The organism is Bradyrhizobium sp. Pha-3 (assembly GCF_042258615.1).
Lineage (GTDB): Bacteria > Pseudomonadota > Alphaproteobacteria > Rhizobiales > Xanthobacteraceae > Bradyrhizobium.
The window spans coordinates 3,480,182-3,708,932 of the sequence record NZ_CP170152.1; the positions used below are offsets into that span (position 1 = coordinate 3,480,182).

Annotated in this window: 203 protein-coding genes and 2 pseudogenes (1 of these 205 only partly in view); 137 read left to right on the forward strand and 68 right to left on the reverse strand. The window is 63.6% G+C overall.

Annotated features, from left to right (window positions below):
- Positions 1–230 precede the first annotated feature (230 nt).
- The gene (locus ACE10Z_RS16265) at positions 231–1,493 is read left to right on the forward strand and encodes a CaiB/BaiF CoA transferase family protein (RefSeq protein WP_375789848.1); all 1,263 of its coding nucleotides are present in this window, start codon (positions 231–233) and stop codon (positions 1,491–1,493) included.
- 363 nt (positions 1,494–1,856) lie between these two features.
- Positions 1,857–2,039 carry a hypothetical protein gene (locus tag ACE10Z_RS16270; RefSeq protein WP_375788821.1) on the forward strand — a complete coding sequence of 61 codons (183 nt, stop codon included), beginning with the start codon at positions 1,857–1,859 and terminating at the stop codon, positions 2,037–2,039.
- A 23-nt stretch (positions 2,040–2,062) separates the two neighbouring features.
- Here ACE10Z_RS16270 and ACE10Z_RS16275 read toward each other — a convergent pair whose 3' ends face one another.
- From ACE10Z_RS16275 to ACE10Z_RS16290, 4 genes are all read right to left on the reverse strand, one after another.
- Positions 2,063–2,383, reverse strand: coding sequence for a cupin domain-containing protein (locus ACE10Z_RS16275; RefSeq protein ID WP_375788822.1), 321 nt, complete (start codon positions 2,381–2,383; stop codon positions 2,063–2,065).
- Positions 2,380–3,066: a YqcI/YcgG family protein gene (locus ACE10Z_RS16280; protein ID WP_375788823.1), complete on the reverse strand. Its 687-nt coding sequence runs from the start codon at positions 3,064–3,066 to the stop codon at positions 2,380–2,382. Before ACE10Z_RS16280 ends, ACE10Z_RS16275 begins: the two co-directional genes overlap by 4 nt.
- Before the next feature lie 94 nt (positions 3,067–3,160).
- A complete protein-coding gene (locus ACE10Z_RS16285) occupies positions 3,161–4,453 on the reverse strand; it encodes an MFS transporter (RefSeq protein WP_375788824.1) in 1,293 nt (430 codons plus the stop codon).
- Positions 4,453–5,166: a hypothetical protein gene (locus ACE10Z_RS16290; protein WP_375788825.1), complete on the reverse strand. Its 714-nt coding sequence runs from the start codon at positions 5,164–5,166 to the stop codon at positions 4,453–4,455. Before ACE10Z_RS16290 ends, ACE10Z_RS16285 begins: the two co-directional genes overlap by 1 nt.
- A gap of 63 nt (positions 5,167–5,229) precedes the next feature.
- On the opposite strand from ACE10Z_RS16290, the gene ACE10Z_RS16295 reads away from it, so the two are divergent.
- The 3 genes from ACE10Z_RS16295 to ACE10Z_RS16305 all read left to right on the forward strand — a co-directional run bounded on the left by ACE10Z_RS16295 (position 5,230) and on the right by ACE10Z_RS16305 (position 7,894).
- Positions 5,230–6,249 (forward strand): GlxA family transcriptional regulator, encoded by a 1,020-nt coding sequence (locus ACE10Z_RS16295; RefSeq protein WP_375788826.1) that lies wholly within the window; start codon positions 5,230–5,232, stop codon positions 6,247–6,249.
- Positions 6,250–6,414: 165 nt separating this feature from the next.
- Positions 6,415–7,548 carry an alpha-hydroxy acid oxidase gene (locus ACE10Z_RS16300; protein WP_375788827.1) on the forward strand — a complete coding sequence of 378 codons (1,134 nt, stop codon included), beginning with the start codon at positions 6,415–6,417 and terminating at the stop codon, positions 7,546–7,548.
- A 190-nt stretch (positions 7,549–7,738) separates the two neighbouring features.
- Complete coding sequence (locus tag ACE10Z_RS16305; RefSeq protein WP_375788828.1) at positions 7,739–7,894, forward strand: hypothetical protein; 156 nt, start codon at positions 7,739–7,741, stop codon at positions 7,892–7,894.
- Positions 7,895–7,905: 11 nt separating this feature from the next.
- On the opposite strand, the gene ACE10Z_RS16310 is transcribed toward ACE10Z_RS16305, so the two are convergent.
- Positions 7,906–8,091: a hypothetical protein gene (locus ACE10Z_RS16310; RefSeq protein ID WP_223969053.1), complete on the reverse strand. Its 186-nt coding sequence runs from the start codon at positions 8,089–8,091 to the stop codon at positions 7,906–7,908.
- A gap of 220 nt (positions 8,092–8,311) precedes the next feature.
- On the opposite strand from ACE10Z_RS16310, the gene ACE10Z_RS16315 reads away from it, so the two are divergent.
- On the forward strand, positions 8,312–8,665 hold the full coding sequence (locus tag ACE10Z_RS16315) for a phasin (RefSeq protein WP_375788829.1): 354 nt from the start codon (positions 8,312–8,314) through the stop codon (positions 8,663–8,665).
- Between the two features lie 28 nt (positions 8,666–8,693).
- On the opposite strand, the gene ACE10Z_RS16320 is transcribed toward ACE10Z_RS16315, so the two are convergent.
- Positions 8,694–8,954 (reverse strand): hypothetical protein, encoded by a 261-nt coding sequence (locus ACE10Z_RS16320; RefSeq protein ID WP_375788830.1) that lies wholly within the window; start codon positions 8,952–8,954, stop codon positions 8,694–8,696.
- Between the two features lie 195 nt (positions 8,955–9,149).
- Here ACE10Z_RS16320 and ACE10Z_RS16325 point away from each other — a divergent pair, with 195 nt between their 5' ends.
- Complete coding sequence (locus tag ACE10Z_RS16325; protein ID WP_375789849.1) at positions 9,150–9,452, forward strand: hypothetical protein; 303 nt, start codon at positions 9,150–9,152, stop codon at positions 9,450–9,452.
- Between the two features lie 88 nt (positions 9,453–9,540).
- Here ACE10Z_RS16325 and ACE10Z_RS16330 read toward each other — a convergent pair whose 3' ends face one another.
- Complete coding sequence (locus ACE10Z_RS16330) at positions 9,541–9,726, reverse strand: hypothetical protein (RefSeq protein WP_173637755.1); 186 nt, start codon at positions 9,724–9,726, stop codon at positions 9,541–9,543.
- A gap of 837 nt (positions 9,727–10,563) precedes the next feature.
- On the opposite strand from ACE10Z_RS16330, the gene ACE10Z_RS16335 reads away from it, so the two are divergent.
- The 4 genes from ACE10Z_RS16335 to ACE10Z_RS16350 all read left to right on the forward strand — a co-directional run bounded on the left by ACE10Z_RS16335 (position 10,564) and on the right by ACE10Z_RS16350 (position 13,838).
- A complete protein-coding gene (locus tag ACE10Z_RS16335; protein WP_375788831.1) occupies positions 10,564–10,992 on the forward strand; it encodes a GNAT family N-acetyltransferase in 429 nt (142 codons plus the stop codon).
- A gap of 440 nt (positions 10,993–11,432) precedes the next feature.
- Positions 11,433–12,590, forward strand: coding sequence for an acyl-CoA dehydrogenase family protein (locus ACE10Z_RS16340; protein ID WP_375789850.1), 1,158 nt, complete (start codon positions 11,433–11,435; stop codon positions 12,588–12,590).
- A 10-nt stretch (positions 12,591–12,600) separates the two neighbouring features.
- A complete protein-coding gene (locus ACE10Z_RS16345) occupies positions 12,601–13,155 on the forward strand; it encodes a flavin reductase family protein (RefSeq protein ID WP_375788832.1) in 555 nt (184 codons plus the stop codon).
- On the forward strand, positions 13,152–13,838 hold the full coding sequence (locus ACE10Z_RS16350; protein ID WP_375788833.1) for a TetR/AcrR family transcriptional regulator: 687 nt from the start codon (positions 13,152–13,154) through the stop codon (positions 13,836–13,838). The genes ACE10Z_RS16345 and ACE10Z_RS16350 overlap by 4 nt, the downstream gene beginning before the upstream one ends.
- Here ACE10Z_RS16350 and ACE10Z_RS16355 read toward each other — a convergent pair.
- Positions 13,835–14,719 (reverse strand): polysaccharide deacetylase family protein, encoded by an 885-nt coding sequence (locus ACE10Z_RS16355; RefSeq protein ID WP_375788834.1) that lies wholly within the window; start codon positions 14,717–14,719, stop codon positions 13,835–13,837. The two genes, ACE10Z_RS16350 and ACE10Z_RS16355, sit on opposite strands and share 4 nt — an antisense overlap.
- A gap of 16 nt (positions 14,720–14,735) precedes the next feature.
- Positions 14,736–15,830, reverse strand: coding sequence for an LLM class flavin-dependent oxidoreductase (locus ACE10Z_RS16360; protein WP_375788835.1), 1,095 nt, complete (start codon positions 15,828–15,830; stop codon positions 14,736–14,738).
- Between the two features lie 168 nt (positions 15,831–15,998).
- Here ACE10Z_RS16360 and ACE10Z_RS16365 point away from each other — a divergent pair, with 168 nt between their 5' ends.
- The 8 genes from ACE10Z_RS16365 (at position 15,999) to ACE10Z_RS16400 (ending at position 24,482) form a co-directional block, all read left to right on the forward strand.
- Positions 15,999–16,880, forward strand: a complete 882-nt coding sequence (locus ACE10Z_RS16365) for an FAD binding domain-containing protein (protein WP_375788836.1) — start codon at positions 15,999–16,001, stop codon at positions 16,878–16,880.
- Entirely contained in the window at positions 16,877–17,362 is a 486-nt protein-coding gene (locus ACE10Z_RS16370) for a (2Fe-2S)-binding protein (RefSeq protein WP_375788837.1), read from the forward strand. Before ACE10Z_RS16365 ends, ACE10Z_RS16370 begins: the two co-directional genes overlap by 4 nt.
- Entirely contained in the window at positions 17,359–19,749 is a 2,391-nt protein-coding gene (locus tag ACE10Z_RS16375) for a xanthine dehydrogenase family protein molybdopterin-binding subunit (RefSeq protein WP_375789851.1), read from the forward strand. Before ACE10Z_RS16370 ends, ACE10Z_RS16375 begins: the two co-directional genes overlap by 4 nt.
- 68 nt (positions 19,750–19,817) lie before the next feature.
- Complete coding sequence (locus ACE10Z_RS16380; protein WP_375788838.1) at positions 19,818–21,071, forward strand: ABC transporter substrate-binding protein; 1,254 nt, start codon at positions 19,818–19,820, stop codon at positions 21,069–21,071.
- Positions 21,072–21,125: 54 nt separating this feature from the next.
- The gene (locus ACE10Z_RS16385) at positions 21,126–22,010 is read left to right on the forward strand and encodes a branched-chain amino acid ABC transporter permease (protein ID WP_375788839.1); all 885 of its coding nucleotides are present in this window, start codon (positions 21,126–21,128) and stop codon (positions 22,008–22,010) included.
- Positions 22,011–22,019: 9 nt separating this feature from the next.
- Positions 22,020–23,006, forward strand: coding sequence for a branched-chain amino acid ABC transporter permease (locus tag ACE10Z_RS16390; protein WP_375788840.1), 987 nt, complete (start codon positions 22,020–22,022; stop codon positions 23,004–23,006).
- On the forward strand, positions 23,003–23,773 hold the full coding sequence (locus tag ACE10Z_RS16395; RefSeq protein ID WP_375789852.1) for an ABC transporter ATP-binding protein: 771 nt from the start codon (positions 23,003–23,005) through the stop codon (positions 23,771–23,773). Before ACE10Z_RS16390 ends, ACE10Z_RS16395 begins: the two co-directional genes overlap by 4 nt.
- A 4-nt stretch (positions 23,774–23,777) precedes the next feature.
- On the forward strand, positions 23,778–24,482 hold the full coding sequence (locus tag ACE10Z_RS16400) for an ABC transporter ATP-binding protein (protein ID WP_375788841.1): 705 nt from the start codon (positions 23,778–23,780) through the stop codon (positions 24,480–24,482).
- A 45-nt stretch (positions 24,483–24,527) separates the two neighbouring features.
- On the opposite strand, the gene ACE10Z_RS16405 is transcribed toward ACE10Z_RS16400, so the two are convergent.
- Complete coding sequence (locus tag ACE10Z_RS16405; RefSeq protein ID WP_375788842.1) at positions 24,528–25,679, reverse strand: zinc-binding dehydrogenase; 1,152 nt, start codon at positions 25,677–25,679, stop codon at positions 24,528–24,530.
- 194 nt (positions 25,680–25,873) lie between these two features.
- Here ACE10Z_RS16405 and ACE10Z_RS16410 point away from each other — a divergent pair, with 194 nt between their 5' ends.
- From ACE10Z_RS16410 to ACE10Z_RS16440, 7 genes are all read left to right on the forward strand, one after another.
- Entirely contained in the window at positions 25,874–26,881 is a 1,008-nt protein-coding gene (locus ACE10Z_RS16410; protein WP_375788843.1) for an ABC transporter substrate-binding protein, read from the forward strand.
- A gap of 38 nt (positions 26,882–26,919) precedes the next feature.
- Positions 26,920–27,735, forward strand: coding sequence for an ABC transporter permease (locus ACE10Z_RS16415; RefSeq protein WP_375788844.1), 816 nt, complete (start codon positions 26,920–26,922; stop codon positions 27,733–27,735).
- A 4-nt stretch (positions 27,736–27,739) separates the two neighbouring features.
- A complete protein-coding gene (locus ACE10Z_RS16420; protein ID WP_375788845.1) occupies positions 27,740–28,525 on the forward strand; it encodes an ABC transporter permease in 786 nt (261 codons plus the stop codon).
- Complete coding sequence (locus tag ACE10Z_RS16425) at positions 28,522–29,580, forward strand: ABC transporter ATP-binding protein (RefSeq protein ID WP_375788846.1); 1,059 nt, start codon at positions 28,522–28,524, stop codon at positions 29,578–29,580. Before ACE10Z_RS16420 ends, ACE10Z_RS16425 begins: the two co-directional genes overlap by 4 nt.
- Positions 29,581–29,589: 9 nt before the next feature.
- Positions 29,590–30,429, forward strand: a complete 840-nt coding sequence (locus tag ACE10Z_RS16430) for a phosphodiesterase (RefSeq protein ID WP_375788847.1) — start codon at positions 29,590–29,592, stop codon at positions 30,427–30,429.
- Positions 30,430–30,722: 293 nt separating this feature from the next.
- Positions 30,723–31,460 carry a Crp/Fnr family transcriptional regulator gene (locus tag ACE10Z_RS16435; RefSeq protein WP_375788848.1) on the forward strand — a complete coding sequence of 246 codons (738 nt, stop codon included), beginning with the start codon at positions 30,723–30,725 and terminating at the stop codon, positions 31,458–31,460.
- A 141-nt stretch (positions 31,461–31,601) separates the two neighbouring features.
- On the forward strand, positions 31,602–31,871 hold the full coding sequence (locus ACE10Z_RS16440; protein WP_375788849.1) for a hypothetical protein: 270 nt from the start codon (positions 31,602–31,604) through the stop codon (positions 31,869–31,871).
- Positions 31,872–31,886: 15 nt separating this feature from the next.
- Here the strand turns inward: ACE10Z_RS16440 and ACE10Z_RS16445 are convergent, their stop codons facing one another.
- The 5 genes from ACE10Z_RS16445 to ACE10Z_RS16465 form a co-directional block, all read right to left on the reverse strand.
- A complete protein-coding gene (locus tag ACE10Z_RS16445; protein WP_375788850.1) occupies positions 31,887–32,978 on the reverse strand; it encodes an amidohydrolase family protein in 1,092 nt (363 codons plus the stop codon).
- 200 nt (positions 32,979–33,178) lie between these two features.
- Positions 33,179–34,474: a TRAP transporter large permease gene (locus ACE10Z_RS16450; protein WP_375788851.1), complete on the reverse strand. Its 1,296-nt coding sequence runs from the start codon at positions 34,472–34,474 to the stop codon at positions 33,179–33,181.
- Between the two features lie 15 nt (positions 34,475–34,489).
- Positions 34,490–35,002: a TRAP transporter small permease gene (locus ACE10Z_RS16455; RefSeq protein WP_375788852.1), complete on the reverse strand. Its 513-nt coding sequence runs from the start codon at positions 35,000–35,002 to the stop codon at positions 34,490–34,492.
- A 42-nt stretch (positions 35,003–35,044) separates the two neighbouring features.
- The gene (locus ACE10Z_RS16460; RefSeq protein WP_375788853.1) at positions 35,045–36,076 is read right to left on the reverse strand and encodes a TRAP transporter substrate-binding protein; all 1,032 of its coding nucleotides are present in this window, start codon (positions 36,074–36,076) and stop codon (positions 35,045–35,047) included.
- A 42-nt stretch (positions 36,077–36,118) separates the two neighbouring features.
- The gene (locus tag ACE10Z_RS16465; RefSeq protein ID WP_375788854.1) at positions 36,119–36,856 is read right to left on the reverse strand and encodes a GntR family transcriptional regulator; all 738 of its coding nucleotides are present in this window, start codon (positions 36,854–36,856) and stop codon (positions 36,119–36,121) included.
- Between the two features lie 82 nt (positions 36,857–36,938).
- Here ACE10Z_RS16465 and ACE10Z_RS16470 point away from each other — a divergent pair, with 82 nt between their 5' ends.
- Positions 36,939–37,139: a hypothetical protein gene (locus tag ACE10Z_RS16470; protein ID WP_375788855.1), complete on the forward strand. Its 201-nt coding sequence runs from the start codon at positions 36,939–36,941 to the stop codon at positions 37,137–37,139.
- Here ACE10Z_RS16470 and ACE10Z_RS16475 read toward each other — a convergent pair.
- The 4 genes from ACE10Z_RS16475 to ACE10Z_RS16490 form a co-directional block, all read right to left on the reverse strand.
- Positions 37,136–37,899 (reverse strand): IS5 family transposase gene (locus tag ACE10Z_RS16475; protein ID WP_375789853.1). Its coding sequence is split into 2 segments (ribosomal slippage): positions 37,136–37,561 and positions 37,564–37,899, totalling 762 coding nucleotides; the frame shifts between segments, so codons are not numbered across the junction. The two genes, ACE10Z_RS16470 and ACE10Z_RS16475, sit on opposite strands and share 4 nt — an antisense overlap.
- Positions 37,900–38,014: 115 nt before the next feature.
- Positions 38,015–38,938: a 2-dehydropantoate 2-reductase gene (locus tag ACE10Z_RS16480; protein WP_375788856.1), complete on the reverse strand. Its 924-nt coding sequence runs from the start codon at positions 38,936–38,938 to the stop codon at positions 38,015–38,017.
- A 243-nt stretch (positions 38,939–39,181) separates the two neighbouring features.
- On the reverse strand, positions 39,182–39,892 hold the full coding sequence (locus tag ACE10Z_RS16485) for a molybdate ABC transporter substrate-binding protein (RefSeq protein ID WP_375788857.1): 711 nt from the start codon (positions 39,890–39,892) through the stop codon (positions 39,182–39,184).
- A 39-nt stretch (positions 39,893–39,931) separates the two neighbouring features.
- Positions 39,932–40,882 carry a tripartite tricarboxylate transporter substrate binding protein gene (locus ACE10Z_RS16490; protein ID WP_375789854.1) on the reverse strand — a complete coding sequence of 317 codons (951 nt, stop codon included), beginning with the start codon at positions 40,880–40,882 and terminating at the stop codon, positions 39,932–39,934.
- Between the two features lie 175 nt (positions 40,883–41,057).
- Here ACE10Z_RS16490 and ACE10Z_RS16495 point away from each other — a divergent pair, with 175 nt between their 5' ends.
- From ACE10Z_RS16495 to ACE10Z_RS16510, 4 genes are all read left to right on the forward strand, one after another.
- Complete coding sequence (locus ACE10Z_RS16495) at positions 41,058–42,128, forward strand: ABC transporter substrate-binding protein (protein WP_375788858.1); 1,071 nt, start codon at positions 41,058–41,060, stop codon at positions 42,126–42,128.
- 124 nt (positions 42,129–42,252) lie between these two features.
- Positions 42,253–44,352, forward strand: a complete 2,100-nt coding sequence (locus tag ACE10Z_RS16500) for a molybdopterin oxidoreductase family protein (protein ID WP_375788859.1) — start codon at positions 42,253–42,255, stop codon at positions 44,350–44,352.
- Between the two features lie 79 nt (positions 44,353–44,431).
- A complete protein-coding gene (locus tag ACE10Z_RS16505) occupies positions 44,432–45,211 on the forward strand; it encodes an enoyl-CoA hydratase/isomerase family protein (protein WP_223969125.1) in 780 nt (259 codons plus the stop codon).
- Positions 45,212–45,691: 480 nt separating this feature from the next.
- A protein-coding gene (locus ACE10Z_RS16510) for an IS5 family transposase (RefSeq protein WP_375789853.1) occupies positions 45,692–46,455 on the forward strand; the annotation gives its coding sequence in 2 pieces (ribosomal slippage) (positions 45,692–46,027 and positions 46,030–46,455; 762 coding nt in all).
- A gap of 113 nt (positions 46,456–46,568) precedes the next feature.
- Here ACE10Z_RS16510 and ACE10Z_RS16515 read toward each other — a convergent pair.
- From ACE10Z_RS16515 to ACE10Z_RS16525, 3 genes are all read right to left on the reverse strand, one after another.
- Positions 46,569–46,997 carry a heme-binding protein gene (locus ACE10Z_RS16515; protein WP_375788860.1) on the reverse strand — a complete coding sequence of 143 codons (429 nt, stop codon included), beginning with the start codon at positions 46,995–46,997 and terminating at the stop codon, positions 46,569–46,571.
- On the reverse strand, positions 46,990–49,968 hold the full coding sequence (locus ACE10Z_RS16520; protein WP_375788861.1) for an FAD-binding and (Fe-S)-binding domain-containing protein: 2,979 nt from the start codon (positions 49,966–49,968) through the stop codon (positions 46,990–46,992). Before ACE10Z_RS16520 ends, ACE10Z_RS16515 begins: the two co-directional genes overlap by 8 nt.
- A gap of 95 nt (positions 49,969–50,063) precedes the next feature.
- A complete protein-coding gene (locus ACE10Z_RS16525) occupies positions 50,064–50,816 on the reverse strand; it encodes a GntR family transcriptional regulator (protein ID WP_375788862.1) in 753 nt (250 codons plus the stop codon).
- A 132-nt stretch (positions 50,817–50,948) separates the two neighbouring features.
- Between ACE10Z_RS16525 and ACE10Z_RS16530 the strand changes: the two genes are divergently transcribed.
- From ACE10Z_RS16530 to ACE10Z_RS16570, 9 genes are all read left to right on the forward strand, one after another.
- Complete coding sequence (locus ACE10Z_RS16530) at positions 50,949–52,151, forward strand: pyridoxal-phosphate-dependent aminotransferase family protein (RefSeq protein ID WP_375788863.1); 1,203 nt, start codon at positions 50,949–50,951, stop codon at positions 52,149–52,151.
- Positions 52,152–52,194: 43 nt separating this feature from the next.
- On the forward strand, positions 52,195–53,478 hold the full coding sequence (locus ACE10Z_RS16535; RefSeq protein ID WP_375788864.1) for an MFS transporter: 1,284 nt from the start codon (positions 52,195–52,197) through the stop codon (positions 53,476–53,478).
- Between the two features lie 386 nt (positions 53,479–53,864).
- Positions 53,865–55,061, forward strand: coding sequence for a pyridoxal-phosphate-dependent aminotransferase family protein (locus tag ACE10Z_RS16540; protein WP_375788865.1), 1,197 nt, complete (start codon positions 53,865–53,867; stop codon positions 55,059–55,061).
- A 46-nt stretch (positions 55,062–55,107) separates the two neighbouring features.
- Complete coding sequence (locus ACE10Z_RS16545) at positions 55,108–55,905, forward strand: enoyl-CoA hydratase/isomerase family protein (protein ID WP_375788866.1); 798 nt, start codon at positions 55,108–55,110, stop codon at positions 55,903–55,905.
- Between the two features lie 392 nt (positions 55,906–56,297).
- On the forward strand, positions 56,298–57,275 hold the full coding sequence (locus ACE10Z_RS16550; RefSeq protein ID WP_375789855.1) for a Bug family tripartite tricarboxylate transporter substrate binding protein: 978 nt from the start codon (positions 56,298–56,300) through the stop codon (positions 57,273–57,275).
- A 150-nt stretch (positions 57,276–57,425) separates the two neighbouring features.
- Complete coding sequence (locus tag ACE10Z_RS16555) at positions 57,426–58,301, forward strand: S-methyl-5'-thioadenosine phosphorylase (protein WP_375788867.1); 876 nt, start codon at positions 57,426–57,428, stop codon at positions 58,299–58,301.
- Complete coding sequence (mtnA, locus tag ACE10Z_RS16560) at positions 58,298–59,398, forward strand: S-methyl-5-thioribose-1-phosphate isomerase (protein WP_375788868.1); 1,101 nt, start codon at positions 58,298–58,300, stop codon at positions 59,396–59,398. The genes ACE10Z_RS16555 and mtnA overlap by 4 nt, the downstream gene beginning before the upstream one ends.
- Positions 59,399–59,474: 76 nt before the next feature.
- Positions 59,475–60,017 (forward strand): tripartite tricarboxylate transporter TctB family protein, encoded by a 543-nt coding sequence (locus tag ACE10Z_RS16565; RefSeq protein ID WP_375788869.1) that lies wholly within the window; start codon positions 59,475–59,477, stop codon positions 60,015–60,017.
- A gap of 22 nt (positions 60,018–60,039) precedes the next feature.
- Positions 60,040–61,551: a tripartite tricarboxylate transporter permease gene (locus ACE10Z_RS16570; RefSeq protein ID WP_375788870.1), complete on the forward strand. Its 1,512-nt coding sequence runs from the start codon at positions 60,040–60,042 to the stop codon at positions 61,549–61,551.
- Positions 61,552–61,611: 60 nt separating this feature from the next.
- On the opposite strand, the gene ACE10Z_RS16575 is transcribed toward ACE10Z_RS16570, so the two are convergent.
- Complete coding sequence (locus ACE10Z_RS16575; RefSeq protein WP_375788871.1) at positions 61,612–62,805, reverse strand: CaiB/BaiF CoA transferase family protein; 1,194 nt, start codon at positions 62,803–62,805, stop codon at positions 61,612–61,614.
- A 306-nt stretch (positions 62,806–63,111) separates the two neighbouring features.
- Between ACE10Z_RS16575 and ACE10Z_RS16580 the strand changes: the two genes are divergently transcribed.
- The 7 genes from ACE10Z_RS16580 (at position 63,112) to ACE10Z_RS16610 (ending at position 70,938) form a co-directional block, all read left to right on the forward strand.
- A complete protein-coding gene (locus tag ACE10Z_RS16580; RefSeq protein ID WP_375788872.1) occupies positions 63,112–64,665 on the forward strand; it encodes a lipopolysaccharide biosynthesis protein in 1,554 nt (517 codons plus the stop codon).
- Between the two features lie 2 nt (positions 64,666–64,667).
- Positions 64,668–66,506 (forward strand): asparagine synthase (glutamine-hydrolyzing), encoded by a 1,839-nt coding sequence (gene asnB / locus ACE10Z_RS16585; RefSeq protein ID WP_375788873.1) that lies wholly within the window; start codon positions 64,668–64,670, stop codon positions 66,504–66,506.
- Positions 66,507–66,509: 3 nt separating this feature from the next.
- On the forward strand, positions 66,510–67,607 hold the full coding sequence (locus ACE10Z_RS16590) for a glycosyltransferase (protein WP_375788874.1): 1,098 nt from the start codon (positions 66,510–66,512) through the stop codon (positions 67,605–67,607).
- A 148-nt stretch (positions 67,608–67,755) separates the two neighbouring features.
- Entirely contained in the window at positions 67,756–68,595 is an 840-nt protein-coding gene (locus ACE10Z_RS16595; protein WP_375788875.1) for a hypothetical protein, read from the forward strand.
- Positions 68,592–69,161, forward strand: a complete 570-nt coding sequence (locus ACE10Z_RS16600; RefSeq protein ID WP_375788876.1) for an acyltransferase — start codon at positions 68,592–68,594, stop codon at positions 69,159–69,161. The genes ACE10Z_RS16595 and ACE10Z_RS16600 overlap by 4 nt, the downstream gene beginning before the upstream one ends.
- Positions 69,151–70,002, forward strand: a complete 852-nt coding sequence (locus tag ACE10Z_RS16605) for a class I SAM-dependent methyltransferase (protein WP_375788877.1) — start codon at positions 69,151–69,153, stop codon at positions 70,000–70,002. Before ACE10Z_RS16600 ends, ACE10Z_RS16605 begins: the two co-directional genes overlap by 11 nt.
- A gap of 3 nt (positions 70,003–70,005) precedes the next feature.
- Positions 70,006–70,938 carry an NAD-dependent epimerase/dehydratase family protein gene (locus tag ACE10Z_RS16610; RefSeq protein ID WP_375788878.1) on the forward strand — a complete coding sequence of 311 codons (933 nt, stop codon included), beginning with the start codon at positions 70,006–70,008 and terminating at the stop codon, positions 70,936–70,938.
- Here the strand turns inward: ACE10Z_RS16610 and ACE10Z_RS16615 are convergent.
- The gene (locus ACE10Z_RS16615; protein ID WP_375788879.1) at positions 70,905–71,315 is read right to left on the reverse strand and encodes a hypothetical protein; all 411 of its coding nucleotides are present in this window, start codon (positions 71,313–71,315) and stop codon (positions 70,905–70,907) included. The two genes, ACE10Z_RS16610 and ACE10Z_RS16615, sit on opposite strands and share 34 nt — an antisense overlap.
- Positions 71,316–71,399: 84 nt before the next feature.
- On the opposite strand from ACE10Z_RS16615, the gene ACE10Z_RS16620 reads away from it, so the two are divergent.
- Entirely contained in the window at positions 71,400–72,119 is a 720-nt protein-coding gene (locus tag ACE10Z_RS16620) for a glycosyltransferase (protein WP_375788880.1), read from the forward strand.
- 112 nt (positions 72,120–72,231) lie between these two features.
- Here the strand turns inward: ACE10Z_RS16620 and ACE10Z_RS16625 are convergent, their stop codons facing one another.
- The 3 genes from ACE10Z_RS16625 to ACE10Z_RS16635 all read right to left on the reverse strand — a co-directional run bounded on the left by ACE10Z_RS16625 (position 72,232) and on the right by ACE10Z_RS16635 (position 75,082).
- On the reverse strand, positions 72,232–73,380 hold the full coding sequence (locus tag ACE10Z_RS16625) for a hypothetical protein (RefSeq protein ID WP_375788881.1): 1,149 nt from the start codon (positions 73,378–73,380) through the stop codon (positions 72,232–72,234).
- 26 nt (positions 73,381–73,406) lie between these two features.
- Entirely contained in the window at positions 73,407–74,711 is a 1,305-nt protein-coding gene (locus ACE10Z_RS16630; RefSeq protein WP_375788882.1) for a hypothetical protein, read from the reverse strand.
- 194 nt (positions 74,712–74,905) lie between these two features.
- On the reverse strand, positions 74,906–75,082 hold the full coding sequence (locus tag ACE10Z_RS16635) for a hypothetical protein (protein WP_375790132.1): 177 nt from the start codon (positions 75,080–75,082) through the stop codon (positions 74,906–74,908).
- Here ACE10Z_RS16635 and asnB (ACE10Z_RS16640) point away from each other — a divergent pair.
- The 29 genes from asnB (ACE10Z_RS16640) to ACE10Z_RS16780 all read left to right on the forward strand — a co-directional run bounded on the left by asnB (ACE10Z_RS16640) (position 75,062) and on the right by ACE10Z_RS16780 (position 112,489).
- Positions 75,062–76,813 carry an asparagine synthase (glutamine-hydrolyzing) gene (gene asnB / locus ACE10Z_RS16640; protein WP_375788883.1) on the forward strand — a complete coding sequence of 584 codons (1,752 nt, stop codon included), beginning with the start codon at positions 75,062–75,064 and terminating at the stop codon, positions 76,811–76,813. The two genes, ACE10Z_RS16635 and asnB (ACE10Z_RS16640), sit on opposite strands and share 21 nt — an antisense overlap.
- 76 nt (positions 76,814–76,889) lie before the next feature.
- The gene (locus tag ACE10Z_RS16645) at positions 76,890–78,107 is read left to right on the forward strand and encodes a glycosyltransferase family 4 protein (RefSeq protein ID WP_375788884.1); all 1,218 of its coding nucleotides are present in this window, start codon (positions 76,890–76,892) and stop codon (positions 78,105–78,107) included.
- A 136-nt stretch (positions 78,108–78,243) separates the two neighbouring features.
- Positions 78,244–78,882, forward strand: coding sequence for a winged helix-turn-helix transcriptional regulator (locus ACE10Z_RS16650; protein WP_375788885.1), 639 nt, complete (start codon positions 78,244–78,246; stop codon positions 78,880–78,882).
- The gene (locus ACE10Z_RS16655; RefSeq protein ID WP_375788886.1) at positions 78,882–79,397 is read left to right on the forward strand and encodes a transcription termination/antitermination protein NusG; all 516 of its coding nucleotides are present in this window, start codon (positions 78,882–78,884) and stop codon (positions 79,395–79,397) included. Before ACE10Z_RS16650 ends, ACE10Z_RS16655 begins: the two co-directional genes overlap by 1 nt.
- Positions 79,398–79,512: 115 nt before the next feature.
- A complete protein-coding gene (locus ACE10Z_RS16660; protein WP_375788887.1) occupies positions 79,513–80,451 on the forward strand; it encodes a Gfo/Idh/MocA family oxidoreductase in 939 nt (312 codons plus the stop codon).
- The gene (locus ACE10Z_RS16665) at positions 80,448–81,041 is read left to right on the forward strand and encodes an acyltransferase (protein ID WP_375788888.1); all 594 of its coding nucleotides are present in this window, start codon (positions 80,448–80,450) and stop codon (positions 81,039–81,041) included. Before ACE10Z_RS16660 ends, ACE10Z_RS16665 begins: the two co-directional genes overlap by 4 nt.
- Before the next feature lie 5 nt (positions 81,042–81,046).
- Positions 81,047–82,042, forward strand: a complete 996-nt coding sequence (locus ACE10Z_RS16670) for an NAD-dependent epimerase/dehydratase family protein (protein ID WP_176530103.1) — start codon at positions 81,047–81,049, stop codon at positions 82,040–82,042.
- 54 nt (positions 82,043–82,096) lie between these two features.
- Positions 82,097–83,968, forward strand: a complete 1,872-nt coding sequence (gene asnB, locus ACE10Z_RS16675) for an asparagine synthase (glutamine-hydrolyzing) (protein WP_375788889.1) — start codon at positions 82,097–82,099, stop codon at positions 83,966–83,968.
- A 26-nt stretch (positions 83,969–83,994) separates the two neighbouring features.
- Entirely contained in the window at positions 83,995–84,858 is an 864-nt protein-coding gene (locus tag ACE10Z_RS16680; RefSeq protein WP_375788890.1) for an ABC transporter permease, read from the forward strand.
- Entirely contained in the window at positions 84,842–86,173 is a 1,332-nt protein-coding gene (locus tag ACE10Z_RS16685; protein WP_375788891.1) for an ABC transporter ATP-binding protein, read from the forward strand. The genes ACE10Z_RS16680 and ACE10Z_RS16685 overlap by 17 nt, the downstream gene beginning before the upstream one ends.
- On the forward strand, positions 86,170–87,009 hold the full coding sequence (locus tag ACE10Z_RS16690; protein ID WP_375788892.1) for a class I SAM-dependent methyltransferase: 840 nt from the start codon (positions 86,170–86,172) through the stop codon (positions 87,007–87,009). The genes ACE10Z_RS16685 and ACE10Z_RS16690 overlap by 4 nt, the downstream gene beginning before the upstream one ends.
- Positions 87,006–89,561, forward strand: a complete 2,556-nt coding sequence (locus tag ACE10Z_RS16695) for a lipid II:glycine glycyltransferase FemX (protein WP_375788893.1) — start codon at positions 87,006–87,008, stop codon at positions 89,559–89,561. The genes ACE10Z_RS16690 and ACE10Z_RS16695 overlap by 4 nt, the downstream gene beginning before the upstream one ends.
- A gap of 91 nt (positions 89,562–89,652) precedes the next feature.
- Positions 89,653–90,462: a sulfate adenylyltransferase subunit CysD gene (gene cysD / locus ACE10Z_RS16700; RefSeq protein WP_375788894.1), complete on the forward strand. Its 810-nt coding sequence runs from the start codon at positions 89,653–89,655 to the stop codon at positions 90,460–90,462.
- Between the two features lie 22 nt (positions 90,463–90,484).
- Positions 90,485–92,350 (forward strand): adenylyl-sulfate kinase, encoded by a 1,866-nt coding sequence (gene cysC, locus ACE10Z_RS16705; protein ID WP_375788895.1) that lies wholly within the window; start codon positions 90,485–90,487, stop codon positions 92,348–92,350.
- Positions 92,350–93,420, forward strand: coding sequence for a GNAT family N-acetyltransferase (locus ACE10Z_RS16710; protein ID WP_375788896.1), 1,071 nt, complete (start codon positions 92,350–92,352; stop codon positions 93,418–93,420). The genes cysC and ACE10Z_RS16710 overlap by 1 nt, the downstream gene beginning before the upstream one ends.
- A 59-nt stretch (positions 93,421–93,479) precedes the next feature.
- Positions 93,480–94,580: a DegT/DnrJ/EryC1/StrS family aminotransferase gene (locus tag ACE10Z_RS16715; RefSeq protein ID WP_375788897.1), complete on the forward strand. Its 1,101-nt coding sequence runs from the start codon at positions 93,480–93,482 to the stop codon at positions 94,578–94,580.
- Entirely contained in the window at positions 94,577–95,608 is a 1,032-nt protein-coding gene (locus tag ACE10Z_RS16720; RefSeq protein WP_375788898.1) for a sulfotransferase, read from the forward strand. The genes ACE10Z_RS16715 and ACE10Z_RS16720 overlap by 4 nt, the downstream gene beginning before the upstream one ends.
- Positions 95,609–95,658: 50 nt before the next feature.
- Positions 95,659–96,792 carry a DegT/DnrJ/EryC1/StrS family aminotransferase gene (locus ACE10Z_RS16725; RefSeq protein WP_375788899.1) on the forward strand — a complete coding sequence of 378 codons (1,134 nt, stop codon included), beginning with the start codon at positions 95,659–95,661 and terminating at the stop codon, positions 96,790–96,792.
- A gap of 21 nt (positions 96,793–96,813) precedes the next feature.
- The gene (locus ACE10Z_RS16730; protein ID WP_375788900.1) at positions 96,814–98,274 is read left to right on the forward strand and encodes a glycosyltransferase; all 1,461 of its coding nucleotides are present in this window, start codon (positions 96,814–96,816) and stop codon (positions 98,272–98,274) included.
- 78 nt (positions 98,275–98,352) lie between these two features.
- Positions 98,353–100,299, forward strand: a complete 1,947-nt coding sequence (locus tag ACE10Z_RS16735) for a glycosyltransferase (RefSeq protein WP_375788901.1) — start codon at positions 98,353–98,355, stop codon at positions 100,297–100,299.
- Positions 100,300–100,349: 50 nt separating this feature from the next.
- A complete protein-coding gene (locus tag ACE10Z_RS16740; protein WP_375788902.1) occupies positions 100,350–101,765 on the forward strand; it encodes a glycosyltransferase family 4 protein in 1,416 nt (471 codons plus the stop codon).
- Between the two features lie 56 nt (positions 101,766–101,821).
- Positions 101,822–103,216, forward strand: a complete 1,395-nt coding sequence (locus ACE10Z_RS16745) for a glycosyltransferase (RefSeq protein WP_375788903.1) — start codon at positions 101,822–101,824, stop codon at positions 103,214–103,216.
- A 25-nt stretch (positions 103,217–103,241) separates the two neighbouring features.
- Positions 103,242–104,789 carry a glycosyltransferase family 4 protein gene (locus ACE10Z_RS16750; protein WP_375788904.1) on the forward strand — a complete coding sequence of 516 codons (1,548 nt, stop codon included), beginning with the start codon at positions 103,242–103,244 and terminating at the stop codon, positions 104,787–104,789.
- Positions 104,790–104,801: 12 nt separating this feature from the next.
- On the forward strand, positions 104,802–105,980 hold the full coding sequence (locus tag ACE10Z_RS16755; RefSeq protein ID WP_375788905.1) for a glycosyltransferase: 1,179 nt from the start codon (positions 104,802–104,804) through the stop codon (positions 105,978–105,980).
- Positions 105,981–105,986: 6 nt separating this feature from the next.
- Entirely contained in the window at positions 105,987–107,849 is a 1,863-nt protein-coding gene (gene asnB / locus ACE10Z_RS16760; protein WP_375788906.1) for an asparagine synthase (glutamine-hydrolyzing), read from the forward strand.
- A gap of 23 nt (positions 107,850–107,872) precedes the next feature.
- Entirely contained in the window at positions 107,873–108,997 is a 1,125-nt protein-coding gene (locus ACE10Z_RS16765) for a class I SAM-dependent methyltransferase (protein WP_375788907.1), read from the forward strand.
- Between the two features lie 7 nt (positions 108,998–109,004).
- Positions 109,005–109,916, forward strand: coding sequence for an NAD-dependent epimerase/dehydratase family protein (locus tag ACE10Z_RS16770; protein WP_375788908.1), 912 nt, complete (start codon positions 109,005–109,007; stop codon positions 109,914–109,916).
- An 8-nt stretch (positions 109,917–109,924) separates the two neighbouring features.
- Entirely contained in the window at positions 109,925–110,974 is a 1,050-nt protein-coding gene (gene wecB, locus ACE10Z_RS16775) for a non-hydrolyzing UDP-N-acetylglucosamine 2-epimerase (protein ID WP_375788909.1), read from the forward strand.
- A gap of 210 nt (positions 110,975–111,184) precedes the next feature.
- Complete coding sequence (locus tag ACE10Z_RS16780; RefSeq protein ID WP_375788910.1) at positions 111,185–112,489, forward strand: nucleotide sugar dehydrogenase; 1,305 nt, start codon at positions 111,185–111,187, stop codon at positions 112,487–112,489.
- On the opposite strand, the gene ACE10Z_RS16785 is transcribed toward ACE10Z_RS16780, so the two are convergent.
- The gene (locus ACE10Z_RS16785; RefSeq protein WP_375788911.1) at positions 112,486–113,847 is read right to left on the reverse strand and encodes a hypothetical protein; all 1,362 of its coding nucleotides are present in this window, start codon (positions 113,845–113,847) and stop codon (positions 112,486–112,488) included. The genes ACE10Z_RS16780 and ACE10Z_RS16785 overlap by 4 nt on opposite strands.
- A 365-nt stretch (positions 113,848–114,212) precedes the next feature.
- Between ACE10Z_RS16785 and ACE10Z_RS16790 the strand changes: the two genes are divergently transcribed.
- The 3 genes from ACE10Z_RS16790 to ACE10Z_RS16800 are packed head-to-tail and all read left to right on the forward strand — an operon-like array spanning position 114,213 to position 116,855.
- Positions 114,213–115,274: a Gfo/Idh/MocA family protein gene (locus tag ACE10Z_RS16790; RefSeq protein ID WP_375788912.1), complete on the forward strand. Its 1,062-nt coding sequence runs from the start codon at positions 114,213–114,215 to the stop codon at positions 115,272–115,274.
- Positions 115,271–115,747 carry an acyltransferase gene (locus tag ACE10Z_RS16795; protein WP_375788913.1) on the forward strand — a complete coding sequence of 159 codons (477 nt, stop codon included), beginning with the start codon at positions 115,271–115,273 and terminating at the stop codon, positions 115,745–115,747. Before ACE10Z_RS16790 ends, ACE10Z_RS16795 begins: the two co-directional genes overlap by 4 nt.
- A 10-nt stretch (positions 115,748–115,757) precedes the next feature.
- Positions 115,758–116,855, forward strand: coding sequence for a DegT/DnrJ/EryC1/StrS family aminotransferase (locus tag ACE10Z_RS16800; RefSeq protein WP_375788914.1), 1,098 nt, complete (start codon positions 115,758–115,760; stop codon positions 116,853–116,855).
- Positions 116,856–116,887: 32 nt separating this feature from the next.
- Here ACE10Z_RS16800 and ACE10Z_RS16805 read toward each other — a convergent pair whose 3' ends face one another.
- Positions 116,888–117,418, reverse strand: a complete 531-nt coding sequence (locus ACE10Z_RS16805) for an HAD family hydrolase (protein ID WP_375788915.1) — start codon at positions 117,416–117,418, stop codon at positions 116,888–116,890.
- 95 nt (positions 117,419–117,513) lie between these two features.
- Entirely contained in the window at positions 117,514–118,737 is a 1,224-nt protein-coding gene (locus ACE10Z_RS16810) for a phenylacetate--CoA ligase family protein (RefSeq protein WP_375788916.1), read from the reverse strand.
- A gap of 95 nt (positions 118,738–118,832) precedes the next feature.
- Here ACE10Z_RS16810 and ACE10Z_RS16815 point away from each other — a divergent pair, with 95 nt between their 5' ends.
- Positions 118,833–119,981: an AGE family epimerase/isomerase gene (locus ACE10Z_RS16815; RefSeq protein WP_375788917.1), complete on the forward strand. Its 1,149-nt coding sequence runs from the start codon at positions 118,833–118,835 to the stop codon at positions 119,979–119,981.
- Between the two features lie 64 nt (positions 119,982–120,045).
- Here ACE10Z_RS16815 and ACE10Z_RS16820 read toward each other — a convergent pair whose 3' ends face one another.
- The 6 genes from ACE10Z_RS16820 to ACE10Z_RS16845 form a co-directional block, all read right to left on the reverse strand.
- A complete protein-coding gene (locus ACE10Z_RS16820) occupies positions 120,046–120,885 on the reverse strand; it encodes an ABC transporter ATP-binding protein (RefSeq protein ID WP_375788918.1) in 840 nt (279 codons plus the stop codon).
- Positions 120,886–121,016: 131 nt separating this feature from the next.
- On the reverse strand, positions 121,017–122,300 hold the full coding sequence (locus ACE10Z_RS16825; RefSeq protein WP_375788919.1) for an ABC transporter substrate-binding protein: 1,284 nt from the start codon (positions 122,298–122,300) through the stop codon (positions 121,017–121,019).
- Positions 122,301–122,353: 53 nt separating this feature from the next.
- Entirely contained in the window at positions 122,354–123,427 is a 1,074-nt protein-coding gene (locus ACE10Z_RS16830; RefSeq protein ID WP_375788920.1) for a branched-chain amino acid ABC transporter permease, read from the reverse strand.
- A gap of 3 nt (positions 123,428–123,430) precedes the next feature.
- Positions 123,431–124,324, reverse strand: coding sequence for a branched-chain amino acid ABC transporter permease (locus ACE10Z_RS16835; protein WP_375788921.1), 894 nt, complete (start codon positions 124,322–124,324; stop codon positions 123,431–123,433).
- A 142-nt stretch (positions 124,325–124,466) separates the two neighbouring features.
- Complete coding sequence (locus ACE10Z_RS16840) at positions 124,467–126,395, reverse strand: long-chain fatty acid--CoA ligase (protein WP_375788922.1); 1,929 nt, start codon at positions 126,393–126,395, stop codon at positions 124,467–124,469.
- On the reverse strand, positions 126,392–127,213 hold the full coding sequence (locus ACE10Z_RS16845; RefSeq protein WP_106328397.1) for an ABC transporter ATP-binding protein: 822 nt from the start codon (positions 127,211–127,213) through the stop codon (positions 126,392–126,394). Before ACE10Z_RS16845 ends, ACE10Z_RS16840 begins: the two co-directional genes overlap by 4 nt.
- A gap of 426 nt (positions 127,214–127,639) precedes the next feature.
- Between ACE10Z_RS16845 and ACE10Z_RS16850 the strand changes: the two genes are divergently transcribed.
- From ACE10Z_RS16850 to ACE10Z_RS16860, 3 genes are all read left to right on the forward strand, one after another.
- A complete protein-coding gene (locus tag ACE10Z_RS16850) occupies positions 127,640–128,314 on the forward strand; it encodes a Crp/Fnr family transcriptional regulator (RefSeq protein ID WP_092115508.1) in 675 nt (224 codons plus the stop codon).
- Between the two features lie 230 nt (positions 128,315–128,544).
- The gene (gene gmd / locus ACE10Z_RS16855) at positions 128,545–129,636 is read left to right on the forward strand and encodes a GDP-mannose 4,6-dehydratase (protein WP_375788923.1); all 1,092 of its coding nucleotides are present in this window, start codon (positions 128,545–128,547) and stop codon (positions 129,634–129,636) included.
- Entirely contained in the window at positions 129,617–130,573 is a 957-nt protein-coding gene (locus ACE10Z_RS16860) for a GDP-L-fucose synthase family protein (RefSeq protein ID WP_375788924.1), read from the forward strand. Before gmd ends, ACE10Z_RS16860 begins: the two co-directional genes overlap by 20 nt.
- Positions 130,574–130,582: 9 nt before the next feature.
- On the opposite strand, the gene ACE10Z_RS16865 is transcribed toward ACE10Z_RS16860, so the two are convergent.
- Positions 130,583–131,425 (reverse strand): uroporphyrinogen-III synthase, encoded by an 843-nt coding sequence (locus ACE10Z_RS16865; protein WP_375788925.1) that lies wholly within the window; start codon positions 131,423–131,425, stop codon positions 130,583–130,585.
- Positions 131,426–131,560: 135 nt separating this feature from the next.
- On the opposite strand from ACE10Z_RS16865, the gene purU reads away from it, so the two are divergent.
- A complete protein-coding gene (gene purU / locus ACE10Z_RS16870; protein ID WP_375788926.1) occupies positions 131,561–132,424 on the forward strand; it encodes a formyltetrahydrofolate deformylase in 864 nt (287 codons plus the stop codon).
- 54 nt (positions 132,425–132,478) lie between these two features.
- On the opposite strand, the gene ACE10Z_RS16875 is transcribed toward purU, so the two are convergent.
- Positions 132,479–132,757 (reverse strand): hypothetical protein, encoded by a 279-nt coding sequence (locus ACE10Z_RS16875; RefSeq protein ID WP_375788927.1) that lies wholly within the window; start codon positions 132,755–132,757, stop codon positions 132,479–132,481.
- Between the two features lie 376 nt (positions 132,758–133,133).
- On the opposite strand from ACE10Z_RS16875, the gene ACE10Z_RS16880 reads away from it, so the two are divergent.
- The 6 genes from ACE10Z_RS16880 to ACE10Z_RS16905 all read left to right on the forward strand — a co-directional run bounded on the left by ACE10Z_RS16880 (position 133,134) and on the right by ACE10Z_RS16905 (position 138,922).
- The gene (locus ACE10Z_RS16880; RefSeq protein WP_375788928.1) at positions 133,134–134,315 is read left to right on the forward strand and encodes an ABC transporter substrate-binding protein; all 1,182 of its coding nucleotides are present in this window, start codon (positions 133,134–133,136) and stop codon (positions 134,313–134,315) included.
- A 102-nt stretch (positions 134,316–134,417) separates the two neighbouring features.
- Positions 134,418–135,287 carry a branched-chain amino acid ABC transporter permease gene (locus ACE10Z_RS16885; RefSeq protein ID WP_375788929.1) on the forward strand — a complete coding sequence of 290 codons (870 nt, stop codon included), beginning with the start codon at positions 134,418–134,420 and terminating at the stop codon, positions 135,285–135,287.
- A 7-nt stretch (positions 135,288–135,294) separates the two neighbouring features.
- A complete protein-coding gene (locus ACE10Z_RS16890) occupies positions 135,295–136,326 on the forward strand; it encodes a branched-chain amino acid ABC transporter permease (protein ID WP_375788930.1) in 1,032 nt (343 codons plus the stop codon).
- Entirely contained in the window at positions 136,323–137,075 is a 753-nt protein-coding gene (locus ACE10Z_RS16895; protein WP_375788931.1) for an ABC transporter ATP-binding protein, read from the forward strand. Before ACE10Z_RS16890 ends, ACE10Z_RS16895 begins: the two co-directional genes overlap by 4 nt.
- Positions 137,068–137,784 (forward strand): ABC transporter ATP-binding protein, encoded by a 717-nt coding sequence (locus tag ACE10Z_RS16900; protein ID WP_375788932.1) that lies wholly within the window; start codon positions 137,068–137,070, stop codon positions 137,782–137,784. The genes ACE10Z_RS16895 and ACE10Z_RS16900 overlap by 8 nt, the downstream gene beginning before the upstream one ends.
- A 19-nt stretch (positions 137,785–137,803) precedes the next feature.
- On the forward strand, positions 137,804–138,922 hold the full coding sequence (locus ACE10Z_RS16905) for a cobalamin-independent methionine synthase II family protein (protein WP_375788933.1): 1,119 nt from the start codon (positions 137,804–137,806) through the stop codon (positions 138,920–138,922).
- A 110-nt stretch (positions 138,923–139,032) separates the two neighbouring features.
- Here the strand turns inward: ACE10Z_RS16905 and ACE10Z_RS16910 are convergent, their stop codons facing one another.
- Positions 139,033–140,763, reverse strand: a complete 1,731-nt coding sequence (locus ACE10Z_RS16910; RefSeq protein WP_375788934.1) for a caspase family protein — start codon at positions 140,761–140,763, stop codon at positions 139,033–139,035.
- Between the two features lie 195 nt (positions 140,764–140,958).
- On the opposite strand from ACE10Z_RS16910, the gene ACE10Z_RS16915 reads away from it, so the two are divergent.
- From ACE10Z_RS16915 to ahcY, 3 genes are all read left to right on the forward strand, one after another.
- Positions 140,959–142,314: a hypothetical protein gene (locus ACE10Z_RS16915; RefSeq protein WP_092115496.1), complete on the forward strand. Its 1,356-nt coding sequence runs from the start codon at positions 140,959–140,961 to the stop codon at positions 142,312–142,314.
- 60 nt (positions 142,315–142,374) lie between these two features.
- Positions 142,375–143,571, forward strand: coding sequence for a methionine adenosyltransferase (gene metK, locus ACE10Z_RS16920; protein ID WP_223969238.1), 1,197 nt, complete (start codon positions 142,375–142,377; stop codon positions 143,569–143,571).
- A 125-nt stretch (positions 143,572–143,696) separates the two neighbouring features.
- Entirely contained in the window at positions 143,697–145,124 is a 1,428-nt protein-coding gene (gene ahcY / locus ACE10Z_RS16925; RefSeq protein WP_092115494.1) for an adenosylhomocysteinase, read from the forward strand.
- 388 nt (positions 145,125–145,512) lie between these two features.
- Here the strand turns inward: ahcY and ACE10Z_RS16930 are convergent, their stop codons facing one another.
- From ACE10Z_RS16930 to ACE10Z_RS16945, 4 genes are read right to left on the reverse strand one after another with little or no spacing between them, the layout of a single operon-like run.
- Complete coding sequence (locus ACE10Z_RS16930) at positions 145,513–146,307, reverse strand: IclR family transcriptional regulator (protein ID WP_375788935.1); 795 nt, start codon at positions 146,305–146,307, stop codon at positions 145,513–145,515.
- Between the two features lie 29 nt (positions 146,308–146,336).
- Positions 146,337–147,101 (reverse strand): SDR family NAD(P)-dependent oxidoreductase, encoded by a 765-nt coding sequence (locus ACE10Z_RS16935; protein WP_375788936.1) that lies wholly within the window; start codon positions 147,099–147,101, stop codon positions 146,337–146,339.
- A complete protein-coding gene (locus ACE10Z_RS16940; RefSeq protein ID WP_375788937.1) occupies positions 147,098–148,816 on the reverse strand; it encodes an FAD-dependent oxidoreductase in 1,719 nt (572 codons plus the stop codon). Before ACE10Z_RS16940 ends, ACE10Z_RS16935 begins: the two co-directional genes overlap by 4 nt.
- A gap of 10 nt (positions 148,817–148,826) precedes the next feature.
- A complete protein-coding gene (locus ACE10Z_RS16945; RefSeq protein WP_375788938.1) occupies positions 148,827–150,029 on the reverse strand; it encodes an ABC transporter substrate-binding protein in 1,203 nt (400 codons plus the stop codon).
- Positions 150,030–150,385: 356 nt separating this feature from the next.
- On the opposite strand from ACE10Z_RS16945, the gene ACE10Z_RS16950 reads away from it, so the two are divergent.
- Positions 150,386–151,315 carry an aspartyl/asparaginyl beta-hydroxylase domain-containing protein gene (locus ACE10Z_RS16950; RefSeq protein WP_375788939.1) on the forward strand — a complete coding sequence of 310 codons (930 nt, stop codon included), beginning with the start codon at positions 150,386–150,388 and terminating at the stop codon, positions 151,313–151,315.
- An 87-nt stretch (positions 151,316–151,402) separates the two neighbouring features.
- Here the strand turns inward: ACE10Z_RS16950 and ACE10Z_RS16955 are convergent, their stop codons facing one another.
- The gene (locus ACE10Z_RS16955; RefSeq protein ID WP_198964751.1) at positions 151,403–151,558 is read right to left on the reverse strand and encodes a hypothetical protein; all 156 of its coding nucleotides are present in this window, start codon (positions 151,556–151,558) and stop codon (positions 151,403–151,405) included.
- A 457-nt stretch (positions 151,559–152,015) separates the two neighbouring features.
- On the opposite strand from ACE10Z_RS16955, the gene ACE10Z_RS16960 reads away from it, so the two are divergent.
- Entirely contained in the window at positions 152,016–153,719 is a 1,704-nt protein-coding gene (locus ACE10Z_RS16960; protein WP_375788940.1) for an NAD-dependent malic enzyme, read from the forward strand.
- A gap of 36 nt (positions 153,720–153,755) precedes the next feature.
- Here the strand turns inward: ACE10Z_RS16960 and ACE10Z_RS16965 are convergent, their stop codons facing one another.
- A complete protein-coding gene (locus ACE10Z_RS16965) occupies positions 153,756–153,992 on the reverse strand; it encodes a hypothetical protein (RefSeq protein WP_375788941.1) in 237 nt (78 codons plus the stop codon).
- 267 nt (positions 153,993–154,259) lie between these two features.
- On the opposite strand from ACE10Z_RS16965, the gene ACE10Z_RS16970 reads away from it, so the two are divergent.
- Positions 154,260–154,493, forward strand: coding sequence for a hypothetical protein (locus ACE10Z_RS16970; RefSeq protein WP_176530157.1), 234 nt, complete (start codon positions 154,260–154,262; stop codon positions 154,491–154,493).
- Between the two features lie 180 nt (positions 154,494–154,673).
- Entirely contained in the window at positions 154,674–154,940 is a 267-nt protein-coding gene (locus ACE10Z_RS16975; RefSeq protein WP_375788942.1) for a hypothetical protein, read from the forward strand.
- 61 nt (positions 154,941–155,001) lie between these two features.
- Here ACE10Z_RS16975 and ACE10Z_RS16980 read toward each other — a convergent pair whose 3' ends face one another.
- Positions 155,002–155,703 carry a fumarylacetoacetate hydrolase family protein gene (locus ACE10Z_RS16980; protein ID WP_212310131.1) on the reverse strand — a complete coding sequence of 234 codons (702 nt, stop codon included), beginning with the start codon at positions 155,701–155,703 and terminating at the stop codon, positions 155,002–155,004.
- Positions 155,704–155,856: 153 nt separating this feature from the next.
- Between ACE10Z_RS16980 and ACE10Z_RS16985 the strand changes: the two genes are divergently transcribed.
- Positions 155,857–157,035 carry a dipeptidase gene (locus ACE10Z_RS16985; protein ID WP_375788943.1) on the forward strand — a complete coding sequence of 393 codons (1,179 nt, stop codon included), beginning with the start codon at positions 155,857–155,859 and terminating at the stop codon, positions 157,033–157,035.
- Positions 157,036–157,038: 3 nt separating this feature from the next.
- Here ACE10Z_RS16985 and ACE10Z_RS16990 read toward each other — a convergent pair whose 3' ends face one another.
- Together ACE10Z_RS16990 and galE are read right to left on the reverse strand one after the other, a co-directional pair.
- Positions 157,039–158,850, reverse strand: coding sequence for an ABC transporter ATP-binding protein (locus ACE10Z_RS16990; protein ID WP_375788944.1), 1,812 nt, complete (start codon positions 158,848–158,850; stop codon positions 157,039–157,041).
- A 108-nt stretch (positions 158,851–158,958) separates the two neighbouring features.
- Positions 158,959–159,972, reverse strand: a complete 1,014-nt coding sequence (gene galE, locus ACE10Z_RS16995; protein ID WP_375788945.1) for a UDP-glucose 4-epimerase GalE — start codon at positions 159,970–159,972, stop codon at positions 158,959–158,961.
- A gap of 137 nt (positions 159,973–160,109) precedes the next feature.
- Here galE and ACE10Z_RS17000 point away from each other — a divergent pair, with 137 nt between their 5' ends.
- Positions 160,110–161,150, forward strand: coding sequence for a glycosyltransferase family 4 protein (locus tag ACE10Z_RS17000; RefSeq protein WP_375789856.1), 1,041 nt, complete (start codon positions 160,110–160,112; stop codon positions 161,148–161,150).
- Here ACE10Z_RS17000 and waaF read toward each other — a convergent pair.
- Entirely contained in the window at positions 161,132–162,196 is a 1,065-nt protein-coding gene (waaF, locus tag ACE10Z_RS17005) for a lipopolysaccharide heptosyltransferase II (protein WP_375788946.1), read from the reverse strand. The genes ACE10Z_RS17000 and waaF overlap by 19 nt on opposite strands.
- Before the next feature lie 135 nt (positions 162,197–162,331).
- Here waaF and rfaD point away from each other — a divergent pair, with 135 nt between their 5' ends.
- The 6 genes from rfaD to ACE10Z_RS17035 all read left to right on the forward strand — a co-directional run bounded on the left by rfaD (position 162,332) and on the right by ACE10Z_RS17035 (position 170,290).
- Complete coding sequence (gene rfaD / locus ACE10Z_RS17010; RefSeq protein WP_375788947.1) at positions 162,332–163,312, forward strand: ADP-glyceromanno-heptose 6-epimerase; 981 nt, start codon at positions 162,332–162,334, stop codon at positions 163,310–163,312.
- Between the two features lie 18 nt (positions 163,313–163,330).
- Positions 163,331–164,803 carry a D-glycero-beta-D-manno-heptose-7-phosphate kinase gene (gene rfaE1, locus ACE10Z_RS17015; RefSeq protein WP_375788948.1) on the forward strand — a complete coding sequence of 491 codons (1,473 nt, stop codon included), beginning with the start codon at positions 163,331–163,333 and terminating at the stop codon, positions 164,801–164,803.
- Positions 164,804–164,811: 8 nt separating this feature from the next.
- Complete coding sequence (locus tag ACE10Z_RS17020) at positions 164,812–166,092, forward strand: O-antigen ligase family protein (RefSeq protein WP_375788949.1); 1,281 nt, start codon at positions 164,812–164,814, stop codon at positions 166,090–166,092.
- An 83-nt stretch (positions 166,093–166,175) separates the two neighbouring features.
- Positions 166,176–168,089, forward strand: coding sequence for a nucleoside-diphosphate sugar epimerase/dehydratase (locus ACE10Z_RS17025; RefSeq protein ID WP_298375428.1), 1,914 nt, complete (start codon positions 166,176–166,178; stop codon positions 168,087–168,089).
- Between the two features lie 48 nt (positions 168,090–168,137).
- Entirely contained in the window at positions 168,138–169,352 is a 1,215-nt protein-coding gene (locus ACE10Z_RS17030) for a glycosyltransferase family 4 protein (protein WP_375788950.1), read from the forward strand.
- Positions 169,349–170,290: an NAD-dependent epimerase/dehydratase family protein gene (locus tag ACE10Z_RS17035; RefSeq protein ID WP_375788951.1), complete on the forward strand. Its 942-nt coding sequence runs from the start codon at positions 169,349–169,351 to the stop codon at positions 170,288–170,290. Before ACE10Z_RS17030 ends, ACE10Z_RS17035 begins: the two co-directional genes overlap by 4 nt.
- A 64-nt stretch (positions 170,291–170,354) precedes the next feature.
- Here the strand turns inward: ACE10Z_RS17035 and ACE10Z_RS17040 are convergent, their stop codons facing one another.
- Both ACE10Z_RS17040 and ACE10Z_RS17045 read right to left on the reverse strand, forming a co-directional pair.
- Positions 170,355–171,365 (reverse strand): glycosyl transferase, encoded by a 1,011-nt coding sequence (locus ACE10Z_RS17040; protein WP_375788952.1) that lies wholly within the window; start codon positions 171,363–171,365, stop codon positions 170,355–170,357.
- Positions 171,366–171,375: 10 nt separating this feature from the next.
- The gene (locus ACE10Z_RS17045) at positions 171,376–172,362 is read right to left on the reverse strand and encodes a lysylphosphatidylglycerol synthase transmembrane domain-containing protein (protein ID WP_375788953.1); all 987 of its coding nucleotides are present in this window, start codon (positions 172,360–172,362) and stop codon (positions 171,376–171,378) included.
- Between the two features lie 335 nt (positions 172,363–172,697).
- On the opposite strand from ACE10Z_RS17045, the gene ACE10Z_RS17050 reads away from it, so the two are divergent.
- From ACE10Z_RS17050 to ACE10Z_RS17075, 6 genes are all read left to right on the forward strand, one after another.
- A complete protein-coding gene (locus ACE10Z_RS17050; protein WP_375788954.1) occupies positions 172,698–174,110 on the forward strand; it encodes a mannose-1-phosphate guanylyltransferase/mannose-6-phosphate isomerase in 1,413 nt (470 codons plus the stop codon).
- A gap of 249 nt (positions 174,111–174,359) precedes the next feature.
- Positions 174,360–175,376, forward strand: coding sequence for a Gfo/Idh/MocA family oxidoreductase (locus ACE10Z_RS17055; RefSeq protein WP_375788955.1), 1,017 nt, complete (start codon positions 174,360–174,362; stop codon positions 175,374–175,376).
- A 49-nt stretch (positions 175,377–175,425) separates the two neighbouring features.
- Positions 175,426–176,577, forward strand: coding sequence for a DegT/DnrJ/EryC1/StrS family aminotransferase (locus tag ACE10Z_RS17060; protein WP_375788956.1), 1,152 nt, complete (start codon positions 175,426–175,428; stop codon positions 176,575–176,577).
- 103 nt (positions 176,578–176,680) lie between these two features.
- Complete coding sequence (murJ, locus tag ACE10Z_RS17065; RefSeq protein WP_375788957.1) at positions 176,681–178,210, forward strand: murein biosynthesis integral membrane protein MurJ; 1,530 nt, start codon at positions 176,681–176,683, stop codon at positions 178,208–178,210.
- 139 nt (positions 178,211–178,349) lie between these two features.
- Complete coding sequence (locus ACE10Z_RS17070) at positions 178,350–180,659, forward strand: xanthine dehydrogenase family protein molybdopterin-binding subunit (protein WP_375788958.1); 2,310 nt, start codon at positions 178,350–178,352, stop codon at positions 180,657–180,659.
- Between the two features lie 103 nt (positions 180,660–180,762).
- Positions 180,763–181,209 carry a c-type cytochrome gene (locus ACE10Z_RS17075; protein ID WP_375788959.1) on the forward strand — a complete coding sequence of 149 codons (447 nt, stop codon included), beginning with the start codon at positions 180,763–180,765 and terminating at the stop codon, positions 181,207–181,209.
- A 91-nt stretch (positions 181,210–181,300) separates the two neighbouring features.
- Here the strand turns inward: ACE10Z_RS17075 and ACE10Z_RS17080 are convergent, their stop codons facing one another.
- The gene (locus tag ACE10Z_RS17080) at positions 181,301–181,723 is read right to left on the reverse strand and encodes a CHRD domain-containing protein (protein ID WP_375788960.1); all 423 of its coding nucleotides are present in this window, start codon (positions 181,721–181,723) and stop codon (positions 181,301–181,303) included.
- 165 nt (positions 181,724–181,888) lie between these two features.
- Between ACE10Z_RS17080 and ACE10Z_RS17085 the strand changes: the two genes are divergently transcribed.
- A complete protein-coding gene (locus tag ACE10Z_RS17085) occupies positions 181,889–182,815 on the forward strand; it encodes a c-type cytochrome (RefSeq protein ID WP_375788961.1) in 927 nt (308 codons plus the stop codon).
- A gap of 54 nt (positions 182,816–182,869) precedes the next feature.
- Here ACE10Z_RS17085 and ACE10Z_RS17090 read toward each other — a convergent pair whose 3' ends face one another.
- Positions 182,870–183,115, reverse strand: coding sequence for an Lrp/AsnC ligand binding domain-containing protein (locus ACE10Z_RS17090; protein ID WP_016845986.1), 246 nt, complete (start codon positions 183,113–183,115; stop codon positions 182,870–182,872).
- A gap of 195 nt (positions 183,116–183,310) precedes the next feature.
- Between ACE10Z_RS17090 and thiD the strand changes: the two genes are divergently transcribed.
- The 4 genes from thiD to ACE10Z_RS17110 all read left to right on the forward strand — a co-directional run bounded on the left by thiD (position 183,311) and on the right by ACE10Z_RS17110 (position 187,369).
- The gene (gene thiD / locus ACE10Z_RS17095; protein WP_375788962.1) at positions 183,311–184,108 is read left to right on the forward strand and encodes a bifunctional hydroxymethylpyrimidine kinase/phosphomethylpyrimidine kinase; all 798 of its coding nucleotides are present in this window, start codon (positions 183,311–183,313) and stop codon (positions 184,106–184,108) included.
- Between the two features lie 314 nt (positions 184,109–184,422).
- Positions 184,423–185,235: a UDP-2,3-diacylglucosamine diphosphatase gene (locus ACE10Z_RS17100; RefSeq protein ID WP_050403538.1), complete on the forward strand. Its 813-nt coding sequence runs from the start codon at positions 184,423–184,425 to the stop codon at positions 185,233–185,235.
- On the forward strand, positions 185,232–186,323 hold the full coding sequence (locus ACE10Z_RS17105) for a glycosyltransferase family 4 protein (RefSeq protein WP_375788963.1): 1,092 nt from the start codon (positions 185,232–185,234) through the stop codon (positions 186,321–186,323). Before ACE10Z_RS17100 ends, ACE10Z_RS17105 begins: the two co-directional genes overlap by 4 nt.
- A gap of 56 nt (positions 186,324–186,379) precedes the next feature.
- Positions 186,380–187,369: a threonine/serine dehydratase gene (locus ACE10Z_RS17110; RefSeq protein WP_375788964.1), complete on the forward strand. Its 990-nt coding sequence runs from the start codon at positions 186,380–186,382 to the stop codon at positions 187,367–187,369.
- 74 nt (positions 187,370–187,443) lie between these two features.
- Here the strand turns inward: ACE10Z_RS17110 and ACE10Z_RS17115 are convergent, their stop codons facing one another.
- On the reverse strand, positions 187,444–189,003 hold the full coding sequence (locus tag ACE10Z_RS17115; protein WP_375788965.1) for a caspase domain-containing protein: 1,560 nt from the start codon (positions 189,001–189,003) through the stop codon (positions 187,444–187,446).
- Between the two features lie 273 nt (positions 189,004–189,276).
- Positions 189,277–190,566: a hypothetical protein gene (locus ACE10Z_RS17120; protein WP_375788966.1), complete on the reverse strand. Its 1,290-nt coding sequence runs from the start codon at positions 190,564–190,566 to the stop codon at positions 189,277–189,279.
- Positions 190,567–190,641: 75 nt separating this feature from the next.
- On the opposite strand from ACE10Z_RS17120, the gene ACE10Z_RS17125 reads away from it, so the two are divergent.
- Positions 190,642–191,814 carry an MFS transporter gene (locus tag ACE10Z_RS17125; protein WP_375788967.1) on the forward strand — a complete coding sequence of 391 codons (1,173 nt, stop codon included), beginning with the start codon at positions 190,642–190,644 and terminating at the stop codon, positions 191,812–191,814.
- Here ACE10Z_RS17125 and dgcA read toward each other — a convergent pair.
- A complete protein-coding gene (gene dgcA, locus ACE10Z_RS17130) occupies positions 191,811–192,812 on the reverse strand; it encodes an N-acetyl-D-Glu racemase DgcA (RefSeq protein WP_375788968.1) in 1,002 nt (333 codons plus the stop codon). The two genes, ACE10Z_RS17125 and dgcA, sit on opposite strands and share 4 nt — an antisense overlap.
- Before the next feature lie 141 nt (positions 192,813–192,953).
- Between dgcA and ACE10Z_RS17135 the strand changes: the two genes are divergently transcribed.
- From ACE10Z_RS17135 to ACE10Z_RS17145, 3 genes are all read left to right on the forward strand, one after another.
- Positions 192,954–194,087, forward strand: a complete 1,134-nt coding sequence (locus tag ACE10Z_RS17135; RefSeq protein ID WP_375788969.1) for an MlaE family ABC transporter permease — start codon at positions 192,954–192,956, stop codon at positions 194,085–194,087.
- A 2-nt stretch (positions 194,088–194,089) separates the two neighbouring features.
- A complete protein-coding gene (locus tag ACE10Z_RS17140) occupies positions 194,090–194,860 on the forward strand; it encodes an ABC transporter ATP-binding protein (RefSeq protein ID WP_375788970.1) in 771 nt (256 codons plus the stop codon).
- 121 nt (positions 194,861–194,981) lie between these two features.
- Positions 194,982–195,857 carry an MlaD family protein gene (locus ACE10Z_RS17145; protein WP_375788971.1) on the forward strand — a complete coding sequence of 292 codons (876 nt, stop codon included), beginning with the start codon at positions 194,982–194,984 and terminating at the stop codon, positions 195,855–195,857.
- Positions 195,858–195,896: 39 nt separating this feature from the next.
- On the opposite strand, the gene ACE10Z_RS17150 is transcribed toward ACE10Z_RS17145, so the two are convergent.
- Both ACE10Z_RS17150 and ACE10Z_RS17155 read right to left on the reverse strand, forming a co-directional pair.
- Positions 195,897–196,220: a hypothetical protein gene (locus ACE10Z_RS17150; protein WP_375788972.1), complete on the reverse strand. Its 324-nt coding sequence runs from the start codon at positions 196,218–196,220 to the stop codon at positions 195,897–195,899.
- Positions 196,221–196,366: 146 nt separating this feature from the next.
- Positions 196,367–202,558, reverse strand: a complete 6,192-nt coding sequence (locus tag ACE10Z_RS17155) for a negative regulator of septation ring formation (protein ID WP_375788973.1) — start codon at positions 202,556–202,558, stop codon at positions 196,367–196,369.
- 379 nt (positions 202,559–202,937) lie between these two features.
- Between ACE10Z_RS17155 and ACE10Z_RS17160 the strand changes: the two genes are divergently transcribed.
- On the forward strand, positions 202,938–203,315 hold the full coding sequence (locus tag ACE10Z_RS17160) for an Hpt domain-containing protein (protein ID WP_375788974.1): 378 nt from the start codon (positions 202,938–202,940) through the stop codon (positions 203,313–203,315).
- 161 nt (positions 203,316–203,476) lie between these two features.
- Positions 203,477–203,797: a 2Fe-2S iron-sulfur cluster-binding protein gene (locus ACE10Z_RS17165; RefSeq protein ID WP_092115454.1), complete on the forward strand. Its 321-nt coding sequence runs from the start codon at positions 203,477–203,479 to the stop codon at positions 203,795–203,797.
- A 6-nt stretch (positions 203,798–203,803) separates the two neighbouring features.
- On the opposite strand, the gene ACE10Z_RS17170 is transcribed toward ACE10Z_RS17165, so the two are convergent.
- The gene (locus tag ACE10Z_RS17170) at positions 203,804–204,265 is read right to left on the reverse strand and encodes an acyl-CoA thioesterase (protein ID WP_375788975.1); all 462 of its coding nucleotides are present in this window, start codon (positions 204,263–204,265) and stop codon (positions 203,804–203,806) included.
- Positions 204,266–204,427: 162 nt separating this feature from the next.
- On the opposite strand from ACE10Z_RS17170, the gene ACE10Z_RS17175 reads away from it, so the two are divergent.
- Together ACE10Z_RS17175 and ACE10Z_RS17180 are read left to right on the forward strand one after the other, a co-directional pair.
- On the forward strand, positions 204,428–205,456 hold the full coding sequence (locus ACE10Z_RS17175) for an NAD(P)/FAD-dependent oxidoreductase (RefSeq protein WP_375788976.1): 1,029 nt from the start codon (positions 204,428–204,430) through the stop codon (positions 205,454–205,456).
- 127 nt (positions 205,457–205,583) lie between these two features.
- Positions 205,584–206,150 carry a DUF2147 domain-containing protein gene (locus ACE10Z_RS17180; RefSeq protein WP_375788977.1) on the forward strand — a complete coding sequence of 189 codons (567 nt, stop codon included), beginning with the start codon at positions 205,584–205,586 and terminating at the stop codon, positions 206,148–206,150.
- Between the two features lie 63 nt (positions 206,151–206,213).
- On the opposite strand, the gene ACE10Z_RS17185 is transcribed toward ACE10Z_RS17180, so the two are convergent.
- Together ACE10Z_RS17185 and ACE10Z_RS17190 are read right to left on the reverse strand one after the other, a co-directional pair.
- Entirely contained in the window at positions 206,214–208,172 is a 1,959-nt protein-coding gene (locus ACE10Z_RS17185; RefSeq protein WP_375788978.1) for a hypothetical protein, read from the reverse strand.
- Positions 208,173–208,287: 115 nt separating this feature from the next.
- Positions 208,288–209,364, reverse strand: a complete 1,077-nt coding sequence (locus ACE10Z_RS17190; protein ID WP_375788979.1) for a YbhN family protein — start codon at positions 209,362–209,364, stop codon at positions 208,288–208,290.
- 616 nt (positions 209,365–209,980) lie between these two features.
- On the opposite strand from ACE10Z_RS17190, the pseudogene ACE10Z_RS17195 reads away from it, so the two are divergent.
- Positions 209,981–210,139: pseudogene (locus ACE10Z_RS17195) on the forward strand (MFS transporter); the annotation flags it as partial.
- 360 nt (positions 210,140–210,499) lie between these two features.
- Positions 210,500–212,902 (forward strand): EAL domain-containing protein, encoded by a 2,403-nt coding sequence (locus ACE10Z_RS17200; RefSeq protein ID WP_375788980.1) that lies wholly within the window; start codon positions 210,500–210,502, stop codon positions 212,900–212,902.
- Positions 212,903–212,923: 21 nt separating this feature from the next.
- Here the strand turns inward: ACE10Z_RS17200 and ACE10Z_RS17205 are convergent, their stop codons facing one another.
- Positions 212,924–213,358, reverse strand: coding sequence for a hypothetical protein (locus ACE10Z_RS17205; protein WP_375788981.1), 435 nt, complete (start codon positions 213,356–213,358; stop codon positions 212,924–212,926).
- Between the two features lie 83 nt (positions 213,359–213,441).
- On the opposite strand from ACE10Z_RS17205, the gene ACE10Z_RS17210 reads away from it, so the two are divergent.
- The 3 genes from ACE10Z_RS17210 (at position 213,442) to ACE10Z_RS17220 (ending at position 215,246) form a co-directional block, all read left to right on the forward strand.
- Positions 213,442–214,056 (forward strand): hypothetical protein, encoded by a 615-nt coding sequence (locus tag ACE10Z_RS17210; RefSeq protein WP_375789857.1) that lies wholly within the window; start codon positions 213,442–213,444, stop codon positions 214,054–214,056.
- Positions 214,057–214,128: 72 nt separating this feature from the next.
- Positions 214,129–214,722 carry a YdcF family protein gene (locus tag ACE10Z_RS17215; protein ID WP_375788982.1) on the forward strand — a complete coding sequence of 198 codons (594 nt, stop codon included), beginning with the start codon at positions 214,129–214,131 and terminating at the stop codon, positions 214,720–214,722.
- A gap of 167 nt (positions 214,723–214,889) precedes the next feature.
- Positions 214,890–215,246, forward strand: a complete 357-nt coding sequence (locus tag ACE10Z_RS17220) for a hypothetical protein (protein WP_375788983.1) — start codon at positions 214,890–214,892, stop codon at positions 215,244–215,246.
- 284 nt (positions 215,247–215,530) lie between these two features.
- On the opposite strand, the gene ACE10Z_RS17225 is transcribed toward ACE10Z_RS17220, so the two are convergent.
- Complete coding sequence (locus ACE10Z_RS17225; protein ID WP_375788984.1) at positions 215,531–216,874, reverse strand: PLP-dependent aminotransferase family protein; 1,344 nt, start codon at positions 216,872–216,874, stop codon at positions 215,531–215,533.
- 180 nt (positions 216,875–217,054) lie between these two features.
- Between ACE10Z_RS17225 and ACE10Z_RS17230 the strand changes: the two genes are divergently transcribed.
- The 4 genes from ACE10Z_RS17230 (at position 217,055) to ACE10Z_RS17245 (ending at position 222,430) form a co-directional block, all read left to right on the forward strand.
- Positions 217,055–217,291, forward strand: coding sequence for a DUF1127 domain-containing protein (locus ACE10Z_RS17230; RefSeq protein WP_375788985.1), 237 nt, complete (start codon positions 217,055–217,057; stop codon positions 217,289–217,291).
- 256 nt (positions 217,292–217,547) lie between these two features.
- Positions 217,548–220,091 (forward strand): EAL domain-containing protein, encoded by a 2,544-nt coding sequence (locus ACE10Z_RS17235; RefSeq protein ID WP_375788986.1) that lies wholly within the window; start codon positions 217,548–217,550, stop codon positions 220,089–220,091.
- Between the two features lie 525 nt (positions 220,092–220,616).
- Positions 220,617–221,024: a hypothetical protein gene (locus ACE10Z_RS17240; protein ID WP_298375564.1), complete on the forward strand. Its 408-nt coding sequence runs from the start codon at positions 220,617–220,619 to the stop codon at positions 221,022–221,024.
- A gap of 80 nt (positions 221,025–221,104) precedes the next feature.
- Complete coding sequence (locus ACE10Z_RS17245) at positions 221,105–222,430, forward strand: serine hydrolase domain-containing protein (protein ID WP_375788987.1); 1,326 nt, start codon at positions 221,105–221,107, stop codon at positions 222,428–222,430.
- A gap of 28 nt (positions 222,431–222,458) precedes the next feature.
- Here ACE10Z_RS17245 and ACE10Z_RS17250 read toward each other — a convergent pair.
- Positions 222,459–222,590 (reverse strand): annotated as a pseudogene (locus ACE10Z_RS17250) (transcriptional regulator); the annotation flags it as partial.
- A gap of 317 nt (positions 222,591–222,907) precedes the next feature.
- Here ACE10Z_RS17250 and ACE10Z_RS17255 point away from each other — a divergent pair.
- Positions 222,908–223,207: a hypothetical protein gene (locus ACE10Z_RS17255; RefSeq protein WP_375788988.1), complete on the forward strand. Its 300-nt coding sequence runs from the start codon at positions 222,908–222,910 to the stop codon at positions 223,205–223,207.
- 271 nt (positions 223,208–223,478) lie between these two features.
- On the opposite strand, the gene ACE10Z_RS17260 is transcribed toward ACE10Z_RS17255, so the two are convergent.
- Positions 223,479–223,991, reverse strand: coding sequence for a lipocalin-like domain-containing protein (locus ACE10Z_RS17260; protein WP_375788989.1), 513 nt, complete (start codon positions 223,989–223,991; stop codon positions 223,479–223,481).
- Between the two features lie 161 nt (positions 223,992–224,152).
- Complete coding sequence (locus tag ACE10Z_RS17265) at positions 224,153–224,644, reverse strand: cupin domain-containing protein (RefSeq protein WP_375788990.1); 492 nt, start codon at positions 224,642–224,644, stop codon at positions 224,153–224,155.
- 230 nt (positions 224,645–224,874) lie between these two features.
- On the opposite strand from ACE10Z_RS17265, the gene ACE10Z_RS17270 reads away from it, so the two are divergent.
- Both ACE10Z_RS17270 and ACE10Z_RS17275 read left to right on the forward strand, forming a co-directional pair.
- Positions 224,875–225,696 (forward strand): hypothetical protein, encoded by an 822-nt coding sequence (locus ACE10Z_RS17270; protein WP_375788991.1) that lies wholly within the window; start codon positions 224,875–224,877, stop codon positions 225,694–225,696.
- A gap of 28 nt (positions 225,697–225,724) precedes the next feature.
- The gene (locus ACE10Z_RS17275) at positions 225,725–226,768 is read left to right on the forward strand and encodes an HAD family hydrolase (RefSeq protein ID WP_375788992.1); all 1,044 of its coding nucleotides are present in this window, start codon (positions 225,725–225,727) and stop codon (positions 226,766–226,768) included.
- A 139-nt stretch (positions 226,769–226,907) separates the two neighbouring features.
- Here the strand turns inward: ACE10Z_RS17275 and ACE10Z_RS17280 are convergent, their stop codons facing one another.
- Both ACE10Z_RS17280 and ACE10Z_RS17285 read right to left on the reverse strand, forming a co-directional pair.
- Positions 226,908–227,279, reverse strand: coding sequence for a hypothetical protein (locus ACE10Z_RS17280; RefSeq protein ID WP_375788993.1), 372 nt, complete (start codon positions 227,277–227,279; stop codon positions 226,908–226,910).
- A gap of 75 nt (positions 227,280–227,354) precedes the next feature.
- Positions 227,355–228,751, reverse strand: partial view of an arylsulfatase gene (locus ACE10Z_RS17285; RefSeq protein ID WP_375788994.1) — the 3' portion only. Its footprint extends 346 nt past the window's final position; 1,397 of the gene's 1,743 nt are visible here — the last part of the coding sequence; its start codon lies beyond the right edge, outside the window; it ends in the stop codon at positions 227,355–227,357.

Sequence of the window (228,751 nt, forward strand, 5' to 3'; positions counted from 1 at the left end):
CGCTGACGGATCCGATATCCGGGTTTCCCCGACATTCGAATCGTTTGACCGTGTCGGCGCCGCCGGCACTGCGGGACCTCCTATGCCGGTGACAGCCATGTCAGGCGAAGGTCCCGCCCTGCAAAATCCGGGTTTGGTTTTGGTGACGCCCTTCCGCTAAAAGGCAGGCAGTGCCGGTCCTGGCAGGGGCCGTCGTATTTCACCTGACAAAATAACAGAGGAAGCGTCAGATCATGACCAAACCAGAATTGCCAGGGCGCGCGCCGCGCGGGGAGGGAGTTCCGACGGCGCTCGATGGCCTGCTGGTGGTCGACTTCACCCGCGTCGTCGCCGGCCCGGCCTGCACGCAAACGCTGGCCGACTTCGGGGCCGAGGTCATCAAGATCGAGAATCCGGACGGTGGGGACGACACGCGTGCCTATGAGCACGCTGAAATTGGCGGGGAAAGCGCAGCGTATCTGAGCCTCAACCGCAACAAGCGCGGGATCGCGCTCGATTTCAACAATCCGGCCGCGCTTGAAGTCGCGCGCGCGTTGATTGCCAAGGCAGACGTCGTGGTCGAGAATTTCTCCGGCGGCGTGATGAAGAAATTTGGCCTCGATTATGCGTCGGTGGCGCCGACCAATCCGCGGTTGATCTATTGCTCGATCTCCGCCTATGGCCGCAAGGGCGATTTCGCGCTTCGCCCGGGCTTCGACCCGATTACGCAGGCCGAAAGCGGCTTCATGTCGCTCAACGGCTTTCCGGATGGCGAACCGGTGCGCACCGGGCCACCGATCGTGGACCTGGCAACCGGTCTGTCGGCCTGCAACGCCATCCTGCTCGCCTTGATTGCGAGGGACCGGCTCGGACGCGGGCAGCAGGTCGAGGTTGCGTTGATCGACACCGCGGTGTCGATGACCGGCTTCTACGGCATGGCCTATCTCATCAATGGCGACAACCCCGGCCGTTTCGGCAACTCACCGAACGGTTCGCCGACCGTCGGCGTCTACCGGGCCTCCGACGGGCCGCTCTATATGGCCTGCGCCAACGACCGGCTCTATCGCCGGCTTGTCACCGACGTGCTCGAACGCCCCGATCTCGTCACCGACCCTGAGTTTGCTCACCGCAAGGCGCGGACCGCCAACAAGGAGAAGCTGCGCGCCATCATTGCCAGTGTGTTTGCGAGCGACACGCTCGAGCACTGGATGGCAAAGATGAAGAAGGCCAATATTCCGGTTGGCTATCTTCGTACGGTCGAGGAAGGCTTCAACGCACCCGAGGTGCGCGATCGTCATCGCCTGAGCAAGATCGCGCATCCGACCGCCGGCTCTGTTCCGAACATCGAGTCGCCGGTCAATATGAGCCTGACGCCAACGGTCGATCCCGTTGCGGCTCCGCTGCTCGGTCAGCACACCCGGGACGTGTTGAGCAAGACGCTTGGCTACGACGACCGCCGCATCGCCGCTTTGGCCGAGGCGGGCGCGTTCGGCAAGCCAGGCAACACCGGCTAGCCGTTTGGCCTGAACCAAAAAAATCAGATACGCGCCAACCACCTGACCTGAGGCGAGAGGGAAGCCTCTCGCCTCGCAAGACGTCGTTCAGACGTCACGGGCGTCCACCGCGTGCCGGCGGCCCTCGACCCGGAACTGGCCCGTTCGGGACCTCAGTTCGGCTTGCTGCGCAAGTTGTTCCTTGGCATACTTTCAACTTCCTCGGGCTCCGCCCGATCAATCTCGAGACGGGCCATCCGGAGTATGAGGGTTGCCGTGGTCAGGCCAAGGCGTTCGGCCTCTTGCGCTGCGGTGTCGACCTTCTGGGCCAAGCCTTCACGTTTACCTGGGTATGCCATTCGTAATCCTCACTTAAGGTGCGAGATGAAAAATCCCACATACGTTGCAGAGCTGCAGAACAAGCTCGGAGCTCCATCGAGCGAGACACTGGAAAGCCTGCGATTGTTGAAGGCTTTCCTTCGACTTGCGCCCGAGCAGCGTTCCGAGGTCATCGAGCTGGTCGAACGTTTGGCGGTTGAGCCGCCGCGCGATCCCTCACTGTCCTGAGGTGTTCGCGTTTTTCCTGGACGTCAGTTGTTCATTGGCCTCGCCGGCGGCTGTGTCGCGATCACGTAGATTGCACCGCCCTCGAGCGCTTCGGATTGATGCCGGGTGCCGGCAGGCAGCAGGATGGTATCGCCGGCACCGACGATCCGCTCACCGCCGTCCCAGATGAAGTTCAACCGGCCGCTGATGATCATCAGGATTTCATCGACCGGATGGGTATGGAAGTGATGCACCTTGCCGGCTGCATCATGCTGCAGCTCGACGGATCCCTGCGCCGGGAGCAGGTTCAGGATCTCCGGATCGATGGCAAATTCAGTCTTCGTGCCCGCGATGATCTGGGTCATGCTGCCTGTTCCTTGTTCGCGATAGCTGGCGTCTTGTTCTGCGCGAGCTTGGCAAAGGGACAGCCTCCGCTCGCATTGTTGTCGTCGTGCAGAAAGTACTGCAGATATTCGCGGCCATCGGTCGCGCCGTAGCGGCCAAGAAGCGGAGAGGGGCTCGCGCTGTCGTACGGGATCAGGCGCTTGCGCACCTCGGCGAACGCGGCGGTCGCCGCCTTTTCCGTCCCGAGGATCTTGTCGAACACCCAGCGCGGCTGGAACGTGAGCATGAAGGCGCTGGATCGGCGGCTCTGGCGCATCACATGGGCCGGCGTCGTGCACACGACGAAGATCGGCTCGCCCGCGAACGAGAACTCCCACATTGGATGGTCGATCTGCTCCGGAATGTCTGACGGCCACGGGTTCTTGTCCAGGCGTGCGAGCTGGTCGAGCGTCAGCCACATCTTGCGGTAATAGGCGTCGAGCGTTTGCACGGGGCGGGGCCGCGTGAACACGATCAACGAGGTGTTGGGACCGAACGAGCGCGCCTCCGAAACATATTGTGCGAGCTGCTCGCCGAGCACCGCCACGTCATACGGATCGAGGAAAAGATAGCGGAGCTGATCCTGGCGATGTCCGGTCACCCCGAACACGCAAGGGAACGGCCTTGCCTCGCTGCTCATCTGCGCTTCAAACTCGGAGAACATCACGCTTTGCCAGCTGCTGACCGGAAAGTTTGACGCGACTTCGCCTTTTCTCAAGAACAAGCGCTGCATAACACCCCCTACACTCATAACGACGCTAACGAGCTATCAACTTGCTTCTCATCAATAGCGGCCCGGCAATGCCCGGCAGCGACATGAGAAGCAGAATGACGATCAAGGCGCTGTAACCGCCGTCGCCGATCGCGGCCGTGTTGTGCACGGCGTCGGTTCCGGAGGCGTTGCTGGCGGCAAGCATCGCAAAGCCGATGATCGGCTGCGAGACGCCGGCGAAGATCCCGGCAGCAGTGGTGTTCACCGAAGCGCCGACACCGATCAGGTCGGAGGTGTAGAGCTTCTTCACGCATTTCAGCACCAGCGGGACGGTGCCGCCGGCGACGAGCCCCAAGGCCGTGAACACGACGGTGACGTAGGCGAGACCAAATGTTCGGGCGACCTGCGGCAGCAGCATCGCGATCAGCAGCATGCGCAATACGCAAATGCCGACCAATGCGCGGTCGAGCGCCGCAGCGGCACGATCGGCGGCGTGACCGAGGAAGGTCGAGCCGAGCGCATTGCCGATCATGAAGGCGAGCAGCGGCGTACCGGCGGCCGTCGGGGAGATATGGAAGAAGTGGGCGACCATCGGAATGCCCCAGACGCCCGACAGCGTCGTCACGACCGCGAAGTGCGACGCGAACGTCATCGCACAACCCCAGTTCGCGATATGGGCGAGCGACTGCCGCGCAGCGATCGCGACGCCCTTCAGCGTCTTGTTGCTGTGCGATGCCGGATCAGGCTTGAGCGCGAGCTTGGCGAAGGCGAGGTTGGCGAGACCAATGCAGGCGATGAACAGGAAGCAGGCCCGCCAGCCGAACCCTGAGACGGCTGCTGCGAGCGGCGTGGTCGCGATCACGCCTCCGACATAGCCGGAGACCTGCGAGATGCCCGACATCATGCCGAACCGCTCGTCAGCGAAGCTTTGTGCCACGAGCTTCAGGAGTGCCGTGAAGACCAGCGCATCGCCGCAGGCGACAATCAGGCGCGCAGCAAAAACGTCGAGCAGGTTCGGCGCCAGCGCGAACGCCGCGCTGCCGAGCGACGAGGCGATCATGCTGAGGAGGACGACGCGCTTGACGCCGTAACGATCGACCAGCAGGCCGGCCGGAATCTGCATCAAGGTGTAGCCCCAGAAATAGCTCGAAGCGAGCATCGCTACACCGGCCGCATCGGTATTGAAGTCGCGCATGAAACTGAGGCTTACCGATTGCGGTGACACCCGCTGCAGGAAGGCGATGGCGTAGGCGATGGCCACTGCGGTCCAGGCGAGATAGGCGCGGTCGGTGAAGCGCGACGTCGGGGCGTAAACGGCTTGTTGTCCGAGCATCGACATCACACCCTCGCGTAACCTACGGAGAACAGGGCATCCGCTGAATTCGGAATCTTCCGCGACATCGCGGCATCGACCAGCGATGCGGTGCCACGATAGGCCTGCCGATGGTGCTTAATATGGCCGTAAGCGCCCCGCATGATCATGTCGGGCAGTTCGAGCGGCTTGCCCGGATAGAGCGAGGTGCACATCTCGACACAGGCCGCCTGCAACGCCGGGTCCCGCGCATCATCGAGCAACGATGGAGTCACTTTTTCGCAAATTTTAGCGTTCGCTGCCCAGACGATCGGATTACGGGTCCGCCAGCCGTAGAGCACGTTGCCGTCGGCCCTCTCGGCGGCGCCCGAGCACTTCAGAACTTCCGCCGTAAAGAAGCCGTAGAGGCCGCGGCCCTGATGCGCCGGGAGTACTTCTGTCCCGCTGCGATAGATTCCAAGTCCGGCGGACATCTGCAGGATGCGGTAGACCGAGAAGGCCACGAGGCCGGAGCCGTCATAGACGAGGATCAGGCTGTACTTCTGGTCGAAGGGCGAGGAGGTTGCCGTCCAGTGCGGCTCGGTGGCCTGCCAGTTGACGGCGATGATGCCGTTCATGGCGTCCATCAGCGGCTGGCGGTCGCAGGCTTCGATCCGGGAGGCATCGGGTAGACTGTAGATCGCGTAATCCGCCCAAGGCGATTTGATCGCCTCGTATCCGCTGCCCAGATTTCGCGACATGGCAGAACTCCAGAATTCCATTGCAAGCTATACAGGGCAGCCTCGAATGGCTTAAAGGACAATATGCCCTCGAAAACTGCCAAGCCGCCCCGGCCAGAGCCGCGCGACAAGAAAGCGACGCGGCGGATCGCGATCGTTGCCTTTCCGGGCGTGACCTTGCTTGACATCTCGGGGCCGGCTCAGGTGTTCGCGGAGCTGGAGGCGATCGAACTGCCCGGGCCGGACTATTCGCTATCCTACCTGTCGACTTCAGGCGGCTTGGTGCCGACCGATGTCGGGATGATGATTGACACGGCGCCGATCGCGAGTGTTGCGCCCGCCGAGGTCGACACGCTGGTGATCCCCGGGGGGCCCGGTATCTGGAAGATCCGCAACGACGCCGAGTTGATGAACTGGATTGCGGAGGCGCTGCCGAAGGCGCGCCGTATCGCATCAGTCTGCCTCGGCGCATTTGCTTTGGCCTGGACCGGGATTCTGGACGGCAAGCGTGCTGCAACGCACTGGCGCTATTGTCCGCGTTTGCAGGACAGCTTTCCCGACATCCGGGTCGAGCCCAACGCGATTTTCGTCAAGGACGGACATGTCTGGTCGTCGGCGGGTGTCAGCGCCGGCATCGATCTGGCGCTCGCGATGATCGAGGAGGATTTCGGCCACACCATCGCGCTCGATGTCGCGCGCAGACTTGTGGTGTTTCTGAAGCGGCCGGGCGGTCAGAGCCAGTTCTCGACCGTCCTTGCGGCCCAGGCGTCGGACGTCGAGGGACGCTTCAGCGCGCTGCATGCCTGGATCATCGAGAACATCACGAGCGACCTCAAGGTCGAGACTCTCGCGGAAAGGGCCGGGATGACGCCGCGCACCTTTGCCCGGACCTATGTCAGCCGCACCGGTATGACACCTGCTAGCGGCGTCGAGGCGCTGCGCGTTGAGACCGCGCGCTTGCTGCTCGAAAGCCGCCAGATCGGCGGCGTGGTCGAGGTCGCCAAGCGCGCGGGGTTTGGCGATGACGAACGAATGCGGCGGGCCTTCCTGCGCCACCTCGGCGTGTCGCCGACCGAGTACAGAAACCGGTTTTCGGGCAGCTAGCTCGCATCGGGCGGCTCAGTTCGGAGGCGGCCGCTTCGTGTCGAAATCCGATCTATCTCACAAGCGAATAGCTGGCCTTCGCTGGCCGGATTCGTCGGTCAAGGTGGTAGCTTTTCCGGTTTGTCTGCGGCTAATGTGCCGGCCAAATCGGGAGAAGAAACGACCATGAATGACGGGACCCCCATTCAGCAGGCGCGCAATGTCGAACTCGGCGCCAGCGGCGAGGAATTCCAGAACCTGCACGAATTCGCGCAAAAGGCCCGCGCCAGGCTGAACCAGAACGCCTGGGACTACATCGTCGGTGCCTCGGAAACCGAGACCACGATGCGCCGCAACAGGATGGCGCTCGACGAGATCGCGTTCCGGCCGCGCGTGCTGCGCAATGTCATCAATGTGGATCCATCCACCGAGGTCTTCGGCCGCAAGCTCCGGCTTCCCGTGATGATCGCCCCGGTCGGCGCGCTCGAGATCTTCGATCCGGAGGCGGGCGCAGCCGTCGCGCGCGGAGCCGGAACGTTCGGCGCGGCGCATATGCTGAGCTCGGTGTCGGAGCCAGGGCTGGAGAACACCGCCAAGGCGGCGCCTGACGCCTTGCGCATCTTCCAGCTCTATGTGCGCGGGGACGATGCGTTCGTCGAGGATACGGTCAGCCGCACCATCGACAATGGTTACGCCGCGTTCTGCCTCACCGTGGACACGGCCCATTACAGCCGCCGTGAGCGCGATATCGCCAAGCGCTATGTGCGCGAAAGCCGGATCCGCGCCACCGGCGGCGATTTCCAGAAGGGGCTGGAATGGCGGACGGTGAAGTTGATCAAGGACAAGTTCAAGATTCCGCTCATCCTCAAGGGAATCGCCACCGCCGAAGACGCGAGGATCGCCCTCGATCACGGCGTCGACTGGATCTACGTCTCAAATCACGGCGGACGTCAGCTCGACCACGGCCGTGGGTCCATGCATGCCCTGCCCGAGATCGTTCAGGCCGTCGCCGGCCGTGCCAAGATCATGGTCGACGGCTCGATCTGCCGCGGCACTGATATCGTCAAGGCCATCGTCTCGGGGGCCGACCTTGTCGGGATCGGCCGTCTGCAATGCTGGGCGCTCGCCGCGGCCGGCGAGGCAGGCATCGTCCGGATGCTGGAATTGCTGGAGGACGAGGTGATCCGCTGCCTCGGGCTGCTCGGCGTCACCAGCTTCGCCGGACTGGACAAGTCCTATCTGCATCCGGCGACGCCGACCAATCTGCCGAGCGTGTTCAGCGCATTCCCGCTGCTCGATATCGACCCCTACCGCTATTGAGCCGCAGCGAGACGCAAGGAGCGATAACGCGATCGGAACGCCGGGCATCTCGATCGCGCCGGTTCGCCGTCAATCTGTGGTGTCCATGAAGCTGCCGCGGCAACGACAAAGTCTGATCCAAATGCCGCACTAGTCGAGGCGAATGGCAAATAATCCATTCGCTGAATTTTCACTTGAACGCGCGATCGCCTTGCGCTGGACTCTCCGCGATATCCAGGCCGGCCGGCTCAAATTGTCGCCGGTCAGTGACGAGGATTTGCGCGTCCTCACCGAACTCGGTCTGGTCCAACTCTATGACGACGAGCCCGAGCTGACGGAGGCGGGGGCCGCGGTGCTGAACGACTGAACGGGCCGAGCCTAGCGTGCGTTCAGGAAGCTTTCGCCGGAATTGCAGGGTGCGCACTGATAGGTCAGCACGTCGTAGACTTGGTCGCGCGGCTCGATCAAGGCAAGGCGCATTTGCGTGCCGCACTTCATGCACGGCATCTCTATGCTGGTCTTGAAGCGAGTGCAGGTCGGTGTTGGACGAATGGCGCGCAGCATCGGATCCCCTTATTCCCCACAAGAGACGCGAACGCGACCAACGACGAGGTCGAATCACTATGCCACAGTGCTGACATGATTGGAATCGGTCTGCGGTGCTGCTAGGTAAATTTTCCTCGGGTGCAGGAACGAGTGGGCCTCTCATGGTTTGACGATACGGCGCTCACGCCGTCACAATCTATGCTAACCTCGGCAGACGCTTATTTCAGGGGGCGCGATCATGATTGAGCCGAAGCTTGAAGTTCCCGCCGAGTTGCGCGATCTGGCGGAAAAGACCATCGACCAGGCCGAGAAGGCCTTCAGCCTGTTCTTTGATGCCGCGAGCAAGTCGATGACGTCGATGCCGGGCACCGGGACCGAGATTTCCAAACAGGCGCTGTCGTTCACCGAGCAGAACATGAAGGCGGCGTTCGAGCACGCGCGCAAGCTCGTGCACGCGACCGATCTGCAGGAGGCGATGCGGATCCAGTCGGAATTTCTGCGCAGCCAGTTCACCAACGCCGGCGAACATATGCGGCAGATCAGCGGAAGCGTGATGTCCGCAACCAAGGACGCCGCGAAGGGCAAGTTCTAGGGCGGGCCACCTCCGGGCGGGTCGACGCCTAGCGTCGGCGCGCTGCAGCAACGCCGAGCAGAAACGCGACAAACAGGCTCGCGAGCGGCGCTTCGCGCGTGACCGCGCTCACGGTGGCGAGGGCTCCGCCCGGCCGGCGCGAGGTTGCGATCGCGTCGCTGAGGCGATCGGCCGCCGCTCGAAGTCCGTCGGACACCTCCGTGATGGTACGCGAGACGTCCGTCGCGGTGTCGATCGCCCGCTCACCGAGTGTGGGCTGAAGCGGAGACTCGGGTGTTTCGGAGCTCATGTGTCGTCCCGCGATTTCACTAAGGGCGAGTGGCCGTTACCCCGGCTATCCGCGCGTGCGCGTGGCGACGGCCACATATCGGGGAAATTCAGCAGCTGGGGATTGGTTCCACCGACATGCCTCGCTTTCACATCGGGGAACCGGAAACTTACGCGCCGGTCGCGGTTTATTTCCGTGGAGGAGACGATGATGACAATGCAGGCGCATGGCATATCGGATGGCCGTTCGGTCAAGCACCGCAATCGGCACGGCGGAACGCCGCTGTTGATCGCGGCCCTGGTTGCGATCCTCGGCGTGCTGGGCATGCTGATGGTCGACCACGGTCCGTGGAGCAAGCCGAACGTGCAGCCGGCCGCTTCCGCCAACTACTCAACGACCGGCGAGGCGGCACGTGCGGCCGGAGCAAAGGTGATACCGACCGGGCCCAAGACACCGATTGAGCCTGATCCACCCGGTCCAAAGCCCGCTCAGCCGGCAAATCCGAGCACACCGCAATAGATGCGGGGCGTTCTTGACCCAAAGTGCAGGAATTGACTCGTCGGGCAAATCAGCGGCACAAAGCTATAGTCGAAATATCGCGGGACGATCAGCGCACGCTGACGAGCATGCCCCACGCCGCAGCGAACCCGGCGCCGACGAGCACCAGCACCGGACTGTCGCAGAAGATACCGCCATACTGGCACATGGTGGCACCGATCGAGCCGATCTCATGATGGCCCGCTGCATAGAACAGACCGGACAGGACCGCGAGCACGGCAGCAACGAAATACATCGGCGCTTCCTCCTTGCAATCAAACTGCGGCGCGGGTCGACCGACGCGAGCCAAAACTGTCCTGATGTCGATCCAAATGTTGTGAGCCGCTTGTCCGCTTGACGCGTCGGGCAACTCAGCGGCACACTGACATCATCGCAACAAGCATACGGCCGATCGGCGCCGGCTCGTGTTGCGATTCCGGATCAGGCGCAGAGTTTCGGTCAAAGCGGTTTCCCGCCGTCGAAGCCGACGCATCACATTTTACCGATCGCATTCAGTTCGCAAAAACGTTTGACACGTCGGGCAACTCAGGGGCATAATCCGAAAATCAGAAATTGTTGAGCCCGCGCGGAGCAATCCGCGGCGGGCTTTTTGTTTGCCGTTTCGCCAATCGGACGGCGGCCGCAACGTCACGACGCCACATCCTCCCAGCCCGTCGCCTGAGCGTCGCAAGCGAGCCGCCGTCCGAACCCATTGAAACGAGCACGAAATTGGCCGGTGCGCGCGAACGCGCCGGTCCTGCGGCGCGGCGAAAGCCGGCGCCGCCCGCGGCCCCACTCGTCAGGGATAAGGTTCGCGCCCCAAAGATCGCCGCCCGCTGCGCGATCTGCCGCACATTCATTCGATGGCCGCATCGCGCGCTGACGGCCGATCAACGAGGTTTGCATGACTGCCAAGCTATACTTTCAAGGCAGTGATCACCGTGATCGCTACCGGCGTTCTCGGCGCGGTTTGGTTGGGGATCAAAGCCACGCTCGGAAAGTAATTCGTGTTGCAGCCGGAGCGGGCGCATCTCTCTCCAGGCTGGAGAACCGAGTGTGCATTGGCGGACAATAGAATCTTGAGGTGCGAAGAATGTACAGGATACGCGAGGTTGATCCGCAGGACGAGGAGGTCGCGGATGCACTCGCCGAGCTTCATCAGCTGACTTTCTGCGATGGGACTCGTGTGCCCGACTTCGAACAGGGGTATTGGTGGATTGCATTCCGTGGGCTGAAGCCGATTGCATTCGCGGGCGTCGTTCCGTCAACCCATGTCGCCAACGCCGGATATCTGTGCCGCGTTGGCGTCGTGATGCCGCACTGCGGCCACGGGCTGCAAGTGCGGCTCACTCGCGCGCTGGAAGCGCGCGCGCGACGGTCCGGCTGGAAAGCGATCGTCTCGGATACGACCGACAATCGTTTCTCGGCCAACAACTTTATCCGGCAGGGGTATCGGCTCTTCGAACCGGCCTCGCCCTGGGCATGGCAGCACACGCTGTATTGGCGGAAGGAGCTCGTCTAGACCCTGCGAGGTGGATCTGACCAATGCCGACAGTTCGACGACGTGGAGCGCCCGGTGGTCCAATGGCCGCCGGGCTTTTTGGCGTTTCTGGTTCGCAAGGCCGCACCCTTCGGCAAGCCGCGGTCGTTGGCCGGAGCTTGGCCACGCATCGAATCTTGGGCGGGAGAATGCTAGAGTGCCGCGTCCGGCGCGGACGAAACATGGCTGAGAGCGTTCCCGTCACTGGACGCCCGGTGGCGGCAGTTGAGAGTTCTGTGCCTTGAATTCGCCGGACGGAGGCTTGCGCGTCTTGATCTCTGGTGATCGCCCGATAAACTGAACCGAACGACCCGTCGCGCGAATGTTTCGGAGATCGAACGAAGGAAGAGACCATGGTTGAGGTTGGCCGCGGGCTCGACACCAAGGTGCCGCCAGGGTCTGATCGGGATCATTATTCGCTCATGGTCGCACGAGCCCGAGCGCTGGCGCCGGCTTTGCGCGAACGGGCGGCGCGGACCGAAGAACTGCGCCGTTTGCCGCCCGAGACCGAGCGGGATCTGCACGATAGTGGGCTGTTCCGAATCCTGCAGCCCAAACGGGTCGGGGGCAGCGAGCTCGACTATGTTGCGCTGGTCGACTGCGCCGACGCCCTCGGGCAGGGCGATGCCTCGGTTTCCTGGAATTTTGCCAATCTTGCGAGCCACCACTGGATGCTGGGTATGTTCGCGCCCGAGGCGCAGAGCGCCGTGTGGGGCGAGAGTCCCGAAACGCTGATCGCGTCTTCCTTTGTTTTCCCGGCAGGACGGGCCAGGAAGACAAGTGGCGGTTATTTGCTGAGCGGTCATTGGCCGTTCTCATCTGGGGTGGAAGCGTCCGGGTGGAACATGCTCGCGAGCGTGGTTGCCTCGGATGATGAGGCCGACGGCGTCGAGTATCGGCTCTTCCTGTTGAACAGACGGGACTACAGCATCGAGGACACCTGGAACGCGGCAGGTCTGCGCGGAACAGGATCTAACGATGTGCGAGTAACTGACGCATTCGTTGCCGAGCACATGACGGTTGCCGTCAGCGATCTTGCGGGGGGCGCAACGCCAGGCAGTGTCGTCAATCCGAACGCGCTCTACATGCTTCCCGTTTTCTCGTTGTTCCCTTATGTGCTGTCTGGGGTCGGTCTGGGAAATGCCCAGGCTTGCCTTGATGATTACGTCGAGATCGCGCGACACCGTGCCTCGACATATAACCGGGCCAAGCTCGGCGACCTGCAGAGTACACAGATCAAGATCGCCGAGGCTTCTGCGAAGATAGATGCCGCACGGCTGATCATGCGCACGAACTGCGTTGACGTGCTTGCAGAGGTCAGGCGTGGTGATATCCCCAGCATTGCGGCGAAGACGAAGCTGCGGCGCGATGGCGCGTTCGCGGTCAATTTGTGCACTGAAGCCGTTTCTCTTCTGTTTGCAGCGAGCGGGGCGCGCAGCCTGTTCACCTCGGGAGCACTGCAGCGCCAGTTTCGCGATGCGCATGCAGTGAACTCGCATCTCGCCTTCAATTTCGACGCGGCTGGCACCAACTATGGGCGGGTAGCTCTTGGGTTGCCGTCTGAAAACCTTACACTTTGAGGCGAGCCGGATGTCTGACTCACCCAAACATCCGCCGGACCCGGCCAGTGAACTCGCAAGCGACAGCTCGACGATCGATCCCCGTGACTTCCGCAATGCCCTCGGTATGTTTGCGACCGGTGTGACGATCGTCACCGCGATGTCGGCCGAAGGACGTCCGTACGGAATCACTTGCAATTCCTTTGCGTCGGTGTCGCTCAATCCCCCACTCGTGTTGTGGAGCCTGGGGATGTTTTCGCAGGGACTGCCGATCTTCCAGAATGCCAGCCATTTCACGGTCAACGTTCTTGACGCGTCGCAGCAGACGCTGGCGACAAAGTTTGCCAGATCGTCGGGTGACAAATTCGCCGGTGTGAGTTGGTCACCAGGTCTCGGGAACGCTCCTGTGCTTGCCGACGTGGTCGCAAATTTCCAATGCCGGGCTGCCAACCGCTACTACGGCGGCGATCACGTCATTTTCCTTGGGGCGGTGGAGGCCTACGCCTATAACCGGAACAATCCGCTGCTGTTCGCGCAGGGAGGTTTTGGCCGGTTCCTGGCCGACGATGGCGGCAACGCATCATGAATCGAAAGACGCCGGTCAAGCGAACGCGTGCCAAGCAGAGGCGGCTGTCGGCCGACGATCGTCGCAGTGAATTCGTCAGCAAGGCGACAGAGCTTTTTGCGGAGCAGGGATTCGGCGGCGGCACGCGTGCCCTCGCCCGCAGGCTCGGTGTGACGCAACCATTGCTCTATCGCTATTTTCCGAGCAAGGACGATCTCATCAAGGAGGTCTACCGCAAGGTCTATCTCGAGCCCCTTGAAATAGGCTGGGAGAAATTGCTCTCGGACCGGTCGCGTCCGCTTCGCGTGCGGCTGCAAGAATTCTACGAAGTCTATACGGATGCGATCTTCAACCGCAAATGGCTGAGGATCTATCTCTACTCCGGCCTGAAGGGTCTCGATATCAATCGTTGGTACGTCGGCATGGTCAAGGACAAGATCCTGACACGCATCCTCAGGGAATGCCGCCACGACGCCGGCCTCGCGACGCAGACCAGGCCCAGTGCGGCCGAACTGGAGCTGGCCTGGGTGTTTCACGGCGGCATCTTCTACTACGGTGTACGCAAGTACATCTACGAAGCGCCCGTCCTCGAGGACAAGGCGCAGATGATCAGTGATGCGCTGGATCTTTTTCTGGCGGGGTTTGAGAGGATGGCGGAGGGGGCAACCGATCGTCGGCGGGCGCCGATCAAGGCCGTCGGCTAAGCCGGCTGCTTTGTTCCCATCTGGCCGCGATACCAGTCTCCGATTTCACTCGCCGTCATCAGCGCTACGCCATCGTGACCGATGACGTAGTCGAGCAGGGCCTCCAGATATTTGATTCGATGTGGTACCCCCGTGATGTAAGGATGCACCGAGATCGCCATGATCCGCGCGTTCTCTGCGCCTTCGAGATACAGCCGATCGAACTGGTCGGTGCAACGCGTCAGGAACTGTTCCGAGGGCAGGTGCTGTAGCGCGTGAATGACAATGTCGTTCGTCTCGACGGAATAGGGAATCGTCGTCACAGTTCCGTGCGGTGTCGCGATGTCCTGAGGAAGATCGTCGATCACCCAATCGGCCACGTATTCGATCCCGTTGAGGCGCAGGAGGTCGAGTGTTTCTTCGGTCTCGGTCAGGCCGGGGCTTTCCCACGATCGCGGCGGCTTGCCGGTAAATGCGGCGATCGTGTCGACAGCCCGCTTGATCGCATCTGCTTGGTTCTCGACCTTGTGCATTGGGCCCTGCACGAACCCATGCCCCATGAATTCGAAGCCTGCCTCGCGCGCCGCGGACGCGACGCGTGGATAGCTGTTGCAGACGTTGGCATTCGCGGCCAGCGTCACCGGTATCTTTCGGTCGGTGAGGGCTTTGAATTGCCGCCAGAAGCCGGCGCGCATCCCATATTCATGCCACGACCAGTTCGGCACGTCGGGCAGCAGCGGCTGGCCCATCGGTGGGCTCAGCACAGTGCGCGGCATCGCATTTTCGATACGCCATTCCTCGACATTGAGGATGACCCAGACAGCAAGCTTCTTGCCATCAGGCAATGTCAGTTTCGGTCTGTCGACCTGAGCCTGGTACGGAATGCGATCAGTGAAAGCCACGTCGAAACTCCCTTGGTCACGCGGATGATCCGGCGGCGGCGTTGATGCGCGGCAAGACCTTTTCGGCCATCAGGATCATCGATTGGCGGCCAAGCTCGCGATCCTTCCAGTCTTTGCCGGCATAGAGCAAGGTTCCGAAGGAGCCGATCTCCTCCTGCAACGCCAGCAGTTGATCGGCTACGCTTTCGGGCGTGCCGTAGATGATCAGCTTGTCACAGATCGACTCGAGGGTGACCTCCGAGTCTGGTTGATCCCGCCGCGTCTTGAACAGTTCGAGCCGGCCGCTCCGCTTCAGCTTCGTGAACAGCTGGTGATAATAGTACACGTAGGGGCTATCGGGCGACGTGGCATAGGCCTTCGCCGTTGCTGCGTCCTTTGCCACGAACACGCTCTTGGCGACGCGCCAATTGGCGGGGTCGGCTACCCGGTTCACGCGCTTGCAACCTTCGACGTACTTTGGCCAGTGGCTCTTCACCCAGGCAGGCATCAGGAAGTTCGCCGAGATCGGATCCCAGCCGCGCGCAGCGGCTTCCGTGACGCCTTTTGAGAACGGGGCGACCGCGGTCACCACGATCGGCGGGTGAGGCGTTTGCAATGGGCGGGCTATCAATCCCTGGCCAATGTCCTCGATCAGGGTTCGCTGGACCGAGACATTCCAATAGCTGCCCTGCAAATCATAGGGCGGCTTGCCTGCCCAGATGTCGAGAACCAGATTGATCGCCTCGAGGAACATGGCATTCCGGTCGGCATCGAGATTGCCGAAAACCTCCGCGTCGGACAGCAATCCGCCGGGGCTTATTCCGAGTATGAAGCGGCCATCGAGCATGTGATCGAGCATGGCGACGGATGCGGCGACCGTGGCCGGATGAGTGTTCGGCATGTTGATGGTGCCGGTTCCAAGCTTGATCTGCTTGGTTGCGGCTGCGAGCCAGGCAATGAACGCAATGCTGGAGGTGATATTCTCGGCTTTGTCGGTGACATGCTCGCCGACATACGCCTCCGTGAACCCGAGCTCGTCCGCGAGCAGGAAGGCCTCCCGATCCTCGCGGAGCGATTGCCGCCAATCCTTTTCGAGAGGATGGATCGGCATCGTAAAGAATCCGAGCTTCATCATCCGCCTCCCTGCACGTTGAACTTTAGTTGGCAAGGAACCTGCGGCCTTCCCAAGGCGAAGACAAGCCCTGCCGTACAAATAATCACTCGATAAACAAGCTTGACGTTTGAAGGGGGCGGCCCTCTAATCTGGCAAACAAAAATTGGGCCGGGAGGCCACGCCCACATGAAAGCTGCGGCTTTCGCCTACGCCCGTGCGACCAGCGTCGTGAATGCGTTGGAGTTGCTTGCCGCGCATGGCGACAAGGCGAAGGTTCTGTCGGGTGGCCAGAGCCTGATGCCGGCGATGAACCTGCGGCTCATCTCCCCCGACATTCTGGTCGATATCGGCGGCCTTGCCGAGTTGCGTGGCATTGCCGTGAGGGCAGGCGTGCTGGTCGTTGGCGCGCTGACGCGGCATGTCGACCTGCTCAGGTCGCCGGAGATTGCGCTGCACGCGCCGCTGTTGCGGGATGCCGTTGCCCACATTGCTCATCCCGCTATTCGCAATCGCGGAACGATAGGCGGCAGCCTTGCGCATGCCGATCCGGCATCGGAGCTGCCGGCCTGTGTTATCGCGCTTGACGCCATGATCGTTGTTCGCGGCCCGACGGGCGAGCGCCGGATTGCCGCGACCGAGTTTTTCAAGGGCATCTACGAAACGGCGCTGTCGCCGGGCGAATTGCTTGTCGCGATCGAGCTGCCAGTGGCGGCCCCGGGCTCGACATTTTTCTTTCAGGAGTATGCCCGGCGACATGGTGACTACGCCGTCGTTGGTCTTGCCGCACGTGCTGTTGTTGCTACTGGCAGGTTCACTGATCTTCGGCTCGGCTTCTTTGCGGTTGGCGACCGGCCCCTGTTGGCTGCGAGTGCAAGCAGGTTGATCAATGCATCCGTGACCCCTGCGTTACTTGCAGAAGCTGCGACAGCGCTGGCCGATGAACTCGATCCACAGGAAGACCAGCAGGCGAGCCCGGCGATGCGACGACACCTCGCCACAGTCTTGCTCCGGCGCTGCGTGGCCAGGTTGTTGGCGCGGCCCGAACTGGAAGCGGGAGTGACCAGGTGAGCGCTCCGGTGCCGGTCTCACTGCTGGTCAACGGCGAGCCCATCGATGCGTTTGTCTTGCCGCGTCTCAATCTCGCTGACTTCCTCAGGGAAAATCTGAAGCTGACCGGAACCCATGTCGGTTGCGAGCATGGCGTTTGTGGTGCCTGTACGGTCCGGATCGATGGCGAGATCGTCCGCTCTTGTCTGATGCTGGCGGTCCAGGCGCAGGGCTCGTCGGTCGAGACAATCGAGGGGCTGTCCGACAGCGGCGAAATCGCCGACCTTCAGGCGGCATTTCGCGAACGCAATGCATTGCAGTGCGGCTATTGCACGCCTGGGATGCTGATGACGGCGCAGGATCTGCTGAAGCATCTGCCCGTGCCCGATCGCCAAGCGATCCGCGAACATCTTTCCGGCAATTATTGCCGCTGCACCGGCTATCAAGCCATCGTGGATGCGGTGGAGGCGACAGCCAAGACGCGCGCGGAGCGGCGCGCATGACGGTGATCCGTACGCCAGCAGAGACACTCTCGGTGCTGGATCGTCCGAATTCCTATATCGGCAAGACGGTGCCACGGCCGAACCTCGACCGGTTGCTGCAAGGGCGCGGACAATACGTCAGTGACCTGGAATTGCCGCGGATGGCGCACGTGGTTTTCCTGCGGTCGCCCTATGCCCACGCCAGAATTGTCGCAATCGACGCCGACGCCGCACGGCGCATGCCTGGTGTCGTTTCCATCATCACCGGCCGCGAGCTGGAGGATGTCATCACGCCGTGGGTCGGTGTGCTCTCGCATCTGAAGGGATTGAAGTCGGCGCCGCAGCACGCGATCGCGGTCGACCGGGCCTGCTGGCAGGGTGAGGCTGTTGCCGCGATTGTGGCAACCAGCCGTGCCGCAGCCGAAGATGCGATGGAGCATGTTGTCGTCGACTACGAGGAGCTCGAGGCAGTCACGGACATGCGCACTGCGCTCGATCCGTCAACGCCAGTTATTCACGCCTCGCTCGGCGACAATCTCGCCTTTGAGCGGACGCTTGATGCTGGCGATGTCGACCAAGCATTATCGAATTCTGAGGTGGTCGAGGCCGACTTCGTGTTCGGGCGCCACACCGGCGTGACGCTTGAACCGCGGGCGGTGGTGGCCGACTGGAATGCAGCCGAGGCACGGCTCACGATCTATCAGGGCACGCAGGCACCCCACATGGTGCAGAATATCGCGGCCCTGCATCTCGGGCTAAGGGAGGCGCAGGTCCGGGTAGTCTGCAAGGATGTCGGCGGCTCGTTCGGGATCAAGGTTCATATCTACGCCGACGAAATGGCGACCTATGCGCTGTCCAAGCTGTTACGGCGGCCGATCAAGTTCGTGGCTGATCGTGTCGAGAGCTTCAACACGGACATTCATGCCCGCGATCATCGATGCAGGGGCCGGATCGGCATAAGGCCGGACGGCACCATCACGGCCTTCGAGATAGACGACCTCACAGGGATCGGTCCCTATTCGATGTATCCACGCACCAGCGCCATCGAGGCCAATCAGGTGGTCAATCTGGTTGGCGGGCCGTATGTCACGGCGAACTATCGGGCGCGAGCGCGGGTCGTCTTCCAGAACAAGAACGTGATGTGTCAGTACCGGGCGGTCGGACACCCGATTGCCTGTTCGGTCACCGAAGGCCTGGTCGACCTTGCCGCAGCGAAGATCGGCATGGACCCCATCGAGATCCGCCGGCGCAACTTGATCGCCGACGATGCCTATCCTTGTGCATCACCCTCGGGCATGAAATTCGAGCAGCTTTCGCATCACGCCTCGCTGGCCAAGCTACTGCAGATGATGGATTACGCCGCCTTGCGTGCCGAGCAAGCGGCATTGCGCGGCAGAAATATTCACCGGGGCATCGGAATCGCCAGCTTCATCGAGGTGACCAATCCCAGCGCTGCCTTCTACGGCGTCGGCGGCGCGAAAATCTCGTCGCAGGATGGCGTCGCGGTTCGGCTCGACGCGCAAGGCTCGGTGATCTGCCAGACCAGCATCACGGAGCAGGGGCAGGGCTCGGAGTCGCTGACTGCCCAGATCGTGGGCAGTGTGCTGGGCGTTTCGATGGAACGGGTCCGAGTGATCCTGGGCGACACCGACAACACGCCCTATGGTGGCGGCACTTGGGCCTCGCGCGGCGCCGGCATCGGCGGTGAAGCCGCGTTGCAGGCCGCCAAGGCTCTGCGCCGGAATATTCTGGATGTCGCCGCGGCCGTCCTGCAATCGACGCCGGCCGGGCTCGATATTGTCAACAACAGCATCGTCAGTGCCGACGACGGTGCGTCACGCATCGAGCTGAGCGAGTTGGCGCGGATCGTATATTTTCGGCCGGACACCCTGCCGCCGGGCATCCAGCCCGAACTGATGGCAACCCGCCATTTCGTGCCGCGCCAGTATCCCTTCGCGTTCACCAACGGGGTTCAGGCCTCATGGCTTGAGGTCGATACCGAGACCGGGTTCGTGACGCTGCTGAAGCATTGGGTTGTCGAAGACTGCGGCACCATCATCAACCCGCAACTGGTCGACGAGCAGATCCGGGGTGGGGTCGTGCAAGGGCTCGGCGCGGCGCTATTCGAGAAATGCATCTATGACGAGCGCGGCCAGCTGACCAACGCCAACATGGCGGACTACCTGGTCCCGATGTCCGGCGAGATGCCCGATATCGAGGTTGGCCACGTCGTGTCTCCAACGCAGGAATCGGAGCTGGGGGCCAAGGGAGCGGGCGAGGCAGGTACGGCCGGCGCGGCAGCTGCTGTTGCCAACGCCGTCAACGACGCGCTGCGGCCGTTCGGCGCAACAATTACCGAGATTCCGCTCACGCCTCAGGTTATCCTGACGGCCTTGGGGCGAATCTGAGGTGGAGACGTTCCGGGCAAAGACAATACGATAAGCAAAACACAGACAGTTCTTGGGGAGGAATAGTCATGACGAGCAAGGTCACCAAAGCTGGATCGATATCGCGGCGTCGTCTGCTGACGACGGCAAGCGCCGGCGCCGCTCTCGCCGTCTCACCTTTTCGCATCAATCTGCTCCAGGCCGAGGAAGCGCCCATCAAGATCGGCTTCCCCGTTCCTTTGACCGGTCCGTATGGCGCCGAGGCTCAGGACCAGGTGCGGGCGGGGCAGCTCGCCGTTGCCCAGTTCAACGATGCGGGCGGTCTGAACGGCCGCAAGGCCGAGCTCGTCGTGCGCGACGACAAGCTCAATCCCGGTGAGGCGGCGACGCGGACGTTGGAGCTGGTCGAGAAGGAGAAGGTGAATTTCGTCGTCGGCAGTCTGTCGGCCGCGGTTCAGCTCGCGATCAACAACGTCACCAAGGAGCGCGGCGTCATCTTCAATTCGATCAGCCAGTCCGACGCCATCAACGAGGCGGCCGACTTCAGCAGGTACACATTCCACGAAGCGCTGAACCCGCACATGACGTCAGGCGCGGTCGGCCGCTATGCCTTCGCCAAATTCGGCAAGAAGGTTGCGTTTCTCACGGCGGATTACGCCTACGGTCACGAGATGGTTCGCGGCTTCCTCGAGATCGGCAAGGAGTTCAACATCGAGAACCTCGGCGACGTCCGCCATCCGCTGGGAACGACCGACTTCTCCACCCTGCTGCCGCGTCTCCAGGCGCTGAAGCCCGATATTCTGTGCATCAGCAATTTCGGCCGGGACCAGCAGATCGCACTGAAGCAGGCAACCGACTTTGGCATCAAGAAATCAATCCAGATCATCGCGCCGCTGCTCTCGCATGCCAGCCGCGTCGCGGCTGGCCCCCAGGCATTCGAAGGCGTCGTCGGCGGCTGTTCGTTCTACTGGGGCATCGAGGACAAATTCGCCTCGACCAAGGCATTCAACGATGCGTTCCGCAAGATGTACGACGGCAAGCTGCCCACCGACTACGGTGCGCTCGGCTATGGCGGTGTTCGGACGGTGCTGGAGGCGGTCAAGGGCGCCGGCAGCGTCGAGACCGACAAGGTCGTCGCTGCATTGGAAGCGCTGAAGTACGACTACTACAAGGGGCCACAATACTATCGGAAATGCGATCACCAGTCGGTGCAATCGGTGCTCGTGATCAAGTCGAAGTCCAAGGACATGAAGAACGAGTCCGATGTGTTCGAGGTCCTGTCGACCGAAGAGCCCAACGAGAAGAACCTGCGCACCTGCGAGGCGCTCGGGCACAAGAGCTGAGCTCGTGCGACGGCGTGCGCCGCGGGTCGGTGCGCGCCGTGCTGAGGGGGACAAATGGCGGGCCTGAGCTTTGACCTGATTGCGCTGCAACTGTTTGCCGGGTTGGCGCTCGGCGCCATCTACGTGCTGTTTGCGATTGGGCTATCGCTGATCTTCGGGATGTTGACGGTCGTCAACTTCGCCCATGGCGCGTTCTACATGGTCGGCGCCTATGTCGGGCTCTATCTGATCTCGATCGGAGGCAATTTCTGGATCTGCCTCGTGGCTGTGCCGATCGCAATCGGCCTGTTCGGCCTTGCCGTCGAGCGCGTGCTGATCCGGCCGCTTTACGGCCGCGGCATCGACTATCCGCTGCTGCTGACCTTCGGGCTCAGCTACGTGATGGTCGAATGCGTCCGCATCGCCTTTGGCAAGACCGGCTATCCTTTCGACACGCCCGAAGTGCTGCAGGGCGCCGTCGATATCGGTGTCGGCTATTTCCCGCTCTACCGCCTGTTCGTGATAGGCGCGACGGCCGTCGTGCTGCTGGCGCTCTGGCTGTTTCTGGAAAAGACCAGCTTCGGGCTGATCATCCGCGCCGGGGCGCGCGATCCGGAGATCGTCCGTGTTCTTGGGGTCGATGTTTCCAAGGTCTGGTTGATCGTGTTTGGCATAGGTACCGCGATCGCGGGCTTTGCCGGCCTGTTGGCCGCGCCGCTTCAAGGCGTCATTCCGGAGATGGGCGGTACGATCCTCGCCGAAGCCTTCGTCGTGACCGTCGTAGGAGGGATGGGATCGATCGGCGGCGCCGTCCTGGCAGGCCTGCTGGTTGGTGTGGTGGTCAGTATGACCTCGCTGTTCGCACCCGAAATGGCCAAGGTTTCGATCTTTGCCTTGATGGCGGTCGTTCTGATCGTTCGTCCCCAAGGGTTCTTCGGCCGCGCCGGATTGATGAGCTGAGCCCCCGGCATGACCGAAACCGCTCAATCGATCAAACAGCCCCGTACCGCGGCGGGCGGTTGGTATGAGTTCGTGACCCGGCACCGCGCCAGCATTGTCGCGGCGGTCATCCTGGTCTTTCCGCTGGTGATGCCGTTCACGGCGCTGGCCGTGAACATCCTGATCTACGGGCTCTACGCCCTCGGGTTCAACCTCGTGTTTGGTTATCTGGGTCTCCTGTCGTTCGGTCATGCGGCGCTGTTCGGGACCGGTGCTTACCTCTGTGGCATCGCCATCGCGCACTTCGGCTGGCCATGGTATTCGGCGATCGCGACGGGGATCGCCGGCGGCCTGTTGATGGCGCTGTTGATTGGCGTGCTCGCGATCAGGACCCGCGGCATCTACTTCGCCATGGTGACCATGGCGCTGTCGCAATGCGTCTACTACCTTTTCTACCAGGCGGTTGACTTGACCGGCGGCGAGAACGGCCTTCGCGGCATCAACGTCCGCACCATCGATCTGTTCGGCCTGCGGATCGATTTCATCAATCCGATGACCCGTTACTACGTCATCGCGGCTTTTGTGATCGCCGCGTTCTTCGTGATGTCACGCATTCTGGCGTCGCCCTTTGGTGCCGTCATCGAGGCGGTGCGCGAGAACGAGGGGCGTGCCCGCGCGTCCGGCTACGACGTGACCCTGACGCGATTGCTGACCTTCGTCCTGTCAGGCGGTTTCTGCGGCCTCGCGGGTGCGTTGCAGGCCTTGCACCTGTCGATCGTTCCGATCGAGATCCTGCATTACGAGACCTCGGGCCTGGTCGTGATGATCGCTCTCTTGGGCGGCATGGGGACGTTCTTCGGGCCGATGATCGGTGCTGCGGTCTTCCTGGTCCTGGAGAATGTGGTCTCGGTGTGGACCGTTCACTGGCAACTGATCGTGGGAGCCATCTTCATTGCATGCGTGTTGTTCTTCCCGGCGGGTATCTGGGGCACGCTGATCGCGCGGGGCAGACGATGAGCGCCGCAGTAGGCGAGGCAGGGGAGATCATTCTGCGCACCAGGGGCGTCGGCAAGACGTTCGGGAAGTTTGTCGCCCTGAACAATATCTCGGCCGAGTTTTCCAGGGGAGCGATCACCTCCATTATTGGTCCGAACGGGGCCGGAAAGAGCACCTACTTCAACCTGCTGTGCGGCGCCTTTCCGCCGACGAAAGGCAGCGTCGAGTTCGAGGGCAAGGATGTGACCGGTCTGCCGCAACACCGCTTTGCGCATATGGGGATCGCGAAATCCTTCCAGATCACCAGCGTGTTTCCGCAGCTTACGACAAGAGAGAACATCCGCGTCGGTCTGCAGGCGCTGGTGTCGCGATACGATATCTGGCGACCCCGTGCGCGCCTGACCGAATTGATCGAGCGGGCGGACGAACTGCTCGCTCTTGTCGGGTTGTGGGAATCCCGGGAACGTGCGGCCAAGACGTTGGCGCATGGCGAGCAGCGGGCACTCGAGATCGGTATGGCGCTTGCCAGCCAGCCCCGCTTGTTGCTGCTGGACGAGCCGACGGCCGGCATGAGCCCTGAAGAGACCCGGACCATGATGGATCTGATCGTGAAACTCGCCAGGGAGCGCACGGTCATCCTCGTCGAGCACAAGATGAAGCTGGTGCTCGGGATCAGCGATCGCATCCTCGTGCTGCACCACGGAGAACTGCTCGCCGAGGGAACGCCGCAGGAGGTCCGGCAGAACGAGGCGGTGAAGCGGGTCTACCTCGGCCAGCGGGAGCATTGACGGGATGCTGCAGATCAGCAAGCTCAATGCCTGGTATGGCGCAAGCCACGCGTTGCAGGACATCAGTATCGAGGTGACCCGAGGCGAGGTCGTTTGCCTGATCGGGCGCAACGGTGCCGGCAAGACCACGACGCTCAAATCGATCATGGGATTGATGGGGCGGACGCGCGGCTCGGTGACCTTCAAGGGTGAAGAGCTGCTGCGCCAGCCGGCGCATGTACGGTTCGCGTTGGGACTGGCCTACGTTCCGGAGGAGCGGCGGATTGTGCAGGGGCTGACCGTGCGGGAGAATTTGCGGCTCGGGCTGGTTGCCTCGAAGGAGAAGAAGCGGGAAGCCGAGCTGATCGACGAGATGGCGGTGATCTTCCCGCGGCTGGCCGAGCGCATGGACCAGGAGGCGGTCACGATGTCCGGCGGCGAGCAGCAGATGCTGGCGATCGCGCGGGCGATGATCGCCAAGCCCGATCTGATCATGCTGGATGAGCCGTCGGAGGGCATCATGCCGGTCCTGGTCGACGAGATGTTCGAGCTGTTTCGTAGCATGAAGGCGCAGGGAACGACGGTTCTGCTGGTCGAGCAGAACGTCGAGCTCGCGCTCGGCATTGCCGATCGTGCCTACGTGCTGGACCAGGGGGCGGTAGTGCACCAGGCCTCTGCGCAGGCGCTGCTCGCCGACGACGAGATCAAGGAACGCTACTGCTCGGTGTGAGCAGGTTGCCGGGTTCGTCGCTTCCGCGAGCGGCCCGAACGGGCCTCATTCCGCAGCGCTCGCGATCGCATCGGCTCTCCGATTGGTGACGACGACCTTGATCGCGTCATCAACGCGGTCCCGCGCATATCTGAGCGCCGTCGGCAGGTCGGCCAGCGGAAACGTATGCGTGTGGATCCTGGTCGCGTCGAACCGCTTCGCTGCCATCAATTCCATCGCGCGGTGCGTGGCGCTGCGACCTTCGCCGCGGATGCCGTAGGCATAGATGTTGTTTCGAACGAGGTGCGCGATGTCCAGCGTCGCGGCCTCGTGCGGGAAGGCGGCCAGACAGATCTTGCCGCCGCGATTGGTCATGTGAATGCCCTGGTTGAGTGTGGCTTCGGTGCCGGCACATTCGACGACATAGTCCGCGCCGATCCCCCCTGTTAGTTGCTTCACAACGTCAACGACGTCTTCGTCGTTGACGTTGATGACGCGATCGGCCCCCAGTTCTCGGCCGATCGCCAGCCGCTTGTTGCGCGTCCCGGTCAGGATGACCGGGCTTGCGCCAAGCGCCTTGGCCACAGCAACTGCGAGAAGTCCGATCGGCCCCGGGCCGATCACCACGACGCTCTCGCCGGCCACCAATCCCCCCAATTCCGTCAAGCCGTACATCGATGTCCCGGCAGTCACCACGAGCGTCGCTTCCGCGTCGCTCATGGTATCCGGGACGCGCGCCAGCGTATTGATGTGGTTGACTGCGTATTCGGCGAATCCGCCGTCGGTCGTAAAGCCGTTGGCGCGGTGACCCTTCTCCGGCTTTCCATAGTTGAGGCACGATGTGTACATGCCCTGGCGGCAGCGTTTGCATTGGCCGCAGCCGGCGTGGATCTCGACGCTGACCCGCTCACCGATCCTGAACTCGTCGACACCAGGGCCAAGCGCGGCAACCGTGCCCATGTATTCGTGACCCGGCGTAAAGTTCTTGTTGAAGGGCGCGCCGCCTTGAATGCTTGCCGGCGACCCGGCATGGATGATTTCGAGATCGGTGGCACAGATCGCAACCGCGTCGATGCGCACCAGCACTTCGGCACGCGATGGGATCGGCGTCGGCGTCTCGCGAAGCAGGAGCTGGTCGGGGTCACCAAGGACCCAGGCTTTCATCAGGTCGGGGACGGGAAGGTCGGGCGATGTCTTGACGCCGGGCGGCTGGTACATGGGCGCTTCCTCTTTTGGCTCTCAGCCTAGCGCTAAACGATGGTCTGCCGCGAGCTTCCGATCGTTGGCACCCGGGCTGTTGCATTTGCTGCACGGCAGCAAGCGCGTCGCAAAACCTTCATGCGCGGTCTATACTTGGTCGGACTGTTGATGTTGAAATCCGCATTGCATCCTCTCCCAGACCGGAGCCTCCCATGAAGACCGTCCGCCTTGTCCTTGCGTTGCTGGCGCTGACACTGCTCGCGCCGTGGCAATCCGCCAGGGCGGCCGATGTGATCTGCTACAATTGCCCGCCGGAGTGGGCAGATTGGGCGTCGATGCTGAAGGCGATCAAGGCGGACCTCAACTACGATATTCCGCATGACAACAAGAATTCCGGTCAGGCGCTGGCTCAGATCCTGGCCGAGAAGAGCAATCCGGTCGGCGATATCGGCTATTTCGGCGTGACCTTCGGTATGAAGGCCAAGGCCCAGGACGCGCTCGAGCCCTACAAGCCGGCGCATTGGGATCAGGTCCCCGCCGGCCTCAAGGACCCCGACGGCTATTGGACCACGATCCACTCCGGCACGCTCGGCCTGTTTGTGAACAAGGACGCGCTCGGCGGCAAGCCGGTGCCGGCCTGCTGGAAGGACCTGCTGAAGCCCGACTACAAGGGGATGGTCGGCTATCTCGACCCGTCGTCCGCGGCGGTCGGTTATGTCGGCGCGGTCGCCGTCAATCTCGCGCTGGGCGGTTCGCCCACCAACTTCGATCCGGTGATCACCTTCTTCAAGGAACTGCGCAAGAACGATCCGATCGTGCCCAAGCAGACGTCGTATGCCCGCGTCGTGTCGGGTGAGATGCCGATTCTGTTCGACTATGACTTCAATGCCTATCGCGCGAAGTATTCAGAGAAGGGCAACTTCGAGTTTGTCATTCCCTGCGAGGGGTCGGTGGTGTTTCCCTATGTTGTCGGTCTCGTGAAGAACGCGCCCGACAAGGAGAAGGCGAAGAAGGTGATGGACTATCTGCTGTCCGACAAGGGGCAGGCGATCTGGACCAATGCCTATCTGCGTCCGGCCCGTCCGATTGAGTTGCCCGCGTCCGTGAAGGGCAAATTCCTCCCCGACAGCGATTATGCCCGCGCCAAGAGCGTTGACTGGGGCGAGATGGAAAACGTGCAAAAAGCTTTCGTCGACCGCTATCTCGCCGAGGTCCGCTGAGGCAATATGGTGCCCTTCGACGGGGCTCCATTCTTCCGATGTCGCAAAAATCCTTCGTTTGGCTCTGCCTGCTGCCGCTCGTGCTGGTGACCGCGGCGTTCTTCCTGTTGCCGATGGCACGGCTGGTGGTGGCGGGCGCCGAAGGGCCGCACGGGCTTGTTGGATATCTCGCCATCCTGACCGAAGCCCGCTATCGCGCGACGCTGATCAACACCGTGCTGCTGGCGGCGGCAACCACGGTCGTCACGCTGATCGTGGCGACGATCGCCGGAATGTTTCTGCAGCGGCACCGCTTTCCCGGGCGCGCCGTGCTGATCGCGATGCTGACCTTTCCGTTGGCTTTTCCCGGCGTGGTGGTCGGCTTCATGATCATCCTGCTGGCAGGCCGGCAAGGGCTGATCGGCGATCTGTCGAACCGGATCTTCGGCGAGAAGTTCGTGTTCGCCTATTCGATCTACGGGCTCTTCCTGGGCTATCTCTATTTCTCGATCCCGCGCGTGATCCTCACCATCATGGCGGCCGTGCAAAAGCTCGATGTCGGTCTGGAGGAAGCCGCGCGTTCGCTTGGTGCCAGCCCGTGGGCGGTGCAGCGCGACGTCGTGCTGCCGGCACTGGCGCCGGCCTTCGTCGCGTCCGGTGCGATCGCATTTGCGACCGCGATGGGCGCCTTCGGCACCGCCTTCACGCTGGCGACCAATATCGACGTGCTGCCGATGCTGATCTACACCGAGTTCACCCTGGCCGCTAATTTCGCGACCTCGGCCGCGCTGTCGGTGGGGCTCGGCCTGATCACCTGGCTCATCCTTGCGCTGGCCCGCACCTTCAGCGGCAGCGCGGTCGCGGCGGCCGGGTGAACGCATGCGCGATCGCCTGATCTTCACCGGCCAGTTCATCTTCACGCTGCTCGTTGCGGCGTTCCTGGTGGTGCCCGCAGGGCTTTCGATCTCCGCCGGCGTGACCGTCAACTATTTCCGGGGCATCCAGTCCGGTGTGACCCTGCAATGGGTCGCCCAGGTCTGGGAGCTTTATGCCGGCACCATTCTGCTCTCCTTCGTGATCGCATTCGCGACGCTTGCCGTTACGCTGCTCGCCGGCGTCCCCGCGGCGTACGCGCTGCATGCGCGGGGCGGCCGGCTGGCCCGCATCGTCGAGGAGATCATTACGCTGCCCTTGGCGATCCCCGGGCTTGCGATCGCGCTCGCGCTGCTGCTCGCCTATGGGAGCTTTGGCGGCTTTCGCCGCTCCTGGCTCTTTATCCTGGTCGGCCACGTGATCTTCACCATGCCGTTCATGGTGCGCTCGGTCATGGCGGTGTTTGCGACCGTGGACATCAAGACGCTCGATGAGGGGGCTGCCTCGCTCGGGGCATCGCCATGGCGGCGATTCTGCGATGTTATCGTGCCGAATGCGCTGCCGGGAATTCTGGCCGGTGCACTGATGGTGGTCACGCTGTCGCTCGGCGAATTCAACCTGACCTGGATGCTGCATACGCCGTTGACGAAAACGCTGCCGATCGGACTCGCCGACAGCTACGCCTCGATGCGGCTCGAAGTGGCGTCGGCCTACACGCTGATCTTCTTCGTGATGATCATTCCGCTGCTGGTCGCGATGCAACTGCTGGCCGACAAGGATCACAAGCGATGAGTACGGCGGGGCACGGTGCGGCGGTGCGGATCGAGGCATGCGGCAAGACCTTTGCCGACGGCACGCGGGCGCTCGATCCTGCGACCCTCGACATCGCGCGCGGCGAGACGCTGGTGCTGCTCGGCCCATCCGGTTGCGGCAAGACCACGATGCTGCGCATCATCGCGGGCCTCGAGTTGCCGGATGCGGGCGGCAAGGTGCTGTTCGACGGCAAGGATATGACCTCGGTCCCGATCGAACGGCGCAATGTCGGCATGGTGTTTCAGTCCTACGCCCTGTTTCCCAACATGACGGTGGCGGACAATATCGCCTACGGCCTGAAGATCCGGGGTGTTGCCAGGGACGAGCGTGCCGCACGCGTCGCCGAACTGGTTGCCCTCACGAATATCACCGGGTTGGAGAACCGCCGCATCGACCAGCTTTCGGGCGGCCAACGTCAGCGCGTGGCGCTGGCGCGTGCCGTAGCGATCCGGCCCGGCATCTTGCTGCTCGACGAGCCCTTGACCGCGCTTGATGCCGCCTTGCGGGACCGGCTGCGAGGCGAACTCAACCGGCTGTTGCGAGCACTTGGTATTACGACGATCTATGTCACCCATGATCAGTCCGAAGCCATGGAATTGGGCGACCGCATTGTCGTGATGCGGAAAGGTGCGATCGCCCAGATCGGCACGCCGCGCGAGGTCTACTTCGCACCCAAGGACCGCTTCGTGGCGGAGTTCATCGGCGCGGCGAACATCGTGGAAGCTCCGATCGACAACGGCGTATTGATCCTGCCCGGCGGACGATTGCCGATCGAGGGTGGCATAATGACTGCGAACGCGACCGTCATGATCCGCCCCGAAACCATTCGCGTGACGGGCGCCGGGGCGGCGGGGCTCTCGGGACTCGTCGATTCCGTCAGCTTCATCGGCGACCGGCAGCGAATTGTGGTGAGTGGTGCATCGGGCAAGCCGCTCAATGTCGACGCGCCCAACACCATCCAGGCCAAGGTTGGCGATCGAATCGGGTTGTCCATCGCTCCCGACGCGCTTCGTCTCCTGCCGTCCGAACCCTGAGATTGATCGATGCCGACGAAACCGGTTCTCATCGCACAGATATCCGACCTCCACATCAAGCCGCCGGGAGCGCTGGCCTATGGCCGGGTCGATACCGCGAAGGCGCTTGAGCGCTGTGTGGCCGCGCTCAACGCATTCGAGCCGGCGCCCGATTTCGTCGTCATCTCGGGCGACCTTGTCGATACGCCGTCGGTCCAGGAATACGACTATCTCAAGCAATTGCTCGCGCCGCTGCGCCTGTCGTTTGCCGGTATTCCCGGCAATCACGACTCGCGGGAGTGGATGCGCGAAGCGTTTCCGGCCGCGCCCTTTGTTCGCGCAACAGGTCCGCTCGACCAGAAGATCGAAGTGAATGGTCTCGATCTCCTGCTGCTTGATTCAAGCGTCGCCGGCAAGCCGCACGGCATGCTCGAAGCGTCCACGCTGCAATGGCTGGACGCGGCGCTGGCGACGGCGGTCGACCGGCCGGCGCTGCTTTTCCTGCATCACCCGCCATTCAAGGGCGGCATCTGGCATATGGACCGGCAAGACCTCTTCAATGCCGACGCATTGGCGGACATCGTCAAGCGTCACCCACGTGTCCGGTTGATCGCGTGCGGACACGTCCATCGCGCGATGCTGACCACCTTCGCCGGGATTCCCGTGACAATATGCCCCGCGCCGAACCATGCGGTCGACCTGGACCTCGGACAACTCCGTGAACCCTCGTTCAAGGTGGAACCGCCTGCGTTTCATTTGCACACGTGGTTTCCCGGACAGGACTTTGGACAGCTGGTCACGCACCAGATCCCCATCGGTCAGTTTGACGGGCCGCATCCGTTCTTTGGGCCGGACGGCAAGCTGCTGTGAGCGGGTGGCGTCGCCCCTCACACGGACCGGTCTTGCCAGGCGGGATTGCCGCTGATGGCCGGGTTTTCCAGATCAAGGGCGGCCGTGGCCTACAATTGAACGTTGCAACTAGGCGCATATTTATTCCAAATTGTACCTTGGATGCCTTCTAGCCCGATTTCACTGGCCCGGACCTTTTGTTGCTGTAGGCCCCCGGTGGGGCTATAGTCCTTTCCGATTTCATTGATCGATGGCTTGTCGGTGTCGCGCTGCTGGCGCGCCGATTGAACGCAACACAATCAGTCTGGATCACAATGACCGGTGCGCTGCCCATAGAACGAACTGCCGGCGCGCCGTTGTTTTCAAACAACAAGCTATCGGTGCTGCGCAAGCATCCTTACTTTGCCGATCTCGAGCCCGAGGCATTCGACCAGCTCTGCCGTTATGCCAAGCACACCACGCTGAAGCGCGGAACGACGATCTTCTCGAAGGGCGATCCGGGCACCAGCCTGATTGCGGTGATCTCGGGCACGGTGAAAATCAGCATCTCGTCGCCGGACGGTCGCAACGCGATCCTGAACCTGATCGAAGCAGGAGAGATATTCGGGGAGATCGCGCTGCTGGACGGCTTGTCGCGGACGGCCGATGCCACCGCCAACACCAATTGCGAGCTGTTCGTCATCGACCGGCGCGAGTTCATTCCGTTCGTGCGCAGCCAGCCGACGCTTGCGATGAAGTTCATCGAGCTGCTGTGCGCGAGGTTGCGCTGGACCAGCGACCAGGTCGAGCAGGTGATCCTGCAAGACCTGCCGGGCCGTCTGGCGAGCGCGCTGCTGCGCCTGAGCGACAAGCACAAGCCGCAGGGGCGCACCATCTCGATCACCCAGCAGGAGATCAGCGAGATGGTCGGGATGACCCGCGAGAGCATCAACAAGCAGCTCCGCGCGTGGGCGACACGCGGTTGGGTCAGGCTCGAGCATGGCGCGATCGTCGTGCTGAAGCCCGAGTCGCTGCAGGCGCTGGTCGACGCCGGGGCTGCTGACGGCGAGTAGTCGCTCTCCCGTCTGCGCGGTCGCTCCGGCATTTCACGAAAGGGTGAACCGGACAAAGCCTGTGAAACCATTCACATCGGCCGCGCGTGCCCTGCGGTAAGTGACGCTTCGGTGGTGCACACTCGCACTGTGGAGGAATCCATGCAGGGCTCTTTCGACAACCGGCAGCAGGATCCGGAAAGCAACTACGGGAGCTTCAGTATCAAGCTGATCGCACTGCCGGTGCTCGTGGTCGTTGCATTGATCGGGATGCTGGTCAGCCACCCCGCCGCGGTCAAATGGATATCGGACGCGGCGCAAGCGGAGTTCGCTGGAAACGAGGCCGTCGACGCTAATCCATTGCCCAGGATCGCGCAGCCGGCGCCCACGGCCCTGCCGCGCAATGAGACACGGACGGTGAAGGCCAACTGATCGTTGGCTCTGTCCTTACGCGGCAACGCCGAGCAGCTTGGCCGCGGTCCGGCCGAGAATGTTCGCCTTGTCGTCGTCGCTCAGCGATGAGCAGGCGAAGATGTGGTCGGCCGGCGCCAGCTGCCATGGATAGGGATAGTCGCTTCCCAGCACGATCTGGCCGGCGCCAACCTGGGCGGCGAGGTGTCGGATCGCCTCGGGCGTGAAGATCAGCGAGTCGAAGTAGATCTGCTTGAGATATTCGGTCGGCGCCTTCTGGAGCTTGGTCTGCGGGTTGCATCCTTGGGGGCCGACCAGGCAGGGGTGGTCCGAACGATCGGCATAGGAGGGGAGATAGCCGCCGCCATGCGCGGCGATGATCTTCAATCCCGGGAAGCGATCGAGCGTACCCTCGAAGATCAAATGGGAGAGTGCGATCGTGGTCTCGAGCGGATTGCCGATGGTGTTGCCGAGCCAGCCATTACCGGAGAGCCGCTTGCCGAGCTCGGGAACGCCCTGCGGATGGATGAACAGGGGAACGCCGAGTTCCTCGGCCTTGGCCCACACGGGATGAAACCTGGAATCGGAGAACTCGACGCCGTCGACCACACCGCCGATCGCCGCGCCCTTCAGCCCCTGCTTCTTCACCGCCGTCTCAAGCTCCTGCACCGCAAGGTCCGGTGCCTGCAGCGTCAGCGAGGCGAAGGCCGCGAACCGCTCGGGCTTCGAAGCGCAGAGTTCGGCGAGCTTTTCATTCTGGATCTTCACGATCTTCCCGGCGAGATCGCGATCGCGGTCGTACCAGAACGGATTGATCGAGAGCACCTCCATGTCGACGGCCTGTGCATCCATCGCCGCGAGGCGCTTGTCGATCTCGATGAAGGCCTCGGCGGCGCCGTTGACCGGCGGTAGCTGATATTTTCCGGCGTCTACCCCGAGCAGCGCGCCGGCCTCGCGGAAGTGGCAATGCGCGTGAATGTCGATCGTCCTGACACGCTTGCCGTCGACGGTGACCGGCAATTTCTGTCGCGATGGCTGCGCATTCGCGTTGTGGACGAGCCCGCAGCCGCAGAACACGATGCCTGCCGCCGCTGCTCCCGCTTTCAGGAAATCCCGCCTTGTGGCCATGACGATCGCCTCCCTGGTCTTTTGTTATGGATGGGGAGCGTAGGGATGCCGGCGAGCGGTCGCAAGGTCACACGCTGTGCGTGTCGCGCAATGTTGATCTGCTCAGACCAGCCTTCCCGGCCTTGGCGATGACGTCGCGGGCGCGATTCTGCCCGTGACGCTGACGCGTTTGCCGCGCTTGCGCAAGACGCCGCTTGCTTTCAGTGCAGCACCTGGAGTTGCCGCGGCAGCCAGAGCGATATCTCGGGCAGATAGGTCACGCACATCAGGACAAAGAACATCACCGCGTAGAATGGCCAGATCTTGCGCATAACCTGCTCGATCGTGACCTTGCCGACCGCGCAGCCGACAAAAAGGATTGCTCCGACCGGTGGATGGCACAGGCCGATGCCGAGATTGAGCAGCATGATCATGCCGAAATGGACCGGATCGACGCCGAAGTTTTTCATGACCGGCAACAGGATCGGCGTCGCGATCAGGATCGATGGCGCCATGTCGACGAGCGTGCCGAGCACCAGCAGCAGGACGTTGATCAGGAGCAGGATGACGTACTTGTTGTCGGAGATCGACAGGAAGAAGGCGGTCATCTTGGCCGGCATCTGCGTCAGGGCCATGATGTAGCCGACGCTGGAGGCGCACGCGATCAGCGTCATCACCATCGCGACGGTGCGCAGTGTGCGATGGAGCAGCACCGGCAGGTCGCGCCAGCGATAGTCGCGATAGATGAACATCGTGACGAAGAAGGCCCAGATGCAAGCGATCGCGCCGGCTTCGATTGCGGTGAAGATGCCGCCGAGAATGCCGCCAAGGATGATGACGAGGGTGATGAGACCCCAGGAGGCATCGATGGCGATCCGGATCGCGTCCTTGGCCGGCACGATCTGGCCGTGCGGGTGCTTCTCGCGGTAGGCGACGGCCAGGCACAGGATGATCAGGGAGAAGCCGAGCAGCAGCCCGGGGAACACGCCGGCCATAAAGAGGGCGCTGATCGAAATCGTTCCGCCCGTCGCCAGCGAGTAGAGCACCGCGTTGTGGCTCGGCGGCACTAGAAGGGCCTGGACTGACGAGGTGATCGTCAGGTTGGTCGCAAACACGCGCGGGTAGCCGTTCTTTTCCATCTGCGGGATCATCACCGAACCGATGGCGGATGTATCGGCGACCGCCGATCCGGAAATGCCGCTCAGGAATGTCGTCGCAAGCACATTGACGATCGAGAGGCCGCCGCGCAGCCGCGTCAGTCCAACCAGCACGTCGGCAAACGCAACCAGGCGGCGGGCCATGCCGCCCTCTGCCATGATCGCGCCGGCCAGCACGAAGAACGGGATCGTCAGCATCGCCACCTTGCTGACACCGTCGGAAATCTTCAGCATCACCGCTTCCAGGGGAATGCCGATCCACAAGGCGCCGACGATCGCCGCCATCGCCAGCGAATAGGCGATCGGCATGCCGATCAGGAAGCAGAGCAGCATGGTCGCGAGCAGAATGAGGATATCCATGATGGCCTCTCGCGATCAGTCGGCGGAAAAGTCGCGGTGTGGTGCGATCGGATCGGGCGGCGCACCCAGGAAAATCCGCTCGATGATGAACAGCAGCAGACAGGCGCCGCCGACCGGAATCGGAAGATAGGTGACGCCGACCGAAAGCGACGGGAAGTCGGCAATCGTGTTGTACCGGGTCACCTCGACGAGCCGCGCGCCCCAGATGATCATGAACAGTGCGATCAGGCCCATCAGCAACTGGACGACAAGGTCGGTCAGGTTGCGGAGCGGGGCAGGCAGCTTGTTGGCAAAATATCCGACGTTCATATGCAGATTGAGCCGATATCCGGCGGCCGCACCGATGAACGTCACCACGATGGTGAGCAGCACCGCGAGAGGTTCGGGCCATGACGCGGCGCTGTTCAGGACATAGCGCGTAAATACTGCCCAGGGGATGACGGCTGAAATCAGGATCAGCGCGAAAGATCCCGTGATGATGCAGGCAAGATACAAATAGTCCATCGCGCGGCGATATGATCCGGCCATGTCCATTTCCCGTAAGAGGACGATTCCCCGTATGGCGTGACGTCAGGCAGACTGGATACGTCCGATCATGTCCTGGTATTTCGGGCCGTATTTGTCCCATACCGGCTTGACCGCGTTCTGGAATGGCGTCTTGTCGGCGATCTCGATGATCTCGCACCCGGCAGCCTTCGCCTTTTCCATCGCCTGCTGCTCGTAAATGTTCCAGAGCCCGCGCTCTTCCATCTGCGCCTCGCGGGCAAGCTTCCTGATCAGCGTCTGGTCATCGGCTGCCAGCGCGGACCAGGCGCGTTTCGAGAACACCAGCACCTCGGGAACGATCAGGTGCTCGGTGAGCGAGAAGTGTTTCGCGGCGGTGTAGTGATTGCTGAAGACGTAGCTCGGCGGATTGTTCTCGGCGCCGTCGATGACGCCGGTCTGCAACGCGCTGAACACCTGGTCGTAGCCCATCGCGACGCCGTTGCCGCCAAGCGCGTTCATCATGTCGATGAAGATCGGATTGCCGATGACGCGGAACTTGAGGCCCTTGATATCGGCGATCGTCCTGATCGTGTGCTTGGTGTTGTAGAGGCTGCGTGCTCCGGAATTCATCCAGCACAGTGCGACCAGTCCGGCATTCGGGCTCGCCGTGATCTTGTCCAGCAACTCCTGGCCGATCGGGCCATCCATCATCCGCTCGGCATGCGCCATGTTCTTGAACAGGAAGGGCATGTTGACGACGTTGATGTCGTCGACGATCGGGCCGATCGAGCCGGCGCTGACGCGCAGCATCTGGATCGCGCTGATCTGGGTCTGCTCGATGGTTTCCTTCTCGCCGCCGAGCTGCATCGAAGGGAACATCTGCAGCGACAGGCGGCCGTTGGTTGCCGCCGCCAGCTTCTTGCCGAGATTTTCCGTCGCGACCACCGTCGGGTAGCCCGGCGGCTGAACGTCCGACGCCTTGAAGACCGCCTTCGACTGGGCGAGGGCTGTCTGCGCCGAAGTCGCAGCGACCGCGCCAAGGCCGGCGCCGATCTTGAGGACGTCGCGACGGTTGAGCCCCGCGCCGCGGTGCTGCAATCGATCTGCACGGTTCATGTCATTTCTCCCAAAAATGTCTTGGCCGGAGTCCGGCCGCGGTCATGCCGGCTGGCTTTGCTCGTCGAAGAACTCCGGATTGTCGTGCTGGGTGGCCGAGATGTCGGCCAGAAGCCGTTCGAGATGCCTCGCCATCGCGGCTCCGGCGGATGCCGGGTCGCGCGCCTCGATCGCTGCCATCACGGCCTCATGCTCGGCGATGACTTCGGCCATCCGCCCGCGCTGCGGCAGAGTGAGCCATCGGAAGCGGTCGACATGAATCTTGACCTGCAGGATCAGCTTCCAGATGCCGGGGTGGCCGGCGATTTCGGCGATGCCGGCGTGAAAGGCTTCGTCGGCCTGATGGAATGCTTCGCGATCGGCGGCCATCTCGGCCTCGCGCTGGCGTTGGAGGATCGCGTGCAGGCTGAGGATCTGGCTGGCGCTGGCGCGCTCGGTCGCCATGCGGGTCGTGGTCTCCTCCAGCGACCTGCGGACGATAATCGCCTCCGGAAGTGCGGCGAGCGGGATGCGAGACACGAAGATGCCCGATTGCGGGAAGATCTCGACCAGGCCCTCATCCGACAGGCGCAGGATGGCTTCCCTCACCGGTGTTCGGCTGACGCCATATGCGCGCGCGATCTCGGCCTCGATGATCGGATCGCCAGGCTTACGCTTTAGCGAGACGAGTTCAGCACGCAGCTCGGCATATATCCGCGCCGCCGCAGTTGCGGTCCGCGGACGACCGGTTCGCCGCTGGCCGGCGGGGTTGCGGAGCCTTTTCGGTGAGCGCGCGGGCATTCTTGCTCCCAAAATTGATATATTAGTATATGAAGCCGTGATGGAAGGCAAACGAGGCATCGGTCGCATCCGGAGAGCTCACATGACCGACTATCGCAAGCTGTTCGATCTCACCGGCAAGACCGACGTGGTGCTGGGCGCGGCCTCGGGCATCAGGAGGTCCTCGGCTGAGGCGCTGGCGTCGCTTGGCGCACGTGTGCTGTGTGCGACGGCGGCTGGACGGCGGTCGATGGACCGCCGACGGGTCTCACGCAACTGGCGCGCTAGGTGGTGTGGACACTAGCGCATCCATAGAACAATGGCTGCGAGGGTGATGACGGCGCGATAATTTCGGGCGGTCTTTTCGAAGCGGGTTGCGACGCGTCGGAACTGCTTGAGCTTTGAGAAGCAGCATTCGACGAGATGACGCTGGGCGTAGAGGTGCTTGTCGAGCGGATATTTGAGCGCGCGTGACGGGTTGTTGGGAATGACGGCGATCGCGCCTTTGGCAACAATGGCTTGGCGCAGATGATCGGCGTCATAGGCGGTGTCGGCCATGACGACCTCGGCGGATAAGCCTTCGATCAATGCGGCGGCTTGCGGTGCATCGCCCTTCTGACCTGCGGTAAGCGTGAACCGCACCGGACATCCCAAGCCTCGAACGGCCATATGTATCTTGGTGCTCAGGCCCCCGCGCGAGCGACCGATCGCTTGATCTTCAGACCCCCCTTTTTGGCGCCGGCGGCGTGCTGATGCGCCCGAACAATGGTGGAATCGACGATCAGATATTCGAAGTCCGGATCATCGGACATCGCCTCGAAGATCCGCCACCAAACACCCTTGATGCTCCATCGGCTGAAGCGCCGGAACACGCTGTTCCAATCGCCAAAGACCTCCGGGAGATCGCGCCAGGGAGACCCCGTACGCACGATCCACAGCACACCTTCCACGAACATCCGGTTGTCGCGCCCGGTGGAGCCCTTCTGATCGGGGCGCCCTATGATCAGCGGCGCCATCCGCTCCCACGCCGCGTCGCTCAATACCAAACGGTCCATCACTCCCAAGGCGGCCTCCCAAAAGCAGCCTTGAATCTGATTTGCTCCTAAAAGGGAATCCTTAGAGTCCACACCACCTAGAATGGGATGAGTTTATCTCGACCGAGCCGCGATTGCTTTCAAATCATGCTTTGCGGCCGTTGGCATCGATCGACAAGGCCTGGGCAATGAATTTGTGCGTCGGGGTCGGTACGCCGAGCTTCTCACCCATGCGCACCAAGGCGCCCGAGAAATAGTCGATCTCGAGCGGTTTGCCGGCTCGCCGGTCGAGCAGCATGGAGGTGATCATTTCGCGGGGATTGGCGTCGGCGGCCTTCATGATCGTCGCGAAGTCGGTGGGCTTGAACGGCACGCCGGCTGCGAGGCCGACGGCGATCACCTCGCGCACGGCATCCTCAAACAGGGCGCGGGTGCCGGGCGTTTCGCGCATCGGTCCGTAAGACGCATTCGTCAGCGTCATCATGCCCGAACTCGGTGCGAGTGATGCAAACTTCAGCCAGACATTGTAGCGGATCTCTGGTGTGAGCACTGCATCGAGGCCGGCCTCCTTGCACACCTGTTGGAAGGCCTCGAGGTGCGGATTCGCTCGTCCATCCGGCTCGCCGAATTCGATGCGGCCGGGTTGCGCCTTGTGCTCGATCACGCCAGGCCGCGCGATGTGGCTCGAGATGCGCACCACGCCCGGCACCACGTGCGCACGCGGCAGGTGCGCCCTGATGAGGTCCGGCCCCTCGATGCCGTTCTGCAGCGAGATGATCGTGGTGCCGTCCCGAACCGCGGCCTGCAACGCTTTCGCCGCGCGCTCGGTATCGCCGAGCTTGGTGGCAAAAAGCACCATCTCCGGCGGCTCAGCCTCGGCAGGATCGCTGACGGCCTTCACCGGCTTCACCGTGTGATTGCCGCTGATACCATTGATCTGCAGCCCATCCCGGCGCATTGCGTCGAGATGCGCTCCGCGCGCGACGAATGTGACGTCCTGCCCCGCGGCCGCCAAGCGCCCACCGTAGTAGCCGCCAATGCCGCCAGCACCCATGACCAGAATCTTCATGGTCTCACCTCGCCGAGCCGCGAACGGCAGAGAAGTGCCGATCGGCAACACTAGCACATTGGAACCGGCTGGATAACGGCGGACCGGATCGATTTTCGGTCGCGCTGGTCGATCCACCCCGGCGACATCCGAGTTGGGTTCGGCAAAAACTCAAGGTGAGCATAGTGTGTCCGGTTTCGGATGCATCGCGACCAAATTGCCGTCGGTCGGAGCCTCTTGAGCCTGACTGTCCTTGGTTGGTGTCTACGACGCTAGGCCGGAGACGAATCCAGCCCGGCTGCGCAACTCCGATGTGTCCGACGACGTCAGCAGCGCGATCAGGCGCTGCGCCTGCGGTGCAGCCGAGGCCTGCGTCGCGACGGCAGCACTATACATGGTCGCGAGCCCGCATCCCGGCGGCAACGTGCCCGATAGCACGACACCCTGCGTGCTGATGATCTCGGTCGATTGCGTGCAACCGATCGGCCGCCGGTCGCTCGACTCGGCCAGATGCCGCATGGCCGTCGCGCCGTTCGGATAGATTCTCAGCCGGCCGGCAACGACGTCGGCAATGTCGAGTTGCGCCAGCAACCTGGCGACATGAATTCCGGCGGTTGCCGCTTTGGTATCGGGCACGAAGATCGCGTCCGCATCGAGCAGCACCGCGCGCAGGCCGGCGGCGTCCTCAGCGCTCGCCGGCGGATCGCCGGCGCGGACGGCAAGCGCCGTTTCAACGCGGCCGATGTCGGTGATCGAACTGCGCAAGAGCAGCCCTTCGTCGGCGAGCTTCGCGATCAGCGCAGCGGTCAGGATGACGATGTCGGTCGGAACGCCGGCGCGCAATCTGTCGGTCATGGCGCCGACCGCGCCAAAATCACCGGCAATGCCGAGGCCGGTTTCGGCTTCGAATGCAGCCTCAAGGCTGCGCACCAGTCCCTGCGCCGCGCCGCCGCTCAGGATGTTCAACGTCTTCATTTGCACCTGTTCCGTCACCACGGTCTTGCTGCTACGTGTCTATTCGTTCTTGTCCAGCCTTCTGACGACGTCTGCCCACTTCAAGATATCGGCGCGCAGAAATTTGTCGAAGGCTTCCGGTGTCATGGTCATCGGCACCGCGCCCTGTTCGGCCCAGAGCTTCTCGACTTCCGGCCGTCTCACCGCTGCATTCACGGCCATGTTGAGTTTGTCGACGATCGGCTTCGGCGTACCAGCTGGTGCCATCAGGCCGAGCCAGATCGTTGCCTCATAACCGGAGACGCCTGCCTCGACGACTGTGGGAACGTTCGGCAACACCGCGGAACGGGTCTTGCCGGTTGTCGCAAGCGCGCGCACCTGGTTCTCGGCAACATTCGGGGCCATCGCCGGAACGGCGTCGATCATCATCGGGACCTGGCCGCCGATGACGCCGCTGCGGGCCTCGCCGCTGTTGCGGTAGGGCACATGCACGATGTTGATCCCGGCCATGGCTTTGAACAACTCGCCCGCCATGTGATACGGCGTCCCTTGACCCGACGAGGCGTAGTTCAGCTTTCCGGGCTCTGCCTTCGCAAGCGCGATGAATTCCTGCAACGTCCTGGCCGGCACGGCAGGGTGGACCACGATCACCAGATCCGACGTGTTCAGCGATGCGACCGGCATCAGGTCGCGCATCAGCTCATATTTGCGCTGAGGCACCAGCGATTCATTGGCGGTCTGGGTGTTCGACATCATCAGGAGGGTGTAGCCATCGGCCGGTGCCTTCGCGACCTCGAGCGTGCCGATCACGCCGCCGGCGCCGGTGCGGTTCTCCACCACGAAGGGCTGGCCGAGGTCTTGCTGCAAGATGCTGCCGATCTGGCGCGCCACGACGTCGGCCGGACCGCCGGGACCAAAGGGAACGATGATCCTGACCGGCCGCGCCGGGTAATCCTCGGCGTCCGCATGTCCGCCTGGCATCGACACGGTCAGCAATGCCGCGACACACATCAAGGCGTACCGAAAGCCCGCCATTGATCGTCTCCCCCAACTTTAGTCTTCTTTCTTGACCAGAAGTCTAGCTGCAACCTGAAGCATCTGTCGACGACAGACATCGTCTTCGCGCATCGGAATAAGGGCGGGAGGACGGTGTACTCAAACTTCGCCATCGCGTGCGGGGAATCAAATGAGGAAACATCCTGGGCTATCGCGCCGCGATCTGCTGAAGGGCACCAGTGCCGTGCTGGCTGGGACCGCCTTTTCAACGCGCGTGATCGCTGCCGCACCACCTGCGGAACCGGTAACGCCGACCTTGATCGAGGCGGCGAAGAAAGAGGGACAGGTCGTCTATTACACCTCGACCGATCTGCCTGTCGCCGAGAAACTGGCGAAGGCATTCGAGGCGAGGTACGCGGGGATCACCGTGCGTGTCGAGCGGACCGGCGCGGAGCGTGTGTTCCAGCGGGTCGGCCAGGAATATTCCAGCAACATTCACGCGGTCGACGTCGTCAATTCCTCCGACGCCGCGCATTTCATCGTATGGAAGCGCGATGGCATTCTGGCGCCCTATGTCCCGGAGGAGGTCGCGAAATACTATCCGGACGAGCATCGCGATGCGGATGGCCAATTCGCAAGCTTCCGGGTCTGGCTTTCGATCATTGCCTACAACACCAATCTCGTGAAGGCCGAGGAGGCGCCGAAGAGCTTTGCCGATCTGCTCGATCCGAAATGGAAGGGCAAGATCGTGAAGGGGCACCCCGGCTATAGCGGCACCATCATGACCGCGACCTATCAGATGCAGCGCGACCTCGGCTGGAGCTTCTTCGAGCAGCTCGCAAAGCAGAACATCATGCAGGTGCAGTCCTCGACCGATCCACCAAAGAAGCTCGATCTCGGCGAGCGCGCGGTGATGGCCGACGGCAACGAGTACAACATCTTTCAGCTGAAGGAGGCCGGCCGACCGGTCGAGCCGGTTTACGCCACCGAAGGGTCGCCGATCATTGTCGGCCCCAACGGGATCTTCAAGGACTGTCCGCATCCGAATGCGGCAAGGCTGTTTCAATCGTTCGCGCTCGGGCGCGAGGGACAGCAGCTCAACGTCGAGATCGGCGGCCTCAGGTCGGTCCACGCGCAGGCTCAAGAGAAAGCCGGGCGCAAGCCGTTGAAGGACATCAAGACGATGAAGGACGACCCCGCCGCGGTGGAGAGGGAAGGGGAATCGATCAAGGCGCACTACACCCGCATCTTCCGCGTTTGACGGACGCAGCGGGCCGGTAGCCGAGCATTTGGGCGTTTGCCGCATGGCTTATGCGCGGTTTTCGCCCGGATTGGGTCGATAATGCCCCTCGGCGGAGCGGATATTTGATGTTACCAATTCGGCCATGAACCAGCATGCCAAGGTCGATATCCGCCATTCCACCTGTCCGCACGACTGCCCCTCGGCTTGTGCGCTCGACGTCGAGGTGATCGAGGGACGCTCGATCGGCAGGGTGCGCGGCTCGAAACGACAGACCTATACGGCCGGCGTGGTCTGCGCCAAGGTCGCGCGCTACGCCGAGCGGATTCACCATGCTGAGCGGCTGATGGTTCCGCTGCGCCGGACCGGCCCGAAGGGCTCCGGCCAATTCGCGCGGATTTCCTGGGACGAGGCGCTGGACGAGATCGCAGCGCGTTTCGACGCCGCCGAGCGGGAGTTCGGCGCCGAGTCGGTCTGGCCCTATTACTACGCCGGCACCATGGGGCTCGTGATGCGCGACGGCCTCAACCGGCTGTCGCATGTGAAGAAGTATTCGCGCTTCTATGGCACGATCTGCTCGACCATCGCGCGCATCGGCTTCGCCGCGGGGACCGGCAAGATCGCCGGCGTCGATCCGCGCGAGATGGGCGTCTCCGACCTCGTCGTGATCTGGGGCACCAATCCGGTGAACACCCAGGTCAACGTGATGACGCACGCATCGCGCGCGCGCAAGGAGCGCGGCGCGAAGATTGCGGCGGTCGACGTTTACAACAACGAGACCATGAAGCAGGCCGACATCAAGATCCTGCTGCGGCCGGGGACCGATGGCGCCTTCGCCTGCGCCGTGATGCATGTGCTATTCCGCGAGGGATTTGCCGATCGCGACTATCTCGCTCGCTATACCGATTGCCCCGACGAGCTGGAAGCGCATCTGAAGACCCGCACGCCGGAATGGGCCTCGGCGATCTCGGGCGTGCCGGTCGAGGAGATCGAAGCATTCGCGCGGCTGGTCGGGACCACCAAGCGCTCGTTCTTCCGACTTGGCTACGGGTTCACCCGCAGCCGCAACGGCGCCGCGCAGATGCACGCCGCGCTGTGCATTCCCGCGGTGACCGGCGCCTGGCAGCATGAGGGCGGCGGCGCGTTCTTCAACAATGCCGGCATCTGGCGCTTCGACGAGTCGATCATTGAAGGCCACGACGCGATCGATCCCTCGACGCGCGTGCTCGACCAGTCGAAGATCGGCCGCATCCTGACCGGCGATGCCGAGGCGCTGAAGGGCGGTGGGCCGGTCAAGGCGATGCTGATCCAGAACACCAATCCGATGACGGTGGCGCCCGAGCAGGCGCTGGTGCGCCAGGGCTTTGCCCGCGAGGATCTGTTCGTCGCGGTGCACGAGCAGTTCATGACCGAGACGGCGCAGATGGCCGACATCGTGCTGCCGGCGACGATGTTCATGGAGCACGACGACCTCTATTACGGTGGCGGTCATCAGCATATCTCGGTCGGCCCGAAGCTGATCGATCCGCCCGGCGAATGCCGCTCCAATCACGAGGTGCTGCAGGGGCTCGGCCGCCGCCTCAACGCGGTGCATCCCGGTTTCGACATGACGCCGCGCCAGCTGATAGACGCAACTTTGAAGAAAAGCGGGCACGGCGATATCGAGACGCTGGAGGCCGACATTTGGCGCGACCTACAGCCGGATTTCCGCACCTCGCACTATCTCGACGGCTTCGCCCATGCCGACAAGAAGTTCCACTTCAAGGTCGATTGGGGTAAGGTCCCGGTCGGCGCGGGCGGGTTGATGGGCGCGTGGGACAAGATGCCTTCGCTGCCCGACCACTGGACCATCATCGAGGAGGCGGACGCGCAGCATCCGTTCCGGCTCGCGACGTCGCCCTCGCGCAGCTTCCTCAACACCAGTTTCAACGAGACGCCGTCGTCGCAGGCCCGCGAGGGCGCGCCGACCGTGATGATTCACCCCGATGATGCGGCCGCGCTGTCGATTGCCGACGGGGAGGCCGTGACGCTCGGCAACACCCGCGGCGAGACCACGCTCACCGCAAAACTGTTCGATGGCGTTCGCCGCGGCGTGCTGATCGCCGAGTCGATCCATCCGAACAAGTCCCACATCGGCGGCCGCGGCATCAACATGCTGACTGGGGCGGAGGCCGTCGCGCCGCTCGGCGGCGCCGCGTTCCACGACAACAAGGTCTGGATCAGGAAGGCGTCCGCCGCCGCTTAAATCCTGCTTGCAGTCGGCGCCGATCCTGCCGCAAATGTCGGCTGGCAACAGCGCACGGCTAAGAAAACAGGCAGGAAACATGACCGACAACAGCGTTCTTCTCGAGAAGCGCGGGCAGGCGTTCTGGATCACCATCAACCGCCCGGACAAGCGCAACGCGCTCAATGCCGGTGTGATCGCGGGCATCGCCAGGGGCTATCGCGAGGCGCATGACGACAAGGACGTGCGCGTCATCGTGCTGACGGGCGCGGGCGACAAGGCGTTCTGCGCCGGCGCCGATCTGCAGAACAGCGGCGCGGCGTTCTCGATGGATTTCTCGCGTCCCAATGTCGACTACGCCGACCTGTTGCGGCTGTCGCAGAACGCGACCAAGCCCGCGATCGCGCGGGTCGGCGGCGTCTGCATGGCCGGCGGCATGGGGCTATTGTGCATGACCGACATGGCGGTCGCCGCCGATGGCGTGATCTTCGGCTTGCCGGAGGTGAAGGTCGGCGTGTTTCCGATGCAGGTGCTGAGCCTGCTGCAATCGATCGCTCCCGCACGCCTGATCAACGAATGGGCGCTGACCGGCGAGCCGTTCGACGCCAAGACCGCACAGGCTGCGGGCCTGCTCAACTACGTCGTGCCGGCGGCCGAACTCGATGCCAAGGTCGATTGGCTGATCGGCCGCATCGTCGACAAGTCACCGACTGCGATCCGTCGCGGCAAATACGCCATGCGGGCGATCGCGTCGATGTCGTTCGACGAAAGCATCGCCTACACCGAAAGCCAGATCGCGTTGCTCGCGATGACCGAGGACGCCAAGGAAGGCCTCAAGGCGTTCGGCGAGAAGCGCAAGCCGACCTGGACCGGGCGCTGAGGCATCGCTGCGCCGCTTCGCCTCGCTGCATACGGCCGCTCAGGGTGACGGAATTGGCTTGCTCGGTGTCATCACCCGCGCATGCGGGTGATCCAGTATTCCAGAGACGGTTGTGCTTGAGCCGATAAGCCGCGGCGTACTGGGTCGCCCGGTCCATGTGCGCAATTGCGCACAGGCCGGGCGACGACAACAGTGGATGAGGACAAGCTTCACGTCCTCTCAGGCGCGCAGTATCAAAATATCGAAAACAACCCCATGCACAGTAACCGGGCGGCTGCCGGCGTTCGACACGGCAGCTTGACACGTCGGGCAAATCAGTGGCATTATTCTATTATACCGAAATTTCGCGAGCGCGCCTCGCACCCTCTCCCCGGGAGAACGGGTGAGGGAGCGCGATACCATCGCACGCTAGGTGGTGTGGACTCTAAGGATTCCCTTTTAGGAGCAAATCAGATTCAAGGCTGCTTTTGGGAGGCCGCCTTGGGAGTGATGGACCGTTTGGTATTGAGCGACGCGGCGTGGGAGCGGATGGCGCCGCTGATCATAGGGCGCCCCGATCAGAAGGGCTCCACCGGGCGCGACAACCGGATGTTCGTGGAAGGTGTGCTGTGGATCGTGCGTACGGGGTCTCCCTGGCGCGATCTCCCGGAGGTCTTTGGCGATTGGAACAGCGTGTTCCGGCGCTTCAGCCGATGGAGCATCAAGGGTGTTTGGTGGCGGATCTTCGAGGCGATGTCCGATGATCCGGACTTCGAATATCTGATCGTCGATTCCACCATTGTTCGGGCGCATCAGCACGCCGCCGGCGCCAAAAAGGGGGGTCTGAAGATCAAGCGATCGGTCGCTCGCGCGGGGGCCTGAGCACCAAGATACATATGGCCGTTCGAGGCTTGGGATGTCCGGTGCGGTTCACGCTTACCGCAGGTCAGAAGGGCGATGCACCGCAAGCCGCCGCATTGATCGAAGGCTTATCCGCCGAGGTCGTCATGGCCGACACCGCCTATGACGCCGATCATCTGCGCCAAGCCATTGTTGCCAAAGGCGCGATCGCCGTCATTCCCAACAACCCGTCACGCGCGCTCAAATATCCGCTCGACAAGCACCTCTACGCCCAGCGTCATCTCGTCGAATGCTGCTTCTCAAAGCTCAAGCAGTTCCGACGCGTCGCAACCCGCTTCGAAAAGACCGCCCGAAATTATCGCGCCGTCATCACCCTCGCAGCCATTGTTCTATGGATGCGCTAGTGTCCACACCACCTAGAGCCTATCCCGTTCCGATTGAATCGGAACGGGGCTTAGATTCTTGTTTTGACGCGTTTTCTTCACGCGAACCGGTATCCAATTCGCTCGAAAACGCTCTAACCCGCGTTGGCCTTCAGGCCGGCGGCTTCGATGCCGGCCACGGCGCAAATTTCGTCATTGTCCGAGGTGTCGCCGCTGACGCCGACGGCGCCGAGCAGGGTCGCGCCGTTCATGATCAGCACGCCGCCCGGGACCGGCACCAGCCGACCCTGCGCCAGCGTGTTCACGCTGTCGATGAAATAGGCCTGCTCCTGCGCGCGCTGATACAGCGCCCGCGATCCCATCCCGAGCGCCAGCGCGCCATAGGCCTTGCCGTGGGCGATCTCGGCCCGCATCAGGCTGGTGCCGTCCTGCGCGGCCGTCACCTTCACGGCGCCGCGGGCGTCGAGGATGGTCACCACCAGCGGCTTGAGCTTCTTCTCGACGCCCTTGGCGAGGGCGGCATCCAGAATCTTGCGGGCGATGTCGAGAGTGAGCTCAGCCATGGGCCTTTTCCTTTGTCGGCAATGATTGGTCGGATTTCGATGTCGCACGTTTCAGGCTCATCGCCAATACGCTGGCGACATGCAGCGGCGTGCGCCCGCTGCCGTCCTTGATCTGGTGCCGGCACGAGGTGCCGTCGGCCACGATCAGCGTGTCCTGATCCGCGCCGCGCACCGCCGGCAGCAGCGACAGCTCGGCCATCTCGATCGAGGCCTGATAGGTGTCCGCGCCATAGCCGAACGCGCCGGCCATGCCGCAGCAGCTCGACTCGATGGTCTTGACGTCGAGGCCGGGCACCAGACGCAGCACCTTCTCGACCGGCTTGAACGCGCCGAAGGACTTTTGGTGACAATGGCCGTGCACGACGGCCTTGCCGGCAACCTCGCCGAGCGGCAGGGCGAGGCGTCCGGCCTCGGCCTCGCGCACCAGGAATTCCTCGAACAGCAGCGCGTGCGCGCTGACGCTCTTCGCAGCCTCGTCCGAACGCAGCGACAGCAGCTCGTCGCGCAGGGTCAGCAGGCAGCTCGGCTCCAGCCCGATGATCGGCACGCCGCGCGCCGCGAACGGCGCGTAGGTCGCAACCAGCCGGTCGAGCTCGGCGCGGGCCTGCTCCACCAGTCCGGCCGACAGGAACGTGCGCCCGCAGCAGGGCGGACGGCCGCCATCCGGCGGTTTGGGCAGATGCACGCGATAGCCGCCGGCGACCAGGACTTCGACCGCGGCGTCGAGATTCTCCCGCTCATATCCGCGGTTGAACGTATCGGCGAACAGCACGACTTCGCGCCCCTCAGGCGGACCCAGCACCTCGGCGTCGGGCCGGAAGGTGTCGCGGCGAAACTCCGGCAACGCGCGCTTGGCGCTGATGCCGGCGATCTTCTCGAACAGCGTGCGCAGCAGCGGGCTGCGGTTGCGCCAGTTCGCGAGCGGCGCAAAGCGCGAGGCGAGATCGACATAGCGCGGCAGGTAGCCGACCAGCCGGTCGCGCAGCGACAGGCCGTGCGTCGCGGCGCGGGCGGCCAGCACCTCGATCTTCATCTTGGCCATGTCGACGCCGGTCGGGCATTCATGGCGGCATGCCTTGCAGGAGACGCAGAGTTTCAGCGTCTCCATCATCGCGTCCGAGGCGAGCGCGTCCGCACCCAACTGGCCCGAGATCGCCAGCCGCAGCGTATTGGCGCGGCCGCGGGTGACGTCCTTTTCATTGCGCGTCGCGCGATAGGACGGACACATCACGCCGCCTTCGAGCTTGCGGCAGGCGCCGTTGTTGTTGCACATCTCGACCGCGCCCTGGAAACCGCCGCCGGCGCCGGGATAGGCCGACCAGTCCAGCACTGTCTTCAATTCGCCGACCCGATAGTCCGGCGAATAGCGAAACAGCGAGCGGTCGTCCATCTTGGGCGGATCGACGATCTTGCCCGGGTTGAGCGTATTGGTCGGATCGAAGCGCTGCTTGACCTCGCGGAAATCGGCCACGATGCGCCCGCCGAACATCGTCTCGTGGAATTCCGAGCGCACCAGGCCGTCGCCGTGCTCGCCGGAATGCGAGCCCTTGTACTCGCGCACCATTGCGAAGGCTTCCTCGGCAATGGCGCGCATTGCCTTGACGTCCTTCTCGAGCTTGAGGTTGAGCACCGGGCGCACATGCAAGCAGCCTTCGGAGGCATGCGCGTACATCGTGCCGCGGGTGCCGTGCTTGGCAAACACCGCGTTGAGCCGTTCGGTGTAGTCGGCAAGATGCGGCAGTGGCACTGCGCAGTCCTCGACGAACGAGACCGGCTTGCCCTCCTGCTTCATCGACATCATGACGTTGAGCCCGGCCGCGCGGAAATCGGCGATGCCGGCTTGCAGCGCGGGCTCGACGATCTCGACCACGCCGCCCCATTTGCGCTGCGGCTTGTCCCAGCCGAAACCGAGGTCGCGCATCATCTCGCCGAGCTGCTTCAGGCGGACGAGGTTGTCGGCCTGGTCTTCCTCGGCGAACTCGACCACCAGGATGGCGTCCGGATCGCCGCGCACGGCCGCGGAAATGATCGGCTGGAACATCGCGATCTCGCGGCCGAGCGCGATCATGGTGCGATCGACCAGCTCGACGGCGATCGGCCGCAGCTTCACCAGGTGCTGGGCCGCATCCATCGCCTCGTAGAAGCTGCCGAAATGGCAGACGCCGAGCGCCTTGTTGCGGATGACAGGCCACAGCTTCAGCTCGACCTGCGTTGTGAAGGCGAGGGTGCCTTCCGAGCCGACCAACAGATGCGCCATGTTGTTCGGCGCGTTGCGCGGCACCAGCGCGTCGAGGTTATAGCCGCCGACCCGGCGCTGCACCTTGGGGAATTTGTCCGCGATCTCGGCCGCCTCGCGCTCGCCGAGGTCGAGCATGTCGCGGAACAGCCTCTCACCGCTGTCGGACGCATTGATCCGCGTCAGGTCACGCGGCACCTCGCCGAAATGCAGCAGCGTGCCGTCGGCGAGCGCCGCATCCATCGACAGCGTGTTGTCGCGCATGGTGCCATAGCGCAGCGAGCGGCCGCCGCAGGAATTGTTGCCGGCCATGCCGCCGATCGTGGCGCGCGACGCGGTCGAGACGTCGACCGGAAACCACAGCCCATGCTTCTTCAGCTGGCGGTTGAGATCGTCGAGCACGATGCCGGGCTCGACCACGCAAATGCGGTTCTCGACGTCGAGCGAGAGGATCCGGTTCAGGTGCTTGGAGAGGTCGACCACGATGCCGTCATTGACGGTCTGGCCGCATTGCGAGGTGCCGCCGCCGCGCGGGGTCACGATCTGCCCGGCGTCGCGGACGATCGCAAGCGTCCGCAGCGCCTCGTCGACGGTGCGGGGCACCACCACGCCGGACGGCATGATCTGGTAGAACGAGGCGTCGGTCGCGTAGCGGCCGCGGTTGAAGGCATCGAAAAAGACGTCGGCGGTCAGTTCGGACCGCAGGCGCTGTTCGAGCGATGAGGCGTTCTTCATCCCAGATCCGATGTGGTCCGCGGCGCAACCCATATTGCCCGGGAATTATTCATTCGATTGCGCCGAGAATTACATTATGAATTCAAAATGAGCAACTAGCTGCCTTGAGGCGTCGCCTGTTGGGCGCTGTCCGGTCCCTCGGCGAGGTGCTCGATCGCGGCGCTCCGCTTGTTGCGCAGATGGGCAAACAGGATGTCGCTGAGTTCGCTTGCCGAGCGGCGCCGCAGCGCGTCGAGGATCGCCTCGTGCTCGCGCATTGCCTCGGCCCAGCGTTGCCGCTTGCGGGCGAAGTTGGCGGAGTAGCGCACGCGGCGGATCCGGCCCGCGAAGTTGGCGTAGGTCGTCTTTAGCGTCTCGTTGCGCGCAGCCGCGACGATGCTCTCGTGGATCTGCTGGTTGGTCTGGAAATAGCCGTGCATGTCGCGGTGCAGATAGTGGCCGTACATCTCATAGTGCAGCCGCTCGATCGCGGCGATTTCCTCGTCCGTGATGTTCTCGCACGCCAACCGTCCGGCGAGGCTCTCGAGTCCTGCCATGACGTCGAACAGTTCCTCGAGGTCGCGCTGGCTGAGCTGGCGCACTCGCGCGCCGCGATTGGGCAACAGCTCGATCAGGCCCTCAGCGGCCAGCACCTTGAGCGCCTCGCGCAGCGGCGTCCTGGAGATGCCCAGCATTTCGCACAGCTGGCGTTCCGGAACGCGCCCGCCCTCGGGAATATTGCCTTCCACGACATAGTCGCGCAGCCGCAGCAGGATCTCGCCGTGAAGCGAGACCTCCTGGCGGTCGCTGCCGTTGCCGGCGGCGGGTTGGGTGATCGGAACCCCGGTCTCGGGAATCGCAGATTTCATATTCTGAACAATAATTTGACGACGCGGCCGCGTCGATCTCCACAATCGAATACCAAAATTGGATTGAAAATACAAAAAATGAATGCAAAATGGATGATCAAGAGATCGAAAACCGGCGATTGGGAGGTTCTCATGCATCAAGGACGCCATTTTCTGCAGATTCCGGGGCCGAGCCCCGTTCCGGATCGCATTCTTCGCGCGATGGACATGCCGGTCATCGACCATCGCAGCGCCGAGTTTGCCGAGCTTGGCCGCACCGTGCTCGAGGGAAGCGGCAAGATCTTCCAGACCGCAGGCCCGGTGGTGATCTTCCCGTCGTCGGGCACCGGCGCCTGGGAAGCTGCGATCGTCAACACGCTGTCGCCCGGCGACAAGGTCCTGATGGTCGAGACCGGCCACTTCGCCACGTTGTGGCGGCAGCTGGCCGGCCGTCTCGGCATCGAGGTCGATTTCATTGCCGGCGACTGGCGGCGCGGCGCCGACCCTGCGTTGATCGAAGCAAAGCTGGCCGCGGACACTGCGCACAGCATCAAGGCGGTGATGGTCGTCCACAACGAGACCTCGACCGGCGCGACCAGCCGGATCGCCGACATCCGCGCCGCCATCGACCGCACCGCGCATCCGGCGCTCCTGATGGTCGATACCATTTCCTCGCTCGGCTCGGTCGATTACCGGCACGACGAGTGGAAGGTCGATGTCAGCGTCAGCTGCTCGCAGAAGGGGTTCATGCTGCCGCCCGGGCTCGGCTTCAACGCCATTTCGGAAAAGGCCCGCGCCGCCTCCCGCACCAACAAGATGCCGCGCTCCTATTTCGATTGGGAGGAGATGCTGAAGCCGAACGCCAAGGGCTTCTTCCCTTATACGCCGGCGACGACCCTGCTCTACGGGCTGCGCGAGGCGATCGCGATGCTGCTGGAAGAGGGGCTCGACAACGTGTTCGCCCGCCATCGGCGGCTGGCCGCCGCGACGCGCGCCGCCGTCAATCAATGGGGGCTCGAGAATCTCTGCCAGGAGCCGTCGGAATTCTCGCCGGTGCTGACCGCGGTGTTGATGCCGCCCGGCCATGATGCCGACCAGTTCCGCAAGGCCGTGCTCGACAATTTCAACATGTCGCTCGGTGCCGGCCTTTCGAAGGTCGCCGGCAAGGTGTTTCGCATCGGCCATCTCGGCGAGTGCAACGAGCTGACCTTGCTCGGCGCGCTCACCGGCGTCGAGATGGGGCTGTCGGTCGCCGGCGTGCCGCACCGCTCGGGCGGCGTCGAGGCGGCGATGCGGCTGCTCGAGCAGCGCGATCAACGCAACGCGTCGTCGCACCTGAAGGTGGTCAGCACGTAGCGACACCAACAACTAAAAATCGCGGATCAGGGAGGGGAAGGGTATGAGGCTTCGGTTCAAGGCCACCCATGTCGTGTTGGCCATGCTCTGCGTGATGTATTTCATCACCTATGTCGACCGGGTGAACATCGGCACTGCGGCCAGCGAGATCCAGAAGGAGCTCGGTCTGTCCAACACCGAACTCGGCCTGGTGTTCTCGGCCTTCGCCTATCCGTACCTGCTGTTCCAGGTGATCGGCGGCTGGGTCGGCGATCGCTTCGGGCCACGCCAGACCTTGTTCTGGTGCGGCATGATCTGGGCTGCGGCGACCATCATGACCGGCTTCGTCCATGGTCTCGCCGCGCTGTTCATCGCGCGCTTCGCGCTGGGGTTCGGCGAAGGCGCGACGTTCCCGACCGCGACGCGCGCCATGCAGTACTGGACGCCCGCGAACCGCCGCGGCTTCGCGCAAGGCCTGACACACGCGTTCGCACGGCTCGGCAACGCGGTGACCCCGCCAGTGGTCGCGCTCCTGATCCTGTGGCTGACATGGCGCGGCGCCTTCGTCGCGCTCGGCATCGTCAGCCTGATCTGGGGTGTTGTGTGGGTCTGGTACTTCCGCAACGAGCCGGGCGACCATGGCTCCATCACCGCGGCCGAGCTTGCGACGTTGCCGCCGCGTCCGCAGGGCGAACGGCCGAAGGTGCCGTGGGGCCCGCTGTTGCAGCGGATGTGGCCGGTGACGCTGACCTATTTCTGCTACGGCTGGTGCCTGTGGCTCTACCTCAACTGGCTGCCGCTGTTCTTCAAGAACAACTACAGCCTCGATCTGAAGAACTCGGCGCTGTTCGCATCCGGCGTGTTCTTCGCAGGCGTCGTCGGCGACAGCGTCGGCGGCGTGATCTCCGACCGCATCCTCGAGCGCACGGGCAATGTCCGGCTGGCGCGGCTCAGCGTGACGATCGTGGGCTTCGCCGGCGCGCTGCTCTCGCTGATGCCGATCCTGTTCGTCCACGACATCACGGTGGTTGCGCTGTGCCTGTCGGCCGGCTTCTTCTGCGCCGAGCTCGTGATCGGCCCGATGTGGTCGATCCCGATGGACATCGCGGCGAAATATTCCGGCACCGCCGCGGGCATCATGAACAGCGGCTCGGCGTTCGCGGCAATCGTCTCGCCGCTGGTTGCCGGCTTCGTCATCGACGCCACCGGCAATTGGTACCTGCCGTTCCTGATGTCGATGGGGCTGCTGCTGCTCGGTGCTTTCTCGGCGTTTCTGATGCACCCCGAGCGCCCGTTCGAGGAGGCGAGCGAACTGGTGGCGACGGGGAAGGTGGTGGCCGCCGAATAGGAGGGAGGCCGATTAGCGGCCGCAACGGAAATGGGCTCCCTCGCCCCGTTCTTACGGGGAGAGGGTTGGGGTGAGGGGCTGTCTCCACAGATGCGGTGATAGTTGCGCTTGCGGAGGCTCCCCCTCACCCGGAACGCATCTTGCGATGCGTCATAGCCGAAGCTCTGCTTCGGCGTTCTTGAGAACGGCCGCCGAAGGCGGCCTATGCCTCTGCCCGCGCGCGGGGCGAGGTGAAGCAGAGCCAGTTGCTTGACGTGAGCTCATGCGGCCTTGGCGGAGCGCCGTCAGATATGCATGACGGCCCCCCGCCGGGCCGAGGACAAACCCGGCGAATAGTGATATGCGAGCGGCTTACCAAGACCAAGGCAAGACCGGGAAAGACGCTCATGACCGTGCATACTGGAAGGCATTTTCTGCAGATTCCGGGACCGACCAACGTGCCAGACCGGGTGCTGCGGGCGATGGACATGCCGACCATGGACCATCGCGGTGCCGAATTCGCCGAGATCGGCTTTGCCGTGCTTTCTGCGATGCAGCGTGTGTTCCGCACCAAGCAGCCCGTGATCATCTACCCCTCGTCGGGGACCGGCGCCTGGGAGGCCGCGATCGTCAACACGCTGCAGCCGGGCGACAAGGTCTTGATGTGCGAGACGGGGCAGTTCGCGGTGCTGTGGCACGGCATCGCCGACAAGTTCAAGCTCGACGTCGATTTCATTCCGGGCGACTGGCGCCATGGCGCCGACCTCGAGCAGATCGAGGCCAGGCTTGCCGCCGACAAGGCGCACAAGATCAAGGCCGTCTGCGTGGTCCATAACGAGACCTCGACCGCCTGCGTCACCTATCCGCGCGACGTCCGCAAGATTCTCGACACGCTGAAGCATCCGGCGCTCTTGATGGTCGACACGATCTCTGGCCTCGGCTCGCTGGAATATGAGCATGACGCCTGGGGCATCGACGTTTCGATCGCCGGCTCCCAGAAGGGGCTGATGCTGCCGCCCGGCCTCGGCTTCAACGCCGTGTCGGAGAAGGCGCTGGCGGTGGCCAAGGCCAATCCGGGGATGCGCTCCTATTGGGATTGGCAGGAGGTCATCAACATCAACAAGGCCGGCACCTGGCCGTATACGCCCGCCACCAACCTGCTGTTCGGCCTGAGGGAGGCCGTGAAGATGCTGGAGGAGGAGGGCCTCGAGAATGTGTTCGCCCGCCACAAGCGCCACAGCGAAGCGACGCGTGCCGCCATCAAGGTCTGGGGGCTGGAGACGCAGTGCCAGGAGCAGGGCGCGCATTCGCCGGCGCTGACCGCAGTACGCGTGCCTGACGGCCACGACGCCGACCACTTCCGCAAGGTCGTGCTGGAGAATTTCGACATGTCGCTCGGCACCGGCCTCAACAAGGTCAAGGGCAAGGTGTTCCGGATCGGCCATATCGGCCACTTCAACGATTTGATGCTGATGGGCACGCTGTCCGGCGTCGAGATGGGTCTTGATCTGGCCAAGGTGCCGCATCGCAGTGGCGGTGTGCTGGCGGCGATGGACGTTCTGAAGGGGCGTGACGCCGCGCAGGCATCGAAAGCCGTTGCTTGAGTAGGCTGGCCTGAAACCTTATCGCAAAGAACAGAAAGAGCGAGACATGAACGCGCCTGTCGCACCGACCGAAGACCTGATCTACTCCGTCGCGGACGGGATCGCGCGCATCACGTTCAACCGGCCGCAGGCCCGCAACGCGCTGACCTTTGCGATGTACGAGCAGATGGCGTCGATCTGCGAGAACATCAACCAGGATCACTCGATCAAGGCGTTGATCCTGACCGGTGCCGGCGACAAGGCGTTCGCCTCCGGCACCGACATCTCGCAGTTCCGCGCGTTCAAGACCGCGCAGGATGCGCTGGACTACGAGGCGCGGATCGATCGCGTGCTGGGAACGCTCGAACAGTGCCGCGTGCCTGTGATCGCGGCGATCGCCGGTGCGTGTACCGGTGGCGGCGCCGGTATCGCCGCATGCTGCGACATCCGCATCGGCACCGAGGCTACCCGGATCGGTTTCCCGATCGCGCGCACGCTCGGCAACTGCCTCTCGATGTCCAACATCTCGCGGCTGGTCTCGCTGATCGGTCCGGCGCGGACCAAGGATCTGATCTTCAAGGCGCGCCTCGTCGAAGCGCCCGAAGCACTGGCGCTCGGGCTGTTGAACGAGGTTGTCCCCGACGTGGAGACCTTGCAGCGTCGTGCCACCGAGACCGCGCAGCTCGTCGCCGGCCACGCGCCGATCACGCTCGAGGTGACCAAGGAAGCGGTGCGCCGCATCCGCCGCACGCTGTCGCGCGACGAAGGCGAAGACCTGATCCTGCGCGCCTATATGAGCGAGGATTTCCGCGAGGGCATGGACGCTTTCCTCAACAAGCGCACGCCGAACTTCAAGGGCAAGTAGCGGCTGCGAGGCGCGCCCGAGTGGCTGGTGTGCAAGGCTCGGGCAAGTCATGTCGCGAGAATACGAGCGTATGACTCGCAAGGCGCCCAACACACTCGATGTCGTCCTGGCGAAGGCCAGGACCCATTACCCCAAATATCAGTTGTTGCACGACGCCGGGGCCAAGATCGCGTTCATCAGCAACTGCGGTGGCTATGGGTCCTGGCTTTCGCCATGACGACGATCGAATTGATCTCCATTCGCAATGACATGGAGCCTCATTCCAAAGTCATAGGTCGTGCGTCAGTTCGGCGGCTTGAACTCACCTGCATTCTCGGCACAATGACACGAACCCGCCACCTCGACGGTTTTGCAAAGCCGAACAAATAGATAGGGAAGAACACGTGGGACAGATTGTGAAAACCACGGCAGCCTTCGCGGCCTTGCTGCTGAGCACGCCGGCCTTTGCCGGCTGGGAGCCGAGCAAGCCGGTCGAGATCGTGGTAGCGGCGGGCGCCGGTGGCGCTTCCGACCAGATGGCGCGCATGATGCAGGCGGCGATCCAGAAGAACAATCTGATGAAGCAGCCGATGGTGGTCTCGCTGAAGGGCGGCGCGTCGGGTGCGGAAGCGTTGATGTACATCAAGTCCAGCGAGGGCGATCCCAACAAGGTGCTGATCGCCTATTCGCTGATCTACATGCTGCCGCTGTCGGCCAAGATCCCGTTCAACTGGCGCGACCTCACGCCGGTGTCGGTGATCGCGCTCGACCAGTTCGTGTTGTGGGACAATGCGTCGGGCCCCAAGACCGTGAAGGACTTCATCGCGGCCGCGAAGGCTGCGAGCGCGCCGTTCAAGATGGGCGGCACGGGCTCCAAGCGCGAAGATCATGTGTTGACCGTCTTCATGGAGCAAAAGACCGGCGCAAAATTCTCCTATCTGCCCTACAAGTCCGGCGGCGAGGCCGCGACCCAGCTGGTCGGCGGCCATACCGAATCCAACGTCAACAACCCGAGCGAGAACCTCGAGGTCTGGCGCGCTGGACAGGTTCGCGCGCTCTGCGTGTTCGACAAGGAGCGCATCTCCTACACGACCAAGGTCACCGACACGCAATCCTGGAACGATATCCCGACCTGCAAGGAAGAGGGGCTGGACGTGCAGTATCTGATGCTGCGCGCGATGTTCCTGCCGGGCAAGGTCACGCAGGAGCAGCAGGCGTTCTATGTCGACCTGTTCCAGAAGGTGACGCAGACGGCGGAATACAAGGACTACATGGAGAAGCAGGCCTTGAAGCCGATCTTCCTCACCGGCAAGGACATGGTCGAGTTCCTCGAGGATGACGACAAGCAGAATGCCTCGCTCATGAACGCGGCGGGCTTTGTCGCGAAATAGCGGTCGCGGTTTGCTTACCTCCGGGCCGGAATTGGCTTGCAAGCGGCAGCGGCGCAGTGATTATTGCGCCGCAGTATGGCCGAACGTCCGGCGAGCCCGATCGGGCCGGGTCACCCCTCCGTCGCCGTTGCGGGACCGCAAGGAGCGATCATGACCAAAGCCGTTCTCGGTGTCATCGGCGGATCCGGCATCTACGATCTGCCGGGCCTGGAAAATGTCCGCGAGGAAACCATCGCAAGTCCCTGGGGCGAACCATCGGCGCCGTTGCGCCGTGGCGAGATGGCGGGACTGCCGATCGTGTTCCTGCCGCGACACGGCCCGGGACATGCGCTGTCGCCGTCCGACATCAATTATCGCGCCAATATCGACGTGCTGAAGCGGGCCGGGGTCACCGATCTCGTCGCGCTGTCCGCCTGCGGATCGTTCAAGGAGGAACTGCCGCCGGGCACATTCGTGCTGGTCGATCAGTTCGTCGATCGCACGCACAAGCGCGAGAGCTCGTTCTTCGGCAAGGGCTGCGTCGCGCATGTGTCGATGGCGCATCCGGTGTCGCCGCTGCTGGTCAAGCATCTCGCCGCCGCCGCCGAGGCCGAGCGCATCGCGTTCGCGCGCGGCGGCACCTATCTCTGCATGGAGGGGCCGCAATTCTCCTCGCTCGCCGAAAGCCTGACCTACAAGGCGCAGGGCTATTCGGTGATCGGCATGACCAACATGCCGGAAGCCAAGCTCGCCCGCGAGGCCGAGATCTGCTACGCCAGCGTGGCGATGGTCACCGATTTCGACTGCTGGCATCCGGCGCATGATGCCGTGACGGTGCAGGACATCATCCGCGTGCTGAATTCGAACGCCGAGAAGGCCAAGGCGCTGGTCGCGCGTCTGGCGCGGGATTTCCCGCGCGCGCACGAGCCGTGTCCGATCGGTTCGGATCGCGCGCTGGACACCGCGCTGATCACGGCGCCCACGGCGCGCGATCCGCAGCTGCTTGCCAAGCTCGATGCTGTCGCTGGAAGGGTCTTACGCGCATGAAAGTCGACGGACGGCATTTTCGTAGCATCTGGCTCGAGCCCGACGGCTGGTCCGTCGGCGCGATCGATCAACGCCGGTTGCCGCATGAGTTCATCATTGCAAAGATCACGAGCGCGGACGAGGCCGGCGAGGCCATCAGCTCGATGCTGGTGCGCGGCGCGCCGCTGATCGGCGCCACCGCAGCCTATGGCATGGCGCTCGCGATGCGCGCCGATTCTTCCGATGCGGCGGTCGACCGCGCCGGCAAGATGTTGGCTGCGACCCGGCCGACCGCGATCAATCTGAAGTGGGCGATCGACCAGATGCAGCGCGCGCTCGCGCCGCTCGCTGCGTCGGCCCGGGCGGAAGTGGCCTATGCCCGCGCTCGCGAAATTGCCGATGAGGATGTCGAGATCAACAGCGAGATCGGCCGCCACGGGCTCGGCCTGATCGAAAGAATCGCTGCTACGAAGAAGCCGGGCGAGCCGGTCAACGTCCTGACGCATTGCAATGCCGGCTGGCTTGCAACCGTCGATTGGGGAACGGCGACGTCACCGATCTACCAGGCGCATGATCGCGGCATTGTGGTCCATGTCTGGGTCGACGAGACGCGGCCGCGCAATCAGGGCGCTTCGCTCACCGCCTGGGAGCTCGGTCACCACGGCGTGCCGCACACCGTGATCCCCGACAACACCGGCGGCCATCTGATGCAGCATCGCATGGTCGACCTTGCGATCGTCGGGACCGATCGCGTCGCCGCCAATGGCGACGTCTGCAACAAGATCGGGACCTATCTGAAAGCGCTCGCGGCTCACGACAACGGCGTGCCGTTCTATGTCGCTCTGCCGTCGCCGACCATCGACTTTAGTATCGATGACGGCATCAGGCAGATTCCGATCGAGCAGCGCGCGGCCAGCGAGGTGACGCATCTCACCGGGCGCACCGCGGATGGACGAATCGAGACCGTGCGCGTGGTTCCGGACGGCTCTTCCGTCGCCAATTTCGGCTTCGACGTCACGCCGGCGAGGCTGGTGACGGGATTGATCACCGAGCGCGGCGTGCTCGGCGCTGACCGTGCTGCACTTGCGAGCGCATTTCCCGAACGTTCCGGGCGTTAGCTGAAGGCTGCATTGACGGTGATTGGTTCAGCACGCTATCCCAATCGTTGCCCTCGCAACCCAGACCGTCCAGTCCATGTCCAATACCGAACTTGAGATCGTCGTCGACGATCCGACCGCGCCTGAAGAGAATTCGCCTGCCGTCGTCAGCACCGGCGCCGTCGATGTCATCGTCTCGCTGCTGCTGCTTGCGCTCGCCTTGGTGCTCGGCTGGGACAATTGGCGCACCGGTGCGTCGTGGGACTCGACCGGGCCGCAGCCGGGCTATTTTCCGTTCTATCTCTCGGTGATTCTCGGCGCCGCCAGCCTCTATGGCCTGGGCGCCGCCTTCGCCTCGCGTCGGGAAGCCGTCGAGACCTTCGTCACCCGGGCCCAGTTTCGCCGGGTGATGGCGGTGTTCGTGCCGACCTTCCTGTTCTGCCTCGCCACCCAATATCTCGGCCTCTATGTCGCGAGCTTTCTCCTGATCGCGGGCTTCATGCGCCTCGTCGGCAAGATCGCGCTGTGGAAGTCGCTGCTCACCGCCTTCGTCTTCACCGCCGCGATGTTCGTGACCTTCGACATCGCATTCGACGTCATCATGCCGAAGGGGCCGCTCGAAGCGGCCTTCGGCTACTGAGCGATCGACAGGATTTCGAGACATGGAAGCTTTCGGTCTCCTGCTGCATGGCTTTGCCGTCCTTTTGACGTGGAAGACGCTGCTGTTGATGATGGTCGGGCTGGTGCTCGGCATCTTCGTCGGCGTGCTGCCCGGACTTGGCGGCCCCAACGGTGTTGCGATCCTGCTGCCGCTGACCTTCACGATGGATCCGACATCCGCCATCGTGATGCTGTCGTGCATCTACTGGGGCGCGCTGTTCGGCGGCGCCATCACCTCGATCCTGTTCAACATCCCCGGCGAAGCCTGGTCGGTCGCGACCACCTTCGACGGCTATCCGATGGCTCAGCAGGGCAGGGCGGCCGAAGCGCTGACCGCAGCGTTCACCTCGTCCTTCATCGGCTCGCTGGTCGCGGTGTTGCTGATCACCTTCCTGGCGCCGATGATCTCGTCGTTCGCGCTGAAGTTCGGACCGCCGGAATTCTTCGCCGTCTATCTCCTGACCTTCTGCTCGTTCGTCGGCCTCGGCCGCGAGGCCAAGCACAAGACCGTGATCTCGATGTCGCTCGGGCTGCTGCTCGCGGGCGTCGGCATGGATACGGTGTCCGGGCAGCTGCGCATGACGTTCGGTTCAGCCGAGCTGCTGCGCGGCATCAACTTTCTCGTCGCTGTGATCGGCCTGTTCGGCATCAGCGAGATCCTGCTGACAATGGAGGAGCGCCTGGCGCTGCGCGGCCACGCCGCCAGTATCAGCCTGCGCGTCGTGCTCTCGGTGTGGAAGGACCTGCCGAAATACTGGGTGACGCTGCTGCGCTCGTCGGTGATCGGCTGCTGGCTCGGAATCACGCCGGGTGGCGCGATCGCGGCGTCCTTCATGGGCTACAACCTTGCGAAGCGTTTCGCCAAGGATCAGGAAAGCTTCGGCAAGGGCCGCATCGAGGGCGTGTTCGCGCCGGAGACCGCCGCCCACGCGTCGGGCACCGCGGCCTTGTTGCCGATGCTCGCGCTCGGCATCCCCGGTTCGGGGACCGCGGCGATCCTGCTTGGCGGCCTGATGGTGTGGGGCCTCAACCCCGGTCCGCTGCTGTTCGTCGAGCACAAGGATTTCGTCTGGGGCCTGATCGCCTCGATGTATCTCGGCAACGTCGTCGGCCTGGTGCTGGTGCTGACGACCGTGCCGATCTTCGCCTCGATCCTGCGCGTGCCGTTCGCGGCTGTCGCGCCGATGATCGTGGTGTCCTGCGCGATCGGCGCCTATGCGATCCAGAATGCGATGTTCGATATCTGGCTGATGCTGGGCTTCGGTGTCGTCGGCTATGTCTTCAAGAAGATCGGGATCCCGCTTGCGCCGTTCACGCTCGCTCTGGTGCTCGGCAGCCGCGCCGAGGACGCGTTCCGCCTTTCGATGATCGGCTCCGGCGGCGACATGAAGGTGTTCTGGTCGAACGGCCTCGTCGGCACGATCACGACCCTGGCGATCGTGCTGCTGTTCTGGCCGGTGATCGATCGGGTCTTTGCCGGCGTCGGGCGTCTGCTGCGGCCGGCAAAGGCGTGAAGCCTCATAGCGTTTTCAAGCGAAGTGGATACCGGTTCGCGTGACGAAAACGCGTCAAGACTAGACGACTTTGCGCTGGCGCAGCTCGGCGATCTCGTCCTTGCCGAAGCCGAATTCGGCCAGCACTTCCTCGGTCTGCTCGCCGAATTCCGGCGGGCGCGCCGCCATCTTGCTCGGCGTGCGCGACAGCGTCAGGGGCTGGCTGACCAGCTGGATGTGCCGGTTCTCGTCATTCGGCACGTGCTGGGCCATGCCGAGATGCTTGACCTGGGCATCCTCGAACATCTGGTCGATCGAGTAGATCGGCCCGCATGGCACGCCGGCGGCGTTCAGCTCCTGCACCCAGGTCTCGGTGGATTTCTTCTCGGTCAGCGCGTTGATTCGGGCATTCAGCGCGTCGCGGTTCTTCGAACGCGCCGGTGCGGTCGCGTAGTCGGGGTCGGTGACCAGATCGGGTGCGCCGATCGCCTGGGCACAGCGCTCCCAGATCCGCCCGCCCGTCGTGGCGATGTTGATGTAGCCGTCGGAGGTCTTGAACACGCCGGTCGGGATCGAGGTCGGATGGTTGTTGCCTGCCTGCTTGGCGACTTCCTTTTCCATCAGCCAGCGCGCCGCCTGGAAATCCAGCATGAAGATCTGCGCCTGCAGCAGCGAGGTCTGCACCCATTGGCCTTCGCCGGACACGTCGCGCTCAAGGAGTGCGGTCAGGATGCCGATCGCGCAGAACAGCCCTGCGGTGAGGTCGGCGACGGGAATGCCGACCCGCATCGGGCCGCCGCCGGGCGCGCCGGTCACCGACATCAGGCCGCCCATGCCCTGCGCGATCTGATCGAAGCCCGGCCGCTTGTGATACGGGCCGTCCTGGCCGAATCCGGAGATGCTGCCATAGACGATCCGCGGATTGATCTTGCGCACGCTCTCATAGTCGATGCCGAGCTTGCCCTTCACGTCGGGCCGGAAGTTCTCGACGATGACGTCGGCCTGCTCGGCCAGCCGCTTGAACACTTCGAGCCCCTTGGGGTCTTTCAGGTTCAAGGTCATGGCACGCTTGTTGCGGTGCAGGTTCTGGAAGTCCGACCCGCCGCGGGGGCCGCCCGGCTGCTCGCCGCCGCCGTCCTCCAGCAGCGCATCGATCTTGATGACGTTGGCACCCCAGTCGGCGAGCTGACGCACGCAGGTCGGCCCCGACCGGACCCGGGTCAAATCCAGCACGGTGAACCGGGACAGGGCTTGGGATGCGCGGGGAAAGGGCATTGAGACACCTCTTGTTTGGCGGGCCGCTCTGGGGCTACTGCCTATCTGCCTTAGACAATTTGGCTGACCTTTCCAACTGTTACCCCGACAACAAACCGGACTGGAAACAAACAGGCATGGTTCCGTGCAGATCGGCCTCCGCCTCGGCTGTCATTCAGGTTTCCCCACACCTGCTTACAGGCCCCTCCCATCCGCCAACCCTCGACAATCACTGCGCCGGCTGCTAGCCCGTCGCCATCCGAATGAGTTTTTGCCCTTATGGAAGAGGCACTTGAGGCGCATCAAGGCGATGGACCGAAAGCGGGCATGGCGGTGAAAAAGGGTCCATCCCATCTGCTCGGTAATTCGGCATGGAACGCGACGGCGTTCGCGGTCGCGGTGCTGCTCAACCTCGCGATTCTCCCGTTCGTGATCTTCCGGCTCGGCCTTGCCGCGTTCGGGGTTGCGGGCCTGGTGACTGCCTGCGTCGCGCCTGCGCTGATGTTCAGCAATGCGCTTGGCCTCTCGACGGCGCGCGAACTCGCGCACCGGCTGGAACTGTCCGATCGCGGCGCGGCACGGCGTTTCTTCGCGACCGCCCTTGCGCTTGCCATCGCCGTGGGGAGCCTGATCGCGGCCTTGCTCATCCTTGCCGGACCGCCGCTCGCACGATTGGGATTTCACCTGGGTGGTACGGCCGCCGACGACCTCGGGCTTGCCTTTGCGTTGGCAGGTGCCGGCTGGCTGTTCCAGTGCCTGTTCGCGGTCTTCCTCTCGCTGTTCACGGCGCGCCAGGATTATCGGCGGATCGCGTCGATCAGCATCACGGGCACCGTGGTGACGACGATGTCGATGCTGCTGTTCATCCCGTACGCGCCGCATGCCTCGACCTTTCTCGGTTGTCAGGCCTTGGGCTTCGCGACGAATCTCGTAATGGCCTTCGCTTGGTCGCGGCATGCAATCAGCGACTGGCTGGCACGGCCCGCGCTCGATCGCGGCGCGCTGCGTGCACTGGTCAAGCTGGGCGGCTGGCAGGTCGCGGCGCAAAGCGGTGCGCTGTTCGCCGGACAGGCAGACCGCTATCTGCTCGGGGCGCTGCTGCAGCCGCAATTCGTCGGCTTCTACAGCGTCGCGCAGCGCCTCGAGGAGGCGGTCTATATCGGCGTGTTGAAGATCGGCGAGATCCTGTTCCCGTTCTTCAGCACGCTGCAGAAGGAGGATGACGATCGCAAGGTCGACCTGCTGCTGCGCTCCTCCTGGATTCTCAACGTGCTTGCCGCGAGCGCGCTTGGCGGCCTGATCCCGGTGGCAGGCGCGCTGCTGTATCGATGGACCGGTGCCGAGGTCGCCGCCGAGGCGCAGCTGGTGCTGGTGGTGCTTGCGATCAGCGGAATATTGGGCTCGAGCGCCAACGTGTTCGCGTTCTATCTGCTGTCGCAGGGACGCTCCAGCTTCAACGCGTTGATCTCGCTCGTCACCGGCATCTTCACGCTGGCGACCAGCGCCATCGCGTTGCCGTATTTCGGCTGGCAGGCGGCCGGCTGGAGCTCCTGCGTCGGGATGATTGCCCAGATGGTCGTCACGGTGCTGCTGCTGCGGCGAACCTTCAGGCTCTCAGCCATGTGGTCACGAATGGTGCATTTCGTCTTGATGCCGCTCGGCACGGGAATCGCCGTTGCGCTGGTGCTGCGCGCGCAGCTTGGCCACGTGTCGTTCGACCATGCGCCGTCATGGTGGTATGTGGTGTCGCTCTACGGCGTGTCGGCGGCGGCGATCTTTGTCGCCGCCGTCGCCGTGTCGCAGCTTGGTCCCTATCGCGCCATCTGCTGGCGGGATCTCCGCGTCATCATTGCCCGCTTCTTGCCCTTCAAGGCCGCCTAGACATGTGTGGTATCGCAGGCATCGTCAATCTGCGCGGCGGCCCCGTGGACCCGGCCGACATCTCGCGGCTCACCAGCCTGATCGCGCATCGCGGTCCGTTCGGCGAGGGCACCTGGTTCAACGCGAAGCGAAACGTCGCCTTCGGCCATCGCCGGCTCGCCATCATCGATCCCGGCGAGGGCGGCTATCAGCCGATGGTGTCGGGCGATGGCCGCCATGTGATCGTGTACAACGGCGAGATCTACAACTTCCTCGAATTGCGCCGTGAGCTCGAGGCGAAGGGCGCGGTCTTCCGCAGCCAGTCCGACACCGAAGTGATCCTTGCCGCCTGGCAGGCGTGGGGCGAGGACATGCTGCTGCGCTTCAACGGCATGTGGGCGCTGGCGATCTACGATACCATCACGGATGATCTGTTCCTCGCGCGTGACCGGTTCGGCATCAAGCCAATGCTGTACGCGCTGTCAGGCGAGCGGTTCGTGTTCGCGTCCGAGCAGCGGGCGCTGGCGCGGAGCGGGCTGGTCGAGACGTCGCTCGATATCGACGTGGCGCGGCGGCTGTTGCTTGATCCGTTCGGCATCGAAGGCAGCGAGCGGACCCTGTTTTCGCAACTTCGCCGCCTGCAGGGCGGGCACTGCATGTGGTTGCGTCAGGGGCGGGTGCAGGTGCGCCGCTGGTGGCGGACCGTGGATCATCTGCCTGATATCCCGGAGACCGAGGCCGAGCGTGTCGAGCGGTTTCGCGACCTGTTTCAGGATTCCGTCGCCCTGCGGATGCGGAGCGACGTTCCGATCGGGACCTGCCTGTCCGGCGGCTTCGATTCGTCCGCAGTGATCTGTGCGATGGCAACCCATGAAAAGGCCGGCATGGGACCGCGCGACTCTACCGCCTGGCGGCACGCTTTTGTCGCGACCTTTCCCGGCGCAAGCAATGACGAGCGGCCAATGGCGGAGGAAGCGGCGGCGTGGGCCGATGTGGCGCCGAGCTTTCTCGAGATCGGGCGCTCCGATGCGCTCACCGACCTTGATCGGATCCTTGACGACAACGACGATGTCTATATCGGGCTGCCGAGCGCGCCGTGGCTGATCTATCGCGAACTCCGGCGCCACAACGTCACCGTGTCGCTTGATGGCCACGGAGCGGACGAATTGATGGGCGCCTACCGGCAGGAGGGGCAGTCGACCGCATTCAGGATCCGGAACGCCGCCGCCGCGCTCACGTCACGATCACAGCTGGCGCAACGCGGCATCGACTTCCTGCGGGCGCAGATGATCAGGCGCCAGGGGCACTATTTCCTGCGGGGAGGCCTGACGGCGATGCCTGCAGCGCTGCCGCTGGTCGCCGAGGATGACGAGTTACCGAACGCGTGGGGCGCGCTGAACCGGCGTCTCTATCGCATGTTCCATTCGACTACGCTTCCCACCATTCTGCGCAATTTCGACCGGCTCTCGATGGCGCACGGGATCGAGGTGCGCATGCCGTTCATGGACTGGCGGCTGGTGACCTATACGATGGCGCTGCCGGAAACGAGCAAATCGGCCGACGGCATGACCAAGGTGGTCGCGCGTCGGGCGATGGCGAACCTGATGCCCGAAAGCATCCGCACCGCGCGCCGCAAGGTCGGCTTCAACTCGCCGATGCCGGAATGGCTGAACGGGCCATTGGCGGGCTGGACCAATGAGCTGCTCAATCGCAATGTCCCGGCGTTTGCCGAGTTCGTCGACGAAGCGCCGCTTCGAAAGGCGGTCGGCCACTTGACGGCATCGCAGAGCTGGGATTGGGAGTCCGTCGGCCGGATCTGGCCATACCTGAACATGAAATGGATGTTGGCAAGGTCCGTATAACCAATGCGTCTGTTCCAGAATAGCGGTCTCTATCCGTCTTATCTGCCGCGGCTGAATCGGCTTGCGGCAAAAGCGTCAACCTTTGCGGCGCGTCGCGACGTGTTCCTGCACGATCGCTTCGGCGCGGCGCATTTCCTCGAGCCCGTGCTCGACGGTGCGCCTGAAGCCTTCTTCACCAATGGCGACGACGAGGTGCTGCAACGCCAGTGGGCGCGTGAGCAGGGTATGAAGGGGACGCCGACGCTCGAAGCCATTCTGCTTGCGCAGATCGAGCATCACAGGACCGATGTGTTCTACAATCTCGATCCGGTCCGCTATCCGAGCGTGTTCATCGCCAAGCTTCCCGGCTGCGTGAAGAAGACATTGTGCTGGCGCGCGGCGCCCTCCGGCAATGCCGACCTGACCGCCTATGGCGCGGTGCTTGGCAACTTCCCCTCGATCCTCGAGGCGTGGCGCAGCAAAGGCTGCCGGGCGGAGCTGTTCTTCCCCGCGATCGATCCAGTCATGGAGCAGTACGGTCACGGCGAACGGCCCATCGATGTGGCGTTTGTCGGTGGATATTCCCGGCATCACAGTGCGCGAGGCAGGACGCTCGAACAGGTCGCGGCTCTGGCTGGCGAACGCAAGATCGTGTTCTGCCTCGATGCGTCGCGGCTGACACGGCTTGCCGAAAGCGCGGTCGGCCGGTTGCTGCCGTTGCAAAAGCACCGGAGGCCCGACGTCATCGCGCGAATAGCCCGGCTGCCGCTGTTCGGCAGGGACCTCTACGAGCTGTTCGGATCCGCCAAGATCGTGCTCAACGGCGCAATCGACATGGCCGGCAACGACCGCGGCAACATGCGCTGCTTCGAGGCGATGGGCTGCGGGTCGCTGCTCGTGTCGGATTCCGGCAACTATCCGGAGGCGATGCAGGACGGCGTCACGATGCGCACCTACGACGCTCCTGAAAGGGCAGCCGAGGCGATTTCGAGCAGCCTGGAGGATTGGCCGCAATGGGCCGCCATCGCCGCGTCCGGCAGGAAGCGCGTGCAGCAGACCTACAGCAAGGCCTCGCAATGGGCCCAGTTTATCGATCTCGTCGCGCGGATTGAGCCGTGCTAGAGCGTTTTTCGAGCGAAATGGATGCCGGTTCGCGCAAGGAAATCGCGTCAAAACACGAGTCTGGAGCCCCGTTCCGATTCCATCAGAACGGAAAAGGCTCTAGACGGTGCACAGTGCCGGCCAGTGGGCGGGCGATCGGGCCGAGATGATGTCTGCAAGTGACTTGATCCATCGACTGAAATGGGTGGCCGACGGGCTCGCCGTGCCGCTGTTCAGGTTGCGGCCGCGGCCGTTCGGGCCGGGCTATCAGACGGTCAAGCGCGACACCATCACCGCGGCGATTGACGCGGGCCTGCTTCAGGCAGGCAAGGAGCTTCCACCGGGTTACGGCGTCGCCATGGACGAGCGCGTGGTGGAATATCCCTGGGTCTATGGCCGATTGAACAATGTCGGCAAGATGCTGGACGCTGGATCGACCTTCAACCATGACTTCCTGCTGCAGCGTCCGCCGTTGCGCGGCGCGGATCTCACGATCATGACGCTGGCACCGGAGCGGCGGTGCTATTGGCATGACGGCTACTCCTATGTGTTCGGCGATCTCCGGAAGACGATGTTCGGCGATCGGGTCTTCGACACCGTCGCCAGCATTTCGACGATCGAGCACATCGGCCTCGACAATCAGATGCTGTACACGGGCGATCCGCGTGACGCCGAGACCGATCGAGACGGCTTTGTTCCGGCGGTGCAGGAGTTCAAGCGCATTCTCAAGCCCGGCGGCACCTGCCTGATCTCAGTGCCGTTCGGCAGACGCGAGAATCTCGGTTGGTATCAGGTGTTCGATCTTGCCATGATCGAGCGGATCATCGAGGCATTCGGCGCGGTGGCTCATCATGTCGACTATTTCGGCTATTCACGACAAGGCTGGTCGCGCCAGAGCGCCGAGGCGCTCGCCGACGCTACTGTTTTCGACATCCACACCGGCAAGGGGCAGGGCAACGACCTTGCGGCGTCGTCGCGCGCCGTCGCGTGCCTGCAGTTGACGGCATGAATCTCGATTATCTGATCCAGCGCCTGCTCGGTCGCGCGACGTGCCGCTTGCAGCCGGACGCGGCGCTCGGCCGCCATGCCAGGATCAGAAACATCCGCGGCGATTCCGACAAGATCGTCGTCGGCCGCAATAGCCGCATCCTGGGCGAGCTCCTGACCTTTGCGCATGGTGGGGCGATCAAAATCGGCGAGTGGTGCTACGTCGGTGAGGGAACCCGGATCTGGTCGGCGGCCTCGATCGAGATCGGCAACCGCGTTCTGATCTCGCATTCGGCGAACGTTTTCGACAATCTCACGCATCCGCTGCGGGCGACGGAGCGGCACCGGCAGGTCCAGCAGATTTTCACGCGCGGACATCCGAACGATATCTCGCTTGACGAGAGCCCGGTGAAGATCTGCGATGACGCCTGGGTCGGCGCGGGCGCAATGGTTTTGCGCGGGGTGACGGTTGGGCAGGGCGCCATCGTTGCGGCCGGCGCGGTCGTGACGAAGGATGTCGCGCCGTTTACGATCGTGGCGGGCAATCCGGCCGTGCTGGTAAGGGAGCTTGGCCCCGATGAACGGTGAGCGCCAGTTTACCAGCTGGGAGGACGCGGTGGTCTGGCTGCGCAATCAGCCGGAGCAGCGCCAGCTTGTGCTCGACGCGTTCTATGACGACCCGCTGGTTGGTGCTGCTGAACGCTATTTCCGGAGCTCCGAGTGGCAAGCGGTCGCCACGCTGCTCGCCGGCCGGTCAGGTACCGCGCTCGACGTTGGAGCCGGTCGCGGCATCGCGAGCTATGCGCTCGCCCGAACCGGCTTTGCCGTCACGGCGCTCGAACCGGACCCCAGCGCGATCGTGGGAGGGGCGGCGATCCGCGGCCTGGCTCAACAGACGCAATTGCCGATCCAGGTGGTCGAAGAGTTTTCCGAGCGGCTGCCGTTCGCCGATGCGACGTTCGATCTCGTCTTCGCCCGCGCTGTGCTGCACCATACGCGCGATCTCGAGGGGGCGTGCCGGGAGATGTTTCGCGTGCTGCGGCCCGGTGGCATGCTGATCGCGGCGCGCGAGCATGTCATCAGCAGGGAGGCGGACCTTCCGCAGTTCCTTGCGCAGCATCCGCTGCATCACCTTTACGGCGGCGAGCATGCCTTCCTGCTCGATCGTTACACCGGCGCGCTCACCAACGCAGGGTTTTCCGCCGTCGACACGCTGGCGCCGCTGCGAAGCCCGATCAACCTGTTTCCCTATACGCCGGAGACCCTGAAAGCCGCGATCGTGACCAAATTGTCGCAAAAGATTCCGGTTGCTCCGCTATGGCGAACCGCGCTTGCCTCACCCCGGCTGTTCGGCTCGCTGCTGTCGATGGCCGAACGTTTCGACAATCGACCGGGCCGGCTCTATTCCTTTGTCTGTCACAAGGCCTGAGCGATGATCGTCTGGGTTACAGGCGCGAATGGGTTCATCGGCCGCCATCTGGCGCATGCGTTGGCGGGGGCAGGCCATGCGGTGCATGGCGTCGGACACGGCGCGCTTGACGCAACGGAAGCCCGGCGGCTCGGTTTGCAGAGCTGGATCAACGGGGAGATCGATGCGGCCAATCTCAACGCGCTTGCGGTTGCGCACGGGCTGCCGACGCGCGTCTTCCATCTGGCCGGCGGATCGTCCGTCGGCGTCTCGATCGAACGGCCGTTCGAGGATTTTTCGCGGACTGTCGCAAGCACCGCGCGGCTGCTCGAATGGCTGCGCGGATCCGCGCCGGACTGCGCGGTGATCGCTGCGTCGAGTGCGGCTGTTTATGGCGCCGACCATTTCGGCCCGATCGCTGAAGGCGCGATCGTAACTCCGATGTCGCCGTATGGGCAGCATAAGCTGATGATGGAGCAATTGTGCGCGAGTTACGCGCGGTCATTCGGGCTGCGTTGCACGGTCGTGCGGCTGTTCTCTGTCTATGGGCCCAACCTGCGCAAACAATTGCTTTGGGATATCTGCTCGCGGCTCAACGCCAAGGAGCAGGTGCTCACGCTCGGCGGGACCGGCAACGAGATACGTGACTGGACCGACGTTCGCGACGTCGCGAGGCTGCTTGCAAGCGTCGCGGAAACGTCGTCGTCACAAGAGGCCTTCCGGGTCATCAATGGTGGTTCGGGCCGGGGGACCAGCGTTGCCGACATCGCCGGCGGTCTCATCGGACAGTGGGGCAGCAAGACGGTTGTGCGGCACTCGGGTGTAAGCCGCCCCGGTGATCCCATGAGCCTGTTGGGGGATGCTGCGATGCTGCGCCAGATCGGCTTCGATTGGCGCATTCCGCTCGATCAGGGCCTCGCCGATTACGTGGCCTGGTTCAAGGGGCAGGCTTCGTGACGTCCCGCCCATTGCGGTTCGCGTTCAATCACATTTCGCGACGGATTTGGGCCGGCGGCTACAATTATCAGCGCAATCTGTTCGCGGCGCTCGATCGGTTTTTGCCCGGCGAGTTCGCCCCGGTCGTCTTTGCCGGGACGCGGGCCGACGAGAACGAACTCGCCGAGCTTGGTGCGATACCGGGCGTCGAGATCATCCGATCGGAGGCGTTCGACGGGCAGCCAGGTCTCGCTGCGGCACTCGCGATTGGTCTGGACCGCGGAGCCGCGGCGGCGTTTCGCTCCGCACACGTCGATGTTGTTGTTGAATCCGCGCGCTTCTTCGGTTGGCGGCTGGCGATCCCTGCCGTGGCGTGGATTCCGGATCTGCAGCACCATTCTCTGCCTCAGCTGTTTCCGAGGACGGCACGCTGGCGCCGCGAGATTGGCTTTCGCGTTCAACTCGCGTCAAAGCGGACCATCATGCTGAGCAGCGAGAGCGCCTTCCGGGATTTCAGGGCTTGCTACCCACACGCCAGCAACCGGGTCAGCGTCGTTCGCTTCGCGACCCAGCCGCCGGCGGCGTTCCTGAACATCGACCCATCGGAAGTAATCGCGGCGTACAATCTGCCGACGAACTACTTCTATCTGCCCAATCAGTTCTATCGCCACAAGAACCATCAGCTCGTCGTCGACGCTTTGGCGATCCTGAGGCGTCGTGGGGTCGAGGTCGTTGTCTGTGCGTCCGGCAGCACGGAAGATCGGCGCGAGCCGGGATACTATGATCGGGTCAACTCCGAGATCCGGAAGCGCGGCCTCGATACGCATTTTCGTCACCTCGGCGTGATCCCGTTGCCGCATGTCTACGCGCTGCTGCGGGCTTCGACAGCCCTGCTCAACCCGTCCCGCTTCGAGGGCTGGAGCACGACGGTCGAGGAGGCGAAGTCGTTCGGCGTTCCGATGATCCTGTCGGACATCGACGTGCACCGGGAGCAGACCGCCGGCGCTGCCCGCTATTTCGGCGTCGATGATCCGGTCGCGCTGGCGGATCATCTGATGCAAGCCTCACAGGAGGCTCGCGGGCTCGTGGTTAGAAATGTCGTCCCGCATCAGGATGACAACGTCCGGGCGTTTGCGGCAAGCTTTTCAAGAACCGTGTGGCAGGCCGTTCGTCAGAATGCCGGTGAGCCCGCCGCAAATTAGAAGAAGGCTGAGCGGCACTGGGCAAGATCTCCACAGCGGGAGAACCCGAGGTGGAGATCCCTGATCCGTAGCCGGTGCAGGCCGGGCGGGATAGCTCAGGCTGAGCCTCTGATCACACCGTCTCGTTCGGGATCAGTTCGAAGCTGCTATCGGGGCTTTGATAGGCATCCAGCATCGCCTTGGCGATTGACTTCGGGTTGTGCCATCGTTCGACATAAAATCGGGACGCTTGGCCGCGCATGGACCACTCGGAACGGCGATCAAGAACCGCGGCAATGCTCTCTGCAAGGTCTCCGGGGTTGAGCCGGTAGACGGGCAGCTCGCGCTTGATGGCGTCCGGAACGAACATCATATCTTCTTCCCGGATGTAGCACGCGGCCGGCTTTCCCATCGCCATCATCTCGACCGCGAAGCCCCCGTACCAGCCTGCCAGAACCTGGTCGATTGCGAGGTCTGCCGACCGATAAATCTCCAGCGCCTGCTCGTGACTCGTCTTTTCGACAAGGATGAGGTCGAAATCGTACCGCGATCGCAATTGTTCGAGGGCGTTCAGGATCATCGGTGTACCCTTGATCCGTCCGGCGGTCGGGGCATGAACGATCTTTGGCCGCCCCTGTTCGGAAGGCGGCGCAACGTCGAACTTCTCGATCTCGACGTTTGAATATGGGAGGAACTGGCCGTTCGGTACGATGTGTCCGAGTTCCGGATTCAGATAGAAGACCCGATCGAACAGCGGCAGAACCTTTTCGATCAGAAAGTGCCGCCGATGGTCGAGAGCGTCCGTGCATCTTTGATACAGCTCGCAGTGTTGCGGGGCGCACATCGTCCATTCGTTTCGCTTGTTTCCCTCGTTCGCCAGCCGGACATCACAACCTTGCAGGGTCATGAACAGCTTCTTGTTGAACAGGCGGGCGGCGTGCAGGTCTGCGGTCGCCAGTCTGTTGATGATATCCGTCAGCAGCGATGGCCGGGAGAGCACTGATCCCGGCGCGGAGAGGGGAAAACCCGGCGACAGAAAGGTCTGTCCGAAATAGTAGTGAAGAACATCGTAGTGCCACTGGTTCCTCAGACCGAACGCCGCGCTGCGAATGGCCGTCTCAACGAATCCGGCGGTCTTTGCCGACAGCATCCGGTCTGCCGGGTATCCGAGCCATGTGTCGTTTCGAACGACGACCTCACTGGATGCTCCCAGCTGCCGTTCGGCGCGGGACAGCACCCAGGGCTGGTTTCCGACATTGACTGGTCCGTGCAGGATTTTCATGTGCGTGTATTCAGGTTCGCACAGGGCTACGAGGCATGATCGTCTCCCGCGAACTCGCTGACCCGCCTCGTCAGGCGTGCCCGCAGATCCTCGGGAAGAGCGGCAGTTTCGCAATAGAGCCTTCCGAGCCTCGCTGCGATCGCTTGCAAGCTGTAATGTGCTTCGACATAGCGGCGCCCCGCCTGGCCGATCTCGTTCAGGTCGAGCTCACCCCTCAAGCATCGCTTCAGCACATCATAGATTTCATCAGGACGCGTGTTGATGATCGGGCAGGTTGCCGGATCGATCATCATGCGGTCGTTGCGCAGGAAGCACAGAACGGGTTTGGCCATCGCCATCGCCTCCAGGGCCGTATAGCCGTGGAAGCCGGCGACGAATTGATCCGCGACAACGTGCGAGGCGCCAAAGAGCTCGATGACTTTCTTGTTGGGAACGCCCTGCACCGAAACCAGCTCGATCTTCTCTCCCTCCTTGACCAGCCGATCGATCGCCTCGATCAGAAGCCTGGTTCCCTTGAAGTGTCCGTGGTTCGGCGCATGCGCCACTTTCAGCACGTCGCCGGCCTTGTAGACCGGCGGCCTTGCGGCGAGCTTGCTTGCGTCAATCGGCCAGTAGTGCATGTCCCGGCAGCCGGGCACATACGTCACCATGTCCCCCATCGCGATCTGCGCGGTTGCACGGCCCTTGAGGCGGTTGATCGACGAGGCGTGCATCTCCGTCGTGCAGACACAGAACTTGCCCGGGGACGGGCATTCTTCGCACAGGTTCGGGTGACCGAGTGCGAGCGTTGGTTCCCGTGCTCGGACGTCGGCACCGTAGGCGTAGGTATACAATCGCTTTCCCGACTGGAACAGGAGGTCGAGTTCCTCGGGGTTGATGCCATAGCGTCCATCGCTCAGCATCAGGCCGCGGTCATAGAAGTAGTTGAAGATATCGTAGCGCAGCAGGGCCCACGCCAGAACCATGCGACGAAACAGGCCGAGACCTCTTCGGCTGCGCAGCAGCCGAAGGAAGCCCTCGAACAGGATGAGGTTGATGTCGAATGATCTCGTCACGTAGTACGTGTTGAACACCAGCGACGAGGAGCGAAATCCCAACATTCGATCGCAGCGTGCGAGAAGCGGCAAGGTGAGGATCGGGGTGGCGGCCCACAACGTGCGCACCTTTCCCTTCGCAAGACGCTTCTCGGTGGCGCGCCGCGCCGCGCGAACAAGCGCGCGCGTGACGAATTCCGCGGCGGCAGATTGGGCCGGCCGGGGATCCGCAACGTCGTCGGCGGGAAGCGGTGCTTCCGTCAGGGACGTCGGTCCGATGGGTTCGATCTTGTTCACTCAGGGATCCGATGGATGCCAACTCAACATCAGCCAGCAGCTTCTAGCACAGGTTTGGTCCGAAGCGGCCATGCGATCCAGGCCCGGAGAGGCGGTGCAGAGTTGGCGGCCGGCCATCGCTATCTCAGGTTTCACCAGCGTATGAAAACAGCTTCGATCGGTCCGGGAACGTTGACGCTCAGTAGATGATCAGGCTAAGACAGCGGCGGTTTGTTCCAAATGCGCGCATATTCTGACGCGGCGGTTATACCGAGCTCCGCCATCGAATCAATCTGGATAGGCATTTCGTGTGCGGCATATTTGGCCTCATAGATAAGACCGGGCCCGTCGATGCCCGCCAAGTGGACCAGATGACCGATCTCGTTGCTCACCGTGGTCCGGATGGGCGTGGGGTGAGGGTCAACGGGAACGTCGGGATCGGACACCGGCGACTGGCGATCATCGATCTGACCGAAGATGGCGCACAGCCGATGCGCGACAGACGGCTCCCGATCTGGATCACCTACAACGGCGAGATCTACAATTACGTCGAGCTCCGCACGGAGCTCGAGGCTCTCGGATACACTTTTCATACGGCCTCGGATACCGAGGTCCTGCTCACAGCCTATGTTTGCTGGGGTGCAGCGTGCCTCGATCGTTTCAACGGCATGTGGTCGTTTGCGATTCACGACGAGCGCGACAACACGCTGTTCTGCGCCCGCGACAGGTTTGGCGTGAAGCCGTTCTACTACGTCAATACGGCGAGGCAGTTCGCGTTCGGCTCGGAGATCCGCCAGCTTCTTCCGCTGATCGAGCGCCCGATCGCGGATGACGATCTGATCAACGATTTCCTCGTTTGCGGCATGACCGACCATACCAGCCGGACCTTCTTCAAGGGCGTCGAGAAACTGCCGCCCGGGCATCGGATGCGCGTCGATGTGTCGACGGGGCAGGTCGAAATCGAGCGCTACTATTCACTTGCGCCTGGGTTGGCCGTGTCTGATGAAGGCCGCGCGGCGAAATCGTTGCGGGAGCTGCTCGATGACGCGACGCGTCTGCGGCTGCGTTCGGATGTTCGGGTCGGAACCTGCCTGTCGGGTGGGCTGGACAGTTCGAGTGTCGCGACGCTGGCGGCGCGGCGCTATGCGCCAGGCTCGAGCGAGCGCTTCTTTGCCATCACTGCCGTGAGCGAGCAGGCGTCCAACAATGAGGAGGCGTACGCGGCGGAGGTTGCAGAACGAGCGGAGCTGAACTGGCTGCGCACCAAGCCGACCTATCAGGACTTTGCATCGACGGCGGAGACCTTGCTCGACGTCCAGGAGGAGCCGTTCGCAGGCCCCTCGATCATGATGCAGTATGCGGTGATGAAGGCTGCGCGAACGAACGGCGTCATCGTGCTGCTCGACGGTCAGGGCGGTGACGAAACATTGTTGGGGTACCATCGCTACTATGCGGCCTGGTTGCTCGACCACCTTCGCAGCGGTGGCGTCCGTGGATTTCTGTCCGCCTTCGGCGCCGCCACGCGGGCAGGGATTTCGCGCCGGCGGTTGCTGATGTATTTGTTCGGTGCCGGTTCGGCAGGGCTGCGCGCTGCCTATTACCGGCTGCGCTACACTTTCCTCAAAAATCCCGACTTGCCCGAACCGCTTCGCCGCTTTGCGTCGAAGACGAGGGATGCGCAGGGCATGCAGGTGCTGGAGATTACCGAGACCAATTTGCCGATGCTGCTGCGTTTCGAGGACAAGAACTCCATGCGGTTCGGCATCGAAACGCGACTTCCATTCCTCGACTATCGCTTCGTCGAGTTTGCTTTGGCCCTTCCCACAGGCATCAAGCTGAACAAGGGATGGGCAAAATGGCCGCTTCGCGCCGCGATGAGCGATCTGCTGCCGGCCAGCATCACCTGGCGGAGGGACAAGATCGGTTTTGCTGCCCCGGACCGGATCTGGCTCACGCGACATTCCGCCGCGATGTATGACAAGGTGATCGCAAGCGAGCTCCTGGCCCGCTATGTCGACATGCCGAAGCTCAAGAGGAAATTTCACCGGCTCGATCTTGGAATGCGCTGGCGTCTCTATTGCGTTGCGCTCTGGGGAGAGCGCTTTCGGGTCGAAGCGCCATGAGGCCTGATGGTTCCTGGATGTCATCGTCGCAGTCGACGAGCGCCGGCTTGTCGGCCGCTGCTTTGCGGGCGGTCCGATGAACATCTGGCTGCTGCATCCGTTCGCGGGCGGGCCGGGCCTCGGCCGTCACTGGCGTCCGTTTTGGCTCGCAGATGCCTGGAGCAAGATGGGGCATCGGGTCGTGGTGGTCAGTGCCGGCTTCCATCACCTGCACAGGGAGCCGCGCGCGCCGGGGCCGCAGCGGATCGACGGCGTCGACTTCTGGTTCCTCGATACCCCGCGCTATGATGGCGGCAATCTGGGGCGGCTTCGCAACAATCTGAGCTTTGCGCCGGCCTTTCGTTCGGCGACATCCGCGATCGCCGCCCAATTCGGCGAGCCGGATCTGATGATCGCGTCCAGCCCGCATCTGTTCTTCATTTCGGCGGCGCGTCAGATCGCGCAGCGCTTCGGTGCGAGGTTCTGGCTGGAGGTTCGCGACCTCTGGCCGGAAAGCATCGTGGCGCTTGGAATGACCCCGACCTGGCACCCCCTCGTGAGGCTGCTCGGTTGGAAGGAGCGGTCCGCCTATCGCGCCGCGGATCGCGTGATCTGTCTTTTGGCCGGTGCAGAAGCCCATATGCGGGCGCGCGGCTTGAGCGCCGGCAAGTTCATTTGGATTCCCAATGGCGTGTCCGATGGCGAGATCCAGAGCGCACTGACGATCGAAACTCTCGGTCATCCGTTGATCGACCGCATCAATCAGCTGAAGCAGCAGGGCAGGCGGGTTGTCCTCTATGCCGGCGGCATGGGGCCGCCAAACGCAGTGGAGGTCGTTCTCGACGCCGCCGCTGTCCTCGGCGGCACAAGCCCCGAGATCAGTTTCGTTCTGATCGGTTCAGGCACCTCGCTCGCCGCACTGAAGCAGCGGGCGGCAGGGCTTGCCAACGTGGAGTTTCACGACGAAGTCGATCGGTCGATCGTGCATGGCATGCTGCACGCGTCCGATTGCGCGGTCGTCGCCTTCCACAAGAACGCGCTCTACCACCACGGCATCAGCCCCAACAAGCTGTTCGACTACTGCCTCTTCGCGCCGCGCAGCGTCATTGCCTGCGAAGCGCGGGCGCTCGCCGGGCTCGAGGATTTGGTGACTGCGCGATGCGCGCCGGACGACGCCAGCGTACTCGCCGCGTCCCTGCGCGCGGCGCTGGACGGTCCGGCGCGTTCGCGGGTCGAACGCGTCGCAATCGCGCAGCGCTACAGCTATTCCACGCTAGCCGCGCGGTACCTGGCCGAAGCCGGGGATCCGGCCTAGGTGTGGCTATGACGACACATGGGCTATAGCTAAACTAGTTTGATATCAATGACTTAGCATGTTCATCGTGTGAACGAATTCGCTTGACGTTCATCCGGTGAACGCGCTATCAGCCACCCCAGTGGGGATAGGCGTGATGGCGGGCATTCTACCGACAGATGAGAATGACAGCGACCGGCTGGTGCTCGGTCTGCTCACCTCGCTTGAAGCCGATGGTGCGCAGTCGCAGCGGCGGATCGCAGCCGATCTCGGCGTCGCGCTCGGCCTGGTCAACGCCTACCTGAAGCGGGCGATCAAGAAGGGCTTCGTCAAGGTCGGGCAGGCGCCGGCACGGCGCTATGCCTATTACCTCACGCCGCAGGGCTTCTCCGAGAAATCGCGACTGACCGTCCAATTCCTGACGGACTCGTTTTCGCTCTTCCGCAAGGCGAAGGAGGAGTATGGCAGGCTGTTTGAGCGCGCTCAGGCGCTCGGCTTCAGGCGGGTGGTGCTCGCCGGGCAGTCCGACCTCTGCGAAATCGCGATCCTGTGCGCGGTCGATGGGCCGATTTCCGTCATTGCGATCGTCGATCCCGATGCAACCGCGACCCGGTTCATTGGCGTCAAGGTCGTTTCCTCCTACGCGTTGGTGGACGAGCCGTTCGATGCGGTCGTTGTGACGCATCTGACGGCGGCGCGCAGCGTATTCGAGCAGGCACTCAGCAATTTCGGGGCGGAGAAAGTCCTTGCGCCGGATCTGCTGGGCTTGCGTCCAAAGCAGTCGCTGGGAGCGTGATGGCCATGGAGCACGGTTCACGCTGGTACGTCGTCCAGACGCAAGTCAATGCCGAAGCAAAGGCGGCCGCCAACCTCGAGCGGCAGGGATTTTCTGTCTATTGCCCCCGTTACCTGAAGCGCCGCAGCCATGCCAGGAAGGTCGAGACTGTGCCGCGTCCGTTGTTTCCGCGCTATCTCTTTGTCGGGATCGATCTCGCGTCGCAGCGCTGGCGTGCCATTCAATCGACGCTCGGCGTGTCACACCTCGTGTGCGTCGGGGATCGGCCCGCGGTGGTGGAAGACCGCGTCATCGATGCCTTGAAAGGGCGCGAGGACGAAGCCGGCTTCATCACGCTGGCGCGCCGGCCGGCGTTCTCGCCGGGGGATAAAGTGCGAATTGTCGAAGGTGCGTTCGTCGACAGTCTTGCGCTCGTTGAAGACGCCAGCGATCAGCATCGCGTTGCGGTTCTCTTGAACCTGTTGGGCCGCAAGGTCCGTGTTCTTGTCGGGACGGACCTGATCGCTGCGGCGTAACTGCGTCTGCCCTCGGGCAGGCGTGATGGACATGTTTGGCTTGGGTGTGATGTTCGATTCACCCCGAGTGCGGTAGCTTGCCTGAAGCAGGCAGAAACGGTTGAGAGAGGGGCCCATGACGACTTACGCATTGATCGGCGCTGCCGGCTACATCGCGCCGCGGCACATGCGGGCGATGGCCGAGACTGGCGGCAATCTGGCCGTGGCGTACGATCCCAACGATTCCGTCGGCATCATGGACAGTCACTTTCCGGATGCCGAGTTCTTCACCCAGTTCGAGCTGTTCGATCGTCACGTCGACCAGTTGCGCAGAGGCGGCCGAAAGATCGACTACATGTCGATCTGCTCGCCGAACTATCTGCACGACGCGCATTGCCGGTTTGCGCTGCGCTCCGGAGTGGATGCCATCTGCGAAAAGCCGCTGGTCCTCAATCCCGGCGACATCGACGAGCTGGCGGCCATCGAGCAAGACACCGGTCGCCGCATCTCGACCATTCTGCAGTTGCGGCTGCATCCGGCGATCATCGCCCTGCGCGATCGCTTCGCGAACTCGAACAAGCGCCACAAGGTCGAGCTGACCTACATCACCTCGCGCGGGCGCTGGTATCACACCTCCTGGAAGGGGGCGGACGGCAAGTCGGGTGGTGTTGCGACCAATATCGGGGTGCACTTCTTCGACATGCTGAGCTTCGTGTTCGGCCCCGCCAGCCGCAACGAGGCGCACCTGCGCGAGGCGGAGAGGGCGGCCGGCTCGCTGGAGTGCGAGCGCGCGGATGTCAGCTGGTTTCTGTCCTTGGACCGCAACGACCTGCCCGACAGCGTGAAAGGCAAGAAGACGACCTATCGCTCGATCACCGTCGACGGCGAGGAGGTCGAATTCTCGGAAGGGTTCACTGATCTGCATACGCGGAGCTATGAGGAGATCGTCGCCGGCCGCGGCTTCAGACTCGATGAAGTCCGCCCCTCGATCGATATCGTCTCCACGTTCCGCCATGCGCCGATCGTCAGAAGCAACGGCGTTCACGCCTTTGCCCAGAAGGCGATGCACAAATGAGCGAGATGCGCGAGGATCCGCGCTTTCCAGGCGTCCTGATCCATCAATCGAGCTACGTTGACGATGGCGCGGTGCTCGGGCGCGGCACCAAGATCTGGCACTTCTGCCATATTCTGCCGCGTACGGTGATCGGCGAGGACTGCTCGATCGGCCAGAACGTGATGATCGGTCCGAACGTTACGATCGGAAACGGCTGCAAGATCCAGAACAACGTTTCGATCTATGATGGCGTCGAACTCGGCGATGACGTGTTCTGCGGCCCGAGCTGCGTCTTCACGAACGTGAACAATCCGCGCGCCGGCGTGTCGCGGAAGGACGAGTTTCGCAAGACGCCGATCGGGCGCGGCGCCAGCATTGGCGCCAATGCGACCATCATCTGCGGACATTCGCTGGGCGAGTACTGCTTCATCGGAGCCGGTGCTGTTGTCACGAAGAATGTCGCCGCATTTTCGTTGATGGCAGGCAATCCGGCCCGCCGAATTGGTTGGATGAGTAGAGCAGGCGAGCGGCTGGGCAGCGATCTGGTCTGCCCGCGCACTCACCGTCGTTATGAGCTTCGCAATGAAGCGCTGGTTGAAATCGAGGGTTGAAGAAAATGGACATTCGCGGAAAGAAGGTTGTCGTTATCGGGGGCGCCGGGCTGATCGGGTCGCATGCGGTTGATCAGCTGACGCAGACTGACGTCGGCGAGATCGTCATTTACGACAACTTCGTGCGCGGCACGCATGAGAACCTTGCCGGCGCGCTGCGCGACCCTCGCGTCAAGATTTTCGAGGCCGGCGGCGATATCACACAGGTCGACATCCTCGATGCGGCCCTGAAGGGAGCCGACGGGGTGTTTCAGTTCGCTGCGCTCTGGCTGCTGCAGTGTCACGAATTCCCGCGAACGGCTTTTGACGTCAACGTCAACGGAATGTTCAACGTCCTGGACGGGTGCGTGCGCAACGGTGTCAAGCGGCTGGTTTGGTCGTCGTCGGCCTCCGTCTACGGCGATGCCGTCGAGGAGCCGATGACGGAAGACCATCCGTTCAACAACAAGAACTTCTATGGTGCGACCAAGATCTGTGGCGAGGCGATGGCCCGTGCCTACCACTTCCGCTACGGCCTCGACTATGTCGGTCTCCGGTACATGAACGTGTACGGACCGCGTCAGGATTACCGGGGAGCCTATATCGCCGTGATCATGAAGATGCTCGACGCGATCGACAAGGGAGAGGGACCGACGATCCTGGGGGATGGCTCGGAGGCGTTCGATTTCGTCGCGGTGGAAGATTGCGCGCGCGCCAATCTGTGCGCCATGGGCGCGAGCGCGACGGATCGCTTCTACAATGTCGGCACAGGACACCGGACCTCGCTGAAGCAGATCGCCGAAAAGCTCCTGAACCTCACCGGCTCCAATCAACCGATCAACTATGCGCCGCGGAGCCAGGCCACGCTTGTGCGCAACCGGATCGGATCGCCGAAGCGGGCGCAGGAGGAGATCGGCTTCACCGCCGCGATCGACCTGGACGAAGGACTGCGGCGGCTGATCGACTGGCGCAGAAGCCATATCGATCAGGTCGATCAGCGTCGTGCCAAGGCTCAGATCTGAAGGCTCAGATCTGAGCTCGCACCCGACATCATTGAATAGATCGGCCAGAATCACATGTGCGGCATAGCCGGAATTCTGCACCGCGACGGGCGGCCCGCTTCAATCACCACGTTGACGGCAATGACCGATATCATTGCCCATCGCGGGCCGGACGGCGAAGGCCACTACTGCAACGGTCCCGTTGGGCTCGGTCATCGTCGGCTGTCGATCATTGATTTGACCGACGCCGCGCGGCAGCCGATGGAGATGCGCGACGGCCGATTCGTGCTGACCTACAATGGGGAGATCTACAACTTCAAGGAATTGAAGGTCGAGCTTTCGGCCAGGGGCCACGTCTTCAACTCCTCCGGCGACAGCGAGGTGTTGCTGCACGCCTTCGCCGAGTGGGGCCTCGGTGCGCTTCTCAAGTTCAACGGCATGTTCGCTTTTGCGATCTGGGACAACAAGGAGCGGAAGCTCACCTTGGCCCGGGATCGCTTCGGCGTGAAGCCGCTCTACTATGCCGAACTTGGGCAGACCTTCGTGTTCGCCTCCGAACATAAGGCTTTTCGGGCATTCTCGGAGTACAAGGCGCGCGTCGACATCAGGGGTCTGTCGGAGTATCTCAGCTTTCAGAACTTCTTCGCCGAGCGGACGTTGTTTGCCGGCGTGAAGTTGTTGCCGGCCGGCTGCTATCTGCAGATTTCGCAGGACAGCAGGGCCGTCGAGCCGGTGCAGTACTGGGATTTTCATTTCGAGGAGCCCGAGTACGCCGTCGATGAGAATGAGGCGACCGACGAACTCGATCGCCTGTTCAGGCAGGCGGTCAACCGCCAGCTCGTGAGCGACGTCGAGGTCGGGTGCTATCTTTCCGGCGGTATGGACTCCGGCTCCATTACCGCGCTGGCATCGAGCCAGCTGCCGTTCATGCGGACGTTTACGGTCGGCTTCGATCTCAACTCGGCCTCGGGCGTCGAACTCGGATACGACGAACGGACGAAGGCCGAGCATATGTCGTATTTGTTCAAGACCGAGCACTACGAGATGGTTTTGAAGGCCGGCGACATGGAGCGTGCGCTGCCTCAGCTTGCATGGCATCTGGAGGAGCCGCGCGTCGGCCAGTCCTATCCGAATTTCTATGCAGCAAAGCTCGCATCCAAATTTGGCAAGGTGGTCCTGACAGGGACCGGGGGAGACGAGCTGTTCGGCGGATACCCCTGGCGTTACTACCGCGCCGTCGTGAACGACGACTTCGATCATTATATCGAGAAGTACTTCGGATTCTGGCAGCGCATGGTTCCGAGCGGAACGATGCCGAAGCTGCTGGGACCGGTATGGGATGAGGCCAGGCAGACCGCGCCGATCGATATCTTCAGGGGCGTGTTCAAGGAGCACGCCTCGGAGCTGCGGCGGCCCGAGGACTACGTCAATCACTCGCTCTACTTCGAGGCCAAGACGTTCCTGAACGGGCTGCTTGTCGTCGAGGACAAGCTGGCCATGGCGCATGGACTCGAGAGCAGAGTGCCGTTTCTCGACAACGATCTCGTCGATTTCGCAATGAAGCTTCCCGCCAAGATGAAGCTCGGCAATCTGACCGAGGTCGTTCGCCTCAACGAAAACGAGCCCGGAGGCAAGGCGCAGCGCTATTACGAGCGCACGAAGGACGGCAAGTTGATTTTGCGGAAGATGATGAGCCGGCATATCCCCGACGAAGTGGCGGAGCGCGAGAAGCAGGGCTTCTCTGCGCCGGATGCCAGCTGGTTCAAGGGGGAGAGCATCGAGTATGTCAAACGGAGGCTCTTCAGCAACACGGCCCGCATCTACGACCTGGTCGACCGAAAGACCGTTCGCTCGTTGGTCGACGAACATCTGGAAGGACGGGAAAACAGGCGGCTGCTGATCTGGTCTTTGCTCAATCTCGAGCAGATCATGGAAAGCAGCTTTTAGGCCCGCACAATGGGAGCGCGCTGCAAATGAACGGTCTCTTCCCGGCGGCAAGATGGGTGCGGGTTGGCCTGTCGCCATACCGCAACTCTCAAGCCCTATGGACCACGATCAATCAGATCCGGCGATATCCCGATCTGTTGCGGGAGATGGTCGATCGTGACCTGAGCGCTGCGCATGCGCGGCACGGGTTCGGCGCCTTGTGGGTGTTCATACACCCGCTTGTCGTCGTTGGAACGTACCTGCTCATCTTCGGCTTCGTGCTCGGCAGCAAGCTGGCGATCACCGCAGACTTTCCCGGCGATTACTCGGCCTACATTCTCGCAAGCCTGGTTCCGTGGCTGATGTTGCAGGCGGCGCTGGTTCGCGGGCCTGGAGCATTGATAGGGAGCGCAAGTCTCGTCAAACAGGTGGTGTTTCCGATCGAGTTGCTTCCGATCGCGGCAACCATTGCCGCAACGATCCCTCATCTGCCAGCCCTCGGGCTCGTCATCCTCTACAAGGCCTTTGTGGGGGGCCTCAGCTGGATGCTGCTGCTGCTACCGGTCGTATTTGCCATCCATGCAGTTCTGGCGATCGGATTGAGCTTCGCTCTTGCTGCAGTCACTCCTTTCTTTCGCGACCTGCGCGAGATCGTTACCGTCTTCACCTCGATCGCGATGTATCTGATGCCGACGGTGTACCTCCCCGACTGGATGCCGCGCGCCCTCCGTCCGTTGATCTATTCGAATCCGTTCAGTTACGTCGTCTGGGTCTACCAGGACGTTCTCTTCTTCGGGTCGTTCAGGCATCCGTACGCCTGGGTAGTGACCCTCGTGTTCGCACTGCTCAGTCTGGGGCTCGGATACCGCATGTTTGAAAAGCTGAAACCGTATTATGGCAATGCACTCTGACAATCAGGATGCCGGCGAACTGATCCCGCTTGCAGGGTCACTGGATCCGCAATGCGCCATTCGCGTCACTGACCTGGGAAAGGCCTATCGGCTCTATCAGCAGCCGCTGGATTTCCTGAAGGAAATCATCACCGGAAAGCCCCGGCACCATGAGCATTGGGCAGTCCAGAATGTTTCCTTCGAAGTGTTGCGCGGACGCGTGGTCGGCATCATCGGGCCGAACGGCGCGGGAAAAAGTACCCTCCTGAAGATCATTGCCGGACTGCTGGATGCCACGACCGGGCGCGTCGAGGTGGCAGGAAAGTTGTCCGCGATCCTGGAATTGGGGACCGGCTTTCATCCGGATGTGTCGGGTCGCGACAACATCGTCCTGGGCGGCATGTGTCTGGGCATGACGCGAGCGGAAATCGAGGCGAAGGTTCCCTGGATCATCGATTTCAGCGAGCTTGCCGAGGTGATCGATCAGCCGTTCCGGACCTACTCGAGCGGCATGCAGGCGAGACTCACCTTCGCCACGGCGATCAGCGTCGATCCGGAGTTATTCATCGTCGACGAGGCGCTCGCGGCGGGCGATACCGCCTTTGTCAACAAGTGCATGAAGCGAGTTCGTCAGATCTGCGAAAGCGGCGCCACCGTCCTGTTCGTCTCGCACTCGAGCGGGTTGATCAGCGAGCTGTGTGACGAGGCGATCTGGATCGACAAGGGGCGGGTGCTCATGCACGGAAATGCCCAGCGCGTCAGCAAGGCCTATGAGCAGAGTGTCTGGGATATCGAGGAGACGCGCAATCTCCGGGAAACCAAGAAGCTGAGCGAGTCGATTGAGAGCACGGCCGAAACCGGAAAATACGAGCTTGGCGGCGGCACCCTGCAGATCACTGCCGTCGAGGTGATTGATGCCGAAGGCAAGCCGATCGGCGTTGTCAGGAATGGGCAGCCGCTTCGGATCCGGGTGTCGTGGTCGGGCTTCTCGGAGCACAAGCAGATCTACGCCAGTCTGCGGATCGATACCGCGCGCCTTCAGGCGGTGACCGGAATTGAGGGGTACGACGGCGGCCTGTTCCTCGACGGGGAGAACGGTCTGCCGGAACGCGGCAGCGTCATCTACGAGGTGCCCGAACTCGCTCTTGGCGAAGGGCAATATTACATCTCTGCCGCTCTGTGCCGGCACATGCTGCCCAAGGGGGCGGAAGCCATCCTCCATTATGTCGAGAAGGCCGCGCAGTTCTCGGTGTCCCGCAACTCTCTATGGCATTTCAACTACCTGTACGATCCTAAATTCACCTGCAGTATCGAGCGAAGCGAAAGAGTACGATGACAGACGGTGAATGGCAGGAGAAGCTCGAGGCATTCTTCGAGCTTCGTGCACGGCAGATATCGGAGAAGCCGACGCTGGATGATCTCTGCTATATCGCCGGCCGCAATCCACGGCTGTGGGCCAACGAGAGCCTTCTCGACGACCTCAGGCTCGATATGCTCGGCCTGATGAAAGCCGGCCCGGGCTCATCGGTTCTTGAAGTCGGCTGTGCGGCCGGGTTCTTGGCGAAGGTGCTGGCCCCCAGTGTCGGCGAATATCTAGGAGTTGATCTCGCCGAGGCGCCGCTTGCGGTTGCAAGGCGGCTCGGACTGAACAATGCGAGCTTCGAGAGAGCCAGCGGCGAAAGCCTCCATTTCCCTGATCGGCGGTTCGATGCCGCCTATTGTTATGATGTCTTCTCGAACTTCCCGTCGTTCGCAACGGGAGAGCCGATCATTGCGGAAATGCTCCGGGTCGTGAAGCCGCAAGGTCGGGTCCTGATCGGATCAATTCCAGACCGCGAGAAGGCCGAAGAACTGCAGGCCATCGCGAAGAGGCTCACGGCGAAATTCGAGCAAGAATTTGAACCTGAAGCGGAACGGGCCCCGTTGGGAACGATTCGGAAGTATGAGCAGAAGTCGGGCCGTGTGGCGAAGATCGCTGGCTTGCTGGGATTGGGCAAGTTGTCGGCCCCGCTTCCGATCGAGATCAAGCCCGAGATCATTTCCTACTATTTCGACCGCAAGGATTTTGTAGCACTGGGGCGCCGGCTCGGCGTCGACACGAAAATTGTCGATATCCACCCGCTGAATCCTTATTTCGGCACACGCTTCAATGCAGTGTTTGAATCGCGATGAAAGTCGTCCGGTTTCGCGAAATTGATCGGAGTGCCTGGGATCGTCTGGCGCTGCAATCGCCGCAGGCCTGGCTCACACATCGATCGTCGTGGATCGAGATCGAGCAACGGTTCTTCGTGTCTGCGAACCTGTCGTTCGCCCTGGAAGAGAACTCGCAGCTCGTCGGCATCCAGCCCTTATTTGTTAGTGAAGGCGCCGGAATGGCGCTTGGCGAGCGATTGCTGCATTCGGGGTTTCATCGCCATACCGGTCTTGCGCTCGACGCCGATATCGACGCCGGCGTAGCGAAGGCCGCGCGTCAGGCCGCGATGCAGGAGATATTCGCTGTCGCCGATCTATATGACGTCGATCGCATTCAGTTGAACTGCCACAATCTTGCACCGGCAAATCGTCATTCCTCGAGGGAGGCCGTTCCGTTCTGGGTCAGCGAGTTCGGTTTCCAGCTCGGTATCGCGTTCGGACCGTCGGGAATGTTGCCTTGCCCCGGCTCCTCAACCCTGAATGCCGATCAGCTGGTCGATCTCGCCCCAACCATTGAAGAGCTGTTCGCGGGCTTGGATAACACGTGCCGCACAGCGGTCCGGAAAGCGGAGAAATCAAATCTTCAATTCGAGATATCGGGCGATGCCTCATATCTCGAAGCCTATATGGATATTGCGCGTGCGTCGGCGACGAGAACCGGCGAGGTTCTGCCCGAACTCGAGTACTACAGAAGCATCTTCAGGTCGTTTGCGGCCGAAGGGGGGGCACACGTCGCGTTGGTCAGGCAGGATACGAACCCGATCGCGGGCCTCATCCTGTTGGCAGACAAGAAAGCGGCTAATTTTCTTGCCGGCGTTTCCGTGCCGGAGGCGATGAAGCTGAGGCCCAACAATTTCCTGCACTGGAGTGCCATTCGCTGGGCAAAGCAGGCGGGATTTGACATCTACCGGTTTGGACCCTCGTTTCCGGAAGTTCCCAAGGACTGGCCGATCGCGATGGTCTCTCACTTCAAGACAATCTTCGGGTCGAAGAGTGTTCCGGTCATACAGGGCAGCCTGTTTCGACGCCCGGAGCTCTACACTTCCAATCTGCTCGCCTCTCCGAACCGTCTCAATGAGATCGCGAGCAGGCCGGCAGGTACGACGGGCGCCGGACAGGCCGGTGGCGCCTTTATCGCGCACCACCTGCAAACGTTCGGTTTCCGGCAAGCGTCGTCGATACAGGTCGGCGAGCCTGTCGTGCTTTACCGTCCGTCCCACGCGGACCTGGCGACTGCAAGGAGCGTTCTCGCAGAGGGCGGCTGCGTCGTTGCGGTGCTTCCGAGCGCGCAGTTCGCCAGGGATTTCGGTGTGGAAACGCAGGCAGGATCGATATCTTCGCCAACTGTGCTGCGCGCACGACTTGCCGATTCGAAGGCCTGGTCGCGGCTGCGGACGCTGCATTCCTACATGTGCTTTGCGGCCGATGGCGATTCGACAACGATCGTTGAGAATAGCCAACAAGAGCCGGTCTGGCTCCATCGGCAAACAGGTGACAGAGGTTCGGTCGTCTTCATCGGAACTGATCTCGCATCCGACCTCATGCGGTATCGCCAGGGGGACCCGGCAGCAGCCTCAAAGCGGCCATCGGACCCGATGTGGGGCATTGCGGGCGAACGGCCAAACTATCTCTTCGAGGGCCAGCTTGCCGGCGAGAGCTTGCGCGAACGGCCCGCCGACTGGTGGTGCGAGGCTCTGGCGGATGCGCTGGTTCGGCTGTGCGGGAGGAGCCGGCTGCCGATATTGCCGAACGGAGCTGTGGGCGCCGTCGTCATTACCGGCGATGACGACCAAGCCGCTTTGAGCCGCTACGCGCAGCAACGACAGGCGTTGGGTGCGTTGCCGGTTACTTATTTCCTTCATCCCCTCACCAAACACACGCCGGAAACGCTGAAACAACTCAAGGCCGGGAGAAAGGTCGAGTTGGGAATTCATCCCGACGCGCTCGAACATCCCGACAAATATGCCGAACTTTTCTTCGAGCAGGCGCGATGGTTTGAGCGCCTCACTGGAGAGCGCGCGCGTACCGTTCGCAATCATGGCTTCCTGAATGATGGCTATTGGGGGCATACATCGGCCTGGAATGCCGATGGCATAAGAGGCAGCTCGAACTTGCCGGGCCTCGATGGAGCCATCATCAATGGTTCGCTACTGCCCGCCAGACTCATGCTGGACGACAAGCTGACGGAGCATTGGAGCGTCCTTACCGCGATCGGCGACGGGATCGTATTCATAAACAATTGGGATGATCGGCAATCCGCCGATTGCATCCTGGGCCTGGCTGATCGCATTCGACAGAGCGGCGTTCCCGGCGTGATCGTCGTCAACCTGCATCCCGAGAACATCGAAAAGACCCGAGGGATGCATCAGGCGGTCGTCAAACTCGTCGAGGATGGGTTTATTCCCTGGACGATGACCGAGTGCTTCGATTGGTTCGAAGCGGGCGTGGATAAGAGCCCGCCGGCAGACGCCTCGGGCGGCAAGCGCCCCTGGGTGGCTGAAAAGGTGCGCAGACTACTCAGGGCGAATTGAATCTGAGTTTGCCGCGTCGCTGCGGAGCTGCTTTCCCTCGCTGCGCTTCGAATGTCTTTAACTACGTGAGCCTGTACGATCGAGTGCTTGCTTGCTGGAGGTCACTTTGGATTATCTTTCGCGCCTGGAACACGAGACGGTTTTTATCCTGCGAGAAGCCTTTGCGCGGGTAAAGCCTATGGCGATGTTGTGGTCGATCGGAAAGGATTCCACGGCGCTACTCTGGATGATACGCAAATGCTTCTTTGGTCATGTGCCGTTCCCGATGATCCAGCTCGATACGGAAATGGAGCTGCCCGAAGTCTATGAGTTCAGGGATCGGATCGCCAAGGAATGGAATCTCGATTTCCGAGCGGAGTTGTGTCCGCCTGAGTCGGAGATGGATCCGACGCTCCCTCCGGCGTCCAGAGCGGCGGCTCGAAAGACGGCGGGTCTGAAGGCGCTGATTGAGCGAGAAAGCTACCGCGGGATTGTTCTCGGGATTCGACGAGACGAGCAGAGCATGCGTGCGAAAGAGCGTGTGTTCAGCCCGCGAGCAAGAGATGGCGTCTGGGACTTTCGAAATCAGCCGCCGGAGTTCTGGGACATCTACAAGATGGATATTCCGGAAGGTTGCCATCTGCGGATCCATCCGCTGCTTCATTGGACCGAACTCGATATCTGGCGCTATACGCTGCGCGAAGGCATCCCGATCGTACCGCTCTATCTTGCCCGCGACGGCTGGCGCTATCGTTCGCTGGGAGAGAAGAATATTACGACCCCGATTCGAAGCGAAGCATCCTCGATCGAGGAGATCATCTCCGAACTCGAACAAACCCGGACGCCCGAGCGCGCGGGTCGCACCATGGATCACGACTCGGAAGACAGCTTTGAGCGCCTGAGAGCCTCGGGCTACATGTAAGAACTCAGATATTCCAAAGAAAATGAAACAGTCTTCATATCGCGACCAGCTCAAGCTTGTGGTCGCAGGCCACGTCGATCATGGCAAATCGACTCTCATCGGACGCCTCCTCCACGAAACCGGAAGCCTGCCCGAAGGCAAGGTCGAGGAGCTGCGTAGAATAAGCGAAAAGCGGGGCATGCCGCTTGAATGGTCTTTCGTGCTGGATGCCTTCCAGGCAGAGCGTGACCAGGCGATCACAATCGACACGACCTGGATTTGGCTGCGTACGGGGCAGCGGGATACGGTCATCATCGACGCGCCAGGCCATCGCGAGTTTCTCAAGAACATGATTTCCGGCGCCGCGAATGCCGACGCGGGACTGCTGGTGGTCGACGCCCTTGAGGGTGTGAAGGAACAGACGCGCCGGCACGCATATCTCTTGAAGCTGCTCGGAATCAATCAGGTCGTCGTCGCGATCAACAAGATCGATCTGGTCGACAATCTCAAGGCGAGGTTCGACGAGCTCGAAGCCGACGTGCGCGCTTATTTGAAGGGATTCGGGATAGAGCCCACGGCGGTTGTGCCAATTTCGGCCCGGGAAGGTGATAATCTTACGGCGCTGTCGGTGCGAACCCCCTGGTACTCCGGCCCGACACTTCTTGAGACGTTTTCCTCCCTGAACGTCGAAGCTCCCGCTTCCGAACGTCCACTGCGAATCGTCGTTCAGGACGTCTACAAGTTCGACGAGCGTCGCATCGTCGCGGGGAAGGTCACGTCAGGAAGCGCCCAGGTCGGCGATACCCTGATGTTCTCGCCGCACGACCGGATCGCAAAGATCGCGCGTATCGAACCGCTCGATCATCTCAACCCGTCTGACCGAATTTCTGCCGGGGAATCCGTCGGGATCATTCTCGACGAGCAGATTTTCGTCGAGCGGGGAAATGTGGCGAGCCATTTTGCGAATCCGCCGGTGCTGTCGAACGTGTTTCGCGGAAAGTTGTTCTGGCTTGGGGAAAAGCCGCTGCGGGCAGGTGCAACGCTGAAACTCCGGGCCGGAACGCTGGAAGCGCAGGTGACCGTTCGCGCGATCGAATCCCTGTTGGATCTCGAGACCTTGCAACTTCGTCGCGGTGACATCGTAACGCGCAACGATCTCGCGACGGTGAGATTGAGTTCCTCGTCAGTCCTCCCGGTGGCGGATGGGCATGACGACAAGATGTTGGGCAGGTTCGTTCTGCTTGATGGCTTTGATACCGTCGGTGGAGGCCTCATCGATCTCGATGGGATCCCGGACCAGCGGAGCAATCCGGCTATCAAGGCTGCCAACATCAAAAAAGTCGATCTGCTGGTCAGCCGCTCTGAGCGAGAGATCAGGCATGGCCATAAGGGAGCGGTCATCTGGTTGACAGGCTTGTCCGGCGCGGGGAAATCGACGCTGGCCTTGCGCGCCGAACGCACCCTGTTCGAGGCCGGCTGGCAAACCTACGTGCTCGACGGTGACAATCTAAGGCACGGATTGAATTCTGACCTTGGGTTCTCCGCGGATGACCGCTCGGAGAACATCCGGCGCATCGGAGAAGTTGCCTCACTCTTCGCTTCAGCAGGGCTGATCGTCCTGACCGCCTTTATCTCGCCCTATCAGAGAGATCGAGGCAAGGCTCGATCGGCATCCCCAGGCTCATTTCACGAAGTCTATGTAAAGGCGTCGTTGGAAGCTTGCGAAGGCCGAGACGCGAAAGGCCTCTATCGGCGCGCGCGGGCCGGGGAAATCAAGGAATTTACCGGAGTGTCGGCGCCTTACGAAATACCGCAGGCGCCGGAGCTCGTTATCGATACGGAGCAATCAGACGTCGAGCGGTGCGTTCACGATCTGACGGAGTACATCACGAGAGTGTGCACACGTTGATGCGCTCGTTCCAGGTGCGGCCGCTCGAGGACAGGGAAGTACTCTCCTACGAGGAATTCCTGAGGGAGAACTCCTGCCTTTCCCTTTATGGTATGCCGAGCTTCCTGAGATTTCTGGAAGCCACGACATCCTGCCGCACGCATGTTCTTCTAGCCTGGTCCGATGGGGCCATCGTGGGAGCGCTGCCTTACGCGGAGATTTATCGCGAGGGGGTCGGTCGGGTCGTGAACAGCCTGCCGTGGTATGGTTCACACGGTTCAGTCATTCTGAGGCGCCTCGGTCTTGCTTCAGAGGATGCGGAGGCGATCAGGCGCACCCTCTTGTCGGATTTTGTCGCTATGGCCGACGGAGACGACTTGCTTTCAGCGACGATGATCTTGTTGCCGGACGAAGAGGCTCATATCGCCTCATACGACGCGGTTCTTCAGCCGATTGAGAAGGACGCTCGTATCGGCCAGATAACAGAATTGCCTCCAGTCGATCAGGCGGCAGATCGACTTGAATTGGTATTCAAGCAGAAGACCCGTAACCTGGTCCGCAAGTCGCTTAAGCAGGGATTTTCGGAACAGGTGACGGACGAGGACTGGGCTTGGAAGTTTCTGGCCGAAACCCACGCGGAAAACATGGCAGCGATCGGCGGCAAGCCAAAGCCTGAAAGCCATTTTCGTGCTATGCGCGAAACACTTTCCCCGCGCATGCGGCGTCTCTCGGTCTGCATCAGCGATGGCACGCCTACAGCGGCTCTGTTGTTGCTGCTGTCCGGCGATACATGTGAATATATCACACCCGTGATAGCTAAGGAGTTTCGCCCCAGGCAGCCGCTGACGTTCCTCATCTGGATGGCCATGCTCGACGTGATCAAGTCCGGATATCGCCGCTGGAATTGGGGAGGCACCTGGAGTGACCAAGACAATCTGCATCATTTCAAGGCCGGTTTCGGGGCGCTCGATTTTCCGTACAGCTATCTGGTCAGGGCGCCACACGAGGGCGTCGCGAAACTGAAGCAGCTCAAATCCGAGCTTGGGACACTGTTTCCGAACTTTTATGTTTATCCGTACTCGAAGCTCTAGAAGGCATCGATAGCAATGCTCGAGGCGATAAGATCGGGACACGGACGCTGGGGCGGGACATGGCGTGGCCGGCCCAACCCACATCAACTCGCAGTCCTCTTGCCGATTTCCACCCGCATGCGGAGCTTCAGTTGATCCCGCACAGCAAGCCGTGGATCGACGCGGCTGACATCGCCGCCGTTGTGGCGTGCCTGGAGTCGGGCCAGGTCGCTGAAGGATCGGAGGCTGGCAGACTGGAAGAGGCGTTGGCTGCTCGTCTGGGCTCGCCGCGCGCGATTGTCGTTGGCTCCGGTTCGCAAGCGCTGTTGCTGGCTCTTCGGGGAGTGGGGGCCGCGACCGGAAGCGAGGTCATCCTTCCGACTTATGTTTGCCCTGAGGTTCTGGCGGTGGTCGAGGATCTCGGAGCGATTCCGATACTCGTCGACATAGACGAGGAGTATCTGGTCGATTTTGATCAGGTTGCCCAGGCCTGTACCGCGCGGACGGGGGCAATCATCTTGCCATATCTCTTCGGAACGCCGATCGAGCTCGATCGGCTCCGAACGCTCGGAATTCCGCTGATCGCTGATTGGGCGCAATATCTCCCCTCGCGGCAATCGCAACCGTGCTGTGCCGACGTCAAGATCCTGTCGTTTCAGGCAACGAAGGTGCTCGCTGCTGGCGAGGGCGGTGCTGTGCTGGCTGAGGAACCTTTGGCGGAGAGGATTGCCCGCCTAAAGACGGTTGACGGCAGCGAGCATCGAAAGAACTTGTATCCGCTCTCGGACCTGCAGGCTGCCCTTGCTCGATCGCAGCTTGACCGGCTTGATATCATCTTGAAGCGCAGAAAAGAGATCGCTGACTACTACTTTGCCGAGTTGCGAACGCTCGACTCCATTCGCCTCCCGGACTCGCTGAGAGATAAAAGCACCTTTTACCGGTATCCGGTCGTCTTGAACGAATGCACGGAAGTAGACCAGCTCATCGAGCAGTTTGGTCGTCATGAGGTGGCGGTAAGACGCCCTGTCGATACCATGCTTCATCAGTTCCGGCCTACCAGCAGGACATTTCCCGTGGCTGAACGGCTCTTCGCCACGACTATATCGTTGCCGATATATCCCGCGATGTCCGATGAGGACGTTGAAACGGTCGTTTGGGTCTCGAGGAGAATACTAGGATGATGTCGCAGGATTTGCCTCGTCACTTGGCCGGTCTCACGAGCCTCGTCGGCAAGGATATTGACCAGGAAAGGCTCCTGGAGGAAGTCAACGGCTTGGTTACGCCTCTCCAGCGCGAGCTGGAGGCGACGAGTGCGGAGACCCAGGAGCCGATTGTCTTCATTCTGGGGCCGCCGAGATCGGCGACGACGCTCGTCAGTCAGCTCTTGCAAGTGACCGGAGCTTTTTCCGTGATCACCAACTTGGCCGCAAAGTTCTGGATGGCGCCGGCCTTTGGACTCATGCTTTCCTCGGCATTGATTCCAAAGGACGAGGACAGGACTCATAGCTTTCGATCGACGCGCGGGAGCACGCAGGGGTTATGGGAGCCGCATGAATTCGGCTACTTCTGGTCCCGCTGGTTTGACCTTGGTCAGGAGACTCATTTTCTTGATTCTGACGTCCGGCGCCGGATCGACGCAAAGGGCCTGATTGGAGCGGTGCGCTCCATGCAGGCTGCTACGAACAGGCCAATCGTCTTCAAGAACAACACGTGGTTTTCCTTTCAAGCCGATCTTCTGGCCGACCTGTTTCCGCACGCAGTTTTCGTTTCATGCAGTCGAGACGCATTTTTCGTGGCGCAATCGCTGTGGCTCCAGCGGCTCGATTTGTTCGGCGAACCCAGTGGCTGGTGGTCCGTCAAGCCTCCCGACTACGCTGAGATCGTAAAGCTTCCGCCGCTTGAGCAAGTTGCGAGGCAGGCCGTCTCCATCGAGGCTACCACGCGCGATGCGCTCCGAAAGGTGGATCCGGCTCGTGTCATAGAGATCGAATATGAGCGCGTCTCGCGCGAGCCGCGCAAGATCATCTCGGACATTGCCGAGCTGATTGGCCGTAGAGGGGGAGAGGCTTTGAAAGTCGATATCGAGAAATGCCCGAGCCGGTTCGAGTCGACGGATCTCGTTCGCCTGAACGACGTGTTAGCCGGTGAGTTGCAGGTTGCAATCGGAAGATGGAGGACGGAATTGGGTGAGAAGGCAACGCGCGGATAAGCTGAACTGTCGTGCGCTTTGCACTGTCACCGGATCCGGGATCACAAAATATGAACATCACAGAACCAAGCTTTGATGAAGCCGAAATCATGCTGTTGCGTGAGTGTCTCAACTCGAAATGGGTGACCCAGGGCCCATTGACCGAACGATTTGAGATGCTGCTCGCAGAGAAGCACGGGGTAAAGCATGCGCTGGCGTGCACGTCGTGCACCGCGGCGCTCCATTTGGCAACCCTGGCGCTGAAGCTCGGACCCGGGGATGAAGTGATCGTTCCGGCGTTTACCTGGGTCACGAGCGCGCATTGTGCCGAATATGTCGGTGCGAAACCGATTTTCGTCGATATCGATCTGTCGACCTACAATATCGATCCCGAGAAGCTGAAGGCCGCGATCACGCCGCGGACGAAGGCGATCGTCGCGGTCCACCTGTTTGGGCTCGCCGCCCCGATGGATGAGATCAAGGCCATTGCTGGTCCACGCGGCATCGCCGTCATCGAGGACGCTGCCTGCGCCATCGGCACGACATACAAGGGCAAGCCCGTGGGCGCGATCGGTGATATCGGCTGTTTTTCCTTTCACCCGCGTAAGGCCGTTACGACGGGAGAGGGAGGGGCGGTCACGACCAATCGCGATGACCTTGCGGCGCGCGTGCGTTCGCAACGCAATCATGGTGCTACCGGAGCTCCGGATCCTGCGATCGAGCCGCATGGCCCATGGACGATGGCGACGTTTGACAATCTCGGCTTCAACTTGCGCTTATCCGACATCCAGGCAGCCGTTGGCGTGGCGCAAATGGGCAAGCTCAAGCGGCTGCTGGCAGAACGCAGGCGCCTCGGGCGCCGCTATTCCGAATTGTTGGAAGGAAACAATTCGATCGTGCGACCGCTCGGCGGAGACGTCGATGGGCATGCATATCAATCTTACGTTATTCGTGTCGGTGACGGAGACCGCGCGCGCCGCAACGCGCTGATGGCGACGCTGGCGGCGGCAGGAATTCAAACCCGGCCGGGCACACATGCGGTGCACCGGCTTGGCTACTACAAGAACAAGTATGGCCTGCGGCCCGAGCAGTTTCCGAACGCGGCACTTGCGGAGGACACGACGATTACATTGCCCATCTTTCCGAACATGACCGAGGAGGATCAGCGCCGGGTGGTTGATTGCATCAATCAAGCCTGCGCCTGAGGCGAGTGCGGAACGCAGTCGGTGTCTTCGAAGCTGTTTCGGTCGGTTCGTTACATGTTGGGGGGCTCGCGTTTTCCCAAGCTCTCCCAGCTCGCGCGAGAGAACCGCAATTTTGGTGCAGCTGTCTCTGCGCTTTCTCCTGCACCGCAGCGAAGGCGAGTAGATCGGGCGATTATCGAGAACGTGAATCGCGTTGCTGCCGAGCGCGATTACGAGCTCCTCACCTCTCTGCTGGATGCGCTGCGACCATTTCTGAATCCCGATCAGTCCCCTGACGCGCGCGAATTTTGGGATGCTCTGGTGGGCGATTGTCGCGCGATCGCTGAGGATCGATTGCTGCGAGGCGAGATGAACTCTCTCTGGGGGGTCACGCCGATCGTCAATCTGAGCGCGGGCGTTGCGGCAGATCGCGCTCTGGGCGTGAACGCTTGCTCGCTGGTGTTTACGACCTACCACACGTCGTCGAACTTTGATGTCGTATGCTCGGAAGTTCAAGCGCGGCTGGTAGCTGAACGTGGCGAGGATTGGTTCCTGTTTCGATGGCTCATGCTGATTTGGGCCATTGTCAATTTCGATTGTTTTCATCTCTACAATGACCGCGGCATCATCGAACCGGCCGGCGGCTATGGCAGCCCCCGCTTTGGAATCGCAGTGCGTGAGATGGAAATCTATCGCCAGGCCGGGAAGCGGCTCTATACCTACGCATACGGTGCCGACCACAGAACGCGCGAGAAAACCCTCGCTCTTGGGAAATGGAATTTCTGCTCCGAGTGTCCTGATCCGGGTGTCTATTGTGTCTGCGACGATGCCGGCGGCGCTGCCATGCTGCGGGTCATCAGGGAGTACTCCACTGCCGTGGTTGCGCATGGGCTAGCCATGAAGCTGATCCCCGGCGCTCGAAATGTGCCGTACCTGACGGTCGATGTGAGTAAATTCTCGCCCCGTCAATCTTGGTCTCAGGGCGATGGCAAGCTGGTTGTGGGTCACTTTCCGAACCACGGCTATTTCAAGGGAACGAGATATCTCCAGGACGCAATCCAGTCCTTGCAGGCTGAAGGTCATGCAGTCGAGCTTTTGCTACTGAGCGGAAAGCCGCACAATGAAATCCTGGAGGCAATGCAGACGATCGACGTTCTTGTCGACCAGCTCATAAGCGGAGCCTTCGGCTTGACGGCCGTTGAGGCGATGGCATCGGGCTGCCCTGTCATCTGCTATCTACACGACGGAGTAGCGGTGGCCGATCGCGAAGCCTGCCCGGTCATTGAGGCAAATCCGGATACGATCAAGGAAGTCTTGCGTCGGCTGATCTCGGATCGCACACGGCTTTCGAAAGCCGGAGCCGCCGGGCCTGATTATGTCCGGAAGAACTACTCTGTAGAGGCGCTCGGCACACATTTGGCGGATCTATATATGGAGACCGCAGATCTGCCAAAGCCGCTGAAAGCAAGATTCGCCGAGCGCGCGAAGTCGCTGAATTCGTGATGCCGTCAAAGCGATCCCCGCTCGAACATTCGAACTGCTGTTGCGGGCGCGTTACCAGTGCGCGGGGCGCGTAAGCCAGTGTCAATTCCCTACGTCGAAGCCGGCCCCGAGAGTCGCCTGAATCAAATCGACGCAACACGGACGATCGAGGCGGAAAACGCCCGCGCCTTGCGTTTGATCGACGACTTTCAGCGCAAAATGGGCCGGCCGCTTCGCGTTCTTCACATCGGCAACATCGCCAACAATGCCTATAACAACGCCCGCATTCAGCGGAAGCTAGGCATCCAGGCCGACGTGTTATGCTACAACTACTACCACATCATGGGGTGCCCGGAGTGGGAGGATGGCGCGCTGCAGGAGGGCTCCTCGGCGCTTGGGCCGGATCATTTCAGGCCCGATTGGTGGGCGACAAGCCTGAAGGGATGGAAGCGGCCCCGTTGGTTCGTTCAGGGCCCATCCGCGCTTTGCATTGAATACCTTCGCGCCAAGAACGCGGGTTGGAGAAGCACGGCATATCTGAAATGGCTGGAACTGGAGTTGACCGCTCTTCAGGACGCTCGCTCCGGCGACACGAAGGGCTTCCTCGCCAAATATGTTCCCCGGCATTTGAGATTCCTGCTCTGGCTCAGCGGGCCGGGGCGGTCATGGTATGGCACCAGGCAACCGCTTAGCTTGTACAGAATATGGCTTGGAACGTTCGTCGCAAACGGCGTGCTCGGACGTGAATCCAGCACAGGTCAATTCAAGACGAATTGGCTCGACAGAATCTCGGCTGCTGCATGGTTGAAGATTGCGCGACGGGGTCCGCAAGCTGATGCGGAGGCTCGCTCCGCACTCGGTGCGCTACGGGAGGATGTTCGCTGGCTACGCACCGGCGGCGTTCGGGAGAGGTCGTCTTCGCTCGCCCGCTCGCTGACCCACAGCTTCCTCGCGCTCCTGGAGCGCGTCATGCTCAAGTTCATTCCGGTCTCGGAAACCGGCTGCGTGGCGCGATCGATGTCCGATCCCGTCACGCGAGCAAAGGAAATCGAGACGTTGCTGGATGAAATCAGGAGGGATCCCGCCGAGCTCGATGGTCAGTCACTGAGTTATCGCGAGGAATATGTCACGAAGCATCCGAAGCCCTTCGAAGATGTGCTTCCGTACTACGACATCATCCAGGGATATGCGATCGATGGCCTGATACCGATGATGAACGGCGTCAAGAATTTCTGCTGCTATGAGCATGGAACGCTGCGCGAAATCCCGTTTGAAAACAATCTGACCGGGTTGATCTGCCGGATCTCGTTTCAGCGCGCGCCGGCAGTCTTTGTAACCAATTCGGATGTGCTGCCCTCGGTCGAGCGGTTGGGACTAAAGAAGGATAGGGTGGTCTACCTCCCGCACGCGTTTGACAATCACAAGCTGCGCGCATTCCGCGATGCGCACCCGGAATTAAGTCTCCCGACGAGTGGGCCTGTGACTTTCTTTAGTCCCTCGCGTCACCACTGGAAGCGGGGAAATTCATCCTGGCTGAAGGGCAACGACGTGATCATCCGCGCCGCGGCCGAAGTCGCGCGCGAAACGAGAAACTTCAAGCTCGTATTCGTCGAATGGGGTCAAGAGGTCGCAGACAGCAAGGATTTGACCGAGGAACTCGGCCTGTCCGAGCTGGTTGAATGGATCCCGACCATGTCCAAACGGGAGCTGTGGCAGCGCTACTGCGTATCGCATGCAGTGGTTGACCAATTCGTTGTTCCTGCTCTCGGCGGTGTCGGGTTCGAGACAATGGCGTTGGGCGTCCGGTTGATTTCAGCTATCGACCAGCAACAGACAGCCATGTTTTTCGGCCAGGAGCCGCCATTGCTCGCGGCCGGTAACGTCGCTGAATGTGCTGCTCGAATGCGAGAAGTCATCCGGGATCCCCTTGATACCCAGGGCCGGGGCCAGGCTGCTTCTCAATGGATGTCGACCTTCCATTCCGCGGAAAGAATTGTTGCTCTCCAGTGCAACGCGTATAGCAATTTGCTGATGGGTCAGTGGTGATGGCGTTTCCCGCGACGCCGACGCTGACGTCTTAGAGTTGTCATAGAACGATGCTTAAGCAGATCTCATCTTTCATCAAGCAGTATCCTCCCGTTTTTCGCGCGTTGCGGCCGGTATTCTATTTCCTTTTTGGCCGGTGGAATGCGTTGGTCTCAGAGCTTGTGATCCGTCGCGCACAGTTCGCGCAGGCTCGAATCCCGAAGATGTCGGCTGCGGGTGATGCTACGTCGCGAAATAGGCAGATCGGCAGATCTGCCTCTGGTCGCGAAGTGGTGATGCTTGTCGTCTCCGATCTGCGTGTGGACCCAAGAGTTGAAAGAGAAGCTCGTGCACTCGGCGCCGCCGGATATGACGTGACGGTGATCTGTCCCGAGCCTACGAAGGGGGCAGGGGCAACCTTCAATCTTGATTGGGGACCGCGTGTTCATATTCAGCACGCCGATTGGACGGCAGCGACGTTCATGAGCGAGCAGCCGGGTTACCTTGCGGAACAGCTCTACCTGGAAGCGGTGAAGCGGAAGCCATTTGCGTTCCATGCGCATGATCTCTCCACCGCCTATGCCGCGATGGCGGCCGCGAAGTACCGGGGTGCGCACCTAGTGGTCGACTTCCACGAGTGGTTCTCGGAGAATGTTCATTGGAACACGAAGCAGTCCGCCTGGGCGCCGTATCCGTCCGAGTGGAAGCAGGCGCTTCAGAAGTTGGAAGTTCGTTGTCTTAACGAGGCGTCCGCCACGATCACCGTATGTGACTCGATCGCGGATGCAATGGAGGCCGAGCTCGGCGGCAGCCGTCCCGTCGTGGTCCGCAACATTCCCGATATCGCGGTGACGCCGTCGCGCGAGTATCCGCCGCTGAAGCAGCAGCTGGGGCTGCCGGAATCGACGTTCGTTCTGCTGTGGCAGGGAGGAACTGGCCCGACGCGCCTGATCGAGCCGATTATTGAAGCCCTTGCCCATGCGCCTGATTGTATTTTCGTCATTCGGGGTCCTTCTCTGGATCTGTTTGGCCCCGACTATCTGGCCTTGGCGCAGCGCACGGGCGTGGAGGGCAGGGTCGTGCTTGCTCCGCCGGTGCCGTCGAAGGACGTTGTTGCGGCCGCCCTAGGAGCGGATGCCGGGATCTGGACGTTGCCGGCCCTGTGCCGCAACTTCACCTTTGCGCTCCCCAACAAGATTTTTGAGTACCTGGCTGCCGATCTTCCCGTCCTCGTTGCGCAATACCCCGAGGCGAAGCGTCTTGTCGTCGAAAATGAGGTCGGGTTGACGTTCGATCCCTACGATCCGCGTTCCATCGCGGATTCGATCAACCGCCTGGTCCAGGATAAGCAACTCCGGGCGGCATTCACCGCCAGCACGCGAAAGACCCTCGCAAGGCTGGATGCAAAGTCGGAGTGGCAGAAGGTCGTCTCGCTCTACGACAGCCTTTCTCCAAGAAAGCCGCCGCAACGCGGATCCGCGCAATGAGAGATCGACTGAGATCGCTCGCGCGGCTCGTGTTGCCGCGGAGCGTTCGAAGGTGGATGCTCACAACCTGGTCGATTGCGAGATCGCCGGGTCGGGGGACAATAGTCCGCCACAAATTGCGGGCGCTGCCGAGAAGGCTTCTCAGCCTGGTCGCTGCGGCACTGTCGATTGTCATTCTAAAACTCGCGATTTGCATCGCTCCGGTACTTGGAGCCGTGCGGTTGCGGCGCGGGCAGCCCAGGAGCTTGTGGGGCGTAACGCCGATCCTGACCCTGCAGCTTAAATCTAGGGCAGATCGCGTGCTTGGCTTTCGATCGACCTCTCTTGTCTACGTAACCTATGTCGTAACGTCGCGCTTCGATCTGAATCTCCAACGGCCTTACATTCTGGCGCTGAAATTTGGCCTGGGGCTGGCGCTCCAGCGTGTGGTGCTCGCATGGGCCCTGGTTCGGTATGACGTGTTTCATTTCTTCGCCGACCGCGGGTTGCTCGATTCGACGGAGCGCTTGCAGATCAATTCCGAGGAGCTTGCCGCCCTGCGGCGGGCCGGCAAGCGGGTCTATATCTATGCGTATGGTGCCGATGTCCGGACCAGGCTTGCGACCCTGGCCCTCGGCAAATGGAATTTCTGCGTCGACTGCACGGAACCGCCCAAATATTGCACGTGTCACGACGCAGACGCTCAACACTACGTTTCCGAATTGACCAAGAGTGTAACGGCCCTGGTCTCGCTCGGCGACATGCTGGCCTACATGCCTGGGGCAAGACATATCAATTACTGGCCGTTGGATCTGGATCGGTTCAATGCAGTTCTCCCGGATACGCCGCCATCCGGTCCGCTTCGCATCGCTCACGCGCCTAATCACACGCACTTCAAGGGCTCGAAATACCTGGAGCGGACGATCGACAGGCTGAAGGTGCAGGGACACGACATCGATTACTGCAAGATACAAGGCGTTCCCAACAGTGAGGTCCTCGCGCTTTTCGCCCGATCCGACATCGTGGCGGATCAGTTCATCGGCGGTGCTTACGGCTACACCGCGCTCGAGGCGATGGCGCTTGGCAAGCCGGTCCTGAGCTTCGTGAGAAGTGCGGATCTGGTCGAAGCGCCGGAGGAATGCCCGATCATCAACGCAACGCCGGACGAACTCGAGCAGGCATTGCTGTGGGTCATCCGCAATCGGGATAGCCTTCGCACGATTGGCGAGCAGGGCCGGCGTTATGTCGAGCGATGGCACGGCATATCGGCGATCGCTGCGCGGCTTGGACAGCTTTATCGGGACACGGCAAACTTTCCGCCTGCTGTCATCGATCGCATTCGGTACCAGCAGGAGCAGGAGGAAGCCCGGCGCAACGCCATTCCCCTCGTGAAGAACTGGCAGCATCCATTCCAGATCGCGAGGCCGCCTGCTTCAGAAGGTCTCAACGCGCTTGCCGGGACGGCTCCCTGATGATCGGACTGCAAGGGTGTCTCCGGTGACATCGGTCGACACATCGGGCGCAATCACGCGCTCGCCGCAGCCACAGGGGCTGGATTGGCATCGGCGTTTCCAGGAACAGCATGGGCGAGCGCTGCGCGTACTGCACCTTGGCAACATCGCGAACAATGCGTTCAACAATGCCAGGATCCAGCGCCAGCACGGCATCGACGCCTATGTCATCGCCTACGAAAACTACCACATCATGGCTTCTCCCGAATGGGAGGAGGCGACGTTTGAGGGAGACCTTGGAGATCCATTCTTTCCGGACTGGACCAGGGTCGATCTCGCAGGTTACCAGCGACCGAGATGGTTTGCCTCTGGACCACTGAACTTGTGTTGCTCAATGATTGCCGCTGAGGTTGCCGGGCAGCCGGACCTCGCCGAGGAATTCCGACGGTCGCTAGATCGAGCCCGGCAGTCGGTATGTTCGCAGAGAGCGTCTGCCCGCTTGATCCGTCTTGGCCAGAAAATACGACGGAGGATTCGTCGATCCCCCGCAATGGCGCGCGACATCTTCATGCGGCGCGTTCTGGCAAGGGACGACCCGGAGCAGAAGCGGCTTGTTGATGTCTGGCGGCACGGGCGTGCGCCTGGTTCTCCGCCAAGCGCCGCGGACTTTGGCAGCTACCGGGCGCGGCTCGCGCCGCTCTTGAGTCTGCTGGATCGGTTTGACGTGATCCAGGCCTACGCAACCGATGGCGCCTGGCCGCTGCTCGCTCGGCGCCCCTATTTCGGGTATGAGCATGGAACGTTGCGAGCGATCCCGTTTCAGGACGACGGTCTCGGGCGGCTTACCGCCACGGTGTTCCTCGGAGCCGACCACGTGTTCGTCACCAACATCGATTGCGTGCCCGCCGCACGACGGCTTGGCGTGCCGCCGGATCGGATCACGCCGCTTCCGCATGCGTTCGACGATACGAAGCTCGTTGAATTCGGAGCCAGGAACAGCGCGATCGGGCCGCCGGACGACCAGGTCATTGTTTTCCATCCGACCCGACAGGACTGGCGGGACTCGGACCCCAGCCTGGTGAAGGGGAATGACCGGCTGATCCGTGCCTTCGCGCGCGTTGCGCAGCAAGCGCCTGCGCTGCGACTTGCGATGATCGCCTGGGGACGCGACCTTGACGCCTCGCGAGAGCTGATACGGAGCCTGGGTCTCGACGATAAGGTGAAGTGGCTTGCGCCGATGCGCAAGCCGGAGTTGTGGAGGACGTATCTCCGCAGCCACGCTGTGCTGGATCAATTCGTTCTTCCATCCTTCGGTGGAATTACCTTTGAGGCACTGGCGCTTGGCAGGCGCGTGATCACGAACGTGGATTCGGGGACGGCCAAGGAGTTCTTTTCCGAAGCCCCTCCCACCGTGTCGGCATCGACGGAGAGTGAGATCGCCGAGGCGCTTCGCAAGATTGTCGCGGATCGGGACGACCGACATGGACTCGGCGCTGCCGGAGCAGCCTGGATCCAAAAGTATCATTCCGCGGCGAGAATCGTCGAGCTGCAGTTGGCAGCGTATCGACGGCAGATCGAATCCGTTCGGGCCTGAACCGCCATCGTGATGCATGACAGCAACGCGCAGAGATCGTCACATTCGCTCAGCAAGATGAAAATCCTTCACGGCCCCTTCAATATCGGTAATCAGCCCTGGTCACTCTCGCGTGCCGAGCGCCGGCGCGGAAACACGAGCGACCTGGTCATTCGAAGCGGGACCTGGTTTCGATACCCGGCCGACAAGGTTCTGTATGACGACACGGCGACTGACTTTCAGAAAGTGGCCCGCAGTGCGTGGTTCGGGTTGTCCGCGCTGCTGCGCTACGACGTGCTCCACTACTATTTTGGAACAACGTTCCTGTATCCAGGCTATGCGTTCGAGGGCGTAGGCCGAATGGGGCGGCTGCTGAATCGGCTCGTGACGATCGATCTCCAGCTGGCCAAGGGGTTGGGCAAAAAGCGGTTCATGACCTTGCAGGGATGCGACGCAAGGCTTGCGGGCGAGGGCAATCGGCGCAACGCGTGGACCATGTGCGCCAGCGGGCGTTGCTCGGCCTATGAAGCTTGCGTCACGTCGCTGGATGCGCGCCGGTCTCGCTTGATCGATCGCATTCTTCCGCTGTTTGACCGCGTGTTCTATCTCAATCCGGAACTGGGGCACGTCGTTCCGGGCGGGCAGTTCCTGCCTTACGCCAATGTGGAGATCGGTCATTTCTCGCCCGAGTATCCCCGCGCCGAAGGCAAACCGAGAATTGTCCACGCGCCGAGCGATCCAAGTATCAAGGGCACCCAGATGATACTCGATGCGTTGGAGCGTCTGAAGTCCCGGTTCGATTTCGAGCTGATCCTGGTTGAAAAGAAAACCCACGAAGAGGCGATGGCCATTTACAGGTCCGCTGATCTTGCCATTGACCAGGTGCTTGCGGGTTGGTACGGCGGCTTTGCCGTCGAGATGATGGCGATGGGAAAGCCGGTGGTATGCTACGTCAGGGAAAGCGACCTGCAGTTCGTTCCGCCGGCCATGCGGGATGATCTTGCGATCCTGAACGTCGATCCCGGGCGGCTCACGGAAGATCTTGCGGCCATTCTCGAGCGTCGCGCCGAGTGGACAGAGCTGGGGAAGCGGGCTCGTCGCTATGTCGAGCGATGGCATGATCCTGATCATATTGCCGGGGCGATGATCGCAGCCTATCGCAGCCCTGACAGTACGTTTGTGCTGGCGCCGGCGGGCGCCGAGGTCGAGTAGATTCAGATGTGTGGCATTGCTGGCATTCTGCATTTTGGCGCCTGTCCGGACGCGAACGCGCGGATCCGGAGCATGGCGGCCAGTATCGAGCACCGCGGCCCTGATGACAGCGGCTTCCATTTGTCGGCAGACGTCGCATTGGGCTTCCGCCGGCTTGCAATCGTCGACCTGGCCACCGGCAACCAGCCAATGTGCAACGAGGATGCAACCGTATGGGTGGTCTTCAACGGCGAGATCTACAATCACCGCGAGCTGAGAAAAGAGCTCGAGGCCGCCGGGCATGTTTTTGCGACCGACCATTCGGATACCGAGGTTCTGGTTCACGGCTGGGAGCAGTGGAAGGACGGGCTGTTCAACAAGCTGAACGGCATGTTCGCCTGCGCCATCTGGGACGAAAACCAACGTGAGCTGGTGATCGCCCGCGACCGATACGGGATCAAACCGGTCTATGTCGCGGAGTTGCCCGGCAAGGGTCTCGTGTTCGGCTCGGAAGTGCGTGCGCTGTACGCCAGCGGATTGGTGAACAAGCAGTTCGATGCGTCGGCGACGTTGGAGTACTTCACGCTGATGAACAATTGGGGAGGGCGCACGCCATTCCGGGGCGTCCGTCTCCTCAAACCTGGTACGTTCGAACGAATTACGGCGAGTGGGAGTTCGAGCGGCACCTATTGGGCTCCCTCTTACCATCGCAAATACGCGCCTGGTCTGGCGCGGGCTTCGGGCGAATTCGGCGAAATATTGCAGGCGGCGCTGCGCAGGCAGTTGGCTGCGGATGTGCCTGTCATGGCCTATCTGTCGGGCGGTATCGACAGTTCGGCGATCACCGCAGGCGCGCACCAGATCGATCCGGTCGTCCGCGCGTATTCGTGCATCTTCGATCTTGAGAATGTCGGTGTCGACAAGTTCGTTGACGAGCGCGAATTCTCCCGGGAGGTCGCCAAGCAGCTCGACATCGAACGTGTCGAGCTCATGGTGCCGCAGGATGCTTTGGTCCGTCATCTCGATGCGACGGTTGGCGCGATCGAATATCCTCGCATGGGAATGGCCTATGTGAACTATCTGATCGCGCAACGCGTCGCTCAGGACGCCAAGGTCGTGCTGTCGGGGACGGGCGGTGACGAAGTCACCGGAGGATATGTCGGCAGATACGCCATCGTGCCGAGGGCGGCTCCGGCTTCACTGATGCAGCGTGTCATGCAGCGTTTTCGCGCCGCGGCGGGAGATCCGGCGGCCTCGCGGGATCCGTTTGCCCTCTACCGCGCAAGCCTTAACGTGCCGGTATCGGCCGACAAGATCGGCGATGCCTTTACGCCGGAATTTCTACGAGCTGCAGCCGGTTTCGATCCGGTCGCTGCGATCGGAGATGCGATCGGGTCGGTTCCGTCGCGGGATCCCTGGGACGCCGTCATGCACGTCGACATGACCACCTATCTTCCAGGTCTTTTGTCGCTGGAAGACAAGCTGTCCATGGCGCATTCGCTGGAGACCAGGGTGCCGCTTCTGGATAACGAGCTGGTCGACTATCTGCTCGGCGTGGATTGGGGCCTGCTGTCCGACGGCACCACCGGCAAGATCCTGTTTCGCGAAGCCGTCCGGCCGCTGGTCCCCGACGCGATTTACCGGAAACCAAAGATGGGATTTGGTCCTCCGGACGCGTCTTGGTACAGAGGGATTCTGCGCTCATGGATCGAGGAGCAACTCCCGGAATCCCGCATTAGGCAGCGAGGCGTATTCCAACACGAGTTCGTGCGCCGGATTCTGGACGAGCATTTCGAGCAAAAGGCAAACCATGTCGCGCTGATCTGGTGCTTGCTCAGCTTCGAGTCCTGGTGCAAGCAGCATGGTGCCTATGGCGGTGCCCTCCATTAGTTGCAGTTGTAGGAGCTAGATTTATGCGAACCGTTGCGTCTTCACGTCTCCGTCCGAACGGAAGGGAGCTTCAGCTCGAGGCTTTCACGCAACAGGATGGCCAGGTCATCGAAGGCGTGCTTCGGACGCCCGATGCATCGCTGTGGTATCCGATTTTGCACGGGGTTCCCTGCTTCCTGACCGGCCCGATGCAGCCCGACCTGACCGATTTCTGCTCACGCTACGGCTTGCCGAAGCCGGCGACCGCGCAGAGCCGGCCGGAAGCCCATGAGCAGGCCAAGACAAATCAGACCTTCTCGGACAAATGGCGCCGCTTCAAGCAGTATGGGCTGCAACCCGAGCACAAGGAATTCCTGTTCGGCTGGTACTGCAAGAAGCTTGGGCTGCCTGATCTGGACGCCTTGAAGGCCTTCTACCGGTCCAAGCAGCGCGTGCTCGAGGTCGGTCCAGGGTCGGGCTTCAACACAAGATTCATCGCTGAGAACTGCCCGGGCGAGGTGTTCGCGCTCGACGTGTCTGACGCAGCGTTGACGACGTTCGAGAACACCCGCGATCTCGAGAACTGCTCGGTCGTCCAGGCCGACCTGATGGAAGCTCCGTTCCCCGATGACACGTTCGACTTCATCATCGCGGACGGGGTGCTGCATCACACGCCCAATACCAGGGCGGCGGTGGAGGCCCTGTACCGAAAGGTCAGGCCCGGCGGCCAGTTCTTCTTCTACGTCTATCGGAAGATGGGCGCCGTGCGCGTCTTCGCCGACGACCATGTCCGCCAGAATTTCATGCCGCTCTCCGCGGAGGAATGCTACGCGGCGTGCGAAGGGATCACGGAACTGGGCCGAGAGCTATCGCGGCTGAACGCCACGATCACGCTTGAGAAGCCGATTCCGGTGCTCGGGATTCCCGCAGGAACGCACAACGTCCAGCGATTGCTGTACTATAATTTCCTGAAATGCTTCTGGAACGAGGCGTTTGACTATGAAACGAACAACATGGTCAACTTCGACTGGTATCATCCGCACAACGCCTGGCAGCACAGCGATGACGAGGTTGCGGGCTGGATGAAGGAGCTCGGAGTCAAGGACTATGCCTTCAATGACTCCAATCCGAACGGGATTTCAGTCTTGCTGACGAAGCCAACGGTCTGACACGGGCATGCGGATATTATTGACGGGCTCTAGCGGTTTCGTCGGCTCTGCTCTCGGCCCTCGGTTGGTGGCCGAGGGGCATGAGCTCTTCTGCGTCTGCCGGCCGGGCACGTCGGTCGCCTTCGGAACGAAGGTGGCTTGGGATGGCGCGGCTTCGATCGAAGCGTCCAGCTTCCCCAAGACGATCGATGTCGTTGTTCATGCCGCTCAGTCGCGGCGCTACCGCGATTTCCCCGCGGATTCGCGCGAGATGTTCGACGTCAACGTCGCCATGACGATGCGGCTGCTGGATTGGGCGGCTCGAGCGGCGGTCAAGCACTTTTGCCTGCTGTCGTCGGGCGCGGTCTATGAGCCGTTCGCGGCAGCGCTGAGAGAGGATGCTGGCCTGGCACCCCCCGGCTTCCTCGGCGCGAGCAAGTTTGCTTCTGAAGTCGTTGCGAAGCCGTTCTCCAGCATTTTTTCCTTGAGCATTCTGCGGTTGTTCTTTCCGTACGGCCCTAGCCAGCGCGACCGGCTCATTCCGCAGCTGATACGCAGGATCCAGGACGGCGGCGCAATCCAGCTCTCCGGCGGCACGGAGGGGATTCGCCTCGCTCCCACCTATATCGACGACATCGTCGAGGTCATCCTTGCGAGCATTGCGTCGTCCTGGACGGATACGCTCAACGTGGCCGCCTCCGAGACGCTCTCGATCCGGCAGATCTCGAACACGATAGGTCAGCAGCTCGGCGTCGAGCCGAAGTTCGAGATCGTGAACCCGAACACCCCTGCCGTCGATATTGTTCCTGATCTGAGCCGCCTTGCATCTCGTTTGGACTTGCGGCGATTTGTGCAGTTCAAGGAAGGAATTCAAAAGACGATCTCGGCGAGCCCTGTCGACGCACCGGATCATCGTCTGGCTGAATCCCAACACCGTTAGTGAAGTCCATGACGCTGAAGATCCTGACCATAGTTGGTGCCCGGCCGCAGTTCATCAAAGCCGCGGCCGTCAGTCGCGCGATCCGGGAGACCGACGGGCTCTCGGAAGTGATGGTGCATACCGGCCAGCATTTCGATCCGAACATGTCCGACGTCTTCTTCGAGGAGCTCGACATTCCGAGGCCTCGACATCATCTCGATATCAATGGCGGCGGCCATGGCGATATGACGGGACGCATGCTGATGGCGATCGAGCCGATCCTGCTCGAGGAAAAGCCCGACTGGGTCGTCGTCTACGGCGACACCAATTCGACGCTGGCCGGTGCTCTCGCGGCGTCGAAGCTGCACATTCCGGTCGCACACGTCGAGGCGGGGCTCCGATCGTTCAACCGCCGCATGCCGGAGGAGATCAACCGGGTCGTGACGGACCATCTGTCCGCGCTGCAGCTCTGTCCGACGACGACCGCCGTCACCAATCTCGCTGCTGAAGGCGTGACGGCCGGCGTACATCACGTCGGGGACGTGATGTACGATGCGACCCTGTTCGTGACCGACAAGGCAGAGAAGAGCTCGACGATATTGACCAATCTGGGGCTGGCCTCGAAGACATATGCGCTCGCGACGATCCATCGTGCCGAGAACACCGGCGATCGGCAGCAGCTTCTCGCGGTCGTGCAGTTCTTGCAGGATCAGTCGCGCAAGTTTCCGGTTGTTCTCCCGCTGCATCCGCGCACCCGGCAGGCTGCGCTGGCGATGGGCGTCGATCTGGAGGGCTTGATGGTCATCGATCCGGTGGGCTACCTCGATATGGCGAAGCTTCTGCACAACGCCCTCGAAGTCTATACGGACTCGGGCGGGGTGCAGAAGGAAGCCTATTTCCACCGCGTGCCGTGCATCACGTTGCGTGACGAGACCGAGTGGACGGAGACCATCACGCATGGGTGGAACCGACTCTGGAAGCAGTCGTCGCAGGCCGTTCGGCGCGATATCGACGAGTATGGGACCGGTCGCGCCGCCTACGATGTCGCGCGCCTGCTGAGCTCAGGCGGCCCGCGATAGCCTTGCCGCCGGGAATTTGACCGGGCGATCCGTCTGAAGCTGCCGCCAGCTGTGGCAAGTGACGGTCCCTTTGGTTTCGTGCCGCGGCGGTTGAGGGCGGCCTCCAGGCACGGCTTCGAGGGTTGTGGCTTTGCCGCTATGGCGCTATCAGAGGCTCAGTTAGATGGTTTTCAGGCCGATTATCCGTAACAACCCCGTACGAGTGATGAAATGAATTCCGAACTGATCGCGAAGCTCAACGAGAGAACGGCCAAGATCGGCATCGTCGGTTTGGGCTATGTCGGCCTGCCTCTGATGCTTCGCTATTGCGAGGTCGGCTACAAGGTGATCGGCTTTGATATCGACCAGACCAAGGTCGATGCGCTGCGTGCCGGCCGCTCCTATATCGAGCATATCTCGAGCGCCAGCATCAAGAATGCGACGGAGCTTGGGTTCGAGCCGACGACCGATTTCTCGCGCGCCCGCGAGGTCGATGCGCTGATCCTTTGCGTTCCGACGCCGCTCAACAAGTATCGCGAACCCGATCTCAGCTTCGTGCTGAACACCACGGAGTCGCTGCTGCCGTATCTCCACCCGGGAATGGTGTTGTCGCTCGAAAGCACGACCTATCCCGGTACGACCGAGGAGGAGCTGAAGCCGCGCATCGAAAAGTGCGGCTTCACCGTCGGCAAGGACGTATTTCTCGTCTTCTCGCCGGAGCGCGAAGACCCCGGCAATCAAAACTTCACGACGCGTTCGATCCCGAAAGTCTGCGGTGGCTGCACGCCGGCGTGTCTCGAGGCCGGCATCGCGCTCTATCGTCAGGTGATCGACAAGGTCGTTCCGGTGAGCTCGACGCAGGCCGCCGAGCTGACCAAGCTCCTGGAGAATATCCATCGCTCGGTGAACATCGGTCTCGTCAACGAGATGAAGATGGTTGCCGACAAGATGGGGATCGACATTCACGAGGTGATCCGTGCGGCGGCGACCAAGCCGTTCGGGTTCGTTCCGTACTACCCCGGTCCCGGCATCGGCGGTCACTGCATTCCGATCGACCCGTTCTACCTGACGTGGAAGGCGCGGGAGTATGGCATGCACACGCGCTTCATCGAGCTCGCCGGAGAGATCAATTCCTCGATGCCGGACTACGTGGTGTCGAAGATCTCGCTGGCTCTCAATCAGAGGCATAAGTCGATCAGCGGCAGCTCGATCCTGGTGCTCGGCATCGCCTACAAGAAGAATGTCGACGACGTCCGCGAATCGCCGTCGGTGGCGCTGATGGAGCGGCTTCGTGATCTCGGCGCCAAGGTGTCCTACAGCGATCCGCACGTTCCCTCGTTCCCGAAGATGCGAGCGCATTCGTTCGATCTGTCCAGTGTCGCGCTCACCGAGGACAATCTGCGGCGATTCGATTGCGTCCTGCTTGCGACCGACCACGACAAGTTCGACTATCAACTGCTCGGCGCGCATTCGCCGCTGCTGGTCGATTGTCGCGGAAAATTTCCTCAGCCGGCGGGCAATATCATTCGCGCCTAGGCAGCCTCAGCATTTGGTCGGTGGTCGCTCACTGCGACTGCCGGCGCTGCCGTCTGGTCGAAGGCCGACCGCGGTACGATGTACCAGAGCAGGAAGAGCAGCCCGGTGCCGTTCGTGAGCAGGGCTGTCGAAAGCGGTACGTTGAGGAGAACTTGCGGGAGCAGTCCGGCAGACAGCAGCACGAATTGCGGCGGCAATCCGGACGAGAGGCGATTGCCGAGAGCAATGATCAGGCCGCAGCCCAGTGCGGACACCGGGGCGAGCACGAGGCCGACCGAAGCGATGCCTTCGGTGGCAAACAGCGAAGCGTTGAAAGCACCGAGATCGTAGGACCTGGCCATGACGGCCCATATCGGCTCTTTGTAGGCGCACGCGACCACAAGCTTCACCGCGTTGATCTGGCAGAAATGGGTCAGCGGATGTGCTGAGAAATAGTTGTTGTAGATCTCGAGGGCGAGCGACGGAATCGCAACCATCCTAGTGTTGACTGTGCCGAAGTAAACCAGTCCCGGATTGAGTGGGAACAGATCGGTTTTGACCAGCACGAACAGGATCATGCCAATCAGGACGGGCAGGAAGAACGACAGGATCGTTGCGACCCTGGCCTCGGCCAGCTTGCAGACGAGCGCCAGAAACAGCAGCCAGACCGGCGCAAACAGCGCCATCTTGGTCAGCATGATTGGATAGAACAGAAGCATCAGAACGAGCGCGATCCCTGCTTGCCAGAACCGCTTGCTGGTGACGAAGCAGGCGAAGGCGAGCGGCAACAGGGCGTTTGAGACGATCCAGACCGCATATCGCAGGACGCCTGGCAACGCCAACTCCGCGCGATATTTGTACATCTCGTTGAGATCGACCAGCTTGAGGTTGTAGAGGGCGCCGATGCCGATGATCGCGGCTGAGGCGATCAGGATGACGGAAGGCATCATGTAGAAGGCGCGGGCCGGCATGACGAAGACCTGCCGCATTGGCGAGGTGATAAACAGCGTGGGGACAAGGAAGGCGAACGCCGACAGCACGATCGAGATGAGCGCCAGGCGGTGATCGTAGTCGAGCAGCGAGAATTCGATCAGCCAGAGATATCCCAGCACCATGATGTAGAAGTAGAAGCCGACGAGATAGCCGAAGCTGAAGCGGCTGATCGCGAACAGGATGACGACTGGACTGAACACCAGAACGTTCAGGATCGCAGATGTCAGGTGCGTTTTGTCGAAGCCGATGACGCCCGCAAACGAATCCGTGATCGTGATGCAGTACAGCGAAATGCAGCAAATCGCGACATGGGCATAGGCCAACAGGGCAAGTTTGGCTTGGCCCCAGCCCAAATCCGGCTCCAGCTGCATGACGCGATGGTTCATTCTCATTTGCCGCCGTACGGGCCCTGCGTTTGGATTGTCTCGTTGGTGATCGTATTCGGGTAGGCTGGGCCCGAATAATCGCCACACGATGGTGCCTCCTAGGCCCAACGACATGGCACGGCGCCGGTAGGACGACAAGGATGGGCTGGTGCTTCATGTCGCTTTTCCTGCCCGGTGATGCAGGGGCGGCGTTGCCGTGAGCAACAAATCCGCCGCGGGCGGTGCCGTTCGATCGGGGCAAGGCCTTGCCTTATCCCGAGTTTTCTGGGTAATGGACGCTATGCTGCGGCTCGCAAGGCCGCTTGTTCCCTCGGCTCTTCGGCTGGCTGCAATGGCTGGTCACGAGACAAGACAGGGCCTGTTGCATGATCAGATTTGGCCTGCTCGGGTGCGGGCGTATTGCCAAGCGTCATTCCGATCTCCTGGGTGGCAATCACATCGCGGGAGCGGGCCTAGTTGCAGTCTGCGATCCGCTTCGTGCGCGTGCCGATGCGATTGCCGGGAAGTTCGGCGTTCCCGCCCATTACGACATGGACGAGTTCCTGGCGCGCAAGGATATCGACGCCGTTGCTGTGCTGACGCCGAGCGGGCTGCATCCCGCGCATGTGATCGCCTGCGCCAGGGCGGGCAAGCATGTCGTGGTCGAGAAGCCGATGGCGCTGCGGTTGCAGGATGCCGACGACATGATCCGGGCCTGCGACGAGGCCGGCATCAAGATGTTCATCGTCAAGCAGAACCGCTTCAACGTGCCGGTGGTCAAGGCACGCGAGGCGCTCGATGCTGGCCGCTTCGGCAAGCTCATCCTGGGGACGGTCCGGGTGCGCTGGTGCCGCGACCAGGCCTATTACGATCAGGATGAGTGGCGCGGCACCTGGGCCTATGACGGCGGCGTGCTGACCAACCAGGCGAGCCACCATGTCGATATGCTGGAGTGGTTCTTCGGCGACGTCGTGAGCGTGCACGCGCGCGCGACGACGGCGCTGGCCAAGATCGAAACCGAGGACACCGCCGTCGCGACGCTGAAGTTCCGCAACGGCGCGCTCGGGATCATCGAGGCCACCACGGCGGCGCGCCCGACCGATCTCGAAGGCTCGCTGTCGATCCTGGGCGAAAAGGGCACGGTCGAGATTTCCGGTTTCGCGGTCAACCAGATCCGGCACTGGCGCTTCGTCAACGAGCTGCCGTCGGACAAGGACGTCGTGGAGAAGTTCTCGGTCAATCCGCCCAATGTCTACGGCTTCGGCCATCAGGCCTACTATCATCACGTGGTCGATTGCCTGGAGAACCAGCGCGCGGCGCTGGTCGACGGGCTCGAGGGCCGCAAGAGCCTGGAGCTGATCTCGGCCCTCTATGAGTCGATCGAGACCGGAGAGGAAGTTGCGCTGCGCTTCACGCCGCGGCTGAGCCGACTGGGTGTCGTTTCGTGAATCGGCCGGAAGTGCATCAGGCCGGCGTGCGCGATGTCGCGTTCGGCGAACGCGTCAAGATCGTCGAGCCCTGCAATCTCTATGGCTGCACGCTCGGTGACGACTGCTTCATCGGGCCTTTCACCGAAATCCAGAAGGGCGTGGTGGTCGGAGCGCGCACCCGCGTGCAATCGCATGCCTTCGTCTGCGAGCTGGTCACCATCGGCGAGGATTGTTTCGTCGGACACGGCGTGATGTTCGTCAACGACACGTTCTCCACCGGCGGCCCGGCGCGCGGCCGCAAGGAGCTGTGGCGCGAGACTGTCATCGGCAACCGGGTGTCGATCGGCTCCAACGCCACGATCATGCCGGTCAGGATCACTGATGACGTTGTCATCGGCGCAGGGTCTGTCGTGACCAAGGACATCACGATATCAGGCACCTATGCCGGCAATCCGGCGCGCCGGCTGCTGGCGAGGCCAATAGGGCAATAGGGGAATATCGATGCCGGTGCCGTTTGCCGACCTGCAGCTGCAATACCAGTCCATCAAGGGCGAGATCGATGCCGCGATCGCCGGCGTGATCCGCGACAACGCCTTCATCCGCGGCAGCTATGTCGACGCCTTCGAGCGCGAATTCGCCGCGGCCGCGGAGGTCGCTCATTGCGTATCCTGCGCCAACGGCACCGACGCGCTTTACCTCGCCATGCGCGCGCTGAAGGTGAAGCCGGGCGACGAGGTGATCACGACGGCGCATTCCTGGATCTCGACTGCGGCGATGATCACCCATTCCGGCGCCACCGTCGTGTTCTGCGACACCGACGACGCGACGTTCACGATCGATCCGGCTGCGATCGAGGCCGCGATCACGCCGCGCACGGTCGGCATCATCCCGGTGCATCTGTACGGCCAGCCTGCAGACATGGACGCCATCATGGCGATCGCGCAGAAGCACAAGCTCTGGGTGATCGAGGACTGCGCCCAGGCCCATCTCGCGCGCTACAAGGGCCGCATGGTCGGCACGTTCGGCGAAGCCGCGACCTATTCATTCTATCCCGGCAAGAATCTCGGCGCGATGGGCGATGCCGGCGCGGTCGTCACCAACGATGCGGCACTCGCCGAGCAGATGGCGATGGTGGCGCGCCATGGCGGGCTGGTGAAGCACCAGCATCACATCGAGGGCGTCAACAGCCGGCTCGACGGCATGCAGGCTGCGATCCTCTCGGCCAAGCTGCCGCATCTCACCGCATGGACCGAAGCCCGGCAGGCCGCAGCCGAGGTCTACGACGCCGGCCTCAACCAGATCGAGGACGTCGTGGTGCCCGAAGTGGCGCCGGCGCGCAGCCACGTCTACCACCTCTACACGATCAGGCATCCGCGCCGCGACGCGCTCGCCGCGCATCTGAACGCCAATGGCGTGCAGACCGCGATCAACTACCCCACCGCGCTGCCATTCCTGCCGGCCTATGCACGGTTCAACCACCGGCCGGAGCAATTTCCCAACGCCCATCGCGATCAGGGCCAGATTCTCTCACTGCCGATCTTCGCCGAGATCACGCGCCAGCAGCAGGATGAGGTGATCGAGCTGGTCCGGAAGTTCTGATCGCGATCGCGGCTTCGCGCCGAGCGTGGGGCTCAGCTTCGCTGCAGCAGCGGCTTCAGGAACGCTTCCAGATTGGGGCCTGAGAACAAGTACGCCTTCAGGCCCGCTGCGCGTGCGGCCTCCAGGTCGGTCGGTTGATCACCGACCAGAAAGCTTCGTTCGACGTCGACCGGAAAGCGCTCCAGCAGATCGGTGATCATGCCCGGCGACGGCTTGCGGCGATGGCTGACCTGCCGATATCGCTCGATGATCCCTTCAGGATGGAACGGGCAATACTCAAAGGCGTCGATATGGGCGCCGATCTTGCCGAGCTCGGTCGCCATCCAGTCGTGGAGCTCTTGGACTTGCGCCTCTTCGTAGAGGCCTCTTGCCACGCCTGACTGGTTGGTCACGACGAACGCAAGATAGCCCATGTCGTTGACGGCCTTCACGGCTTCGCGTGCGCCGTCGATCCAGATCAACCTGTGGCTCTCGAACAGATAGCCGACATCGTGGTTCAAGACGCCGTCCCGATCGAAGAAAACCGCCGGCCGCCGCGGCTCGCTTTCGGAAGCGCTGCTCATGAGGTGATGATCCCGTCTCCACGAGGCATGAGCTAGCTCAATAGTTCACAATGCAGCGCGCGACAATGTGGACTGGACCACGCGGGGTGGACGGCTCATCGCTCGTCCGCAATCACCTTGCCATCGTTCGGCAGCGCGCCGGCGCCGACCAGCTCGACGGCGCCGCCAAGCTTTGTCACGGCACGCAGCGTGGCCGCAACTTCATTGAGCAGGGCATCCGTTGCCGAAGCGCATTCGGCCCTCAACGTCATCGCGTCGGCCTCGCCGACGCGCGTGACCACGAGGCGCAACCGTCCGAGCTCGGGATGGCGCTTGCCGATCTCGGCGATCTGCTCGGGGCGCACGAACATGCCCTTGACCTTGGTGGTCTGGTCGGCGCGGCCCATCCAGCCCTTGATGCGCATGTTGGTGCGTCCACACGGGCTCGCGCCGGGCAGGGCGGCGGTCAGGTCGCCGAGCGCGAGGCGGATCCAGGGATGATGCGGATCGAGCGAGGTCACCGCGATCTCGCCGACGTCACCGGGCGCAACGGGATCGCCGGTGCCGGGCTTGACGATCTCCAGGATCAAATCCTCATTGACCGTCATTCCCTCGCGCGCCGGCGTCTCGAACGCGATCAACCCGAGATCGGCGGTGCCGAAGGCCTGGTAAGCCTCGACGCCGCGCGACTTCATCTCCTCCTGCAGCGATTTCGGAAATGCCGCGCCCGAGACCAGGGCGCGCTTGATCGAGGACACGTCGCGGCCATCAGCTGCGGCGGCGTCGAGCAGGATCTTCAGGAAATCGGGTGTGCCGCTATAGCCGACCGGGCGATAGGCCTCGATCAGCTCGAATTGCTGCTCGGTATTCCCGGGACCAGCCGGGATCACCGCGCAGCCGAGCGCCCGCGCGGAGGCGTCGAAGATGAAGCCGCCGGGGGTAAGGTGATAGCTGAAGGTGTTCAGCACCACGTCCCCCTCGCGGAAGCCGGCCGCAAACAGCGCCCGCGCGCCGCGCCAAGGGTCCGCCTGGCGGCCTTCGGGCTCGAAGATCGGTCCGGGCGAAGTGAAAAGCCGGGCAAACGAGCCGGGCTTGTCGGCCACGAAGCCGCCGAAGGGCGGGGCGGCCTTGTGCAGGGCCGGGAGTTCCGATTTGCGCAGCACCGGCAGCCCCGCCAGCGTGTCGCGGCTGGTGATGGAGGCGGGATCGGTGCCCCTCAGCAGGTTGGCATAGGCGGGCGCCGCCATCGCCCTGCGCAGCACATCCGGCAGCCGGGCGAACAGGGCGGCCTCGCGCTGGGCCGGATCGCGCGTTTCAAGGGCATCGTAATGGTCGGTCATGGCAGGTCCTTGAGAGGATTTGCGCAGGTGGCGTGCCGGTGCGCCCGTGCTATCAGACGATGACCGCTGACATTGGGACGGTTCCAGGGAGCACGATGGCTGAGGCAGAGAGCGTTGCGGCGGACGGGGCCGCCGACGTCGTCGCGAGGTTGAAGCGCCGCATCATCGACCATGCGTTGCCGCTGTGGTCGACGGTCGGCTGGGACGGCACGGCCGGCGGCTTTGTCGACCGGCTGCATCAGGATGGGACAGCCGACCACGCCGCGCCGCGCCGCCTGCTTGTGCAGGCGCGCCAGATCTATTGCTACGCCAAGGCGGCCCAGATGGGCTGGTATCCCGAGGGCCGCGCGATCGCGCTGAAGGGGCTGGACTACCTGCTGGCCAAGGCCAAGGCGCCGGATGGCCGGCCGGGCTTCGTGTTCAGCCTGACGCCGGAAGGCGGTGTGCATAACCCGCTGCGCGACACCTACGGCCATGCCTTCGTGCTGCTCGCGCTGGCGACCGCCTACGGCCTCGACCAGGACGCCCAGATTCGCGCCGAGATCGACGCGCTGCTGTCGTTCCTCGACACCCAGCTGCGCTCGCCTCATGGCGGCTTCCAGGAAGGCCTGCCGCCGTCGATGCCGCGCCGGCAGAACCCGCAGATGCATCTGTTCGAGGCGATGATCGCCTGCTTCGACGCGACGCACGATTTGTCGTTCCAGAACCGCGCCGGCGATTTCTTCGCGCTGTTCCTGGCCAACCTCTACGACAAGCAGACGCACACCCTCGGCGAATATTTCGAGGAGGACTGGTCGAAGATCCCGCCGGTCAGCGTCGAGCCCGGGCACCTCGCGGAATGGGTCTGGCTGCTGAAAGGATTTGAACGGATCACCGGTTGCCCCACCGGGCGTCCGCGCGGTGAGCTGCTGGCCTCTGCGCTGCGCTATCGCGACGCCACCGGCTGCCTGATCGACGAGGGCGACGCCGAGGGCAACATCCGCCGCCACAGCAGGCGGCTGTGGCCGCAGAGCGAGCTTGCGAAGGCCTGGATCGCGCAGGCCGAGTCGGGCGCAGCTGGAGCCGCGGACGAAGCGCGCGCGGCGCTGGTGCTGCTGGAGCGGCACTATCTCAGCCATCCCGTGGCCGGCGGCTGGTACGACCAGTTCGACCGCGACGGAAATTCGCTGATCGCCACGATCCCGGCGTCGTCGTTCTACCATGTGCTCTGCGCGGTCACCGAAGCCGAGCAAGTGCTCGGATAGAACCGTCTTCCTGGTCTGACGCGTCTTCTGCACACGCAACTCCGCCCGAAAACGCCCGATATCCTCACAGCCAGCGCTTGCGCCGCTTGAAGCTCTTCAGGTTCTTGAAGCTTTTGCGCTGGTCGCCGGCGCCGCCGAGGTAGAATTCCTTGACGTCCTCGTTGTCGCGCAGCTCGTCGGCGGAGCCGTCGAGCACCACCTTGCCCTGTTCCATGATGTAGCCGTGGCTCGCGACCGACAGTGCGGCGCGGGCGTTCTGCTCGACCAGCAGGATCGTGACGCCGAGATCGCGGTTGATCTCCTTGATGATCGCGAACACTTCCTTGACCAGCAGCGGCGACAGCCCCATCGACGGCTCGTCCATCAGGATCATCTTCGGGCGCGCCATCAGCGCGCGGCCGATCGCGAGCATCTGCTGCTCGCCGCCGGAGAGATAGCCGGCAAGGCCCGTGCGCTCTTTCAGGCGCGGGAAATATTTGAACACCATGTCGATGTCGGACGAAACCTCGCCGTCGCGCCGGGTGAAGGCGCCGAGCCGCAGATTCTCCAGCGATGTCATGTCGGCGACGATGCGGCGGCCCTCCATCACCTGGAAGATGCCGCGGCGGACGATCTTGTCCGGATCGATGCCGTTGATACGCTGGCCCTCGAACAGGATCTCGCCGCGGGTGACTTCGCCGTCCTCGGTCTTGAGCAGGCCGGAGATCGCCTTCAGCGTGGTCGACTTGCCGGCGCCGTTGGCGCCGAGCAGCGCCACGATCGCGCCCTTCGGCACTTCGAGGCTGAGGCCGCGCAGCACCAGGATCACGTCGTCATAGACGACCTCGATGTTGTTGACGCTGAGCAGTGGCGGCGGCGGGACGGCCGTCGGCACCGGGCGGGTCGTTTCGAGGGTTTCGTTCATGGTCTTGATCACTCTCCACTGTCGTCACCCGCGAAAGCGGGTGACCCAGTATTCCAGAGGCGCCAGCGATCAATCGAGAGGCCGCGGCGTACTGGATCCCCCGCCTTCGCGGGGGATGACGACTTCCTGAGTTACCAGCCAAACCATTCCGGCTTGCGCGGCAGTTCGACGGTCTTCACCTTCTCGAGCTTGATCGTGCCCTTGCTCATCAGGTCGTTGATGTCACCATCGGTCGCGCCGGAAACCTTGGCGCGATAGAGGTCGACCTTCGTCGTCGGGCGGTGATCCTTCTCGGTCCAGTTCGAGGGATTGCAGACGCCGTCCATGCCGGCCGGCACCCAGTCCTTCTTCTGGTAGAAGCCCTTGGCGACGTTCTCGCCGGTGGCGCCGCCGTTCTTGGCGGCCCAATCCAGCGCTTCCTTCATGTAGAGCGCGCTGCAGACCGCAGCGATGTAGTGCACCGGGCGATAGATCTTGCCCGACGGATCGGACATCTTCGAGATTTCCATCACCGTCTTCATGCCGGGCGCGTTGCCGCCCCAGCCGACCGCGGTGCGCAGCGGGAAGATCACGCCGTCGGCGGCATCGCCGGCAGTCTTGGCGGCATTCTCATCCATGCCCCACACGTTGCTGAGGAACTGGACGTCGACGCCGGCGGTCTTGCAGGCCTTCATGACCGAGATGTTGGAAGCCGCGGTGTTGCCGAGATAAGCGTAATTGGCGCCGGAGCTCTTCAGGCTCAGGCACTGCGCCGAGTAGTCGCCGGGCGACAGTGCGAACACCAGCGGCGGCAGCACTTCGAAGCCGAGTTCGGTCGCGAGCGCTTCGCCGGCGGCCTTCGGCGCGTTCGGATAGGGATGGTTGGCGCCCATGTGGACGAATTTGGGCTTGCCGGGTTTGCCCTTCGCCTTCCAGTCCTCGGCGGCCCAGGTCAGCTCGGCGCGCAGCGCATCCGAGTAGCTCGGGCCGTAGAAGAAATTATACGGCGCGGGCTTGGCCTTGCCGCTGGTGCCTTCAGGGTCAGTCAGTGCGGCGGCGTAGGAGCCCGACATGTCGGGGATCTTGTCCTGCGCGAGGAAGCCGGTCAGCGCTTCGGTATCCGCCGTGCCCCAGCCCATGATCGCCGCGACCTTGGCGTCGGATGCCGACCACTTCTTGTACAGCGCGATCGCGCGCGGCACCTGATAGCCATAGTCATTGCTGTCGACGCTGAGCTGCTTGCCGCCGACGCCGCCGTTCTTGTTGACCCAGGCGAAGGTGTCCGCGACGCCCTGGCCGTAGGGCGTGCCGACGTCGGACGTGCCGCCCGAGAGGTCCTGCAGATGGCCGATGGCGATCTGCGCCTGCGCGGCGGCGGCCGCACCGCTGATCAGCAGCGCGAGGGAGACCGAGCTCAAAAGGGATCTAATCGTCATTGTTGTTTCCTCCTGCTTTTATTCGTTGAACCGAATTTGAGTTGTTTCAAGCGTCAGTGCGAGAACGGATAGAGCTTCCAGTAGGCCTTGATCTGCCGCCAGCGATGCGCGAGGCCGTCAGGCTCGAACATCAGGAAGCCGATGATGATCAGGCCGATCGCGATTTCGCGCAGGAAGGTGATGTTGTTGTTGAGCTGCAGCGCCTTGTCGATGGCGCTACCCTTCAGCCAGGCGCTCAGCCATTCCATCGATTCCGGCAGCAGCACCACGAAGGCCGTACCCATCAGCGTACCCATCACCGAGCCGGTGCCGCCGATGATGACCATCGCCAGGAACAGCACCGAGCGTTCGATGCCGAAGCCTTCCTGGGAGACGACCAGCTGATAATGCGCGTAAAGCGCGCCGGCGATGCCGGCAAAGAAGGCGGCCAGTCCGAACGACAGCGTCCGGTACTTGGTCAGGTTGATGCCCATGATCTCGGCGGAGAGATAGTGATCGCGGATCGCGACCAGCGCGCGGCCGTCGCGGGTGCGCATCAAATTGGTGACCAGCAGATAGCTGATCACCATGTAGGCGAGCACGACGTAGAAATACTGCCGGTCGCCGCGCAGCGTGTAGCCGAAGATCGAGAACGGGTTGGCGCTGGCCGGCACCGAGCCGCCCGAGAACCAGTCGGCGCGCGAGAAGAAGTCGAGCAGGATGTACTGCGCGGCGAGCGTCGCGATGACGAGATAGAGCCCTTTCAGCCGTGCCGCCGGCACGCCGAACACCAGGCCGACCAGCGCCGTGATCACGCCGGCGAGGGGGATCGCGAAGAACACCGGGATCGGCGCGTTGTTGGAGATGTAGGCCGAGGTGAAGGCGCCGAACAGGAAGAACGCGGCGTGGCCGATCGAGATCTGGCCGGTGAAGCCGACCAGGACGTTGAGGCCGAGCGCCGCGATCGCGAAGATGCCGATCTGGATCGCGATCGAGAGCAGGTAATTGGACAGCAGCATCGGCGCGAAACAGGCGAGAACGATGCCCAGAATCGCGAAGTTGCGGCTGGTTGCGGTCGGGAAGATCGTGGTGTCGGCCGCGTAGCTGGTGCGGAAATCGCCCGACGGAATGAGGGTGCTCGTTGCCATTGATCAGACCCGCTCGATGTCCTTGGTGCCGAACAGCCCGTACGGCTTGATCATCAGGATGATGATCAGGACGTAGAACGGCGCGATCTCGTAGAGATTGCCCCAGTGCAGATACTCGCTGTCGACATACTGGGCGACGTTCTCCAACAAGCCGATGATGATGCCGCCGAGCACCGCGCCGCCGACCGAGTCGAGGCCGCCGAGGATCGCGGCCGGAAACACCTTGATGCCGTAGGCGGAGAGGCCGGACGACACGCCGTTGACCACGGCGACCACGACGCCGGCGACCGCCGAGACCGTGGCCGAGATCGCCCACGCCATCGCGAACACGCTCTTCACGGAGATGCCGAGCGACTGCGCGACCTGCTGGTTGAAGGCGGTGGCGCGCATCGCCAGGCCGTATTTGGAGGCGCGGAAGAACCAGGCCATGCCGACCATCATGGCGAGCGAGACCACGAGGCTCATCACATAGACGGTCTGGATCTGCAGCCCGAACAGGCTGACCGACTGACTCTGGAACACGCGCGGGAACGGCTGCGGGTTGACGCCGAAAATCCACTTCAGCGCGGCCTGGAACACCGTCGACAGGCCGATCGTCACCATGATCACGGAAATGATCGGTTCGCCGATCATCGGGCGCAGGATCACGACCTGGATCGCGATGCCGAAGATGAACATGAACACCAGCGTGATCGGCATGCCCACCCAGAACGGCACCTGATACTTCGTCAGCAGCGCCCAGCATACCCAGGCGCCGACCAGCAACAACTCACCCTGTGCGAAGTTGACGACCTGCGTCGCCTTGTAGATCAGCACGAACGACATCGCGACCACGCCGTACAGCGTGCCGACCACGAGGCCATTGACGATCAGCTGGATCAGGAACTGGATGTTCATGGGGTGTTGCCAACCTTGCAGATCGTCATCGCCGGGCTTGACCCGGCGATCCATCGCGAAAGAGGACCCCTGCGAAGGGGATGGATGCGCGGGTCAAGCCCGCGCATGACGACCAAATATGCGGACCGCGCGGGTTGAATGGTCATTCCGCGGCCTCCGCGATCGCGGCGCGGCCGAGATCGACGACCTCGAGCGTGGTGCGGACGCGCTGCGCGGTGCCGTCCTGGAAGCGGATCACGGTGTCGACCGGGATGTTGGCCTTGCCCCGGTAGATCGCCTCGATGATATCGGCGTATTTCTCGTTGATCACGCCGCGCCGGACCTTTCGGGTCCGCGTCAGCTCGCCGTCGTCGGCATCGAGCTCCTTGTACAGCAGCAGGAAGCGCGAGATGCGTTGCGCCGGTGGCAGGGTGGCGTTGACCGTCTCGACCTCTTTCTTCAACAGCGCGTAGACTTCGGGCCGCGAGGACAGGTCGGTATAGGTCGTGAACGAGATCCGGTTTTTCTCCGCCCATTTCGAGATGATCGAGTAGCGGATGCAAATCATCGCGGCGAGCGCGTCACGGCCGGCGCCGAGCACCACCGCCTCGGCGACATAGGGCGAGAACTTCAGCTTGTTCTCGATAAATTGCGGCGAGAATCGCTCGCCGCGCGAGGTCGCGGCGAGATCCTTGATACGGTCGATCACCACAAGCTGCCGGTTGTCGTTGTAGTATCCGGCATCGCCTGAATGCATCCAGCCGTCCTTGATGTCGGCGACCGATGCTTCGGGGTTCTTGTAGTAGCCGTGGAACATGTTCGGGTGCCGCACCACGATCTCGCCGACACCGTTGACGTCGGCATTGTCGATGCGGATCTCGATGTTGTCGGCCATCGGCACGCCGGTGGTATCGGGGTCGACCTTGCCTTCGGGATGCAGCGTGTAGGCGCCGAGCAGCTCGGTCTGGCCGTACAGCGTGCGCAGCGGCACGCCCATCGCCTGGAAGAACTTGAAGGTATCCGGCCCGAGCGCCGCGCCGCCGGTTGCTGCCGAACGCAGCCGCGTGAAGCCGAGCCGGTCGCGCAGCGCACGGAACAAGAGCTGATCGGCGAAGACAGAGCGCTTGCCCTCGGCGAGCGCCGCAAGCCCGGTCTTCATGCCGAGATCGTAGAGCCGCTGCTTGAACGGTGAGGCATCCATCACGCCGGCGCGGACGTCGGCCGCGATCGATTCCCAGACCCGCGGCGCGAACAGCACGAAGGTCGGCGCGATCTCGCGGAAGTCGTTCATCATCGTGTCGGGCTCTTCGAAGAAGTTGACCTTCATCCGGGAGAGCAGCGCTTTGCCCAGCGCGTAGATCTGTTCCATGATCCAGGGCAGCGGCAGCACCGAGACATATTCGTCGTCCGGCCCCTTCGGATCGAAGGCGAGATAGGTCGCGCAGTGCCGCAGCACGCGTCCGGCCGAGAGCATCGCAAGCTTTGGATTGGCTGTCGTGCCCGAGGTGGTGCAGAGGATCGCGACGTCCTCGCCACGCGTAGCGTCGACCAGCCGGTCGTACAGCCCGGGTTCGCGCGCGGCGCGGTCGCGGCCCAGTGTGACGAGCTTGCTCGCCTCCATCAGCCGCGGATCGTCGTATTTGCGCATGCCGCGCGGATCGGAATAGACGATGTGCTTGAGGTTGGGCAGGCGGTCGGCAAGGCCGAGCAGCTTGTCGACCTGTTCCTCGTCTTCGGCGAAGACCAGCTTGGTCTCGCCATAGGTCAGGAGATAGGAAGCTTCCTCGTCCAGCACGTCGCGGTAGAGGCCGAGGCTCATCGCGCCGATCGCGTGGGCCGCGATCTCGGCCGCGACCCAGTCCGGCCGGTTGTCGCCGATGATGCCGATCACGTCGCCGCGGCCGACGCCGAGCTCGACCATGCCGAGCGCGAAATCATGGGTGCGGGTCTGGTAGTCGCTCCAGGTGAATTCGCGCCACAGCCCCAAATCCTTCTCGCGCAGCGCGATCTCGCCGCCATGCTCCCTGGCGTTGAGCCGCAGCATCTTGGGAAAGGTGTCGGCCTGCGCGGCGCGACCGGCATAGTCCATCATGCCGCGCTCTCCCGCACCGCCGGCTTGTCGTCGGGGTCGACCAGCACCTCGTCCTCTTCGCCGAGATAGGCGCGCTTGACGTGGGGATCGGCGAGCACGGCGGCCGGATCGCCCTCGGCGATCTTGCGGCCGAAATCGAGCACCATGACGCGGTGGGAGATGTCCATCACGACGCCCATGTCGTGCTCGATCATCATCACCGTCATGCCGAACTCTTCGTTGAGATCGACGATGTAGCGCGCCATGTCTTCCTTCTCTTCGAAGTTCATGCCGGCCATCGGTTCGTCGAGCAGGATCAGTTGCGGCTCCAGCGCCATCGCGCGGGCGAGCTCGACGCGTTTGCGCAAGCCATAGGGCAGGGTGCCGGCGGTCGCCTTGCGCACCGACTGCAGGTCGAGGAAGTCGATGATCTCCTCGACCTTGCGGCGATGCTCCAGCTCTTCGCGGCGCGCGCCGGTCAGCCAGTACAGCGATCCCGTGATGAAGTTGTTCTTCAGCAGGTGATGGCGGCCGACCATGATGTTGTCGAGCACGCTCATATGGTGGAACAGCGCGAGATTCTGGAAGGTCCGGCCGATGCCGAGACGGGGCCGCGCGTTCGGGGTGAGGCCGGTGATGTCCTGGCCGCGATAGAACAGCTGGCCTTCGGTCGGCCGGTAGCGGCCGGAGATGCAGTTGACGATCGAGGTCTTGCCGGCGCCGTTCGGGCCGATGATGGAGAACAGCTCGCCCTCGTTGACGCCGAAGCTGACTTCGGTCAGCGCGCGGACGCCGCCAAAGCGCAATGAGACTCCGCGCACCTCGAGACTGTTGGCCACCCTGTTCCCTCCAGATACGGGCGCTTTGGCGCGCTCTTTATCTTCGCTTCGATCCTGCTTCGATCTTACACTTCGACCTTACATGGGCCGCCGGAGGGAGACCATCCGACTAATGAAGCCGGCGTTCGGGAGCATCGCTCGCCCCGACCGCCTGCGTCATGCGCGGTAACGCCGCACCCCGCCTGCAAGCCCGTCTCTCGCGTCGTCCGCGGTCAGCGATCCATCAAGGCGCTGCGCGCGGCGTTAGGCGAGGTGGCTCTGAATACGAGAAAGCGATAGGTTGAATTGTCATGTGCCCGACATTTGGTCAGGAATATTCGCTGGCATTCCAGGCCTCGGGCTACTGGCTTCGCGCACGGCGTTGCTGCGGTGCAATATCGTGTCAGTATCTTGGTCAGTATCTTGGGGTGGGATGCCGTCGCTAGAATGATTGCTGCTGATTACCTGAAGCGCATCGCGGCCTGGTCGCGCGAACTGAGCGAGCAAGAGATCGAAATCGCGCGCGCCGGCATTTCCGAGAAGTCCTACCGCGCCAACGAATTCATCTTCATGCGCGGCGACAATTTCCAGTACTGGACCGGCATCGTCACCGGGCTGGCGCGCATGGGCATCGTCTCGCGCGGCGGCAAGGCCGCGAGCTTCGCGGGCCTCACCGCGGGCGCCTGGTTCGGCGAGGGCACCGTGCTCAAGAATGAGCTGCGGCGTTACGACGTGGTCGCGCTACGCGACACGCGCCTCGCGATGATGGACCGCCGGACCTTCGTCTGGCTGTTCGAGAATAGCGTCGGCTTCAACCGCTTCCTGGTGGGACAGCTCAACGAGCGGCTCGGCCAGTTTATCGCGCTGCTCGAATATGGCCGCACGCTGGACGCCACCGCGCGGCTGGCGCGCTCGATCGCCTCGCTGTTCAATCCGATTCTCTACCCCGAGCTCACCTTGCACCTGGAGATCACCCAGGAGGAGATCGGGGCGCTGTCGGGTATCTCCCGGCAGAACGCCAACCAGTGCCTGAAACGGCTCGAGCGCGAGGGCCTGTTGCGGCTCGAATATGGCGGGGTGACGATCATCGAGCTCGACCGGCTGCGCCACTACGGGGAGTGACCGGCACCGCGCCGAACGACGCCACTTTTCGAGGCTCTAAAGCGCGATGAGATCGATCGCGCTTTAGCTTCTTGTTTGGGCATGATCTTTCGGAAAACCGCTGCACACTTTTCCGGATCATGCCTTAAAGTCCTGATTTCAAACGATTAAGCCATTAGACTTGAAGCAGGCCGGATGCTACAGACCGGCCTCGTCGGGATCGCGCGGTTTTCGCGCTCTCTGGAGATGACATGGCGGTTAAGGCTCAGGACTCAAAGCGGCGCGTTGCGCTGATCACCGGCATCACCGGGCAGGACGGCGCGTACCTCGCCGAATATCTGCTCGGCCTCGGCTATACCGTGCACGGCATCAAGCGCCGGTCGTCCTCGTTCAACACCGCGCGGGTCGACCATCTCTACCAGGATCCGCACGCCGGCAACGTGCCGTTCCTGATGCACTACGGCGACATGACCGATTCGACCAATCTGATCCGGCTGGTGCAGCAGATCCGGCCGACCGAGATCTACAACCTCGCCGCCCAGAGCCACGTCCAGGTCAGTTTCGAGAGCCCGGAATACACCGCCAACGCCGACGCCATCGGCGTGCTGCGCCTGCTGGAGGCGATCCGCATCCTCGGCATGGAAAAGGAGACCCGGTTCTACCAGGCCTCGACCTCGGAGCTGTACGGCCTCGTGCAAGAGGTGCCGCAGAAGGAGACCACGCCGTTCTATCCGCGTTCGCCCTATGGCGTCGCCAAGCTCTACGGCTACTGGATCACGGTGAACTACCGTGAGGCCTACGGCATGTTCGCCAGCAACGGCATCCTGTTCAACCACGAAAGCCCGATCCGCGGCGAGACCTTCGTGACGCGCAAGATCACCCGTGCCGTCGCCCGCATCGAGGTCGGCCTGGAGAGCAAGCTCTATCTCGGCAATCTCGATGCCAAGCGCGACTGGGGCCACGCCCGCGACTATGTCGAGGGCATGCACAAGATCCTGCTGGCGGACGAGCCCGGCGATTTCGTGCTCGCGACCGGCGAGACGCGCTCGGTCCGTGAGTTCGTCGAGCTGGCATTTGCGGAGGTCGGCCGCAGTATCGAATGGCGCGGCAAGGGCGTCGAGGAGATCGGCGTCGACAAGGCGACCGGCAACACCCTGGTGCAGATCGACCCGGTCTATTTCCGTCCGACCGAGGTCGATCTTTTGATCGGCGACGCCAGCAAGGCGCGCGCCAAGCTCGGCTGGGCGCCGAAGACGCCGTTCGCGCAACTGGTGAAGGAGATGGTCGCCAGCGATCTCGTCGAGGCCAGGCAGGATGCGGCCAATGCCAAGCAAGGCGTTTGAACTGAAGGGCAAGACGGTCTTCGTCGCCGGCCATCGCGGCATGGTCGGGTCGGCGCTGATGCGCCGGCTGGCGCGCGAACAGGCCGATCTGCTGACGGTGTCGCGCGGCGAGGTCGATTTGCGCGACCAGGCCGCGGTCAATGCCTGGTTTGCCGCAAAGCGGCCGCAGGCGGTGTTCCTCGCCGCCGCCAAGGTCGGCGGCATCGTTGCCAACAACACGCTGCGGGCGGAATTCCTCTACGACAACCTGGCGATCTCGACCAACGTGATCCAGGCGGCCCATGCCAATGGGTGCGAGAAGCTGATGTTCTTCGGCTCGTCCTGCATCTATCCGCGCCTGGCGCCGCAGCCGCTGCGCGAGGATTCCATGCTGACCAGCCCGCTCGAGCCGACCAACGAGCCCTATGCCATCGCCAAGATCGCCGGCATCAAGATGGCCGAGGCCTATCGCAGCCAGTATGGCGCCGATTTCATCAGCGTGATGCCGACCAATCTCTACGGTCCCGGCGACAATTATCATCCCGAATACAGCCACGTCGTCGCCGCGCTGATCCGCCGCTTCCACGAGGCCAAGGTCTCCGGTGCCGGCAGCGTCGTTGTGTGGGGCACCGGCACGCCGCGCCGCGAATTCCTCTATGTCGACGATCTCGCCGACGCCTGCATCCATTTGATGAAGACCTATTCCTCGCCGGAGCTGGTCAATATCGGCACCGGCGAAGACATCACCATCGCCGAATTCGCCCGCGTGGTCGCCGCCACCGTCGGCTATCGCGGTGAGATCAGCTTCGACACCTCGCGTCCCGATGGCACGCCGCGCAAGCTGCTCGACGTCAGCCGGCTCGCCAGGCTGGGCTGGCGCGCCGCGACCTCGCTCGAGAATGGCATCAAACTCGCATACCAGGCCTATCTGAACGAGACCAAGCAGGCGGCGGAGTAGCGCCGCGCGTTACTTCGCCGTCGCGCGCGGTGGAGCCTTCGCCAGCGCCGTCGCCATCGCCGAGATCAGCGGCTTCATGAAGAACGCATCGTTCGCCGGGTAGATGTCGGTGGACAGGCCGTAGGCCTTCAACTCGTCCGACACCACGGGTCCGACCGAGGCGATCGGCGTCTGCTTCAGGCCCTCGCGTAATTGCACCTCGCACCGATGCGCCTGCGCCACCTCGAGCAGGCGGCGAACCTGGCCCGAACTGGTGAGTGCGATGGCGTCGATGCGGCCCCGCGCCATCTCCTCGATCGCGGTCACGATGTTGGTGTCGGCGGCCTGCGCATCATAGACATAAGGCAGCACGGTATCGACCTCGGCGCCCTGCGCCTTGATCGCGCCGATCAGCGTGGCGTGATCCTTGTCCGGATAGAGCTGCAGGCCGAGCCGGTGGCCGCTCAGGTCGAGCTGCGACAGCATCTCGGCGACGCCTTCCGAGGTCGGCTTCTCGGTCGTCATTTGCGGCTCGAGCCCGATCTCGCGCAGCGCGCGGCCGGGCTTGGGGCCGCGGGCGAATTTGCGCGCCTTGCCGAGGCTCGTGACAAACTCCGCCTCGGCCCCGATCCGGCGCACGACCTTCATCAGCCGGCGCAGGCCTTCGCCGGTCATCAGCACGAGGTCGTCGAGCGGTCGCTCGATGGCGCGGCGAATCCACGCCTCGATCGGCGCGGGATCCGGCGCGTCATGGATGGTGAACATCGGGCATTGCAGCACGTCGGCGCCCTGCTCGGCGAGCAGGCGAGAAAACTGCGCCTCCTCGCGCGTCTCGAGGATCAGGATGCGGTAGCCGTTCAGCCGGTCAGCCATGATGGTCCCTAACAAACATTGTCGTCATTTGTTCGATTTGACCCCCGCGCCGGGATTGGCGCAAGGCCGCCTGCGGTGTAGACGAGGGCCGAAAATGACCGTTCCACATATCTGCTCAAGCTTTGGTCAATTGGCATGCCCGACCATCAATTCGTTCTGACCCTGTCCTGTCCGGATCGACCGGGGATCGTCTCTGCGGTCTCGACGTTCCTGGCGCATAACGGCCAGAACATTCTGGACGCCCAGCAATTCGACGACATCGAGACCGGCAAGTTCTTCATGCGCGTGGTGTTCACCGCGGCCGACCTCGCGGTCGGACTGCCGGCGTTGCAGACCGGCTTTGCCGCGATCGCCGAACGCTTCGGCATGGATTGGCAGATGCGCGATCGCGCCAGCCGCCGCCGGGTGATGCTGCTGGTGTCGAAGTCCGATCATTGCCTGGTCGACATCCTCTATCGCTGGCGCACCGGCGAGCTCGAGATGATTCCGACCGCCATCGTCTCCAACCATCCGCGCGAGAGCTACAGTTCGCCCGATTTCGGCGATATCCCGTTTCATCATCTGCCGGTGACCAAGGAGACCAAGCGGCAGCAGGAAGACGCGGTCTGGAAGCTTGCCCAGGACACCAATACCGACCTCGTGGTGCTCGCCCGCTACATGCAGATCCTGTCCGACGAGATGTCGGCGCGGCTGTCGGGCCGCTGCATCAACATCCATCATTCCTTCCTGCCGGGCTTCAAGGGCGCCAAGCCCTACCACCAGGCGCATGAGCGCGGCGTCAAGCTGATCGGCGCCACCGCACATTATGTCACCAGCGATCTCGACGAGGGGCCGATCATCGACCAGGACGTCGAGCGCATCAGCCACCGCGACACGCCCGAGGATCTCGTGCGCAAGGGCCGCGACATCGAGCGCCGCGTGCTGGCGCGGGCGATCCGCTACCATCTCGCCGACCGCGTCATCCTCAACGGGCGCAAGACCGTGGTGTTCGTGGACTGATCCGCAAGTTCACGCGTCCCGCACAACGCGATGCAGACGCTACGGGCCCGATGCTCAATGGGTCGCGTTCTGCGCCGGCGCTGCCGGCTTGGCGTCGTCGCCGCGCTCGGCCGCGGGCATCAGGCGCTTGCGTTCACGCTCCTGCATGAACTTGTCGTATTCGGGGGTGCCCGCCCGCGGCGGTGCGTCTGCAGGCAGACCGCCGGCCCAGGCCGGAATGTAGTCGGCCATGCCGGCCGAGACCTTTTGGTTCACCGTGCCGCATCCCACGAGCGCGCAGGCCGCGAGCGCGAGGGCAGTCAGGACAGGGATGTGACGTGTGAAGATCGGCATTGGCGGCAGCATACAGCCCTGGTCTTTATGGATGATGATCTCAGGCGCGACCGTTCGGCTGCAATTGTGCTTGTTTGTTGACAGCGGCGCACGATTTGTACGATCGTACAAATGAATCGAGCCAACGGAGGCCTGGGCGCGCGAGAGCGGTTCTTGTGGGGGCGTTGAGTTTCGGGGAATGATTCTGGTATCCTGATACTTGTTCCTGTGGTTGGGCCAAATCGCGGCGCGCGACACACGTCCATCGTCCGATTGACAGAGGGCGCGGGGAAACGCCTTGTCGCGTTGCGGCTCGGCTGTGACATGCTTGGGTTAAGGTAAGGCAAGGGCCGGGCACTCGGCTCGACGCAGAACAATGGAAGGGGGAGGGACGTCGATGTTCAATCGTCGCAAAATGTTGCTGTGGGGCGCCGCTGCGGCCGTGCTTCCGGGGTTGTGCGCCAGCGCGCCGGCGCGGGCGGACGACGCCGTCAAGATCGGCCTGATCCTGCCGATGACCGGCGGCCAGGCCTCGACCGGCAAGCAGATCGATAACGCGATCAAGCTCTATATGCAGCAGAAGGGCGACACCGTCGCCGGCAAGAAGATCGAGATCATCCTGAAGGATGACGCCGCGGTGCCCGACAACACCAAGAGGCTCGCGCAGGAACTGATCGTCAACGACAAGGTCAATTTCATCGCCGGCTTCGGGGTGACGCCCGCGGCGCTCGCCGCGGCGCCACTGGCGACGCAGGCCAAGATCCCGGAAGTCGTGATGGCGGCCGGCACCTCGATCATCACCGAGCGTTCGCCCTATATCGTGCGCACCAGCTTCACGCTGGCGCAGTCCTCCACCATCATCGGCGACTGGGCGGTCAAGAACGGCATCAAGAAGGTCGCAACGCTGACCTCGGACTACGCGCCGGGCAATGACGCGCTGACCTTCTTCAAGCAGCACTTCACCGCCGGCGGCGGCGAGATCGTCGAAGAGGTCAAGGTCCCGCTCGCCAATCCCGATTTCGCGCCGTTCCTGCAGCGTATGAAGGATGCCAAGCCCGACGCGATGTTCGTGTTCGTGCCGGCCGGGCAGGGCGGCAACTTCATGAAGCAATATGCCGAGCGCGGGCTCGACAAGAGCGGCATCAAGGTGATCGGCCCCGGCGACGTCATGGACGACGACCTGCTCAACAACATGGGCGATGCCGCGCTCGGCGCGGTGACCGCGCATCTCTATTCGGCGGCGCATCCGTCCGCGATGAACAAGGACTTCGTCGCCGCCTACAAGAAGGCGTTCGGCAGCCGCCCGGGCTTCATGGCGGTCAGCGGCTATGACGGCATCCACCTGATCTATGAGGCGCTGAAGAAGACCAATGGTGCGACTGACGGCGACAAGCTGATCGAGGCGATGAAGGGCATGAAGTGGGAGAGCCCGCGCGGCCCGATCTCGATCGATCCGGAAACCCGCGACATCGTGCAGAATATCTATATCCGCAAGGTCGAGAAGGTCGACGGCGAACTCTACAACGTCGAGTTCGCGACCTTCGAGGCCGTCAAGGATTCCGGCAAGACCAAGAAGTGACGCGCGAAGCTCCGCTCGCTGCACGTCATGGCCGGGACGAGCCCGGCCATGACGATCCTGTTGACGTGGTGTCGTTTGCGCCCTCTCGCTTAAGCTGACTTCATGGCCTCTATCCTCACCAATTTGTTCGATGGCGTCGCCTACGGCATGCTGCTGTTCGTGCTGGCCTGCGGGCTTGCGGTGACGCTCGGGCTGATGAACTTCGTCAACCTCGCGCACGGCGCCTTCGCCATGGCCGGCGGCTATATCTGCGCCGTGCTGGTCAACAATTCCGGCTGGCCGTTCTTCGCAGGCCTGCCGCTTGCCTTTGTCGGGAGTGCCGTAATCGGCGTCGCGCTGGAGCGCATGCTGTACCGCCATCTCTATAGCCGCAGCCATTTGGATCAGGTGCTGTTCTCGATCGGCTTGGTGTTCATGTCGGTCGCGGCGGTCGACTACATCATGGGATCGTCGCGGGTCTTCATCAAACTGCCGGCGGCGCTGGAGGGCCAGATCGATCTGTTCGGCGTCGGCATCGGACGTTACCGGCTGATGATCGTCGTGATCTGCGGCCTGCTGACGCTGGCGCTGCAGCTGATCCTCGCCAAGACGCGGTTCGGCAGCCGCCTGCGCGCCGCGGTCGACGATCCGCGCGCCGCGATCGGGCTCGGCATCAACGTGCCGCAGGTGTTCGCGTTCACCTTCGCCTTCGGCTGCGGCCTCGCCGGGCTCGGCGGCGCGCTGAGCGCGGAGATCCTCGGGCTCGATCCGTACTTCCCGCTGAAGTTCATGATCTACTTCCTGATCGTCGTCACCGTCGGCGGCTCCTCCTCGATCACCGGGCCGTTCCTGGCATCGCTGCTGCTTGGAATCGCCGACGTCGCCGGCAAATATTACGTGCCCAGGGTCGGCCCCTTCGTGATCTACACCGTGATGATCGTGATCCTGCTCTGGCGCCCGAACGGCCTGTTCGGCCGCACCGCGGCGCGGTGAGGCGCGCATGACCGCGCTGTCCGACGTCTCCACTCACGCGATGGCCAGCGCGCGCTGGCGGATCAGCGAGGTCGCCTTCTGGGTCCTGGCGCTGGCCTGCGCGTTGCTGTTCCCGTCGCGCTATCTGATCATGACCGACATTGTGCGGCTCGGCCTGTTCGCGCTCTCGCTCGACCTGATCCTCGGCTACGCCGGCATCGTCTCGCTCGGACACGCGGCCTTCTTCGGCGTCGGCGCCTATTCGGCGGGCTTGCTGGCGCTGCACGGCATTATCAACGAGCCCGTCATCGCGCTGGTCGCCGCCGGCCTCGTTGCAGCGGCGCTCGGATTCCTGACCAGCTTCCTGGTCATCCGCGGCGTCGACCTGACCCGGCTGATGGTCACGCTCGGCATCGCGCTGCTGCTGGAAGCGCTCGCCGAACGCTTCTCCGATATCACCGGCGGCACCGACGGCCTGCAGGGCATCGAGATGCAGCCGATCCTCGGGTTGTTTGCCTTCGACATGTTCGGCAAGACCGGGCTGTTCTACTCGCTGATCGTGCTGTTCATCCTGTTCCTGTTTGCCCGTCGCGTGGTGCATTCGCCGTTCGGTCTCTCGCTGCGCGCGATCAGGAACAATCCGCTGCGCGCGGCCGCAATCGGCATGCCGGTCAACCGCCGCCTGGTCGCGATCTACACGCTCGCCGCCTTCTATGCCGGGATCGCGGGCGCGCTGTTCACCCAGACCACGGCGCTGGCCTCGCTCGACGTGTTTTCCTTCGAGCGCTCTGCCGATTTGATGCTGGTGCTCGTGATCGGCGGCACCGGCTATCTCTATGGCGGGCTGATCGGCGCGGTCGTGTTCAAGATGCTGCAGGAGCTGTTTCAGAGCATCACCCCGCAATACTGGCTGTTCTGGATCGGCCTCGTGCTGGTCGTGATCGTGATGGTCGGCCGCGCGCGCATCCACCGCTGGGTGCTGTTCGTGCCGAACCTGATCATCCGCCAGTTTACCGGCCGCAAGGCCGCCGTCGCCATGCCCGAGGGCGATGCGCCATGACGATCGCGCTCGAAACCCGCGGCCTCGAGAAATCCTTCGGCGGTCTTCGCGTCACCCGCGACCTCTCGCTGAAAGTGATGCAGGGCGCCCGCCACGCGCTGATCGGACCGAATGGCGCCGGCAAGACCACCGTCATCAACCAGCTGACCGGGGTGCTGACGCCGAACAGCGGACGCATCCTGCTCGAGGGCAGCGACATCACCGGCCTCTCCGTGCACAAGCGGGTGCTGCGCGGGCTGTCGCGCACCTTCCAGATCAACCAGCTCTATGCCGACCTGACCCCGCTCGAAACCATCGGGCTCGCGGTTTCCGAACGGATGGGCCGCGGCGGCGACTGGTGGCGGCGGATGGGGACGCGCGACGACGTCAATGCCGAGATCGCCGAGATCCTGTCGCGTTTCCATCTGCTCGACGTGATGACCGAGCTCACCTCGACATTGCCCTACGGCAAGCAGCGCCTGCTCGAGATCGCGGTCGCGATCGCCGCCAAGCCACGCGTGCTGATGCTCGACGAGCCGGCCGCCGGCGTGCCCGAGAGCGAGCGCCACGATATCCTGGCGGCGGTCGCAGCATTGCCGCGCGACGTCACCGTGCTGCTGATCGAGCACGACATGGATCTGGTGTTCTCCTTCGCCGACCGCATCTCGGTGCTGGTCAATGGTGGCTTGCTTACTGAGGGCGCACCCGACGAGGTCGCGCGCGATCCGCAGGTGAGGGCGGTCTATCTCGGCGAGGCGGCCGATGCCTGACCTTCTCTCGATCCAAGGGCTGCGTGCCGGATATGGCGAGGCAGTTGTGCTGCCCGACATGTCGCTGGCGCTTGCCGAGGGCCAGGTGCTCGCGCTGCTCGGCCGCAACGGTACCGGCAAGACCACGCTGATCAATTCGATCGTCGGCATCGTCAGGCGCTTTGGCGGCAGCGTCGCGCTTGCGGGCCAAGACATCACGGCACTGCGGCCCGACCAGCGCGCCCGCGCCGGGATCGGCTGGGTGCCGCAGGAGCGCAACATCTTCCGCTCGCTGACGGTTGAAGAGAACATGACCGCGGTGGCGCAGCCCGGGCCGTGGACGGTCGAGCGGGTGTATGAGATGTTTCCGCGGCTGAAGGAGCGGCGCGGCAATTTCGGCAACCAGCTGTCCGGCGGCGAGCAGCAGATGCTGGCGATCGGTCGCGCGCTGACCTTGAATCCGAAAGTGCTGCTGCTCGACGAGCCGACCGAAGGCCTCGCGCCGATCATCGTTGAGGAATTGTTAAAGGCGATCGGAACCATCACGCGCTCGGGCGGCATCTGCTCGATCATCGTCGAGCAGAATGCACAAAAGATTCTCGGGCTCGCTGACCGCGTTGTGATATTGGAACGCGGGACAATCGTGCACGATGCGGCAAGCAGCGCGCTGAAGGCCGATCCCTCCGTCCTCGAGCGCCATCTCGGCGTCGCCGGGACCAAAAAACACTGACGCCATCAGGGAGTTCACCATGCAGCGAACCAAGCCACCGTTCCGCGCCGACGAGGTCGGCAGCCTGTTGCGTCCGCCGAAGATCAAGGAAGCGCGCGCCAGACTCGAGAAGGGCGAGATCTCGGCCGACGAGCTGCGCAAGATCGAGGACATGGAGATCGAGAAGGTCGTGCACAAGCAGGCCTCGGTCGGCCTCAAGCTTGCGACCGACGGTGAGTTCCGCCGCTCCTGGTGGCACTTCGACTTCCTCAGCCACCTGACCGGCTGCGAGCTGTTCCACCCCGACATGGGCATCCAGTTCGCGGGCGTGCAGACCCGGCACGACGCCATCCGCGTGATCGGCAAGCTCGACTTTTCCGATCATCACCCGATGCTCGATCACTTCAGGTTCCTGAAGAAGTACGCGGACCAGGCGCATGTCACCCCGAAGATGACGATCCCGTCGCCGGCGGTGCTGCACTTCCGCGGCGGCCGCAAGCTGATCTCGAAGGAGGTCTATCCCGATCTCGAGGAGTTCTACCAGGACCTCGGCAAGACCTATCGCAAGGCGGTGAAGGCGTTCTACGACGCCGGTTGCCGCTACCTGCAATTCGACGACACGGTGTGGGCCTATCTGTGCTCGCCGGAGGAATTGCAGAAGTCGCGCGACCGCGGCGACAATCCGGATGGGTTGCAGGAGATCTACGCGCGCGTCATCAATTACGCGATCGCCGATCGTCCGTCCGACATGGTGATCACGACGCATGTCTGCCGCGGCAATTTCCGTTCGACCTGGATTTCCTCCGGCGGCTACGAGCCGGTCGCCGAGACCATGCTGGCCGGTACCAATTACGACGGCTACTTCCTCGAATATGATTCCGATCGTGCCGGCGGCTTCGAGCCGCTCCGCTTCCTGCCCAAGGGCAACAAGGTCGTGGTGGTCGGCGTCATCACCTCGAAGTTCGGCGAGCTCGAGAAGAAGGACGACATCAAGCGGCGGCTGGAAGAGGCATCGAAGTTCGCTCCGATCGAGCAGCTCGCGGTGTCGCCGCAATGCGGCTTTGCTTCGACCGAGGAGGGCAACATCCTCTCCGAGGAAGAGCAGTGGGCCAAGCTGCGGCTCGCGGTCGAGGTCGCGAACGAGGTGTGGGGGAAATAGGCTTAGCTGTTTCGTCATTGCGAGCGAAGCGAAGCAATCCACGTCCCCGCGAGGACAGAATGGATTGCTTCGTCGCTTCGCTCCTCGCAATGACGGGTGAGGGGGCCTCTTCACTGCTCCGCCAGATAGACCTCGCCGAGCAGCGAGGAGTTCGACCACGGCACCTGCTTGCCCTTGGTCGCGGCGACGACCTCGGCGCGGACCCGCGTCAGCATCTGCTGCACTTCGAGGCCGGGCGTGCCGACATGGCGCGACAACGCCGCGGAGAATGGGCTGTTGGCGCCTTCGCCGTCGAGCGCGACCTGGCCCGGCGCGGTCGCGAACGCGATCAGCGTGCCGGCGCCGAGCGTCGAGCCTGATCCGAGCGAAGCCGGTGCGGCAAGGCCGGAGCCGGTCTCGATGCCGCGGCTCGGGCCTGTGGATGCCACCTGCGGCGCCATCGGATTGTTGCGGCAGGCATCGAGGATCAAAATGTTGGTGCGGATCTGGTCGTCGAGGCCGGCCATGATGGTGTCCATGTCGACCATCGCGTCGGTCATGCGCGTGCCCGCCTTGAACTCGATATCGACCGGCACGAGGTAGTTGCGGCCGTCGACCTGCACGCCATGACCGGCGTAGTAGACCACGGCGATCTGCGACCGCGCCGCCTCGCGCAGGAAGTCATGGATCGTCGTCTGCATCGCGTCGCGATCGAGATCGAGTCCCTCGGAGACGGTGAAGCCGATGTCCCGCAGGCTCTTGGCGATGGCGCGCGCGTCGTTGGGTGGATTGGGCAGCGCCTTCACATGCGCATAGGCGCCATTTCCGATCACCAGCGCGACGCGCCGGCCGGTTGCTGCGGCCTGCACGCGTGCCGCGGGTGCGGCCGGAGCTGCTGACGCAGGCGCCGGCGGTGCGGGCGCAGGGCTGCTCTCGGCGGCAGGCGCCGCCGCGGTCTTGCGCGGCGCTGCGTCGGCTTCCTTCAGCAGCGCGAGCCGCACCTTGGCGGTGGCCTGGTTGGCCTTGCTGCCGGCGTCGGATGCCTGGCCCTCGAGCACCGAGGCGTAGTCCTCCTTGGCGTGCGCTGCATCGCCCTTGGCCTCATAGGCGAGGCCGCGCTGGGTGTAGGCCGAGATCAGCACGCTGCCGGGCGGCGTCATGATGTTGGCGGGCGCCTTCGCCTTCGCGAGCCGGATCGCTTCCGTCGTATCCGCAATCGCGCGCGCGATGTCGCCCTTGGCGCGCCAGATCACGGCGCGGCTGATCAGCGGCTGCGGCAGCGACGGATCGATCCTGACCGCCTCGTTGATGTCGGCGAGCGCGCCGTCGAGATCGCCGAGCGCCTGCTTCGATGCGCCGCGGTTCTGATAGGAGAACGCCGACTTCGGGCCCGCCTTGATCGCGGCGTCGTAGTCCGCGATCGCCTTGGCGTAATCGCCCCTGCCGCGATAGGCATTGCCGCGGTTGTGATAGATGATGCCGCTCGGCGGCCCCATGCGCAACGCGTCGTTGAAGTCGGCAATCGCGATGTCGTACTCGCCCTTGTCGTAATAGGCCGAGCCGCGCAGATTGTAGACGGCGGTGCTCGGCTTCAGACGCAGCGCCTCGGTGGCGTCAGCGATCACCTGCGCGTAGTTGCCTTTCTTGTTCCAGCCCACCGCGCGCCAGAAATAGATCGTCGCGAGCTTCTCGCCGGAAAACACCTTCAATGCGATGATCTTGGTGCAGGCGTCGATCATCTGGTCGGCCGGCGTGGTGTCGGTCGTGCAGAGTGGGCCGAGCTGGGAGCGCGCCTGGCCGAAGCAGGGCGCCGACCACAGGATGGCCGCGAGCAGACAGGGGATCAGGAGCAGGCGGCGCATCGGTCATCCAGGGGTAGGGCCGTCGCGGTGGTCGGCGGCGGCGAGGCGGTCCAAGAGGCTATCCAAGAAACTGCATGACTGTTTGGTGATTGGCCGTGGAGGGGGGTTCAACAGGTGGGAAAATAGTGATAAGATCTCGCCGCACACTATCTCTGCCCACTTTTGTCCCACTGGCCGCTGCCAACTCCAGGCACCATGAAGAACGACGAAATCCTCAGTCAGATCACGGATTTCTGCCGTCACTCCGACATGGCGGAGACGACGTTCGGCCGCCGTGCCGTCAACGACGGCAAGCTGGTGCACCGGCTGCGCGAGGGCAAGCGCATCACCATCGATACGCTCGACCGCATCAATGCCTTCATTGCGACGTCGACGCCGGGCGGCGTCGCGCCGCCGCGCGGCCTCGTTGTGCCGCCGGAAAAGCGCGATCCGAGGGGCAATTTCCGCTTTTTCGAGAACCGCCAGCGCTATTTGCTGTTCGTGCACACCTGCAGCGAGAAGCGGGTGATCGCCGACCGGGTGGCGCTGGAACTGGCCGCGATCCACCCGCGGCCGCCGGCGCTGCGGGTGTTCGATGCCGGGATGGGCGACGGCACGGTGCTGGCGCGGGTCCTGCGTGCCATGCATGGCCGCTTCCCACATATGCCGTTCTATGTCGCCGGCAAGGAACTGAGCCTTGAGGACGTCCGCCTGACCCTCGACAAGGTGCCCGACCGCCTGTTCGAGCATCCGGCGAGCGTCTTCGTCTTCACGAACATGTATTACGCCGAGGCGCCCTGGCTGACGCCCAAGAACTCCGCGGCGGCCGCCAGCATGATCTGGCACGAGGTGGCCCTCCGCGGCGCGTCCTCGGGTGAATTCGAGACCCAGATCGCGGAACTCGGTCCGTTCCTGGAGCAGAACTGGCGAGCCAACCTCAGCCCCGGCAATGCGATGCCGATCTATGAGCGGCCGGTGGCGCTGGTGCTGTACCGCGACGATCACCGGTTCCTGCTCGATTCCATCATTCCCCGCGCCGGCCGGACCGAGGCCAATTTCGACCTGGTTATCGCCTCGCAGCCCTATCGCGCCAAATCCTCGGTGAATTTCCGCGCCAAGCGGATCATCGCGCCGCTGGCCCGTGCGCTGCGCGGCGGCGGGCGGCTGATAGGAATCCACTCCCACGGGAGCGATCCCGGACTTGAGATCATTCAAGCCGTCTGGCCCGGAGAAAATCCTTTCGCCGTCAGCCGTCATGAGATACTGCGCGCGGTGAAATACGAGTTGGGCTCGGCCGGCCGCGAGCTGAATTTCAACGCCTACGCCGATAACCGTTCGATCTTCCGATATGATATGGAAGCGCTGCCTAATGAGGTGACCGGCTCGATCGGAACCTCGACCGCCTTCGCCGCGTGGAACGCAGCCGTGTATGTCGCGCAGATCGAAGATGAGCGGTTGACCGAAACGACCGAAAACGGACGAGCTCTCGAGGCCACACGCGAGGTTCTCCGTAAACACAACGGGCTGTGGTTCTACGACGAATCCTACGTCATCTCGCGGCGACGAGACTGACATTCCGGGGACATATTCACCAACCAACGTCGGACTTCGACGAAACAAGGGGTTTGCTTGATGCGCGCGTCTTATCTCTTCACCAGCGAGTCGGTCTCGGAAGGCCATCCGGACAAGGTCTGCGATCGCATCTCGGATGAGATCGTCGATCTGTTCTATCGCGAGGGGCCGAAGGCGGGCATCGACCCGTGGCAGATCCGTGCGGCGTGCGAAACGCTCGCGACCACCAACAAGGTGGTGATCGCCGGCGAAACCCGCGGGCCGGCTTCGGTCACCAACGAGCAGATCGAGGGCGTGGTTCGCTCTGCGATCAAGGACATCGGCTACGAGCAGGACGGCTTCCACTGGAACACCTGCGACATCGAGATCCTGCTGCATCCGCAGTCGGCCGATATCGCGCAGGGCGTCGACGCGCTGCAGCCGGGCGAAGTCAAGGAAGAGGGTGCCGGCGACCAGGGCATCATGTTCGGTTACGCCACCAACGAGACGCCGGACCTGATGCCGGCGCCGATCTTCTACGCCCACAAGATCCTGCGCCTGATCTCCGAAGCGCGTCACTCCGGCAAGGAGAAGGTGCTCGGTCCGGACTCCAAGAGCCAGGTCACCGTGCAGTACGAGAACGGCAAGCCGGTCGGCGTTCGCGAGATCGTGGTGTCGCATCAGCATCTGGTCGAGGACCTCTCGTCCAGCCAGATCCGCGACATCGTCGAGCCGTATGTGCGCGAGGCGCTGCCGAAGGAGTGGATCAACGGCAAGACGATCTGGCACATCAATCCGACCGGCAAGTTCTTCATCGGCGGTCCCGATGGCGACTCCGGCCTGACCGGCCGCAAGATCATCGTCGACACCTACGGCGGCGCGGCTCCGCATGGCGGCGGCGCGTTCTCCGGCAAGGATCCGACCAAGGTCGACCGTTCGGCCGCATACGCCGCGCGCTACGTCGCCAAGAACATCGTCGCGGCCGGTCTCGCCGATCGCTGCACCCTGCAGCTCGCCTACGCGATCGGCGTGGCGCGTCCGCTGTCGATCTACATCGACACCCACGGCACCGGTAAGGTGTCGGAGGACGAGCTCGAGAAGGCGGCAGCCAAGGCGATGGATCTGACGCCGCGCGGCATCCGCACCCATCTCGATCTCAACCGCCCGATCTACGCGCGCACGTCGGCCTACGGCCATTTCGGCCGCACGCCGGACAATGAGGGCGGCTTCTCCTGGGAGAAGACCGATCTCGTCGAGCCGCTGAAGCGCGCGCTCTGACGCTTGCGACATTCCGGGACGCTCGCGACTGCGAGCGAACTGGAGACTTTCCTTCATCCCATCGAGATTCCGGGTTCGCCGCTGCGCGGCGCCCGGAATGACCAGTTCAACAACAGGACGCTCAAATGAACGCCCCCACGAAGCCCGGCTTCACCGACTACATCGTCAAGGACATTGCGCTCGCCGATTTCGGCCGCAAGGAGATCTCGCTGGCCGAGACCGAGATGCCCGGCCTGATGGCCACCCGCGAGGAGTTCGGCCCCAAGCAGCCGCTGAAGGGCGCGCGCATCGCGGGCTCGCTGCACATGACGATCCAGACCGCCGTGCTGATCGAGACGCTGGCTGCGCTCGGCGCCGACATCCGCTGGGTCTCCTGCAACATCTATTCGACGCAGGATCACGCCGCCGCCGCGATCGCCGCCGCCGGCATTCCGGTGTTCGCCGTGAAGGGCGAGACGCTGACCGAGTATTGGGACTACACCGCCAAGCTGTTCGACTGGCATGGCGGCGGCACGCCCAACATGATCCTCGATGACGGCGGCGACGCCACCATGCTGGTGCATGCCGGCTACCGGGCCGAGCAGGGCGACACCGCCTTCCTCGACAAGCCGACCTCCGAGGAGGAAGAGATCTTCTACGCGCTGGTCAAGCGCCTGCTGAAGGAGAAGCCGAAGGGCTACTTCGCCGAGATCGCCAAGAACATCCAGGGCGTCTCGGAAGAGACCACCACGGGCGTGCATCGTCTCTACGAGATGGCCAACAAGGGCACGCTGTTGTTCCCGGCGATCAACGTCAACGACAGCGTCACCAAGTCGAAGTTCGACAACCTCTATGGCTGTCGCGAATCGCTGGTCGACGGCATCCGCCGCGGCACCGACGTGATGCTGTCGGGCAAGGTGGCGATGGTCGCGGGCTTCGGCGACGTCGGCAAGGGCTCGGCCGCCTCGCTGCGCCAGGCCGGCTGCCGCGTCATGGTCTCCGAAGTCGATCCGATCTGCGCGCTGCAGGCGGCGATGGAAGGCTATGAGGTCGTGACCATGGAAGACGCCGCGCCGCGCGCCGACATCTTCGTCACCGCCACCGGCAACAAGGACATCATCACCATCGAGCACATGCGCGCGATGAAGGATCGCGCCATCGTCTGCAACATCGGTCACTTCGACAACGAGATCCAGATCGCTTCGCTGCGCAATCTGAAGTGGACCAACATCAAGCCGCAGGTCGACGAGATCGAATTCCCCGACAAGCACCGCATCATCATGCTGTCGGAAGGACGCCTGGTTAACCTCGGCAATGCGATGGGCCACCCGTCCTTCGTGATGTCGGCGTCGTTCACCAACCAGACGCTGGCGCAGATCGAGCTGTTCGCCAACAACAAGGACGGCAAGTACGCCAAGAAGGTCTACGTGCTGCCGAAGACGCTCGACGAGAAGGTCGCGCGCCTGCACCTCGCCAAGATCGGCGTCAAGCTGACCGAGCTGCGCAAGGACCAGGCCGACTACATCGGCGTCAAGCAGGAAGGTCCGTACAAGTCGGATCACTACCGCTACTGATCTGCGCTCGCAGCCATCGATCACGTGAAGAGCCCCGGCATCGTCCGGGGCTTTTTGCTGGGGTGGCGTGGGTGACAGATTGGCTGTCGTCCTCGCGGAATACGGTGACCTCGCCAAGTCCACTGTCGTCGTCCCTGCGAAAGCAGGGACCCATAACCACAGGGTTGTGTTGCTGAAGAGGGCTGCGGCCCCAGCGTCGCGCAACAACTGCCATTTGTGGTTATGGGTCCTGGCTTTCGCCAGGACGACGATGAAGATGGTTCACGCGCGATGCGATGCACGGTCATTGCGTACTTCATCTCGGTGTCATCGCCCGGGCGATGACAGGTGTGGGCTGGGACGCAGCTTCGCATTCGCACCGGGGAATGACGGCGGAAAAGCTGGAGCATCACCCCGGTGCCCGCACCGTGCCGTGCCCGAGCTGCCGCGAGACGTCGCTTGCACAGCTGCGCAGCGCGGCTGCGATCGCGCTGTCCCAGCTGGCGTCGAAGGTGCCTTCCGGTCCCATCGCGGTGATGACCAGCGCGACGTGGCCTGCATGATCGAACACCGGCGCGGCGAAGGCGTTGACGCCGGGGAGGGGATCGCCGATCGCGCGCGCGAGCCCGCGGCTCTGAACCTCGGCAAGCATCTCCATGGTCTTCGCGTTGATGGTCTCGCGTTTCGGATTGTAGCCGACGCCGAGGCGGTCGAGGCCGCTCTCCAGCGCCGTCTTGACGGCGTTCGGCGGCATGAAGGCGGCGAAGGCGCGGCCGGTCGCGGTCTCGAGCAATGCTACCACTGATCCGACGCGCATCGCGATATGCACGGGATGGCTCGGCTCCTCGAGCCGCACCACGGTCGCGCCGTGCGTGCCCCAGACCGACAGCGACACCGCATGATTGATGCTGTCGGCGAGCGCGGCGATCCGCGGCGTCGCGATCCGCACCGCAGACTGCCGGCGCAGGCTGATCAGCCCGAGTTCGAGCGCCAGCGCCCCGATCTCGTAACGGCCGGTGGTCTCGTCCTGCTCGATCAGGCCGATGCGGGAAAAACTCACGAGATAGGGATGCGCCTTGGCCGGCGGCATGCCGGCCTCGCGGGCGAGATCGCGCAGCATCATTGGTTCGCCACTGCGGGCGAGCGCGCGGAGCAATTCTCCGCCGACCTCGATCGACTGTATGCCGCGGCTTTCTCTCGTCATGTCGCCCTGTCAGTCCTTCGACAATTTGCTTATACGGCGAGAAACCCTCCGTCGACCGGCATGGTCACGCCGTTCACATAAGAAGCCAGCTCCGACGCCAGGAACACCACCGGACCGACCAGCTCCTCCGGCTGTCCGACGCGGCCGAGCGGCGTACGGCCCAGAAAGCCGGCGAGCCGGGCAGGGTCGTTGCGGGTCGCCTCGGTCATCGCCGTCTCGATCACGCCGGGCGCGATCGCATTGACGCGAATGCCGTCGGCGGCAAGCTCGCGGGCAAGGGCCTGGGTCAACAGCTTCACGCCGCCCTTGGACGGCGCGTAGCCCAGCGTATCGGCAACGCCGAGGAAGGAAGCGATCGAGCCGAGATTGATGATCGTGCCGCGCGTCTCGCGCAGCGCCGGCAGGAATGCGTGGGTGACGTTGAACGTGCCGGTCAGGTTGACGTCGAGCACCCGCCGCCAATTCTCCTGCGCACGGGGCGAAGAGATGCCCTCACGGATGATGATGCCGGCATTGTTGACCAGGATCGCGATCGGCCCGACCTCGCGCGCCACACTCTGCGCCACGGTGGCGCAGGCCCCGGCATCGGTCACGTCGAGTTCGAACGGCCAGGCGGCGCGGCCGCGCCGGCGAATGTCGGCCGCGGTCAGCTCGGCACCGGCGAGATCGATGTCGGCGACCACGACGTCGGCGCCATGCGACGCGAGGCCGAGCGCGATGGCGCGTCCGTTGCCGTGCGCGGCGCCGGTCACCAGCGCGCGCTTGCCTGCGAGCAGGGTCGCCATCGCGCTCATGCCGCGGTGCTTTCTGCCGGTGCGCCGGCGATGTGCTTGCCCGCGATGTAGCCGAAGGTCAGCGCGGGCCCGAGCGTGATGCCGGCGCCGGGATAGTTGCCGCCCATGATGCTCGCCATGTCGTTGCCGGCCGCATAGAGGCCGGCAATCGGCTGGCCGTCGGCGTCGAGCGCGCGGGCATTGGCGTCGGTGCGGATGCCGGCATAGGTGCCGAGATCGCCGACCACCATCTTGATGGCGTAGAACGGCCCATGCTGGATCGGCGCGATGCACGGATTGGGGCCGTGCAGCGCGTCGCCCTGATAGCGGTTATAGGCGCGCGAGCCCTTGCCGAAGGCGGGATCGCGGCCTTCTGCCGCGGTTGCGTTGAACGCCGCAACCGTCGCCTCGAGCGCTTTCGCATCGATGCCGGCCTGCGCGGCAAGCTCGGACAGCGTCGCGCCGCGCTTGAGATAGCCGGTCTTCAGATGATGGCCGAGCGGCATCGGGCGCGGCGGCACGCAGCCGAGGCCGTATTTGCGCAGCGTTTCGTGATCGCAAAGCAGGTACGCCGCGATCTCCTCGCCGGGCTTCGCCGCCTTGATCATCTCCTGCACGAAGTCGTGGTAGGAATTGCCTTCATTGGCAAAGCGCTTGCCGTCGCGCATCACCGCGATCACGCCGGGCTTGGCGCGATCGATGAAATGCGGCATCACGCCCTTCGAGCCGTCCTTGCGCGTGGTGACCGAGACCGGCACCCAGGCCGCGGCATTCGGCAGCGAGTCCTCGACACGGCCGCCGGCCGATTCGGCAAGCCGCAGACCGTCGCCGGTGTTGCCGACAGGGCCCGGCGAATAATGCTCTTTTCCGGTCGGCGCATGCGGAAACATCTGCCGCCGCCGCGCGACGTCGTGCGGGAAGCCGCCGCAGGCGAGCACGACGCCACGCGTCGCGTTGACGCGGATGGTGCGGCCTTCGCGCGCGATCGCCGCGCCGCGCACCACGCCGTTCTCGACGATCAGTTCGCGCACCGGCGAGTTGAGCCAGAGCGGGATCTTCAGGTCGAAGGCGGATTTCGCCAGCCGGCCGGCCAGCGCATTGCCGTTGGTCAGCGTCATGCCGCGGCCGTTGCGCATCACGTCGATCGCATGCTTCGACAGCCGCTTGGCGACATAGGCCGCCGAGGTCAGCGACCGCGTCGCGCGCATGAAGTGGACGATCTCCTTGCCGGAGCCCAGCATCATGCCGAACACGGTGAGCTCGGGCAGGGGGCTGCCGAGATCCTTGATGGCATCGCCCAGCTCGTGGCCGTCGAACGGCCGCGTCACCATCGAACGGCCGCCCTGCGCGCCGCCGGGCGCTTCCGCGTGATAGTCGGGGAAGGTCAGCGGCATGTCGAAGCGAACCGCGGTCATCGTGGTGAAGAAGTCGACCGCCTTCGGACCTTCGGTCAGGAACGCATCGACGCGCGCGGCATCAAAGCTGTTGCCGGCTTCATGGCGCAGATAGGTTTTGGCCTGATCGGGGCTCTCCTCGATGCCCCAGGCCTTGGCCAGCGAGGTGCCGGGAATCCACAGCCAGCCGCCGGAGCGCGCGGTGGTGCCGCCGAAGCGCGGCTCCTTCTCGACAACCAGGACTTTCAGGCCGTGATGGCCGGCGGTGACCGCCGCCGACAGCCCGGCACAGCCGGAGCCGACGACGAGCGCGTCGCATTGATAGGTTTCTTCGTTGGCCACGCGATCGATCCTATTTCTTGAGCAGCGGGCATTTGGACTCGGAGACCGGACGGAAGGCGTCCTCGCCCTTCACCGTCTTGATGATGTCGAGATAGTCCCACGGCTCCTTGGATTCCGACGGCTTCTTCACCTTCGCCAGATACATGTCGCGGATGACGCGGCCGTCCTCGCGCAGCTTGCCGCCGTGCACGAAGGTGTCCTCGATCGGCAGCTCGCGCATCTTGGCCATCACCGCTTTCGGATCATCGGTGCCGGCGGCCTGGATCGCCTTGAGATAGTGCAGCACCGAGCCGTAGACGCCGGTCTGGATCATGGTCGGCATCACGTTGGTGCGGGCGTAGAATTTCTTCGACCAGGCGCGGGTCTTCTCGTCCATGTTCCAATACGACGCCGTCGTCATGTAGGTGCCTTGCGCGGCGTTGAGCCCGATCGCGTGCACGTCGGTATCGAACATCAGAAGGCCGACCAGCTTCTGGCCGCCCTGCACGAGGCCGAACTCGCCGGACTGCTTGATCGAATTGTCGGTGTCCTGGCCGGCATTGGCGAACGCCACCACATCGGCCTTCGAGCTCTGCGCCTGGAGCGCGAACGAGGAGAAGTCGGCGGTGTTGGTCGGATGCCGCACGCTGCCGAGCACCTTGCCGCCCATCTCGTTGATGAAGCGCGTCGCATCCTTCTCGAGCTGCTGGCCGAAAGCATAGTCCGCGGTGATGAAGTACCAGGACTTGCCGCCCTCCGCGATCACCGCCGAGGCCGTGACCTTCGACAGCGCGTAGGTGTCGTAGGTGAAGTGCACGGTGTTGGGGCTGCACAGTTCATCCGTCAGCGAGCTTGCGCCGGGACCGGACAGCAGCGCGATCTTGTTGCGCTCGCGCACCATGTTGTGCACAGCGATCGCAATGCCGGAGTTTGGAATGTCGACGACCGCGTCGACCTTGCCGTTGTCGAACCAGCCGCGCACGATCTGGACGCCGACATCGGTCTTCATCTGGTGGTCGGCCGAGATGATCTCGATCGGCTTGCCGAGCACGGTGGGTCCGAATTCCTCGACCGCCATCTTGGCCGCCTCGACCGAGCCAGGGCCGGAATTGTCGCGCCCCCAGCTCGACAGGTCGGTCAGCACCCCGATGCGCACGACGTCATCGGAAACCTGCGCGTGAGCGGCCGTGGTCATCGCCGCGAGAATGGCTGCCGCCAAAAAATGTCTCATCATTCCTCCCTCTGGATGTCCGCATTCTCGGGCGGAGCGTCTCACGATTAGTAATCATCTAATTAGTTTGTCAATGGCGAATTATGTGTGTGGTATTTTTGCCACACGGTTCTTCCTCGAATAAGGCGGGTGCTTCACATTTGGTGAGCGTACGCTTACATGGCTCATCCGGGATGGCACCGTGGCGGGATTCCGGCTTGCGCCAGAATTCAGCGGCGGTGCCAAGTCACTATGAAACAGGGGAATTTTCGCGGACGGCGTTGCGTTTCGCCGCCCGGGGCTAAGCCGCCCATCAAGGGTCTCGGCTGCTACGGGGCGGTGCAAGGAAAGCATCGGCGAGCTGCGATCATAGACGGACCATGTTGAGACAACTCTTTGCGCCGCAGCTCGTCATCCTTTACGTGCTGGTGGCCTCCACACTCTACGTTCACTTCCGCGGCAAGCACCGCCTGCGCTTCGCCCGCCAACTCGGCGATCACTCGACCTACCTCGCGCCCTACAATGTGCTGATGTATGCGGGCTCCGCCGTGCCCAACACGCCGGTGATTCCGGTCGAGCAGTTTCCCGAGCTCAAGAAGCTCTCCGACAATTGGGAGACGATCCGCGATGAAGCCACGCGTCTGTTCGACGAGGGCTTCATCCGCGCCGCCGCCAAGAACAACGATTGGGGCTTCTATTCGTTCTTCAAGAGCGGCTGGAAGCGGTTCTATCTGAAATGGTACGACGACTTCCTGCCGTCGGCGCGCACGCTGTGCCCGAAGACGGTGGAGCTGCTGAATTCGATCCCGAACGTGCACGGCGCGATGTTTGCGGTGCTGCCGCCCGGCGGCAAGCTCGGGGCGCATCGCGATCCCTTCGCCGGCTCGCTGCGCTATCACCTTGGCCTCGTGACGCCGAACTCGAACGCGTGCCGCATCCTGGTCGACGGCGTCGAGTGCGTCTGGCGTGACGGCGAAGCCTTCATGTTCGACGAGACCTTCATCCACAGCGCCGAGAACAAGACCGACGTCAACCGGATCATCCTGTTCTGCGACGTCGAGCGCCCGATGAAGTACGGCTTCATGACCCGCATCAATCGCTGGGTCAGCCACAACATCGTCAAGGCGTCGGCGACCCAGAACGTCGATGGCGAGCATGTCGGCGCGCTGAACAAGGTGTTCGGCAAGCTCTACGAGATCCATCTCGCCAGCCGCAAGGTCAAGGAGTGGAACCGGAACGTGTACTACACGCTCAAATATTCCGTGACCGCGCTGATCCTCGGCCTGATCGTGGTGTCGGCGCTGCGGTGATGGCAGCGGCCGCGCCGCGTTGAACGCAAAAGCCCCGGAGCGAACCGGGGCTTTTTGTCTGGGCGTGAGTTGTGGGGCGCAACCGCATCAGTCGCGTTCGAAAACCTTCGCGCCAGGGTAGACCCGCCGGGCATAGGCGACGACCCACTCCCGGTTCTGGGTCTCCAGGAACGGAGTCCGGATCGTGCACGACCCGACGATGAGGTGCCAGAGGCCGTTCAGCTTCTGAATGTTGACGATCATGTGAGTGTTCCTCGAACCTGCGTTCCAGTCGGCACTTGCTTCCCGTGATAGTGCTGCGCTTTTCTCCCCGGAGCAGTGATCCCGATCACGGATTTCGGAACACAATTTGCGCCCGCTGTCATTGGTCGCCCGTTGGAGTGGCCGCGAGTATAAAAGTCGCCCGCCATCGCTCAACTGTACGAGGGTAAGTACAGGGCATCACAAGGAATCAGAGAGGCCATACCAAGGTATGTTGATGTCTGTCCGGAGGCGCAGCGGAAGCGCGTTGCCTCAATCCGGACGAGCGCTGATGGCCGCTGAAACTCCACCGGGCTGATGCACTCTTCTACGAGGTCCATCTCGCCAGCCGCGACGTCGGCGCCGTTCAACTTTGCGCGGCGCGGTGCCTTCGCGCTCCGATCCGTTACACGGGCGTGATAGGGTCGCATCAGGCATTTCGCATCGAGGGGACCTTGTCATGTCGGAGTCTACAGGAGCTTTCGCCACTACCGCGCTGAGCGGCTACGAGCTGTTGGCTGATCCGCAGTTGAACAAGGGCACGGCGTTCTCCGAGGCCGAGCGCGAGGCGTTCGACCTGCACGGCCTGCTGCCGCCCAATATCCTGACGCTGGACGAGCAGGTCTCCCGCCGCCTCGAGGCGCTGCGCGGCTACGAGACTGACATCGAGCGCTATGCCTTTCTGCGCGAACTGCAGGACACCAACGAGACGCTGTTCTACGCGCTCCTGGTCGGCAATCTGGAAGAGCTGTTGCCGATCGTCTACACGCCGACGGTCGGCGAGGGCTGCCAGAAATTCAGTCGGCTGTTTCGCAAGCCGCGCGGGCTGTTCCTCAGCATTCCGCACCAGCACCGGATCGACCGCATCTTCGCCCATCCGCGCTTCGATCACGTCGAAGCGATCGTGGTGACCGATGGCGAGCGCATCCTCGGCCTCGGCGACCAGGGCGCCGGCGGCATGGGCATCCCGATCGGCAAGCTCGCGCTCTACACCGGCTGCGGCGGCCTGCATCCTGCGACGACCTTGCCGATCATGCTCGACGTCGGCACCGACAATCCCGACTGCCTGGCCGATCCGCTCTATATCGGCTGGCGCAACGAGCGCGTCCGCGGCCAGGCGTATGACGACTTCATCGAGGCGTTCGTCTCGGCGGTGGTGAAGCGCTGGCCGCGCGTCCTGCTGCAATGGGAGGATTTTGCCAAGAACAACGCGACGCGCATGCTCGAGCGCTATCGCGACCGGCTCCTGACCTTCAACGACGACATTCAGGGCACCGCGGCGGTCGCGACCGGCGCCTTACTCTCGGCCATCAACGTCACCGGCGTGCCGCTGACCGAGCAGCGTGTCGCGGTATTCGGCGCGGGCTCCGCCGGCTGCGGCATCGCCAGCCTGATCCGTGCTGCGATGATCGATGCCGGCATGTCCGAGAGCGAGGCGGCGAAGCGCTTCTTCATGGTCGATCGCGACGGGCTGCTGCTCGAGGGCATGAGCGGGCTCGCCCCGTTCCAGCTGCCCTTCGTCCAGGGCAAGCAGGCGATCGCAGGCTGGCAGCTCAGCCATCCCGACAAGATCGCGCTGCTCGACGTCGTGCGCAACGCCAGGCCGACCGTGCTGATCGGCGTCTCCGGCCAGGCCGGCGCGTTCTCCGAACCGATCGTCCGCGCGATGGCCGAGTGCAACCAGCGGCCGGTGATCTTCCCGCTGTCCAATCCGACCTCGCGCGAGGAGGCGACGCCTTCCGATATCGAAGCCTGGACCGAGGGGCGGGCGCTGATCGGCGTCGGCAGCCCGTTCCCGCCGATCACGCGCGACGGCGCGCGCTTCAAGGTCGACCAGACCAACAACTCCTACATCTTCCCCGGCGTCGGCGTCGGTGCGCTCGCGGTCGGTGCCAGCCGGGTCAGCGACGGGATGTTCATGGCTGCCGCCAAGGCGCTGGCCAGCGTCTCGCCGGCCCGCAACAACCCGAAGCACAATCTGCTGCCGCCGGTCAGCGCGCTGCGCGATGTGTCGCTGACGGTGGCGCTGCCGGTCGCGCTGCAGGCGCACAAGGAAGGGCTCGCCACGGATATTCCGATCGACCAGGTCGAGGCGCGCATCCAGGCCAAGATCTGGACTCCGCGCTACGTGCCGTATCGGCGCACGGGAGCAGGCGCTTCCTGATCGCGGATGCAGGTCTCATCCTGCGGTGCGTGTATGCTAGCAGCCGCGGCAAATGGCCTTGATCTTGCGGTCGACGATGGCGTCTTCCTGATCGATGATCTGCTGCGATGACGCCGCCGCTGCCGGAATGTCGGCGGCGCGCGGCTGGCGATGACCGACCGGCGCCGACCACGGCCGCGTCGCGGTCTCGTTTGATGCGTAGACACCCGGCTCGTGCACTGCCGATTGTGCGAAGGAGGCGGTCGCCATTGCCGCGGACAGGATTGCTGCCAAGCCAAGTCGACTGCCAAGCCGTCTGCCAAGTCCTCCGCGGAGTCGCCGAAGATCGATCATGAGAATCTCCATACAGTCATCGCCGCGTTTGTGCGCGGCCTTGATGAAATGGAGCGTCTCTGTCGTCCCGGTATTCCCCGGTCCATCTGATGTGATCAGGCGCTCGCGGTTCGGTGATCGCGCGTGATGAAATAATTTTCCTGCGTTCACAGTCCTTGGTCACAGGAGCCGAGCTTGGTCGGCTTCATCCACGTGCGGAGAAACCCAATGACCAAATTGACCTTCGTGACGCTTGCTCTGGTTGCGGCAGCTGCGTTCTCGGCTCAGGCCTCGGCCGCCAGCAACAATGCTGCGGTGCGGCGCGCCCATGCTTCGATGACGACGACAACGACGACACCGGTCAGCAGCAAGACGACCGATTGCGTGCGCGCGCCGAACGTCGGATCGTTCGCAACCGCTCCCTTCACCGAGCCGCCCTGCATGCCCGGCACGATGCGCTGACCACGCGCAGCGGAAAGCCCCGGACCTCTGGTCCGGGGGTTCCCGGGCGATGCGATGTCGCCGGGAAGTGGCCGCGGAATGGGCGTGACCCACCTCACAGCCAGGCCAGTGCGATCGTGCGAAGCGTGCGGCGTCGGAGCTGGCGCATGGTGCCCCGGCCCGAGTTCAAGGAGACGTCGCATGACACGCAACTCGCTTCTTGCCTTCGCTGCCGTTGTCGCGTTCGGCGTGACCGCGCTGGGCTCTGCGCAGGCCGGCGGACTTCACATGGCGCCGCCGAAGAATGTCGGCGCGAAACTGCCCCCGGGCGGTTCGGGCGGCCCGCATCGCCAGCCGGTCGATCCGCCGCCCTATCTCGGAACTGGTTACAGCGGTGACAGTGCGGGCGGCAGTGGAGGCGGTGGATATCTCGGCGACCCCAACCATCCCGGCCACGAGCAATTCTGAAATAGCAACGGCCCCGAATTTGGTTCGGGGCCGCGGTCTGCTGGTGGATTGGATCCGGAGCCTACTCCGGCTTGCCGATCGATACTTTCAGCGTGCCGACGCCGTCGACGCCGCATTCGAGCTTGTCGCCCACCTGCAGCTGCGAGACGCCCGCGGGCGTGCCGGTCATGATGATGTCGCCGGCGGCGAGCTTCACTTGCTGCGAGAGCTGCCAGATGATTTCAGGCACGTTCCAGATCAATTCGGTGAGGTCGCCCTTCTGCGCTTCCTTGCCGTTGACGGTAAGCCAGATCTTGCCGCTGGAGGGGTGGCCGATCTTCGAGGCCGGCTGGATCGCGGAGCAGGGCGCGGAATAGTCGAACGATTTGCCGATCTCCCAGGGCCGCTCCTTCTTGCGCGAGGCGATCTGCAGGTCGCGGCGGGTCAGGTCGATGCCGACGGCATAGCCGTAGACATGCTCGAGCGCCTTGTCGGCGGGAATGTTGAGCCCGCCGCTCTTCATCGCCACCACCAGTTCGACCTCGTGATGCAGGTCCTTGGTCAGCGGCGGATAGGGGATCGTCGCACCATCAGGCACCAGCATGTCGGCATGCTTGCCGAAGAAGAACGGCGGCGCACGCTCGTCATTGCCCATCTCCCTGATATGCTCGAGATAGTTGCGGCCGACGCACCAGATGCGGCGGACCGGATAGACGCCGGATTCGCCGACGACGGGGAGCGAGGGCTGCGGGGGAAGCGGAATGACGGTGGAGGCGGCGTTCATGAACGGGTCCCGGAGGGTTGAAGGAGGGAGCGCGGGCCGTATTTACGCGGTTACGGCGCTGGGGGCTAGGGGCCGCGGCTGCACCAGGCGCAGACGTGAGGCCAGCTTTCCGCCGGGCGCGGCCGGCCTTGGCCGGCGAGGGCGGTGATGCCGATGCGGAGATGGCTTTCGGTCGGCCTTGCGCTGGTTGCCGCGGTCCTGTTCGCCTCCGCTGTTCGCTTTTTTGTGGTGACCCCGGAGCGGATCGACCGGGGGCAGAACAAGGTCCAGCGCGTGGCCGTGGAGATCACGCCCGCCGCGCAGGCCTTGCAGGCGACGCTCGACGTGGCCGATATGCACGCGGACAGCCTGTTGTGGAAGCGCGACCTGATCGCGCGATCCGATCGTGGCCATATCGACCTGCCGCGGCTGATCGAGGGCCGCTACGCGCTGCAGGTGTTCTCGTCGGTGACCAAGTCGCCCAAGGGCCAGAACTATGATGCCAATGCCGGCGACACCGACACGATCACGAACCTCGCCATCATCGATCTGCAGCCGATGCGGACGTGGTTCTCGTTGCTGCAGCGCTCGCTGTGGCATGCCGAGAAATTGCGCAACTTCGCCGACAAGTCCGCCGGGCGGCTTCGCGTGATCACGACACCGGCCGACATCGATCGCCTGCTCGCGGATCGCAAGAGCGGCGTGACGGTGGTTGGCGGAATGCTGTCGATCGAGGGCCTGCAGGATCTCGAGGGCAACATCGACAATCTCGACGTGCTCTACGCCGCCGGATTCAGGATGGCCGGCCTCGCGCACTTCTTCGACAATGACGTCGCAGGCTCGATGCATGGCGTGGCGAAAGGCGGACTGACGCCGCTCGGCCGGCAGGTGGTGCAGCGGATGGAGGCGAAAGGGATGATCGTCGATCTCGCCCATGCGAGCCACGCGGCGGTCGCCGATGTGCTGGCGATGGCGACGCGTGCGGTGGTCTCGAGCCATGGCGGCGTTCAGGCGACCTGCAAGGTCAACCGCAATCTCACCGACGATGAGGTCAGGGGTGTCGCGCGGACCGGCGGCGTGGTCGGCATCGGCTTCTGGCAGGGCGCGGTCTGCTCGCTCGATCCGAACAACGTCGCGCGGGCGATCGCCCATGTCCGCGACCTGGTCGGGATCGACCATGTCGGCCTCGGCTCGGATTTCGACGGCTCGACCACCACGGGATTCGATGCGAGCGGAATTGCCGCCGTGACCCAGGCGCTGATGTCGAGCGGGTTCTCCGAGGACGACATCCGCAAGGTCATGGGCGGCAATGTCCTGCGCGTGCTGCGCGCAGGTCTTGTCGCGAAGGGATGAGTTTCAGCCGATGGCGCTGATCGGCGCCAATGCCAGCGGCGACGGGTCGTGGTGGTGCTGCAGGCGGAAGAACGAGGCGTAGCGGCCGCTGCGGCGCAGCAGCTCGTCGTGACGTCCGCGCTCGACGATCTCGCCGCCCTCGACCACCAGGATCGCATCGGCATGCATGATGGTGTGCAGTCGGTGCGCGATCACGATGGTGGTGCGGCCCTGGCAGAGATGTTCGATCGCCTCCTGCACCTGCTTCTCGGACTCCGAGTCGAGTGCAGCGGTGGCCTCATCGAGCAGGATGATCGGCGCGTTCTTGATCAGCGCACGGGCGACCGCGATGCGCTGGCGCTGACCGCCGGACAGTTGCGCGCCGTGCTCGCCGACCGGCGTGTCGTACCCGAGCGGGAAGCTCATGATGAAGTCATGCGCGCAGGCGGCCTTGGCGGCGTCGACGATCTCGGCCTCGGTGGCGCCTGACTTGCCGAAGGCGATGTTGGCGCGGATGGTGTCGCGGAACAAATAGACGTCCTGGCCGACATAGGCGGTCTGCTGGCGCAGCGACTTGCGCGAGACTGACAGGATCGACTGTCCGTCGACCAGGATGTCGCCCTCGCGCGTCTCGTAGAAGCGCAGCAGCAAGGCGAGCACCGTCGATTTGCCGCCGCCGGAGGGACCGACCAGCGCGGTGACCTTGCCGGGCTCGGCCATGAAGCTCAAGCGGTTCAGCACCGGCTCACCGGGGCGATAGGCAAAGCTGACGTCGCGCAATTCGATCCGCGCGTCGGAGAGTTTGAGCGCCGGCTTGTCGTCGTCGGCCTGCTCGCTTGCGGGACTGTCGACGACCTCGAGCAGCATCCGCGCGCCGACCAGCTGGCTGTTGAGGTCGATGTTGAGCCGCGCCAGGCGCTTGGCCGGCTCGGTCGCCATCAGGAAGGCGGTCAGGAACGTGAAAAACTGCCCCGGCGTGGAGCCGAGCGCCACCACGCTGTAGCCGCCATACATCAGGCAGCCGGCGACCGCGAAGCCGCCGAGCATCTCCATCAGCGGGTTGGAGCGGTTGGCGACATGCGCCATCTTGTTGGCGTTGCGCTCGACGATCGCGATGTTCTCGTCGATCCGCTGCTGCATGGTGCCTTCCAGCGTGAACGCCTTCACGGTGCGGATGCCTTGCAGCGATTCCTGCATCGTCTCCATGATGTCGGCGGTGCCGGTGAACTGATTGTAGGCGAGGCCCTTGATCCGCTTCACCAGCTTGCGCAGCACCAGCATCGCCGGGGGCACCGCCACCAGCCCGATGAACGACATCAGCGGGTCCTGCCACACCATCACGGCGACCATGCTGATCAGCATCAGGAAGTCGCGGCCGATCGCATTGACCAGCATGTTGAGCACGTCGGTGATCGACTTGGCGCCGGCGGTGAGCCGCGCCAGGAATTCCGACGAGTGCCGCTGCGAGAAGAAGCCGATGCTTTCGCTCATCAGCTTGGCGAACAATTGCCGCTGGTTCCGCGCCAGGATGGCGTTGCTGATCTTCGACAGGATCACCATGTGGCCGTAGGTCGCCACGCCCTTGGTGAACAGCAGCAGAACCGTGACCCCGGCAAACATCGCGATGCCGGGGATGTTCTTGTCCACATAGGCCTGGTTGATCACCTGGCCGAGCACGTAAGTGGCACCGGCCGTCGAGCCGGCCGCAACAGCCATCAGGGCGAACGCCGTCAGATAGCGCCGCCAGTAGGTGATCCCCTGTTCCGTGACCAGACGGCGAATCAGGATCGCCGCGCCATAGGGATCGTCGGTAATTTTCTTTGGAAACTGAGCCATCCGCGTTCCATTGACGGCGGGCAGCGCCGGCCGTCAGGGTTGCGGACCTCCTTGCCCGCTTGGCGGGGCTTTTTCAAGCACAATAACGGCTTGATAACGGCTTGATTTTTAGGCCGATTCTGCCTGTCGCGCGGCGCCACCGCGCTCCCGGAACAGCTTCTCCTCCCAGGCCAGCGCGTGGCTCGCGATGGTCTCGAGATCGTCGTAGCGCGGGGTCCAGTCGAGCAGCGAGCGGATTCGGCTCGTATCGGCCACCATGGTCATGATGTCGCCGGGCCGGCGCGCGGCATAGGCGACCGCGAAATTGCGCATCGAGACCCGGCGCACCGCCTCGATGGTCTCGAGCACGGAATAGCCGCGGCCGTAACCGCAGTTCATCGTCACCGATTGCCCGCCGGCGCGCAGATAGGACAGCGCCGCGCGGTGCGCCTCGACGAGGTCGCTGACATGGATGAAGTCGCGCACGCAGCTGCCGTCCTGGGTCGGATAGTCGGTGCCGAACACGTCGATCTTGGCGCGCTGGCCGGTCGCGGCCTCGACCGCGATCTTGAGCAGATGGGTGGCGCCGATGGTGGCGAGACCGACGCGGCCCTTCGGGTCGGCGCCGGCGACGTTGAAGTAGCGCAGCACGACGTAGCTCATGCCATGGGCAGAGGCGACATCGTGCAGCATGATCTCGGTCATCAGCTTCGACGAGCCGTAGGGCGACAGCGGACGCGTCGGCGCGATCTCCGGCACCGGCACCTGGTCCGGATTGCCGTAGACGGCCGCGGTCGAGGAGAAGATGAAGCGGTTGACGCCGCCCTTGACCGCCGCGTTGAGCAGGCTGCGCGTCGTCATGGTGTTGTTGCGGTAGTAGCCGAGCGGATCGCGCATCGAGTCCGGCACCACGACAGAACCGGCGAAATGGATGATGCTGTCGATGCCGTGCTGTGCGATCACGCCCTCGACGAGGTTCTCGTCGCCGGCGTCGCCGATGAACAGCGGAACACCTTCGGGCAGGAACGCGGAGAAGCCGGTTGAAAGATTGTCGACGACGACGACGCTCTCGCCGGCATCGACCAGCGCATGAACCATGTGACTTCCGATATAGCCGGCACCGCCGGTCACAAGCACGGTCATGGATAGAGCTCTCCCGATATCTTTAACGGGTGATGCTAGCGGGAGTGCGGTGAAGAGGGGGTTTCGCGGCGGCCGAACTGGCCACTATGCTTAATGTTGCGTATAGGAACTGGCACGAAACGGAGACTTGCGTGCCGATCGAGAACACACCTGCCGGCGAGCTCGTGCTCATCGTGCCCAATCTGCACCGACGCTATTCGGGTGTCACCGCGACCAACCGCATGGTCGCGCCGAAGCTTGCCAAAATGTTTCGCGCAGGCTGGCTCGGCTCGCATCGGCCGGATGGCATCGACGCGATCGGACTTGTCGATCTCATGCGATTGTGGCGGCGCGCGCGGCCTGTGATCTGGCATGCGCGGCGCAATGACGAGATGATTGTCGGGCTCGCGCTGCGCGCGCTGGGCTGGCCGTTGAAACTGCTGTTCACGTCAGCCGCGCAGCGTCATCACACCTGGCTGACGCGCTGGCTGATCCGCAACATGGATGCGATCATCGCCACCAGCCCGCTGTCGGCGTCCTATCTGAAGCGCGACGCCACCGTGGTGATGCATGGCGTCGATACCGGCCGCTATGCGCCGCCGGTCGATCGCGCGAATGCCTTTGCGGAAAGCGGATTGCCGGGGCGCTATGCAATCGGCTGCTTTGGGCGGGTGCGCGCGCAGAAGGGCAGCGATGTGTTCGTCGAGGCGATGTGCAGGCTGCTGCCGCGCTATCCCGATTTCACCGCCGTCATCGTCGGCGCGGTGGTGCCGGAGCAGCAGGCCTTTGCCAATGAGCTGAAGCGGAAGATCGAGGCCGCCGGCCTGCAATCGCGCATCGTCATCACCGGAGAACTGCCGATCGAGGATGTCGTGCGCTGGTACCAGCGGCTGACGATCTACGCCTTCACCTCGCGCAATGAAGGTTTCGGCCTGACCTTGATCGAGGCGATGTCGGCAGGCGCCGCGCTGGTGGCCGCGCGCGCGGGCGCTGCCGAGTTCGTGGTCGAGGACGGCACGACCGGTGTGCTGACGCCGCCCGGCGATGCCGACGCGCTGGCGGCCGCACTCGAACCCTTGATGCGGGATCCGGCGTCGGCCGCAGCGATGGGCGCGCGGGCACGCCAACGAGTTGTGGATAAGTTCAGCCTCGATGCGGAGGCGAACGCGATCGCCGCGGTCTATCGCGCGTTGATCTGAGCCAGCACGCGCTCGGCGATATCGACGACCTCTTCGGCCGCGATGTCGCGCATGCAGCGATGGTCGTTCATGGTGCAGACCGTGCGCTGGCACGGCTGGCACGGCAGCTTGCCTTTGGTCTGCCGCACCGTGGCGGCGAGGTCATTGAGCGGGGCCCAGAGATAGGGGTCGGTCGGGCCGAAGATGCCCATGGTCGGCGTGCCGATCGCGGCGGCGATGTGCATCAGCCCGGAGTCGTTGGCGATGGCGACGCTTGCCGCGGCCATCGCCAGCACCCCGTTGCGCAGATCGGTGCCGGTGAGATCGCGGACCCGTGCGCCGCCGGCGGCTGCGATCTCCTGCGCCAGCGCCTTCTCGCCGGGCCCGCCGACCACCCAGACGTCGAAGCCGTGCTCGGCGAACAGCCGCGCGGCTTCGGGATAATAGGTCCAGCGTTTGGAGGCGCCGACCGAGCCGGGCCCGAGCGCGACGGCGCGGCCGGTGCCGAGGCCGTTGGACTGCCGCCAACGCCCGATCTCATCCGCGGGAACCCGCAGTTGCGGCACCGGCCATTCCGGCGGGCGGGGGGCGCCGTCAGGCAACGCCAGCACGGCGTTCTTGTCGATGAAGCGCGGCAGCTTTTTTTCACCCCATCGCATCGCATTGATCAGGCCGAACCGCGCCTCGCCAAAGAAGCCGACCCGCTCGGGGATCCCTGCCAGCGCCGGCGCAATGCCGGACTTCCAGGTGCGCGGCATCACCAGCGCGGTGGCATAGTTCCGCTTCCGAAGCTCGGCCGCGAGCGCCCGCTGCCGGGCCAGCGCCAGCCGGCTGCGCGGCAGGTCGAAAACGACCCCGGCTCGGACACCAGGCATATAATCGACCAGCGGAGCGCAAAGACTGGAGGTCACAAGGTCGACCGGCCGGTTGGGCCAGCGCTTGCGGAGCACCCTGACCACGGTGTGGCCGCGCACGAAATCGCCGATCCAAACATAGGGCACGATGAGGATGGGTCTGGTATCCTCCGTATCCTGCGTTTCGATGTCAGATATTGAATCAATATTCATTTCTAAGCAGGCCAAATCCGGATCGGCGCGGCCAAGTCGGTAACCGGTTCGCGATGTGAGGTAAAGCCGTCGTTGCCTGTGGCGCGGGAGTGGGGCAAAGCTGGCGGCTGCAAAGGAATCTGGCGGGATTTCATCATGTTTCTGGTAACCGGGGGCGCCGGTTTTATCGGATCGAACGTCGTGGCCGCGTTGAATGACGCCGGGCGCAGCGACGTGGCGGTCTGCGACATCCTTGGGGACGACGGCAAGTGGCGGAACCTGGCCAAGCGCCAGATCGCCGACTTCGTGCCGCCGGCCGAGTTGATGGCCTGGCTGCAGGGCCGGCGGCTGGATGCCATCCTCCATCTCGGTGCCATTTCGTCGACCACCGCAACCGATGGCGATGCGGTCATGGAAGCTAATTTCAAGACGCCGCTACGCCTTCTCGACTGGTGCACCGCGACCGCAACCCCGCTGATCTATGCCTCGTCCGCGGCGACGTATGGCGACGGTGACCAGGGCTTCGATGACGATGGTTCGGTGGAGGCGTTGAAGCGCCTGCGGCCGATGAACCTGTACGGCTGGAGCAAGAACCTGTTCGATCTCGCCGTCGCCGAGCGCGCTGCGAAAGGCGAAGCTCTGCCGCCGCAATGGGCGGGGCTGAAATTCTTCAACGTGTTCGGCCCGAATGAATATCACAAGGGCCCAATGATGAGCGTACTGGCGCGCCGTTTCGACGACATCAAAGCGGGCCGCGTCGTGCAGCTGTTCAAGTCGCATCGCGAGGGCATCGCCGATGGCGATCAGCGCCGCGACTTCATCTATGTCGACGACGTCGTGCGGGTGATGATGTGGCTGGTCGCGACGCCGCGGGTCTCCGGCCTCTTCAATGTCGGCACCGGCAAGGCGCGCAGCTTCAAGGACCTGATCGTCTCGGCCTACGGCGCGCTCGGCCTGCAGCCGAACATCCAGTATGTCGACATGCCCGAGCAGATTCGCGGCAGTTACCAATATTTCACCCAGAGCGTCGTCGATCGTCTCGGGCGCGCCGGATACAATGGCGGTTTTACGCAGTTGGAAGACGCGGTCGGGGCCTATGTGAACGGCTTTCTCGATCGCGCTGATCGCTATCGCTAGAGCGGATGACGGTGATTGATGTTCGATTTTGAAGCGATCTCGCGTGCAATGTCCGGCCAGACCGTGCTCTGTGTCGGCGACCTCATGCTCGACGAGTTCGTCTATGGCGAGGTGTCGCGGATCTCGCCGGAGGCGCCGGCGCCGGTGATCGCGGTGAGGCGCAGCGAGATCAATATCGGCGGCGCCGGCAACGTCGCGCGCAATATCGCCGCGCTCGGCGGCCGTTGCATCTTCGTCGGCCTGATCGGCGAGGACGCCGCCGGAACGGCGCTGACCGAGGCCTTGGCGAAAGAAGCGGGGATCGAGACCGTGCTGGTGCGCGACGCCGCGCGTCCGACCACGCGCAAGGTGCGCTTCGTCTCGGAACAATTCTCGACCCACATGCTGCGCTCCGATTGGGAGCTGGCGGCGCCGGCCGCGCCCGCCATCGAGCAGCAGCTGATCGATGCGATCCTGCCGCACCTTGTGCGCGCCGACATCGTGCTGCTGTCCGACTATGCCAAGGGCGTGCTGACCGCGCGCGTGATCCGCAATGTGATCGACGCCGCGCGCCAGGCGGGCAAGCGCGTGATCGTCGATCCGAAGAGCGCCAATCTCGCGATCTATCGCGGCGCGACCGTATTGACGCCGAACCGCAAGGAATTCGCCGAGGCAACCCGCAGCCGTGCCGACAGCCAGGACAGCATCGCGCAGGCCGCGCCCGATGCGATGGTCCTGGCCGATTGCGAGGCGATGCTGGTGACGCAGGGCGAGCGCGGCATGACGCTGGTGACGCGGGACGGCGGTTCGATCCACGTGCCGGCGCTGCCGGTCAAGGTGCGCGACGTTTCCGGGGCCGGCGACACCGTCGCTGCGGCGCTGGCACTGGCGCTGGCCGGCGGTGCCGACTGGGACGGCGCGCTGCGGATCGCGAGTGCCGCAGCCGCGGTTGCGGTCGGCAAGACCGGTACCGCGATCGTCAGGTCCGCCGAGTTGCGGCGAAAGATCCTGCCGCACGCTTCGCTGGCGGCCGAGGAGAAGATCGTCCCGGCCGGCGGCGATATCGACGCATATCTCGAGGAATGGCGCAGGCAGGATCTGCGGATCGGCTTCACCAACGGCTGTTTCGACATCCTGCATCCCGGCCACGTCAAGGTGCTGACCGCCGCGCGCAGCGCCTGTGACCGCCTGATCGTCGGATTGAACAGCGACGCCTCGGTGAAGCGGCTGAAGGGCGAGGGACGTCCGGTGCAGAACGAGCGCGCCCGGGCCGAGGTGCTGGCGGCGCTGGAAGCCGTCGACCTCGTCGCAATCTTCGAGGAGGACACGCCGATCAATCTGATCGCGAAGGTGCGGCCGAGCGTGCTGGTCAAGGGCGGCGACTATACTCGCGAGCAGGTGGTCGGCCACGAGATCGTCGAGGCCGCCGGCGGCGAGGTGGTGCTGGTCGAGATCCTGCAGGGCCACAGCACGACGTCGCTGGTTGCCCGGGCCCGCGAGGGCAAGGCGTGAGCGCGAGCATGGCATCCCCGGCAGGCGCCGCGGCGTGCCCGGCCTGGCGCGATCCGGCGCGCTGGCAGACCACGACCGATGTGGTCGCGGTCCTGATAGCGCTGTCGCTGCCGTGGTCGACCTCGCTGGTCGGCATCTTCGGCGTGGTGCTGCTGATCTCGATTGCGCCGACCGTCGACCTGCGGTCGTTCTGGACGCTGCTCAAGCGGCCGATCTGCGTGGCGCCGATCGCGCTGTTTTGCCTCGCGCTCACCGGCACGCTCTGGTCGGACGCCGCCTGGGGCGCGCGATTGTACGCGGTCGGGCCGACCGCAAAGCTCCTGGTGCTTCCGGTCCTGCTCTATCACTTCCAGCGCTCGAGCCGCGGGACATGGGTGTTCGTGGCTTTCCTCGTCTCCTGCACGCTGTTGATGCTGATGTCGTGGCTGGTGCTTGCCTATCCCCACCTCGCGCTGCGGGCGCCCGCCCCCGGCGAGCAGGGCGTCTTCGTCAAGAACTACATCGACCAGAGCCAGGAATTCACGCTGTGTGCGGTCGCGCTGGCCTATCCGATCGTGATGCTGTTGCGGGCCAATCGCGTGCTGCCGGCCGTGTTGCTGACCGGGATTGCGCTCAGCCTGCTTGCCAACATGGCGCTCGTGGTGGTGTCGCGGACCGCGCTGGTGACCATTCCGATCATGTTCGCGGTGTTTGCGCTGCTGCATTTGCGCTGGCGCAGCATTGTCCTGATCGCGTGTGCGGCCGGTGCGTTGTCCGTGGCGGCGTGGTACGCCTCGCCCCAACTGCGCGCGACGGCCGATTCATTCCAGCGCGACTACAAGCTCTACATGGAGCGCAACGAGCCGACGTCGCTTGGTTTGCGGCTCGAATTCTGGCGCAAATCGCTCGGCTTCTTTGCCGAGGCTCCGGTCATCGGCCATGGCACCGGCTCGACGCGGGGCCTGTTCGAGCGCGTCGCGGCCGGCGGTGTGAACCAGGCGTCCGCCGAAGTGATCGGAAACCCCCACAATCAAACGTTGAACGTCGCCGTGCAGTGGGGCATTGTGGGTGTAGCGATACTGTACGCGATGTGGCTGCTGCACCTGTTGCTGTTCCGCGGCGACGGTCTCGTCAACTGGATCGGGCTTCTCGTCGTGGTACAGAATATTTCAAGTTCGTTGTTTAATTCACACATCTTCGACTTTCATGAAGGCTGGATGTACGTGCTGGGCGTCGGGGTTGCGGGCGGTATGGCGTTGAAGGGGCGATTGGGGACGGATATGGAACCCGAGCCTCCGATCCGTCCATGATCGCTGGCAAGGGCTCCGCAGATACGCTACAGCCTGCCAATGTCCCGTCGCGAACTCCCAGTTGCCAGTAACCCGTCCGTTAGATGACGCGCCTTTCACAATTCACCACGCGCAACTTCCTGATCCTGGCGCATGACGCGCTCGCGACGACGTTTGCGTTGCTGGCGAGCTTTTATCTGCGCTTCGAGGGCAGCCTGCTGACCGATCGGCTGCCGCATTTGCTGCGGATTCTGCCCTGGTTCGTGCTGTTCAGCGTCGTGGTCAGCTATTTCTCCAATCTGACCACGGCGAAATGGCGCTTCACCTCGCTGCCGGACGCGGTGAACATCCTGCGGGTCGCAGCGGTGCTGACGCTGGCACTGGTCGTGGTGGACTATGTCTACTTCTTCACCGGGGCGAATTCGCCAAGTCCGGTGTTCCTCGGCCGTGTCACGATCATCCTGTTCTTCTTCCTTGAGGTGTTCGCGCTGAGCGCACTGCGCCTCGGCTATCGCTACTTCCGCTATTCGCGCACGCGGCTTCACGCCCGATCCGACAATGCTGCGTCGGCGCTGCTGGTCGGACGCACGGCCGACGCGGAAGTCGTGCTGCGCGGCATCGAGAACGGCGCCATCAAGCGGCTCTGGCCGGTCGGTGTGCTCTCGCCGTCGGCCGCGGACCGCGGCCAGATGATCCGCAACATTCCCGTGGTCGGCGGCGTCGACGATATCGAAGCCGTGATTCGGGATTTCGAGAGCCGCCAGCGGCCGATCAAGCGTGTGGTCATGACGCCCTCGGCCTTCGAGCCGGATGCGCATCCGGAAAGCGTGCTGATGCGCGCCAAGCGGCTTGGTCTGATGGTCAGCCGCCTGCCGTCGCTGGAGGGCGGCGATACGCCACGGCTCACCAATGTCGCGGTTGAAGACCTGCTGCTGCGCCCGAGCCAGAAGATCGACTACGCGCGGCTCGAGACGCTGGTGAAGGGCAAGTCCGTCATCGTGACCGGCGGCGGCGGCTCGATCGGCGCGGAGATCTGCGAGAGGGTCGCGACCTTCGGCGCGGCGCGCCTCTTGGTCGTCGAGAACTCGGAGCCGGCGCTCTATGCGGTCACCGAGGCGCTGTCCGCGCGCGATGCCGGCCCCGAGATCGAGGGCCGGATTGCGGACATCAGAGATCGCGAGCGCATCACGCGCCTGATGAGCGAGTTCAAGCCCGACATCGTGTTCCATGCCGCGGCGCTCAAGCATGTGCCGATCCTGGAGCGCGACTGGAGCGAAGGGGTCAAGACCAACATCTTCGGCTCCGTGAACGTCGCCGACGCGGCGCGTGCCGCGGGCGCGAGCGCGATGGTGATGATCTCGACCGACAAGGCGATCGAGCCGGTGTCGATGCTGGGCCTGACTAAGCGGTTCGCCGAGATGTACTGTCAGGCGATGGATCATGACCTGATGGCCGAGGCCAGGGGCAAGTCGCACATGCGGCTGATCTCGGTGCGGTTCGGTAACGTGCTGGCGTCCAACGGATCCGTGGTGCCGAAATTCAAGGCCCAGATCGAGGCCGGCGGACCGATCACGGTGACCCATCCGGACATGGTCCGCTATTTCATGACGATCCGCGAAGCCTGCGATCTTGTGATCACCGCCGCGACGCACGCCATGACGCCGGCGCGGCCTGACGTCTCGGTCTATGTGCTGAACATGGGGCAGCCGGTGAAGATCGTCGATCTCGCCGAGCGGATGATCCGCCTCTCGGGCCTGCAACCAGGCGTCGACGTCGAGATCGTGTTCAGCGGCATCCGACCCGGCGAGCGGCTCAACGAGATCCTGTTCGCAAGCCAGGAGCCGACGCTCGAAATCGGCGTCGCCGGCGTCATGGCCGCGAAACCGAACCAGCCTCCGATGTCGACGCTGCGCAAATGGCTTGCGGCGCTGGAAGACGCGATCGAGAGAGATGACCGCGTGACCATCCGTGCCGTCCTTCAGGACGCCGTGCCCGAGTTCGGATCGAATGCCGCCTGACCGCGCCGTCCTGCGGGCGATCAGGCAGGACCGTTTCGAAAGCCATTGATGCCCAGTTCTCGAAAAGTCGTGGTCGCCAGCCAGCATTATCCGCCGGACCACAGCACGACCGCCGCGATCATGTCCGCGATCGCCGAACGGATCGCGCAGGAGGCGGATGTGGTGGTGGTCTCCGGGATGCCGGGCTCGGCGAGGGCGCCGGCGCCGGGGCGGCCCGTCGTCGTCGAGATCAGGAACCGGCTGCCGGGCAAGGCGGCGCTGATCAAGCGCGCGCTGGCCGAGGCGCTGTTTACGGTGCGGATGTTCTTTGCGTTGTTGTCGCGGCTGCAGCGCGGCGATGTGGCGCTGACGGTGACGGCGCCTTTCGCGCTGCCTTATGCGGTGGCCGCCGCGGCGCGGTTGAAGGGGGCCAAGTCGGCGTTGATCCTGCACGACCTGTTTCCGGATGTTCTCGTGATGGCCGGGCTGCTGCGGCCGTCATCGCTGGTTGCGCGAGCGATGCGCGCGATCAACGCGCTGATGTTCCGTGCCTTGAACGCCGTCATCGTCATCGGCCGCGACGCCGAGAAGCTGCTGCTGCGCTATCGCGGAATGACGCCGGACAAGATCAGGTTCATCCCGAACTGGGCGACGCTCGACCCCGGCAATCGTCCCGTCAGCCCCGATAATCCGTTTCGCAAGGCGATCGCCGCCCGCTTCGTCGTCGGTTTGTCCGGCAATCTCGGCTTCACCCACGATCCGGACATCGTCTTCGAGGCCGCGCGGCTGTTGCGTGACGAGCGCGATATCCATTTCCTGCTCTCGGGATGGGGCATGGGCTTTGCGCGGCTGAAGGAGATGCAGGCCGAGGCGCAGCTCGCCAACGTCACGCTGGTCGAGCGCGTCGCGGATGGCGAGCTCGATGCGCTGCTCTCCAGTGCGGACGTCTGGCTCATTCCCTATCGCGAGAACGTTGCCGGTGTATCGGTCCCGAGCCGGTTCTATAATCTGCTTGCAGCCGGCCGGCCCGTCATCCTGGTCTCCGAACCCGAAGCCGAGGCCGCGCTGACCGTCAGCGAAAACCGGCTGGGCTGGGTCGTCACGCCGGGACGGCCCGACCAACTCGCCGATGCCATCAGGATGGCGTCGCAATCGCAGGACGCCGCGATGGCCGAGCGCGCCGTCGCGACCGCGCGGACCTTCAGTCCCGAGCGGGCCCTGTCGAGCTACGCCGCGCTGGTTGCGGAGCTGTTATCCAATCACGATGTGGAGCGGACAGCATGAATGATCGCCGCCCGACGGTTCTGGTGACGGGTGCGAGCGGCTTTGTCGGTCGCCACGTGGTGCCTGAGCTCGAGCAGAACGGCTGGTTGGTGCGACGCGCGGTGCGCACCCCGCTGCAAGATGCAAACGACGTGGCGATTGGCTCGCTCAGTCCCGCCACCGATTGGCGCGCCGCGCTCGATGGCGTGGACGCCGTTGTTCATCTTGCGGCTCGCGTTCACCAGCAGTCCGATGAACAGGCGATCGAGCTCTACCGCAACGTCAATATCGAGGGCACGCTGCACCTGGCGCGCTCGGCGGTCGCAGCGGGCGTTCGGGATTTCATTTTTGTCAGCACGATCCTGGTGCATGGGCGCAGCAATTACGGCCGCCCGCCGTTTCGCGAGGACGATGTCCTGACACCTCGCGGCCTCTACGGAAACTCGAAGGCGGCCGCCGAAGTTGGCCTGAAGGGGATTGTGCCGGGCAGCGGCATGAGGGTGACCGTGATCAGGCCGCCGCTGATCTACGGCGCCGGTGCGAAAGGAAATTTCGCCCTGCTCAAGCGCGCGGTGATCAAGCGCATGCCGCTTCCGCTCGCCTTTGTGAAGAATCGCCGCGCGTTCCTGTCGGCGGAAAACCTGGCGTCGTTCATACTGTATCGGTTGTCGCGACCGGGAAATGATTTCGACGTGTTTCTGGTGGCCGACCGCGAGCAGGTCTCGACGCGGGAGTTCGTCGAGCGCCTTGCCCGCGCGGCAGGAACCTCGCCGCGCCTGTTCTGGCTGCCGTCGCCGCTCCTGAAACTGTCGCTCACGGTGGGCGGCCGCAAGGAAGCCTATGACAGCCTGTTCGCCTCGCTTGAACTCGATCTGTCCAAGGTCGCGAGCACCGGATGGCAGCAGCCGATCAGCCTCGATGAGGGGCTGCGGCGCGCGCTGCACCGAACGGATATCTAGGTTTTTTTACGCGTTTTCTTCACGCGAACCGGTATCCACTTCGCTGGAAAACGCTCTGGCCCGATCAGAACGGTCGCGAGAACCGGCGCAGTTGCCAGGCGACGGCGAGCGCGCCGGCCAGCAGCAGGACGATGTCTGCGACGCGGGAGTTGAGCGCGACCGAGGCGAATGCGAGCAGCGCCAACGCCACGTTGAGTGCAAAGACCTCGCCGACGACGCGCCACACCACAAATCCGTTGTCGGTCGCGCGCTGATAGAAGTGCGAGCGGTGCGCGGACCAGAACGGCTCGCGCCGCGCGACGCGACGAAACAGCGTGACCGTCGCATCGGTCAAATAATACAGCGGCAGCAGCAGCGCTGCGGCGAATTGCTGATGCAGGGCAAGCTCGAGCAGGCACCAGCCCAGCAGCAAGCCGATCGGCAGGCTGCCGACATCGCCAAGGAATATCTTTGCCACCGGCCGGTTGAACGGTGCGAAGCCGAGCAGCGCGCCGCACAGCGCCGCCGCAACCAGCGCGCAAGCGGCGGGCACATGGCCGAAGCTGCCGAGCAGGGCGACGGCTACCGTGATCGGCACGGCCTCGGCCGCTGTCATCAGGTCGAGCCCGTCCATGAAGTTGACGAGGTTCACGAACCAGAGGCCGGCGATCAGCAGCAGGCCTCGTTCGAGCCAGACCGGGCAGGCCGGAACGAGCCTGAGATCGGCCGGCGCCGAAAACACCACGGCCGCAACGGCGGCGGCTTGCAGTAATAGCCGCGGCACGACGGGCAGCGAGCGGATGTCGTCGGCAAAGCCCACCACCGCGATGAACAGGCAGGCCGCGAACACCGTGAATGGTATCGTGAGGTCCGCAGATCCGGCCAGCACGATGACGAGCCCGCCCGCGAGCAGCGTGGCCGCGATGACCGCGATGCCGGCACCCTGCGGCGTTGGAACGCGGTGCGACGAGCGCGCATTCGGCTTCGCCAGTGCCACGCGCAGCAGCAGAGGCCGCGTTGCCCAGATCAGGACGGCCGAGATCGATGCGGCCAGCACCGCTGCGATCAATGACAGGAGGGTCTCGAAACTGCTCATTCTGGTCCGGTCATTGCGATCCCGGGATTCGCGATTGCGATCCCGGGACTTCGATCGGCTCGGCGCCCTTGGCGGCCTTTTCCGGGCTCAGGATCCACACCAGGCCGCCGAACACACCGACCACGAACGACACCGCGCCGAACAGCAGCGAGATGTTGACGCCTTCATTTGCGATCAAGCCGGCATAGCCGAAGGCCAGCGCCATCGTGGCCTCGCGCACGCCCCAGCCCGCGATCGAGATCGGCATCATCGTGATCAACATCACCGGGGGCAACAATTGGAAGATCTCGCCGAAGGTGACGGGGGCCGCGATCGACTTCACCACGCACCAGCCGATCACGGCGGTCACCACGTGAATGGCGATCGAAAGGGTCGCGACCCGCAATCCGTGCTTGCGGCTGAACAACACCCGGTTCGCGATGACCGCGCAGGCGTGGATGTGGTGCGTTGCCCACCACTGCTTCAGCCAGGGCCACGGCAACAGGCCGATCACGAGGAAACCAAATCCGGCCGCGAGCGCGGCGAGGTCGAGCAGCAGCAACGCGATCCAGCCGTTGGTATCGGAGATCAGCCGGTAGCTCCAGGGCAGGGTGGCCGCGATGACGACGGCCAGCGCGATCAGTCCGACCGCGCGATCGACGAAGATCGAATAGGTGGCTGCGCGCCAGCCCGCACCGGCGCGCGCGACAAGCCAGAGGCGCACGGCGTCGCCGCCGATCGAAGACGGCAGGGTCTGGTTGAAGAAGGTGCCGATCACGTTGAAGCGCATCGCCTGGGATGTCTCCAGCGGCGCGCCGCACTCCACGCTGATCTCGCGCCAGCGCAACACCCCGAGGAAGATCTGCAGGAAGGTGACCGCGATCGCGAGGCCGAGCCAGCCCAGGCTCTCGACCTGGATGCGGGAGGCGAGGTCATACAGATTGACCTTGCGCAGCGAGAAATAGAGCAGCGCAGCCGAGATCAGGATCTTGACGGTCGAAAGCAGGATTCGGCGCATTTCCGTTCGCGCTGCCAGGTTTTCAGAATGTGTCAAAAACAGCGCAAAACGCTTTCGCGCGCCCAAATTCGCCGCCTTGGTATGGTTTCCGCACCGATCTGGCAATACCCGTACCGACCCTATTGCGGTCCGCTCGACGGGGCGGCTAAAGAGGCCGGGCTGGGGAAGACAGCACTCACCCGGGGTTTACAATACGGGTAAAATCCGACCAGACGTGCGGGGGCACGCGTGATACTGCTCGGATCGTGCTTTGGAGGTAATCCGGCCGCCCGCTGCGGCTGCCCGGGAAAAATCTTAGGGTGTCGTCCGCGGACACGACAGGACTTGAGGTATTGATGGACCGGCGAATAATCCCCCTGATCATGTGCGGCGGTGCAGGCACGCGGCTCTGGCCGGCGTCACGCGAGGTGCATCCCAAGCAGTTCCTGTCGCTGTTCGGGGCGCGCTCGACCTTCCAGGAGACGCTGCTGCGGGTCTTCGACGCCGGCCTGTTCGAGCGGCCGATCGTGATCACCAACGAGGCCTATCGCTTCATGGTGCTGGAGCAGCTGGCCGAGATCGGCCGCGAGGCTGATGTGCTGCTGGAGCCGATGCGCCGCGACTCCGGGCCCGCGATCGCGGCCGGTGCGGCATTCGCGCAGAGCCGTGACAGCGAGGCGATCGTGCTGGCGCTCGCCGCGGACCACCTGGTGCGGGATACGCCGGCCTTCGTCGCCGCGTGCCGCGGCGGATTGGTGGCTGCCGAAGCCGGCCGCATCGTGACCTTCGGCGTCAAGCCGGAACGGCCCGCGACCGAATACGGCTATATCAGCCCGGGCGAGGTGGTCGCCGGCGAGGTGCGCGCGGTGGCAAAATTCGTCGAGAAGCCCGATGCCGCGACGGCGGCAGGCTATATCGATGCGGGCTATCTCTGGAACAGCGGCAACTTCATGTTCCGCGCCGGCGTGCTGCTCGACGAGTATCGCAACGTCGATGCCGGCAGCATTGCGTCGGTGGAGCAGTCGGTTGCGTCAGCGACGCGCGACCTCGGCTTCGTCAAGCTCGATGCGTCGGCGTTCGGCGCGGCAAAGGCGATCTCGATCGATTACGCCGTGATGGAGAAGACCGCTCATGCCGCGGTGGTGCCGGTGGCGTGCGGCTGGTCCGACATCGGCTCGTGGCGCCAGGTCTGGGAGCTCTCCGACAAGGACAGTCTCGGCAACGCGGCGCGCGGCGCGGCGGTGTTCGAGGACTCCCGCAATTGCAACGTCTCGACCGACCGGGCGCTGGTCGCGCTCGAAGGCGTCGACGACCTCGTCGTGGTCGCGACTCAAGACGCGGTGCTGGTGTCACGCCAGAAGGACGCCAACGGGCTGAAGCGGCTGGTCGCGAAATTGAAGGTCGCGGCGCCCGGGGTGACCGAGAACCACATCAAGGTGCATCGCCCCTGGGGCTCCTATCAATCGGTCGACAATGGCGACCGCCACCAGGTCAAGCGCATCATCGTCAAGCCGGGCGGACGGCTCTCACTGCAGAAGCACCATCACCGCTCCGAGCACTGGATCGTGGTACGCGGCACCGCGCAGGTCACCGTCAACGAGCTGATCAAGACGGTGCACGAGAACGAGTCGGTCTACATCCCGATCGGCGCGGTGCACCGGCTGGAGAATCCCGGCAAGATCCAGCTCGAGCTGATCGAGGTGCAGACCGGCAGCTATTTCGGCGAGGACGACATCATCCGCATCGAGGACGACTACCGGCGCAGCTGAGGCGAGCCGGTTCCCGCGCCAATCGCCGGGCGCGGGACGATGTAACTCTTTGAATCAAAACGTGTCCGGATTTCGTCCTTGGCATTCGCCACATTTGTGACGCCGTGCTATAGCGGCTGCCAATGAAGCGGGGTGATTTGCGCCAAAGGCGCAGATCGGGACGAGGGGCCTTGGTCTGATTCCCTCGGAGCCGGTATGGCTCCCTGAGGAGCCGGGACAACCGCCAGAACGCTACTTGGGGTCTACGATATGAATGCAAAATTGTCCGCAGCCGGCGCGAGGGCCGATATCGGCCGCGCATTGCGCGTCGGCGTGATCGGCGCCGGCGTGATGGGCAGCAACCATGCCCGCGTGCTGGCCGGACTGCCCGGCGTCGTGCTGATCGGCATCGTCGATCCGCTGCCGGAACACCGCACACGCGCCATCGACCTGGTCGGTTGCCGCGCCTTCGAGAGCCTCGATCAGCTGCTTGCCGAGGGCATCGATGCGGTGACGATCGCGGCACCCACCCATCTGCATCACGAGATCGCGCTGGCCTGCATCGCGCGCAACATCCACATCCTGGTCGAAAAGCCGGTCGCATCCACGGTCGAAGAAGGCCGCGAGATCGTCGCGGCCGCTGAGCGGGCCGGCGTCACGCTGATGGTCGGCCATGTCGAGCGTTTCAATCCGGCGGTCGCTGCCATCAAGCAGGCGATCTCGGGCGAGGATATCCTGTCGATCGGCATCACCCGGGTCGGCCCGTTCCCGCCGCGGATGTCCAATGTCGGCGTCGTGATCGATCTCGCCGTGCACGACATCGACCTGATCCGCTGGTTCACCGAGTCCGACATCGTCGAGGTGCAGCCGCAGCTCTCGAGCGCGGTCGCCGAGCGCGAAGACATCGCGCTGCTGCAATTCCGAACGGCGTCCGGCGTGCTCGCCCATATCAACACCAACTGGCTGACGCCGTTCAAGGCGCGCAACGTGACGGTCGCAACCCGCGGCAAATACGTGATGGGCGACCTGCTCACGCGCCAGGTCACCGAATGTTTCGGCTTCAAGCCGGACGGCAGCTATTCGATGCGTCATCTGCCGGTCGGTCACGACGAGCCGTTGCGCGCCGAGTTGATCGCCTTCCTCGATGCCGTGCGCAGCGGCAAGCTGCCGGCGGTGTCCGGCGATGAAGGCGTGGCGAGCCTCGAGATCGCGATCCGCTGCCTGGAATCGCCGGCGCGGCCCGCCGCCTCGACGATGCGCAAGGGACCGCGCCGCATCGCCGGCTGATTGCCTCACTGGCTGATTGTCATCCATTCAACACGTGCAAAGAGCTTCCATGAACCAGCATATGCAGCTTGAGCCCATTCCCTTCATCGATATCGCCGCGCAGCGCCGGCGGCTCGGCAAGTCGATCGATGACGCGGTCGCGCGCGTGCTCGACCATTGCCAGTTCATCAACGGTCCGGAAGTCACCACACTGGAGAAGGCGCTGGCGGACTATAGCGGCGCCAAGCATGTGGTGAGCTGCGCCAGCGGCACCGACGCGCTGCTGATGGTCCTGATGGCGAAGAATGTCGGGCCGGGCGATGCGGTGCTGTGCCCGACCTTCACCTTCTGCGCGACCGGCGAAGTCGTGACGCTGACCGGTGCGACGCCGGTATTCGTCGATGTCGACGAAGAGACCTTCAACATCGACGTCAATTCGCTCAAGCGCGGCATTGCGACGGCACGGGCACGCGGGCTGAAGCCGGTTGCCGTGATCCCGGTCGATCTGTTCGGCCAGAGCGCCGATCACGACGCGATCGGCGCGGTCGCCGAGGCCGAGGGCCTGTTCGTGCTCGATGATGCCGCGCAGGGCTTTGGCGCAACCTACAAGAACCGCAAGCTCGGCACCTTCGGCCTTGCGACCGGCACCAGCTTCTTCCCGGCCAAGCCGCTCGGCTGTTTCGGCGACGGCGGCGCGATCTTCACCGACGACGAGGAACTCGCACGCACGCTGCGCAGCATCCGCGTGCACGGCCAGGGCTCGGACAAGTACGACAACGTGAGGCTCGGCCTCACTGCGCGGCTCGACACCATGCAGGCGGCGATCCTGCTCGAGAAGCTGAAGATCTTCGACGACGAGATCGCGGCGCGCAACAAGGTAGCGGAACGCTATTCGCGGGCGCTCGGCAACCTGGTCTCGGTGCCGCGCCTGGCTCCCGGCTGCACCTCGGTGTGGGCGCAGTACACAATCCGTCTGACCAACGGCATCGATCGTGACGCCTTCGCGGCCGCCTTGAAGGCGCAGGGCGTGCCGACCATGATCTACTATCCGAAGTCGGTCCATCAGCAGACCGCCTACAGCCACTATCCGGTTGCCGACGGCGGCCTGCCGGTCAGCGAGCGCCTGTCGAAGGACGTCATCGCCCTGCCGATGCACCCCTATCTCGACGAGGCGGCGCAGGACCGCGTCATCGCGGCTGTGCGCAGCGCGCTACAGGCATGATCCCGAAAAGTGGCTTCCGGTTTTCGGGCTGGATCATGCCTAGATCGTTAACGTCCTGAATACGTCATTTTGACGTAGGGTGATGATGCGCTAGAAGCAGCCCATGCTTGGGCGCATCTTCACCGTCGGCGGCTATACCCTGCTATCGCGGGTCACCGGGTTCGCGCGCGACATCATGCTCGCGGCGATCCTCGGTGCCGGGCCGGTCGCCGACGCCTTCTTCGTGGCGCTGCGGCTGCCCAATCATTTCCGCGCGATCTTTGCCGAAGGCGCCTTCAACGCCGCCTTCGTGCCGGCCTATGCCCATGTCCATGGCGAGCGCGGCGAGGCGTCGGCGCGGCTGTTCGCCGACCGCATCTTCACGCTGCTGTTCGCCTCGCAGGTGATTCTGCTGGTGGTGGCGATGGCGTTCATGCCGCAGGCGATGAGCATTCTCGCGCCGGGCTTCACCGAGGACGCAGCCCAGCGCAAGCTCGCGATCGAGCTGACGCGGATCACCTTTCCCTATCTGCTGCTGATCACGCTGGTGACGCTCTATGGCGGCATGCTCAACGTGATGCATCGATTCGCCAGCGCCGCCGCGGCGCCGATCTTCCTCAACCTCGCCATGATGATGACGCTGGCGCTCGCCGCGTTCTTCCCCAGCGCCGGCCACGCTGCCGCCTGGGGCGTCCTGATCTCGGGCTTCCTGCAGTTCTTCCTGCTCGCCGGCGACCTCGGGCGCCATGGCGGCCTGCCGCGATTCGCGCCCTTGAGGCTCGACGAGGATGTCCGCGGCTTCTTCCGCGCGCTGGGGCCGGCAACCCTGGGCTCGATGGGAACGCAGGTGGCGCTGTTTGCCGACACCATCATCGCGACCTTTCTCCCCGCCGGCGCGCTGTCGGCGCTCTACTATGCCGACCGTCTCAATCAGTTGCCGATCGGCGTGATCGGGATCGCGATCGGCACCGTGCTGCTGCCGGAGATGTCGCGGCGCCTGACCGCCGACGATCACACCGGCGCCATGGCCGCGCAGCGCCGCGCCTTCGATTTCACGCTGCTGTTCTCGGTGCCGTTCGTGGCGGCGTTCCTGACGGTTGCCGATCCGATCATGCGCGCGATGTTCGCCCGCGGCGCCTTCTCGAAGGCCGATGCCGCGAGCGCAGGCGCCACGCTCGCGGCCTATGCGGTCGGGTTGATCCCCTTTGTGATGATCCGCAGCGCGGTCGCGACCTTCTATGCCCGCAAGGATACCGCAACCCCTGTCAAGGCGGCGCTGACCGGGGTCGCGGTCAACGTCGCGCTGAAGATCGCGCTGGTCGGCTCACTGGCGCAGGTCGGGCTCGCGCTCGCGACCGCGGTCGGAGCCTGGGTCAATCTGCTGCTGGTGCTGCTGTTCGCGGTGCGCCGCGGCTATCTCGCGTTCGATCGCGCGCTGATCCGCTCGTTCGGCACTTTCGCGATTTGCGGCCTGCTGCTCGCGCTCGCGCTGTGGCTGACCTCGCATTTCGCCTATGTGTGGTTCGCGCCGATGCAGATCTTTCGCGATGAGATGATCCTGCTGCTGCTGATCACGGTCGGCGCCTTCGTCTACGCCTTGCTTATCCTCACGCTGTTCGGCCGCGGCTGGCTGTTCGCGCTGCGGCGTGTATAGTTTTACCTGTCAAATCAAATGCATAGGAACTAGCCGTGGGATAGCGCTGGGATAGCGCCGGGTGCGGCGGAAAGCGGTTTGCGCTTCGCTGACAACCACGCCAATATGCATACAAACAACCAAGGCAATTGGAGAGACGATGGCAGCTCCCATCAAGTTCGGCGTCGGACAAAGTGTACGGCGCAAGGAGGATGACGCTCTGATTCGCGGCAAGGGCCGCTATACCGACGACGTCGCCCCGTCTCCCGCATTGCACGCGCTGATGCTGCGTTCGCCGCATGCGCACGCGACCTACACGATCGATGCCGGCAAGGCCCGCGGCATGCCCGGCGTGGCGCTGATTCTGACCGCGGCCGATGTCGCCGAGCTCGGCGGCCTGCCGTGCCTGTTCAATCTCGAAACCGATCCGTTCACCGCACCGCCTTATCCGATCCTCGCCAAGGACGAAGTGCGCCATGTCGGCGACGCCATCGCCTTTGTGGTCGCCGATACCGTCGATCATGCTCGCGACGCGATCGAGGCGATCGACGTCAAGTGGACGCCGCTGCCGGCGGTCGCCGGCCTGATCAATGCGGTGAAGAAGGGCGCGCCGCAGGTGTGGCCGGACAAGCCCGGCAATCTGCTGTTCGACGTCTCGATCGGCGACAAGGGCGCCGCCGAGGCCGCCTTCGCCAAGGCGCATGCGGTGGCCGAGATCACCATCGTCAATCCGCGTGTCATCACCAATTTCATGGAGACGCGCGCCGCGGTCGCCGAATACGACGCCAGGAAGGATCATCTGACGCTGACGATCGGCAGCCAGGGCAGCCACCGCCTGCGCGAGATCCTCTGCGACATGATCCTGAAGATGCCGAAGGAGAACATGCGGGTGATCTGCCCGGATGTCGGCGGCGGCTTCGGCACCAAGCTGTTTCCCTATCGCGAGTATGCCCTGATCTCGGTCGCGGCGCGCAAGCTCAAGAAGTCCGTCAAATGGACCGCCGAGCGCTCCGACCATTTCATGGGCGACGCGCAGGGCCGCGACAACCTCACCACCGCGAAGATGGCGCTCGCCGAGGACGGCAAATTCCTCGGCATGGACGTCGACCTGATGGGCGACATGGGCGCCTATCTCTCGACCTTCGCGCCCTATATCCCGCATGGCGGCGCCGGCATGCTGCCGGGTCTCTATGACATCCAGGCCTTCCACTGCCGCGTCCGCACCGTGTTCACCAACACGGTGCCGGTCGATGCCTATCGCGGCGCCGGCCGCCCGGAGGCCGCCTATGTCATCGAGCGGCTGGTGGATGCCGCCGCGCGAAAGCTCGGCATGACGCCGGACGCCATCCGGCGGAAGAACTTCATTCCGCCGAAATCGCTGCCCTACACGACGGCGACCGGCAAGGTCTACGACTCCGGAGACTTCGTCGCGCATATGAAGCGCGCGATGGAGATCGCCAACTGGAAGGAGTTTCCGAAGCGCGCCAAGGCCGCCAAGAAGGACGGCCTCGTGCGGGGCATCGGCATGGCGAGCTATGTCGAGGTCTGCGGCACCATGGGCGAGGAGACCGCCAATGTGGCGCTCGATCCCAACGGCGATATCTCGATCCTGATCGGTACGCAGTCGAGCGGGCAGGGCCACCAGACCGCTTATGCGCAGATCGTCGCCGAGCAGTTCGGCGTACCGCCGGAGCGCGTCCATGTGTTGCAGGGCGACACCGACAAGATCGCGACCGGTCTCGGCACCGGCGGTTCGGCATCGATCCCGTCCGGCGGCGTCAGCGTGCAGCGTGCGACGCACGAGCTCGGCAACAAGCTGAAGGAGCTTGCGGCGCAGGCGCTGGAAGCCGGCGCCGGCGATCTCGAGATCGCCGACGGCCGCATCCGCATCGCCGGCACCGACCGTTCGGTCAGCTTTGCCGATCTCGCCAAGCGTCTCGGCGGCGATACGTCGAAGATGAACTCGAGCGCGACCTTCGCTAGCGCCGACGGCACCTATCCGAATGGCACGCATCTCGCCGAGGTCGAGATCGATCCCGCCACCGGCATCATCAAGATCGTCAGCTACGTCATCGTCGACGATTTCGGCGTCACGCTCAATCCGCTGATGCTTGCGGGCCAGGTTCATGGCGGCGCGATGCAGGGCATCGGGCAGGCGCTGATGGAGCAGGCGGTCTACAGCCCGGCCGACGGTCAGCTCGTCACCGGCACGTTCATGGACTATGCGATGCCGCGCGCCGCCGACGGGCCGTCCTTCGTGTTCGAGACCCACAACGTGCCGTGCACGACCAACCCGCTCGGCGTGAAGGGCGCGGGCGAGGCCGGCGCGATCGGCTCGTGCCCGGCGGTCGTCAACGCGATCGTCGAGGGGCTGCATCGCGAGTTCGGGATCGACCACATCGACATGCCGGCCACGCCGGAGCGGGTCTGGATAGCGATCCGCGAGGCGCAGCGCCGCCATAATCTCTGATAAATTGTCGCAGGCGGAATGAAGATTCCGCCTGCGGTGTTTGCAAATCAGGCCGGCCGCGCACCTGCGGACCGGGACAGAGCAGGATTGAGGGGTTTTGCCGATGAAGCGGATTGTCGTCGTTGCAGCGATGCTTGCGTTGAGTGCGGGGGCGGTGGTGGCCGACCAAAATCAGGTCAAGCAGACCCAGGCCCAGATGAAGGAAACCGGCAAGAACGCCGGTGCGCTCGGGGCCATCATCAAGGGCGAGAAGCCGTACGACCAGGCAACGGTCGACGCCGCGCTGGCGAAGTTCGAGGACACCGCCAAGAAGCTGCCGACGCTCTTCCCTGATAGCAGCAAGGGCCTCAAGACGGATGGCGATTACTCCGCCGGGCCGAAGATCTGGGAAGACAAGACCGGCTTCGAGCAACACATCGCGAGCTTTGCCAGGTCCGTCGCCGACGCCAAGGGCAAGATCAAGGATGTCGACACGCTGAAGGCCGAGCTGACCGTGATCGGCAAGCAGTGCGGCGGCTGCCACGAGACCTATCGCCTCAAGAAGGGCTGATCGCCATTCGGTCAACGAGAAGGGCGGACGCTGCGAGGCGTCCGCCCTTTTTGTGTCGGCCGTTTCTTGTTGAAGTCTTACTTCGTGAGATCTACTTCGTCACTTGGCCGCGGATCTCACCGCCCGGGTTGGCCGCGGTGTGGACGTTGACATAGTACTTGCCGGCGAGGAGATCGGCGGCCTGCGCGTCGGTCAACGTGGCGCTGCCTTCGACCGGGCTCGACGTCGCGTTCGGGATGGCGACCGCGACACCGGAATTCTTGCCGGCCTCGGCGGGACCGTGGAAATGCGCGGCGGTCGCAGGGCCCGACAGGCCGGAATAGGTCAGCTTCCAGCTCAGCTTCTTGGTGGCGGCGTCGTAGTCGATGTCGGCGGTGCCGGTGCCGGCGCTGGCGTTCGCAGGCACTTCGGACTTGCCGTCCAGTTTGGCGTGCAGCTTTTCGGCAAACGCCGGACCGGCGAGGGCGATTGCGGCGCCCAGTGTCAGCGTGGCAAGCAAGGTCTTGTTTGGCATGGTTCTCTCCCCTTTGACGTCACACGATGGTTGCAAACTTCAAACCGCAGCGCTCCGGATTTATTCCCAAAATGATCGTGAGTGCGGCAAATTTGATGCGAGCTTGTGCGGCTGGTTGCCATCATACTGGTTGACGAACTGACGCGACCAATGACGGATCGGTGAATGTTGCGACGAATTCTCCTCCTGGCCGTTTTGGCCGGCCTGATCGGCTTCGGTGTGTTCTGGTGGCTGACGATCCCCGCGACCGTCGCCGCGAGCGCGCTGCCCGCCTACCAGCCCAACCTGGCCAACGGGCTCACAACGTTCAATGCGGGAGGATGTTCCTCCTGCCATGCGGTGCCGAAGCAGGACGACCGCACCAGGCTCGGCGGCGGGCTCGCGATACCGTCGCCGTTCGGGACCTTCTATGCGCCGAACATCTCGCCCGACCCGAACGACGGCATCGGCCGCTGGAGCGAGGCTGATTTCGTCACCGCGGTCATGAAGGGCACCTCGCCGTCGGGGACGCATTATTTTCCGGCGTTTCCGTACACGTCCTATCAGCACGCCAGGGTCAATGACGTCCGCGACCTGTTCGCCTATCTGAAGACCTTGCCGCCGGTCGCCGGCAAGGTGCGCGGCCACGATGTGCCGTTTCCCTTCAACATCAGGCGCAATATCGGTGTCTGGAAATTCCTGTTCATGGACGGCAAGCCGTTCGTCGCGGATGCGAGCCGCTCGGCGCATTGGTATCGCGGCGCCTATCTCGTCAACAGCTTCGGCCATTGCGCCGAGTGTCACAGCCCGCGCAATTTCCTCGGCGGCATCATCAGCTCGCAGCGCTTCGCCGGTGGCCCGAATCCGGAAGGCGAAGGCTGGGTGCCCAACATCACGCCGCGCGGGATCGCGGACTGGAGCGCGAAGGACATCACCTATTTCCTCGAGAGCGGACAGACGCCGGACGGCGATAGTGCCGGCGGATCGATGGTGCGCGTGATCCGCAACACCTCGCAGCTCTCGCCGGGCGATCGCGACGCGATCGCCGAATACATCAAGTCGCTGCCGCCGGTCGAGGGGCCGCCGAAGCCGGTGAAGAAGAAGGAATCCTGAGAGCTCGCATCAAGATGCGCTTCTGCCCGGCCAGAACAAAAGTGAGCTCGCAGTCTACTTCGCGCCGAACGCCTTGAAGGTGATGATGGTGAGGGTGTCCTGGATGCCCGGGATCACCTGAACCTTCTCGTTGATGAAATGGCCGATGTCGGTGTCGTGGTCGACGTAGAACTTGACCAGCAGATCGTAATTGCCCGCGGTGGAATAGATCTCGGACGCAATCTCGGCTTCCGCCAGCGCGTTGGCGACGGTGTAGGACTGGCCGAGCTTGCATTTGATCTGGACGAAGAAAGGAACCATCAAAGTCGTCTCCGAGGATTTCCGCGACTATAGGCCAAAAACGGGCGGCCAAAGCAAGGGGCCAAGGCAGGCCGTCAAGGCAACGCCAACTCGCGGTAAAGTCAGGCGAACTTGCTGCCGCCGGGCGGCCGGGCTAGGACAGGCGATGGTCCCATTTATCACGGTCTCATTCGTCTCAACCGCCGGTGCCGCAGGATGACGCCGGTCGCGCTCACCATTGCCGGCTCGGATTCCTCGGGCGGGGCGGGCATCCAGGCCGACCTCAAGAGCTTTGCCGCGCTCGGGGTCTACGGCGCCTCCGCGATCACGGCGCTGACCGCGCAGAACACCACGGGGGTCAGCGGCATCCATCCGGTGCCCGCGGCGTTCGTCACGGCCCAGATCGATGCGGTGTTCTCCGACCTCGACGTCCGCGCGGTCAAGATCGGCATGGTGGCGCAGGCCGAGACCATCGTGGCGATCGCGGGTGGGCTGAAGCGCTGGGCGCCGCGCCACGTCGTGCTCGATCCGGTGATGGTCGCAACATCAGGCGATCGGCTGCTGGCGGCAGAGGCGGTCGATGCGCTGAAGACCATGCTGTTTCCACTGGCCGCGCTGATCACGCCGAACCTGCCGGAAGCGGCGGCGCTGCTGAACGAGCCGGTCGCGTCGAGTGAGGCCGACGTCGAGCGGCAGGGCAGGCAATTGCTGGCGATGGGATGTCGCGCGGTGCTGGTGAAAGGCGGCCACGGGCATGGCGCCGAGAGCATCGACTATCTGATCGATGGCGCGCGCAGCATCGCACTCGCGGCGCCACGCATTGCCACATCGAACACGCACGGTACCGGCTGCTCGCTGTCATCGGCGATCGCGGCAGGACTCGCGAAGGGCGAGGGCATGGAAACCGCCGTGCGTAACGCCAAGGCGTGGATCACCGAAGCGATCGCCGCCGCCGATCGCTTCGCCGTCGGACACGGCCACGGGCCGGTGCACCACTTCCACAAATATTACTGAAGCTCGCCAGCCTCGCAGCCTTGTAGCCCGGATGTAGCGTAGCGAAATCCGGGAACAGATTCCGCGGACGCAAGACCCCGGATTACGCTTCGCTTCATCCGGGCTACGCATTCAATCGCTTTGTTGTTCCCCGCGATATGCAGGCGACACAACGCCTGTTCCGCACAGCTGCGTCCGCCCATGTCGCCAGATTGTCGCACGCGGCTGTTATCCGCACTGGAGGGGCGTGCTGCTGATTCTCGTTAACTGTTAGTGAGGCCTTGGGTCGCGAGGGTCGTCATCGCCTTGTCACAGGAATCTGTTAGGTGCACGGCATGGGAAGTGACTCCTTGAGTGAAGAAAGCCCCGAGCGGCGCTTTCGCACTTTGTTTATCTCCGATGTCCATCTCGGAGCCCGCGGTTCGCAAGCCGACCGCCTGCTGGACTTCCTCCGCTCCCACGATGCCGACACGATCTACCTCGTTGGTGATATCGTCGACGGCTGGGCGCTGAAGTCGAACTGGTATTGGCCGCAGACCCACAACGATTTCGTGCAGAAGATGCTGCGCAAGGCGCGCAAGGGCGCCAAGGTGATCTACGTCCCGGGCAACCACGACGAGTTCCTGCGCAAATATTACGGCACGCATTTCGGCGGCATCGACGTGGTGGAGAACACCGTTCACACCGGCGCCGACGGCAAGCGCTACCTCGTGATCCACGGCGACATCTTCGATCTCGTGGTGCAGAACGCGCGCTGGCTCGCCCATCTCGGCGACAAGGCCTACGACTTCGCGATCCAGATGAATCGCTTCGTCAACTTCTTCCGCAAGATGTTCGGCGTGCCGTACTGGTCGCTGTCGCAATGGGCGAAGCTGAAGGTCAAGAAGGCGGTGAACTATATCGGCGCGTTCGAGGCGACGCTTGCCGGCGAGGCGCGGCGTCACGGCTGCGACGGCGTGATCTGCGGCCACATCCATTACGCGACGATTCATGACGAGCACGGCATCCGCTACATGAATTGCGGCGACTGGGTCGAGAGCTGCACGGCGCTCGCCGAGCATGAGGACGGCCATTTCGAGATCATCACCTGGACCGACCCGGTGCGCCGGATCGCGCCGGTTCCGCGAGTGACGGCACGCGCTGCATGACGCATATCCTGGTCGCGACCGATGCGTGGCATCCCCAGGTCAACGGGGTTGTCCGCACGCTGACCATGATGGCACAGGCGGCTAAATCACTCGGCGTCGAGGTGAGCTTCCTGACGCCGGACGAGTTCCGCACCTTCGCGATGCCGAGCTATCGCGATCTCCGGCTGGCGCTGCCGTACCGGGCCAAGGTCGCGAGCCTGATCGAGGCGGCCAAACCCGACAGCATCCATATCGCCACCGAAGGCCCGATCGGGCTGTCGGTTCGCCGCTATTGCCGCAAGCACGGCCTGCCGTTCACGACGAGCTTCCACACCCGCTTTCCCGAATACGTCTCGGCACGGACGCCCGTTCCGGAGGCCTGGGTGTGGCGCGCGCTGCGCTGGTTCCACAGGCCGAGCCGGGCGGTGATGGCCGCGACCCCGGCGCTGGCCGCCGAACTGCGCCAGCGCGGCTTCCGCAATGTGGTGCTGTGGTCGCGCGGGGTCGATACCGCCCTGTTCCACCCGCGTGACGTCGATCTCTGCCTGCCGCAGCCGGTCTATCTCAGTGTCGGCCGGGTGGCGGTGGAGAAGAACCTCGAGGCGTTCCTCGATCTGGATCTGCCCGGCACCAAGGTGGTGGTCGGCGACGGGCCGGCGCGGGCGGCGCTGGAGCGGAAATATCCGGAGACCGTCTTCCTCGGCGCCCGCCATGGGGAAGAATTGGCCGAAATCTATGCCGCGGCCGATGTGTTCGTTTTCCCCAGCCGCACCGATACGTTCGGTCTCGTGCTGCTTGAAGCGTTGGCCAGCGGCCTGCCGGTTGCCGCTTTTCCGGTCACCGGCCCCCGCGACGTGATCGGCGCGGCGCCGGTCGGCGTGCTTGACGAGGATCTACACCACGCCTGCCTGGAGGCGCTGAGCATCCCGCGGCAGGCTTGCGTCGAATTTGCCGCGCTCCACACCTGGCAGGCCTCGGCCCGGGTGTTCATCGATCGCTGCATGAACGTCCGCCCCGCGGCGCCCGACGGCGAGGGGGAGGCGTTCGAATTCGGCGCCGAAGAGCACCATTTCGCGGCGCTGCCGGCCCCGCATCCCACCTCACGCTAGACAAGTCACGCTAAAGCGTCTTGCCGGGCTGCGGCCCGCCGCGATACAAATCGCTGATGACGGACACCCCTCTCAATCCACCCGTCGCTGCTGCGGACATCGATGCCGCCGCAAGGGTGGTCGCGCCGTTCGCGGTGCGCACGCCGCTCCTGACTTTCCCCGTTCTCAACGAACGCGTCGGCACCCAGGTCTTCCTCAAGCCCGAGATGCTGCAACGGACCGGATCGTTCAAGTTCCGCGGCGCCTTCAACAAGCTCGCCTCTATACCGCAGGACAAGCGGAGCGGGGGCGTCGTCGCGTTCTCCTCGGGCAACCACGCCCAGGGCGTTGCCGCGGCGGCAAAGATCCTCAACATGCAGGCGACTATCGTGATGCCTGCGGACTCGCCGATCACCAAGCGCGAGCGGACCAAGTCCTATGGCGCCGAGGTCGTGCTCTACGATCGCGATCGCGACGATCGCGAAGCGATCGCCAATGGCATCGCCGGCAAGCGCGGCGCGACCTTGGTGCGCCCCTATGACGATCCCTTCGTGATCGCGGGCCAGGGCACCGCCGGCCGCGAGATCGCCGAGGACATGGCCGCGCTCGGACTCGTGCCCGACATCGTGGTCGCGCCGGCTTCGGGCGGCGGCTTGATCGCAGGTGTCGCTACCGCGGTGAAGGCGAAATATCCGCAGGCCCAGGTGATCGTCGCCGAGCCCGCGGGCTATGACGATCACGCTCTGTCGCTCAAGGTCGGACATCGCGAGGCGCATCCGGTCGCGGCGCGCACCATCTGCGATGCACTGATGGCGATGATGCCGGGCGAGCTTACCTTCGCCATCAACAGCAAGCTGCTCGCAAATGGCGTCAGCGTCTCCGACGATGAGGTCGGTGCAGCCGTCGCCTTCGCCTATCGCGAGCTGAAGCTCGTGGTCGAGCCCGGCGGCGCGGTCGGGCTCGCGGCGCTGCTCGCGGGACGGATCGACGCCAAGGGCAAGAACGTCGTCATCGTGCTCTCGGGCGGCAATGTCGACGCAGACCTGTTCGCGAAGCTCGTCGCCTGAGGCCAGCATCTTGAAAGGAAACGGGGGCAGGGCGGTGCGCGCGCTGCCCCCGTTTCGTTGTGGCGTGCGGCCGATCAGTGCCTGAAGCCGCCACGGTTGCCGCCACCCATTCCGCCGACGTGCGAGACGGACGGACTTGAGTGGAACGCGGCATGGCCACCGCCTGATCTCGGCCGGTTGACTTGCATGCTCTGCCGCTCGGCGCGGAAGTGCTGCTGGCTGTTGTCTTTCATGGTCGGGTTCGGCGTGGTCTTGCCGGCATTCGCGACAGGCAGGCTCGCAATCTTGCCCTTGCCGATTGGGCTCGGCATGCCGACCGGCTTCGCGCCTGACGCGGGCATGGTCACGATCTTGCCGACGGTGCCCTGCAGGCCGGCATTGATCGGGCGGAACGCCGGACGGTTTGACAGCCGCGTGAACTGCATCAGCGGGATTGCTTTCGGCTGCGCCTGCAGCTTCAATGCCGACTGCGCGTAGGGGCTGCTGCCGAAATTGTCGTGGAAGGTCTTGTAGGCGAACGGCGTGTTGGCGAGCACCGCCTTGTGCCATGCCGCCACCTGCAGCCAGTTCGTCAGCAGGAAGCGAATGCGGTCGCACAGCGGATCGCGCGGATAAAGCCGGATGAACTCCTCATAGTAGTCCGGGCGGCCCTCCGACAGCACGAAGTCATAGGCCTGGCGCACCGAGCGGTTCGGCAGGTTCGACGCCATCTGCACCACCGGGCCGTTCTCAGGCGCACGGGCCGACGCCACCGCGGTGTCGCCGAAGAAATAGAAGTCGGAGGTCAGCGACGAGCTTTCCCACGGCGTCTGCCGGCCGTCGGTCGTCGAGTTGACGTCGAGGCGAATGCGCTTGAACAGCTGCTCGATCGGCAGATTGGGCTCGTGCGCCAGGCGCAGGAAGGCGTTGGTGTAGGGGCTGTGGCCGTTGCTGCCATCCTGCGCTTCCATGCCGGGTGCGGTCGAATAGCCGACGATCGAGCCGCTCGGTGCGTCGACGACGGCAAGGCCGCGGCCGGTGTCATTGACGTTTGGAAACGGGTTGTTGCGGCAGGCATCGAGCACCACGATGCGCATCCGGCTCGGGATGTTCTCGAGCGTGCCCATCACGTCGACGAGGCGCACCGCATTGCCGTCGAGGTCGGACGGCGCTGCGATCTTGGCATCGACCGGAATCAGATAGTTTTCACCGGCGAGCTGCACGCCGTGTCCGGCGTAATAGATCATCGCGACCGTGCTCGGGCCACGTGCGGCGACCTTGTCGGAGAAATCCTGCAACACCTTCACCATGTCGCCCTGCCTGAGGTCGGTCGCGGAGATCACCTCGAAGCCGGCCGCGTTCAACAGCTCGGCCATCGACTGCGCGTCATTGCCGGGATTGGCGAGTTTTGGCGCATTCTCATAGTTCGCATTGCCGATGACGAGTGCGACGCGCTGTTCGGGGCCGCGTAGCGCGGTTGGCGCTGCTGCGGCAGGCGTCCCGGGCAAAGCCGCTTGATCGATGGATTGTGCCGGCGTCTGCGCGGCATTGCCGACGGTGATGCCGCCGGTCTCGGCAAACGCTGTGCCCGATACACCGAAGCTGAACAGGCCGAGCAATGCGGCCGATATCATGATGGATTTCAGGCGGACCATCGCGCGCTCCCAAAAGCCGGTCCCGGTGCGGGACCGGTCGCGGCGAGGCTAGGCGCGGATGGGGACGCTGTACGTGACTTGAGTCACATTGCGTCGGTGGTCAGGGAGACAAACGTTTGTCGCATACCCACTCGTCATGCGCGGGCTTGACCCGCGCATCCATCACAACAAGAGCCTTCGTTGTCGATGGATTGCCGGGTCATAGGCGAGCAGAAGCGACGCCGTCCTTCGGACGGCTATGCCCGGCAATGACGAAAAGCGTATGTCCAGCGCTTACGAGAAGAACGCGATTCTCTCGGCCTGGCTCATGCGGCGGATCGGCGCGAGCGGATCGTTGGCTGCGACGCTCGGCTTCTTCAAAAGCCCACTCGCGATGATGGTCGAGCCGAGTGAGACTTCTGCCGCGGGAGCTGCGGCAGCCTCGACGGCGGGTGGGAGAGGCGGCGGCACGGCTGCCGGAGTCGCGGCAACTGGTGCTGCAGCCATCGGCGCTGCAGCCATCAGCGGTGGCTCGACCTTGACCTCGACCTTCGGCTCGGGCGCCGGTGCGGGCTCGGGCTGGATGGCCGGTGCAACCATCTGCGGCTCGGCAGCCATCGCCTCGGCGACGCGCATCTCCTCGGCAGCGCGCATCTCTTCGGCGATCGCTTCTTCGTCGATCGGATCGGGCGCGCCCATCTCCATCGCGATGAGGTCGAGCACCGCTTCGTCCTGGGCGTCTGCTGCGGCCTCGGTGACGCGGGCGAGTTCTGCGGCCTCGGCTTCGGCCAGCGCGGCCTCCGCCTTGAGCCATGCGTCGTTCGGCTCCGGCATGGCGGCCGTGGCAGCCTCATTGCTCGGCGTGGCAGCGGCCTCCTGGGGCGGTGCCGGCGGCGTGGCGGCGATCGTGGCGTCGGGCGCAGCGCTCTCGGCGGCGGCACTTTCGGCTACCGGTTGAGGTGAGGGGGCAGCAGCGTGCGGTTCCGCAACCGGCGCTTCGGCCACATCAGGTTCGGCCGCAGGCGCTTCCGCCTGGTCCGGATCGAATTCGCTGAGCCGGCGAGCCAGCGCCGCAAAGGCGGCATCCAGCACGGCCTTGGCCTCGTCCATCGAAACCTGAGTCGCGCCGGCCTCGATCGCGCTGGCCTGCGAATCGATGATGTCGCAGATCCGGCCGTCATTGCCGATCTCGCGCAGCCGCCAGGAGATCTCCCGAATCACTCGCACGCCCTTGCGCACCGGCGCGAGGTTTGGCTCGAAGCTGATGCCGTCGAGCGCCGCGATGGCGGAGGCCTGGGCGGCCTCGATCGCGCCGCGCAGGGCGGCCAGCGCCTGTGCCAGCTGCTCGTCCCTGATGGCCGCTGCGGCGGCTTGCCGCTGCGCGCTGAGGCTGTCCTCGATCCGCGCCACGGCATCGAGCACCATGCGGGTATCGGCATTGCGGTTGCGCTTGGCATATTCGCCGAGGAACCAGCGGCCCCGCGAGGTCTCCATGAAGGCCGCGCTGATCGCAGCATAATCCTCCTCGCTCGGCAGGGCCGCGCGGGCGGATATCGGAGACAGGGCGAATGCTTCTTCGGCCATCACAATCTCTCCGCGCAAATCACTGCGCGTTACGCTAACGATCACCACGATATCGCGCGAATCGCAATTGAATTGATGTCTTCCGAATCACAAATCCCCATCGCAGCAAAAGTTGCGCCGCGGCGATTCGCGCGCAGCCTCGCGGCATTCTATGCCACGACGTTCGGGATGACCGGGGTCCACCTGCCGTTCTTCACGGTGTGGCTGAAGGCGATCGGGATCGATGCCACCTGGATCGGCCTCATCACGGCGGTGCCGCCGGTGACGCGCTTCACCGTCCTGCCGCTGGTCACCGCGGCTGCGGAGCGTCGCCAGATGCTGCGCGGTGCGATGATCGTCACGGGATTCGCCACGGCGGTGGGCTTTGCCGTGATCGGCACCCAGCACCAGCCGTTGGTGCTGCTTGCGGTCTATGCGCTGACCTGCAGCGTGTGGACGCCGATGGTGCCGCTCACCGACGCCTATGCGCTGCGCGGCGTCAGGCAGTACGGCCTGAGCTACGGACCGTTGCGGCTCTGGGGCTCGGCCGCCTTCGCGGTCTGCGCGCTGATCAGCGGGTTCTTGCTGCGCTATGTCGCCGAGGTCGATCTGATCTGGATCATCACGGCCGTGACCGTGCTCGGCGCGCTGGTCGGGCTGACGCTGCGGCCGCTGGGCCGTCCGGTGGCCACGGTCGCGCACGCGGCCGGCGCGCCGAGGCTGCTGCGCAATCCGACCTTCCTCGCCATCATCGTGTCCTCGGCGCTGATCCAGGGCAGCCACGGCGCCTATTACATCTTCGCATCGATTGCCTGGCAGCAGGCCGGTTTCAGCGGCCTGACCATCGCGGCCCTCTGGGTGCTCGGTGTGATCGCCGAGATCGTACTGTTTGCGGCCTCGCCGCGCTTCACGTTGCCTTCGGCTGTGCTGGTGATGATCGCGGCCGCCAGCGCCGTGGCGCGCTGGGCGATCACCGCGCAGGACCCGCCGCTTGCGGTGCTTGCCGTGGTCCAGCTCGGACACGGGCTGAGCTTCGGCCTGACCCAGGTCGGCATCATGGGGCTGATGGTGCATCACGTGCCGGTTCATGTGATGGCGCGCGCGCAGGGTTATCTGACCGCCTGCGGCGGCATTGTCGCGAGCACCACGGCGATCGTCAGCGGCATGGTCTATGCGCGGTTCGGGCTCGGCGTCTACGACATGATGGCGGCGATGGCAGCGACGGGCGGGATTGTGATGTGGCTGGCGCGCAAACGACTAACCCACTAGCCCCAGAGTGCGGCCTCTGGCGGATAGACCAAGCTGCCGTCGTAGCGCAGGCCGTTGTCGCGGTCCCTGGCCAGCAGCAGCGGGCCGTCGAGATCGACGAAGCGCGCGGCTTGCGCGATCAGCATCGCCGGCGCCATCGCAAGCGAAGTCGCGACCATGCAGCCGATCATGATCTCGAAGCCGAGCGCGCGGGCGGCGTCCGCCATCGCGAGCGCTTCGGTCAGCCCGCCGGTCTTGTCGAGCTTGATGTTGACGGCGTCATAGCGGCCGCGCAGGCCTTCGAGCGAGGTGCGGTCATGCACGCTTTCGTCGGCGCAGACCGCAACCGGGCGCTTGATCCGCAGCAGCGCCTCGTCCTTGCCTGCCGGCAGCGGCTGTTCGATCAGCGTGACGCCGGCATCGGCGCAGGCCGCCAGATTGGCGGCGAGGTTGTCGTCGGTCCAGGCCTCGTTGGCATCGACGATGAGTTCGGATGCCGGCGCCGCCTTGCGCACGGCGGCGATCCGCGCGGCGTCGCGATCGCCGCCGAGCTTGATCTTGAGCAGCGCGCGATGCGCGGCCTTGGCGGTGGCCTCCGCCATCGCCTCTGATGTCCCGAGCGAGATCGTATAGGCGGTGGTGCGCGGCTCCGGCGCGGGGCGGCCGAGCAGGTTCCAGATCCGCTGACCGGCGCGTTTGGCCTCGAGGTCCGCCAGCGCACAATCCAGCGCATTACGGGCCGCGCCGGCGGGCATACTGGCCTGCAAGGCGATCCGGTCCATGCCATTGGCGAGCGGCTCCTGCATGGCCTGGATCGCCTGCAGCGTCGCCTCGGGCGTTTCGCCGTAGCGCGGGTAAGGCACGCATTCGCCGCGGCCGGTGAGGCCACCCTGGCTCACCTCGGCCACCACGACGACGGCCTCGGTCTTGGCGCCACGGCTGATCGTGAAGGTTCCGGCGATCGGCCAGCGCTCGATCCGCCCTGACAGGGAAATGGCTCCGGGAGGGGTGGAAGTCATTTTAAAGTCTACTATTTCCTGAACCGTAGCTTGCGACGCGCAACCAACTATGGCTGGTTAGTGACAGATTCGACAAGCCGATCCGGCATCGCCGGAGATCTGCGTGAGCGGCGGCCAGCCGGCTTGAGGGGTAGGCAAAAGGTGAGCGGCGACCCGACTCTGGAGCGGATAGCCCAAGGCGAAGGACTGGCGTTGTGCGCGGCGGGCAACTGGACGGCCCGCTTTGCTCCCGCGCTCGAGCGGATCGTCTCCGACGCCGAGAAACTGCGCGGCAGCCGTTCCCACATCTTCATCGACGTGTCGCAGGTATCGAGCCTCGACACGTTCGGCGCGTGGCTGATCGAGCGGCTGCGCCGCAGCCTCAGCGACGCCAGCGCCGAAGCCGAGATCGCGGGCCTCTCCGCCAATTATTCCAGCCTGGTCGACGAGGTTCGCCGCGTCGGCCCTGCGCCCAACGCCGCGAGCGAACCGCTGCTGATATCGGGCATGCTGGAGCAGATCGGGCGCACCGTGGCCGGGATCGGCGGCACCATCATCGGCCTCGTCGATATGCTCGGCGCGGTGCTGGCCGCGGCCGCCAAGGTGCTGATCCATCCGCGCAGCTTCCGCTTCACCTCGACGGTGCATCACCTCGAGCAGGTCTGCTTGCGCGCGGTGCCGATCGTGGTGCTGATCACCTTCCTGATCGGCTGCATCATCTCGCAGCAGGGCATCTTCCATTTCCGCAGGTTCGGCGCCGACATCTTCGTGGTCGATATGCTGGGCGTGCTGGTGCTGCGCGAGATCGGTGTGCTGCTGGTCGCGATCATGGTCGCGGGCCGCTCCGGCTCGGCCTATACCGCCGAGCTCGGTTCGATGAAGATGCGCGAGGAGATCGACGCGCTGCGCACCATGGGCTTTGATCCGATCGAGGTCTTGATCCTGCCGCGCATGCTGGCATTGGTGCTGGCGCTGCCGATCCTGGCCTTTCTCGGCGCAATGGCGGCGCTCTATGGCGGCGGCCTGGTGGCCTGGCTTTATGGCGGCGTCGATCCGGAGGCCTTCCTGCTCCGCCTTCGTGATGCCATATCGATCGATCACTTCATCGTCGGCATGGTCAAGGCGCCTGTCATGGCCGCGGTGATCGGCATCGTCGCCTGCGTCGAAGGGTTGGCGGTACAGGGTTCGGCCGAGTCGCTCGGACAGCACACCACCGCGTCGGTGGTGAAAGGGATATTCTTCGTGATCGTGATGGACGGCGTGTTCGCGATCTTCTTCGCCTCGATCGGGATGTGATCATGGCCGAGCACGACGACGACGCCATCATCCGGGTCCGCGACATCACGGTTCAGTTCGGCGAGACGCGGGTGCTTGACGGCCTCGACCTCGACGTCAAGCGCGGCGAGATCCTCGGCTTCGTCGGCCCGTCGGGCGCCGGCAAATCGGTGCTGACGCGCACGATCATTGGCCTGGTGCCGAAGGTTTCCGGCCGCATCGAAGTGTTCGGCGTCGACCTCGACGCCGCGAACTCGGCGCAGCGCCGCGCCGTCGAGCGGCGCTGGGGCGTCCTGTTCCAGCAGGGCGCGCTGTTCTCCTCGCTGACGGTGCGCCAGAACATCCAGTTTCCGGCGCGCGAGTATCTGCGGGTCTCGCAGCGGCTGCTCGACGAGATTGTGGTGGCGAAGCTGGTGATGGTCGGGCTGAAGCCCGAGGTCGCCGATCGCTATCCGTCGGAACTGTCCGGCGGCATGATCAAGCGCGTCGCGCTGGCGCGCGCACTCGCGCTCGATCCTGAATTGGTGTTTCTCGACGAGCCGACGTCGGGCCTCGATCCGATCGGCGCCGGCGATTTCGACGAGCTGGTGCGCACCCTGCAGCGCACTTTGGGGCTGACCGTTTTCATGGTAACCCACGATCTCGACAGTCTTTACACCGCGTGCGACCGTATCGCCGTTTTAGGGAACGGTAAGATCATTGCTGCAGGATCGATCGCCGACATGAAGGCATCGCAGCATCCGTGGTTGCAGCAATATTTCAACGGCAAGCGCGCCCGCGCCGTTGTGGCCTAGCCCATGATCCCGAAACGAAAAGACCGGTTTTTGGACGAGATCATGCGCCAACAGGGAATTCGACGGGCTCGAACGCAGGCCGACTGCGCGAGCGCCCAAGAGTGATGAACGCGAGCAATTGATGGAAACGCGGGCGAACTACGTCTTGATCGGGGCTTTCACGCTGGCGGTAATCGCCGCGGCGTTCGGCTTCGTGCTGTGGTTCCAGAGCCTGCACACCACCAAGCAGCGCAGCCCTTTGCGGGTGATCTTCGAGGGGCCGGCATCGGGCCTGCGCAATGGCGGCAACGTCAATTTTAACGGTATCCGGATAGGGGAAGTGGTCTCGGTCAAGCTCGATAACCCCAGGCGCGTGGTCGCGCTGGCGATGATCGAGAACAACGCACCGCTGCGCAAGGACACCCTGGTCGGCCTCGAATTCCAGGGCCTCACCGGCGTCGCCGCGATCTCGCTGAAGGGTGGCGAGGAAGCCGCCCCGCCGGTGCCGCTGGATGAGGACGGCATCCCGGTTCTGACCGCCGACCCGAACGCGCTGCAGGACGTCACCGAGGCGATCCGCGCCACCTTGCAAAACGTCAACCGCATCGTCGCCGACAATCAGCAGTCGGTGAAGAATTCGCTGAAGAATCTCGAGGTCTTCACCGAGGCGCTGGCGCGCAACTCCGAGAAGATCGACAACGTCATGCTCAAGGTCGACGGCGTGATGGGCAAGGCCGACAACCTGATGCTGGGCCTCAATGCGATCGCGGGCGGCAACAATGGCAGCGAGCTGAACCTGATGGTGAAGTCGATCCGCGAGCTCGCCGACAACATCGACAAGCGGTCCAATCTCCTGATCAACGATGGCCGCCGCACACTGTCCGACATCAGCCGCGCCGTGAACAATTTCGACCGCAACCCGAGCCGGGTGATCTTCGGCGGCAGCAACAACGCCGCGCCCGAGCCCGCGCCGGCTCCCGCCGCAGCACCGGCCGGGCCGCGGCGGCGGCAGCAATAGGCTAGGCGCCCTCCATTCGTCCCGACGATCGTCGCCGTCCTACTGGGGCGCCGCCTGAGAGGGCTCGGCTGCTTCAGGAACGAAGCGGCGATAGCGGTCGTCCGGATACGTCTGCTCCGAGCGGATCCTCAAGCTGCGAATATGGTGGGGATCGGATGCCGCATCGACGACGCTGTTCGTTGCCGGCCATTCGCGGCCGGACGCATCGTGGGTCGCATCGCCTGCCGGGCTGACAGGCGTCGTTCGAACGACATGCGCATCGGCCGCCGGCTTGCTTTCTTCCTTTATTTTGATGGTCCGGATTTTGGACGGCTGGATCGGATCCGCCGTCGCGGCCGCGGCCGTCCCGATCGTCCCGAGCACCGTCAGCGCGACGATGGGGCGCCAGCATGCGAGCAACATCTGAACCCTCTCAGCTCGTTCATCCGCAATTCCAGTCTTGCGTCGACCAAAAGCAAAACGGAGGCATCGCTGCCCCCGTTTGCTGTATCGTGATCGGTTCGAACACTTTACCCCAACCGTCCCGCAGCGTGCGCGAGCAGGGTGTAGACCAGTCCGGTCTCCGAGGTCAGGTGGCTGCTCAGCTCCTGCTGGCCGCGGCCTTCGCGGGCGACTTCGTCGAGCAGGCGCTCGAACTCCGCGATATAGCGGTCGACCGTCTGCTTGAAGCCGCGGTCGGCGCGGTACTTGCGGGCCACCTCATCGAAGGCCTTCTGGCCGGCCGGCGTGTAGAGGCGCTTGGAGAACGCCTTGTTCTCGCCGCGCTGGTAGCGATCCCACATCTCGGCCGCAAGCGTGCGGTCCATCAGCCGGCCGATGTCGAGCGACAGCGACTCCAGCGGATTGGCGGCCGGCTGCTGCTGCGGACGCGGGCGCTGCTGGGCATCGCGGCCCTGCGGGGCAGGCGGCGCGTCGCTGCGGTTGAGCAGGTCGGACAGCCAGCCATCGCCGTTGTTGGGGCTGGCCGGGCTGACTGACGGGGCCTCGGTGCGGCGCGAGGTCGCCATGCCGAGATCCGGCGGCGGCAGCGTCGCAGCGCTGTTGCCATTGTCGCGCACGCTGTCCCGCATGCGCACGTCGCCGCGGCCGCCGGCGGCAGCCATCACCGGCTCCTCGTGGCGGACGCTGGCGCGGTTGGTCGAGACCACGTCGAGCCCGCGGCCGTGATGGGCGACGATGCGGTTCAGCTCGGCCAGGGCCTCGATCTGGTCGACGATCACCTTGCGCATCTGCGCAGTGTTTTCGGCGGCCTCCTGCGGCATTTCCAGCACGCCGCGGCGCAGCTCGTTGCGGGTGGCCTCGAGCTCGCTGTGCATCTCGCTCGCCATCTGCTTCATCGCCGTGACCATCGCGGAGAACTTCTCCGTCGATTCCTTGAACATCGCATCGGTCTCGGCGTTGCTCTGCTGGTAGAGGTCGTTCATGGCGTCGACGGTCTGCTGACGCTCGTTCTCGGCGGCCTGGCGCACCGCCTCGAACTGCCTGCTGATCGCAGCCGAACCGGCGCCTGCGGTCTCCGCCACCACGCGCGCGATGTCGCGAGCGCGTTCCTCGGCCGCGCCGAGCGATTCATCGAGCAGACCGGTGAAGCGCGACAGCCGCTGGTCGAGATCGGTGGTGCGCAGGTCGATGGTCGTGACCAGCGATTCCAGCGCCGACTTGCGCTCGCTGACGGAGGCCGTCGTCGAACGGTTGGCCTGTTCGACCACGGCAGCCGCATCGATCAGCGCCTTGCCATGGGTCTCGAACTGGCTCGACAGCGCGCCGAGATCTTCCAGCGCCTTGCCGGTCTTGCTGTTGAACACGGTGAGCTGGTCTTCCAGCGTCTGGGTCGCCACGCCGTTGCGCGAGGTGACGTCGTTCATGGCGGACACGAAGTCGGCCACGCGGGTCACCAGCGCGCGCTCCAGCGAGTTGAGGTTGTCGTGGGCACCGGTCAGCACCTCCTGCAGAAGGATGTTGCCCTCGCGCAGCCGCTCGAACAGCGCGACCGTATCGGTACGCAGGATCTTGCTGGTCTCCTGCATCTCCGTGACGGCCGAGATCGAGACCTGGCGCGACTGGTCGATCGCCGCGCGCGAAGCCTGCTCGAGCTCCTTGAGCGACTTCGCCACCGCGCCGGTCGCCTGATCGCCCGCCGAGGTGATGTTGCGCGCGACATCGCCGCCGTGCGCCGCCATCGACTGCGAGAAGGCGAGGCCGCGGGTTTCGATCGCCTTCAACGCGTCCGCGGTGGCGCGATCCATGTCGTTCGACAGCTGTGCGGTCTTGGAGGTCAGCGCCTCGACCAGCGAGCCGCGGCGGCCGTCGACCATCTGCGACAGCCGCTCGGTCTGCTGCTGCACATAGGTGACGATCTCGTCGGTCTTGCCGGTCATCGCCGAGCCGAATGCGCTGGAAGCGGACAGCACCGAACGTTCGATGTCGGCGGAGGTCGTCTTGACCTTGGTCGAGACCTCGTTGGACATGTTGATCAGCGCGGCCTGTGCGTTCTGCGCAGAGGTCTGGATGTTGTCGGTGGTCTTGGCCGTGACCGAACCCAGCGCGCGCTCGATATCGGTCGAGAGCGTGCGGATCTGGGCGGCGGCATCGGCGGAGGTCGCCGCAAACGAGCTCTGGGCCTCGCGGGCGCTGCCCAGGATAGTCTGTGCAGTCTCCGCGCTGGTCGTGGTCAGCGAGCGCTCGATCTCGACCGAGATCGCGCGGATCTGGGTTGCGGCCTCGTTGGACGTCGCCACGAACGAGTTCTGGGCATCGCGGGCACTGCCGACGATCGTCTGCGCGGTGTTGGTGCCGACCGACGTCAGGGTGCGCTCGACATCGGCTGCCAGCGACTTGACGTGGTTGGCTGCTTCGGTCGACGCGGTGACGAGGGTGTTCTGCGCCTCGCGAGCGCCGGCCGTCAGCACCTCGATGGTGCCCGAACCGGCCATCGACAGCGCGCGCTGGATATCGGCGGCAAGCGCCGTCACCTTTGTCGCAGACTCGGTCGATGCATTGACCAGCATGCTCTGGGCTTCACGCGCACCGGCCGTGATCGATTCCGCGGTAGCGGAGCCGGCCATCGAGAGCGATCGCTCCATGTCGGCCGCCAGCGTGCGGACCAGATCGGTGGCCTCGGTGGATGCACCGGCCAGCGTGCTCTGGGCCTCGCGCGCCGAGGCGACGACGGCTTCCGCGGTGGCGGAGCCGGCCATCGAGAGCGATCGCTCCATGTCGGCCGCCAGCGTGCGGACCAGATCGGTGGCCTCGGTGGATGCACCGGCCAGCGTGCTCTGGGCCTCGCGCGCCGAGGCGACGACGGCTTCCGCGGTGGCGGAGCCTGCCATCGACAGCGAGCGCTCGATGTCGGCCGACAGGGTGCGGACCAGATTGGTGGCGTCGGTCGACGCGCCGGCCAGCGTGCTCTGGGCCTCGCGAGCGGAGGCGAGGATGGATTCCGCGGTGGCGGAGCCGGCGGTCGAAAGCGAGTGCTGCATGTCGGCCGCGAGCGTGCGGACGACGTTGGTGGCGTCGGTCGACGCGGCGGCCAGCGTGCTCTGGGCCTCGCGGGCGGAGGCGACGACGGCTTCCGCGGTGGCGGTGCCGGCGGTCGAGAGCGAGTGCTGGATGTCGGCCGCGAGCGTGCGGGCCAGATTGGTGGCTTCGGTCGACGCGCCAGCCAGCGTGCTCTGCGCTTCGCGGGCGGAGGCGACGACGGCTTCCGCGGTCGCGGAACCGGCCATCGACAGCGAGCGCTCGACGTCGCTGGCGAGCGACTTGACCTGGCCGGTGACGTCGGCCGACGTCGCGATCAGCGTGGTCTGGGCCTCGCGGGCGCCGGTCATGATCGCTTCGGCGGCGGCAGAGCCGGACATTGACAGCGATTGCTCGACATCGGCGGCGAGCGACTTGACCTGGCTTGCGGCTTCGATCGAGGCGGAGACCAGCGTGGTCTGGGCGTCGCGGGCGCCCGACAGCACGGAGGCTGCGGTGGCGCTACCGGCCGCCTGCAGCGTGCGCTCGACGTCCTCCGACAGCGCCTTGATCTGCGAGGCGACGTCGCCGGATGCGGAGACCAGCGACACCTGGGCGTCGCGGGCACTGGTGAGGATCGAGTTGGCGGCGCTGGTGCCGACGGCGGTCAGCACGCCCTCGACCTCGGCCGAGCTCAGCTTGAGCTGGTTGCCGACATCCGCGGACACGGTGAGCAGCGCCTGCTGTGCGGTGCGCGCGCCGGTCTGGATGGTTTCGCTGGTGTTGACCACGAGGTTGGTCAGCGAGCGCTCGGCGTCCTCGACATGGGACTTGATGCTCGACGACAGCAGCTCGGCGCGGGACATCAGGTCCTCGCTCGCCTGGCGGCCGCTGCTCTCGATGCGGCCGGCGACGGCCTCGACGCGCGAGCCCAAAAGGTCCTCGAACTGCGCGACGCGGGTGTCGATGTCACCGGCGATGACGCCGACGCGGCTCTCGATGCCCTGCTGGATGTCGGCGAAGCGCGCCGAGATGGTGTCGGTCAGGTTCGAGCTGTGACCACTGATGGTGTCGACGAGGCGGCTGTTGTGGCCGTTGATGGTATCGGCGAGGCGGGTGCTGTGGTCGTTGATGGTGTCGACGAGGCGGTTGCTGTGCCCGTCGATGGTCTCGGTGACGCCGTTGATGCGATGGTCGACCGCCGCGATCGCCTGCACGGTGCCCTCGGTCAGGGTCGTGGTCAGCAGGCCGAGGCGCGAGTCGATCGAGTGGATCGCCTGGGTGGCGCCTTCGGTCAGCTGGTTCGCGAGCGTGCCGAGATGGCCGTCGATGGTGTCGGTGACCGACTTGGCGCGGCTCTCGAAGGTGACTTCGATCGTCCGCATGCGGCCGTCGATCGCGTCATCCAGCGACTGCAGGCGGCCGTCGAACGAGCCGATCTTGGTGGCGAGCGATGAGTCGAACGACGACAGCTTGTCGGTCAGCGAGGCGTCGAGATGGGTGACGCGGCTGCCGAGCGTGGTCTCGAACTGCAGCAGGCGCTGGTCGAGCGAAGCGGTGATCTCGCCGCTATTCGTGGTGACGCGATTGTCGAAGGTATCGACATAGGTCTTCAGGCTGTCGGCGATGTCCTGGGTCCGCTGGCCCATGCGCTCGACGATGTCGCCGCCGAAGGTCTTCACGGTGCGGTCGAATTCCGAGATGTGGCGGGTGATCAGCGCGCCGAGCGTGCCGGAGTCGCGGGCGAATTTCTCGGCCAGCTCGCTGCCGTGGTTCTTCACCAGGTCGTCGAACGCGCTCATCTGCAGCGACAGCGAGTCGTGCGCGGTCTCGGTCTGGCCCACCACCTTGGCGACCAGGGAATTGACGGTGACGTCGAGCGCCTCGCTCGCCCTGTCGCCGGACGTCATGATCTGGCCGGCGAGGCGGTTGCCGGCGTCGTCGATCTTGCTGACGAGGTCGTTGCTGCGCAGCTCGAGCTCGAGCAGCAGCGAGTCCGCGGAGTTCTTCAGGGAGTCGTGGACCTCTTCGGTGCGGTCGGAGATGCCGTCGACGATCGCAGACGAACGCTGCTCGAACTCGCCGGTGATGCGGTCGACGCGCTCGTTCAGCATCTCGTGGACGCGGTCGGCCAGGTCGACGAACTCGTCATGGACGTGGCCGGTCTTGAAGTTGAGGCTGGTGGTGAGCCGCTCGGAGGCGTCCATCACCGCGCGCGTGGTCTCGGCGCTGGCTTCCTCGAGGCGGTCGAGCAGGTCGCCGCCGCGCTCGCCGAGCGCGAGGATCATGTTGTCGCCGGCATGGCTCAGCGCGGTCGTGATGTGCTGGCCGCGCTCTTCCAGCGCGCCGGTGATGCTCTTGGCGACCTCGTCGACGCGCGAGGCAATCGCGTCCGAGATCAGCGCGATGTCGTGGCGCAGGTCGATCTGCACGCCGGAGATCGCGCTGCGCACCTGCTCGGCCTGGCCGACCAGGTTGTCGCGCTGGTGGGCGATGTCCTGCAGCAGCGCGCGGATGCGCACTTCATTGTCGGAATAGGCGCGCTCCAGCGCCGCCACCTCGTTGGCAACCAGTGTCTCGAGTTCGCCGGCGCGCGCGATGGCGCGTTCGACGCCGTCGCCCATCGCCGCGACTTCGCGGCGGATCGCCTGGCCGACCGTCACCATGGAATCGGCGGCGGCGTTTTCCGGCTCGGAGAATCGCATTGCGACCTGCGCCATCGATTGCGCGATCATCTGCATGCGCTGGCCGTGCGAGGCGAGGCTGGCGAGATAATAGAACAGCAGCACCGGAACGGCGAACAGCGCGGCGAGGCCTGCGAGCACCAGGACGCCGGTGCCCTGGGCCATCGAAGCCTGCAGGGCCGGCCAGAACGCGATGGTGAGGATGACGCCGCCGAGCAGCCAGGCGCCGGAGCAGACGAAGAACAGCGTGAAGGCGTTGCGGGCGCGGCCTCCCTGCAGCGTCTGCAGCATCTGGCCGATGGTCTCGCGATCATCATTGGCGGCGCGGCGCGGCGCGCGCGGCTCCTCGATCGGCTCGAACACCGAACGATCGCCGTTCGCGCGGGACTCGAACGATGTGGCTGAAAAGTCCGAAGCGGACGGTGGCAGGTTCGGCGGCGCGGCGCCTTCGTTGAGGGGGCTGCGGCTCTCCGCGCCTTGCTCGCTGATGTTGAGGGCTTCCTGGATGGCAGAAAGCGCGACCTCGGTGGGATCTTTGACCTTCTTGGGAGTGTTCGCCATGTTCAGTCTGAGCCCTCTCACTATTTTACGCGTCGGCGAGCTTGCGATCGTCCCCGCGCAAGCTCGAAGCCGGTGCCCACAAGCGGAGCGCAAGCGCCCCCTCGGCGGCTTGTCCGCTACATCCGCAAACATCCTATTGGGAGAGCGATGCGAATGAAATGCTTGCGATTAATACTTTCTTAATCATCGTTAACAGCTTTGCGCCATAAGGCCTTATCGGTACTCGAAATTCCCGCCGCGGAGGGCTGATTGTGTCCGGAAATTGTCCAGAATCGGGCGGTTTTGCCGATCGTCCCGACAACAATTCGTTAACCAGTTTCGTGATTGGCTGGGCGAACGGTCCGCCGGTGAAGCCCGGCAGAGACGACAGGGACAGGCCATGCCGCTTCATCTCGAACGGGTTGAATGGACGCAATCGCCGCCGCTCGCGCCGGGCGACGGGCCGATCGACGTCGATCACCTCCGGCGGATGACGCTCGGCGACCCGGGGCTGGAGCGGGAAGTGCTGGCGATGTTCTCGAGCCAGTCGGCCCGGATCCTTGGCGAGCTGGCTGCCCTGCCGCCCGAGGCTCCGACCCACGCCCATACCCTGAAAGGATCGGCGCGGGCGATTGGCGCCTTCGGTGTCGCCGAGGCTGCCGCCAACCTGGAAACCGCGCTGACCGCCGGTTCCGACCCGGCCCAGCCGCTCGCCGCGCTCGGCGCCGCGATTGCCGAGGCACGCACGGCGATCGAGCTGATTCTGGGCCGCCCCTAGGCTTTCCGCCACCTCCACGGCCTGCGGCAACGGTCTGGGCGCAGTCCCGGCCGGCCGGCAGGTTTTCGGTCTCCGCGCTAGCGCTGTGCAGATCGACCCGTTATACGACTGCCGGGACCTTTCCAACCATCGTCCGGCGCATTCCGGCAGCACGAGCAATCATGGCCAAAATCCACTTTATCGACCATTCCGGAGAGAAACGCTCCATTGATATCGAGAACGGCGCGACGGTGATGGAAGGCGCGATCCGCAACGCCATTCCCGGCATTGAAGCCGAATGCGGCGGCGCCTGCGCCTGTGCGACCTGCCATGTCTATGTCGATGACGCGTGGCGCGAGAAGGTCGGCGCGCCGTCGCCGATGGAAGAGGACATGCTGGATTTCGGCTTCGACGTGCGTCCGAATTCGCGGCTGTCCTGCCAGATCAAGGTGACCGACGATCTCGACGGACTGGTCGTGTCGACGCCGGAACGCCAGGCCTGACCTGATTTATTCGCCGTCCGGGTTCACACCGCGACGGACCCAACGGCGGAAGTTCTGCTTGACCTCTGCCGGCAGCGGCGTCGGTCTGCGCGTGGCCTCATCGATCATCACGGTGACCGCCTTCGCCGACGCCACGCATCTCCCTTCCGAAAATACCACCTGATCGAAGGTGGTCGACGTCCGTCCGAACCTGACGAGCCCGAGCCCGAGCTCGATCTGTCCCGGCCAGTGCAGCTCGGCGCGGAAATGGATGTCGAGCCGCACCATGATCCAGCCAAGCCCGGCCGGCATCAGCCCCATGCTGAGGTCCTTCACCAGCGTGACGCGGCCGGTCTCAAAATAGCTCGCATAGATGGCGTTGTTGACATGCCCGTTCGGGTCGAGATCGGCAAAGCGCACATTGTCGGACAGGCGATAGGGAAAGTCTTCCAGGCGCGGTGCATCGTCGGCGCGGACAGGGGCATTCACGAGGGGGATCTCCGTCGGTTTCCCGCCCATACAGCCGAGTTGCGCAGGCTCGGCAAGGGGTTGCCGCGCCGGCCGCTGTCCCTATTATGCATGTCGCGATCCGGCCCACTTGGCTGGACAGGCGAGAGCCGTCCAGTCGATCTCAACTGAAAAGAAGCGGACATGAGCGAAGCGATCAAGACCGATGTGCTGATTATTGGCGCGGGCCCCTGCGGACTGTTCGCCGTGTTCGAACTGGGCCTGCTCGACATGAAGGTGCATCTGGTCGACATCCTCGACAAGATCGGCGGGCAGTGCGCCGAGCTCTATCCGGAGAAGCCGATCTACGACATTCCCGGCATTCCCTTTGTCACCGGCCAGGGCCTGACCGAGCAGCTGCTGGAGCAGATCAAGCCGTTCGGCCCGACCTTCCACCTCAACGAGATGGTGGAGAGCATCGAGAAGATCGGCGATCCCCTGTTCCGCGTGAAGACCGATGCCGGCAAGGAGTTCGAGGCCAAGGTCGTCGTGATCTCCGCGGGCGGCGGTTCGTTCCAGCCGAAGCGTCCGCCGGTGCCGGGCATCGAGGCCTATGAAGGCACGTCGGTGTTCTATGCGGTGCGCAAGATGGAGCAGTTTCGCGACAAGAACATCCTGATCGTCGGCGGCGGCGACTCCGCGCTCGACTGGACGCTCAATCTGCATCCGATCGCCAAGCGCATCACGCTGCTGCATCGGCGCGACGATTTCCGCGCGGCGCCGCACAGCGTCGAGCAGATGCGTTCGCTGGTTGCCGACGGCAAGATGGATCTGAAGATCGGCCAGGTCACCGGGCTCGAGGGCGCCAACGGTCAACTCTCGGGCGCCGCGCTGAAGGCCAACGACAATGCGATGTCGACGATCGCCTGCGATACGATGCTGCCGTTCTTCGGGCTCACGATGAAGCTCGGTCCGGTCGCGAACTGGGGCGTGGCGCTGGAGAACAATCTGGTGCCGGTCGACACCGCAGCGTTCGAGACCAACGTTTCGGGCATCTTCGCGATCGGCGACATCAACACCTACCCGGGCAAGCTGAAGCTCATTCTCTCCGGCTTCCACGAGGGCGCGCTGATGGCACAGAAGGCGCACCGCTACGTGTATCCCGACAAGCGGCTGGTGTTCCAGTACACAACCTCGTCATCAAGTTTGCAGAAGAAGCTTGGGGTGAACTGATTCCACTCCAGCAGCGACCAATGCCAGGGGCATGGGCCGTTGCCCGTGCGGCGCGGGTACTGGAACGCTCCGCGAAATGGCCGTAGTCTGCTCGTAGTCGAGTTTGTCGATTGATCAGGTGATGATGATGCGGAACACGCTATCCAGACTTCGGCTGATCTTGGCGATCGCCTCGGCCTTTGCGCTGGCTGCTCCGCTTGCAGCTTCCGCGGCCGAGCTATCGGCGGCCGGCCTCTGGCAGAAGATCGAAGACGGCAAGCCCGAGGGCTGGTTCCTGGTGATCGAGCGCAACGGCCTGTTCGAAGGCATGATCGCAAAGATGTTCGCAGCGCCCGGCGATCCGCCCAATCCGGTCTGCTCGAAATGCACCGACGATCGCAAGGACATGCCGTGGCTTGGCATTCCCCTGATCCGCGACATGAAGCGCAATGGGCTCGCCTATGAAGGCGGCAACGTGCTCGATCCGCGCAACGGCAAGATCTACAAGGCCAAGATGACGCTGAGCGCTGATGGACAGATGCTGACCATGCGCGGCTATCTCGGCATCTCGCTGTTCGGCAAGGACGAGGTCTGGACCCGGCTGCCGGACACGGCGCTGGCGCAGCTCGATCCCGCTATCGTCGCCAAATATCTGCCGGCGCAAGCCGCAGCGATGAAGCCGCCGGCGCCTTTGCCGGCGACAAAGCGGCACTAGGACCCTCATTGGGATCACGTTCGTTCGTGGCCGCACGCGTGCGGTCTCGCGAGCGTGCAGCGTTCAGCGTTGCTCCGGTGCCGTCGGCAATGGCGTGACCGGCTCGGAGATCACCTCAGGCACCGTCGTGTTCAATCGCAGCACGGTGGCGGCTGCGGGGACCGCAGCGTCGGCCATCGCCGCATGACCTTCGGCGCTCGGATGCACCGCGCCGCCATACACCGCCGACAGGATGCCCCATGTCGCATCGTGGATGTCGGTTGGCTGCATCGAGGACGGCAGGCCCTGCGGGTAGGTCATCGCCGCGAAATAGCTGTCATTGGCATCGCGGATCCAGCGCGCACGCGGCAGATAGGCGCGGTATTCGCCGGCGCTGCGGCCGCATTTGAGCGGCTGGCTGGCTGCGGCAACGATGTCGGAGACGAAGCTGTCGCCGTTGGCGGCAAAGCAGTCGCGGTCGAACTCCGGATCGGTCGACGCGCGTGCGCAGAAGCCGTGGCTTGCAAACGCATCCTGATGCGCATCGACGAAGGTCATGCGGTCGGCCTGCGGATTGCGGCAGATGATGCCGGACTGGCACTGTGCGATCGCCCTGAGCTGCGGCAGGAACTCGTTCTGCACGAAGCCCGAGACCGCCGCGAGCCGCTTGGGATCGGCGTTGAACGAGGGATGGATATCGAAGCCGGCGCGGCCGCCGGGGCAGGGCGTGCCGCCATTGGCCAGCGCCGGATTGGCGTAGGCCGTGTAAACCACGTGCGAGAGGTCGCCGCCGACCAACGGCTTCAGCGCATCGCGCAGCTTGGCGAAATCGGCCGGCAGGTCGCGCGCCAGTGCCGAACGGGCATCGTCGACGCTGGCCATCGAGCCGCCCTGGCTGAACAGCGTGCGTTCGGTCGGCGTGTCGACGATCACGTTGGCGACGAGGCCGGAGAAGTAGATGTCGTTGGCGCCGATCGACAGCAGCACGAGATCGAGCGTGCGGTCCGGCTGCCGGCGCTTGGCGGCTGCAAGTGCCGTGCGCAGCTCCGCGATCTGGCCGCTGACGGTGCCCGAGCAGGTGTTGGCGGTTTTCGTCGGCAGACATTCCCGCGCCTGCTGCGAGCCGAGCAGGCCGTCGGCGATGGTGGCGCCGGTGCAGGCCAGCGGCAGATAAGTCACCGCGATGTGCGGATATTGCACGGCGAGCGCAAGCGCGGTGCGGGTCTGGTAGCTGTACAGCGAACGGTGACAGGCCGAGTTGAGCCATAACGCGCTCTGGCGCTGCCAGTTGGTCAGGGTGTCGGGCGCTTCGCAGGCGCGGCCGCCTTTGAAGCCGGCGCGGCTCGGCCGGTAGTATTGCGCCCCGCCGAGATAGGAGCGGAAGCAGAACCCCTCGTCGGAGAGTGCGATCGCGCGATCGGGATTGCCTTCACCGGATGCGATGCTGTCGCCGAGGCCGGCGATCAGCAAGTCGCGCACCGCGATCTGGGTCGTCACGCGCTGGTTGGTATCCGAGCCGCTGGCGACATCGACGGTCGCGACCGTGGTGCGGCCGTAGCGGACGCGCAGGTTGACCGGCTCGGCGCAATCGAATGTCGAGGATTGCGGCCCGTCGCCATCGTCGAACGACCAGGCGCAGGTCGCGCCGACCGGAACCGGACCGGCGAGCCGCACCACGATCGGGTGATCGATCGGCGTCAGATAGCTTTCCTTGACGTTGTCGCGGGTGCAGGGCTCGCTGACGCGGCCCTGCAGGTCGATGCACAGCCGGTTGACCGTGTTGCGCGCCCAGCCGCGGCCGTCGCTTTGCAGCTCCAGCGCCTGTTCCGAGGCCAGCACGCTGCGGCCGAGCCCGCTTTCGACATGCAGGCGGAAGTCGCGTTCCTCGCGGAACAGCCGGAAGCGGTTGCGGACCTCCCAGGAGATCGAGAGCTGGCTATCTTGAGCGTCTGCGGCTGAAGCCAATACCGCCGCGAGCGCGCTGCCGAGCAGCACGCTGCAGACCGTTGCACGAAACGAAAATCGAACCAGAAAGCCAATCATGGCGCGGTTTGACGCGAGTGGTACGGCGAAAATAAGAGAAGCGGCCGCAGAGACCAAAATCCGGGATCGAAACCGGGACACAAAACAGGCACGTCGGGGCCGATAACGTTCGCTGTTACCGTCTCAGCCGCCTGATCTGCTGCTGCCGGCTTTCGATCGGTTGCCGCACGGTCGCCGAAGCCGTGCAGGCTTGGCTGAGTCTTTTTCGTTCCTGCCAGGGCCGCACCACGTTGAGCCACAGCTCGCGCATACCCATGATCGAGATCGAAATCCCGAACGGGATCAGGAAATAGAGGATACGGAACACGACCAGCGTCGCCAGCAATTGCTCCTTGCTGAACTCCGGCAGCGCCACCAGCATCGCGGCGTCGAACACGCCGATCGAGCCGGGGGCGTGGCTCGCGAAGCCCAGCAGCGTCGCCAGGATGAACACCACCGCCAGCGAGACGAAGTCGATATGCGGCTCGGTCGGCATCAGGAGGTACATCGCAAGCGCGCAGAAGCCGAGATCGACCACGCCGATGATGATCTGCAGCAGCGTCAGCTTGGCCGAGGGCAGCACCACCTTCCAGCCGTTCTGGCCGAGCTCGCGGCGCTTCTCGCCGGTCAGGAGCCAGACGAAATAGGCGCCGATGCCGGCAAGGCAACCGAGCGCGATCAGCCGGTTCATCGCCGGCGGCAGCAGGTCCATCGCCGATGCCGCCGCGGGGTGCCAAGCCATGCCGAAGCCGAGCACGAACAGATTGCCGAGCCAGAAGGTCAGGCCCGAGAGAAAGCAGATCTTGGCGACGTCGATCGCGGAGAGGCCGTAATCGGAATAGATCCGGAAGCGGATCGCGCCGCCGGTAAAGACGGTGGCGCCGATATTGTGGCCGATCGTGTAGCTGGTGAAGCTCGACAGCGCTGCGATGCGGTAGGGGACGTGGGTCTTGCCGATCGTGCGCAGCGCGAAGAAGTCATAGAAGGTCAGCGTGCAGAACGCCCCGACCACGCAGAGCGCCGCCAGCGCGATCCGGTGCGGCGCGATGTCGGTCAGCGCGGTGAGGATGATACCGGTGTCGACGCCCTTCAGGGTGTGGACCAGCGTCGTGACCGCGAACACGATGATGAGCACGCTCGCAGCGACCCCGAGCCGTTTCCAGCCGATCTTTTCCTTGAAGCCACGCCCAAGCGTGGTCAGCAGCCGAAGCATTCATCCTCCCGGCAGGGACAATTTCAGTGGGACCCGGTCACGGACGGCGACGGGTGACGGGCAAACGCACCGTACGCGATGACCCATAAGGCAAAACCGATGCGTTGTGCAGCCCTTGACAAGCCAACCTTCGGCTCCCGTCCAGCGTTGATGTCATACTGGCTACATATGTTCTCGCTCTGCGGAATGTGAGTCGCAGCCATGTCGTCGTCCGCGACCGCACCTCTGCCTGTTCCGCCGTCCCTCAGCCGTTCCGGGCGATTTCGTCGGTATTTTTGCCGATTTTGCCGCCGTCGCAGCGCCACTGGGGGGCCGTCGGAGCGGAGCGAATAGACGATATGCATCAGCGTGGGGGAGGTCCGGGCCGGCTGCGGCGTTTACCAAAGCGTGAAGTCGATGTGCGCATCTGCGTGATCCGGCTGTGCACCGCCGTTCGGGCCGGAATGAGGCACCCGGGGGGCGGTCCGTAGGTCTATTGAGGCAAAACGCCGCGCAACGGCGCCGCGGCTATATGGCCCGGCCGGCATGACGACGCGACACTTCGACCGGTGGCGAAGTATCATTGAGAAACGAAGGTCTATCTCTCGCATTGGTTGCCCGGAGCGAGGTCAAGACCATGCCACAGACATCCCTGAACCTCCGGCGCGTGCCGGACCAGCGCGCGGCGTCGCATCAGCAGTCGACCGGGCTTGCGGCGACGTTGACGCTCGCCGCGATGAGTATCGGTTACGGCGTCGTGCAGCTCGACGTCACCATCGTCAACACGGCGCTCAATGCGACCCGGCAGACCGGCAGCGTGCTTGGCGTCGCGCTGTTTGGCTCGATGGTCGGCCGCTCCGCGGCCTTCATCGCCGGTCTGCATGCGGCACTCGCGATCTCCGCCGGCGTACTGCTTGCCGCCGCCGCGCTGATCTGGATCGGTGCATCATCACAAGCGCGGCAATAACGACCGGCGCGAACACGGAATGGCGCCGGGGCCTGCCCGAGCAAGTCGCACAAGCACCCGTGCGCGCCTTCCGACGTGATTTGGTTCAGCATTCAAGGCTTTTTCACCATGCGTGAGGCCTTGTTGCGGTGCGGTTACCGTTCGTACACGAATGCGCTTGTTCTTATGGGTCCATAAATGGGGCCTATAATGTATCGCGTTTTAACCTGTCTCACCCTGGAACATGACTGGCGGTTGGTCGTCCTCGGTGGCGTGATCTGTCTGCTCGCCAGCGCCGTCGCGATCAGCCTGTTTCACCGTGCCCGTGCGGTCGAGGGCCGAGCCCGCGAGATATGGATCGGTCTCGATGCGGCAGTCGGCGGTTGCGGTATCTGGGCCACCCATTTCGTCGCCATGCTGGCGTACGATCCCGGCATCGAGGCCGGATACAACATTCCGATCACGCTGCTGTCGCTGGTGCTCGCGGTTGCGATCCTGGCCGTCGGCCTCGCGGTCGCGACGCTCAACGAGCGCTGGTGGACGGTCGCCGCCGGTGGCGCGATCGTCGGCGTCGGTGTCGCGGCGATGCACTACACCGGCATGCTGGGGCTGGAACTGCCAGCGCGCATCGTCTGGTCGCCCGGCATCGTCATCACATCGATCGTATTCGGAAGCCTGTTTGGCGCGCTCGCGCTGGTCGTTGCCACGCGCGGCGAACGCCTTGGCACCACGGCGGCTGCGACCGGTCTCCTGACGGTTGCGATCGTCTCGCATCATTTTACCGGAATGGGTGCGGTGACGCTGGTCCCGGATCCGACGATCGTTCCCGACGGACTTTCGGTCTCGCCGCGCGTGCTCTCCTTCATGACCGCGGTTGCGGCCTTCGCGATCCTCGGGCTGTCGCTGATCGCCTCCATCCTCGATCGCCGCGCCAAGACCGAGCTGCACAAGCAGAAGGTGGTGCTGGATACCGCGCTCGAGAACATGTCGCAGGGACTGTGCATGTTCGATGCCGATGGCCGCATCATGCTGTTCAACGAGCGCTACAGCGAGATGATGGGGCGCAATCGCGTGCCGCTGCAAGGACGCCTCTTGATCGACGTCCTGCAGGACCTCCATTCCATCGGTGAATGGGACGGCGATCCCGAGGAATTTTGCAACGCGCTCGTCGCCGAGGCAAAGGCAGGCCACAGCGCGACGCGGATCGTCAGCCGCAACGAGCGCGCGATTCGTGTCGTCGATCAGCCGATGAAGGGTGGCGGCTGGGTCGCGACCTTCGAAGACATCACCGAATGGCAGCAGGCCCAGGAACAGATTTCCCACATGGCGCGGCATGACGCGCTGACCAATCTGCCGAACCGGACGCTGTTCCGTGAGCAGCTCGAGAAGGCTTCGAGACTGGCCAAGCGCTCCGACCAGCTGGCGGTGCTCTGCCTCGATCTCGATCATTTCAAGGAAATCAACGACACGCTCGGACATCCGATCGGCGACGCGCTGCTGCGCGAGGTTGCGCGCCGGCTGGGCGAATGCGTGACCGAGCACGACACAGTGGCGCGGCTCGGCGGCGACGAATTCGCCATCGTGCAGTTCTGCAGCAACTGCGAGCCGTCCGTGGTGTCGTCGTTGGCAAGCGCTGTGGTCGAGCGGATCGCCGCACCCTATGAGATCGGGGGCCATCAGCTCGTGATCGGTGTCAGCATCGGCATCTCGCTCGCGCCGGAGGACGGCAAGGATCCCGACGAGCTGCTGCAAAAGGCGGATCTGGCGCTGTACCGCGCCAAGGCCGACGGCCGCGGCACCTATCGGTTCTTCGAGACCGGGATGGATGCGCGTGCGCAGGCGCGCCGCCTGCTGGAGCGTGACCTGCGGCTCGCGCTCCAGCGCGACGAGTTCGAGGTCTATTATCAGCCGATCCGCGATGTCGTGGGCGATCGGGTCGTCGCCTTCGAGGCGCTGGTACGCTGGAATCATTCGCTGCGCGGGCTGATCGCACCGAACAATTTCATTCCGGTCGCCGAGGAAACCGGATTGATCGTGCCGCTTGGCGAGATCGTGCTGCGCAAGGCCTGCGCCGAGGCTGTGAGATGGCCGGCGGACGTCGCGGTCGCCGTCAATCTGTCTCCGGTGCAGTTCAAGAATCCGAATCTGGTGTCGTCGGTGAAGGCGGCGCTTGAGGCGTCCGGCCTGTCGGCGGATCGGCTCGAGCTCGAGATCACCGAATCGGTGCTGCTGCAGAACAGCGAGGCGACGCTCGCGGTGCTGCACGAGCTGCGCGGTTTCGGGGTCAGGATCTCGCTGGACGATTTCGGCACCGGCTATTCCTCGCTGAGCTATCTGCGCAGCTTCCCGTTCGACAAGATCAAGATCGACCGTTCGTTCGTGACGGACCTTGCGACGCGCGAGGATTCGATGGCGATCGTGCGCGCCGTCACCGGTCTCGGCAAAAGCCTCGGTATCATCACCACCGCCGAGGGGGTCGAGACCGATACACAGTTCGACCTGCTGCGTCAGGAAGGCTGCACGCAGGCGCAGGGCTATCTGTTCAGCCCGCCGCGGCCGGCGGCTGACGTCGCCAAGATGTTGCGCCGGGCGCCGGAACGGTCGGTCGCCTGATCTGGAAGAAGGCCGGGAGCTCTAGCTCTTGCGCAAGGCAAAATAGGCACCGCAAAACGCCATTGCGGCGCCGAGGCACAGCGCGGCAAGACCGGCGAGCACGGCGGAAATGGTCGAAACCGTGCTTGGCGCCGCCGCAGCCTGGCCGGCGCCGGCCAGCATCAGCACGCCGACGACGATCAGGAATTGCCGCATCCGCTGCGGGATCTGGCCAGCCACCGCGCTGTGCATCAGATTGGCGGTGAAGTAGCCGCCCGAAAACCCGACGCTCGCGATCAGCCACCAGGCGATCGCCGCGCCTGCCGGCATGAACTCGTGGGTATCGGCGCGCCACAGGCCGCCGAGGTCGAGCCCGTAGCGCGCGCCGAGCATATGTACGGCAAGCGCCAGCAGCACGCCGGATATCATCGCGCCGCCGAGGATGAGGTAACGCGGAAAATAGGTCGTCTCGGGCATGGCTCGCTTGTAGGATAGGCGTGACATCCCATGCAAGCGCGCGGATGTGTCTCAACAGGTGGAACGGCGGATTGCCAACAACGTTGCAGGACCGGCCGGACGCAGGCGAGGGCTCGCCGGTGCGCTATGCCTACAAGGCCTCACTGATCGGCTCGGCGCACCAGTTCGAGCTGACCGGGGCCGGGTTGTCGTGGCGGATCGCCGGCAGGTCGGGCGTGTGGGATTACAAGGACATCTGCGCCGTCAAACTGTCCTACCGTCCGGTCTCGATGCAGCAGCAGCGGTTTCGTGCCGACATCGATAACGCCAAAGGCGGGCGGATCGCGATCCTCTCGACCACTTGGCAGACCGCGACGCTGGTCGCGCCGCAAGGACATCTCTACCGCGACTTCATCGTCGAGCTGCATCGCCGGATGCAGGCGGCGGGCAGTACGGCCAGGCTGGTCGGAGGCCTCGGGCCGAAGACATATACCGCGGCGCTGGCGCTGCTGGCGTGTCTTGCGGTGGCAATGACCGGATTGCTGGTGATGGCGCTGCTGGCTGCGAACTGGATGGGCGCGCTGTTCCTGGTCGGCTTTGCCGCGCTGTTCACTTGGCAGGTCGGCGGCTTCGTCACCCGCAACCGGCCGCGGCGCTACGGCTTCGATCAATTGCCCGATGCGCTTTTGCCGCGCGCGGTGCGCAATCAAGCGCAATGAAATGTGACTTCGTGCGGGCATCCGTGCGCGGCATCGTCGGCGCGTGGTGTCGCAGCCGGAGCGAGCAAGGGCATGGACGATCGAAGTTTGCGGACGCCGTCGCTCGACGAGATCGCCGCGATCAATGCCAGGCACCTGATCGAGACGCCGCTCAAGCCCGCCGATCTCCTGTTCGTATTCGGTACGCGCGGGGATGTTGCCGAGCGGGTCGACGCAGCGGTCCGGCTCTGGCACGACGGCTTTGCGCGCTGGTCGATCGTGAGCGGCGGCGTGACGCCGGGCGATGACCGCTCGGAATGCGAGGTCATCAAGACTGCGATGGTGGCGGGCGGCGTGCCCGCAGAGCGGATCCTCGAGGAGCATCGCGCGCAGAACACCGGCGAGAACGTGATCTTCTCGCTGCCGGTGATCGACGCGGCGCTGGGGCTCGCCAATATCAGGAGCGTGATCTGCCTCGGCAACAGCTGGACCGCGCGGCGCTATCCGATGACGCTGCACCGGCACTGGCCGGAGGTCGAGAAGATGCTGGTGACGGTGGATCATTTTGCGGTGCCGCGTGCGCGCTGGCACACCATTCCCGAGTTTCGCCGCCGGGTCCTGAGCGAATGGGACAAGATCGAGCCGTACAAGGCGAGGGGATTCATCGCGGAATGGCCGGTTGCCTGAAGGCAAGTCCGCGATGGCGCCGGGGATACGGACGGGTCGGTCGAGCTAAAGATCAGGTTGGATGAGGCCGTCAGCCGAGGCGGCCGCTCGCGCGACCGGATTGTAAGCAGGCTGTAAGCAACGAGCTGTAAACTCGGCAACCGATTTGCTTCAAGCTGGAGTGTCAGATGACAATCCGGACCCCCTTTCTGGCTCTATGCCTTGTGCTCTTGAGCATCTCCCCGGCTGTTTCCAAGGGGAGCGTAGGCAACAAACATGATCCGCTTGATCACAATCACGTCGACAACTTGCCCCCCGATGTGCGGCAATACGTTGCTGGAATCTGCAAGGGGCCGCCTGTCGCGCAGCACGACTTTGCGACCTACTCACCGCAAGAAAAGCGCTGGCGGATAAACCTGGAATATCTGCAGTGCGGCGTGATCGGGGAATATCGCAGGGGCAACCAGTGCCTGGATGTGGATTTCGTAGCCGAGGGCGCGCATTTTCGTCTCGCCAGAAAGACCTATGCTGCCTGTGGCTTTTGAAGCCTAGCGCTTCGACCACCACGAATAGGCCGCCGCAAGGGCTGTGATCGCGAGCGCGACCAGTATCCAATTCTGGACTGTTGCGCCGCTTACGAGCCAGTCGCCCATCAGTGCCCCCTTTGCGCGACGCTACCTCCAGCCGCTGACGGGGGACTTACGGGGCGCTGATGTCGTATCGGGCCGAGGTGAAGCGTTCCTGCTCGACAAGACTTGCGGAGGTGAGAGTGCTCACCGGACCGCTGCTGCGAACGGAAGAGGGGCGATAGCTCGGAGTGAACTTGATGTCACTCCGTCGAGTCAAAATCCTCTTCGGTCGCGCTCAGCATTCCCGCCAGGGTCCGCAGGCCGAGGTCGAGTTGCTCCATCGGTGGCGCGGCAAGCGCGAGCCGCACCGCATTGGGCGCGTGTCCCGGCGTAGCGGCGAAGGTCGTCGACGGCGTCAGCGCGATGTCGCGTCGCGCGGCGGCCGCGACCAGGGTCTGCGAGCGCCAGTGCGGCGGCAAGGTCAGCCATAGATGGTAGGATTTCGGGTTGGTCTGGATCTCGAAATCGGCCAGATGCTTGGCCGCGATCTGCTGGCGGCGGCCGGCGTCGATCCGCTTCAGCCGTGACAGTTCGGCGGCGGTGCCGTCGGCCATCAGCCGCTGCCCCGCGGCGAAGGCGTAGCCCGACGCGGTCCAGCCGCCCGAGCGCACCGCGGCCATGATGCTTTCGCGCAGCCGCGGCGGCGGGACGATGAAGCCGAGCGCGAGACCGGGCGCGACCTTCTTCGACAGGCTGTCGAGCAGGATGCAGCTGTCCGGCGCGAGCGCAGCCAGCGGCAGCTCGTCGTCGAGGAATCCGTAGACGCCATCCTCGATGACGACGAGGCCGAGCTTCTCCACCACGCGCAACAACTCGGCACGGCGCTCGGCCGGCATCGTGATGCTGAGCGGGTTCTGGATCGTTGGCTGGATATAGATCGCGGACAGATGCGCCTCGCGGTGCGCCTTCTGCACCGCGTCGGGGCGCGCGCCGTGTTCGTCCATCGCAAGCGGCACCAGCGCGATGCCGAGCCGCGCGGCAATGCCCTTCACGAACGGATAGGTCAGCGCCTCCACGCCGCAGCGTCCGCCCGGCGGTACGACGGCGGCGAGCGCGGAGGCGATGCATTGCCGGCCGTTGGCGGTGAACACGATCTGGTCGGGATTCGGCGCCCAGCTTTTGCGCGCCAGGAATTCCGCGGAGATCGTGCGCGCCGCCCGCGTGCCGAAACTGGTCGCCGGCCGCAGCGCGCCCTCGAGCACCTCGGGCCGCTCCAGCCCTTCGAGGCTCTTGGCGATCATCGTCGCCTGATGCGGCAGCAGCGGATAATTGAATTCGAGATCGATGCGGGCGCCGCGCGGTTCGGTCGGAGCGGCGATGCCGCGGCGCGCCTCGCCGGACACGAAGGTGCCGCGGCCGACTTCACCGACCACCAAGCCGCGCCGCAACAGCTCGGTGTAGACCCGGCTCGCAGTCGAGACCGCGATGTTGCGGTCATAGGCGAAATGGCGCTGCGGCGGCAGGCGGTCGCCCGCCTTCAGCGCGCCGCTGGCGATCTCGGCGGCCACAGCATCCGCCAGCTTCAAATATTCGAACCTCGACATTATTGCACCGAGAGCAATGTTTTACTTGCTCCGAGCAATGTACCGGATCATTTAAGAGGGAACAAGCCCATGATTGCACCGAGGAGCGCGCAAGCAATCCGAGGTTACGACGGCGCGGTGTCGAAACGACATTTGTGTCAACGGCATAGCTTTGCCGTTTGGGCGTCGAAGGAGATGACAATGACGACGATATCCTCAGCCACGGCATCGCCCGCGCGGTCCAGTACGATGAGCGCATTGCTCCGATTGCTCCGAACGTCGGGCGATGCACTCGCGACCTATTGGGTGCGCCGGGAGGCGATCAAGACGCTGCGCCAGCTCGATGACCGGACGCTGCGCGATATCGGAATCTCGCGCTGCCAGATCGAGCCGGCCGTCACCGGCGATCTCGGTATCGAGCTGGTGCGGATCCGTTGAGCAGAAGCCTGGTGCGACGGCTAGCGTGATCGAAGCGGTCGCATCGTCGACGGCCGCGATGGTTCGTGGTGTGGCTTTGAATAATTCTTCGCCACGAGATTGGGTCACGTCCGGACACCAGATGCCGGTTGCGGAATTCACGGAAACTACACCAAAGAAGCGGAACAACCCCGGTTTGCCGCCGCCGTCGCTCCAAGGTTGTGGCGCTCTATGCTAGCGTATTAGTTGCGTGTGCTAGCGTTGTAGTTGGGGACCGATGGCCGCTCGCAAATTGTCGCAAGGGCAGGCCCCGACCCGGGAAGCGCGTCGCCGCTGGCATGAGGAGCGGTCGCTGCGCTGCGCCATCAGACTGGCCCGCATGGGCTACTGGGAGTCGCAGAGCGCCGCCGCGACCGATCTCTGGATATCGCCGGAGCTTGCTGCCTTCTACGAATTCGCGACGGTCGACGGCTACATCCCGATCGCCACGGTGCGTGCGCGCTATCTGCCTGAAAGCCGGAAGATTCTGGAGGCGCATTACGCGGCCTGCTGGGCGGAGGGGCGGCCCTATGCGGTGCGGACCAGGCTCCGCAGTTCCGATGGCAGCCTGCTCGACTGCGTCGTGCATGGCGAGCCGGAATTCGACGCGCGCGGTCAGGTCCGACGCGTGTCCGGCATTGTCCGCGACGTCACGGAGGAGACCTCCGCGCTGCGGCGCCTGACGGAGAGCGAGCAACGGCTGGCCGATTTTGTCTCGACCGCCTCGGACTGGTGCTGGGAGAGCGACGCCGCCCACCGGCTGCTGCCCTATCCCAAATCGCTTGCCGGCAATGCGGCCTTCCAGACGGTAGCTTCCGGCGGCAAGGCGCGCTGGGAGCTGGCCTATGCGCCCGAGGACGGGCAGGCCATGGCGCGGCACCGGGCCGACATGGAGGCCCATCGCCCTTTTCGCGATTTCACCTATACGCTGATCGGCCAGGACGGGTCGCGCGTCAGTATCTGTACCAGCGGCAAGCCCATCTACGCCGACGATGGCAGCTTTCTCGGCTATCGCGGCACGTCCAGCGACATCACCCAGCTCAGGGCGGCCAAGGCCTTGCTCGACCAGCGCACGCGGGCGCTGGAGGAAGCCCACCGGCTCGGCAAGATCGGCACCTGGAGCTACCGCCTGGACACCAGCCGTACGACCTGGGCGCCCGAGCTCTACCAGCTTCTCGGCTTCGACCCCGACGCGTTCGAGCCGACCGATGAGAGCATGGGGCCCTATTTCCTGGACGGCGACGCCGACCGCTTCAAGGACCTGCAGAGGAGGGTCGTCCGCACCCGAAGGACCGAGGCCACCGACCTGCGCATCTTGCACGCGGACGGCACGGCTCGCGATCTGGCTGTCATCTGCAAGGCGGAGGTCGCCCACGACAAGGTCATCGGCATCATCGGCACGGTGCAGGACGTCACCGAGCGCAAGGAGGCCGAGCGCCAACTCGAGCAGCTCGCCTATACCGACCCTTTGACCGGCCTTGCCAATCGCGCGCTGTTCACGCGCCAGCTCGCCGCCCTGATCGAGGGCTGCACCCGGCAAGACCGACGCGCCGCGCTGCTGCTCATCGACCTCGACCGCTTTAAGGAGGTCAACGATTCCCTCGGCCATGCCGCCGGCGACAAATTGCTGATCCAGGTGGCGGCTGCGCTGCGGCAGGAGCTGGGGCCGCGCGCCTTCATCGCCCGGCTCGGCGGTGACGAATTCGCCGTGCTGGCGGAGGGATGCGGCATGTCCGACGCCGCGCTGACCGGACTTGCCGATCGGCTCATCGGCAAGCTGTCCGTCCCCGTCGATCTCGCCGAGGGCGAGGCCTTCGTTGGCGCCACCATCGGCATCGCCCGCCTGCCGGAGCATGGCGCGGCGGCGGAGACCGCCGTGCGCAATGCGGACCTGGCGCTCTATATGGCCAAGGAGGCCGGGCGCGGCCGTGCGCAACTGTTCGAGCCGGTCTATGCCCAGGCAGTCGATCAAAGGCTCGATCTCGGCCGGCATCTGCGTCACGCGGTTGAGGCCGGCACCCTCGAGGCCCATTACCAGCCGCAGGTGGACCTGAGGACCGGCCGCGTCACCAGCTTCGAGGCGCTGCTGCGCTGGACCCATCCCGAGCGCGGGCCCATCTCGCCGGCGGAGTTCATCCCGATCGCCGAGAGCTCCGGGCTCATCGTCGATCTCGGCCTGTGGGTGCTGCGCGAAGCCTGCCGGCAGGGCCGCGCCTGGCTCGATGCCGGGCTGCCGCCGCGCTCGGTCTCGGTCAACGTCTCGCCGGCGCAGATCTGGAACGTGGATTTCGATGCAGCCGTCTCGGCGGTGCTGGCGGAGACCGGCTTTCCGGCGAGGCTGCTCTGCCTGGAGCTGACCGAGAGCCTGTTCGTGGATCATACCGAGCAGCGCATCAGCCGCACGCTGACTGCGCTCTCCGGTCTCGGCGTCCGGCTGGCGCTCGACGATTTCGGCTCGGGCTACTCCTCGCTCGGCTATCTGACGCGCCTGCCGTTCCACTGGCTGAAGGTGGACCGCGCCTTCGTGGATGGCATTTCCACCGCGCCGGAGAAGCGCAAGCTGCTCGGCGGCATCATCGCCTTGTCGCACGGGCTCGGCATGACCGTCGTGGCGGAGGGAGCCGAATTGCCGGCCGAAGTGGATGTGCTCGGCGGGCTCGATTGCGACCTAGTGCAAGGCTTCGTGTTTTCCCCGCCCGTCACCGCCGACAAGGCGCCGCTGGTGGCCGCCGGCATCGAGCGCGAGGCGCGCCGGATCGAGCCAAAACGGAATCGCCTCTAGGCGAAGACTGCTTTGGCAGCATTCTTTTGCCCGTGGCTTTGCCTCGATGGTGGCCGCTGACCAATGAGCTAGGCCGTGTACTCATCGATCGGAGTTGGATGAGGGTCGCTTGACGTCCGCTCTCATCCTGATAGCGGCGAGAAGGCGGACCTCGCCGGAGGTTCGAGAAGGGCCAACTCCGGACATTCTGGGGAGCCGCAGTCGTCGCCTCCCGACGGACGCCAATCGGGTCGTGGTGGCGTACCGCCGAACCGAGCCAAAGGGGGCGGTCACTCACGCTGACTTGCTATATTAGTTGCCCAGAATGAAGCTGCTAAGGCGCGTCAGGTCGCGTATAGTGTAGTTGCCCTTGAAGCGGGACAGCCGAAATCGCCGTCCGGGCGAACGATCAGTACTGATGCCATCGGCAGGCACGCTCTCTTAAGAGACCGACGCTTTTTTTCGGTTCGCGCCACCACTCACATTCCACGAAACGCGCGCGCCGCTTCCGCGGCGGCTCGTCGACGTCACCTTAGGAGAGAGGCGATGAACAAGATCGATCGAAGGGCAGCATTGGGGATCGGGTTGGCAGCGGCTTCGGCGGCCATGATGAAGCCGGCCGTCGCTCAAACCACAGGCTACAAGGATACGACGCCCTGGCCAGGTGTAGTGGTGCGTGCTTACGATGGCGAGACACCATCCCTCATCCCCGGGTTTAAGACCATCTCAATGCGCGATGTCATTATGCAGCCGGGATCGAAGACAGCCGGCCCCCCGATGATGAATGCCATGATCTGCCATATCCCCGAGGGGGAGCTTCGGATCGAGCAGGAGGGAAAGACCTTTACGGCCAAGAAGAACTTTGTCTGGACCTGCAACAAGGACACAAAGGAGCAGGCCTACAACGATGGAAACGTGGTCGCGATCATGCGGATCACAGACCTGAAGGCTTAAGGCGCGTTTCTTCGTAAGAGACCGATTGCGGGTGCGGACGGTCGCACTAGACGAGGCGCGGCAGACGACAGGAGGGAAGCATGCGTACCTACCGTCGAAGGGACTTCTTCAATCTGATTTGCATTTCGGTTGCGGTGACGTGCGCCGCATTCTCGACCCTTGCGCAGGGTTTGCCCGAGGCGAGCCAGCCCGAAGCACTTGGTTTCTCATCAGAGCGGCTGCAACGCCTGACGGGCGCGTTCCAGGCGGATGTCGATAAAGGCGCGATACCCGGAGCCGTGGTTTTGATCGCCCGCAATGGCAAGGTTGCTTATCTCAAAGCCATCGGGTTTCAGGATCGTGAGAAACAAGTGCCGATGAAGACCGGCTCAATCTTCCGGATCATGTCGATGACCAAACCCATCGTTTCTGTCGCAGCAATGATGTTGGTCGAAGAAGGCAAGCTTCAACTGCTCGATCCGGTGTCCGTCTATCTGCCTGAGTTCAAGGATCTTCAAGTGGGCGTGGAGAAGGTCAATCCCGCGACGGGAAATCCGGAGCTATCCCTCGAGTCTGCGCGCCGCGAAATGACGGTGCAAGATCTCATGCGGCACACGTCGGGTCTTACCTACGGCACCATGGGCAAGTCCCTCGTCAAACAGACCTACAATGATGCAAAACTGTTTGATCAGAGCCAGACCCTAGCGGAGGTTGTTTCGAAGTTGTCGAAGCTCCCGCTAGCCTACCAGCCCGGAACCACCTGGGACTACGGAATGTCCGCCGACGTGTTGGGGCGCATTATCGAAGTCGTTTCCGGCGTGAGCCTGGACCAATTCATTGCCGACCGTATTGTCAAACCAATCGGGCTTGTCGACACGGGCTTCTATGTCACCGAAGAGAAGTTGGAGCGCCTTGCTGAGCCCCAGATCGACACCGCGACAGGCAAGCGGCCGCCGATGTGGGGCGTTAGCAAGCGACCTAATTTGATACTCGGCGGCCTCGGCCTGGTCTCGACGGCGTCCGACTATGCACGGTTTGCCCAAATGATGCTGAATGGCGGCGAACTGAACGGGGTGCGTTTGTTGTCGCCAAGAACCGTTGCGTTCATGACCTCCGATCATTTGCCGCCGGGCATTGCGTTCAGCCCGGTGACGCAGAAGGGTTTCTACGCGCAAGCCTTGGCGCCGTCGCCCGAAGACGGCCAGGGCTTCGGGCTTGGCTTTGTAGTCCGCAATGAGGCTGGACGCAATCCGCTGCCGGGATCGCCGGGAGAATTCTATTGGGTGGGCGCCTATGGCACGGCCTTCTGGGTCGATCCGAAAGAGAAGCTGATAGCGGTTTTGATGTTACAACTACCGCCGATGCCGATAGCGGCGCATTACCGCTCGCTGCTTCGCAGTCTCGTCTATCAGGCCCTTATGGACTGACCGGCTCCCGCGTGAGACCGCCGTGGTCGACGCGGTCCCTGTTGCGGATCAGGTAATCGAGCAAATCGAACACCTGCGGCGCGACGGAGACGACGTCCGTGCCGCGATGCAACTCGCGCCGGCCGGTGTCGAATGCGTACCCCTCGAAGAGATAGCGCAAGATGCGAATCTCCTTGGACGCGAGCCCCCCGACCACCGGGCTTTGACCTCGCAGGACATCGCAAGAATAAGCTGCCGGTGAGGAAAATGTAAGCTGGCGGTCAAGCGTGCCCACCGACCCCGCGGCACCTTCGTGCCAGGGGAAAGACACCGTCCCAGGGAGACAACGGAAAATGGCAGACTTGTTGCCGCTTGGTAAGCCTGAACCAAGTCACGTCGACGACGACAAATCTTTATCGAGATTGCTTTGAGGTTCGCGCCCCAAATGTCGCTCGATACATGCCTCTTGGATAATTCACATCACGATGGAGGTAGCCCATGCCGATCGTACAATTTACTCGTTTCAAGACCGACAAGCCCGATGAAATGATCCAGATTGTCAGGCGGGCGAAGAAAATCTTTGAAAAGCACGGCGCCGAATTTCTTCGGCTGTCCCGTTTCCACACCGGCGCGTGGGCAGGAGAGTTGCTGGTGACGACGCGCTACTCCAGTTGGGAAGTCTACGGCAAAGTGCAGGAGGCCGTGGCAAAGGACCCGGAGTTCGCGCAGGTGCAGGCGGAAGGAATGAAAATCTCCGAACTACAGGGCCGCAACATCGCTGTTGGCATCGATCTCTAGTCGGGGCGCCGCCCAGCGACCCACGTCAAGCAGCGACCCACGTCAAGCGCGGAGGCCGCCGGGCATACCGGCGGCCCTTTCAATTTCGATGGATTGCACTCCTGGCTGCGTTACTCTGCGCCCGGCTCCTTGCTTCACCTCTCCGGAGATCCGAGGGGGCAAACTGAGAAAGTCCGGATGCGCACCCGGGAGGACGACTTTGCCCTCAATAACGGACATCGTCAGGCAGGCCTGTCAGGTCCGGAAAGGGTAGAACCAACCTGGGCGTGAACTATTGCGTGCTTGCAGCGCGCTTCCACACGAGCTCAGCTTTCCCGCCCGACGAGGTTCGAGCGACACCCAAGGTCATGTCGTCGCCCGCGAGCTTGATGATCGACCATTTTTGATCCGTGTCATCCCAGTTCGGGAATGAGCTGCGCTCCACATGAAAAGTGAGGGTTGTACCCGCCGCATCGGCCGAATAGGTGCCGAAATGAGCCAGCGACCCCGCGGATACGCCCTTGTTCTCCTCGGGCGTTCCTTGAAGTCGAGTGGACGCGAATTTAATACGCGAAGCGCCCGTGAGTTGTGACGAATAATGACCCGTGCGGTCGAATATGAGAATGCCCTTCTGGTTGCCGCCAAAGCCCTCCAGCCGTTTCCCATCGGGGAATTCAGTGATTTCCGAAACCAAGAGCCATGTGCCGATGAGTTGCTGCTGTTGCGCAATGCTATGACTTGCAATAGCTACGGTGAGTGCAAAGCCCATAAATGTTGCGAGCGCGATTCTGTAAATTGCTGTCATGGATTCGCTCCTTGAGTGGACGCTGCAATGTCCGCGTCACGTCTGCTTATATCACAAGAGCGGCGCAAGACCGGACACTCCCCGATGCCGTCGGCACGTCTCAAAGGGCCCAATTTCGGACCCCAGCGTCTTAGCTCTTGTGGGCAAGTGTTTGAGCGCGCCTACCTGTATTCTGCCCCATGTTTGAGAGCGATTGCGTTGATCTGCTCCCGCGTCAATTCCTTTCGCGGTTCGCCGGGTCGGCTGCAGGTTTCGCGAAAGAAACCGTCGAGGCCTGGGGGCATCATGATCCACAGCAGAACCAGTTCCTGATCTGGACTACTGAAACCATGCCACGTGTTCTTGGGTATGAAAATCGTTCCACCTCTTTCGCAAGAGTGACGCATATCGTTGAGTGTGACCGTGCCGCTGCCTTCCAGAACGTAGAAGGCTTCGTCCTTGTGGAGGTGTCGGTGAACCGGAATGCCTGAGCCCTTGGGTAGCTGCTGCGTGCCCAGGGCAAGATGATTGGACCCCTTGACGGGGCCGACCTTGATGAAGATGTTGCCGCCATCACGAAAATGGATCAGGTGTTCACCTTCTCCGGCACCAAGCACATAGCCCTGCGGCACCGGGTTGTGTGACTTCGCCTCGATCTCCTTGCTGTTTGGCATCGCGTGCTCCATTGGCCCCGATACTCGACAATGAAAAGGCCACAATAGCAGGATGCTGCACCACGAGCGACGCCCATGGCCGAAGACGGCTTCGGGTCACTCTCGGAAGTCGGCGGCCCTTCCGCCGAAGTCCATTAGTCTCCAGCGAGCAGACATCCGCAGACCTCGCCGGAGGTTCGAGAAGGGCCAAGAATCGACATCCCTAACTGCAAGTCCGCCGAAGTTGCATAGTGCGCGAGCGTAAAAAGGCGCGTATGGTTTTCAGTGATCGGCGCACGCATTTGCGGTCATTTTTCTGTCCCCACGCCGAATTAAAAGTTCTTGCTACCATGGTGAAATACGCGAAATGCTTTGTGGCGCTCTGGTTTAGCTCGATAATATTGCTGGTATACGCAGCGCCATCTAATGCACAGCAAAACCCGGTTACCGCCATCGACATCGCGCTGGAGCCGGATGCGACGATGTTGCGGCATGCGCAGGCCGATAATGCGCGGCTGCTAAAAAACTTCCCCAAGGGCTTCGCATTGGATGATACGCACCACCCGCACGTCACCATGCTGCAGCAGTTCGTCCGCACGGCGGACCTCGATAAGGTCTACGTTGCGCTCGACAAGGTGTTAGCCAGCGAGAAGCCATTGCGCTGGAAACTGAAGGCTTTCAAATACTACTACATCCCCTCGCCACCGATTGGGCTTGCCGGTATCGTCGTCGAGCCGACGGAAGACCTGCTGCGGTTACAGCAAAAAATCATCGACGCGGTGACGCCGTTCACGGAGAAGACCGGCACCCCGGCTGCGTTCATGAGCACCGAAGACGGCAAGGACATCCAGGGGTTCTTGATCGAGTACGTGGCCAATTTTGTGACAATCGCAGCAGGCAAGAAATTCAACCCGCATGTCACAACTGGGGTTGGTACCGAAGTCTTTTTGAAGGAGATGCTTGCGGAGCCGTTCGAGGCATTCACCTTCTCGCCGGCGAGCGCGTCGGTGTACCAACTTGGCAGTTATGGTACGGCGCGCAAGGAACTCAAGGCTTTGGTGCTGACGCCCTGAAGCTCTCTGCCGAGAAGGAAACCCAGACATGTCGCCGAAAGCGCTTATCCCCGGGCCTAGCCGTCGCCAACTGCTCTCGGTTTTGGCGGCGCTTCCGCTCGTTTCGGCAAGTCTGCTTCACCCCGAGGCTACGTCGGCACAGGCGGCCACTTCGGCTAACCCGCTTCCCTCATGGAACGATGGAGCGACAAAGCAGTCGATATTGGATTTCGTCGCCGCCGTGACACGCGAAGGCTCGCCGGATTTCGTGCCGCCTGCCGAGCGCATCGCGACCTTCGACAATGACGGGACGTTGTGGGTGGAACATCCGATGTACACCCAGCTGGCCTTTGTGCTCGACCGCGTGAAGGCGTTGGCTCCACAGCATCCCGAATGGAAGGACACACAGCCGTTCAAGGCGGCACTTGAAGGCGACATGAAAACGTTGGCGGAGACCGGCGAACATGGGCTGATGGCGCTTCTGATGGCAACGCACCCCGGCATGACGACAAATGAATTCCAGATGATTGTGTTGGACTGGATCGCTACTGCTCGCGACCCGCGCTTCAAGCGGGCATACACCGAGCTTGCCTATCTGCCGATGATCGAATTGCTCGGCTTTCTGCGCGCGAGCGGGTTCAAGACCTTTATCGTCTCGGGCGGCGGTATCGAATTCATGCGCCCGTGGACCGAGCGCGTCTATGGCGTGCCGCCCGAGCAGGTCGTAGGCTCATCGATCAAGACCAAGTTCCAGATGCGCGATGGCAGGCCGGAACTGTTCCGTTTGGGCGAGATCAATTTCGTCGACGACAACGTCGGCAAGCCAGTGGGCATCAACGAGCATATTGGCCGCCGACCGATTGCTGCGTTCGGCAACTCGGACGGTGACCTCGAAATGTTGCAATGGACGACGATGACCGGTGGACGCCGCCTTGGCCTGATTGTTCATCACACCGACGCGGAACGCGAATACGCCTATGACCGGGACACCTCCTTCGGTCGTCTCGACAAAGCCTTGGACGCCGCAGCGATAAATAAATGGACCGTCGTCGATATGAAGAACGACTGGAAGCGCATCTTTGCGTTTGAGTAGCGGCGATCGTCCGCTCAGGGGCCAGAAGCGGACATAAGCGCTGGCCGCTTTCATGACGGCCCACTCGGGACGGAATCACCGTCCCGCATCAAACAGGCGGCCCTTTGGGGCCGCCCGATCTAGCCGCAGAGCGGAAGAGCTATTGGCAAGGATGCTGGAGACCGTCGGCACCTTTGTAATAGGTGCCGGGCCTGCAGACGATGCCGTTGCGGGCGGCATATGCATTCCAGCTGCCGTCCCAGCCGTACTCGCCGCCGTACCGGGCGTAGGAATTGCCCCAGCCACCGACCATAGCGCCCGCCGCCGGCGCGGGCTGGTGATACACCGTTCGCCGATTTAGGTGCCGATATCGAGGAGCACCGGTCGGGGTACTCCCGGTCCCAAGACCCGTGCAGCCGGAGAATTCATCTTCGCATAGGTCCGGATTGGAGAGGGCCGCCTGCGCCAATGCAGCAGAACTGGACAGGGCGGATGCTGCGATAACAATCGCGCCAAGAACTTTCATAGTCATGGCTTCCTCCTTGCGTTGGACCGTGGCGCTCAAAGCCACGTCTGGTAGTCATCGATCGACGTCTGCGGGCCTGTGCTACTGCCCTTCGTGCGACCTCATCGCCGCATCGATTTTCTCCTTTAGCGCGGAAAGATTGAAGGACGCGGGTGCCTGCATCGGCGGAAATTCGATCGCGGTTCGTGCCAAGTCTGCCACCTTTTCCTGTACCTGGACGAAGCGCCAGAACTCGCGCCCGATGAAGTCGTTCATGTATCCGCCGCCCAAATTGTTCATCGTCTCGCCGCGGATCGATGGTGTCCGCTCGAATGGATCCCAACGCAGATTGACGATCATCGGGATATCCGTTGTCACCTTTTCCCCGGGCCATCCATATGGCTGCTGCATGAACAGGAACTTGAAGTCATCGATGCGGATAGCGCCGAGATTGGCCTCGGAGAAGTAGAATATCTCATGTCGCTTCGATGGTCCGGCACCGGTCAACAAGTCCATCTGATTGTACCCGTCGAGATGGTTCTTGTAGGTCCGGTCGCCCAACTGCACGCCACGGAGCAACTGCTCTGTGATGTTCGGATTTCCCGCCGCCGCTGCGAGTGTTGGCAGCCAGTCAAGTCCGGAGACGATGCCATTCTCGACCGTGCCCGGCTTGATCTTGCCCGGCCAACGAATGAGACAGGGCACGCGGAAACCACCCTCATACACGGTGCCCTTGGTTGCGCGGAATGGCGTCATGCCGCCATCCGGCCAGGTGAAAACCTCAGCGCCGTTATCAGTGCTGAAAATGACAATCGTGTTGTCGGCGACGCCGATATCATCGAGGTGCTTGAGCAAGTCGCCGATGTCGTCGTCGAGTTGCTCCATCCCCGCCTCCTCCAGGCCGAGACCGCTCTGTGGGTTCATTTTCGCCTGATACTTTTGAGAGAGGTAGGTGAAGATGTGCATGCGCGTGGTGTTGTGCCAAATGAAGAAGGGCTTTCCGGCCTGCTTCGCCTGATCCATGAAGCGCTTGCTGTTTTCGACCAGTGCTGCGTCGAAGGTCTCCATGTTGTATTTACCCGGGCGGCCTTTCTGCCAGCCCTGATGATCCGCGCCCATCTCAGGGAACGGCGGTAGTGGTCCTTCATCAACGATGCGCTGCTTGCCAACCTTGCCCCAACGCGGCATCACGGTAGGATCGTCGGTGTCAGTTGCGTAGGAATGCACGATGTTGCGCGGTCCGTATTTTTCGATCCAGTCCTGCGGATAATCGGACCAGTACGGGTCGGACATCGCGTCGAGGTGGTACAGGTAGCCGAAGAACTCGTCGAAGCCGTGCAGCGTCGGCAGGTACTTATTTAGATCGCCCAGATGGTTCTTGCCGAACTGCCCGGTCGCGTAGCCCAGTGATTTCAAGACGGTCGCAACCGTAACCGACTGGTCGGGCATGCCTACATCCGCGCCCGCTTGCCCGACCGTGGTCAGGCCGGTGCGCAGCG

Bases quoted from the DNA above. Each gene is read 5' to 3' on its own strand.
- ACE10Z_RS17145 (WP_375788971.1), top strand. From the start codon at position 194,982: ATGGAAACGCGGGCGAACTACGTCTTGATCGGGGCTTTCACGCTGGCG.
- ACE10Z_RS17220 (WP_375788983.1), top strand. From the start codon at position 214,890: ATGACAATCCGGACCCCCTTTCTGGCTCTATGCCTTGTGCTCTTGAGC.
- ACE10Z_RS16405 (WP_375788842.1), bottom strand. From the start codon at position 25,679: ATGTACCAGCCGCCCGGCGTCAAGACATCGCCCGACCTTCCCGTCCCC.
- ACE10Z_RS16945 (WP_375788938.1), bottom strand. From the start codon at position 150,029: ATGATGAGACATTTTTTGGCGGCAGCCATTCTCGCGGCGATGACCACG.
- murJ (WP_375788957.1), top strand. From the start codon at position 176,681: ATGCTTGGGCGCATCTTCACCGTCGGCGGCTATACCCTGCTATCGCGG.
- ACE10Z_RS17235 (WP_375788986.1), top strand. From the start codon at position 217,548: ATGGCCGCTCGCAAATTGTCGCAAGGGCAGGCCCCGACCCGGGAAGCG.
- ACE10Z_RS17125 (WP_375788967.1), top strand. From the start codon at position 190,642: ATGTCTTCCGAATCACAAATCCCCATCGCAGCAAAAGTTGCGCCGCGG.
- asnB (WP_375788873.1), top strand. From the start codon at position 64,668: ATGTGTGGTATCGCAGGCATCGTCAATCTGCGCGGCGGCCCCGTGGAC.
- ACE10Z_RS16595 (WP_375788875.1), top strand. From the start codon at position 67,756: ATGTCTGCAAGTGACTTGATCCATCGACTGAAATGGGTGGCCGACGGG.
- ACE10Z_RS16985 (WP_375788943.1), top strand. From the start codon at position 155,857: ATGCGGAGATGGCTTTCGGTCGGCCTTGCGCTGGTTGCCGCGGTCCTG.
- ACE10Z_RS16850 (WP_092115508.1), top strand. From the start codon at position 127,640: ATGATTGCTGCTGATTACCTGAAGCGCATCGCGGCCTGGTCGCGCGAA.
- ACE10Z_RS16710 (WP_375788896.1), top strand. From the start codon at position 92,350: ATGCGCTCGTTCCAGGTGCGGCCGCTCGAGGACAGGGAAGTACTCTCC.
- ACE10Z_RS16820 (WP_375788918.1), bottom strand. From the start codon at position 120,885: ATGAACGAAACCCTCGAAACGACCCGCCCGGTGCCGACGGCCGTCCCG.
- ACE10Z_RS16280 (WP_375788823.1), bottom strand. From the start codon at position 3,066: ATGTTCTCCGAGTTTGAAGCGCAGATGAGCAGCGAGGCAAGGCCGTTC.
- asnB (WP_375788889.1), top strand. From the start codon at position 82,097: ATGTGCGGCATAGCCGGAATTCTGCACCGCGACGGGCGGCCCGCTTCA.
- ACE10Z_RS16425 (WP_375788846.1), top strand. From the start codon at position 28,522: ATGAGTACGGCGGGGCACGGTGCGGCGGTGCGGATCGAGGCATGCGGC.
- ACE10Z_RS16955 (WP_198964751.1), bottom strand. From the start codon at position 151,558: ATGATCGTCAACATTCAGAAGCTGAACGGCCTCTGGCACCTCATCGTC.
- ACE10Z_RS16860 (WP_375788924.1), top strand. From the start codon at position 129,617: ATGCCAAGCAAGGCGTTTGAACTGAAGGGCAAGACGGTCTTCGTCGCC.
- ACE10Z_RS16365 (WP_375788836.1), top strand. From the start codon at position 15,999: ATGAAAGCTGCGGCTTTCGCCTACGCCCGTGCGACCAGCGTCGTGAAT.
- ACE10Z_RS16830 (WP_375788920.1), bottom strand. From the start codon at position 123,427: ATGGCAACGAGCACCCTCATTCCGTCGGGCGATTTCCGCACCAGCTAC.
- ACE10Z_RS16890 (WP_375788930.1), top strand. From the start codon at position 135,295: ATGACCGCGCTGTCCGACGTCTCCACTCACGCGATGGCCAGCGCGCGC.
- ACE10Z_RS16880 (WP_375788928.1), top strand. From the start codon at position 133,134: ATGTTCAATCGTCGCAAAATGTTGCTGTGGGGCGCCGCTGCGGCCGTG.
- ACE10Z_RS16275 (WP_375788822.1), bottom strand. From the start codon at position 2,383: ATGACCCAGATCATCGCGGGCACGAAGACTGAATTTGCCATCGATCCG.
- ACE10Z_RS17155 (WP_375788973.1), bottom strand. From the start codon at position 202,558: ATGGCGAACACTCCCAAGAAGGTCAAAGATCCCACCGAGGTCGCGCTT.
- ACE10Z_RS16745 (WP_375788903.1), top strand. From the start codon at position 101,822: ATGCTCACAACCTGGTCGATTGCGAGATCGCCGGGTCGGGGGACAATA.
- ACE10Z_RS16815 (WP_375788917.1), top strand. From the start codon at position 118,833: ATGGCTGAGGCAGAGAGCGTTGCGGCGGACGGGGCCGCCGACGTCGTC.
- ACE10Z_RS16865 (WP_375788925.1), bottom strand. From the start codon at position 131,425: ATGGCTGACCGGCTGAACGGCTACCGCATCCTGATCCTCGAGACGCGC.
- ACE10Z_RS16660 (WP_375788887.1), top strand. From the start codon at position 79,513: ATGACGACTTACGCATTGATCGGCGCTGCCGGCTACATCGCGCCGCGG.
- ACE10Z_RS17165 (WP_092115454.1), top strand. From the start codon at position 203,477: ATGGCCAAAATCCACTTTATCGACCATTCCGGAGAGAAACGCTCCATT.
- ACE10Z_RS16415 (WP_375788844.1), top strand. From the start codon at position 26,920: ATGTCGCAAAAATCCTTCGTTTGGCTCTGCCTGCTGCCGCTCGTGCTG.
- dgcA (WP_375788968.1), bottom strand. From the start codon at position 192,812: ATGACTTCCACCCCTCCCGGAGCCATTTCCCTGTCAGGGCGGATCGAG.
- ACE10Z_RS16835 (WP_375788921.1), bottom strand. From the start codon at position 124,324: ATGAACATCCAGTTCCTGATCCAGCTGATCGTCAATGGCCTCGTGGTC.
- ACE10Z_RS17045 (WP_375788953.1), bottom strand. From the start codon at position 172,362: ATGCGCCGAATCCTGCTTTCGACCGTCAAGATCCTGATCTCGGCTGCG.
- ACE10Z_RS16990 (WP_375788944.1), bottom strand. From the start codon at position 158,850: ATGGCTCAGTTTCCAAAGAAAATTACCGACGATCCCTATGGCGCGGCG.
- ACE10Z_RS16340 (WP_375789850.1), top strand. From the start codon at position 11,433: ATGGTCGCACGAGCCCGAGCGCTGGCGCCGGCTTTGCGCGAACGGGCG.
- ACE10Z_RS16810 (WP_375788916.1), bottom strand. From the start codon at position 118,737: ATGACCGACCATTACGATGCCCTTGAAACGCGCGATCCGGCCCAGCGC.
- ACE10Z_RS16840 (WP_375788922.1), bottom strand. From the start codon at position 126,395: ATGATGGACTATGCCGGTCGCGCCGCGCAGGCCGACACCTTTCCCAAG.
- ACE10Z_RS16970 (WP_176530157.1), top strand. From the start codon at position 154,260: ATGACCAAATTGACCTTCGTGACGCTTGCTCTGGTTGCGGCAGCTGCG.
- ACE10Z_RS17115 (WP_375788965.1), bottom strand. From the start codon at position 189,003: ATGGTCCGCCTGAAATCCATCATGATATCGGCCGCATTGCTCGGCCTG.
- ACE10Z_RS16715 (WP_375788897.1), top strand. From the start codon at position 93,480: ATGGCGTGGCCGGCCCAACCCACATCAACTCGCAGTCCTCTTGCCGAT.
- ACE10Z_RS16645 (WP_375788884.1), top strand. From the start codon at position 76,890: ATGAACATCTGGCTGCTGCATCCGTTCGCGGGCGGGCCGGGCCTCGGC.
- ACE10Z_RS16500 (WP_375788859.1), top strand. From the start codon at position 42,253: ATGAACCAGCATGCCAAGGTCGATATCCGCCATTCCACCTGTCCGCAC.
- ACE10Z_RS16485 (WP_375788857.1), bottom strand. From the start codon at position 39,892: ATGAAGACGTTGAACATCCTGAGCGGCGGCGCGGCGCAGGGACTGGTG.
- ACE10Z_RS16790 (WP_375788912.1), top strand. From the start codon at position 114,213: ATGATCAGATTTGGCCTGCTCGGGTGCGGGCGTATTGCCAAGCGTCAT.
- ACE10Z_RS16350 (WP_375788833.1), top strand. From the start codon at position 13,152: ATGAATCGAAAGACGCCGGTCAAGCGAACGCGTGCCAAGCAGAGGCGG.
- ACE10Z_RS17260 (WP_375788989.1), bottom strand. From the start codon at position 223,991: ATGACAGCAATTTACAGAATCGCGCTCGCAACATTTATGGGCTTTGCA.
- ahcY (WP_092115494.1), top strand. From the start codon at position 143,697: ATGAACGCCCCCACGAAGCCCGGCTTCACCGACTACATCGTCAAGGAC.
- ACE10Z_RS16765 (WP_375788907.1), top strand. From the start codon at position 107,873: ATGCGAACCGTTGCGTCTTCACGTCTCCGTCCGAACGGAAGGGAGCTT.
- ACE10Z_RS17140 (WP_375788970.1), top strand. From the start codon at position 194,090: ATGGCCGAGCACGACGACGACGCCATCATCCGGGTCCGCGACATCACG.
- wecB (WP_375788909.1), top strand. From the start codon at position 109,925: ATGACGCTGAAGATCCTGACCATAGTTGGTGCCCGGCCGCAGTTCATC.
- ACE10Z_RS16620 (WP_375788880.1), top strand. From the start codon at position 71,400: ATGCTGAGCAGCGAGAGCGCCTTCCGGGATTTCAGGGCTTGCTACCCA.
- ACE10Z_RS17025 (WP_298375428.1), top strand. From the start codon at position 166,176: ATGACGCGCCTTTCACAATTCACCACGCGCAACTTCCTGATCCTGGCG.
- ACE10Z_RS16375 (WP_375789851.1), top strand. From the start codon at position 17,359: ATGACGGTGATCCGTACGCCAGCAGAGACACTCTCGGTGCTGGATCGT.
- galE (WP_375788945.1), bottom strand. From the start codon at position 159,972: ATGACCGTGCTTGTGACCGGCGGTGCCGGCTATATCGGAAGTCACATG.
- ACE10Z_RS16310 (WP_223969053.1), bottom strand. From the start codon at position 8,091: ATGCTGCGCGCCATTCGTCCAACACCGACCTGCACTCGCTTCAAGACC.
- ACE10Z_RS16975 (WP_375788942.1), top strand. From the start codon at position 154,674: ATGACACGCAACTCGCTTCTTGCCTTCGCTGCCGTTGTCGCGTTCGGC.
- metK (WP_223969238.1), top strand. From the start codon at position 142,375: ATGCGCGCGTCTTATCTCTTCACCAGCGAGTCGGTCTCGGAAGGCCAT.
- ACE10Z_RS17180 (WP_375788977.1), top strand. From the start codon at position 205,584: ATGCGGAACACGCTATCCAGACTTCGGCTGATCTTGGCGATCGCCTCG.
- ACE10Z_RS16575 (WP_375788871.1), bottom strand. From the start codon at position 62,805: ATGCCCTTTCCCCGCGCATCCCAAGCCCTGTCCCGGTTCACCGTGCTG.
- ACE10Z_RS16290 (WP_375788825.1), bottom strand. From the start codon at position 5,166: ATGTCGCGAAATCTGGGCAGCGGATACGAGGCGATCAAATCGCCTTGG.
- ACE10Z_RS17030 (WP_375788950.1), top strand. From the start codon at position 168,138: ATGCCCAGTTCTCGAAAAGTCGTGGTCGCCAGCCAGCATTATCCGCCG.
- ACE10Z_RS16725 (WP_375788899.1), top strand. From the start codon at position 95,659: ATGAACATCACAGAACCAAGCTTTGATGAAGCCGAAATCATGCTGTTG.
- ACE10Z_RS16935 (WP_375788936.1), bottom strand. From the start codon at position 147,101: ATGAGCGCGATGGCGACCCTGCTCGCAGGCAAGCGCGCGCTGGTGACC.
- ACE10Z_RS16460 (WP_375788853.1), bottom strand. From the start codon at position 36,076: ATGAACCGTGCAGATCGATTGCAGCACCGCGGCGCGGGGCTCAACCGT.
- ACE10Z_RS16605 (WP_375788877.1), top strand. From the start codon at position 69,151: ATGAACGGTGAGCGCCAGTTTACCAGCTGGGAGGACGCGGTGGTCTGG.
- ACE10Z_RS16470 (WP_375788855.1), top strand. From the start codon at position 36,939: ATGACCGACTATCGCAAGCTGTTCGATCTCACCGGCAAGACCGACGTG.
- ACE10Z_RS16800 (WP_375788914.1), top strand. From the start codon at position 115,758: ATGCCGGTGCCGTTTGCCGACCTGCAGCTGCAATACCAGTCCATCAAG.
- ACE10Z_RS16480 (WP_375788856.1), bottom strand. From the start codon at position 38,938: ATGAAGATTCTGGTCATGGGTGCTGGCGGCATTGGCGGCTACTACGGT.
- waaF (WP_375788946.1), bottom strand. From the start codon at position 162,196: ATGAATATTGATTCAATATCTGACATCGAAACGCAGGATACGGAGGAT.
- ACE10Z_RS16655 (WP_375788886.1), top strand. From the start codon at position 78,882: ATGGCCATGGAGCACGGTTCACGCTGGTACGTCGTCCAGACGCAAGTC.
- ACE10Z_RS16770 (WP_375788908.1), top strand. From the start codon at position 109,005: ATGCGGATATTATTGACGGGCTCTAGCGGTTTCGTCGGCTCTGCTCTC.
- ACE10Z_RS16295 (WP_375788826.1), top strand. From the start codon at position 5,230: ATGCCCTCGAAAACTGCCAAGCCGCCCCGGCCAGAGCCGCGCGACAAG.
- ACE10Z_RS17245 (WP_375788987.1), top strand. From the start codon at position 221,105: ATGCGTACCTACCGTCGAAGGGACTTCTTCAATCTGATTTGCATTTCG.
- ACE10Z_RS17200 (WP_375788980.1), top strand. From the start codon at position 210,500: ATGTATCGCGTTTTAACCTGTCTCACCCTGGAACATGACTGGCGGTTG.
- ACE10Z_RS16900 (WP_375788932.1), top strand. From the start codon at position 137,068: ATGCCTGACCTTCTCTCGATCCAAGGGCTGCGTGCCGGATATGGCGAG.
- ACE10Z_RS16455 (WP_375788852.1), bottom strand. From the start codon at position 35,002: ATGGCCGGATCATATCGCCGCGCGATGGACTATTTGTATCTTGCCTGC.
- ACE10Z_RS16555 (WP_375788867.1), top strand. From the start codon at position 57,426: ATGACCAAAGCCGTTCTCGGTGTCATCGGCGGATCCGGCATCTACGAT.
- ACE10Z_RS16465 (WP_375788854.1), bottom strand. From the start codon at position 36,856: ATGCCCGCGCGCTCACCGAAAAGGCTCCGCAACCCCGCCGGCCAGCGG.
- ACE10Z_RS17240 (WP_298375564.1), top strand. From the start codon at position 220,617: ATGAACAAGATCGATCGAAGGGCAGCATTGGGGATCGGGTTGGCAGCG.
- ACE10Z_RS17215 (WP_375788982.1), top strand. From the start codon at position 214,129: ATGGACGATCGAAGTTTGCGGACGCCGTCGCTCGACGAGATCGCCGCG.
- ACE10Z_RS16930 (WP_375788935.1), bottom strand. From the start codon at position 146,307: ATGACGAGAGAAAGCCGCGGCATACAGTCGATCGAGGTCGGCGGAGAA.
- ACE10Z_RS16590 (WP_375788874.1), top strand. From the start codon at position 66,510: ATGCGTCTGTTCCAGAATAGCGGTCTCTATCCGTCTTATCTGCCGCGG.
- ACE10Z_RS16545 (WP_375788866.1), top strand. From the start codon at position 55,108: ATGAACGCGCCTGTCGCACCGACCGAAGACCTGATCTACTCCGTCGCG.
- purU (WP_375788926.1), top strand. From the start codon at position 131,561: ATGCCCGACCATCAATTCGTTCTGACCCTGTCCTGTCCGGATCGACCG.
- ACE10Z_RS16320 (WP_375788830.1), bottom strand. From the start codon at position 8,954: ATGAGCTCCGAAACACCCGAGTCTCCGCTTCAGCCCACACTCGGTGAG.
- ACE10Z_RS17160 (WP_375788974.1), top strand. From the start codon at position 202,938: ATGCCGCTTCATCTCGAACGGGTTGAATGGACGCAATCGCCGCCGCTC.
- ACE10Z_RS16580 (WP_375788872.1), top strand. From the start codon at position 63,112: ATGGCGGTGAAAAAGGGTCCATCCCATCTGCTCGGTAATTCGGCATGG.
- ACE10Z_RS17230 (WP_375788985.1), top strand. From the start codon at position 217,055: ATGACGACGATATCCTCAGCCACGGCATCGCCCGCGCGGTCCAGTACG.
- ACE10Z_RS17280 (WP_375788993.1), bottom strand. From the start codon at position 227,279: ATGACTATGAAAGTTCTTGGCGCGATTGTTATCGCAGCATCCGCCCTG.
- ACE10Z_RS16270 (WP_375788821.1), top strand. From the start codon at position 1,857: ATGAAAAATCCCACATACGTTGCAGAGCTGCAGAACAAGCTCGGAGCT.
- ACE10Z_RS16980 (WP_212310131.1), bottom strand. From the start codon at position 155,703: ATGAACGCCGCCTCCACCGTCATTCCGCTTCCCCCGCAGCCCTCGCTC.
- ACE10Z_RS16910 (WP_375788934.1), bottom strand. From the start codon at position 140,763: ATGCGCCGCCTGCTCCTGATCCCCTGTCTGCTCGCGGCCATCCTGTGG.
- ACE10Z_RS16390 (WP_375788840.1), top strand. From the start codon at position 22,020: ATGACCGAAACCGCTCAATCGATCAAACAGCCCCGTACCGCGGCGGGC.
- ACE10Z_RS16650 (WP_375788885.1), top strand. From the start codon at position 78,244: ATGGCGGGCATTCTACCGACAGATGAGAATGACAGCGACCGGCTGGTG.
- ACE10Z_RS16740 (WP_375788902.1), top strand. From the start codon at position 100,350: ATGCTTAAGCAGATCTCATCTTTCATCAAGCAGTATCCTCCCGTTTTT.
- ACE10Z_RS17265 (WP_375788990.1), bottom strand. From the start codon at position 224,644: ATGCCAAACAGCAAGGAGATCGAGGCGAAGTCACACAACCCGGTGCCG.
- ACE10Z_RS17185 (WP_375788978.1), bottom strand. From the start codon at position 208,172: ATGATTGGCTTTCTGGTTCGATTTTCGTTTCGTGCAACGGTCTGCAGC.
- ACE10Z_RS16950 (WP_375788939.1), top strand. From the start codon at position 150,386: ATGTTGAGACAACTCTTTGCGCCGCAGCTCGTCATCCTTTACGTGCTG.
- ACE10Z_RS16360 (WP_375788835.1), bottom strand. From the start codon at position 15,830: ATGAAGCTCGGATTCTTTACGATGCCGATCCATCCTCTCGAAAAGGAT.
- ACE10Z_RS16420 (WP_375788845.1), top strand. From the start codon at position 27,740: ATGCGCGATCGCCTGATCTTCACCGGCCAGTTCATCTTCACGCTGCTC.
- ACE10Z_RS16875 (WP_375788927.1), bottom strand. From the start codon at position 132,757: ATGCCGATCTTCACACGTCACATCCCTGTCCTGACTGCCCTCGCGCTC.
- ACE10Z_RS17255 (WP_375788988.1), top strand. From the start codon at position 222,908: ATGCCGATCGTACAATTTACTCGTTTCAAGACCGACAAGCCCGATGAA.
- ACE10Z_RS16430 (WP_375788847.1), top strand. From the start codon at position 29,590: ATGCCGACGAAACCGGTTCTCATCGCACAGATATCCGACCTCCACATC.
- ACE10Z_RS16380 (WP_375788838.1), top strand. From the start codon at position 19,818: ATGACGAGCAAGGTCACCAAAGCTGGATCGATATCGCGGCGTCGTCTG.
- ACE10Z_RS16680 (WP_375788890.1), top strand. From the start codon at position 83,995: ATGAACGGTCTCTTCCCGGCGGCAAGATGGGTGCGGGTTGGCCTGTCG.
- ACE10Z_RS16520 (WP_375788861.1), bottom strand. From the start codon at position 49,968: ATGAAGAACGCCTCATCGCTCGAACAGCGCCTGCGGTCCGAACTGACC.
- ACE10Z_RS17275 (WP_375788992.1), top strand. From the start codon at position 225,725: ATGTCGCCGAAAGCGCTTATCCCCGGGCCTAGCCGTCGCCAACTGCTC.
- ACE10Z_RS17100 (WP_050403538.1), top strand. From the start codon at position 184,423: ATGGGAAGTGACTCCTTGAGTGAAGAAAGCCCCGAGCGGCGCTTTCGC.
- ACE10Z_RS16685 (WP_375788891.1), top strand. From the start codon at position 84,842: ATGGCAATGCACTCTGACAATCAGGATGCCGGCGAACTGATCCCGCTT.
- ACE10Z_RS16915 (WP_092115496.1), top strand. From the start codon at position 140,959: ATGAAGAACGACGAAATCCTCAGTCAGATCACGGATTTCTGCCGTCAC.
- ACE10Z_RS17105 (WP_375788963.1), top strand. From the start codon at position 185,232: ATGACGCATATCCTGGTCGCGACCGATGCGTGGCATCCCCAGGTCAAC.
- ACE10Z_RS16690 (WP_375788892.1), top strand. From the start codon at position 86,170: ATGACAGACGGTGAATGGCAGGAGAAGCTCGAGGCATTCTTCGAGCTT.
- rfaE1 (WP_375788948.1), top strand. From the start codon at position 163,331: ATGTTCGATTTTGAAGCGATCTCGCGTGCAATGTCCGGCCAGACCGTG.
- rfaD (WP_375788947.1), top strand. From the start codon at position 162,332: ATGTTTCTGGTAACCGGGGGCGCCGGTTTTATCGGATCGAACGTCGTG.
- ACE10Z_RS16720 (WP_375788898.1), top strand. From the start codon at position 94,577: ATGATGTCGCAGGATTTGCCTCGTCACTTGGCCGGTCTCACGAGCCTC.
- ACE10Z_RS16600 (WP_375788876.1), top strand. From the start codon at position 68,592: ATGAATCTCGATTATCTGATCCAGCGCCTGCTCGGTCGCGCGACGTGC.
- ACE10Z_RS16960 (WP_375788940.1), top strand. From the start codon at position 152,016: ATGTCGGAGTCTACAGGAGCTTTCGCCACTACCGCGCTGAGCGGCTAC.
- ACE10Z_RS17070 (WP_375788958.1), top strand. From the start codon at position 178,350: ATGGCAGCTCCCATCAAGTTCGGCGTCGGACAAAGTGTACGGCGCAAG.
- ACE10Z_RS17175 (WP_375788976.1), top strand. From the start codon at position 204,428: ATGAGCGAAGCGATCAAGACCGATGTGCTGATTATTGGCGCGGGCCCC.
- thiD (WP_375788962.1), top strand. From the start codon at position 183,311: ATGACGCCGGTCGCGCTCACCATTGCCGGCTCGGATTCCTCGGGCGGG.
- asnB (WP_375788906.1), top strand. From the start codon at position 105,987: ATGTGTGGCATTGCTGGCATTCTGCATTTTGGCGCCTGTCCGGACGCG.
- ACE10Z_RS16615 (WP_375788879.1), bottom strand. From the start codon at position 71,315: ATGGTGCTGCAGATCCGGAATCCACGCCACGGCAGGGATCGCCAGCCG.
- ACE10Z_RS16625 (WP_375788881.1), bottom strand. From the start codon at position 73,380: ATGAAAATCCTGCACGGACCAGTCAATGTCGGAAACCAGCCCTGGGTG.
- ACE10Z_RS16540 (WP_375788865.1), top strand. From the start codon at position 53,865: ATGACCGTGCATACTGGAAGGCATTTTCTGCAGATTCCGGGACCGACC.
- ACE10Z_RS16610 (WP_375788878.1), top strand. From the start codon at position 70,006: ATGATCGTCTGGGTTACAGGCGCGAATGGGTTCATCGGCCGCCATCTG.
- ACE10Z_RS16670 (WP_176530103.1), top strand. From the start codon at position 81,047: ATGGACATTCGCGGAAAGAAGGTTGTCGTTATCGGGGGCGCCGGGCTG.
- ACE10Z_RS16385 (WP_375788839.1), top strand. From the start codon at position 21,126: ATGGCGGGCCTGAGCTTTGACCTGATTGCGCTGCAACTGTTTGCCGGG.
- ACE10Z_RS17110 (WP_375788964.1), top strand. From the start codon at position 186,380: ATGACGGACACCCCTCTCAATCCACCCGTCGCTGCTGCGGACATCGAT.
- ACE10Z_RS16780 (WP_375788910.1), top strand. From the start codon at position 111,185: ATGAATTCCGAACTGATCGCGAAGCTCAACGAGAGAACGGCCAAGATC.
- ACE10Z_RS16525 (WP_375788862.1), bottom strand. From the start codon at position 50,816: ATGAAATCTGCGATTCCCGAGACCGGGGTTCCGATCACCCAACCCGCC.
- ACE10Z_RS17035 (WP_375788951.1), top strand. From the start codon at position 169,349: ATGAATGATCGCCGCCCGACGGTTCTGGTGACGGGTGCGAGCGGCTTT.
- ACE10Z_RS16410 (WP_375788843.1), top strand. From the start codon at position 25,874: ATGAAGACCGTCCGCCTTGTCCTTGCGTTGCTGGCGCTGACACTGCTC.
- ACE10Z_RS17055 (WP_375788955.1), top strand. From the start codon at position 174,360: ATGAATGCAAAATTGTCCGCAGCCGGCGCGAGGGCCGATATCGGCCGC.
- ACE10Z_RS16825 (WP_375788919.1), bottom strand. From the start codon at position 122,300: ATGACGATTAGATCCCTTTTGAGCTCGGTCTCCCTCGCGCTGCTGATC.
- ACE10Z_RS16885 (WP_375788929.1), top strand. From the start codon at position 134,418: ATGGCCTCTATCCTCACCAATTTGTTCGATGGCGTCGCCTACGGCATG.
- ACE10Z_RS17225 (WP_375788984.1), bottom strand. From the start codon at position 216,874: ATGTCGAGGTTCGAATATTTGAAGCTGGCGGATGCTGTGGCCGCCGAG.
- ACE10Z_RS16515 (WP_375788860.1), bottom strand. From the start codon at position 46,997: ATGGCTGAGCTCACTCTCGACATCGCCCGCAAGATTCTGGATGCCGCC.
- ACE10Z_RS16805 (WP_375788915.1), bottom strand. From the start codon at position 117,418: ATGAGCAGCGCTTCCGAAAGCGAGCCGCGGCGGCCGGCGGTTTTCTTC.
- ACE10Z_RS16505 (WP_223969125.1), top strand. From the start codon at position 44,432: ATGACCGACAACAGCGTTCTTCTCGAGAAGCGCGGGCAGGCGTTCTGG.
- mtnA (WP_375788868.1), top strand. From the start codon at position 58,298: ATGAAAGTCGACGGACGGCATTTTCGTAGCATCTGGCTCGAGCCCGAC.
- ACE10Z_RS16345 (WP_375788832.1), top strand. From the start codon at position 12,601: ATGTCTGACTCACCCAAACATCCGCCGGACCCGGCCAGTGAACTCGCA.
- ACE10Z_RS17090 (WP_016845986.1), bottom strand. From the start codon at position 183,115: ATGGTTCCTTTCTTCGTCCAGATCAAATGCAAGCTCGGCCAGTCCTAC.
- ACE10Z_RS16905 (WP_375788933.1), top strand. From the start codon at position 137,804: ATGCAGCGAACCAAGCCACCGTTCCGCGCCGACGAGGTCGGCAGCCTG.
- ACE10Z_RS16490 (WP_375789854.1), bottom strand. From the start codon at position 40,882: ATGTGTGTCGCGGCATTGCTGACCGTGTCGATGCCAGGCGGACATGCG.
- ACE10Z_RS16535 (WP_375788864.1), top strand. From the start codon at position 52,195: ATGAGGCTTCGGTTCAAGGCCACCCATGTCGTGTTGGCCATGCTCTGC.
- ACE10Z_RS17085 (WP_375788961.1), top strand. From the start codon at position 181,889: ATGTTGCGACGAATTCTCCTCCTGGCCGTTTTGGCCGGCCTGATCGGC.
- ACE10Z_RS16570 (WP_375788870.1), top strand. From the start codon at position 60,040: ATGGAAGCTTTCGGTCTCCTGCTGCATGGCTTTGCCGTCCTTTTGACG.
- cysC (WP_375788895.1), top strand. From the start codon at position 90,485: ATGAAACAGTCTTCATATCGCGACCAGCTCAAGCTTGTGGTCGCAGGC.
- ACE10Z_RS17020 (WP_375788949.1), top strand. From the start codon at position 164,812: ATGGCATCCCCGGCAGGCGCCGCGGCGTGCCCGGCCTGGCGCGATCCG.
- ACE10Z_RS16665 (WP_375788888.1), top strand. From the start codon at position 80,448: ATGAGCGAGATGCGCGAGGATCCGCGCTTTCCAGGCGTCCTGATCCAT.
- ACE10Z_RS16325 (WP_375789849.1), top strand. From the start codon at position 9,150: ATGCAGGCGCATGGCATATCGGATGGCCGTTCGGTCAAGCACCGCAAT.
- ACE10Z_RS16315 (WP_375788829.1), top strand. From the start codon at position 8,312: ATGATTGAGCCGAAGCTTGAAGTTCCCGCCGAGTTGCGCGATCTGGCG.
- ACE10Z_RS16300 (WP_375788827.1), top strand. From the start codon at position 6,415: ATGAATGACGGGACCCCCATTCAGCAGGCGCGCAATGTCGAACTCGGC.
- ACE10Z_RS16435 (WP_375788848.1), top strand. From the start codon at position 30,723: ATGACCGGTGCGCTGCCCATAGAACGAACTGCCGGCGCGCCGTTGTTT.
- ACE10Z_RS16440 (WP_375788849.1), top strand. From the start codon at position 31,602: ATGCAGGGCTCTTTCGACAACCGGCAGCAGGATCCGGAAAGCAACTAC.
- ACE10Z_RS16695 (WP_375788893.1), top strand. From the start codon at position 87,006: ATGAAAGTCGTCCGGTTTCGCGAAATTGATCGGAGTGCCTGGGATCGT.
- ACE10Z_RS17190 (WP_375788979.1), bottom strand. From the start codon at position 209,364: ATGCTTCGGCTGCTGACCACGCTTGGGCGTGGCTTCAAGGAAAAGATC.
- ACE10Z_RS17040 (WP_375788952.1), bottom strand. From the start codon at position 171,365: ATGAGCAGTTTCGAGACCCTCCTGTCATTGATCGCAGCGGTGCTGGCC.
- ACE10Z_RS16565 (WP_375788869.1), top strand. From the start codon at position 59,475: ATGTCCAATACCGAACTTGAGATCGTCGTCGACGATCCGACCGCGCCT.
- ACE10Z_RS16395 (WP_375789852.1), top strand. From the start codon at position 23,003: ATGAGCGCCGCAGTAGGCGAGGCAGGGGAGATCATTCTGCGCACCAGG.
- ACE10Z_RS16400 (WP_375788841.1), top strand. From the start codon at position 23,778: ATGCTGCAGATCAGCAAGCTCAATGCCTGGTATGGCGCAAGCCACGCG.
- ACE10Z_RS17120 (WP_375788966.1), bottom strand. From the start codon at position 190,566: ATGGCCGAAGAAGCATTCGCCCTGTCTCCGATATCCGCCCGCGCGGCC.
- ACE10Z_RS16335 (WP_375788831.1), top strand. From the start codon at position 10,564: ATGTACAGGATACGCGAGGTTGATCCGCAGGACGAGGAGGTCGCGGAT.
- ACE10Z_RS16895 (WP_375788931.1), top strand. From the start codon at position 136,323: ATGACGATCGCGCTCGAAACCCGCGGCCTCGAGAAATCCTTCGGCGGT.
- asnB (WP_375788883.1), top strand. From the start codon at position 75,062: ATGACCGATCTCGTTGCTCACCGTGGTCCGGATGGGCGTGGGGTGAGG.
- ACE10Z_RS16495 (WP_375788858.1), top strand. From the start codon at position 41,058: ATGAGGAAACATCCTGGGCTATCGCGCCGCGATCTGCTGAAGGGCACC.
- gmd (WP_375788923.1), top strand. From the start codon at position 128,545: ATGGCGGTTAAGGCTCAGGACTCAAAGCGGCGCGTTGCGCTGATCACC.
- ACE10Z_RS16450 (WP_375788851.1), bottom strand. From the start codon at position 34,474: ATGGATATCCTCATTCTGCTCGCGACCATGCTGCTCTGCTTCCTGATC.
- ACE10Z_RS16330 (WP_173637755.1), bottom strand. From the start codon at position 9,726: ATGTATTTCGTTGCTGCCGTGCTCGCGGTCCTGTCCGGTCTGTTCTAT.
- ACE10Z_RS16530 (WP_375788863.1), top strand. From the start codon at position 50,949: ATGCATCAAGGACGCCATTTTCTGCAGATTCCGGGGCCGAGCCCCGTT.
- ACE10Z_RS17075 (WP_375788959.1), top strand. From the start codon at position 180,763: ATGAAGCGGATTGTCGTCGTTGCAGCGATGCTTGCGTTGAGTGCGGGG.
- ACE10Z_RS17060 (WP_375788956.1), top strand. From the start codon at position 175,426: ATGAACCAGCATATGCAGCTTGAGCCCATTCCCTTCATCGATATCGCC.
- ACE10Z_RS16445 (WP_375788850.1), bottom strand. From the start codon at position 32,978: ATGGCCACAAGGCGGGATTTCCTGAAAGCGGGAGCAGCGGCGGCAGGC.
- ACE10Z_RS16285 (WP_375788824.1), bottom strand. From the start codon at position 4,453: ATGTCGATGCTCGGACAACAAGCCGTTTACGCCCCGACGTCGCGCTTC.
- ACE10Z_RS17080 (WP_375788960.1), bottom strand. From the start codon at position 181,723: ATGCCAAACAAGACCTTGCTTGCCACGCTGACACTGGGCGCCGCAATC.
- ACE10Z_RS16785 (WP_375788911.1), bottom strand. From the start codon at position 113,847: ATGAACCATCGCGTCATGCAGCTGGAGCCGGATTTGGGCTGGGGCCAA.
- ACE10Z_RS16755 (WP_375788905.1), top strand. From the start codon at position 104,802: ATGCATGACAGCAACGCGCAGAGATCGTCACATTCGCTCAGCAAGATG.
- ACE10Z_RS17050 (WP_375788954.1), top strand. From the start codon at position 172,698: ATGGACCGGCGAATAATCCCCCTGATCATGTGCGGCGGTGCAGGCACG.
- ACE10Z_RS17205 (WP_375788981.1), bottom strand. From the start codon at position 213,358: ATGCCCGAGACGACCTATTTTCCGCGTTACCTCATCCTCGGCGGCGCG.